The sequence below is a fragment of the Streptomyces sp. NBC_00012 genome (assembly GCF_045040875.1).
Classification (GTDB): Bacteria; Actinomycetota; Actinomycetes; order Streptomycetales; family Streptomycetaceae; genus Streptomyces.
This window is the reverse complement of sequence record NZ_CP108309.1, coordinates 2,631,161-2,861,846: the sequence shown is the minus strand read 5'-3', so window position 1 is coordinate 2,861,846 and position 230,686 is coordinate 2,631,161. Positions and strand designations below refer to the sequence as shown.

190 protein-coding genes, 8 pseudogenes and 1 riboswitch (2 of these 199 cut by a window edge) are annotated in these 230,686 nt (G+C 70.7%); of the genes and pseudogenes, 122 read left to right on the top strand and 76 right to left on the bottom strand.

Going from position 1 to position 230,686, the window contains the following annotated elements; all coding sequences use genetic code 11:
• From OHA19_RS13020 to OHA19_RS13005, 4 genes are all read left to right on the top strand, one after another.
• On the top strand, nt 1-1,013 hold the 3' portion of the coding sequence (locus OHA19_RS13020; protein ID WP_405716634.1) for an acetyl-CoA C-acetyltransferase. 190 nt of this gene lie to the left of the window's left edge; the window shows 1,013 of its 1,203 coding nt (coding positions 191-1,203); its start codon lies beyond the left edge, outside the window; its stop codon occupies nt 1,011-1,013.
• 78 nt (nt 1,014-1,091) lie between these two features.
• A complete protein-coding gene (gene meaB, locus OHA19_RS13015; RefSeq protein WP_405716635.1) occupies nt 1,092-2,051 on the top strand; it encodes a methylmalonyl Co-A mutase-associated GTPase MeaB in 960 nt (319 codons plus the stop codon).
• 182 nt (nt 2,052-2,233) lie between these two features.
• Nucleotides 2,234-4,753 carry a protein kinase domain-containing protein gene (locus tag OHA19_RS13010; protein WP_405716636.1) on the top strand — a complete coding sequence of 840 codons (2,520 nt, stop codon included), beginning with the start codon at nt 2,234-2,236 and terminating at the stop codon, nt 4,751-4,753.
• 28 nt (nt 4,754-4,781) lie between these two features.
• Nucleotides 4,782-7,076, top strand: coding sequence for a protein kinase domain-containing protein (locus tag OHA19_RS13005; RefSeq protein WP_405716637.1), 2,295 nt, complete (start codon nt 4,782-4,784; stop codon nt 7,074-7,076).
• A gap of 6 nt (nt 7,077-7,082) precedes the next feature.
• Here OHA19_RS13005 and OHA19_RS13000 read toward each other — a convergent pair whose 3' ends face one another.
• On the bottom strand, nt 7,083-7,700 hold the full coding sequence (locus OHA19_RS13000) for a PepSY domain-containing protein (protein ID WP_405716638.1): 618 nt from the start codon (nt 7,698-7,700) through the stop codon (nt 7,083-7,085).
• 119 nt (nt 7,701-7,819) lie between these two features.
• Here OHA19_RS13000 and OHA19_RS12995 point away from each other — a divergent pair, with 119 nt between their 5' ends.
• Nucleotides 7,820-8,482 (top strand): response regulator transcription factor, encoded by a 663-nt coding sequence (locus tag OHA19_RS12995; RefSeq protein WP_405716639.1) that lies wholly within the window; start codon nt 7,820-7,822, stop codon nt 8,480-8,482.
• Nucleotides 8,479-9,945, top strand: coding sequence for an ATP-binding protein (locus OHA19_RS12990; RefSeq protein ID WP_405716640.1), 1,467 nt, complete (start codon nt 8,479-8,481; stop codon nt 9,943-9,945). The genes OHA19_RS12995 and OHA19_RS12990 overlap by 4 nt, the downstream gene beginning before the upstream one ends.
• A 100-nt stretch (nt 9,946-10,045) precedes the next feature.
• Here the strand turns inward: OHA19_RS12990 and OHA19_RS12985 are convergent, their stop codons facing one another.
• From OHA19_RS12985 to OHA19_RS12970, 4 genes are all read right to left on the bottom strand, one after another.
• A complete protein-coding gene (locus OHA19_RS12985; protein ID WP_405716641.1) occupies nt 10,046-10,522 on the bottom strand; it encodes a MarR family winged helix-turn-helix transcriptional regulator in 477 nt (158 codons plus the stop codon).
• 125 nt (nt 10,523-10,647) lie between these two features.
• Nucleotides 10,648-11,412, bottom strand: coding sequence for an AIM24 family protein (locus OHA19_RS12980; protein ID WP_405716642.1), 765 nt, complete (start codon nt 11,410-11,412; stop codon nt 10,648-10,650).
• Nucleotides 11,409-12,059 (bottom strand): AIM24 family protein, encoded by a 651-nt coding sequence (locus OHA19_RS12975; protein WP_405716643.1) that lies wholly within the window; start codon nt 12,057-12,059, stop codon nt 11,409-11,411. The genes OHA19_RS12980 and OHA19_RS12975 overlap by 4 nt, the downstream gene beginning before the upstream one ends.
• A complete protein-coding gene (locus tag OHA19_RS12970; protein WP_405721875.1) occupies nt 12,059-12,691 on the bottom strand; it encodes an AIM24 family protein in 633 nt (210 codons plus the stop codon). The genes OHA19_RS12975 and OHA19_RS12970 overlap by 1 nt, the downstream gene beginning before the upstream one ends.
• 246 nt (nt 12,692-12,937) lie before the next feature.
• On the opposite strand from OHA19_RS12970, the gene OHA19_RS12965 reads away from it, so the two are divergent.
• Entirely contained in the window at nt 12,938-13,288 is a 351-nt protein-coding gene (locus OHA19_RS12965; RefSeq protein ID WP_356930738.1) for a DUF3817 domain-containing protein, read from the top strand.
• Nucleotides 13,285-13,578, top strand: coding sequence for an MTH1187 family thiamine-binding protein (locus OHA19_RS12960; protein WP_030971479.1), 294 nt, complete (start codon nt 13,285-13,287; stop codon nt 13,576-13,578). Before OHA19_RS12965 ends, OHA19_RS12960 begins: the two co-directional genes overlap by 4 nt.
• Before the next feature lie 50 nt (nt 13,579-13,628).
• Here OHA19_RS12960 and OHA19_RS12955 read toward each other — a convergent pair whose 3' ends face one another.
• Complete coding sequence (locus tag OHA19_RS12955) at nt 13,629-14,627, bottom strand: DUF5937 family protein (RefSeq protein WP_405716644.1); 999 nt, start codon at nt 14,625-14,627, stop codon at nt 13,629-13,631.
• Nucleotides 14,628-14,705: 78 nt separating this feature from the next.
• Between OHA19_RS12955 and OHA19_RS12950 the strand changes: the two genes are divergently transcribed.
• The 4 genes from OHA19_RS12950 (at nt 14,706) to OHA19_RS12935 (ending at nt 18,778) form a co-directional block, all read left to right on the top strand.
• Nucleotides 14,706-16,034 carry an MFS transporter gene (locus tag OHA19_RS12950; RefSeq protein ID WP_405750312.1) on the top strand — a complete coding sequence of 443 codons (1,329 nt, stop codon included), beginning with the start codon at nt 14,706-14,708 and terminating at the stop codon, nt 16,032-16,034.
• A gap of 10 nt (nt 16,035-16,044) precedes the next feature.
• Entirely contained in the window at nt 16,045-16,554 is a 510-nt protein-coding gene (locus tag OHA19_RS12945) for a MarR family winged helix-turn-helix transcriptional regulator (protein WP_405716646.1), read from the top strand.
• 85 nt (nt 16,555-16,639) lie between these two features.
• A complete protein-coding gene (locus OHA19_RS12940) occupies nt 16,640-16,972 on the top strand; it encodes a DUF3817 domain-containing protein (protein ID WP_405716647.1) in 333 nt (110 codons plus the stop codon).
• A gap of 105 nt (nt 16,973-17,077) precedes the next feature.
• Nucleotides 17,078-18,778 (top strand): methylmalonyl-CoA mutase, encoded by a 1,701-nt coding sequence (locus OHA19_RS12935; protein ID WP_259934717.1) that lies wholly within the window; start codon nt 17,078-17,080, stop codon nt 18,776-18,778.
• A gap of 16 nt (nt 18,779-18,794) precedes the next feature.
• Here OHA19_RS12935 and OHA19_RS12930 read toward each other — a convergent pair whose 3' ends face one another.
• On the bottom strand, nt 18,795-19,424 hold the full coding sequence (locus OHA19_RS12930) for a TetR/AcrR family transcriptional regulator (protein ID WP_405716648.1): 630 nt from the start codon (nt 19,422-19,424) through the stop codon (nt 18,795-18,797).
• 316 nt (nt 19,425-19,740) lie between these two features.
• Here OHA19_RS12930 and OHA19_RS12925 point away from each other — a divergent pair, with 316 nt between their 5' ends.
• The 4 genes from OHA19_RS12925 to OHA19_RS12910 all read left to right on the top strand — a co-directional run bounded on the left by OHA19_RS12925 (nt 19,741) and on the right by OHA19_RS12910 (nt 23,874).
• Complete coding sequence (locus OHA19_RS12925; RefSeq protein WP_405750309.1) at nt 19,741-20,718, top strand: tetratricopeptide repeat protein; 978 nt, start codon at nt 19,741-19,743, stop codon at nt 20,716-20,718.
• Between the two features lie 601 nt (nt 20,719-21,319).
• Nucleotides 21,320-21,961: a DUF6230 family protein gene (locus tag OHA19_RS12920; RefSeq protein WP_405716650.1), complete on the top strand. Its 642-nt coding sequence runs from the start codon at nt 21,320-21,322 to the stop codon at nt 21,959-21,961.
• 94 nt (nt 21,962-22,055) lie between these two features.
• A complete protein-coding gene (locus OHA19_RS12915; protein WP_405716651.1) occupies nt 22,056-22,622 on the top strand; it encodes a DUF6114 domain-containing protein in 567 nt (188 codons plus the stop codon).
• A complete protein-coding gene (locus OHA19_RS12910; protein WP_405716652.1) occupies nt 22,612-23,874 on the top strand; it encodes a hypothetical protein in 1,263 nt (420 codons plus the stop codon). The genes OHA19_RS12915 and OHA19_RS12910 overlap by 11 nt, the downstream gene beginning before the upstream one ends.
• Nucleotides 23,875-24,031: 157 nt before the next feature.
• On the opposite strand, the gene pyk is transcribed toward OHA19_RS12910, so the two are convergent.
• The 3 genes from pyk to pta form a co-directional block, all read right to left on the bottom strand.
• Nucleotides 24,032-25,462, bottom strand: coding sequence for a pyruvate kinase (gene pyk, locus OHA19_RS12905; RefSeq protein ID WP_405716653.1), 1,431 nt, complete (start codon nt 25,460-25,462; stop codon nt 24,032-24,034).
• 91 nt (nt 25,463-25,553) lie between these two features.
• On the bottom strand, nt 25,554-26,807 hold the full coding sequence (locus OHA19_RS12900; RefSeq protein WP_405716654.1) for an acetate kinase: 1,254 nt from the start codon (nt 26,805-26,807) through the stop codon (nt 25,554-25,556).
• Between the two features lie 4 nt (nt 26,808-26,811).
• The gene (gene pta / locus OHA19_RS12895) at nt 26,812-28,938 is read right to left on the bottom strand and encodes a phosphate acetyltransferase (protein WP_405716655.1); all 2,127 of its coding nucleotides are present in this window, start codon (nt 28,936-28,938) and stop codon (nt 26,812-26,814) included.
• A gap of 238 nt (nt 28,939-29,176) precedes the next feature.
• On the opposite strand from pta, the gene OHA19_RS12890 reads away from it, so the two are divergent.
• Both OHA19_RS12890 and OHA19_RS12885 read left to right on the top strand, forming a co-directional pair.
• On the top strand, nt 29,177-30,202 hold the full coding sequence (locus OHA19_RS12890) for an ATP-dependent 6-phosphofructokinase (RefSeq protein WP_351260071.1): 1,026 nt from the start codon (nt 29,177-29,179) through the stop codon (nt 30,200-30,202).
• A gap of 225 nt (nt 30,203-30,427) precedes the next feature.
• A complete protein-coding gene (locus OHA19_RS12885) occupies nt 30,428-31,498 on the top strand; it encodes a helix-turn-helix domain-containing protein (protein WP_405750306.1) in 1,071 nt (356 codons plus the stop codon).
• A 25-nt stretch (nt 31,499-31,523) separates the two neighbouring features.
• On the opposite strand, the gene OHA19_RS12880 is transcribed toward OHA19_RS12885, so the two are convergent.
• The 3 genes from OHA19_RS12880 to OHA19_RS12870 form a co-directional block, all read right to left on the bottom strand.
• Nucleotides 31,524-32,165, bottom strand: coding sequence for an XRE family transcriptional regulator (locus OHA19_RS12880; RefSeq protein ID WP_405753251.1), 642 nt, complete (start codon nt 32,163-32,165; stop codon nt 31,524-31,526).
• 238 nt (nt 32,166-32,403) lie between these two features.
• A complete protein-coding gene (locus tag OHA19_RS12875) occupies nt 32,404-33,096 on the bottom strand; it encodes an anti-sigma factor family protein (protein ID WP_405716657.1) in 693 nt (230 codons plus the stop codon).
• The gene (locus OHA19_RS12870; RefSeq protein WP_405750304.1) at nt 33,093-33,581 is read right to left on the bottom strand and encodes a sigma-70 family RNA polymerase sigma factor; all 489 of its coding nucleotides are present in this window, start codon (nt 33,579-33,581) and stop codon (nt 33,093-33,095) included. The genes OHA19_RS12875 and OHA19_RS12870 overlap by 4 nt, the downstream gene beginning before the upstream one ends.
• Nucleotides 33,582-33,923: 342 nt before the next feature.
• Here OHA19_RS12870 and OHA19_RS12865 point away from each other — a divergent pair, with 342 nt between their 5' ends.
• Together OHA19_RS12865 and OHA19_RS12860 are read left to right on the top strand one after the other, a co-directional pair.
• Nucleotides 33,924-34,619: a hypothetical protein gene (locus tag OHA19_RS12865; RefSeq protein WP_405716659.1), complete on the top strand. Its 696-nt coding sequence runs from the start codon at nt 33,924-33,926 to the stop codon at nt 34,617-34,619.
• 68 nt (nt 34,620-34,687) lie between these two features.
• Nucleotides 34,688-35,947 (top strand): vanadium-dependent haloperoxidase, encoded by a 1,260-nt coding sequence (locus tag OHA19_RS12860; RefSeq protein WP_405750301.1) that lies wholly within the window; start codon nt 34,688-34,690, stop codon nt 35,945-35,947.
• 92 nt (nt 35,948-36,039) lie between these two features.
• Here the strand turns inward: OHA19_RS12860 and OHA19_RS12855 are convergent, their stop codons facing one another.
• Both OHA19_RS12855 and OHA19_RS12850 read right to left on the bottom strand, forming a co-directional pair.
• Nucleotides 36,040-36,714 (bottom strand): response regulator, encoded by a 675-nt coding sequence (locus tag OHA19_RS12855; protein ID WP_405750298.1) that lies wholly within the window; start codon nt 36,712-36,714, stop codon nt 36,040-36,042.
• Nucleotides 36,711-38,474, bottom strand: coding sequence for an ATP-binding protein (locus OHA19_RS12850; protein ID WP_405750295.1), 1,764 nt, complete (start codon nt 38,472-38,474; stop codon nt 36,711-36,713). Before OHA19_RS12850 ends, OHA19_RS12855 begins: the two co-directional genes overlap by 4 nt.
• A gap of 165 nt (nt 38,475-38,639) precedes the next feature.
• Between OHA19_RS12850 and OHA19_RS12845 the strand changes: the two genes are divergently transcribed.
• From OHA19_RS12845 to trxA, 3 genes are all read left to right on the top strand, one after another.
• The gene (locus tag OHA19_RS12845) at nt 38,640-39,998 is read left to right on the top strand and encodes a cation:dicarboxylate symporter family transporter (RefSeq protein WP_405716663.1); all 1,359 of its coding nucleotides are present in this window, start codon (nt 38,640-38,642) and stop codon (nt 39,996-39,998) included.
• 98 nt (nt 39,999-40,096) lie between these two features.
• On the top strand, nt 40,097-40,501 hold the full coding sequence (locus tag OHA19_RS12840) for a MerR family transcriptional regulator (protein WP_405716664.1): 405 nt from the start codon (nt 40,097-40,099) through the stop codon (nt 40,499-40,501).
• Between the two features lie 3 nt (nt 40,502-40,504).
• The gene (gene trxA / locus OHA19_RS12835; protein WP_405716665.1) at nt 40,505-40,846 is read left to right on the top strand and encodes a thioredoxin; all 342 of its coding nucleotides are present in this window, start codon (nt 40,505-40,507) and stop codon (nt 40,844-40,846) included.
• 42 nt (nt 40,847-40,888) lie between these two features.
• Here the strand turns inward: trxA and OHA19_RS12830 are convergent, their stop codons facing one another.
• From OHA19_RS12830 to OHA19_RS12810, 5 genes are all read right to left on the bottom strand, one after another.
• Nucleotides 40,889-41,242 (bottom strand): beta/gamma crystallin domain-containing protein, encoded by a 354-nt coding sequence (locus tag OHA19_RS12830; protein WP_405716666.1) that lies wholly within the window; start codon nt 41,240-41,242, stop codon nt 40,889-40,891.
• A gap of 313 nt (nt 41,243-41,555) precedes the next feature.
• A complete protein-coding gene (gene glgB, locus OHA19_RS12825; protein WP_405750292.1) occupies nt 41,556-44,030 on the bottom strand; it encodes a 1,4-alpha-glucan branching enzyme in 2,475 nt (824 codons plus the stop codon).
• A 103-nt stretch (nt 44,031-44,133) separates the two neighbouring features.
• Nucleotides 44,134-45,537, bottom strand: coding sequence for a maltokinase N-terminal cap-like domain-containing protein (locus OHA19_RS12820; RefSeq protein ID WP_405716668.1), 1,404 nt, complete (start codon nt 45,535-45,537; stop codon nt 44,134-44,136).
• 239 nt (nt 45,538-45,776) lie between these two features.
• The gene (gene treS, locus OHA19_RS12815) at nt 45,777-47,483 is read right to left on the bottom strand and encodes a maltose alpha-D-glucosyltransferase (protein ID WP_405716669.1); all 1,707 of its coding nucleotides are present in this window, start codon (nt 47,481-47,483) and stop codon (nt 45,777-45,779) included.
• Nucleotides 47,480-49,519, bottom strand: coding sequence for an alpha-1,4-glucan--maltose-1-phosphate maltosyltransferase (locus tag OHA19_RS12810; RefSeq protein WP_405750289.1), 2,040 nt, complete (start codon nt 49,517-49,519; stop codon nt 47,480-47,482). The genes treS and OHA19_RS12810 overlap by 4 nt, the downstream gene beginning before the upstream one ends.
• Nucleotides 49,520-50,136: 617 nt before the next feature.
• On the opposite strand from OHA19_RS12810, the gene glgP reads away from it, so the two are divergent.
• Complete coding sequence (gene glgP, locus OHA19_RS12805) at nt 50,137-52,743, top strand: alpha-glucan family phosphorylase (RefSeq protein WP_405750286.1); 2,607 nt, start codon at nt 50,137-50,139, stop codon at nt 52,741-52,743.
• Between the two features lie 193 nt (nt 52,744-52,936).
• Nucleotides 52,937-54,982, top strand: a complete 2,046-nt coding sequence (locus tag OHA19_RS12800) for a DUF4157 domain-containing protein (protein WP_405750283.1) — start codon at nt 52,937-52,939, stop codon at nt 54,980-54,982.
• 166 nt (nt 54,983-55,148) lie between these two features.
• On the opposite strand, the gene OHA19_RS12795 is transcribed toward OHA19_RS12800, so the two are convergent.
• The 3 genes from OHA19_RS12795 to OHA19_RS12785 all read right to left on the bottom strand — a co-directional run bounded on the left by OHA19_RS12795 (nt 55,149) and on the right by OHA19_RS12785 (nt 58,472).
• Entirely contained in the window at nt 55,149-57,182 is a 2,034-nt protein-coding gene (locus OHA19_RS12795) for a M4 family metallopeptidase (protein ID WP_405750281.1), read from the bottom strand.
• A 163-nt stretch (nt 57,183-57,345) separates the two neighbouring features.
• Nucleotides 57,346-57,591 carry a hypothetical protein gene (locus OHA19_RS12790; protein ID WP_405716674.1) on the bottom strand — a complete coding sequence of 82 codons (246 nt, stop codon included), beginning with the start codon at nt 57,589-57,591 and terminating at the stop codon, nt 57,346-57,348.
• 35 nt (nt 57,592-57,626) lie between these two features.
• On the bottom strand, nt 57,627-58,472 hold the full coding sequence (locus OHA19_RS12785) for an NAD(P)H-binding protein (protein ID WP_405750278.1): 846 nt from the start codon (nt 58,470-58,472) through the stop codon (nt 57,627-57,629).
• A 35-nt stretch (nt 58,473-58,507) separates the two neighbouring features.
• Between OHA19_RS12785 and OHA19_RS12780 the strand changes: the two are divergent.
• Nucleotides 58,508-58,723, top strand: a pseudogene (locus tag OHA19_RS12780) (winged helix-turn-helix transcriptional regulator); the annotation flags it as partial.
• A 180-nt stretch (nt 58,724-58,903) separates the two neighbouring features.
• On the opposite strand, the gene OHA19_RS12775 reads toward OHA19_RS12780, so the two are convergent.
• Genes OHA19_RS12775 through OHA19_RS12765 form a run of 3 tightly spaced genes read right to left on the bottom strand, consistent with a single transcriptional unit; the run spans nt 58,904 to nt 60,624 of the window.
• Nucleotides 58,904-59,935, bottom strand: a complete 1,032-nt coding sequence (locus tag OHA19_RS12775) for an alcohol dehydrogenase (RefSeq protein WP_405750275.1) — start codon at nt 59,933-59,935, stop codon at nt 58,904-58,906.
• Nucleotides 59,936-59,950: 15 nt separating this feature from the next.
• Nucleotides 59,951-60,367 carry a hypothetical protein gene (locus OHA19_RS12770; protein ID WP_405750272.1) on the bottom strand — a complete coding sequence of 139 codons (417 nt, stop codon included), beginning with the start codon at nt 60,365-60,367 and terminating at the stop codon, nt 59,951-59,953.
• On the bottom strand, nt 60,364-60,624 hold the full coding sequence (locus OHA19_RS12765) for a hypothetical protein (RefSeq protein ID WP_405750269.1): 261 nt from the start codon (nt 60,622-60,624) through the stop codon (nt 60,364-60,366). Before OHA19_RS12765 ends, OHA19_RS12770 begins: the two co-directional genes overlap by 4 nt.
• Before the next feature lie 107 nt (nt 60,625-60,731).
• Between OHA19_RS12765 and OHA19_RS12760 the strand changes: the two genes are divergently transcribed.
• The 6 genes from OHA19_RS12760 to OHA19_RS12735 all read left to right on the top strand — a co-directional run bounded on the left by OHA19_RS12760 (nt 60,732) and on the right by OHA19_RS12735 (nt 64,901).
• Complete coding sequence (locus OHA19_RS12760) at nt 60,732-61,559, top strand: Scr1 family TA system antitoxin-like transcriptional regulator (RefSeq protein WP_405750266.1); 828 nt, start codon at nt 60,732-60,734, stop codon at nt 61,557-61,559.
• A complete protein-coding gene (locus tag OHA19_RS12755; RefSeq protein ID WP_405716680.1) occupies nt 61,556-61,765 on the top strand; it encodes a DUF397 domain-containing protein in 210 nt (69 codons plus the stop codon). The genes OHA19_RS12760 and OHA19_RS12755 overlap by 4 nt, the downstream gene beginning before the upstream one ends.
• A gap of 279 nt (nt 61,766-62,044) precedes the next feature.
• Complete coding sequence (locus OHA19_RS12750) at nt 62,045-62,185, top strand: lasso RiPP family leader peptide-containing protein (RefSeq protein WP_405716681.1); 141 nt, start codon at nt 62,045-62,047, stop codon at nt 62,183-62,185.
• A gap of 184 nt (nt 62,186-62,369) precedes the next feature.
• A complete protein-coding gene (locus OHA19_RS12745) occupies nt 62,370-64,238 on the top strand; it encodes an asparagine synthase-related protein (RefSeq protein WP_405716682.1) in 1,869 nt (622 codons plus the stop codon).
• Nucleotides 64,219-64,479 (top strand): lasso peptide biosynthesis PqqD family chaperone, encoded by a 261-nt coding sequence (locus OHA19_RS12740; protein ID WP_405750263.1) that lies wholly within the window; start codon nt 64,219-64,221, stop codon nt 64,477-64,479. The genes OHA19_RS12745 and OHA19_RS12740 overlap by 20 nt, the downstream gene beginning before the upstream one ends.
• Complete coding sequence (locus OHA19_RS12735; RefSeq protein WP_405750260.1) at nt 64,476-64,901, top strand: lasso peptide biosynthesis B2 protein; 426 nt, start codon at nt 64,476-64,478, stop codon at nt 64,899-64,901. Before OHA19_RS12740 ends, OHA19_RS12735 begins: the two co-directional genes overlap by 4 nt.
• Nucleotides 64,902-65,652: 751 nt before the next feature.
• On the opposite strand, the gene OHA19_RS12730 is transcribed toward OHA19_RS12735, so the two are convergent.
• The 3 genes from OHA19_RS12730 to OHA19_RS12720 form a co-directional block, all read right to left on the bottom strand.
• On the bottom strand, nt 65,653-67,953 hold the full coding sequence (locus OHA19_RS12730; RefSeq protein WP_405750257.1) for a protein kinase domain-containing protein: 2,301 nt from the start codon (nt 67,951-67,953) through the stop codon (nt 65,653-65,655).
• A 151-nt stretch (nt 67,954-68,104) separates the two neighbouring features.
• Nucleotides 68,105-70,234: a PQQ-binding-like beta-propeller repeat protein gene (locus OHA19_RS12725; protein WP_405750254.1), complete on the bottom strand. Its 2,130-nt coding sequence runs from the start codon at nt 70,232-70,234 to the stop codon at nt 68,105-68,107.
• Nucleotides 70,235-70,701: 467 nt separating this feature from the next.
• Entirely contained in the window at nt 70,702-70,974 is a 273-nt protein-coding gene (locus OHA19_RS12720) for a hypothetical protein (protein WP_405716687.1), read from the bottom strand.
• 643 nt (nt 70,975-71,617) lie between these two features.
• On the opposite strand from OHA19_RS12720, the gene OHA19_RS12715 reads away from it, so the two are divergent.
• A complete protein-coding gene (locus OHA19_RS12715) occupies nt 71,618-72,268 on the top strand; it encodes a hypothetical protein (protein ID WP_405750251.1) in 651 nt (216 codons plus the stop codon).
• Nucleotides 72,269-72,337: 69 nt separating this feature from the next.
• Here OHA19_RS12715 and OHA19_RS12710 read toward each other — a convergent pair whose 3' ends face one another.
• The 4 genes from OHA19_RS12710 to OHA19_RS12695 all read right to left on the bottom strand — a co-directional run bounded on the left by OHA19_RS12710 (nt 72,338) and on the right by OHA19_RS12695 (nt 77,376).
• Nucleotides 72,338-72,745, bottom strand: a complete 408-nt coding sequence (locus tag OHA19_RS12710; protein WP_405750249.1) for a hypothetical protein — start codon at nt 72,743-72,745, stop codon at nt 72,338-72,340.
• A 4-nt stretch (nt 72,746-72,749) separates the two neighbouring features.
• Nucleotides 72,750-73,448: a hypothetical protein gene (locus OHA19_RS12705; RefSeq protein ID WP_405716690.1), complete on the bottom strand. Its 699-nt coding sequence runs from the start codon at nt 73,446-73,448 to the stop codon at nt 72,750-72,752.
• A 170-nt stretch (nt 73,449-73,618) separates the two neighbouring features.
• The gene (locus OHA19_RS12700; protein ID WP_405750246.1) at nt 73,619-75,505 is read right to left on the bottom strand and encodes an ABC transporter ATP-binding protein; all 1,887 of its coding nucleotides are present in this window, start codon (nt 75,503-75,505) and stop codon (nt 73,619-73,621) included.
• On the bottom strand, nt 75,502-77,376 hold the full coding sequence (locus tag OHA19_RS12695; RefSeq protein WP_405716692.1) for an ABC transporter ATP-binding protein: 1,875 nt from the start codon (nt 77,374-77,376) through the stop codon (nt 75,502-75,504). The genes OHA19_RS12700 and OHA19_RS12695 overlap by 4 nt, the downstream gene beginning before the upstream one ends.
• Nucleotides 77,377-77,671: 295 nt before the next feature.
• Between OHA19_RS12695 and OHA19_RS12690 the strand changes: the two are divergent.
• Together OHA19_RS12690 and OHA19_RS12685 are read left to right on the top strand one after the other, a co-directional pair.
• Nucleotides 77,672-77,962 (top strand): annotated as a pseudogene (locus OHA19_RS12690) (ATP-binding protein); the annotation flags it as partial.
• Nucleotides 77,963-77,981: 19 nt separating this feature from the next.
• Nucleotides 77,982-78,629, top strand: a complete 648-nt coding sequence (locus OHA19_RS12685) for a response regulator (protein WP_405750243.1) — start codon at nt 77,982-77,984, stop codon at nt 78,627-78,629.
• 22 nt (nt 78,630-78,651) lie between these two features.
• Here the strand turns inward: OHA19_RS12685 and glgX are convergent, their stop codons facing one another.
• Complete coding sequence (glgX, locus tag OHA19_RS12680) at nt 78,652-80,862, bottom strand: glycogen debranching protein GlgX (protein WP_405750240.1); 2,211 nt, start codon at nt 80,860-80,862, stop codon at nt 78,652-78,654.
• A 154-nt stretch (nt 80,863-81,016) separates the two neighbouring features.
• On the opposite strand from glgX, the gene OHA19_RS12675 reads away from it, so the two are divergent.
• The 7 genes from OHA19_RS12675 (at nt 81,017) to OHA19_RS12645 (ending at nt 88,406) form a co-directional block, all read left to right on the top strand.
• Nucleotides 81,017-82,243, top strand: a complete 1,227-nt coding sequence (locus tag OHA19_RS12675) for an Ig-like domain-containing protein (protein ID WP_405716695.1) — start codon at nt 81,017-81,019, stop codon at nt 82,241-82,243.
• A gap of 211 nt (nt 82,244-82,454) precedes the next feature.
• Nucleotides 82,455-83,702 carry an Ig-like domain-containing protein gene (locus OHA19_RS12670; RefSeq protein ID WP_405716696.1) on the top strand — a complete coding sequence of 416 codons (1,248 nt, stop codon included), beginning with the start codon at nt 82,455-82,457 and terminating at the stop codon, nt 83,700-83,702.
• A gap of 88 nt (nt 83,703-83,790) precedes the next feature.
• Nucleotides 83,791-84,558 (top strand): enoyl-CoA hydratase/isomerase family protein, encoded by a 768-nt coding sequence (locus tag OHA19_RS12665; RefSeq protein ID WP_405716697.1) that lies wholly within the window; start codon nt 83,791-83,793, stop codon nt 84,556-84,558.
• Between the two features lie 251 nt (nt 84,559-84,809).
• Nucleotides 84,810-85,325, top strand: a complete 516-nt coding sequence (locus OHA19_RS12660; RefSeq protein WP_405753250.1) for an ATP-binding protein — start codon at nt 84,810-84,812, stop codon at nt 85,323-85,325.
• Between the two features lie 367 nt (nt 85,326-85,692).
• Nucleotides 85,693-86,511, top strand: coding sequence for a polysaccharide deacetylase family protein (locus tag OHA19_RS12655; RefSeq protein ID WP_405716698.1), 819 nt, complete (start codon nt 85,693-85,695; stop codon nt 86,509-86,511).
• Nucleotides 86,511-87,698 (top strand): beta-propeller fold lactonase family protein, encoded by a 1,188-nt coding sequence (locus OHA19_RS12650; protein ID WP_405716699.1) that lies wholly within the window; start codon nt 86,511-86,513, stop codon nt 87,696-87,698. Before OHA19_RS12655 ends, OHA19_RS12650 begins: the two co-directional genes overlap by 1 nt.
• Before the next feature lie 90 nt (nt 87,699-87,788).
• Nucleotides 87,789-88,406, top strand: coding sequence for an ADP-ribosyltransferase (locus OHA19_RS12645; RefSeq protein WP_405753248.1), 618 nt, complete (start codon nt 87,789-87,791; stop codon nt 88,404-88,406).
• A gap of 12 nt (nt 88,407-88,418) precedes the next feature.
• On the opposite strand, the gene OHA19_RS12640 is transcribed toward OHA19_RS12645, so the two are convergent.
• A complete protein-coding gene (locus OHA19_RS12640) occupies nt 88,419-89,057 on the bottom strand; it encodes a GNAT family N-acetyltransferase (protein ID WP_405750238.1) in 639 nt (212 codons plus the stop codon).
• Nucleotides 89,058-89,245: 188 nt separating this feature from the next.
• Between OHA19_RS12640 and OHA19_RS12635 the strand changes: the two genes are divergently transcribed.
• Nucleotides 89,246-89,461: an EF-hand domain-containing protein gene (locus OHA19_RS12635; RefSeq protein WP_329815025.1), complete on the top strand. Its 216-nt coding sequence runs from the start codon at nt 89,246-89,248 to the stop codon at nt 89,459-89,461.
• Between the two features lie 40 nt (nt 89,462-89,501).
• On the opposite strand, the gene OHA19_RS12630 is transcribed toward OHA19_RS12635, so the two are convergent.
• Nucleotides 89,502-90,989 (bottom strand): carboxylesterase/lipase family protein, encoded by a 1,488-nt coding sequence (locus OHA19_RS12630; protein WP_405750236.1) that lies wholly within the window; start codon nt 90,987-90,989, stop codon nt 89,502-89,504.
• 104 nt (nt 90,990-91,093) lie between these two features.
• Nucleotides 91,094-92,593 (bottom strand): long-chain-fatty-acid--CoA ligase, encoded by a 1,500-nt coding sequence (locus OHA19_RS12625; protein WP_405716702.1) that lies wholly within the window; start codon nt 92,591-92,593, stop codon nt 91,094-91,096.
• Nucleotides 92,594-92,766: 173 nt separating this feature from the next.
• Between OHA19_RS12625 and OHA19_RS12620 the strand changes: the two genes are divergently transcribed.
• On the top strand, nt 92,767-94,074 hold the full coding sequence (locus OHA19_RS12620) for a PucR family transcriptional regulator (protein ID WP_405750234.1): 1,308 nt from the start codon (nt 92,767-92,769) through the stop codon (nt 94,072-94,074).
• 69 nt (nt 94,075-94,143) lie between these two features.
• On the opposite strand, the gene OHA19_RS12615 is transcribed toward OHA19_RS12620, so the two are convergent.
• The 12 genes and pseudogenes from OHA19_RS12615 to OHA19_RS12560 all read right to left on the bottom strand — a co-directional run bounded on the left by OHA19_RS12615 (nt 94,144) and on the right by OHA19_RS12560 (nt 110,756).
• Nucleotides 94,144-95,121 carry a terpene synthase family protein gene (locus OHA19_RS12615; protein WP_405753246.1) on the bottom strand — a complete coding sequence of 326 codons (978 nt, stop codon included), beginning with the start codon at nt 95,119-95,121 and terminating at the stop codon, nt 94,144-94,146.
• 580 nt (nt 95,122-95,701) lie between these two features.
• Nucleotides 95,702-97,120: a DUF6177 family protein gene (locus OHA19_RS12610; protein ID WP_405716704.1), complete on the bottom strand. Its 1,419-nt coding sequence runs from the start codon at nt 97,118-97,120 to the stop codon at nt 95,702-95,704.
• Nucleotides 97,121-97,163: 43 nt separating this feature from the next.
• Nucleotides 97,164-101,123, bottom strand: a pseudogene (gene eccCa, locus OHA19_RS12605) (type VII secretion protein EccCa); the annotation flags it as partial.
• A 64-nt stretch (nt 101,124-101,187) separates the two neighbouring features.
• Nucleotides 101,188-102,561, bottom strand: coding sequence for a MinD/ParA family protein (locus OHA19_RS12600; RefSeq protein WP_405716706.1), 1,374 nt, complete (start codon nt 102,559-102,561; stop codon nt 101,188-101,190).
• Nucleotides 102,562-102,614: 53 nt separating this feature from the next.
• Nucleotides 102,615-103,988: a type VII secretion integral membrane protein EccD gene (gene eccD, locus OHA19_RS12595; RefSeq protein ID WP_405716707.1), complete on the bottom strand. Its 1,374-nt coding sequence runs from the start codon at nt 103,986-103,988 to the stop codon at nt 102,615-102,617.
• A gap of 103 nt (nt 103,989-104,091) precedes the next feature.
• A complete protein-coding gene (locus OHA19_RS12590) occupies nt 104,092-104,403 on the bottom strand; it encodes a hypothetical protein (RefSeq protein WP_405716708.1) in 312 nt (103 codons plus the stop codon).
• A 255-nt stretch (nt 104,404-104,658) separates the two neighbouring features.
• Nucleotides 104,659-105,453, bottom strand: a complete 795-nt coding sequence (locus OHA19_RS12585; RefSeq protein WP_405716709.1) for a DUF6508 domain-containing protein — start codon at nt 105,451-105,453, stop codon at nt 104,659-104,661.
• Nucleotides 105,454-105,488: 35 nt separating this feature from the next.
• On the bottom strand, nt 105,489-106,274 hold the full coding sequence (locus OHA19_RS12580; RefSeq protein WP_405716710.1) for a hypothetical protein: 786 nt from the start codon (nt 106,272-106,274) through the stop codon (nt 105,489-105,491).
• Complete coding sequence (locus OHA19_RS12575) at nt 106,271-109,615, bottom strand: hypothetical protein (protein WP_405750232.1); 3,345 nt, start codon at nt 109,613-109,615, stop codon at nt 106,271-106,273. Before OHA19_RS12575 ends, OHA19_RS12580 begins: the two co-directional genes overlap by 4 nt.
• On the bottom strand, nt 109,612-110,022 hold the full coding sequence (locus OHA19_RS12570; protein WP_405716712.1) for a DUF6507 family protein: 411 nt from the start codon (nt 110,020-110,022) through the stop codon (nt 109,612-109,614). Before OHA19_RS12570 ends, OHA19_RS12575 begins: the two co-directional genes overlap by 4 nt.
• Nucleotides 110,023-110,090: 68 nt before the next feature.
• Entirely contained in the window at nt 110,091-110,402 is a 312-nt protein-coding gene (locus tag OHA19_RS12565; protein ID WP_383206846.1) for a pore-forming ESAT-6 family protein, read from the bottom strand.
• Between the two features lie 21 nt (nt 110,403-110,423).
• Nucleotides 110,424-110,756, bottom strand: coding sequence for a hypothetical protein (locus OHA19_RS12560; protein WP_405716713.1), 333 nt, complete (start codon nt 110,754-110,756; stop codon nt 110,424-110,426).
• Nucleotides 110,757-111,119: 363 nt separating this feature from the next.
• On the opposite strand from OHA19_RS12560, the gene OHA19_RS12555 reads away from it, so the two are divergent.
• On the top strand, nt 111,120-112,415 hold the full coding sequence (locus tag OHA19_RS12555) for a cytochrome P450 (protein WP_405716714.1): 1,296 nt from the start codon (nt 111,120-111,122) through the stop codon (nt 112,413-112,415).
• 314 nt (nt 112,416-112,729) lie between these two features.
• Nucleotides 112,730-113,605 (top strand): hypothetical protein, encoded by an 876-nt coding sequence (locus tag OHA19_RS12550; RefSeq protein ID WP_405716715.1) that lies wholly within the window; start codon nt 112,730-112,732, stop codon nt 113,603-113,605.
• A 12-nt stretch (nt 113,606-113,617) separates the two neighbouring features.
• Here the strand turns inward: OHA19_RS12550 and OHA19_RS12545 are convergent, their stop codons facing one another.
• From OHA19_RS12545 to gcvT, 5 genes are all read right to left on the bottom strand, one after another.
• Entirely contained in the window at nt 113,618-115,120 is a 1,503-nt protein-coding gene (locus tag OHA19_RS12545; RefSeq protein ID WP_405750229.1) for a SulP family inorganic anion transporter, read from the bottom strand.
• 159 nt (nt 115,121-115,279) lie between these two features.
• Nucleotides 115,280-116,662, bottom strand: coding sequence for an L-serine ammonia-lyase (locus tag OHA19_RS12540; RefSeq protein ID WP_405716717.1), 1,383 nt, complete (start codon nt 116,660-116,662; stop codon nt 115,280-115,282).
• Nucleotides 116,663-116,816: 154 nt separating this feature from the next.
• Nucleotides 116,817-118,076, bottom strand: coding sequence for a serine hydroxymethyltransferase (gene glyA, locus OHA19_RS12535; RefSeq protein WP_405716718.1), 1,260 nt, complete (start codon nt 118,074-118,076; stop codon nt 116,817-116,819).
• 20 nt (nt 118,077-118,096) lie between these two features.
• Nucleotides 118,097-118,474: a glycine cleavage system protein GcvH gene (gene gcvH / locus OHA19_RS12530; RefSeq protein WP_405716719.1), complete on the bottom strand. Its 378-nt coding sequence runs from the start codon at nt 118,472-118,474 to the stop codon at nt 118,097-118,099.
• Nucleotides 118,475-118,566: 92 nt separating this feature from the next.
• Nucleotides 118,567-119,682 carry a glycine cleavage system aminomethyltransferase GcvT gene (gene gcvT, locus OHA19_RS12525; protein ID WP_405716720.1) on the bottom strand — a complete coding sequence of 372 codons (1,116 nt, stop codon included), beginning with the start codon at nt 119,680-119,682 and terminating at the stop codon, nt 118,567-118,569.
• 141 nt (nt 119,683-119,823) lie between these two features.
• A riboswitch (glycine riboswitch) is annotated at nt 119,824-119,921 on the bottom strand.
• Nucleotides 119,922-120,079: 158 nt separating this feature from the next.
• Here gcvT and OHA19_RS12520 point away from each other — a divergent pair.
• From OHA19_RS12520 to OHA19_RS12470, 11 genes are all read left to right on the top strand, one after another.
• The gene (locus OHA19_RS12520; RefSeq protein WP_405716721.1) at nt 120,080-120,772 is read left to right on the top strand and encodes an AAA family ATPase; all 693 of its coding nucleotides are present in this window, start codon (nt 120,080-120,082) and stop codon (nt 120,770-120,772) included.
• Nucleotides 120,773-120,889: 117 nt separating this feature from the next.
• Nucleotides 120,890-121,660 carry an enhanced serine sensitivity protein SseB gene (locus OHA19_RS12515; protein WP_405716722.1) on the top strand — a complete coding sequence of 257 codons (771 nt, stop codon included), beginning with the start codon at nt 120,890-120,892 and terminating at the stop codon, nt 121,658-121,660.
• A 160-nt stretch (nt 121,661-121,820) separates the two neighbouring features.
• Nucleotides 121,821-122,600, top strand: coding sequence for an enhanced serine sensitivity protein SseB C-terminal domain-containing protein (locus OHA19_RS12510; protein WP_405716723.1), 780 nt, complete (start codon nt 121,821-121,823; stop codon nt 122,598-122,600).
• Nucleotides 122,601-123,040: 440 nt separating this feature from the next.
• Nucleotides 123,041-124,045, top strand: a complete 1,005-nt coding sequence (locus OHA19_RS12505) for an ABC transporter permease (protein WP_405716724.1) — start codon at nt 123,041-123,043, stop codon at nt 124,043-124,045.
• Nucleotides 124,046-124,140: 95 nt separating this feature from the next.
• Nucleotides 124,141-125,916 carry an ABC transporter substrate-binding protein gene (locus OHA19_RS12500; protein ID WP_405716725.1) on the top strand — a complete coding sequence of 592 codons (1,776 nt, stop codon included), beginning with the start codon at nt 124,141-124,143 and terminating at the stop codon, nt 125,914-125,916.
• 144 nt (nt 125,917-126,060) lie between these two features.
• On the top strand, nt 126,061-127,062 hold the full coding sequence (locus OHA19_RS12495; protein WP_405721889.1) for an ABC transporter permease: 1,002 nt from the start codon (nt 126,061-126,063) through the stop codon (nt 127,060-127,062).
• Nucleotides 127,059-128,159: an ABC transporter ATP-binding protein gene (locus OHA19_RS12490; RefSeq protein ID WP_405716726.1), complete on the top strand. Its 1,101-nt coding sequence runs from the start codon at nt 127,059-127,061 to the stop codon at nt 128,157-128,159. Before OHA19_RS12495 ends, OHA19_RS12490 begins: the two co-directional genes overlap by 4 nt.
• A 35-nt stretch (nt 128,160-128,194) precedes the next feature.
• Nucleotides 128,195-129,469, top strand: coding sequence for an ABC transporter ATP-binding protein (locus OHA19_RS12485; protein ID WP_405753244.1), 1,275 nt, complete (start codon nt 128,195-128,197; stop codon nt 129,467-129,469).
• Between the two features lie 18 nt (nt 129,470-129,487).
• The gene (locus tag OHA19_RS12480) at nt 129,488-130,159 is read left to right on the top strand and encodes a trimeric intracellular cation channel family protein (RefSeq protein ID WP_405716728.1); all 672 of its coding nucleotides are present in this window, start codon (nt 129,488-129,490) and stop codon (nt 130,157-130,159) included.
• Between the two features lie 58 nt (nt 130,160-130,217).
• Nucleotides 130,218-131,084, top strand: a complete 867-nt coding sequence (locus tag OHA19_RS12475) for a thioesterase family protein (protein WP_405716729.1) — start codon at nt 130,218-130,220, stop codon at nt 131,082-131,084.
• 45 nt (nt 131,085-131,129) lie between these two features.
• Nucleotides 131,130-132,119, top strand: a complete 990-nt coding sequence (locus tag OHA19_RS12470; protein WP_405716730.1) for a helix-turn-helix transcriptional regulator — start codon at nt 131,130-131,132, stop codon at nt 132,117-132,119.
• A 15-nt stretch (nt 132,120-132,134) separates the two neighbouring features.
• Here the strand turns inward: OHA19_RS12470 and OHA19_RS12465 are convergent, their stop codons facing one another.
• Nucleotides 132,135-132,776 carry a TetR family transcriptional regulator gene (locus OHA19_RS12465; RefSeq protein WP_405716731.1) on the bottom strand — a complete coding sequence of 214 codons (642 nt, stop codon included), beginning with the start codon at nt 132,774-132,776 and terminating at the stop codon, nt 132,135-132,137.
• Nucleotides 132,777-132,893: 117 nt separating this feature from the next.
• Here OHA19_RS12465 and OHA19_RS12460 point away from each other — a divergent pair, with 117 nt between their 5' ends.
• The 3 genes from OHA19_RS12460 (at nt 132,894) to OHA19_RS12450 (ending at nt 134,703) form a co-directional block, all read left to right on the top strand.
• Entirely contained in the window at nt 132,894-133,055 is a 162-nt protein-coding gene (locus tag OHA19_RS12460) for a hypothetical protein (protein ID WP_405716732.1), read from the top strand.
• 100 nt (nt 133,056-133,155) lie between these two features.
• Nucleotides 133,156-133,500 (top strand): DUF4190 domain-containing protein, encoded by a 345-nt coding sequence (locus tag OHA19_RS12455; protein ID WP_405750227.1) that lies wholly within the window; start codon nt 133,156-133,158, stop codon nt 133,498-133,500.
• 192 nt (nt 133,501-133,692) lie between these two features.
• Nucleotides 133,693-134,703, top strand: a complete 1,011-nt coding sequence (locus OHA19_RS12450) for a helix-turn-helix domain-containing protein (protein ID WP_405716734.1) — start codon at nt 133,693-133,695, stop codon at nt 134,701-134,703.
• A 51-nt stretch (nt 134,704-134,754) separates the two neighbouring features.
• On the opposite strand, the gene OHA19_RS12445 is transcribed toward OHA19_RS12450, so the two are convergent.
• Nucleotides 134,755-138,594: a S8 family serine peptidase gene (locus OHA19_RS12445; protein WP_405750225.1), complete on the bottom strand. Its 3,840-nt coding sequence runs from the start codon at nt 138,592-138,594 to the stop codon at nt 134,755-134,757.
• 36 nt (nt 138,595-138,630) lie between these two features.
• Here OHA19_RS12445 and OHA19_RS12440 point away from each other — a divergent pair, with 36 nt between their 5' ends.
• Entirely contained in the window at nt 138,631-138,810 is a 180-nt protein-coding gene (locus OHA19_RS12440; protein ID WP_405716736.1) for a hypothetical protein, read from the top strand.
• Nucleotides 138,811-138,952: 142 nt separating this feature from the next.
• Nucleotides 138,953-140,122: a cysteine desulfurase family protein gene (locus OHA19_RS12435; protein WP_405716737.1), complete on the top strand. Its 1,170-nt coding sequence runs from the start codon at nt 138,953-138,955 to the stop codon at nt 140,120-140,122.
• A 48-nt stretch (nt 140,123-140,170) separates the two neighbouring features.
• Here the strand turns inward: OHA19_RS12435 and OHA19_RS12430 are convergent, their stop codons facing one another.
• Nucleotides 140,171-140,851, bottom strand: a complete 681-nt coding sequence (locus OHA19_RS12430; RefSeq protein WP_405750222.1) for an N-acetylmuramoyl-L-alanine amidase — start codon at nt 140,849-140,851, stop codon at nt 140,171-140,173.
• Between the two features lie 61 nt (nt 140,852-140,912).
• On the opposite strand from OHA19_RS12430, the gene mnmA reads away from it, so the two are divergent.
• From mnmA to OHA19_RS12400, 6 genes and pseudogenes are all read left to right on the top strand, one after another.
• Nucleotides 140,913-142,043: a tRNA 2-thiouridine(34) synthase MnmA gene (gene mnmA, locus OHA19_RS12425; RefSeq protein WP_405716739.1), complete on the top strand. Its 1,131-nt coding sequence runs from the start codon at nt 140,913-140,915 to the stop codon at nt 142,041-142,043.
• 52 nt (nt 142,044-142,095) lie between these two features.
• Nucleotides 142,096-142,741, top strand: a pseudogene (locus tag OHA19_RS12420) (transposase); the annotation flags it as partial.
• 146 nt (nt 142,742-142,887) lie between these two features.
• Nucleotides 142,888-144,594 carry a sensor histidine kinase gene (locus OHA19_RS12415; protein WP_405716740.1) on the top strand — a complete coding sequence of 569 codons (1,707 nt, stop codon included), beginning with the start codon at nt 142,888-142,890 and terminating at the stop codon, nt 144,592-144,594.
• 74 nt (nt 144,595-144,668) lie between these two features.
• A complete protein-coding gene (locus OHA19_RS12410; RefSeq protein ID WP_405716741.1) occupies nt 144,669-145,322 on the top strand; it encodes a response regulator in 654 nt (217 codons plus the stop codon).
• Between the two features lie 26 nt (nt 145,323-145,348).
• Nucleotides 145,349-146,026, top strand: a pseudogene (locus tag OHA19_RS12405) (transposase); the annotation flags it as partial.
• Between the two features lie 59 nt (nt 146,027-146,085).
• Complete coding sequence (locus tag OHA19_RS12400) at nt 146,086-146,649, top strand: dihydrofolate reductase family protein (RefSeq protein WP_405716742.1); 564 nt, start codon at nt 146,086-146,088, stop codon at nt 146,647-146,649.
• 68 nt (nt 146,650-146,717) lie between these two features.
• Here the strand turns inward: OHA19_RS12400 and OHA19_RS12395 are convergent, their stop codons facing one another.
• Together OHA19_RS12395 and OHA19_RS12390 are read right to left on the bottom strand one after the other, a co-directional pair.
• Entirely contained in the window at nt 146,718-146,912 is a 195-nt protein-coding gene (locus OHA19_RS12395; protein WP_405716743.1) for a DUF397 domain-containing protein, read from the bottom strand.
• 11 nt (nt 146,913-146,923) lie between these two features.
• Nucleotides 146,924-147,778, bottom strand: a complete 855-nt coding sequence (locus tag OHA19_RS12390; RefSeq protein WP_405716744.1) for a helix-turn-helix domain-containing protein — start codon at nt 147,776-147,778, stop codon at nt 146,924-146,926.
• A gap of 281 nt (nt 147,779-148,059) precedes the next feature.
• Here OHA19_RS12390 and OHA19_RS12385 point away from each other — a divergent pair, with 281 nt between their 5' ends.
• On the top strand, nt 148,060-148,527 hold the full coding sequence (locus tag OHA19_RS12385; protein WP_405716745.1) for an ATP-binding protein: 468 nt from the start codon (nt 148,060-148,062) through the stop codon (nt 148,525-148,527).
• A 78-nt stretch (nt 148,528-148,605) separates the two neighbouring features.
• Here the strand turns inward: OHA19_RS12385 and OHA19_RS12380 are convergent, their stop codons facing one another.
• Entirely contained in the window at nt 148,606-149,406 is an 801-nt protein-coding gene (locus OHA19_RS12380) for an alpha/beta fold hydrolase (protein ID WP_405716746.1), read from the bottom strand.
• A gap of 108 nt (nt 149,407-149,514) precedes the next feature.
• Nucleotides 149,515-149,850 (bottom strand): DUF427 domain-containing protein, encoded by a 336-nt coding sequence (locus tag OHA19_RS12375; RefSeq protein ID WP_405716747.1) that lies wholly within the window; start codon nt 149,848-149,850, stop codon nt 149,515-149,517.
• A gap of 101 nt (nt 149,851-149,951) precedes the next feature.
• On the opposite strand from OHA19_RS12375, the gene OHA19_RS12370 reads away from it, so the two are divergent.
• The 13 genes from OHA19_RS12370 to OHA19_RS12310 all read left to right on the top strand — a co-directional run bounded on the left by OHA19_RS12370 (nt 149,952) and on the right by OHA19_RS12310 (nt 167,794).
• Complete coding sequence (locus tag OHA19_RS12370; RefSeq protein WP_405716748.1) at nt 149,952-150,491, top strand: TIGR00730 family Rossman fold protein; 540 nt, start codon at nt 149,952-149,954, stop codon at nt 150,489-150,491.
• Nucleotides 150,492-150,520: 29 nt separating this feature from the next.
• On the top strand, nt 150,521-151,210 hold the full coding sequence (locus OHA19_RS12365; RefSeq protein WP_405716749.1) for an SDR family oxidoreductase: 690 nt from the start codon (nt 150,521-150,523) through the stop codon (nt 151,208-151,210).
• 47 nt (nt 151,211-151,257) lie between these two features.
• Nucleotides 151,258-152,283 carry a methionine synthase gene (locus OHA19_RS12360; RefSeq protein ID WP_405716750.1) on the top strand — a complete coding sequence of 342 codons (1,026 nt, stop codon included), beginning with the start codon at nt 151,258-151,260 and terminating at the stop codon, nt 152,281-152,283.
• 30 nt (nt 152,284-152,313) lie between these two features.
• The gene (gene ligA / locus OHA19_RS12355) at nt 152,314-154,506 is read left to right on the top strand and encodes an NAD-dependent DNA ligase LigA (RefSeq protein WP_405716751.1); all 2,193 of its coding nucleotides are present in this window, start codon (nt 152,314-152,316) and stop codon (nt 154,504-154,506) included.
• A gap of 375 nt (nt 154,507-154,881) precedes the next feature.
• Nucleotides 154,882-157,041, top strand: a complete 2,160-nt coding sequence (locus OHA19_RS12350) for a putative bifunctional diguanylate cyclase/phosphodiesterase (protein ID WP_405750219.1) — start codon at nt 154,882-154,884, stop codon at nt 157,039-157,041.
• A 344-nt stretch (nt 157,042-157,385) separates the two neighbouring features.
• Nucleotides 157,386-157,682, top strand: a complete 297-nt coding sequence (gatC, locus tag OHA19_RS12345) for an Asp-tRNA(Asn)/Glu-tRNA(Gln) amidotransferase subunit GatC (RefSeq protein WP_015036350.1) — start codon at nt 157,386-157,388, stop codon at nt 157,680-157,682.
• Between the two features lie 5 nt (nt 157,683-157,687).
• Nucleotides 157,688-159,190 carry an Asp-tRNA(Asn)/Glu-tRNA(Gln) amidotransferase subunit GatA gene (gene gatA / locus OHA19_RS12340; RefSeq protein WP_405716753.1) on the top strand — a complete coding sequence of 501 codons (1,503 nt, stop codon included), beginning with the start codon at nt 157,688-157,690 and terminating at the stop codon, nt 159,188-159,190.
• Nucleotides 159,187-159,426, top strand: coding sequence for a hypothetical protein (locus OHA19_RS12335; RefSeq protein ID WP_124716236.1), 240 nt, complete (start codon nt 159,187-159,189; stop codon nt 159,424-159,426). Before gatA ends, OHA19_RS12335 begins: the two co-directional genes overlap by 4 nt.
• 15 nt (nt 159,427-159,441) lie before the next feature.
• Entirely contained in the window at nt 159,442-160,950 is a 1,509-nt protein-coding gene (gene gatB / locus OHA19_RS12330) for an Asp-tRNA(Asn)/Glu-tRNA(Gln) amidotransferase subunit GatB (RefSeq protein ID WP_405716754.1), read from the top strand.
• 203 nt (nt 160,951-161,153) lie between these two features.
• Nucleotides 161,154-163,280: a phosphocholine-specific phospholipase C gene (locus OHA19_RS12325; protein WP_405750217.1), complete on the top strand. Its 2,127-nt coding sequence runs from the start codon at nt 161,154-161,156 to the stop codon at nt 163,278-163,280.
• 60 nt (nt 163,281-163,340) lie between these two features.
• Nucleotides 163,341-164,819: a hypothetical protein gene (locus OHA19_RS12320; RefSeq protein ID WP_405750215.1), complete on the top strand. Its 1,479-nt coding sequence runs from the start codon at nt 163,341-163,343 to the stop codon at nt 164,817-164,819.
• Nucleotides 164,820-165,002: 183 nt separating this feature from the next.
• Nucleotides 165,003-167,240, top strand: a complete 2,238-nt coding sequence (locus OHA19_RS12315) for an MMPL family transporter (protein ID WP_405716757.1) — start codon at nt 165,003-165,005, stop codon at nt 167,238-167,240.
• Complete coding sequence (locus tag OHA19_RS12310) at nt 167,240-167,794, top strand: GNAT family N-acetyltransferase (RefSeq protein ID WP_405716758.1); 555 nt, start codon at nt 167,240-167,242, stop codon at nt 167,792-167,794. Before OHA19_RS12315 ends, OHA19_RS12310 begins: the two co-directional genes overlap by 1 nt.
• 19 nt (nt 167,795-167,813) lie before the next feature.
• Here the strand turns inward: OHA19_RS12310 and OHA19_RS12305 are convergent, their stop codons facing one another.
• Entirely contained in the window at nt 167,814-170,315 is a 2,502-nt protein-coding gene (locus OHA19_RS12305) for a helix-turn-helix domain-containing protein (RefSeq protein WP_405750213.1), read from the bottom strand.
• 259 nt (nt 170,316-170,574) lie between these two features.
• Between OHA19_RS12305 and OHA19_RS12300 the strand changes: the two genes are divergently transcribed.
• The 5 genes from OHA19_RS12300 to OHA19_RS12280 all read left to right on the top strand — a co-directional run bounded on the left by OHA19_RS12300 (nt 170,575) and on the right by OHA19_RS12280 (nt 174,458).
• A complete protein-coding gene (locus OHA19_RS12300) occupies nt 170,575-170,802 on the top strand; it encodes a hypothetical protein (RefSeq protein ID WP_405716760.1) in 228 nt (75 codons plus the stop codon).
• A gap of 63 nt (nt 170,803-170,865) precedes the next feature.
• Complete coding sequence (locus tag OHA19_RS12295; RefSeq protein ID WP_405750211.1) at nt 170,866-172,131, top strand: serine hydrolase domain-containing protein; 1,266 nt, start codon at nt 170,866-170,868, stop codon at nt 172,129-172,131.
• Nucleotides 172,132-172,241: 110 nt separating this feature from the next.
• Nucleotides 172,242-173,333: an alpha/beta hydrolase gene (locus OHA19_RS12290; RefSeq protein WP_405716762.1), complete on the top strand. Its 1,092-nt coding sequence runs from the start codon at nt 172,242-172,244 to the stop codon at nt 173,331-173,333.
• Nucleotides 173,334-173,525: 192 nt separating this feature from the next.
• Entirely contained in the window at nt 173,526-174,158 is a 633-nt protein-coding gene (locus OHA19_RS12285) for a hypothetical protein (RefSeq protein WP_405716763.1), read from the top strand.
• Between the two features lie 39 nt (nt 174,159-174,197).
• Nucleotides 174,198-174,458, top strand: coding sequence for a PQQ-binding-like beta-propeller repeat protein (locus OHA19_RS12280; protein WP_405716764.1), 261 nt, complete (start codon nt 174,198-174,200; stop codon nt 174,456-174,458).
• A gap of 193 nt (nt 174,459-174,651) precedes the next feature.
• On the opposite strand, the gene OHA19_RS12275 is transcribed toward OHA19_RS12280, so the two are convergent.
• The 3 genes from OHA19_RS12275 to OHA19_RS12265 all read right to left on the bottom strand — a co-directional run bounded on the left by OHA19_RS12275 (nt 174,652) and on the right by OHA19_RS12265 (nt 177,298).
• Nucleotides 174,652-174,900, bottom strand: coding sequence for a DUF6191 domain-containing protein (locus OHA19_RS12275; RefSeq protein WP_405716765.1), 249 nt, complete (start codon nt 174,898-174,900; stop codon nt 174,652-174,654).
• Nucleotides 174,901-174,932: 32 nt separating this feature from the next.
• Complete coding sequence (locus OHA19_RS12270; RefSeq protein ID WP_405721891.1) at nt 174,933-176,105, bottom strand: PQQ-dependent sugar dehydrogenase; 1,173 nt, start codon at nt 176,103-176,105, stop codon at nt 174,933-174,935.
• Between the two features lie 200 nt (nt 176,106-176,305).
• Nucleotides 176,306-177,298 carry an aldo/keto reductase gene (locus OHA19_RS12265; RefSeq protein WP_405750208.1) on the bottom strand — a complete coding sequence of 331 codons (993 nt, stop codon included), beginning with the start codon at nt 177,296-177,298 and terminating at the stop codon, nt 176,306-176,308.
• 303 nt (nt 177,299-177,601) lie between these two features.
• On the opposite strand from OHA19_RS12265, the gene OHA19_RS12260 reads away from it, so the two are divergent.
• The 7 genes from OHA19_RS12260 to OHA19_RS12230 all read left to right on the top strand — a co-directional run bounded on the left by OHA19_RS12260 (nt 177,602) and on the right by OHA19_RS12230 (nt 187,964).
• On the top strand, nt 177,602-178,588 hold the full coding sequence (locus OHA19_RS12260) for a 2-hydroxyacid dehydrogenase (protein ID WP_405750206.1): 987 nt from the start codon (nt 177,602-177,604) through the stop codon (nt 178,586-178,588).
• 326 nt (nt 178,589-178,914) lie between these two features.
• Nucleotides 178,915-181,692, top strand: coding sequence for a putative bifunctional diguanylate cyclase/phosphodiesterase (locus tag OHA19_RS12255; RefSeq protein ID WP_405753242.1), 2,778 nt, complete (start codon nt 178,915-178,917; stop codon nt 181,690-181,692).
• A gap of 217 nt (nt 181,693-181,909) precedes the next feature.
• The gene (locus OHA19_RS12250) at nt 181,910-183,766 is read left to right on the top strand and encodes an acetolactate synthase large subunit (RefSeq protein ID WP_405716768.1); all 1,857 of its coding nucleotides are present in this window, start codon (nt 181,910-181,912) and stop codon (nt 183,764-183,766) included.
• A gap of 22 nt (nt 183,767-183,788) precedes the next feature.
• Nucleotides 183,789-184,316 (top strand): acetolactate synthase small subunit, encoded by a 528-nt coding sequence (ilvN, locus tag OHA19_RS12245; RefSeq protein ID WP_342286606.1) that lies wholly within the window; start codon nt 183,789-183,791, stop codon nt 184,314-184,316.
• A 100-nt stretch (nt 184,317-184,416) separates the two neighbouring features.
• Nucleotides 184,417-185,418, top strand: coding sequence for a ketol-acid reductoisomerase (gene ilvC, locus OHA19_RS12240; protein WP_405716769.1), 1,002 nt, complete (start codon nt 184,417-184,419; stop codon nt 185,416-185,418).
• Nucleotides 185,419-185,691: 273 nt separating this feature from the next.
• Nucleotides 185,692-187,284, top strand: a complete 1,593-nt coding sequence (serA, locus tag OHA19_RS12235) for a phosphoglycerate dehydrogenase (protein ID WP_405716770.1) — start codon at nt 185,692-185,694, stop codon at nt 187,282-187,284.
• An 80-nt stretch (nt 187,285-187,364) separates the two neighbouring features.
• On the top strand, nt 187,365-187,964 hold the full coding sequence (locus tag OHA19_RS12230) for a TetR/AcrR family transcriptional regulator (RefSeq protein ID WP_405716771.1): 600 nt from the start codon (nt 187,365-187,367) through the stop codon (nt 187,962-187,964).
• Here OHA19_RS12230 and OHA19_RS12225 read toward each other — a convergent pair.
• Nucleotides 187,961-189,103: a PucR family transcriptional regulator gene (locus OHA19_RS12225; RefSeq protein WP_405716772.1), complete on the bottom strand. Its 1,143-nt coding sequence runs from the start codon at nt 189,101-189,103 to the stop codon at nt 187,961-187,963. The two genes, OHA19_RS12230 and OHA19_RS12225, sit on opposite strands and share 4 nt — an antisense overlap.
• A gap of 179 nt (nt 189,104-189,282) precedes the next feature.
• Between OHA19_RS12225 and OHA19_RS12220 the strand changes: the two genes are divergently transcribed.
• A complete protein-coding gene (locus OHA19_RS12220; protein WP_405716773.1) occupies nt 189,283-190,209 on the top strand; it encodes a proline dehydrogenase family protein in 927 nt (308 codons plus the stop codon).
• A gap of 39 nt (nt 190,210-190,248) precedes the next feature.
• Nucleotides 190,249-191,880: an L-glutamate gamma-semialdehyde dehydrogenase gene (gene pruA / locus OHA19_RS12215; RefSeq protein ID WP_405716774.1), complete on the top strand. Its 1,632-nt coding sequence runs from the start codon at nt 190,249-190,251 to the stop codon at nt 191,878-191,880.
• Between the two features lie 99 nt (nt 191,881-191,979).
• Here pruA and OHA19_RS12210 read toward each other — a convergent pair whose 3' ends face one another.
• The 4 genes from OHA19_RS12210 to OHA19_RS12195 all read right to left on the bottom strand — a co-directional run bounded on the left by OHA19_RS12210 (nt 191,980) and on the right by OHA19_RS12195 (nt 195,180).
• Nucleotides 191,980-192,450: a DUF1877 family protein gene (locus tag OHA19_RS12210; protein ID WP_405716775.1), complete on the bottom strand. Its 471-nt coding sequence runs from the start codon at nt 192,448-192,450 to the stop codon at nt 191,980-191,982.
• Between the two features lie 95 nt (nt 192,451-192,545).
• Nucleotides 192,546-193,754, bottom strand: coding sequence for a lysophospholipid acyltransferase family protein (locus tag OHA19_RS12205; protein ID WP_405716776.1), 1,209 nt, complete (start codon nt 193,752-193,754; stop codon nt 192,546-192,548).
• Complete coding sequence (locus tag OHA19_RS12200; protein WP_405716777.1) at nt 193,751-194,611, bottom strand: phosphatidate cytidylyltransferase; 861 nt, start codon at nt 194,609-194,611, stop codon at nt 193,751-193,753. The genes OHA19_RS12205 and OHA19_RS12200 overlap by 4 nt, the downstream gene beginning before the upstream one ends.
• A complete protein-coding gene (locus OHA19_RS12195; protein ID WP_405716778.1) occupies nt 194,608-195,180 on the bottom strand; it encodes a CDP-alcohol phosphatidyltransferase family protein in 573 nt (190 codons plus the stop codon). The genes OHA19_RS12200 and OHA19_RS12195 overlap by 4 nt, the downstream gene beginning before the upstream one ends.
• A 545-nt stretch (nt 195,181-195,725) precedes the next feature.
• On the opposite strand from OHA19_RS12195, the gene OHA19_RS12190 reads away from it, so the two are divergent.
• Complete coding sequence (locus OHA19_RS12190; protein WP_256260187.1) at nt 195,726-195,854, top strand: hypothetical protein; 129 nt, start codon at nt 195,726-195,728, stop codon at nt 195,852-195,854.
• 43 nt (nt 195,855-195,897) lie between these two features.
• On the opposite strand, the pseudogene OHA19_RS12185 reads toward OHA19_RS12190, so the two are convergent.
• Nucleotides 195,898-197,469, bottom strand: a pseudogene (locus OHA19_RS12185) (purple acid phosphatase family protein).
• A 129-nt stretch (nt 197,470-197,598) separates the two neighbouring features.
• On the opposite strand from OHA19_RS12185, the gene OHA19_RS12180 reads away from it, so the two are divergent.
• From OHA19_RS12180 to OHA19_RS12095, 18 genes are all read left to right on the top strand, one after another.
• Entirely contained in the window at nt 197,599-198,642 is a 1,044-nt protein-coding gene (locus tag OHA19_RS12180) for a 3-isopropylmalate dehydrogenase (protein WP_405716779.1), read from the top strand.
• A gap of 239 nt (nt 198,643-198,881) precedes the next feature.
• Nucleotides 198,882-199,970, top strand: coding sequence for a branched-chain amino acid aminotransferase (locus tag OHA19_RS12175; RefSeq protein ID WP_405716780.1), 1,089 nt, complete (start codon nt 198,882-198,884; stop codon nt 199,968-199,970).
• Between the two features lie 340 nt (nt 199,971-200,310).
• The gene (gene ureA, locus OHA19_RS12170) at nt 200,311-200,991 is read left to right on the top strand and encodes an urease subunit gamma (protein WP_405716781.1); all 681 of its coding nucleotides are present in this window, start codon (nt 200,311-200,313) and stop codon (nt 200,989-200,991) included.
• Nucleotides 200,988-202,676 (top strand): urease subunit alpha, encoded by a 1,689-nt coding sequence (locus OHA19_RS12165; protein ID WP_405716782.1) that lies wholly within the window; start codon nt 200,988-200,990, stop codon nt 202,674-202,676. Before ureA ends, OHA19_RS12165 begins: the two co-directional genes overlap by 4 nt.
• A gap of 22 nt (nt 202,677-202,698) precedes the next feature.
• Nucleotides 202,699-203,700 (top strand): agmatine/peptidylarginine deiminase, encoded by a 1,002-nt coding sequence (locus OHA19_RS12160; protein ID WP_405721897.1) that lies wholly within the window; start codon nt 202,699-202,701, stop codon nt 203,698-203,700.
• Between the two features lie 3 nt (nt 203,701-203,703).
• Nucleotides 203,704-204,309 (top strand): TetR/AcrR family transcriptional regulator, encoded by a 606-nt coding sequence (locus OHA19_RS12155; RefSeq protein ID WP_405716783.1) that lies wholly within the window; start codon nt 203,704-203,706, stop codon nt 204,307-204,309.
• 98 nt (nt 204,310-204,407) lie between these two features.
• Entirely contained in the window at nt 204,408-205,742 is a 1,335-nt protein-coding gene (locus tag OHA19_RS12150; protein WP_405716784.1) for an MFS transporter, read from the top strand.
• Between the two features lie 280 nt (nt 205,743-206,022).
• A complete protein-coding gene (gene cimA, locus OHA19_RS12145; protein ID WP_405750204.1) occupies nt 206,023-207,630 on the top strand; it encodes a citramalate synthase in 1,608 nt (535 codons plus the stop codon).
• A 226-nt stretch (nt 207,631-207,856) separates the two neighbouring features.
• Complete coding sequence (locus tag OHA19_RS12140) at nt 207,857-208,831, top strand: LacI family DNA-binding transcriptional regulator (RefSeq protein ID WP_405750201.1); 975 nt, start codon at nt 207,857-207,859, stop codon at nt 208,829-208,831.
• Nucleotides 208,832-208,909: 78 nt separating this feature from the next.
• Nucleotides 208,910-210,583: an ABC transporter substrate-binding protein gene (locus OHA19_RS12135; protein WP_405716787.1), complete on the top strand. Its 1,674-nt coding sequence runs from the start codon at nt 208,910-208,912 to the stop codon at nt 210,581-210,583.
• Between the two features lie 53 nt (nt 210,584-210,636).
• Complete coding sequence (locus tag OHA19_RS12130; protein WP_405716788.1) at nt 210,637-211,695, top strand: ABC transporter ATP-binding protein; 1,059 nt, start codon at nt 210,637-210,639, stop codon at nt 211,693-211,695.
• A complete protein-coding gene (locus OHA19_RS12125; RefSeq protein ID WP_405716789.1) occupies nt 211,692-212,672 on the top strand; it encodes an ABC transporter permease in 981 nt (326 codons plus the stop codon). The genes OHA19_RS12130 and OHA19_RS12125 overlap by 4 nt, the downstream gene beginning before the upstream one ends.
• 3 nt (nt 212,673-212,675) lie before the next feature.
• Nucleotides 212,676-213,659 (top strand): ABC transporter permease, encoded by a 984-nt coding sequence (locus OHA19_RS12120; protein WP_405716790.1) that lies wholly within the window; start codon nt 212,676-212,678, stop codon nt 213,657-213,659.
• The gene (locus OHA19_RS12115) at nt 213,656-214,675 is read left to right on the top strand and encodes an ABC transporter ATP-binding protein (protein WP_405716791.1); all 1,020 of its coding nucleotides are present in this window, start codon (nt 213,656-213,658) and stop codon (nt 214,673-214,675) included. The genes OHA19_RS12120 and OHA19_RS12115 overlap by 4 nt, the downstream gene beginning before the upstream one ends.
• Before the next feature lie 79 nt (nt 214,676-214,754).
• The gene (locus OHA19_RS12110) at nt 214,755-216,173 is read left to right on the top strand and encodes a GH1 family beta-glucosidase (RefSeq protein ID WP_405716792.1); all 1,419 of its coding nucleotides are present in this window, start codon (nt 214,755-214,757) and stop codon (nt 216,171-216,173) included.
• A gap of 53 nt (nt 216,174-216,226) precedes the next feature.
• On the top strand, nt 216,227-217,594 hold the full coding sequence (locus OHA19_RS12105; protein WP_405716793.1) for a hypothetical protein: 1,368 nt from the start codon (nt 216,227-216,229) through the stop codon (nt 217,592-217,594).
• Nucleotides 217,595-217,654: 60 nt separating this feature from the next.
• Nucleotides 217,655-220,441 carry a SpoIIE family protein phosphatase gene (locus OHA19_RS12100; RefSeq protein ID WP_405716794.1) on the top strand — a complete coding sequence of 929 codons (2,787 nt, stop codon included), beginning with the start codon at nt 217,655-217,657 and terminating at the stop codon, nt 220,439-220,441.
• 86 nt (nt 220,442-220,527) lie between these two features.
• Nucleotides 220,528-221,589 carry an NAD(P)/FAD-dependent oxidoreductase gene (locus OHA19_RS12095; protein WP_405716795.1) on the top strand — a complete coding sequence of 354 codons (1,062 nt, stop codon included), beginning with the start codon at nt 220,528-220,530 and terminating at the stop codon, nt 221,587-221,589.
• A gap of 138 nt (nt 221,590-221,727) precedes the next feature.
• Here OHA19_RS12095 and OHA19_RS12090 read toward each other — a convergent pair whose 3' ends face one another.
• Nucleotides 221,728-222,354: a YceI family protein gene (locus OHA19_RS12090; RefSeq protein WP_405716796.1), complete on the bottom strand. Its 627-nt coding sequence runs from the start codon at nt 222,352-222,354 to the stop codon at nt 221,728-221,730.
• Nucleotides 222,355-222,615: 261 nt separating this feature from the next.
• Here OHA19_RS12090 and OHA19_RS12085 point away from each other — a divergent pair, with 261 nt between their 5' ends.
• The 4 genes from OHA19_RS12085 (at nt 222,616) to OHA19_RS12070 (ending at nt 225,084) form a co-directional block, all read left to right on the top strand.
• Complete coding sequence (locus tag OHA19_RS12085) at nt 222,616-223,140, top strand: hypothetical protein (RefSeq protein ID WP_405716797.1); 525 nt, start codon at nt 222,616-222,618, stop codon at nt 223,138-223,140.
• Between the two features lie 200 nt (nt 223,141-223,340).
• Complete coding sequence (locus OHA19_RS12080; protein ID WP_405716798.1) at nt 223,341-223,817, top strand: hypothetical protein; 477 nt, start codon at nt 223,341-223,343, stop codon at nt 223,815-223,817.
• 71 nt (nt 223,818-223,888) lie between these two features.
• Nucleotides 223,889-224,842, top strand: coding sequence for a hypothetical protein (locus tag OHA19_RS12075; RefSeq protein WP_405716799.1), 954 nt, complete (start codon nt 223,889-223,891; stop codon nt 224,840-224,842).
• Nucleotides 224,839-225,084 (top strand): hypothetical protein, encoded by a 246-nt coding sequence (locus OHA19_RS12070; RefSeq protein ID WP_405716800.1) that lies wholly within the window; start codon nt 224,839-224,841, stop codon nt 225,082-225,084. Before OHA19_RS12075 ends, OHA19_RS12070 begins: the two co-directional genes overlap by 4 nt.
• A 50-nt stretch (nt 225,085-225,134) precedes the next feature.
• On the opposite strand, the gene OHA19_RS12065 is transcribed toward OHA19_RS12070, so the two are convergent.
• The gene (locus OHA19_RS12065; protein ID WP_405716801.1) at nt 225,135-225,422 is read right to left on the bottom strand and encodes a DUF1905 domain-containing protein; all 288 of its coding nucleotides are present in this window, start codon (nt 225,420-225,422) and stop codon (nt 225,135-225,137) included.
• A gap of 367 nt (nt 225,423-225,789) precedes the next feature.
• On the opposite strand from OHA19_RS12065, the gene OHA19_RS12060 reads away from it, so the two are divergent.
• Nucleotides 225,790-227,019 (top strand): hypothetical protein, encoded by a 1,230-nt coding sequence (locus tag OHA19_RS12060; protein WP_405750199.1) that lies wholly within the window; start codon nt 225,790-225,792, stop codon nt 227,017-227,019.
• Nucleotides 227,003-227,773, top strand: a complete 771-nt coding sequence (locus OHA19_RS12055; protein ID WP_405750197.1) for a hypothetical protein — start codon at nt 227,003-227,005, stop codon at nt 227,771-227,773. The genes OHA19_RS12060 and OHA19_RS12055 overlap by 17 nt, the downstream gene beginning before the upstream one ends.
• Before the next feature lie 49 nt (nt 227,774-227,822).
• Here OHA19_RS12055 and OHA19_RS12050 read toward each other — a convergent pair whose 3' ends face one another.
• The 3 genes and pseudogenes from OHA19_RS12050 to OHA19_RS12040 form a co-directional block, all read right to left on the bottom strand.
• Nucleotides 227,823-229,037 carry a glycoside hydrolase family 64 protein gene (locus tag OHA19_RS12050; RefSeq protein ID WP_405721900.1) on the bottom strand — a complete coding sequence of 405 codons (1,215 nt, stop codon included), beginning with the start codon at nt 229,035-229,037 and terminating at the stop codon, nt 227,823-227,825.
• A gap of 173 nt (nt 229,038-229,210) precedes the next feature.
• Nucleotides 229,211-229,459, bottom strand: a complete 249-nt coding sequence (locus OHA19_RS12045) for a DUF397 domain-containing protein (RefSeq protein WP_405716804.1) — start codon at nt 229,457-229,459, stop codon at nt 229,211-229,213.
• Nucleotides 229,456-230,276, bottom strand: a pseudogene (locus OHA19_RS12040) (helix-turn-helix domain-containing protein). The gene OHA19_RS12045 and the pseudogene OHA19_RS12040 overlap by 4 nt, the downstream one beginning before the upstream one ends.
• 111 nt (nt 230,277-230,387) lie before the next feature.
• On the opposite strand from OHA19_RS12040, the pseudogene OHA19_RS12035 reads away from it, so the two are divergent.
• Nucleotides 230,388-230,686, top strand: a pseudogene (locus tag OHA19_RS12035) (ATP-binding protein) (its annotated part continues 106 nt past the right edge of the window); the annotation flags it as partial.

Here is a 230,686-nt window from a genome sequence, read left to right as displayed (position 1 = left end):
CCGGTGCGGGCCAGATCCCGGCCCGCCAGGCCGCGGTCAAGGCGGGCATCCCGATGAACGTCCCCGCGCTCACCGTGAACAAGGTGTGCCTGTCCGGGCTCGACGCGATCGCGCTGGCCGACCAGCTGATCCGCGCGGGTGAGTTCGACGTCGTCGTGGCCGGCGGCCAGGAGTCCATGACCAACGCCCCGCACCTGCTCCCCAAGTCCCGCGAGGGCCACAAGTACGGCGCGATCGAGATGCTCGACTCCATGGCGTACGACGGTCTGACCGACGCCTACGAGAACATCCCGATGGGCGAGTCCACCGAGAAGCACAACACCCGCCTCGGCCTGAGCCGCGCCGACCAGGACGAGATCGGCGCCCTCTCGCACCAGCGCGCCGCCGCGGCCCAGAAGAACGGCCTCTTCGAGGCCGAGATCACCCCGGTCGAGATCCCGCAGCGCAAGGGCGACCCGGTCCTCTTCGCCAAGGACGAGGGCATCCGCCCGGAGACCACCGTGGAGTCGCTCGGCAAGCTGCGCCCCGCGTTCGCCAAGGACGGCACGATCACCGCGGGCACCTCCTCGCAGATCTCCGACGGCGCCGCCGCGGTCGTCGTCATGAGCAAGGCCAAGGCCGAGGAGCTGGGCCTGGACTGGATCGCCGAGATCGGCGCCCACGGCAATGTGGCGGGTCCGGACAACTCGCTCCAGTCGCAGCCGTCCAACGCCATCAAGCACGCCCTCAAGAAGGAGGGCCTGGAGGCCGGCGACCTCGACCTGATCGAGATCAACGAGGCGTTCGCCGCCGTCGCCGTCCAGTCGATGAAGGACCTCGGCGTCACCCCGGACAAGGTCAACGTCAACGGCGGCGCCATCGCGCTCGGCCACCCGATCGGGATGTCCGGCGCCCGCGTGGTGCTGCACCTGGCGCTGGAACTGAAGCGGCGCGGCGGCGGCACCGGTGCGGCGGCGCTGTGCGGCGGCGGCGGTCAGGGCGACGCACTGATCATCCGTGTTCCGGGCAAGTAGCTCCCGGCAAGTAGTTCCGGGCAGGGAACAGGCAGTACGCGGTACACGTAGAGCACCCGGCGAGTGAACGGAGCGGTGATGGTGGACGTCCCCACCCTGGTCGAGCAGGCACGTGCGGGCCGGCCGCGGGCCGTGGCCCGGCTCATCTCCCTGGTGGAGGGGGCGTCGCCACAGCTGCGCGAGGTGATGGCGGCCCTGGCGCCGCTGACCGGCAACGCGTACGTCGTCGGCCTCACCGGCTCGCCCGGTGTCGGCAAGTCGACATCGACGTCGGCGCTCGTCACGGCGTACCGGCGGGCCGGCAAGCGGGTCGGCGTGCTCGCCGTCGACCCGTCCTCGCCGTTCTCCGGCGGGGCGCTCCTCGGCGACCGGGTCCGGATGTCGGAGCACGCCTCCGACCCGGGCGTCTACATCCGCTCCATGGCCACCCGCGGACATCTGGGCGGCCTGGCCTGGTCGGCACCGCAGGCCATCCGGGTGCTGGACGCGGCGGGCTGCGAGGTGATCCTCGTGGAGACGGTCGGCGTCGGCCAGTCGGAGGTGGAGATCGCCTCCCAGGCCGACACCTCCGTCGTCCTGCTGGCCCCCGGCATGGGCGACGGCATCCAGGCGGCGAAGGCCGGAATCCTGGAGATCGGCGATGTGTACGTCGTCAACAAGGCCGACCGGGACGGCGCGGACGCCACCGCGCGCGAGCTCAACCACATGCTGGGCCTCGGCGAATCGCGGGGCCCCGGCGACTGGCGGCCGCCGATCGTGAAGACGGTCGCCGCCCGGAGCGAGGGCATCGACGAGGTCGTCGAGGCGCTGGAGAAGCACCGGGCGTGGATGGAGGAGCACGGCGTGCTCGCCGAGCGGCGCACGGCCCGTGCCGCCCGCGAGGTCGAGACCATCGCCGTGACCCGGCTGCGCGAACGCATCGGCGATCTGCACGGCGACCGCCACCTCGGCGCGCTCGCCGAACGCATCGTGGCGGGCAGCCTCGATCCGTACGCGGCGGCCGACGAGCTGGTGGCGGGGCTCACCGGCGGGGCTTGATCCCGACGGGACGGCCGGGCGGGTCCGGGAGCGGTGTGCGGGCCGCTCACGGACCCGCCCGTGCGTCTGCCCCGGTCGTTCCGCCGGGCGCTGCCACGGATGACGTGTCCGTGGCAGGATTACCGCCGGACACGGGCACGGGGTGCCCGTCGATCCACGCGTAACGACGGGGGGAGTGGCGCATGCTGGGTCCGTTGCGGGAGGGCTCGCCCGGAAGGATCGGGCCGTACGGGATACGGGCCCGGCTCGGCGCGGGCGGCATGGGAGAGGTCTTCCTCGGCGTCCGCGACGGCGGCGGCGACCCGGTCGCCGTCAAGACCGTCCGCCGCGACGTGGCCAAGGATCCCGGCTTCCGCAGCCGCTTCCGCCGCGAGATCACCGTCGCCCGGTCCGTCGCCGGACCCCATCTCGCCCTGCTGCTCGACGGGGACGCCGACGCCGAAGTGCCCTGGCTCGCCACCGGATACGTGGCGGGGCCGACCCTGTCCGCCGCCGTCCGCCGGGCGGGCGCGATGGACGAGGCCGAGGTACGGATGCTCGGCGCCGGACTCGCCCGCGCCCTGGCGGCCGTCCACGCGGCCGGGATCGTCCACCGCGACGTGAAACCCGGCAACGTGATGCTCGCGGCGGACGGTCCGAGCCTGATCGACTTCGGGATCGCCCGCGACTCCGGCGCGACCCCGCTCACCACCACCAGCCGCATGGTCGGCAGCCCGGCCTTCATGTCCCCGGAGCACGTGGCGGGCAGCGGACGCGTCGTGCCCGCCTCGGACGTCTTCTGCCTGGCCTCCGTGCTCTGTTACGCCGCCACCGGACGCGACCCCTTCGGCGACGGCCCGGTCGCCGCCGTGCTCTACCGGGTCAAGTACGTCGAGGCCGATCTCGACGACGTGCCCGACGCGCTGCGGGCCGTGCTGGACCGCTGCCTGATCGAGGACCCGGCCGCCCGCCCGGCCGCCGCCGAACTCGCGGAGCTGCTCGACCCCGGCGCGGCCGGGCGGTGGCCGGACGCGGTGGCGCAGCACATCGCGGAGCACGAGCGCGAACTGGCCCGGGTCGTCGCGCTGGGCGGCCCGCTGCTGCCGGGGTACACCCCGACCGAGGCGACCGCCGACAGCCGGCCCGCGCTCCATCAGCTGCCCACCCAGGGCCCCGCCCCCGTCCAGGCCCCGCCCGCCGCCCCCGACCCGCACAGCGCGCCCACCCAGGGTCCCGGTATCGCCCCGGGCACCACCCAGGCCCCGCCCCCGCGCCGCTCCCGGCGCACCCTGGCCGTCGCGCTCGCCGCACTGATCGTGCTGGGCGCGGCGACGGGCGGGATCCTGGCCTGGCGCGACAAGGGCGGCACCCCCGGCGGGACGGCCCGGGACGGTGGTCCGGCCGAGGGCGTCAGGATCGTGGCGGGCGTGGACGAGAACGGCGGCCCGGACGCCTCGGGCGCGGTCCCGTACGGTCGCGACGTCCGGCCGACGGGGTGGAAGAAGTCCTGGAAGGGGAAGTTCACGGGGTCCCCGATCGGCTGTTCGGCGGGCCGGGATGTGGTGGTCTGCCGGATGGTGGACGGCACGTACGAGGCGTTGTCGGCCGCCGACGGGCACCGGATGTGGACGTTCGACTCCGGAGAGTCCGGACGGAGCGCGGGCTACGGGCCCCGCGGTCAGTTCTTCATGCCGGCCGGTGCCACCCGCCCCACCGTGTACGACGACACCGTCCTCCTCGCTGCGGGCGACCGGCTGCAGTCACTGGACGCCAGGACCGGCAAGGTCCGTTGGGAGGCCCGGTCGGGCGGCGCGCACAATCTGGACAGCGCGCCGGTCGTCGTCGACGGCCTGGTCTTCGCCGCCACCACAGCGACTCCCGAGGGAGCGGAGCTTGCCGCGTACGACCTGAGGACCGGCGTCGAGAAGTGGCGCGAGCAGCTGGCTCCGCAGGACATCTCCAATGCGCAGAAGGGCAACTTCTGGCCGGTCGCCACCGACGGCAAGGTGGTGTACGCCGTCGGCGAGGACGCACCCAAGGCGTTCCGGCCGAAGGACGGCACGGTGCTGGGAACGGCCGGCGGTGAGGCCGTCCAGGGAGCCGGCGACGTGACGAACTCGGGGTGCGGATCGCTCCGGGTGCGAGGACCTTTCGCCTTCTGTACGACATACGTCACCAACGATGATCCTTCCGGCTTCGGCGATGACATGGTCGTGCTGCGGTTCGCGGCGGGGACGCTCCGGACGCAGGGCCGGGTGTCGGTCGATTCCTCGCTCGTCGCCGGGGCGAGGTTGACCGCGCTCGACGACCGGGTGATCACGATCCGCCGGGGCGACGAGTACGTCGAGAGCGTGCCCGACGAGGTCGTCGTCGTGGGCCGTGACAGCGGCCGACCGCTCGGTCGGTTCCCGCTCGGCGGGAAGGTGGCACAAGGCATGAGCAACCCGGTCTCCAACCCCATGATCGACGCGGACACGGTGGTGTGGGCGGACAGCACGACGCTGTACACGGTTCCGATGCGCCCCGACGGCAGCCTGGGCCCACTCGCCGGGACCCGGATTCCGGGCGCTCCGGGCCCGACCAGGACGCCGACGTACGACTCCGTCACCAACGGCATCGATCTGGAGCAGGAACTGGTCGACCCGCAGGTGCTGCCGGTCGGTGGCGTCGTGCATGTCGTGTACGACGACGGCACCACGGTCTCCGTACCGCTGCCCGGATGAACGACGAACCGCTTGAGGGGACCGCACAGTGATCGAGCCGCTTCCGCCCGGCCGCGCCCGGCTGATCGGCCCCTACCAGCTGCTCGGACTGCTCGGCGCGGGCGGCATGGGCGAGGTGTATCTGGCCCGGCCCGCCGGTGCGCCGGATCCGCTCGCCGGGCTGGTCGCGCTGAAGACCGTACGCGCCGATCTCGACCTCGACGACGGCTTCCGGATCCGCTTCCGACGCGAGATCGACGCGGCGGGCGCCGTGCGCAGCCCGCACACCGCGTCCCTCGTCGGCGGCGACTCGGGCGGCCGGCTGCCCTGGCTGGCGACCGAGTACGTCCCCGGCCCCTCGCTCGCCGAGGCGGTGATCCGCGGCGGGCCGATGCCCGAGCCGGTGGTGCGCGAGATGGGCGCCGGTCTGGCCCGCGCGCTCGCCGACATGCACGCGGTGCGCGTACTGCACCGCGACCTCAAGCCGGGCAATGTGCTGCTCGGCGCCGACGGGCCGAAGGTGATCGACTTCGGGATCGCCCAGGCCTTCGACGCCACCCAGCTCACCCGGACGGGTGTTGTGGTGGGCAGCCCCGGCTACATCTCGCCGGAGCACGTCAACGGCTCGCGGGCGCTCGTGCCCGCGTCGGACGTCTTCTGCCTCGGTGCGGTGCTCGCCTTCGCGGCGACCGGCCGGGGTCCGTTCGACGACTCCGACATGGCTGCCGTGATCTTCCGGATCGCCCAGGGCGAGGCCGAACTCTCCGGCGTGCCACCGCAGTTGCGCGCGGTGATCGAGGAGTGCCTGCGCAGCGAGGCCGGGGCCCGGCCGACGCCCCAGCAGCTGGCCGAGATGCTGGTGCCGGGCCGGGCGACCCCAGGAGCCTTCCCCTGGACGGAAGCGGTACGGGGGCAGCTCGCCGCGCACGCGGCGGCGGCGCGCGCCGCCGCGGAGGCGGCAGCCCCGGCCGCCGTCGCACCGCCCGCCCCGTCCGGCGCCCCGCACCCCGGCGGGCCCGCCTTCGCCCCGACACCCGTCGTGCCGGTGGCCGTACCGGGTGACCGCAAGGGCAACAAGGGGCTGTGGATCGCGTTGGCGGCGGCGGCCGCGGTGGTGTGCGTGGTGCTGGGCGCGGTGCTGCTGCCGGGACTTTTCGAGGGGGACGGCGGGAGCGACGACAACGCGGGCGGAACCGGCGGCGGCGCGGGGCCGACCGCTTCCGCCTCGGACGCCGCGCGGACGAAGGCGGGGCCGGCGGTCGTTCCGGGCGCGGACGCGGGCCGCACCGGGGACTTCGGGGCGGCCGCCACCGACGTCTCCAGGAAACCGGCGGACTGGAAGGCGTGGAAGACCAAGGTCGAGAACGGGCCGGTGGAGTGCGTACTGGCGGACACTTCCCTGGTCTGCGGCGGCCCGCAGCGCATCACCGTGCTGGACGCCGCGAACGGCGAACAGCGCTGGCGGACCGAGCCGGGCGGGGCGGGCAGCGGACCGGCCTCGGTGGCCGCCGTCATCGGCACCACCGTCTACGCCTTCCAGGACGGTGCCCTGGTGGCGCTCGGCCTGGACGACGGTGCGCGGAAGTGGCGGGAGCCGCTGCCCGAGGGGACGCAGGTGACCGACTCGGTCCAGTCGGACGGAGTCCTGTACTACGCCACGAGGGCCACCGGCACGGGCGCGTCCCGGCTCGTCGCCCACCGGCTCACCGGCAAGCAGACCCGCAAGTGGGACAAGCCGTGGGACGACCCGGCCGACGAGGCGGAACTCTCCTTCGCGGACGGCCGGCTCGTCGCGGTCGGAGACGGTATCACCGTCCTCAAGGGCGCGGACGGCGCACGGCTGACAGCCGTCGGTGCCGGTGACATCACCTGCCGTACGCCGGTCCTGAAGGGCAAGGAACTCCTCTGCGCGGGCTCGAACGGCCTGACGGTCGTCGATGTGACGGCCCCGCAGAACCGCCGCACGCTCGCCGACGGCTTGGACATCGCCTACCGGCCCGCCGTGTCACACGACGGCAGGGTCGTGGTGAGCGACCGGACGCGGGTGTACGCGTTCGGCCTGGCCGACGGGAGGCAGTACTGGGCGTCGTACGACGGTGGCGAGACGTTGAGCAACGGGGGCGGGCCGGCCGTGGCCGGTGACAAGGCCGTTGTCGTGAAAGAACAGAACATCGTCGCGTTCGCCATGGCCTCCGAGGGCGAGGCGGAGGACGCAGGCTCACGCCTACCCTCGGAGTGGCCCGACGAGAAGCAGGACCCGGCGTCGATCTCGTACGTTGCCCGGGGCGACGCGATGTTCCTCAGCTTCGATGACGGGACGGTCATCTCCGTCTACATGCCCTGATCTCTCCTAGTCGTCGTCCCCGTCACGGTCGTCGGCGTGGTCGTCGTCCGACCGGTCCACCGTCACCTTGCCCGACTTCGCGTCCACGTTCAGCTCGTGCCGCTTGCCGTCCTTGCCCCGGACGTCGACCTCCCAGTGCAGCGCCTTGCCGCTCCGGCCGTCGTGGTCGTCGTCCAGGTCGACCGAGGTCACCGTCCCCGGGTTCGCCTTCAGCGCGGCGTCGACCGCCTCGTTCAGCGACACGGGGGCCGACCGGGGCGCGTGCCGGTCGCGGTCGTCGCCGTGGTCGTCGTCATCGTCGGAGGTGTGCTTGCCGAGCACCTTGGCGTTGCCCGCGTCCACCGTCACGTCGTGCCAGACCTTGTCGGAGCCGTACACGTCGAGCTCCCAGACGAGCCCGCCGTCCTCGTCGTCCAGCTCGGCCTCGGTGACCGTGCCGGGGACGGCCTTGACGGCGGCCGCGGCCGCGTCCTTCACGTCCACCCGGGCGGTGCCGTCGCTCGCCACGCTGCTCCTGACCTCGCGGCCGTGGCCGTCGTCGTCCGCGAAGGCGACCGCCGTGGCGGCTCCGCCGCCGACGAGCACGGCCGCGGTGACTGCGGCGATGACGATCTTGCGCTTCATGTGGGTTCCTCCCCGATCGGGTGGCCGGTTTCGACGAGGACCACAGTGCCGGGGTGATGCTGAACGCAGCCTGAAGCCACCTGAAGCCGTCTTCAGGTTCGGTTTGCGACCCTGTGCGTATGCGCCTGTTGATCGTGGAGGACGAGAAGCGGCTCGCGACGGCCCTGGCCGCGGGGCTCACCGCCGAGGGCTTCGCCGTGGACGTCGTGCACGACGGGCTCGAAGGGCTGCACCGGGCCGCCGAGGGGGCGTACGACCTCGTCGTCCTCGACATCATGCTGCCGGGGATGAACGGCTACCGCGTCTGCGCCGCCCTGCGCGCCGCCGGGCACGAGACGCCGATCCTGATGCTGACGGCGAAGGACGGGGAGTACGACGAGGCGGAGGGCCTCGACACCGGGGCCGACGACTACCTGACCAAGCCCTTCTCGTACGTCGTGCTGGTGGCCAGGATCCGGGCGCTGCTGCGGCGCCGGGGAGGCGGCTCCGGCTCGCCGGTGGTCACCGTCGGCGCCCTGCGCATGGACACCGCCGCCCGCCGCGTCCACCTCGGCGAGGCCGAGATCACCCTCACCACCAAGGAGTTCGCGGTGCTGGAACAGCTCGCGCTGCGGTCCGGACAGGTGGTGAGCAAGGCGGACATCCTCGAACATGTCTGGGACTTCGCCTACGACGGCGACCCGAACATCGTCGAGGTGTATGTGAGCACGCTGCGCCGCAAGCTCGGCGCGGCCGCCATCCGCACGGTGCGCGGCGCCGGGTACCGGCTGGAGGCGCTGTGAGGTCGGTACGGGCCAGGGCCGCGCTCGGCGCCACCGTGGTGGTCGCCCTCGCGCTGATCGGCGCCGGGCTCTCCGTGCTCCTCGTCCTGCGCGCCAACCTCACCGACCAGGCGGGGCTCCAGGCCGAGGTGGTGGCCCGGGAAGTGGCCGGGCAGCTCGCCCTCGACGTGCCGTACGACCGGCTGGAGATGCGTGACGAGGAGGACCATCCGGTCCAGGTGACCGACGAGGACGGGCGGGTGGTCGCCGTCTCCAAGGACCTGCGGGCGATCTCCGGCACCGGCACGGACCGGGTCACGCCGGTCCCGTCCCGGGCAGCCGGAGCGTCCGGCGGCGGGAGCGGCGACGACGACGGAAGCGGCGACGACGACGGAAGCGATGACGACGACTCCCACGCCGCCCCCGGCCGCGGCGAAGTCGACTCCGACGAGCCGCACTTCGCCAACGGCACCGCGAATGTGGACGGCGAGACGGCCGACTACCGTTTCGCGTCCGTGCGGGCCACGACCCCCGCCGGGGTGACGCTGACCGTCCACGCGGGCGCCCCGCTGGCCGCCGAGCAGGAGGCCGTGGGCACGGTGCGCGGCGCGATGCTGATCGGGCTGCCGGTGCTGCTGCTCGTCGTCGCCGGAGTGACCTGGCTGGTGACCCGGCGGGCGCTGCGCCCGGTCGAGGGCATCCGGCGCGAGATGGCCGCGATCACCGCGTCGGAGGACCTGAGCCGGCGGGTGCCGGAGCCCGGCTCGCGCGACGAGGTCGCCCGGCTGGCCCTTACGACCAACGAGACGCTCACCGCCCTGGAGGCCTCCGTCGACCGGCAGCGGCGGTTCGTCGCGGACGCCTCGCACGAACTGCGCAGCCCGATCGCCTCCCTGCGCACCCAGCTGGAGGTGGGGGCGGCCCATCCGGAGCTGCTGGACGTGCCGGGCGCGGTCGCCGACACCGTGCGGCTCCAGGCACTGGCCGCCGATCTCCTGCTGCTGGCCAGGCTGGACGCGGGGGAGCGGCCGGGCCGTACGGTGCTGGACCTGGGTGCGCTGGTCCGTGAGGAGGTCTCGCAGCGCGGTGGCGACCGGATCGCGGTGACGGTGTCCGTGCCGGACGCCGGGCCGTTCGAAGTGGCCGGATCACGCGGGCAGTTGGCGCGGGTGATCGGCAATCTGCTGGACAACGCGGAGCGTCACGCGCGGAGCGCGGTGACGATCTCGGTGCGGGCGGCGGAACGGGGCGGCGTGGTCGTCGCCGTCACCGACGACGGGGCGGGCGTGCCACCGGACGAGCGCGAGCGGATCTTCGAACGCTTCGTACGGCTCGACGACGCCCGCACCCGGGACGACGGCGGCGCGGGTCTCGGCCTGGCCATCGCCCGGGACGTCGCCGTCCGGCACGGGGGCCGGCTGACGGTGGACGGTGCGCCGGAGGGCGGGGCGAGGTTCGAGCTCGGGCTGCCCGGAGCCCGCTGACCGGCCGCCGGTGGGGGCTCGGGCTGCCAGGAGCCCGCCGACCGGCCGCCGGTGCGGGCTCGGACCGGCCCGGTGCCGGGCCGGCCGGCCCGGCGGTGGGTCACGCCTTGCCGCGTCGTCCCCGCAGATGCTCCGCGATCGGGGACAGCGCCGCGTGCAGGTTCGCCAGCGACTCCGGCGTCAGCAGGTCCATGAAGTGCTTGCGGACCGACGCCACGTGGTGCGGCGCCACCTTGCGCATCGTCTCCGCGCCGTCCTCGGTCAGGACCGCGTACAGACCGCGCCGGTCGGACTCGCAGTTCTCCCTGCGGACCAGGCCGGCGTTCTCCATGCGGGTGATCTGGTGCGAGAGCCTGCTCTTGGACTGCAGCGTCGCGGCGGCGAGGTCGCTCATCCGCATGCGCTGGTCGTCCGACTCCGAGAGGTTGACCAGGATCTCGTAATCGTTGTTGGTCAGGCCGAACGGCTGGAGATCCTTCTCCAGTTGGTGCATCAGCAGCCTGCTGACGTCCAGGTGGGTGCGCCAGGCGCACTGCTCCGCGTCGTTCAGCCAGCGGGTGGCCGTCTCGGTCTCCATATATGGATTCTACCTAAGAAGTTGAAAGCCGGACGAAGTGGGAGGGTGTGACGGTCCGCACGGGTCCGGAGACGGGTCCGGGTACGGGGCGCAGACGTTCGACGTCACGCTCCGCAGACTACCGTTCACAAACCGAAGCGACGCTGGAGGTCCCCGAGCTGGCCGGGCATACGGGGTGAGGCGCCAGGTTGACCCGCGGCCGGGGGAACCCCGGGCTGCCCCGGCACCGGACCCGTCGGCTGTTCGGCCATCAGGATCTCCGTCGACTGGAGCAGCACCGTGCCCGCGCCGACGAACTCGAACTGGTGCTCCTCGCCCGAGGTGCCCCCGATCCCCGTGAGGGACCGCAGTCCGCCCAGTACGCCCGTCATGTAGCCGTGGTCGTAGTGGTGGCACGGCGAGGGGCAGTCGGCCCAGCCCACCAGGGCCTGCGGGTCGACCCGCAGCGGCGGCTCCATGAAGACCACCGGGCCGTTGGAGGCGGCCACGAACTTCCCCGTACCGATCAGGGTCAGAAATCCCGGCACGATCGACTGCTTGAGTGCCAGGGTGGGCTGGTAGGCGAGAAGATTGCCCGACCGGATCGTCAGATTCCCCTCGTCCAGGTCGTAGGAGTTCACGTCGAAGGCCCGGTCCGCGAGCAGCATCTTGCCGCTGCCCTCGGCCACCACCCAGTCGCTCGCGTGCAGCGGCGAGTGGAAGCTCGTACGGACCAGCCGCTCGAAGCGGCCGTGACCGATGCCGTTGAACTCGATCCGCCCGTAGTAGGCGATCATCTTGCCCTTCTGCAGGAACCACTGGCTCCCCTTGAGCTCCACGCAGAAGGTGTACGCGTTGACGTTGTCGTCCGACGGCAGCGTCATCGGGTCGAAGACCACGGGCGTGCTCACAGCTTCTCCTCCGAGGCCTGTACGTACACCGCGCCACTGCCGCTCAGCTCCAGCTGGAACGCCTCGCCGGAGCCGCGCCCCACCATGTCGCGCCAGCCGAGCGCGGTCGAGAGCTTGTTCCGTATGTCGCCGTGGTGCGCGACGTACGCCTGCGGGTCCACATGCACATCGCGGCCGGGCGTGATCGGCAGCTCGATCACCCCGCCGTGGGCCATCACCGCGACCGCGCCGTGGCCCTGGAGCGTGGTGGTGAACAGGCCCTGCCCGGTCACCTGGCCGCGCACCATGCCCATCACACCGCCCTGCGATCCCATGAACATCGTCCCCTGCTGGAGCGTCCCGTCGAAGGCGAGCAGCCGGTCGGCCTCCACATAGAGGGTGTCCCCGGCCAGATCGATCACCTGGATGTGATGGCCGCCGTGGCCGAACATCACCGTTCCATTGCCCTCGACCGTCATCAGCGGGGTCGCCTCGCCCGCCACCCGCCGGCCGATCATGGACATCACGCCGCCCTGGCCGCCCTGGATGTTCGGCGTGAACGACACCTCGCCGCGGTAGGCGAGCATCGCACCCCGCTGGCTGTACATCTTCTGGCCGGGAACCACCGTCGCCTCGACCATCTTCGAGTTGATCTCGCGGAACGGCATCAGACATCGCCCCCGATGGTGTTCCGCTCGCTCGGCTGGACGTAGACGACGCCCTCGCCCTCGAACCGGATCTGGAAGGACTCCCCGGAGCCCTCGCCGATCAGCGTCCGGAAGTTCACTCCCGACTGGAAGTGCTGCTGGAGCTTGCCCTGGTGGGCGATGTAGGCGCCGGGGTCGACGAACAGCGGGTACTGCGCCGAGACCCGCAGCGCCACCGCCGAGCCGTCCGACATGATCGCCACCTGGCCGGTGCCCTCGACGGTGGTGGTGAACAGGCCGTTGCCGCTCGCCCCGCCGCGCAGGCCGGTGAAGGTGGTGCCGGTGCGCAGCCCGGCGTCGGTGCACAGCAGATTGCTCGCCTCGACGTAGAGCTTGTCGCCGTGCAGCGTGACGAGGTTGATCTCGCTCGCGCGGTCCGCGAAGTAACAGGTGCCCTGGCCGGTCACCTCCATCACGGACATCTGCTCGCCGGTCAGCCGCCGGGTCACCATGCCGCGCAGCCCGTCACCGCCGCCGGTCATCTTCTTGAACGTCATCCGGCCGTCGTAGGCGACCATCGAGCCGTTCTTCGCCTTGACGGCGTCACCGGCCAGGTCGACGGCGAGCGTTCTGCTGCCTTGGAGTCGGAACATTGCCACGGAGCGACGTTAACGGCAGGCACCCCGGCCCGGACAGGGCCCGGAGGAGTATCTCCCGCCCCGAAAGGCCCCTGATACGCATCCGGTACCGGACCCGTACGCAACCGGGACGTATGACCCGGTGCGCACGACCCCGGTATCGGGCCCCGGCGCCGAGCACCGCCCGCGGCGATGCCACAATGGGGCGAGCTTGTGCCTGTATTCACAAGCTGTCACCGTCCTCCCACCGAAGGTGCCCCCGTGGACATCAAGACCGCTACCGCCCTGCACCGGCTGCGCCTCATCTCGATTCCCGAGGCGCTCTCCTTCCCGGCACTGATCATCTTCGGCTCGGTCCTCAGCCGGGTCTCCGACATCGACTTTCTGATGATGCCGCTCGGCATCCTGCACGGCGTGCTCTTCGTGATCTACGCCGTCCTGCTGCTCGACGTCTGGGCCAAGACCAAGTGGCCGCTGAAGCGGGTCGCGCTCTTCTTCCTGCTCGCGGTGCTGCCGTTCGGCGGGCTCTACGGTGACAAGCTGCTCAAGCGCTACGAGGCCGACGGCGTCATCGCAGCCCGCGCCCGCCGCGAAGGCGTGGTCAGCGCGTGATCGTCGCGTTCTCGGTCAGCCCGCTGGGTGTGGGTGAGGACGTCGGTGAGTACGTCGCCGACGCCGTCCGGGTCGTCCGCGAGTCCGGACTGCCCAACCGCACCGACGCCATGTTCACCTCCATCGAGGGTGAGTGGGACGAGGTCATGGACGTAGTCAAGCGGGCCGTCGCCGCCGTCGAGGCCCGCGCCGGCCGCGTCTCCCTCGTACTGAAGGCCGACATCCGCCCCGGCGTCACCGACGGCCTGACCTCCAAGGTCGAGACGGTCGAGCGGTACCTCGCGGACTGACGCCCCGCCGCGCAGTGCCCCTGTGACGAGCCCCCGGCCGGGGGCTCGTCTCATTCCCGTCCGCCGTGCTCCGGTGCCGCCAGGGCGATCCCGAGCGGAGTCCGCTCGTACAGCACCTGATGCCCGTACCGGCGCGACGTCAGCAGTCCCGCCGCACGCAGCACCGACAGGTGCTCCGACACGGAGGACACCGCGAGGCCCAGGCGGTGCGCGAGCGCGCTCGGGCCGGCCGGTTCGTCGAGCGCGCATAGGACGTCGGCCCGGCCGCGCCCCAGCAACCGGGCGAGCGCCTGCGGGGTGCGGTCGGCGGGCTCCGTCCACAGCCCGCCGATGCCCCGCGCCGGGTAGACGATCGCGGGCTGCCACGGCGGCTCGAAGCCGCTGACCGCGTCCGGCCAGCAGAAGACACTGGGGATCAGGACCAGCCCCTGCCCGCCCAGCACCCGGGTGTGCCTGCCGCGCGTCCCGACGATGGTGAGCGTCGAATCCGACCAGCTCAGCTGTGGGCTCAGCTCACCCAGCAGCCGCTCGAAGCCGACCGCGGCGAGCCGCCGCGAGTGGTAGGCGATGTCCGCCTCCAGCAGTGCGCGCAGCCGCGGCCAGTGCGGCTCGATCAGCACCCGCCAGGCCTGTTCCAGCAGGTCGGCCAGGTCCCGGGCGGTCCCGACCGGATCGGCGAGCATCGCCTGCCCGGTGGGGGAGCGCAGCAGCTCCGGCCGGTTCGCCAGCGACAGCGCGATGTCCTGGCGGGCGACCTCCGGATCGACGGACCGCACCCCCGCGATCTCCTCCTCGAAGGTGGTGACCGGACCGGGCGGCGGCGGGCTGAAGAAGTCGGGGTTGTGCCCGTGCCGTGCCATCAGCAGCCACAGCGGCCCGAGTTCGAGGCCGTCGGCCGCGTCGCGGATCAGCCGGAGCCACGGCAGGTGGTACCCATGCCGCTCGGGCTGGGCCAGGACGCGCACGGCCGCCTGGGTCTCGCCGAGCGGTGACAGCGCGAACCGGCAGCGCAGCAGATCGCCCTCGTCGAGGTGCAGATGGAACGGCACGCGCGGACCTTCCCCGGAACTTTCGGCGTGGGCCGAAAGTCTACGGAGGGCCGCCGCCGGGCCCCCCAGGCTGCGACCATGCCGTCAGACACCGGAAACCCAGCGGTCCCTCCCGCCCCCGACACGACAGCCCCCGGCACGACTGACGCCGGTACATCCGGCGGCTACCGTGCCGTCTTCGCCGTACGGGAGTTCCGGGCGGTCTTCGCCGCGCACCTGCTCTCCCTCCTCGGCGTCGTCGTCAGCGAGCTCGCCCTCACCGTCCTGGTGTACGGACTCACCGGCTCGCCCCTGCTCAGCGCCCTCACCTTCGCGCTCGGCCTCCTCCCGTACCTCGTGGGAGGCACCCTCTTCGCCGGGGTCGCCGACCGGTACCCCGCCCGCCGGGTCCTCGTCGTCTGCGATCTGATCTGTGCCGGCTGCGTCACAGTGATGGTGCTGCCGGGCACCCCGGTCGGCGGGCTGCTCGCCCTGCGCTGCCTGATCGCCGCCGTCTCACCGGTCTTCACCGGGACGCGGATGGCCGCCCTCACCGACATCCTGGGCGAGGGCGAGCGCTACATCCTCGGCCGCTCGTTGCTGCGGATCGTCTCGCAGAGCGCGCTGCTCGCCGGCTTCGGGGCGGGCGGGGTGCTGCTCGCCCTGTTCTCGCCGCGGGGTGCGATCACGATCACCGCGGTGACCTTCCTCTGCTCGGCGGCCCTGCTCCGCTTCGGCACCCGGGACCGGCCCGCCAGATCCGGCGGGGACGACCGCGGCGCCCTGCTGCGGGAGTCGCTCGCCGGGGCCCGCAGCCTGCTCGGAAACCGCAGGATCCGTGCCCTGATGCTGCTCTTCTGGCTGCCCCCGCTGTTCGTCGTCGCACCGGAGGCGCTGGCCGCCCCGTACGCGGACGAGATCGGGGCCGGCCCCGTCGTGCTCGGACTGCTGATGTGTGCGATGCCCGTCGGCCAGATCGTCGCCGAACTCTACGTCGGCACGGCGCTGAGCCCCCGGCTGCGCGCCCTGATCGTGCTGCCGGCCGCCGTCGCGGGACTGCTGCCCCTGGTGGTGTACGGACTGTGCCCCGGCACGGTCGCGCTGGCGCTCGCGCTGGTGCTCGCCGGGGCGGGCGGGGCGTACGTCATCGGCCTCGACCAGTGGTTCGTCGAAGCCGTCCCGGAGGCACTGCGCGGGAGGGCCATGACCCTGCTCACCGCCGGACTGATGACGCTCCAGGGGGTCGGCATGGCTCTCGCCGGGCTCGCGGCCGAATTCGTCCCCGTGCATCAGGTGGTCGCCGGAGCCGGGGTGGTCGGCGCCCTCTGTGTGCTGCTGCTCGTCCTGGAAGTCAGGAGAACCGCGCCCAACGGTCGCATTCGGACCGAAGTTCGAGACGGGGCTGACCAGCATATGACCAGTGGGTAAGGTCGGTGCCGTGCCGAAGCCGCTCAGTCTCCCCTTCGATCCCATCGCCCGCGCCGACGAACTGTGGCAGCAGCGCTGGGGCCCCGTGCCCTCGATGGGGGCGATCACCTCGATCATGCGCGCCCAGCAGATCCTGCTCGCCGAGGTCGACGCGGTCGTCAAGCCGTACGGGCTGACCTTCGCCCGGTACGAGGCACTGGTGCTGCTCACCTTCTCCAAGGCCGGCGAGCTGCCGATGTCCAAGATCGGCGAGCGGCTCATGGTCCACCCCACCTCCGTCACCAACACCGTGGACCGGCTGGTGCGCTCCGGCCTGGTCGCCAAGCGTCCCAATCCCAACGACGGCCGCGGCACCCTCGCCTCCATCACCGAGAAGGGTCGCGAGGTCGTCGAGGCGGCCACCGAGGACCTGGTCGCGATGGAGTTCGGGCTCGGTGTCTACGACGCCGAGGAGTGCGCGGAGATCTTCGCCATGCTGCGCCCGCTGCGGATCGCCGCGCAGGATTTCGAAGAGGCGTAGCGGAAGCGGCACGGGGCGTAGAACGGCGTTTCGAGAGCCCGGCCCGCTGCAAGATCGCCCCGGTCGTCCGGTTACGCTCGATGCCATGAAACGCAGTGTGCTGACCCGGTACCGGGTGATGGCCTACGTCACCGCCGTCATGTTGCTGGTGCTCTGCACCTGCATGGTCTTCAAGTACGGCTTCGACACGGGTGAGAGTCTGACGCTCGTCGTCTCCCAGATCCACGGTGTGCTCTACATCATCTACCTGATCTTCGCCTTCGACCTCGGCTCCAAGGCGAAGTGGCCGATGGGCAAGCTGCTCTGGGTGCTGATCTCCGGCACCATCCCGACGGCCGCGTTCTTCGTCGAGCGCAAGGTCGTCCGCGAGGTCGAGCCGCTGATCGTCGACGGCGCCCCCGCGACCGCCAAGGCCTGACCCGGCCGGACCCCGGTCCGGTCCGCGTCTCCCGAACCGCCCCGTGCGAAGCACCGGGCGGTTTGCCATCGACATTTACTAGGACGTCCTAGTAAATTCGATGGTATGGACGCTGACGCGATCGAGGAAGGCCGCCGCCGCTGGCAGGCCCGTTACGACAAGGCCCGCAAGCGTGACGCGGACTTCACCACACTCTCCGGGGATCCCGTGGAGCCCGCGTACGGCCCCCGCCCCGGGGACACGTACGAGGGATTCGAGCGGATCGGCTGGCCCGGCGAGTACCCCTTCACCCGGGGGCTCTACCCCACCGGCTACCGCGGCCGGACCTGGACCATCCGCCAGTTCGCCGGCTTCGGCAACGCCGAGCAGACCAACGAGCGCTACAAGATGATCCTGGCCGCAGGCGGCGGCGGGCTCAGCGTCGCCTTCGACATGCCGACGCTGATGGGCCGCGACTCCGACGACCCCCGCTCGCTCGGTGAGGTCGGGCACTGCGGCGTGGCCATCGACTCCGCCGCCGACATGGAGGTCCTCTTCAAGGACATCCCGCTCGGCGACGTCACGACGTCCATGACGATCAGCGGCCCCGCCGTCCCGGTCTTCTGCATGTACCTGGTCGCCGCCGAGCGCCAGGGCGTCGACCCGGGTGTGCTCAACGGCACGCTCCAGACCGACATCTTCAAGGAGTACATCGCGCAGAAGGAGTGGCTCTTCCAGCCCGAGCCCCATCTGCGTCTCATCGGCGACCTGATGGAGCACTGCGCCCGCGACATCCCCGCCTACAAGCCGCTCTCCGTCTCCGGCTACCACATCCGCGAGGCCGGGGCGACGGCCGCGCAGGAGCTCGCGTACACCCTCGCGGACGGCTTCGGCTACGTGGAGCTCGGCCTCTCCCGCGGTCTGGACGTCGACACCTTCGCGCCCGGTCTCTCCTTCTTCTTCGACGCGCACCTCGACTTCTTCGAGGAGATCGCGAAGTTCCGCGCGGCCCGCCGGATCTGGGCCCGCTGGATGAAGGAGACCTACGGCGCCAAGACCGACAAGGCGCAGTGGCTCCGCTTCCACACCCAGACCGCCGGTGTCTCGCTCACCGCCCAGCAGCCGTACAACAACGTGGTCCGGACGGCCGTCGAGGCGCTCTCCGCGGTCCTCGGCGGCACCAACTCGCTGCACACCAACGCCCTCGACGAGACCCTCGCGCTCCCTTCCGAGCAGGCCGCCGAGATCGCCCTGCGCACCCAGCAGGTGCTGATGGAGGAGACCGGCGTCGCCAACGTGGCCGACCCGCTGGGCGGTTCCTGGTACGTCGAGCAGCTCACCGACCGGATCGAGGCCGACGCCGAGAAGATCTTCGAGCAGATCAAGGAGCGCGGCACCCGGGCCCACCCGGACGGGCAGCACCCCATCGGGCCGATCACCTCCGGCATCCTGCGCGGCATCGAGGACGGCTGGTTCACCGGCGAGATCGCCGAGTCCGCCTTCCGCTACCAGCAGTCGCTGGAGAAGGGCGACAAGCGGGTCGTCGGCGTCAACGTCCACCACGGCTCGGTCACCGGCGACCTGGAGATCCTGCGGGTCAGCCACGAGGTCGAGCGCGAGCAGGTCCGCGTCCTCGGCGGCCGCAAGGACGCCCGTGACGACGCCCGGGTCAAGTCGGCGCTGGACGCGATGCTGGCCGCCGCCCGCGACGGCTCCAACATGATCGCGCCGATGCTGGACGCGGTACGGGCCGAGGCGACGCTCGGCGAGATCTGCGGCGTCCTGCGCGACGAGTGGGGCAGCTACACGGAGCCGCCCGGCTTCTGAGTACTGAGCGCGGGCGCTACGCGGAGGCCGCGGCCTTCAGCCCCGCGAGCAGCAGCACGGTGAAGCGCCGGGCCCAGTCCGCGTCGACGGGCTCGGCGCTCACCAGGGCCCGGTGCACGACCGCACCGGCGATCACATCGAAGATCAGATCGGCGGTCGCCGCCGCCGTGTCCTCGTCCTGCTCGACGGGCAACTCCCCGCGCTCCTGCGCCCGTCGGCGGCCCTGGAGCACCAGCCGCTTCTGCCGGTCCACGATCGAGTCACGGATCCGGGTCCGCAGCGCCTCGTCGCGCGTCGACTCCGCGACCACCGCCATCAGCGCCGTCTGGGTCTCCGGCCGTTCCAGCAGCGCGGCGAACTGCAGTACCACCGCCTGCACATCGGCCGACAGGCTGCCCAGATCGGGCAGTTCCAGCTCGTCGAAGAGGACCGCGACGGCGTCCACGACCAGCTCGTTCTTTCCCGCCCACCGCCGGTACAGGGTCGTCTTGGCCACCCCGGCCCGCGTCGCCACATCGCTCATCGTCAGCTTCGACCAGCCGAGGTCGACCAGCGAGGCCCTGGTCGCCTCGAGGATCGCTTCATCGGCCGCGGCGCTGCGCGGACGTCCCGTTCGAAGGGGTTTGGGGTGGCTGCGGCTCAGCATGCCGTGACCATACCGGTCAGTAAGTAGAACCGGCCGGTCCCGATCGCCGTGAGACAGATCACCGATAGCACCTGTGCGCGAGGGGTGGTCGGCAGTTACGCTACGGGTCGTAGCGTAAGGACGACGGCCATGCCGTCGTGACGCCGCAACCGATTGACAACCACAGGCACCGGGTGGGGACCCGGCGCCGAAACGGGTCTTTCAGGGGCCCTCGGCCGTGTCTGTCCGTGCGTCTCGCATACCGGCGGGGGCGGCGGACGGGCGCGGTTCACGTATCGCTTTCCGGATCGGCGCACCAAGGGGGGAGGATGTACGTATGCAGCCTAGGAACATGTCCATGAGCGGCGTCGTCGACCTCGCCGCTGTGAAGGCGGCCGGCGAGGCCAAGGTGAAGGCGGAGCAGGCCCGTGCCGAGGTCGCCCGGCAGGGTGGTGGCGGCGCCGTACCGCCGTCCGCCCTGGTGATCGATGTCGATGAGGCGGGCTTCGAGAACGAGGTCCTCCAGCGTTCCGCCGAGGTCCCGGTCGTCATCGACTTCTGGGCCGAGTGGTGCGAACCGTGCAAGCAGCTGGGCCCACTCCTCGAGCGCCTGGCCCATGAGTACAACGGCCGCTTCGTGCTGGCCAAGGTCGATGTCGACGCCAACCAGATGCTGATGCAGCAGTTCGGCATCCAGGGCATCCCGGCGGTCTTCGCCGTCGTCGCCGGGCAGGCCCTCCCGCTCTTCCAGGGCGCGGCCCCCGAGGCCCAGATCCGGCAGACGCTGGACCAGCTGATCCAGGTCGGCGAGGAGCGGTTCGGGCTCACCGGGATCGTGGTCGACCAGGACGCCGCCGACGGGACCGCCGACCAGGCTCCGGCCGAGGCGCCCGCGGGTCCGTACGACGCTCTGCTCGAAGCGGCCGTGAAGGCCCTGGACGCCGACGACTTCGCCGGTGCCGTCCAGGCGTACCGGAACGTCCTGTCCGACGACCCGGCCAACACCGAGGCCAAGCTCGGCCTCGCCCAGGCCGAACTCCTCTCCCGGGTCAAGGAGATGGACGCCCAGCGGGTCCGTGAGGACGCCGCCGCGAACCCGGCCGATGTCCCGGCGCAGCTCGCGGCCGCCGACCTGGATCTGGTCGGCGGTCATGTCGAGGACGCCTTCGGCCGGCTCGTCGAGACGGTGCGCCGCAACTTCGGCGACGACCGGGATGCCGCGCGGGTGCGGCTGCTGGAGCTGTTCGAGGTGATCGGCCCCGACGATCCGCGGGTCGGCGCCGCGCGTACGGCGCTGGCGCGGGTCTTGTTCTGATGTGACAAGCGGCCGCGGTGCCCCGCCGGGGACCGCGGCCGTTTTCGCGATCGGGCGATAAGAGACGCCTCTGCTTTACCAAATCTTGATAAAGCAAGGGCCTGTTACTCGCAGTAAATCAAGCACTGGGATCTGTCCGTATTGGCACATCGATCCCCCTATTCGTCCTTCACTTCGACACCACCCTGTGTGGCCGGGCGGTACCAGCCGGTCGCGCATCGGTTATCGGGCCGTTACTAGCGAGTAACGAACCCCCTTGTGCCACGGGCGGGAATGCACCACGATCGGCCACGCTCGGTCCAATAACGCCAGCCCGGCTGCCAGTCGGTGCGGCGGCCCCGTTGGGTCCCCACCGAGTGGGCCGGCGGCAATGGCGCGGGCTCCGGGCAGGGGGGTTCCTGTCGTCCGGCAGGGCCTGTCCGATACAGGTTGCGCGAATGCGTGGCCAGTGGTTGTCGCTCGGGGGTGATCGCCGGTGATTCGGACGCGGTTCATGCCTCCGTCCGCAGGCGCTCTCCTTTCCGAGGACGTAGCACTTCTCCCATCCCAGGACGGGCCCAGGCCCGGACCGGAGATGTACGTCCGAGAAGGAGGAAAAAATATGAGTTCCCAGGTTCGTGGCGGCACCAGATGGAAGCGTTTCGCTCTGGTCATGGTGCCGAGCGTCGTCGCGACCGCGGCGGTGGGTGTCGGTCTCGCGCAGGGTGCCCTCGCGGCGTCCTTCAGCGTGTCCGGCCAGAGCTTCAAGGTGCGTGCGGACAAGCTCGTCGGCCATGACTTCGTGCAGTACGGCTCCGTCGCCACCGGTATGGACCCCGAGGGCAAGAACGGGGCCCACGCCGTTGCCGTGTCCGGCTTCAGCGATGCCACGATCACCAACATGTGCCAGTCGGTGGTCACTCCGAACCTTCCGTTCGGTCTGGGCAGCGTCACGCTGCAGCTGAAGGCGGGTACCAACCCGGAGAAGCCGGTCGAGGCGACCAACCTGTACCTCGATGTCGCCGAGCTCGACGCCGACGCGTACTTCGAGAACATCGACATCGGTGTCGCCGCGGGAGACATGGGCAAGCCCGGCATCCAGGCCGGTACCGAGAAGGCCGTCAACCCGAACGGCTTCGCGCAGCGCGCCAAGACGGCGACGCTGACCAATGTGAAGCAGACGGCATGGGCGACCACCGCCGGCACCTTCAAGCTCAGCAACCTGAGCCTGCGGCTGCACAGTGGCGTCAAGGAGTGCTACTAAGCACCCGCCGGGTGGCCGGAGCGCTCCCTGGGGGACTCCGGCCGCCCACCTTTTCTCTTCTCACAGCAGTACCGGTTCCAGGGAGCTGTTTTCCATGAGCCCCGAGTCCACAGGGCAGAACGAGCACTACCTCCGCGTCTTCTGGCGGAGATTCCGCACCTGGCGGGGTAACCGGCCGTTCTGGGCGGGCCTGTTCACCATGGTGGGTGGTCTACCCATCGCGTATTTTCCATACGCCAACATGCACCTCGGCAACGTCACACTGGCGATGTCCACCACTGCCGGTGCCGGTTCCCTGATCATCGGGATCCTGCTCGTCACGCTGGGTCTCACCATGTGGTTCCACCACATCGTGAGGGTGTTCGCCGGAGTCGCCGCGATCCTGCTGGCGCTGATCTCGATACCGGTCGCCAACATCGGCGGCTTCCTGGTCGGCTTCCTGTTCGCCCTGCTGGGTGGGGCGCTCTCCGTCTCCTGGGCCCCGGGCGAGCCGAAGCCGGATACCGTGCCGGCCGGCCCGGCGGGGGAGAAGTCCGGGGCCGGTCCCGGTACGCAGGAGTCCGGATCCGAGTTCCACAGCACGGCAGCGGTGCCCCAGCAGCAGCCGGAGCAGTACGACACGACAGTTGAGGTCGACGGCGGGAGGTACCGTGCGGGGTGACGAGAGGCAGCTGAACTCGACCGGGCAGGAGCCCGGGACGAGAGGCGGACCGCGCCACGCGGCCCCCAGGAAGTCCTTGCTGACCAAGCTGCACATACCTGCGGGCAAGGCGTTCGCGCTCGCCGCGATGCCGACGGCCGTCTTCGTGGGCATGGGGCTCACCCCCAAGCTCGCGCTGGCCGACGACAGCTCCGACATCCCCTTCGCGCCCGGCCCCTGTGTGACCCGCTCCGACGAGCCGAGCGAGGAGCCCTCGCCGTCCGCGTCGAAGTCGGCGTCCCCGTCGCCGTCCGCCACCGACTCCGGTGACAAGGGCGGTTCGGCGACCCCGAAGCCCTCGACGACCCCGTCCGCGAGCGACTCGGCCCAGCCGGAGGCGAAGGCTGCCGAGGCCGACGCACCGGCCGCCACGCCGAGCGCCTCGCCCACCCCGACGAAGACGAGGAACCCGCTCGACCCGCTGGGCGTCGGCGACGCGCTCAGGGACCTCTTCGACGGACCGGACGAGGAGACGGCGAGCCCGTCCCCGAGTGCGAGCACCGCTTCCCCGAAGCCCTCGGCGACCGACACTGCCGAGAAGGACGGGAAGAAGCCCGCCGAGAAGGCCACCGACGCCGCGAAGGAGACGGCCGACAAGACCGCCGCCGCCATCCGCGAGGCCGCCGGCAAGGCCGGCGAGTCGGTCGAGGAGCTCGACGAGGACGTCAAGGGGCTCGACGCCAAGAAGGACGAGGACATCCCGGACGGCGCCAAGGAGCGCTTCCCGTGTCCGACCGCCGACCCGAAGGCGCTGGCCGCGGCCGATCTGGAGACCGGCATCCCGCTGCTCCCGAGCGACCCGTGGATCCTGGAGAGCTCGATGCTCACCCTCAACGGGCTCGACTACAAGGGCATCGTCGAGGTGAAGACGTACGACGGCACGGTCAAGAAGGCGCTGAAGTTCACCGCCAGCTCCATCGACATCGACAACCTTCACCAGAAGACCGTCGGTCCGGCCGGTACGACGACCCATGTCGAGGCGCGGAAGGGCTCCAAGTCCACCATCCGCAACGGCACGGTGACGATGTACACGGAGGAGCTGAAGGGCAACCTCTTCGGTCTCATCCCGGTGACGTTCAGCCCGGAGACACCGCCTCCGCTGAATGTGCCCTTCGCCTTCTTCACCAAGGTCAAGGTGACCCAGGCCGGCCAGTTCGGCGGCTCGCTCAAGGTGCCCGGGCTGCACAACTACTTCACCGGCGGCAACAGCTAGGGTCTTTCGTTTCGGGTCGTGCCGGACCCGGCGGGCCCGGCACGACCCGGACGAGAGCCCCCGTGGCCGGCACAGTCCCGTCCGGGAGCCGCACAGGGCCGTGGGCCGCACTCCTCAGGAGTGCGGCCCACGGTCGTTGCCCGGGGTGACGGGTACGTCAGTCGCGACCGCCGCCGCCGACGTGGTGCACCCGGACCATGTTGGTGGTGCCCGGGATGCCGGGGGGCGAGCCGGCCGTGATGACCATGGTGTCGCCCTCGTTGTAGCGGCCCAGCTTCAGCAGCTCGCCGTCGACCAGGTCGACCATCGCGTCCGTGTTGTCCACGTGCGGCACGACGTGGGCCTCGACGCCCCAGCTCAGGGCGAGCTGGTTGCGGGTGGACTCGTCCGTGGTGAAGGCCAGGATGGGCTGTGCCGCGCGGTAGCGGGAGAGCCTGCGGGCCGTGTCACCGGACTTGGTGAAGGCGACCAGCGCCCTGCCGTTCAGGAAGTCCGCGATCTCGCAGGCCGCACGGGCCACCGAACCACCCTGGGTGCGGGGCTTCTTGCCCGGCACCAGCGGCTGCAGGCCCTTGGAGAGCAGCTCCTCCTCGGCGGCCACGACGATCTTCGACATCGTCTTGACCGTCTCGATCGGGTACGCGCCCACACTGGACTCGGCCGACAGCATGACCGCGTCCGCGCCGTCCAGGATCGCGTTGGCGACGTCGGACGCCTCGGCGCGGGTCGGCCGCGAGTTGGTGATCATCGACTCCATCATCTGAGTCGCGACGATCACCGGCTTGGCGTTCCGGCGGCAGAGCTCCACCAGGCGCTTCTGCACCATCGGGACCTTCTCCAGCGGGTATTCGACGGCCAGGTCACCACGGGCGACCATCACACCGTCGAACGCCATGACGACGCCCTCCATGTGCTCGACGGCCTGCGGCTTCTCGACCTTGGCGATGACGGGGACGCGGCGGCCCTCCTCGTCCATCACCTTGTGGACGTCCTTGACGTCGTCGGCGTCCCGCACGAACGACAGCGCCACGAGGTCGCAGCCCATCCGCAGGGCGAACCGCAGGTCGTCGACGTCCTTCTCGGACAGGGCCGGGACGTTGACCGCCGCGCCGGGCAGGTTGATGCCCTTGTGGTCGGAGATGACGCCGCCCTCGATGACGATGGTCTTCACCCGGGGACCCTCGACCGCGACGACCTTCAGCTCGACGTTGCCGTCGTTGATCAGGATCGGGTCGCCCTTGGCCACGTCGCCGGGCAGACCCTTGTAGGTCGTGCCGCAGATCGACTTGTCACCGGGGACGTCCTCCGCGGTGATGGTGAACTCGTCCCCGCGGACCAGCTCGACGGGGCCCTCGGCGAACTTCGCCAGGCGGATCTTCGGGCCCTGGAGGTCGGCGAGCACACCGATCGCCCGGCCGGTCTCGGCGGCGGCCTTGCGGACCCGGTCGTAACGACCCTGGTGCTCCCCATGGGTGCCGTGACTGAAGTTGAAACGGGCCACGCTCATGCCGGCCTCGATCAGAGCGACGAGCTGCTCGTGCGAGTCGACGGCGGGACCGAGTGTGCAGACGATTTTGGAACGGCGCATGAGGCGGATCCTATCGGTTTGTTTCGCTACGGAATATTCCGTCTGGTGGAAGGTACAAAGGGGCGCGGGGGTGCTCAGTTGTGGGCCTGCCCTACTCGGCCGGGGCCCGCCCGACGAGCGCGAAGGTCTGTACGGCGATCTCCAGTTCCTCGTCCGTCGGCACCACGGCGACCGCGACTCGCGCGTAGTTCGGTGAGATCAGCCGGGGCTCGTCGGACCGTACGGCGTTCAGATCCGCGTCCACCGCCAGACCGAGCTCCTCCAGACCGGCGATGGCAGCCTCCCGCACCGGTGCCGAGTTCTCCCCGACCCCCGCCGTGAACACCACGGCATCCACCCGGCCGAGGACCGCCGAATAGGCGCCGATGTACTTCTTCAGCCGGTGCACGTAGATGTCGAACGCCAGTGCCGCGCGCTCGTCGCCCTCGTCGATCCGGCGCCGGATCTCCCGCATGTCGTTGTCGCCACAGAGGCCGACCAGGCCGCTCTTCTTGTTGAGCAGTGCGTCTACCTCGTCCGCCGACATCCCCGCGACCCGCATCAGATGGAAGGTGACGGCCGGATCGATGTCCCCGGAGCGGGTGCCCATCACCAGCCCCTCCAGCGGGGTCAGGCCCATCGAGGTCTCCACGCACCGGCCCCCGGCCACCGCCGACGCCGAGGCGCCGTTGCCCAGGTGCAGCACGATGACATTGACCTCCTCCGGGGTGCGCCCCAGCAGCTCGGCCGTCCTGCGGGAGACGTACGCGTGCGACGTGCCGTGGAATCCGTAGCGCCGGATGCGGTGCTCGTCGGCGGTCCCGGTGTCGATCGCGTACCGCGCCGCGTACTCCGGCATCGTCGTGTGGAAGGCCGTGTCGAAGACCGCCACCTGCGGCAGATCCGGCCGCAGGGCCCGAGCGGTACGGATGCCGGTGATGTTCGCCGGATTGTGCAGCGGGGCCACCGGGACCAGGCGCTCGACCTCCTGCAGCACCTCGTCGTCGATCACCACCGGCTCGGTGAACCGCAGCCCGCCGTGCACCACCCGGTGACCGATCGCCGCCAGCTGCGGGGAGTCCAGCCCGAGCCCGTCGGCCGCCAGTTCCTCCGCCGCCGCCTTCAGCGCCGCCGCGTGGTCGGCGACCGGGCCGGTGCGCTCACGCCGCTCGGCGCCGCCGCCGGTCAGCGGGGTGTGCACCAGACGGGAGGTCTCCTCGCCGATCCGCTCGACCAGCCCCACCGCGAGCCGGGTGCGGTCGCTCATGTCCAGCAGCTGGTACTTCACCGACGAGGAGCCGGAGTTGAGGACCAGCACGCGGTACGCGCCCGCCGTGGTGGAACCCGCTGTGGTCGGGGTGGTCATCCGTTCACTCCTTGCCCTGCGCCTGGATCGCCGTGATGGCCACGGTATTGACGATGTCCTGGACGAGCGCGCCGCGGGACAGGTCGTTGACGGGCTTCCGCAGTCCCTGGAGCACCGGTCCGACGGCCACCGCGCCCGCCGAGCGCTGCACGGCCTTGTAGGTGTTGTTGCCGGTGTTCAGGTCCGGGAAGATCAGCACCGTCGCCCGGCCCGCCACCTCGGAGCCGGGCAGCTTCGTCGCGGCGACGCTCGGCTCCACCGCGGCGTCGTACTGGATCGGGCCCTCGATCAGCAGATCCGGCCTGCTGGCGCGGACCCGGTCCGTCGCCGCACGCACCTTGTCGACATCGGCGCCCGATCCCGAGGTCCCCGTCGAGTACGACAGCATCGCGATCCGCGGGTCCACGCCGAACCGGGCGGCGGTGGCCGCCGACTGCACCGCGATGTCGGCGAGCTGTTCCGCGTCCGGGTCCGGATTGACCGCGCAGTCGCCGTACACCAGCACCTTGTCGGCGAGGCACATGAAGAAGACGGAGGAGACGATCGAGGCGTCCGGCTTCGCCCTCCCGTCGCCCGCCACCGCCCTGCCTGACGAGCTTTGCTCGGCTGCCTTCGTCTTGATGATCTCGAAGGCGGGACGGATGGTCGCCGCGGTGGAGTGCACGGCCCCGGAGACCATGCCGTCCGCGAGCCCCTCCTGGACCATCAGGGTGCCGAAGTAGTTGACGTCCGCGACGACGTCGTACGCCAGCTCCACCGTGACCCCGCGGTGGGCCCGCAGCTGGGCGTACCGCTCGGCGAAGCTCTGGCGCAGCTCGGAGGTCTGCGGGTCGATGAGCTGCGTACCGGCGAGGTCGATGCCGAGGTCGGCGGCCTTCTTGCGGATGATGTCGGGGTCGCCGAGCAGGGTGAGCTCGCAGACGTCGCGGCGCATCAGTACATCGGCGGCGCGCAGCACCCGCTCCTCGGTGCCCTCCGGCAGCACGACCCGGCGCCGGTCGGCGCGGGCCTGCTCCAGCAGTTCGTGCTCGAACATCATCGGGGTGACGCGGCCGCTGCGGGCCACCGAGATCCGCTCCAGCAGGGCGCCGGTGTCCACATGACGCTCGAAGAGGCCCAGCGCGGTCTCCGCCTTGCGGGGCGTCGCGGCGTTCAGCTTGCCTTCCAGGGCGAAGAGCCGGGCCGCGGTGGGGAAGGATCCGCCGGCCACCGACACGACCGGGGTGCCCGGTGCGAGTCGCGCGGCCAGCCTGAGTATCTCCTCGCCGGGACGCTCGTCCAGGGTCAGCAGCACCCCCGCGATGGGCGGTGTCCCGGCGCTGTGCGCGGCCAGCGAGCCGACCACCAGGTCCGCCCGGTCCCCGGGCGTGACCACCAGGCAGCCCGGCGTCAGCGCGTTCAGCATGTTCGGCAGCATCGCGCCGCCGAAGACGAAGTCCAGCGCGTCCCTCGCCAGCCCGGAGTCGTCGCCGAGCAGCACCGTGCCGCCGAGCGCCGCGGTGATCTGGGCGACGGTCGGCGCGGAGAGCGCCGCGTCGTCGGGCAGGACCGAACAGGGGACGGGCAGCGTGGCCGCCAGCCGCTCCGCGATGGCGTCGCGGTCCTCGGCCGCCACCCGGTTCACGATCACCGCGACCACGTCGCAGCCCAGTCCGGCGTACGCGCGGTAGGCATTGCGGGTCTCGGCCCGCACCGACTCCGCGGTCTGCCCCTTCCCGCCGACCACCGCGATCACCGAGGCGCCGAACTCATTGGCCAGCCGGGCGTTGAGGGCCAGCTCGTCGGGGAGCTGGGTGGCGGCGAAGTCGGTGCCGAGCACCAGCACCACCTCGTACTTCTGCGCCACCTGGTGAAACCGGTCGACCAGCCGGGAGACCAGCTCGTCCGTGCCCTGTTCCGCCTGGAGCGCGGACGCCTCGTGGTAGTCCAGCCCGTAGGCCGAATCGGGGTCCTGGGGGAGCCGGTAGCGGGCCCGCAGCAGCTCGAAGAGCCGATCGGGTCCGTCGTGGACGAGCGGCCGGAACACCCCGACCCGGTCCACCTGACGCGTCAGGAGCTCCATGACTCCCAGATCGACGACCTGTCGGCCGTCTCCCCGGTCGATCCCGGTCACGTACACGCTGCGCGTCACGCGTGTTCTCCCGTCCAATTGCGGTTTGGGATGGTATTGCCATGTTGACGATACCTGCGGGGACCGAGGCGTCGCCCGCCGGGCGAAGCGCCCCGCGCGGCGGCCGCGGAGACGTCCCGGAGGACGGCGAATACGAGGTCCAGACCAGACGTGGGACAATCGTCGTGGCTCACGGTACGGGGGATTCAGTGGACGGCCCCCGAAACGCACGGCACTAGCGAGCAGGAGACAAGGCACGATGCGCATCGGAATTCTCACCGCAGGCGGCGACTGCCCAGGTCTGAACGCAGTGATCCGGTCGGTCGTGCACCGCGCCGTGGTGGGCCACGGCGATGAAGTCATCGGCTTCGAGGACGGATTCAAGGGGCTCCTCGACGGCCACTTCCGCCCCCTCGACCTCAACGCGGTCAGCGGCATCCTCGCCCGCGGCGGCACCATTCTCGGCTCGGCCCGGCTGGAGCGCGACCGGCTGCGCGAGGCCGCCGAGAACTGCGCCGAGCTGAGCCGCCGTTACGGCATGGACGCCCTCATCCCGATCGGCGGCGAGGGCACCCTCACCGCCGCCCGGATGCTGTCGGACGCCGGAATGCCCGTCGTCGGCGTCCCCAAGACCATCGACAACGACATCTCCGCCACCGACCGGACCTTCGGCTTCGACACGGCGGTGGGCGTCGCCACCGATGCCATAGACCGCCTCAAGACCACCGCCGAGTCGCACCAGCGGGTCATGGTCGTCGAGGTGATGGGCAGGCACGCGGGCTGGATCGCGCTGGAGTCCGGAATGGCGGGCGGCGCGCACGGCATCTGTCTCCCCGAGCGCCGCTTCCAGGTCGAGGACCTGGTGAAGATGGTCGAGGAACGCTTCGCGCGCGGTAAGAAGTTCGCGGTCATCTGCGTGGCCGAGGGCGCGCACCCGGCGGAGGGCTCCATGCCGTACGCCAAGGGCGAGATCGACCAGTTCGGCCACGAGCGCTTCCAGGGCATCGGCAACCGGTTGGCCATCGAGCTGGAGACCCGGCTCGGCAAGGAGGCCAGGCCGGTCATTCTCGGCCATGTGCAGCGGGGCGGCACGCCGACCGCGTACGACCGGGTGCTCGCCACCCGCTTCGGCTGGCACGCGGTGGAGGCGGCGCACCGGGGCGACTTCGGCAGGATGACGGCACTGCGCGGCACCGACATCGAGATGGTTCCGCTTGCCGACGCGATCACACAGCTCAAGACGGTGCCCAAGGACCGGATGGATGAGGCCGAGTCGGTCTTCTGACCCCGGCTGACCCCGGCCGCGCGGCAGCGGCCCGGCTCGAACGGCCCGGCGGCCCTGACTGTCCCCCCGTGGACGGTCAGGGCCGCTTGCCGTTCCCCCGGCGTCCGGGGCCGTTCCGGATGGTCGGATCCGGACGGGCCGCGGTGCCGGAAACAACTCTTGAGCCCGTGGACCGGATCAACAAGGCTTGTCCCTGTCCGGGACATGTCCCAACTTTGTCCGGGCGTGGAATCCAGGGGAGAGGCACAGCAGATGGTCATCGAGGGCAGAGCTCCGGATCCTCGTGGGGCGCGCAACGCGCCCGAGTTCATAGCCCTGTTGGGGGTGCTCAAGGAGGCGTCGGGTCTGACGTACCGCGAGCTGGCCCAGCGGGCCGACGCGGTCGGGGATGTGCTGCCGCGTTCCACGATCGCCAACATGCTGGGGCGTACGTCGGTCCCGCGCGAGGAACTCCTCGCCGCCTTCGTACGGGCCTGCGGCTGCGGTCCCGCGGAGGCGGCGGAGTGGCTCGCCGTACGCAAGGAACTCGCCGTGCACGGGGAGCGGGCCGGGGCAGGGAGCGCGGGGGAGGCCGGGCCCGGCGCGGAGGAGCCCGGGGCGACACGGGACGCGACGGCCGGGCAGCCCTCCCAACAGTCCTCCCGGCAGTCCTCCGGGCATTCCGAGGAGCCGCCCACCGTCCCGTTCCCTGAACCGGCCCCGGCCCGGCGGCCCCGGTCCAGGAGCGTTCTGGCGGCCGCCGTCGCGCTCGTCGTGCTCGCCGCTGCCGCGGTGACCGTCACCCTCCTCGTACGCGACGAGGGGAAGGAATCCGCCCCCGTGAGCGGGCCCGTGGCCGGGCGTACGGTGCAGATCCGCTCCGTCCACTCCGGGTTCTGCCTCTCCGAGAAGCGCAAGAGCGACAGCGGGCGGCTGTACCAGATGCCGTGCGACGGGGAGACGATCCTGGAGTTCTCCCTCAGGCCGCTCGGCGACGACGTCTGGCGGCTGGTGACCGACCACCCGGACTACGGCCCCGGCTGCACCGGCATCTGGAACGGGACACGCGAGGCGGGCGCCTCGTTGCAGGACCAGACCTGCGGCAGCCGTGGCGACGCGGAGGCGTTCTGGATCGAGCCCGTGGGCCGTCCCGTCGAGGGCTACCGGCTCCGCCCCGCCCACACCCATCTGTGCGTCGGGCCCGAGGGCGGCAGCGGCAGGCGTGACGCCGAGCTGGTGCAGCTGGGCTGCGACGGCGTGGACCGGGGGAGCCTGTTCTCGTTCGACCCGGTGGTAGCGGAGACGGCCGGCGGCTGAACGTGTACGAGGCGGGCCGGGCGGTTCAGCGGCTGTCCGGCCCCGGCACCCCCGCCGCCCGCCAGAACCGTTCCAGGATCTCCGCGAGGAACACCCGCCCCGAGTCGCCCGTCGCCCCGGCCCGCTCGGTGCCCGTGCTGCTCCAGCTCAGCGTCGACACCATCAACGCCTGGTAGTCGGTGTGCAGTTGTTCCAGCACGTCCTGGAGGAACCCGCGCTCCAGCGGCACCAGCTTCGCCACCGGCCGCAGCTGGGCCTGCCAGCGTGTGGTCACCGCGCCGCGCAGCAGCTTCGTCAGCTCCTCGTCCCGCCCGGACACCGTCACGAACCCGGCGGGCGTCAGCCCCAGCACCTCGGCGAGCACCGCTGACTGGCGTTCGTTGCCGCGCCAGCGCCCCGACTCCTCCATCCGCAGATACGCGGAGGTGGTCAGCCCCAGCAGCCGCGCCAGCTCCTCCACGGCCAGCTCCCTGGCCACCCGGTGCTCCCGCAGGGTGCGTGCGGCGGTGATCAGTTCGCCCGGCGAGCACCACAACACTCCGGCCAGCGCCGTGAGTTCGTACTCGGTCGGCGAGGCGAGCCCGCGCTCCCAGGCGACCACCGTCTCGGTGCTGACCCGGAGCCCGTACTGGGCCCCGAGACCGTAGGCGACATGGCCGGGAAGCATCCCCAGGGCCTCGCGCAGTCGGCGCGCGGCGGGGGCGTTGAACGGCGGGGACTCGTGCACGGCCCCACCGTAGGAGTCAAGGCGTGCAATGACTACGGTGTGTTCCACCGATATCCACGGATCGTAGGAACGTCCTAGACGTACGCCCGGCTTCCCGTCCCGCCCCGCGTCAGGGCAGGCGGGACCATCCCGTGGGCCCGGCAGTGGAGCGGTCCGCGGGATGGTGGTCGAGGCGGGGTCAGAGCGGTCGGGCCGTGGCGACCAGGCGTCCCTCGTGGTCCATCACGGAGATGGACCGGATGTCGGGAAGGCGCACTGCGCTCGCTCCCGTCACGGCGGCGCTGCCGTTGGGAGTGATCGCCCAGGTGGCCGCCTGCTCCTTGCGGCCGTCCACCGAGGAGACCTGGAGGATGAAGGGGCCTGGTGCTCCTGCGGGCAGGTCGGCCAGGGTGACGCTCACCGCGGTGCCCCAGGGCTTGTCCGTGAGCGTGGCACGGCCGGACACGGAGTACCCGGCGGCCGAGGTGAAGGCGGTGGCCGGGCCGGTCGAGTGCCGGAACTGCAGCATCGACCCCAGTCCGAGCCCGGCAACCACGATCAGGGCCGCGGCCAGTGCCAGCCACTGCCGACGAGCCCGGCGCCTGCGTACGGCATCGGCGGCGCGGGCCTGCTCCAGCAGGCGGCCGAGCCCGGCCGGCGGAGCCGGCGGCGCCGCATCGGTGCCGGCCTCGCGCGCGGCCGGGGGACGGGGCGCGGACATGCCCGGGACACGGCGGAGCAGTCCGGCCAGCGGGGCCGAGCGCGCGAGCTCGTCACGGCATTCCTGGCACGTGGGCAGGTGGGACTCCAGGGCGCGGCGGTCGGTCTCGCTGAGACCGCCCAGCACATATGCGCCGATCAGCATGCGCACGTCATCGTGGTCGGTGCTCACCGCAGAACTCCCATTTCTTCAAAGGCTGCGCGCAGGTTGCGTACGGCGTAGTAGGCGCGGGACTTGACCGTTCCCTCCGGGATCGTGAGTCGTGACGCGGACTCGGCAACGGTCAGCCCCTCGAAGTACAGCGCCTGGATCACATCACGATGCTCGCCGGACAAGCGTTCCAGGGCCGCGGTGATCACGTGCCCCTCCAGCGCCGCCTCCACGTCATCGGCAGAAGGTACGGCCGCGAGCGCCTCGTCGTCGTAGAGCGGTTCCGGACGCCGCTGCTCGGCGCGCCAGCTGTCGGTGAGCACATTGCGGGCGATCGTGAAGAGATAGGAGCGGATGGTGACGTGGCTCGGCTCGATCTTGTCGATGCTGCGCCATGCCCGCAGCAGCGTCTCCTGCACCATGTCCTCCGCCTGCTCAGGGCTGCGCACGTACCTGCGCACGAAGGAGAGCAGCACATCGTGGTGCTCGGTGTACAACGCAGTCATCAACTGCTCGTCCGGCGTCACGCTCGATGTCCTCGTCTCGCGGGCTGGGGTCGCTCGGAGCATCGCCGGGCCCGAACCGCGGGCGGCGGACAGTCCGCGCCCCGGGGAGGCGCGGAACCAGATCCGATCCATCCGACTCACTTCCATACCTGACCGCATCGGCTGCGCTGTCTTCGAGGACGGCTGCGACCTGCGGCTTCCTGTGTCCTGAGGCACTGATCGTGTGCCTTGCAGCTATGTGTACGACGAGCGGGGGGTCCAAGTTCACCCGCGGATTGAACCGGGTGCCGCAGGCGGTCGTACACATGGCCGCAAGCCTTCCGACACTCAGGAGAACAAGTCATGAGGAAGAACAAGCTCGGCTGGACCCTCGGCGCGAGTGCGGCCGTCATCCTCGGCCTCGGCGCCACGGCCTTCGGGTTGTCCAGCGCGAACGCGTCGAGCCCGGACGAGTCCGCCGCCACCGCGAAGCACCCGGTCAAGGTGAAGGTCGTCGCGCCCCGGCGCGGGGACAATGCGGGCGTGGAGGGCAAGGGCTGGATCGTGGACCTGAAGCTCTCCTTCCGGGGCAAGACCCTGGCCCAGACCGGCTACAACGGGCTCCAGCTCACCGGCCCGGCCGCGCACAACGGCACCGCCCCCTTCCCCGGCACGTTCTCCACCGGCCGGGACGAAAAGGTACCTGGACTGGTCGTGCTGGACTCCACCACCAACGGCACCCTCCCCGGCTTCTCCGGGCCCGGCACCAACCTGGCCAATCTGTTCAACCTCTCCGGCGTCACCGACCGCACCCCGCACACGACCGAACTGTGGGACACCTGGATCGTCGGTGCCCCCATCGCGGGGCAGAACGTCGACACCACCCTGACCGTGGCCGTCGTCGACGACCTCGACCACGACGGCATCTACAACGACGCACCCGCCGTCGTGAAGGACCTCGACGGGGACGGGAAGATCGGCGCCAAGGACCTGGACCGGATGGGCGTCGCCTCCAACATCGTCACCGTCCCCTTCCACATCGACGCCGACCCCGCCTGAACACCACCAGGTCAGGAGGAACACCGCTGCCGGCATCCGGCCCCACCCCATCAACAGGAGCTACTCCCGTGAAACTTCCGAAGACCCGTGCGGCCCTGGCGGCCGCCACGGCACTGCTGGTCGCCTCCGGCGCAGCGCCGAGTGTTGCAGCCCCCGCGCCTGGGCACGGCCGCACCTCCGTGGCGCTCGCCTGGTACGACACCACGGCCGACACGATCGCGACGGCCGGCTCAGCACTGCCTCCGGTGGCCAACAGCCGTACCTGGGCGATCAGTTGGATCGCGGCGGCGCGGGCCCTGCAACATGTGCCGTCCGGGGTCGACCGCGGGGACTACCAGGACGCGGCGCTGGCCACCGCGGTGCACCGCGCACTGGTCGAGCTGGTGCCCACCCGTGCCCCGGAGCTGGATGCCGCCCTGCGGCAGACCCTGGACCGGACTCCCGACGGCCCGGCCGAGACCCTGGGCGCCGCGGCCGGCGAACGCCAGGCGCTGGAGGTCCTGCACGACCGCGAGGGCGACGGCCTCGACGCGGCCTCCGTGAACGCCCCCTTCACCGTGCCGCCGGCCGCGCCGGGCGTCTGGCAGCCCACCCCGCCCGCGTTCGCCCCCGCCATCCAGAACGGCAGCCGGTTCGCCCGGCCCTTCCTGCTGAAAAGCGCCGACCAGTTCCGGCTGCCCGCGCCGCCCGCTCCGACGTCCGAGCGGTACCGGACCGACCTGAAGGAGGTCCGGGACCTCGGCGAGCTGAACAGCACCGCGCGCACCGCACGGCAGACCGACACGGCCAACTTCTGGTTCGACTCGTCGCTCGCCCTGTGGACCAAGCCGATTCGCGTCGCGCTCGCCGCCACGTCCCACCAGCCGCTGGCCAAGCAGGCCGAACTCGTCGCCCTGACCCACGCCACACTGGTGGACACCCAGATCGCCACCTCCGACAGCAAGTACACCTACCCGCTGTGGCGCCCTGTTACCGCGATCCGAACCGGCATCGGCGAGATCGCTGCCGACCCGTCATGGACCCCGCTGCACACCACCCCGGCGCACCCGGACTACCCCAGCGGCCACAACACCTACGCGGGCGCGACGGAAACCGTTCTCACCGCCCTCGCGGGACCGCGCACGGCCCCGTTCACCCTGACCAGCGGCACAGCACCGGGCGTCGTCCGTACCTACACCGCATGGCACCAGCTCACGCTGGAGAACATGGACGCGCGGGTCTGGCTGGGCATCCACACCCGACTCGCGGACGAGGCCGGGGTCGAGCTGGGAACCGATGTCGCCAGGTACGGCCTGAACCACGCCCGGTCGCTGTTCCAGGAGCGCTGAATCACCCGGGCGAACACCGCCGCCCGCGCCCGCGCCCGCGCCCGCGTCCACGTCGAGTCGGCGAGGACGCGGGCCCAGGTGCCGTCGCTCCGTCAGCCGTTGCGGGTCACCCACCGGTAGTGCAGCTCCGGGCGCCCGATCTGGCCGTACTGCGGACTGCGCACCGCGCGTCCCACCGTCACCAGATGCTCCAGATAACGGCGCGCGGTGATCCGCGAGATGCCCAGCTCCTCCCCGGCCGCCGACGCCGTCACCCCGTCCGGGGCGGCCCGCAGGGCGCGGGTGACGGCCTCCAGCGTCGGGCTGCTGAGCCCCTTCGGCAGCTGGGCCGGCTCCGGGGCGCGCAGCACACCGATCGCCCGGTCCACCTCGTCCTGGCCGCTCGCTTCACCGGCCGTCGCGCGGAACTCCGCGTAGCGCACCAGCCGGTCGCGCAGGGTGGCGAAGGTGAACGGCTTCAGCACGTACTGGACGACCCCGAGCGACACCCCCTCCCGGACCACCGCCAGATCGCGCGCCGAGGTCACCGCGATGACATCCGCCGAGTGCCCGGCCGCGCGCAGCGAGCGCAGCAGTTGCAGACCGTGCCCGTCGGGCAGGTACAGATCCAGCAGCAGCAGATCGACCGGGGTGCGGTCCAGCGCCCGCACCGCCTCCGCCCGTGAATTCGCGACGGCCGCCACCGTGAACCCGGGGACACGGCCCACATACAGCCGATGGGCGTCCGCGGCGACGGGATCGTCCTCGACGACCAGTACCTGGATCACGCCGTGGCCTCCTTCGTGGTGTGCGCCGTGCGCCCGGCGAAGGTCAGCGGCAGCCGCACCGTGAACCGGGCGCCGCTGCCCGTACCGCCGTCGGTGCCGCTGTCCGGGCCGGCCTCCGTGCCGTCGTCCGGGCCGTCGTCCGGGCCGTCGTCCGGGCCGTCGTCCAGGGCGACCGTGCCGCCGTTGCGGTGCACCGCCTGCTTGACGAGGGCCAGGCCGATCCCCCGGCCGGTGCCGTGCGTGGACCAGCCGCGGTCGAAGACCAGGGCGGCCTCCTCCGGGCCGATCCCGGCACCGGTGTCGGCGACCCGCAGCAGCAGTTCGCCCTCCCCGGCCAGCGCGGTGACGGTGACCCGGGCGCGGGCGGCCCGCCCGCCCCCCGGTCCCCGCTGCCCGGGCATGGACCCGGGGCCCGGTGCACCGGTCACCGCCTCCGACGCCGCGTCCACCGCGTTGTCGATCAGATTGCCGAGGATCGTCACCAGATCCCGGTGCGGCAGCGTCGCGGGCAGGTCGCCGTCGTCGATCAGGCTGTCCTCCGCGAGCACCAGCTCCACCCCCCGTTCGTTCGCCTGTGCCGCCTTGCCGAGCAGCAGCGCGGCCAGCACCGGTTCGGCGACCGCCCCCACCACCCGGTCGGTGAGGGCCTGGGCCAGTTCCAGCTCGGCGGTGGCGAAGCCCACCGCCTCCTCGGCCCGGCCCAGTTCGATCAGCGAGACGACGGTGTGCAGCCGGTTCGCCGCCTCGTGGGCCTGCGAGCGCAACGCCTGGGTGAACCCCCGCTCGGAGTCCAACTCGCCGGACAGCGCCTGGAGTTCGGTGTGATCGCGCAGCGTCACGACGGTGCCGCGCTGCTCCCCGCCCACCACCGGACGGGTGTTGACCACGATCACCCGGTCCGCCGTCAGATGCAGTTCGTCGACCCGCTCCTCGGAGGCGAGCAGCGCACCGGTCAGCGGCGCCGGCAGATCCAGCTCGGCGACCCTGCGCCCGACCGCACCGGGCCCAAGACCGAGCAGCTCTCGGCCCGCGTCGTTGATCAGCGCGATCCGGCGTCGTCCGTCGAGCATCAGCAGCCCCTCGCGCACCGCGTGCAGCGTGGCCTGGTGGTAGTCGTGCATCCGGCTCAGCTCGGCGGCGTTCATTCCGTGCGTGTGCCGCCGCAGCCGGGCGTTGATCACGTACGTGCCGATGCCGCCGAGCGCGAGCGCCCCGCCCGCCGCCAGCCCCAGCGCCCCGAGCTGCGCCCGCACCTGCGAGGAGACCCGCTCGACCGTGATGCCCGCGCTGACCAGCCCGGTGATCCGGGAGCCGTCCCGGATCGGGGTGACGACCCGGATCGAGGGGCCGAGCGTGCCGGTGTACGTCTCCGTGAACGTCTCGCCGCGCAGCGCCTGAGCCGTGTGCCCGAGGAACGTCTCACCGATCCGGTCGGCGTCCGGGTGCGTCCAGCGGACCCGCTGCGGGGACATGATCGTGACGAAGGCGATCCCGGTGTCCCTGCGGACCTTCTCCGCGTACGGCTGGAGCACCGCGGACGGGTCCGGGGTGCGGATCGCCTCCCGTACCGACGGCGAGTCCGCGATCGCCAGCGCGGCCGCCGTGACCTGCCGGGTCGCGGTCTCCTTCGCCTGCGCGCTGCCGGAGGCGTAGGCGAAGAACGCGCACCCCGCCACCACGGCCGCCACCAGCACCACCTGCATGGCGAAGAGCTGACCGGCCAGGCTGCGCGGGCGGGTACGGGGGCGGGGGAGACGCATGGCCCCAGTCTGCCTGGCCGAAAACACATGAACGAAATGCACGCAACGGTGACCGGTGTCACAGAGAGCGAGATATTCGCCAAGGGTTTTTTCCGGTCGATCCGCCGGACAGCCCTTGCGCCCCCAGGGACGGGGGAGCGACCGGACGAGTCGAGGAGAACCCCCGTGGGAGTGGCAGCCGCCAAGCGGGACCGCACGCACTATCTGTATCTGGCCGTGATCGCGGCCGTGGGGCTCGGCATCCTGGTGGGCTTCGCGGCCCCGGGCGTCGCCGTCGAGCTCAAGCCGATCGGCACCGGCTTCGTGAACCTGATCAAGATGATGATCTCGCCCATCATCTTCTGCACGATCGTGCTGGGCGTCGGCTCGGTGCGCAAGGCCGCCAAGGTCGGCGCGGTCGGCGGCCTCGCCCTCGGCTACTTCCTGGTGATGTCGACCGTCGCGCTCGGCATCGGCCTGCTCGTCGGCAACCTCCTGGAGCCCGGCCAGGGCCTCCATATCACCGAGGCCGTGCGCGCCGCCGGTGAGAAGCAGGCGGCCGGGGCCGGCGAGTCCACCACCGACTTCCTGCTCGGCATCATCCCGACCACGATCGTCTCCGCCTTCACCGAGGGCGAGGTGCTCCAGACCCTGCTCGTCGCCCTCCTCGCGGGCTTCGCGCTCCAGGCCATGGGCTCGGCCGGCGAGCCGGTGCTGCGCGGCATCGGCCACATCCAGCGCCTCGTCTTCCGCATCCTCGCCATGATCATGTGGGCGGCCCCGGTGGGCGCGTTCGGTGCGATGGCGGCGGTGGTCGGCGAGACCGGTGTGGACGCGCTGAAGTCCCTCGCGATCATCATGATCGGCTTCTACCTCACCTGCGCGATCTTCGTCTTCGTGGTGCTCGGCGCCATCCTGCGGCTGGTCGCCGGGGTCAACCTGATCGCCCTGCTGAAGTACCTGGGCCGCGAGTTCCTGCTGATCCTCTCCACCTCCTCCTCCGAGTCCGCCCTGCCGCGGCTCATCGCGAAGATGGAGCACCTCGGGGTCAGCCGCCCGGTCGTCGGCATCACCGTGCCGACCGGCTACTCCTTCAACCTCGACGGCACCGCGATCTACCTCACGATGTCCTCGCTCTTCATCGCCAACGCGATGGGCGACCCGCTGAGCGCCGGTGAGCAGATCTCGCTGCTGCTCTTCATGATCGTCGCCTCGAAGGGCGCGGCCGGGGTCACCGGCGCGGGCCTGGCCACCCTCGCGGGCGGCCTTCAGTCGCACCGCCCCGGCCTGGTCGACGGCGTCGGCCTGATCGTCGGCATCGACCGCTTCATGAGCGAGGCCCGCGCCATGACGAACTTCGCGGGCAACGCGGTGGCCACCGTCCTGGTCGGCACCTGGACCAAGGAGATCGACAAGGAGCGGGTGGACAAGGTCCTGAGCGGCGCGCTCCCGTGGAACGAGCAGATGCTCAACCAGGACGCCGACGCGCACGGCGTCCCGGAGCAGCGCGACGGCGACGAGCAGCACGCGGTGGCGAAGGCGTAGCCACCACGGAGCACCATCGGCAGGGGCCGTCGCGGGAAATCCCGCGGCGGCCCTTCGCGCTTGCCTTGACGTCCGCGTCAAGGTCTACCGTCGAGGACATGCGAATCGGGGAGCTGGCCGAACGGGCCGGGACGACCACGCGGACTCTGCGCTACTACGAGTCCCGCGGACTGCTGGCCGCGCGGCGGGCCGACAACGGCTACCGCGCGTACGACGAGGACGATCTGCGGATGGTCCAGCAGATCCGGACCCTGCAGGACTTCGGGTTCGAGCTGGAGGAGACCCGGCCGTTCGTGGAGTGCCTGCGCGCCGGCCATCCTGCCGGTGACGCCTGCCCCGCCTCGCTCGCCGTCTACCGGCGCAAGCTCGGCGAGCTCGACTCGCTCATCGCACAGCTCCGGACGGTCCGCGACGAGGTGGGCGCCCAGCTCGCCAGGGCCGAGCTGGAGGCCGGGGCGGCGCTCCCCGGCGGTCCGGAACCACGTTGTGAACTGGGAGGATGACAGATGATTCATGCAGAGGGCGTGGCCGAGGTCACCGATGCCACCTTCGACACCGCGGTGCTCGCGGCGGACGGACCGGTGCTGGTCGAGTTCACCGCCGACTGGTGCGGCCCCTGCCGCCAACTCGCCCCCGTGCTCAGCGCCGTCGCCACCGAGCTGGCCGGGCGCATGGAGGTCGTCCAGCTGGACATCGACACCAGCCCCGGCGTCGCGAGCAGGTACGCGGTGCTCGCGGCGCCGACCCTGATGGTGTTCCGGGGCGGCGAACCCGTGAAGTCGATGGTGGGCGCCCGCCCCAGGCGCAAGCTGCTCCAGGAACTGGAGGACGTCTTCGAGACGGCGTGAGGCGGGCTCACCGGGACTGCGGAACGTCCCAGGAAGAAATCCCTACAGGATTTCGATGGCATCGACCTTCGGCACGTTCGAATATTTAATATTCGACCACCGGGGGATTTTCACCACGTCGCCATTGGCGTCGTAGTACTTCACGTCGTTGTTCCCCGTGGAGATCTGGTCGACCCACCACCCGCCGAAGTTGATTTTCCCGCGATTCGCATAGCAGTCCACGCTGTCGCGCCCGCTGCCGTTGTGCGACCAGATCTTCAGGAAGCCCGCGTCCGGGTCGCAGGTCACGTGGTCGATGGCGGAAGCGGTTCCAACCGGTCCGACCAGGGTGAACGCGGCGGCTGCGGCAAGCGCCGCAGCCGTCGTGCGCACAACGGTCCTCGTTCTAGAGATCATAGTTTCCCCTTGAATTGAATACGGAACCAAGAGCCCACTCCGACGACGTGGACATCGGCGCTGAACAAGCATCGTACGAAGTGGGCCATCCATTCAGGGGGGACCTGAAGAGAAATCACCTGAACGTGAATCCCTGACCGCATGCGCCGGGGTCGGAGCGATTTCGAAGTCTCGTGATCCCGGATCGGCCCGGGCCTGGCGGCCGGGCCCGGCTCGGGCTCGCGGCAGGCGCGGCAGAGGCCGTCGGGGAGCGCTTCGGACGGGCACGGGGCGGGGCCCGCAACCACGTGGTCGCGGGCCACGCGCCCGCGCCTCAGACCGGCCGGAACCAGACCGTCGCCAGCGGCGGCAGCGTCAGCAGGATGCTGCCGGGCCGCCCGTGCGCGGCCACCGGCTCGGGCTTCAGCGGTTCGCGGTGGAGTACGTCGCTGCCGCCGTACCGCGCGGCGTCGGTGTTGAGGACCTCCGCCCACGCGACCCGGTCCCCGGGCACTTCCGGGACGCCCACGCGGTAGTCGTGCCGCACCACCGGGGAGAAGTTGCTGACCGCGAGGAGCGGCGAGCCGTGCGCGTCGTAGCGCAGGAAGGCGAAGACGTTGTCCTCGGCGGCACCCCCGTCCACCCAGTCGAAGCCCTCCGGCACGGTGTCGCGCTGCCAGAGCGCCGGGGTCTCGGCGTACACCGCGTTCAGCTCGCCGACCAGGGTCCGTACGCCCCGGTGGTCGCTCTCCGCCGCGTACGAGGGGTCGAGCAGCCACCAGTCCGGGCCGTGCCCCTCCGACCACTCCGCCCCCTGGGCGAACTCCTGGCCCATGAACAGGAGGTGCTTGCCCGGATGGGCCCACATGAAGCCGAGGTAGGCCCGGTGGTTGGCGCGCTGCTGCCACCAGTCGCCGGGCATCTTGCTGACCAGCGAACGCTTGCCGTGCACCACCTCGTCGTGCGAGATCGGCAGTACGTAGTTCTCGCTGTACGCGTACACCATCGAGAACGTCATCTCGTTGTGGTGGTACTTGCGGTGCACCGGCTCCTTCGACACGTACTCCAGCGAGTCGTGCATCCAGCCCATGTTCCACTTCAGCCCGAAGCCGAGCCCCCCGAAGCCGCCGTGTCCGACATGGTGGGTGGCGCGGGTGACGCCGTCCCAGGCGGTGGACTCCTCGGCGATGGTCACCACACCCGGATTGCGGCGGTAGACGGTGGCGTTCATCTCCTGGAGGAAGGCGACGGCGTCCAGGTTCTCCCGGCCGCCGTGCTCGTTCGGGGACCACTCGCCCTCGTCGCGCGAGTAGTCGAGATAGAGCATCGAGGCGACGGCGTCCACCCGCAGCCCGTCGATGTGGAACTCCTCGCACCAGTAAGTGGCGTTGGCCACCAGGAAGTTGCGCACCTCGGTGCGCCCGAAGTCGAATTCCAGCGTGCCCCAGTCGGGATGCGCGGCCCGCGACGGGTCCGAGTGCTCGTACAGCGGACGGCCGTCGAACTCCGCCAGCGCCCAGTCGTCGCGCGGGAAGTGCGCGGGCACCCAGTCGACGATCACCCCGATCCCGGCCCGGTGCAGGGAGTCGACGAGGAACCGGAAGTCGTCGGGTGTGCCCATGCGTGACGTCGGGGCGTAGAACCCGGTGACCTGATACCCCCAGGAACCGCCGAAGGGATGCTCGGAGACCGGCATCAGCTCGACGTGGGTGAACCCGAGATCCCTTACGTACGCCGGGAGCTGGGCCGCCAGCTGACGATAGGTCAGCCCCGGTCGCCAGGACGGCAGATGCACCTCGTACACCGAGACCGGCGCCTCGTGCACCGGGACGTCCCCGCGGTGCGCCATCCACTCCTGGTCCCGCCACCGGTGGTGCGAGGCCGTCACGATGGAGGCGTTGGCGGGCGGGACCTCGGCGTACCGGGCCATCGGGTCGGCGCGCAGTGTGTGCGAGCCGTCCGGGCGGCAGACGTCGAACTTGTAGAGTGCGCCCTCCCCGATGCCGGGCAGGAACAGCTCCCACACCCCGGTGGAGCCCAGTGAGCGCATCGGGAAGCCGGTGCCGTCCCAGTAGTTGAAGTCCCCGACGACCCGCACACCGCGGGCGTTGGGTGCCCACACGGTGAACCGGGTGCCCGCCACCCCCTGGTGCTCCATGGGCCGCGCGCCGAGGGCGGTCCACAGCTCCTCGTGCCGCCCCTCGCCGATCAGATGCAGATCGAGATCGCCGAGCGCGGGCAGGAAGCGGTACGGATCCTGCACCTCGATCTCGTTGTCGTCGTAGGCGACCAGGAGCCGGTACTCGGGCAGCGTGGGCATCGGCAGCAGCCCGGAGAAGAACCCGTCGCCGTCGTCGTGCAGCTGCGCCCGCAGCCCCTTGGCGAGCACGGTCACCGACCGGGCGTGCGGGCGCAGCACCCGGAAGGTCACCCCGCCGCGGACCGGGTGGGCACCGAGCAGGTCGTGCGGGGCATGGTGCTCACCGGCGAGCAGCCGGCCCCGGTCGCCGTCGTCGAGGGGGAGCGCCTGCCGTACGCCGCGGGCGGCGGTGTTACGGCGGGGGCGCGGCGGCGCGGCGCCGGACCGCTCGGTCGCCGGCTTCTTCCGTCCGGCCGGGGCGGCCGGTTCCGGCGACGGCGGCGCCGCCACCGCCACCGCCTCGGCCGGTTCTGCCGGTTCTGCCGGGGACGCCGGTCCGGCCGGGGGAGCCGGAGGCGCCGGGGAAGCCGTCGCTCCGGGTGCCGGTGGCAGGATCCGGGGGGCCTCGGTGGGTGCGGGCGTTTCGCGGGACGGCTTGCGGGCGGTCACGGGGACAGCCTCCTCGGAGGGGGTCGGCGGAGCGGGGCGGGGCCGGGCGGTGGGGCGGGTACGGCGGTCGCCGGGCCGCGGACGCGCGGCGGCGTCCGGGCCGTCAGTCGTCGGCGGCGGCCAGGCGGTGGATCGCGGCCATCGGGACCGGCAGCCAGTCGGGCCGGTGCCGTGCCTCGTACAGCACCTCGTACACCGCCTTGTCGGTCTCGTGGGCGCGCAGCAACTCCGGTTCGCCGCGCGGGTCGGCGCCCGAGGCGCGGGCGTACCCCTCGCAGTAGGCGGTCCGGCAGCGGGACGCCCAGTCGGCGTTCCACGGGCGGTGCGAGCGGGCCGCGTAGTCGAAGGAGCGGAGCATCCCGGCGATGTCCCGCACCGGGAGCTGCGGCCGGCGGCGCTCGGGCAGCGGCTTGGCCGGTTCGCCCTCGAAGTCGATCAGTGACCAGAAACCGTCGGCCCCGCGGAGCGTCTGGCCGAGATGGAGATCGCCGTGCACCCGCTGGGCCGCCCAGTCGCGCCCCCGGTGCCCGAGCGCGGCCACCGCGTCGAAGGCGGTACGCAGCCCGGGGACGTACGGCACGAGATCCGGTACCGCCTGGGCGGCGGCCTCCAGCCGGCGCACCATCGCGGCGGCCAGGTGCTCCGTCTGGGCGCGGTGCAGGGCGGGCGTCGGCAGGGCGGCGGCCAGCGCGGTGTGCACCTCGGCGGTGGCCCGGCCCAGCGCGTGGGCCTCGACGGTGAAGTCCCGGCCCGCCGCCAGGGCGCGCAGCGAGAGCTGCCAGCCGTCCTGCGCACCGCTCAGGAACGGCTGGAGGACCCCGAGGGTGAGCGGCTCCGCGGCGGTGGCGGCCTCGAACCAGGCGACGGGGGCGGGCACCCGTCCGCAACCCTCCCGCGCCAGCGCGAGCGGCAGCTCCAGATCGGGGTTGGTGCCCGGGAAGATCCGGCGGAAGATCTTGAGGATGTAGGCGTCGCCGTAGACCAGCGAGGTGTTGGACTGCTCGGTCTCCAGCAGCCGCGGTGCGAGCCCCGCCGCGATGGCCGGGCCGTTCCGGTCGAAGCGCAGCGAGCCCAGGGTGCCGGGGGTACGGAATCGTTCCAGCAGGAGTTCGGCCAGGCGCGGATCGTGCAGCGCCTCGTAGACGGTGCGGCCGGTCAACGGCCCCTCGGTCACCCGGCCGATGAGCGCGGGCGCCAGCCGGGGCGGCAGCACCGCCCGTACGCCGAGCAGCAGTTGGTAGCAGTCGTCCGGCGACTGCGCGGGTGTGGCCGGCTGATGGACCCGGACCAGCAGATGGAGCAGTCCGGTTCCGGTTCCGGCGGCGACGGAACCGGTGCTCACCGGCAGTATCTCGGTTGCCGACACCAGCGAGAACGCGGTGACCGGCCGTCCCTTGCCCGCGAACCACCGCTGCCGGGGCAGCCAGTCGTGCAGCAGGGGGGCGAGAGACGGGAGCAGGGCTGGGCTGTCGGCCAGGGCGATCCGAAGGGATGCAGCCTCCGACATGACATCGCGTCCTTTCCCCGGGCACACCACAGGATGCGAAGAGTGTCCCGGATTGCGGCAATAGCTGTCCGGCTGTGCGGGACGTGTCGGGTCAGGATGGTCCGTACGGACTCGACCCGGTGGGATCGAAAAGCCGAATGGGGCCCGGAAGGGGCTGTAAGTGTGCGATGCGGGGGAGGGTGCCCCGTGCGGGGCGGCGGAAACCGCCCCGCGATCTGGTGGTACGACGTGCTGTCCGGTCAGCTCGGCGGCGCGTCCTTGCGCAGCCGGAACCAGTAGAAACCGTGTCCCGCGAGAGTCAGCAGGTAGGGCCACTTGCCGATGGCGGGGAAGCGCACCCCGCCGATCAGCTCCACCGGATGACGCCCCTCGAACGACCGCAGATCGAGCTCGGTCGGCTGCGCGAACCGCGAGAAGTTGTGCACGCACAGCACGAGATCGTCCCCGTGCTCACGGGTGAAGGCGAGCACGGCCGGGTTCGACGACGGCAGTTCGTTGTACGAGCCGAGACCGAAGGCGGGATTCTGCTTGCGGATCTCGATCATCCGCCGCGTCCAGTGCAGCAGCGACGAGGGGGACGCCATCGCCGCCTCGACGTTGGTGACCTGGTAGCCGTAGACCGGATCCATGATCGTGGGGAGGTAGAGCCGCCCCGGGTCGCTGGAGGAGAACCCGGCGTTGCGGTCGGGCGTCCACTGCATCGGGGTGCGTACGGCGTCCCGGTCGCCGAGCCAGATGTTGTCGCCCATCCCGATCTCGTCCCCGTAGTAGAGGATCGGGGAGCCGGGCAGTGACAGCAGCAGCGCGGTGAACAGCTCGATCTGGTTGCGGTCGTTGTCCAGCAGCGGTGCGAGCCGCCGCCGGATGCCGATGTTGGCCCGCATCCGCGGATCCTTGGCGTACTCCGCGTACATGTAGTCGCGTTCTTCGTCCGTGACCATTTCGAGGGTGAGTTCGTCGTGGTTGCGCAGGAAGATGCCCCACTGGCAGTTCTTCGGGATCGCCGGTGTCTTCGCCAGGATCTCGGAGACCGGGTAGCGGCTCTCGCGCCGCACCGCCATGAAGATCCGGGGCATCACGGGGAAGTGGAACGCCATGTGGCACTCGTCTCCGCCGGCCTCGTACGCGCCGAAGTAGTCGACGACGTCCTCCGGCCACTGGTTGGCCTCGGCGAGCAGCACGGTGTCCGGGTAGTGCGCGTCGATCTCCTTGCGGACCCGCTTGAGGAAGCCGTGGGTCTCGGGGAGGTTCTCGCAGTTGGTGCCCTCCCGCTGGTAGAGGTACGGCACGGCGTCGACCCGGAAGCCGTCGATGCCGAGGTCCAGCCAGAAGCGGAGCGCGGAGATGATCTCCTCCTGCACCGCCGGGTTCTCGTAGTTGAGATCCGGCTGGTGGGAGAAGAACCGGTGCCAGTAGTACTGCTTGCGCACCGGGTCGAAGGTCCAGTTGGACGTCTCGGTGTCGACGAAGATGATCCGGGCGTCCGGGAACTGCTTGTCGTCGTCGGCCCAGACGTAGTAGTCGCCGTACGGTCCCTCGGGGTCGGTGCGGGACTGCTGGAACCAGTCGTGCTGATCGCTCGTGTGGTTCATGACGAAGTCGATGATCACGCGCATGCCGCGCTGGTGCGCGGCGTCGACGAACTCCACGAAGTCGGCCAGATCGCCGAACTCCGGCAGCACGGCGGTGTAGTCGGAGACGTCGTAACCGCCGTCGCGCAGCGGCGACTTGAAGAACGGCGGCAGCCAGAGGCAGTCGACGCCCAGCCACTGGAGATAGTCCAGTTTGGCGGTGATGCCCTTGAGGTCGCCGATGCCGTCGCCGTTGGAGTCCTGGAAGGACCTGACGAGGACCTCGTAGAAGACGGCACGCTTGAACCAGTCGGGATCGCGGTCCTTGGCCGGGGTGTCCTCGAACGTGTCGTGGACAGGCTCATTGACGATCATGGTGTGGGTGACCCTCCGGTCGGCGGGGACGGTCGCAGGACGGCGATGTGCGCGGGCGTGACGCCCGGCTCCAGACGCACATAGAAGGTCCTGCCCCAGTGATAGGTATCGCCGGTGAGCTCGTCGCGCACCGGCACGCGCTCGTGCCGGTCGAGGCCGAGTCGCGGCATGTCCAACGAGACCGTGGCCTCGTGGGTGTGGTGCGGGTCGAGGTTGACGACCACCAGAACGATGTTCGAACCCGAACGCTTGCTGTACGCGATCAGCGCGTCGTTGTCGGTGGAGTGGAAGTGCACGTCGCGCAGCTGCTGCAGAGCCGGGTTGCGGCGTCTGACGCGGTTGAGCGTGGTGATGAGCGGGGCCAGTGAACGGCCCTCGCGCTCGGCGGACTCCCAGTCCCTGAGCCGGATCTGGTACTTCTCCGAGTCGCGGTACTCCTCACTGCCGGGCCCGGCCGGGGTGTTCTCGCACAGCTCGTAGCCCGCGTACACACCCCAGGAGGGGGAGAGGGTCGCGGCGAGGACGGCCCGCGCCTCGAAGGCCGGGCGGCCTCCGTCCTGGAGATAGCCGGACAGGATGTCCGGGGTGTTCACGAAGAAGTTGGGCCGCATGTAGGAAGCGGTCTCGCCCGACAACTCCGTGACGTATTCGGTGATTTCCTGCCGGGTATTGCGCCAGGTGAAATATGTGTAGGACTGCTGGAAGCCGATGGCCGCGAGGGTCTTCATCATCGCGGGCCGGGTGAATGCCTCGGCCAGGAAGATCACATCGGGATCGGTCTTGTTGACGTCCGCGATCACCTTCTCCCAGAAGATCACCGGCTTGGTGTGCGGATTGTCGACGCGGAAGATCCGTACGCCGTGATCCATCCAGAACCGCAGAATGCGTACCGTCTCGGCGACCAGTCCGCGCAGATCCCTGTCGAAGGCGATCGGGTAGATGTCCTGGTATTTCTTCGGCGGATTCTCGGCATGGGCGATCGTGCCGTCCACGCGGTGGTGGAACCACTCCGGGTGTTTCTCCACCCAGGGGTGGTCGGGAGAACACTGGAGCGCGAAATCCAGGGCGATCTCCATGCGCAGGTCGCGGGCGGTCCGGACGAAATGATCGAAGTCGTCGAGGGTGCCGAGTTCGGGATGGACGGCGTCGTGGCCGCCCTCGGCCGAGCCGATCGCCCACGGCACGCCCACGTCGTGCGGGGCGGCGGAGAGCGCGTTGTTGGGGCCCTTGCGGTGGGTGGTCCCGATCGGGTGGACGGGTGGCAGGTAGACCACGTCGAATCCCATCGCGGCGACCGCGGGCAGCCGTTCGGCGGCCGTGCGGAAGGTGCCGCCGACGATCCTTGTCGGGACCTTCGCCGCCCGCCCCGTCCCGCCCTTCCGCCTCGCGGGCGGACCGGCCCGCTCGACCCTGGCGCCCTCCGAGCGGGGGAACAGCTCGTACCAGGAGCCGAACAGGGCCCGCCGGCGCTCCACCGCCAGCGGCAACGGCCCGGACGCGCTGACCAGTTCGCGCAGCGGATGACGGGCGAGCGCGGCCAGCGCCTTCGGGGCGAGCGCCGCGGCCAGCCGGGCGGCGGCCGGACGGGACCTGTCGCGCAGCGCGTCCACGGCGGCCAGCACCGCCTCGCGCCCGTCCCGCTTCGGCACGCCCCCGGCGGCCCGCTCGTACAGCTCGGCACCCTCCGCCAGGACGAGCGCGGTGTCGGTCCCGGCCGGAATCTTGATCCCGGCGTGCTGCCGCCAGGTGGCGACCGGATCGCTCCAGGCCTCGACCGTATACGTCCAGCGGCCCTCCGAATCCGGGGTGACGTCGGCCCCCCAGCGGTCGGTGCCGGGGGCCAGCTCGCGCATCGGGGTCCAGGGACCGGGGCGCCCGCCGGGGTCCACCAGGACCACGTTGGCGGCGACGGCTTCATGGCCCTCGCGGAAGACGGTCGCGGTGACCTGGAAGGTCTCACCGGCAACGGCCTTGGCGGGCCTTCTGCCGCAGTCGACGAGGGGACGGACGTCGAGGACGGGAATGCGACCGATCATGGAATCACCTGGGGACGGGGACGGGGGCCGGGGCTGTGACTGGGGCGGGGACTCGGGCTCGGGCTGAACGGGGCGCGGCACAGCGGCGGTGCGCGAAATGCGCGCACCGCGACCGATGGGGTCCGTCCTTTCTAGCTGCTCCATTGACGACTGACGGTGTGTGGGCATGGCCGCTCCTGTCCGCATTCACTCGAATGGCAGTCGAATGGCTGGGGCACGGGTATGTTTCGCGGATGTGAACCGGATGAAAACCGGCTCGTGGATGCCTCGCATTCGTGCTGCGTCCGGGAATCGTTCACATGGCACCCGGTGCGCACTCGGGCTGTGTACCGGAGAGGCCTTTCCGTGATTCCCGGTGGGCCGATCCGGTGATTTGTCAATTGCTCGGGCGTATCTCCGACGACCTGTTTCGCGTCGGACACCGACCCGCGTTCGCGGGCCGCCGATGGCTCTTTGGACGCCACTGGGCAGCTTTCCTTCTGGTGCGGAGCGCCACAAGGCCGAACGGGGGAAGGGAATCGGCCATTACCTGTGTGGCCGATGTGCCGGAACGGGCGTGGGGGACGCACCGCGGTGCGTCCCGTCGGATCCGTACGTCCCCTGCGAAGGTGGAACACGTGAAGGCCATTCGTCGATTCACCGTGCGTCCCGTCCTCCCCGACTCCCTTCAACCTCTCAGCGACCTCGCCCGCAATCTGCGCTGGTCCTGGCACACCGAGACCCGTGAGCTGTTCCAGGCCGTCGACCCGGAGACCCGGGAGGCGGCGGACTCCGACCCCGTGCGGCTGCTCGGTGCCGTGTCCGCGGGCCGGCTCGCCGAGCTGGCCCGGGACCAGCAGTTCCTGCACCGGCTGGCCGAGGCGTCCCAGGACCTCCGGGACTACCTGGACGGACCCAGGTGGTACCAGGAACAACTGGAGCTGGGCGCGGAACTCCCGGCCGCCATCGCCTACTTCTCGCCCGAATTCGGGGTGACCGCGGCGCTGCCGCAGTACTCCGGCGGGCTCGGCATCCTCGCCGGCGACCACCTCAAGGCCGCCAGCGACCTCGGCGTCCCCCTCGTCGGGGTCGGCCTGCTCTACCGGCACGGCTACTTCCGCCAGAGCCTGTCGCGCGACGGCTGGCAGCAGGAGCACTATCCGGTGCTCGACCCGAACGAGCTCCCGGTCACCCTGGTGCGCGAGGCCGACGGCACCCCGAGCCGGGTGGTACTGGCCCTGCCCGGCGGCCGTTCGCTGCACGCCCACATCTGGCAGGCCCGGGTCGGCCGCGTACCGCTGCTGATGCTCGACTCCGACGTGGAGGAGAACGCGCCGGGCGAACGCGAGGTGACCGACCGGCTGTACGGCGGCGGCAGCGAGCACCGGCTGCTCCAGGAGATGCTCCTCGGCATCGGCGGGGTGCGCGCCGTGCGCACGTACTGCCGCCTCACCGGACACCCCGAGCCCGAGGTGTTCCACACCAACGAGGGGCACGCCGGCTTCCTCGGCCTCGAACGCATCCGGGAACTCTCCGGCAGCGGCCTGGACTTCGACTCCGCGATGGAGTCCGTCCGGGCCGGCACCGTCTTCACCACCCACACACCCGTGCCCGCCGGGATCGACCGCTTCGACCGCGAACTCGTCGCCCGGCACTTGGGCGACGACGGCGAACTCCCGGGCGTGTCCGCCGAACGCATCCTGCAACTGGGCACGGAGACCTACCCCGGCGGAGAACCGGGCGTCTTCAACATGGCGGTGATGGGACTGCGGCTCGCCCAGCGGGCCAACGGGGTCTCCACCCTCCACGGCTCGGTCAGCCGGGAGATGTTCGCCGGACTGTGGCCGGGCTTCGACCCGGCCGAGGTGCCGGTCACCTCGGTGACCAACGGGGTCCACGCGCCCACCTGGGTCGCGCCCGAGGTCTTCCGGCTGCGCAACCGCTACGGCGGCACACCCGGACGCTGGGACTCCGCCGCCGAGGTCCCCGACCGCGAGCTGTGGGAGCTGCGCCGGTCGCTGCGCGCACAGCTGGTCACCGAGGTCCGCGAGCGGCTGCACGCCTCCTGGCGGGCCCGGGGCGCGGAGCCGGCCGAGCTCGGCTGGATCGACTCCGTGCTGGACCCGGACGTACTGACCATCGGCTTCGCCCGCCGCGTCCCCTCGTACAAACGGCTGACGCTGATGCTGCGCGACCGCGACCGGCTCCGGGAGCTGCTGCTCCACCCGGACCGTCCGATCCAGATCGTTGTCGCAGGCAAGGCCCACCCCGCCGATGACGGCGGGAAGCGGCTGGTGCAGGAGCTGGTGCGGTTCTCCGACGACCCCCGGGTGCGCCACCGCATCGTGTTCCTGCCGGACTACGGCATGGCCATGGCGCGGAAGCTCTACCCGGGCTGCGACGTATGGCTGAACAACCCGCTGCGCCCGCTGGAGGCCTGCGGTACGAGCGGCATGAAGGCGGCGCTCAACGGCTGCCTCAACCTCTCGGTGCTCGACGGCTGGTGGGACGAGTGGTTCGAGCCGGACTTCGGCTGGGCGATCCCGACCGCCGACGCCCTGGCCCTGGACGAGGACCGCCGCGACGATCTGGAGGCGGCAGCCCTCTACGAGCTGATCGAGGACCGGGTCGCGCCGCGCTTCTACGACCGGGGCGGCGAGGAGGGGCTTCCGGGGCGCTGGATCGAGATGGTCCGCCGCACGCTGGGCACGCTGGGTCCGAAGGTGCTGGCCGACCGGATGGTCTGCGAGTACGTGGAACGGCTGTACGCGCCCGCCGCGCACGCCCGGCGCGCGCTGGACCCCGGGACGGCGCGCCGGCTGGCCGACTGGAAGGCCCGGGTCCGTGCCGCCTGGCCCCGGGTGGCCGTCGACCACGTGGAGGCCGTGGCGCCCACCGCGGCGGACGGCTCGGCCGAGCTGGGTTCGACGCTGCTGCTCCGGGCCAGGGTCGCCCTCGGGGTGCTCGATCCGGACGACGTGGAGGTGCAGGCGGTGGCCGGCCGGGTGGACGCCGCCGACGGGATCTCGGACGCCCAGGTCTTCCCGCTGAAGCCGGCCGGGGGCCAGGACCTGGAGGGCCGCTGGCTCTACGAGGGACCGCTCGCCCTCGACCGCACGGGGCCGTACGGCTACACGGTGCGGGTGCTCCCGGCCCACCCGCTGCTGGCGACCGGGGCGGAGCTCGGCCTGGTGGCGCTGCCTGCGGAGGCGGCGGGCGACGGCGCGGGGGTGCTGATGCGCTGAGCTCGGCCGTGTCGGGGATCTCGGGGTTCACCGGCGCGTCGGCGTGATCAACGGGCACGCTCGGGGCTGGTCTAAGTCCAGTGCGGCTATTGAGGTGTCCGTTGTCGATCGTGTCGTCATGCCGCCCCGTCTCTGCCCGCCCGGCCGCCCGATGCTGCCCGTCCGTCCCTGGTGCCGGCGGATCGCGCCGCGTATGCAGAGGGAGTCGACAGAACGAACCAGAGGTGAGGCTCCCTTGCGCGACCATGAGAAGAAGCGGGACACCGCAGCCCCCACACGCCGTGCCCCGGCCCCCTCACCATCGCAGGCAGTTCCCCGGGGCGGCCTGTTGGGCCGTCAGGCCACGGTAGGCAACGCCGTCGTTCTCCAGATGCTCCTCCGGGCCGCCGAGGACCGGCACCAGCACTCCGCCGGCTGCGGCCATCAGCCGGACGAGCAGCCCGCGGTGCAGCGCTCCGCCGTCCACGAGGTGCTGCGCACGCCCGGCCGTCCGCTGGACGACGCGACCCGCAGCGACATGGAATCGCGGCTGGGCGCGGATTTCTCCGATGTGCGCCTGCACACCGATGCCGCTGCCAAGGCCTCCGCGGGCGAGGTGGGTGCCCGCGCCTACACCTCCGGCAGCCACGTCGTCATCGGCGAGGGGGGCGGGGACCGGCACACCCTCGCCCATGAGCTGACCCATGTGATCCAGCAGCGCCGGGGCCCGGTGGCCGGTACGGATCACGGCGACGGCCTTTCGATCAGCGACCCGTCCGACCGCTTCGAGCAGGAGGCGGAGGCCAACGCACACCGCGCCCTGTCCCGATCGGGCACACGCCCCGTGCCGCCCGGGCACGAGTCCGCCGGGGCGGGCGGGACACACGGTCCGGGCATGACGGTCCAGCGTTTCATGGCCCCCGACCCCGTCGGCAACGAGACCGAGTGGAAGGCAACGGCTCAGGCCTATGTACGGGCCAACTTCAAGGAGATAGCGACTCGTTACGCACGTACGGTGGAGCAGAGCGAGACCGTGGGCCAGGAGGAGATGACGCGCGCGTTCAAGGAGATGCGGCGTGCCGATCCGGCCTGGGCGGGGCTGAAAATGGTCGAGGTCCTGCGTCGGGTGAACGGCACCGCCCCGGCCGAGGCGACGGACATCACCGTGATACTCCGCTGCCTGAACATCATGGAGGAGGAGTCCGAGCTGGCGAAGACCTCTTCCGAGCAGGACTGGACCGCGCCGCTGGGGGAGAGCCTGGTCGGCACCGAGTTCACCTTCAGCGACTCCGTTCTCAACGGCCAAGCGGGTATCGGCAAGAACCCGGCCTATCCGCTCCGGGTGGACACCGGCGGGCTGACCGGGGTGGAGGATGCCAATGCCGAGCGGACCCTCACCTACGCGTCGAACAAGGCGGGAGCGTGGCGGGACCGGGTGGTCGGGCTTCCGGCGCCGGGGGGATTCGCTCTGACGGTGACGGGCGTCACCGTGAAGGCGCGCCCCGGATTCCGGTTCACCTACACCAACGGCAACTCCACGTGGTGGTGGGAGATCACCATGGATGACGGCTGCCTCGAAACCCGCACCGCCCCGCTCTCCATCGATGGACTGGGCGCCAACCACATCAGGTCCATCGTCCGTACCCACATCTTCGAGGCCGCTGAGAGCGTGGGGCTCGCGGTGGACCAGTCCCGGTTCGGCGGCGGCGGGCACCTCTCCCTGGACAGCAGGACGACGTTCGGCGGAAGCGTCGAGCTGTTCATCGAGTCCATGCGGAAGTGGGAGACCGACTGGGAGGAATGGGTGAAGGAGTTCGGCTCCGGAGAGCGTGAGGCCGACACGGTGAACGCGCCGTGGACCGGCGATCTCCCCGGCGACCACCTGTCGGCCCTGCTGGACCGGCTCACCGAGATCCGCGACGAAGCACGGTCCGGCCACACGAACCTGACGAAGGCGATCCAGGACCTCCAGGCGCACCTGGTGGACCTCCCCCTGCACGCCGACGCCACCCAGACACTGCGCGACAAGGTGCACGAGCACCGCGAGGACCGGCTGCACTACCAGGCCGTGAACCTCGAACACATGGGAGAGGACACTCAGCAGGCGGAGCGCCGGGTCGAGTTCCGTGACATCCAGGCGCAGCGGGACTACGCCCAGCTCATCGAAGACCTGGGCTACCTCAGCCGACTCCTGATCGGCGTACGCGCCGAGGTCCGGGGCACCCAGCTCGAGCGTCTGGGGGACCGCCACCGCAGATGAGCCGCGGAAGACACCGGAGCACACGGCGATGGCCATGAGTGCGTGTCGCAGGTGGGTTCTCGGCCGCTGTCGAGCCGGGAGCCCGCCGGGCACCGACACGGAACCGCCCGGCAGGGGCGTGAGCTCCTGCCGGGCGGTGGTCACCGGGTCATGACCGGTGAGGGGTTCAGAAGGTGAGCTTGAAGCTGTTGATCTTGCCCGTGTCACCCGAGTAGACGTCCTGGACCTTGAGCTTCCAGGTGCCGTTGGCGACCTCGGACGACGCGTTGACCGTGTAGGTGCCGCGGACGTCGTCCGCCGGGTCGCCGGCCGAGGAGTTCTTCAGCCGGTAGGCCGTGCCGTCCGGGGCGACGAGGTCGACGACCAGGTCACCGCGGTAGGTGTGGGTGATGTCCACGTCAACCTTGAGGGTGCTGGGCGCGTTGCCGGTGACACCGGTGACGTTGACCGAGCTGTAGACGGCCGCACCGCGGTCCGGGATGGCGACCGTCGTCTTGCTCTCGAAGACCTTGCCGCCCGGGTCCGGGTTGCCGCCGTCACGGGTGCCGACGTTGATGGCCGCCCAGGCGTCGCCGACGGCCTTGTACTCGGCGCTGGTCGTGCCGTACAGCTCACCGGCCACGGCGAGGGTGCCGGTACGGGCCGCCGCGTAGTTGGTGGTGGAGGTGAACTTGGTGGTGAGCGCCTTGAACCAGATCTGCTCGGCCTTGGCGCGGCCGATGCCGGTCACCGGCAGGCCGTCGGAGGTCGGGGAGTCGTAGGAGACCCCGTTGACGACCTTGGCGCCGCTGCCCTCGGAGAGCAGGTAGAAGAAGTGGTTCGCCGGGCCCGAGGAGTAGTGGACGTCGATGTTGCCGATGCCCGAGTACCACGCGTCCTTGGACGCGCCGTCCTTGCTCGGCTTGTCCATGTAGCGCAGCGGAGTGCCGTCGCCGTTGATGTCGATCTTCTCGCCGACGAGGTAGTCGCCCGGGTCCGCGGTGGTGTTGGAGTAGAACTCCACGCCCGCGGCGAAGATGTCGCTGGTCGCCTCGTTGAGGCCACCGGACTCGCCGCTGTAGACCAGGTTGGCGGTGGCGGCGGTGACACCGTGCGACATCTCGTGCGCGGCCACGTCGAGCGAGGTCAGCGGCTTGACGTTGCCCTCGCCGTCGCCGTACGTCATGCAGAAGCAGCTGTCCTGCCAGAAGGCGTTGACGTAGGCGTTGCCGTAGTGGACGCGGGAGTACGCGCCGACACCGTCACCGCGGATACCGGTGCGGCCGTGCACGTTCTTGTAGTAGTCCCAGGTCTCGGCCGCGCCGTAGTGGGCGTCCGCGGCGGCCGTCTCGGCGTTCGACGGGTTGCCATTGCCCCACACGTCCGTGGAGTTGGTGAACAGCGTCCCGGTGCCGGACGACCCGTGGTTCAGGTTGTAGGTCTTGTGGTTGCCGCGGCCCGTGTCGGTCAGCGTGTACGACGGGGCGGTGCCGAGGGTGACCTGGCCGTTGTACTGGGTGTTGCCGGTGCCGTTCTCGACACCCTGCCACTCGTACAGCTTCGCCCCGGTGGCCGCGTCCGTGATGACGTGCAGCTCGTTGGGGGTGCCGTCCTGCTGGAGGCCGCCGACGACGGTCTCGTAGGCGAGCTGCGGCTTGCCCTGCGCCATCCAGACCACCTTGCGCGGTGCCCGGTCGGCCTCGGCCTTCTTGGAGCCGTCGGCCTTGGCGAGGCCGAGCGCCTGCGACTCCGCCTTGGCGGGCGCGACGTCCGCCTTCAGGTCCACGGCCTTCAGCTGACCGCTGGTCACCTTGGAGGCCTTGGTGACGGCCTGGGTCGCCCCGGCCTTGGACTCCTTGACGACCAGGTCGCCGCCGAGCACCGGGAGCCCGGCGAAGGTGCGCTCGTAACGCGTGTGCGTGGTGCCGTCGTTGTCCTGGATGACATCCCGGACGACGAGCTTTTCCTGGGATCCGAGACCGAGGTCCTTGGCCGTGGCCGCCTTGCCGGCGTCGGCTTCGCGGATCAGCTCGGCGCGCTGGGACGGGGAGAGCTGCTTGGCGAGGGAACCCTGGTCGACGCCGGCGTAAGCCGGTACCGCCGAGGTCGTGCTGCCGGGGGTGGCAGTGGCTGTACCGGTCTGGACTCCGACTGCGATGAGGGCTGCTGCGGCTATCAGAGCGCCGGTCGCGGTGGCACGACGGCTGGGCGTGGATCTCACGCGGACTCCTTCTGCGAGGGGGGTGCCGGCGGCCAGGTGAGCCGCCCGGGGTGAGCGAGAAGTGCGCAGAACGGGGTGAAGAGTGTCAGCCGGAGGCCGTTCCTGTCAGGACCGCGTCAACAAGTTGGCCGGAAGTCGTTCGTTGCCGGAAAGGTCATGTTCGTTAAGCGGACGTTTCGCCGGGCATCACCGCGATGCCGTCCGGCGTCCCGCGAAGCCCGAATTCGAAGAGAGTGTCCAGGTCGGGTTCGAACACATCGTGTTCGAACAGAGTGCTGAGGGAGGGGTGGCCGCCGCTGGCCGAGATGGCGTCAGAATGTGGCTGATTCCTTTCCATCCGCTCCTGGAGCGGCGGATGGATGTACGGCTTCGTCTGCGGCGGCAGTCCCGTGCCGGCGAGGACGCGCATGGATCGCGCAGGAATGCCTCGGCCGGAGCCGGGGCCTATCGGAAGGCGGCGATGTGGCGCCGGGCCCAGTCGGCGAAGGTGCGGGGCGCGCGGCCGAGGACCCGCTCGACGTCGGGGCTGATGCGCTGTTCGGCGGGGGCGGGCTCGCCGAGGATGGTCAGCGTGGTCCCGACCACGGGCTCGGGCATGAACCGCAGCATCTGCGCGCGGGCCTCGTCGCGGGTCTGCTCGATGAACCGGACGGGTTGGCCGAGTGCGTCGGCGATCGCCTCGGTCTGCCGACGAGGTGTGTTGAGCGCGGGTCCGGTCAGCTCGTAGATCTGTCCGGCGTGGCCGTCCTCCCGCAGGGTTGTGGCGGCGACCTCGGCGATGTCGTCCGGGTCGATGGTCGGCAGTCCGATGCCGGCGGACGGCGCGGCGACGGTCCTTCGGGCGCGGACCGACTCGGCCCAGGCGTACGCGTTGGAGTTGAAGCCGCCGGGCCGCAGGATCGTCCAGGCCATGCCTGATCGCTGGACGGCCTCCTCGATGGCGCGTGCCGTGCCGCCGCGGGAGGCCGACCCGGGCCGGGTCGCGACTCCCTGGGAGGACAGCAGGACGACCCGCCCGACGCCGCCGGCCTTGGCGACGTCGAGGATGTCCTGCGGGCTCAGCAGATGTGCGCTGGGGCCGCCGTTCTGGAGGAACAGCGCGTCGGCTCCGTCGAATACGGGCCGAAGGCTCTCGGGCTCGACCAGGTCCGCCCGCGTGTATTCGACGCCCTCCGGCACATCCGCATCCGAGATCCCCCGGGATGTCGCGGTCACCTGTGCACCGGCTGCCGCGAGGGCCCGCACGAGCGATCGGCCGACGTTGCCGGTTGCACCCGTCACTACAAACACGAACAACTCCCGTGTCGAATCAGCACGGTTGTTGCCACCCGAGCGGGCGGGACCGTCGCGGAGAGCTGCTCTCCGGGCGCATGGTCGTGTGTACGTGCCACCCGGAGGTCCCCCCTCGGGTCGAGTACGAGATCAGCGAGCTGGGCCGCAGCCTGGCCCCACTCTTCGCGCACCTCGCGGAATGGGCTGCCGGCAACCTGGACAAGGTCGAGCGGGCCCGGCACGACTACGACACCGATCCGTCCCGGTAGCTCGCCGGCGGGAGGGCTCGGTCCTCGTCGGATCCTCCGCTGCCCGGCTGACCGGCAAGCGGGTGGAGCGAAGAGCCGGGCCGGCGGTCTTCACGGCGCGACGTCGGTGGCGGTGGCCCCTCGGGAAGATCCGGAGGGCTCGCCGAGCACGGTTGCCGGCCCTCGGTACCGGTGCGGGCCTCAGGCGGTGGTGAGCACCATCCGGAACCGGGCCGCGCCGGACATCATCTTCTGGTACGCGGCCTCCGCGCCGTCCAGCGGCACGGTCTCGGTCATCGGGCGGATGCCGTGCAGGGCGCTGAACGCCAGGGTGTCCTGCACGTCCTGCGCGGTGCCGGACGGGTGGCCCCGGACGACCTTGCCCGACATCAGCAACTGGTTCGGGCTGATCCCCAGCGGCTCCGGGTCCGCCCCGATGACCACCAGCTCGCCGCGCGGCGCGAGCCCCTCCACGGTCGCGGTGATGGCGGCGGAGTTGGCGGCGGTGGCCAGCACGACCCGGGCGCCGCCCAGGGCCTGCAACGCGTCGGCCACGCCGGTGCCCGCGGTGCTGTCGATGTAGTGGTGCGCGCCGAGCTCCTTCGCGAAGTCGGCCTTGGCGGCCCCGCGGGCGATCGCCACCGTCTCGAAACCCATCGCCGCCGCGTACTGCACACCCAGGTGTCCGAGACCGCCGATGCCGAGCACGGCGACCAGGTCCCCGGGCCGGGCGGCGCTGCGCCGCAGCCCGTTGAACGTGGTCACCCCCGCGCACCCCATCGGCGCCGCCTCGACCGCGGACAGCGCGTCGGGGATCCGGGCCAGGGCGTCCGCCGGGACGACCACGCTCTCGGCGTAGCCACCGTCGTACGCCCACCCGGGCACCTTCAGGTTCTCGCAGACCATGAAGTCGCCCCGCCTGCACGGTGTGCAGTGGCGGCAACTGCCGCCGAACCAGCCCACCGCCACCCGGTCGCCCACGTGCCAGACGTCCTGCGTGCCCTCGCCGAGCTCCTCGATCCGGCCCGCGATCTCGTGCCCGGGGACCACCGGGAACCGCACGCCCGGCAGCGCGGCGTTCACGAAGAGCGCGTCGCTGTGGCAGACCCCGCAGGCGTCCACGGACACCCGGACATGCCCCGGACCCGGCTGCGGCACCGCACGCTCGACGATCTCGAATGGACCGCCCGCGGCGGTGGCCTGCGCGGCACGGTAGGTGCTGGAGACACTCATCTGGATCTCTCCGGGTTACGGGTGGACGGCCCCCGGAACCAGCAGACCAGCTCCGGCCCCGTCGCGCGCGCCGGGCGGGGCGGACGGGGGGTCTTGCGCCACGGACCGTACGGACAGCGTGTATGTGCAGTCCTCGTCCGGGACGACGACGAGCAGCGGGGCTCCGCCCTTGATGTGCGCGTGGGCGGTGCGCTGGCTCTCGCGGTCCTCGTACCAGGCGCGGAGTTCGGCGAGGTGGTCGACGAGATCGAGCAGGTCCACGATCCACAGGGCCTGTCCGCCGAGCCAGCGCAGCGCGAGAACGGGGGAGATCGTCCAGAAGGTGCCCAGGACGTACCGCGCCGTTTCGCCGGTCTCGCACACGAGCCCTTCGGCGAGTGCCTCGCACCGGTAACTCGCTTGTTCGGGTGAGGTGTTCACCTCGCCGGTCACAGGATCCGCCCCTCGCTCCGGGCGTTGCACCGCGCGATCTCGGCCCGCAACCGTTCCATGGGGCTCGGCTCCCGAATGTTCGCAGGTTCCGCCTCCCACTCCCTGCCGCCGCTGACCGGCCGCAACGACCAGTAGGGGCCGGCCGTCCCCCGGAACTCCCCGACCTGGTCACGACGGCCGGTGTCCACCAACAGGGTTCCTGTGGACGGGACTTGTTGGGGCTTCTGCTCACCCAGGGGGTCGCCTTCCGCACACACGAGCCACTCCTCTCCGTAACGGTTCCGCTACCAAGGGGGATCAGCGTGGCCTAGAGTCGGAAGGTCTTCAACTTGCACAAGTTGTTCGGGGAATCGGGCGGTGGCCGTTGAATCGGAAAGAGTTGGACCCTGAGGAATCGCCGAGTGCGCAGTTCGGGCAGCGCCTGCGCCTGCTGAGAGATGAACGAGGCTGGACGCAGGACGAGCTGGCCGCACGCATCGGATGCTCGGGAACGCATATTTCCGCCGTGGAAACTGGCAGACGCCCTCCAACTCGCCGATTTGCTGCAAGCGTTGACAGGGTGTTTGGCACTGGGGACAGGTTCGAGCGTCAGAGCCTGGCTGTGCGGCAAACAGCGCTCATCGGAGGGTTCCCGGAGTACGTCGCGTACGAAGCGCGAGCCTCGGAGATCAGGCTGTACGAGGTGGGCGTCATCCCTGGTCTGCTTCAGACGCTGGAGTACGCCGCGGCGCTCGAAGCAGACGCAGTGCGACGGGAAGCGATCACCCCTGAGCAGGCCGACGAGCGCGTCGGGCTGGTGGCAAGGCGCCAGACCTCCCTCGTGCGGTCGCCATCGCCCCTGATCCTCGCGGTACTTGACGAGGGATGTATCCGCCGCCCCATGGGGTCTCCCGCCGTCACGGAGGCTCAGTTGGCGCGCTTGCTCGAGTTCGCGGAGCTGCCGAACACCGTGTTGCAGATCGCGCCGTTCTCGATGGGCGAGCGCAGACCGTTCAGCCTGCCCATCACCGTGCTCACCATGCCGGACCGCTCGCTGATGTCGTACGCCGAGTCCACTCACCGGGGCCATCTCCAACGGGAAAGTGCGTTCGTGCTGCCGATACTGACGGCCTACCATCAGCTACAGGCTGAGGCGCTCTCCCAGGCGGCATCCGTAGCCTTGATCGAGCAGGTACGAAAGGGCACCCCGTGACTACCGAATCCCCCCGTTGGTACACGTCCTCCTACAGCGGCAACGGCGGCCAGTGCATCGAGGTCGCCGCGAACCTCGTCGCCCCGCTCGGCGTGGTCCCCGTCCGCGACTCGAAGGATCCGAGCGGCCCGGTGCTGAACGCCTCCGCCGCGTCGTTCGCCTCGTTCGTGGCGGGCGTCAAGGCCGGAGAGTTCGGCACGCACTGATCCCGGCGCGACCGAGAGCCCCGCACGCACCCCTGAACCGGGAGCGTGGCGGGGCTTTCGCCAGTGGTGGCCGGCCCCTCGGCGCCAGGAGGCCGCGCCAAGTGCCCGAATTTGTTCGCGATGCAGCCGACACCGGCATGAGACAGCTGTTCTGTCTAATTCAGCCGAGAGATCGCTTTCCTGCCAATTACGGGTGAGTCAGGCGCACATCTGCTGTTTGTGGGTATCCGATCGGAAGCAGTTGGATCGTCCACCTGTGTTGATCCGGAGGTGCTCGCTATGAACGAGACGCTGAACATCGAGACCGCTGACGTGTACGAGACCCCACTGCTGGTCGAAGTCGGCTCTTTCGCCGACCTCACTCAGGGCAACGCCGGGGACAAGGTCGAGGACGGCGCTACCTGGTACCAGTGGTCGTGACGTGATGTGCGGGTGCCGGTGCACGGCCGCCATGGGGCGCGGGCCGGCACCCGCACGTTTCCCTCCGGCGGTCCTCGCGGTTCAACCGTCGGCGGGAGGGATGCCGGGCGCGAGCGGAGCCCGTTCGCGGTTCGGGCCAGGAGCGCCGGGCAGCGGGTGCGAGACGTCAGGAGCGAGGTGCTGAATGAATGACGCGGTGGCGTGCTGGTTCGTGGCCTTCCCGGATCAGGAGACACGGCAGGGATTCGCGGAACGGCTGCGTGAGGGGGCCGTCGACGTGGTGTGTCATCCGTCGGGCCGGCCGTGGCTGATGGGGTCCTGGCCACCGGAGCAGATGGTTCTGGCTTCGCAGGGTGGACGGATGCTGGCGGTCGTGGGCACCTCGTCGACGACGCCCGTGGACCTGTCGGCCCGTCTGAAGCGGGTCCGTACGGTCGCCGACATCGAATCCGCACTGCACGGGGTGTACGGCAGCTACCACGTAGCCGCGTCCGTGGACGGCCATCTGTACGTGCGCGGAAGCGCCTTCGGGGCCCGGCGCCTGTTCCGGGCTTCGGCCGGGGGAGTGACGGTGTGCGCGGACCGGGCCCGCACGCTGGCCCACCTCACCGAGGCCGGCCTTGATCCGGCCCGGGTCGCCGCCCGTCTTGCCGCGCCCTACCTGCCGCACCCGTTGGCCGACGCCACGATGTGGGCCGGGGTGGAAGCCGTCGAGCCCGGCCGCGCTCTGCGCGTCGCTCCTGACGGATGTGCTCACACCGTCACGTGGTGGCGGCCACCGCCCGCGCACCTGCCCATGGCGGATGCCGCGGGTCTGTTGCGCGAGGCCCTGCAAGCCGCTGTGGTGCTGCGCGTGCGTCCGGGCCGGGTACTTGCCGCGGATCTGTCCGGCGGCATGGACTCGACATCGCTGTGCTTCCTGGCTGCTGAAGCCGGCGCTCATCTGGTCACCTCGACCCAGCACTGGAACAGCCCCGGCAATCAGGATCACCACTACGCCCGCTTTGCCGCCGACCGCCTGTTCCATGTCGAACCCCTGATCTTCACCTCGGCCGACTTGCCCGCGTGCTTCACCGGTCTCGACCAGCGTCGCGAGCCCCTGGAAGAGCCCTCGGGCCTCCTGCGCAACCGAGCACGGCTCTGCCACACGGCCGACGCGCTGCGCGCCCGAGGGGCCGGACTACGCCTGTCGGGACACGGGGGCGACCACGCCGTCGTGCCCCCCGACGCCTACCTCCACACCCTCTGGCGACGTAGCCCCCTCATCGCGCTGCGGGCCACCAACGGATACAAGGCCCGCGGTCGTTGGAGCCTGTCGGCAACCGCGCGGACGCTGCTGCGCACCCGCTCCTATCCCGCCTGGCTCGCCGACGCCGCAACACGCCTGTACGAAGACCCCAGGACGAATCCGGGCCCCGCCCCGTGGGGGCCCCGGCCGGCCCTGCCACCCTGGGCGAGCGACCAAGCCGTGGACCTGATTTCCGCAGCCCTGCGCCGCGCAGCCGAGAACACCGAGCCGCTGGACCCCGACCCCGGCCGACACGCCTGGCTCCACCAGATGCGTGAGGCCGGACACGGCGCCGCCCTCCTCCACGAGGCATCCGCCAACCACGGGCTGCCGACGGACAGCCCCTTCTGCGACGACGCCGTCCTGACCGCCTGCCTGACCGTCCGCCCCCACGAAGCGGGCCACCCCTGGGCCTACAAACCACTGCTGACCGCCGCGATGGACGGCCTGGTACCCGAGCACATCCTGCGCCGCACCACCAAGGATCACTGCGGCCCCGACTGGTACTTCGGCCTGCGTACCCACCGCCGCCAGCTGGCCGACATCGCCGACACCTCACACCTCGCCGCCATCGGCCTCGTCGATCAGGAACTCCAGCGCCGCGCCCTGATCAGCCCGGAACTGAACATCGGCGGTGCACCGGAACTGGAGAACACACTGGGCGTCGAGGCATGGCTGCGTGACCTGGCCTCCTACCCCGACCCCGCTCACCTCGTCCCCCAACACCCACACGAGGAGTACCACGTTGACACGGCTACGCACTGACGTCGCCTGCTGTCCCACCGACGACGGCATGGTCCTGCTCGACGAACGTGACGGCCGCTACTGGCAGCTCAACGCCACCGGCGCCACCGTCCTCCAGGCCCTCCTCGACGGCGCCGGCCTCGAGCAGATCGCCGACCGACTCTCCGTCACCCGCCCCGTCCCCCGCGGCCGGGCCGCGGCCGACGTCACCGCCCTGCTCGAACACCTCACCCGCTGCGGACTGGTGGTCGACGGCCCGTGAGCCAGATCCTCAGCACCGACCACAACCGTCCCCCGCTCGGTCGCCGCACCGCCGCCCGTACCGCCGTCGCTGCCGCACGGATACTTGCCCACCTGCCTCCCAAGCACTTGCAGGCCCTGCTGCGGGCCGTGCGCCGCGGAGCGCGGCCCGCCGACCACGCCACGGCCCTGCGGGCCCGGCAGGACGTCACGGCCGTCAGCGTCCTGTGCTCCGGGCGCTACTGCCTCCAACGTTCTCTCGCCACAACCCTGTTGTGCCGACTCGGCGGTACCTGGCCCACTTGGTCCACCGGAGTACGCACGCCGCCCTTCGCCGCCCACGCCTGGGTAGAGGTCGACGGCCGACGCGTCGGCGAACCCGACGACGCGGCCACCTACCGCACCCTGCTCACCGTCCCCCCGCTCGACGACCACCTCCCGTAGCACCGGGCCGCGCATCCCCCCACGGCCGTGCGTCGATCCCGTGCTCCCGGCCATGCCCGGAACACGGTGCCGCGCCCGGCTACCGGCCCGAGCCGCCGGCCGGAACGGCTCGGCTCGGCGAAGACCCTCCGCACCGCAGGATCGCGGATCCTGGATGGCTGTAGGGAGCGCGACTTCGTGAGCACGGACTCCTGCGGAAACACCAGAATCCGCATCTGATGAGCAGCGCACGCGTCGGCTGAGCATGGGCAGAATCGCCTGCCAGGCTCTGAGTGGTGGTCACCGCCGGTAGCGGGCCCTGGTGTCGAGGGCCGTCGGGGTTCAGGAAGGACGCGTCTTCCATGTTCTCCGCGGGAAGTTCCGGGGTGCGGGGTGAGCTTCGACGATCGCCGGCTACCCCAACGGGCGATGTCAGCTAGGTCGCGGTTGCTTGGCAGGGGCAGCCGAAGTCGTTCACGTCCACGGACGTGGTGTACGGCTGAAGACGTGAAGGCCGCTGGAGGCGATCCCCCCACATCGCTCAATGCCCGAGGGCGGGGCGGCCGACCCTCGGACTCGGGTGCGCTGCGCTCGGCTGACTTGCCGGAGAGGCACTCGGCGAGGACGTCCGGCCTGATATGGCGCTGTCCGGTCCATCCGTCGGTCTACTCCGCCAGGACCGCGGTGACCAGGCGGAGGACCGCGCCCCGGTCGGGGAAGAACCCGACGACATCGGCGCGACGGCAGACTGACTCAGCTGGTGCGAGGGTGCTCAGCTTTCGGTCAGGGAGATCCTCCCCGCGTGCAGGCGTCCGTCTCCGCCGTCGAAGTAGGCGCGGTCACCGGAGATGGTGAGGAGCGGGTCCGTGCCGGTGGTCAGGGGGGCTTCTCCCAGCGATTTTCCGGTGCGGGGGTCGAGGGCCCGCAAGGTACCGGCGTCGCTGAAGTGGAGCGCGCCGCCGGTGAGTACAGGTGGTGAGGCCGCGCCGGTCGTTCCAAACTCCCACAGCCGTTTGCCAGAGCTGGCGGTGAACGCGTACACGCGGCCGGCGCTGTCGTCGGTGTTGAATCTGGCCTTGACGCTGGCGTAGACGACGCCGTCGGCGACGAGGGGCGGGCCGTTCCATTCCGCGTCCTTGGATTTCGACTGGTACTTCCAGCGCACTTCGCCGCTGGAGGCGTCTGCGGCGTAGAACGTGCCCTCCTCACTGCCGAAGTAGACGGTCCTTTCGGCGACCGAGAGTGAGGTGACCTTGCCTCTGTTGCTGCCGCCGGTCTTGATCCGCCACAACTGGTCGCCGGTGTCCGCGTCCAGGGCGTAGAGGTAGTTCTCGTAGTCCTTTCCTCCGAGGCCGCAGTAGATCACTCCGTCTGCCACGGTGAGCGCGGTCGACAGGCCGGGGCTGACCGGGCGATTCCACAGCTCCTCACCGGTCTCGGCGTCCAGCGCGTAGAGGGCGGGCTGCCCCTTCGGCCAGGGGAGGGTGAGTAGGTAGACGGTTTTTTTGGCAGCAGCGACATTGGTGATCCCGTATTCGGTTCCCTTGGGAGCGGCGCCAGTTGAGGCGTCGTCAATCTTGAAACTCCACCGTCTGTCACCGGTGTCCGCGTCCACGGAGTGCAGCGCGCCTGTGGCTCCGCTGAAGGCATAGACAGCCCCGTCGGCAATGGTGACGGGGCGTGCCCCCTGCAACCCGTCGTACTTCCACATCTGAGTGCCGCCGGCGGTGTCGAGGGCGTGCAGGGTGCCGCCCTGGTCGCCGAAGTAGACCTTCCCGTCGACGATCAACGGAGGGCCGGCGGGATCCTCCTCGTAGGACCACAGCTCTTGGAAGGCCAGCTCCTTGGCCGCAGCGATGGGTTCCTTGCCCTGGGCGTTGCTCTGGTCCCCGTCGGGGAGGCCGTCGGGCAGGAGCAGTGTGGCCGCGAGGACCGCCAGGACCGCGGCGACGGCGAGGCCGATCAGGGCGTGGCGCCGGGGCAGGCCCAGCAGTCGGCCGGCGGAAACCGGCTGAGGAGGCGGCGCGAGGAGCCCGGCCGCCGGGGCGGGCCCGATTGCCGCGGTGTCGACGGCGGTTCGGGACACGCCACCGGCTGGGGACTGTTCGGCGGCGGGTGGGGCGCCGGCAGGAGGCGCTGTGAGGGGTACGGTGCCGGTGGCCGGCTCCGGCAGCGGCGTCGCCTGAATGCGGGTGACCTCGGTGGCCACCGGTGCGGGAAGCCAGCCCGAACCGCTGATCACACCTTCCGTCGGGCGAGCCGCCGACAACTGGCCCAATTTGTCGACCAGTTCCGGCACCGACGGGCGTTGCTTTGGATCCTTGGCGAGGCACCGGGCGACGACATCCGCGAGTCGGACCGGTACGTGGCTGAGGTTGGGTTCCTCGTGGACGACCCGATAGGCCACGCCGTGCGCGGCGCCGCCTGCGAAGGGTCCGCTCCCGGTCACCGCGTACACCAGGACCGCGCCGAGGGCGAATACGTCGCCGGCGGGCCCGACGTCTCTACCGACGAGTTGCTCGGGCGGCATGTAGCCGGGGGTGCCGACGGCAGTGCCGGTCAGGGTGAGTTTGGTGTCGTCGGCGGCCACCGAGATCCCGAAGTCGATGACGCGTGGGCCGTCGTCGGCGAGCAGCACGTTCGAGGGTTTCAGGTCGCGGTGCACCACCTCGGCGCTGTGGATGGCCTCCAGTGCCTCGGCCAGCGCGGTGCCCAGCGTCAGCACCGGCTGCTCCGGCCAGGCGCCATGTGCGGCGACTGCTTCGGTCAGGGACAGGCCGGGCACGTAGGCAGTGGCAAGCCACGGCGGGTCGGCCTCCGGCGCGGCGTCGACCACGGCGGCGGTGAAGAAGCCCGTGACGCGCTGTGCGGCTTCGACCTCGCGGGCGAACCGTCGCCGGAACCCGGGGTCGTCCGCGAGCTCCTCCCGGACGACCTTCACCGCGACCGTCCGGCCGCCCGGCGACCGGGCCAGGTACACCCGGCCCATGCCACCCGAGCCGAGCCGGCCGACGATCCTGTACGGGCCGGCCTGACTGGGGTCTCCTGCCTCCAGCGGTGCGAACGCCGCCACCTGTCCTCCCTCACTGTCCCGTGCGCGGCACGGATCGACGTGTCCGATTTCGCTGGTACGCCGACGACTTGGCGACGGCTCGCAGGTGCGCGCTCCGACCGGTGCCAGATCACTGGGTACGTCGCTCCACAGCACCCTCGCTCATTGAGGGCTAGTTCACCAGCGAGACGGCGCGCAGTCGGTCGCCGTCCTCGAAGTAGACAGTTCCGTTGACGATGTACGGGCGCCACTGACCGCTGGAGGTCATCAGGTTCTCCTGCCACTTCGGTCGACCGCTGCGGGCGTCCAGGGCGTACAGCGTCCCGGTCTCGTCGGTGAAGTAGACGGCGCCGGCGGCCACCGACAAGGTGTCGATCTCATCCGTGTCCTGGCGGTGGCGCCACAGCGGCTCGCCGGTGCCGGCGTCGAAGGCCGACACGTAGGCGTCGTTCTCGAAGTAGACGACCCCATCGGCCACGACCGGGGTGTCCGCCCCGCTCGCGATCCGGGGGTTCCACAGCTTCCCGCTGAATCCGCGCTGCCACACCTTCTGGCCGGTTCGGGCGTCGACGGCGTACAGGGTGCCGTTCCGGCCACCGCAGTAGACCGTGTTGCCCGCCGCGGCCGGTGCCGTGATCAGGGCACTGTCGGCCTCGAACGTCCACTGCTTCTTGCCGGTGCCGGTGTTCACGGCGAACAGCTCCTGGTCGCCATGGGCGTAGGCCCTGCTGCCGGCAACGGCGAAATCCCCCTCTGCTGCCCCGGCGCCGAGCTGGTAGGTCCACAGGATCTTGCCGGTGCTGAGGTCCTGGGCCAGTAGGAAGCCGACGATGACGGAGTACGCCGCGTCGTCGAGGGTGGCAGGGGAGGTCAGGATGCTTTTGGCCTTCCAGCGTGTCTCGCCGCTGTCCGCGTCCGCGGCGTACAGGGCGCGGCCGCTGATGTAGAAGAGCGTCCCACCGGAGGCGGAGACGACACTCGTGTCGTCCCCTTCCGCTTGCCGTTGCCACAGCCGGCTGCCGTCCCTGGCGTCCAGGGCCCGCAGGGTGCCTTGGTCTCCGCTGCTGAGGTAGACCGCGCCGTCCGCCACAGCACCCAGCGTCAGCTTGCCGTCCAACGGGCGGGACCACAGCTGTTTCGCCTTCGCCTTCGGTGTGCTGGGAGACTTCTCGTCGTCGCCACGCCCGAAGTCGTTCAGGAGTGCTGTCGTAGTGACGATGGCGAGGGTCGCGGCGATGGCGAGGCCCGCCAGAACGCGGCGCCGGGCCAGGCGTCTCGGGCCGCTGGGGGCAGGTGGCGCAGCGGCAGATGCGTCAGCGGGCTCCGCCGCGGGCGGGGCGGTCGCGGGAGCGAGCTTGAGGGTGGCCCTCTCCTCCTGGGCGGGTGCGGCGGCGTCCGGCAGCGGGGCGGCCTGGATGTGGGCAATGGCATCGGCCACTGGTCCGGGCAGCCAGTCGGCCTCCGTGAAATGGCCGTCGGGCCGGTGGCCCGGGACCTGCGCCAGCTCTTTCAGCAGCTCTGGCACTGCGGGCCGATTGTCCGGGTTCTTCGCCAGGCATCGGGCCGCCACCTCGGCGAGTCCGGACGGCAGGCCGCCCAGGTCGGGCTCCTCGTGCATGACCCGGTAGTTCACCGCATGCCCCGCGCCGTTTCCGAACGGGCCCGTGCCTGTCGCCGTATACGCCAGCACCGCACCCAGAGCGAATACGTCAGCGGCCGGGCCGGTCTTCTCGCCACGCAGTTGTTCGGGCGGGATGAACCCGGGGGTGCCGATCACCACGCCCGCCTCTGTGAGCAAGGTGTCCTCGGCCGCTACCGAGATTCCGAAGTCGATCACCCGGGGTCCGTCCGCCGCCAGCAGCACGTTCGACGGTTTGAGATCCCGGTGCACCACGCCTGCGCGGTGGATGGCTCCCAGCGCCTCGGCCAGCGCGGCCCCCAACTGTCGCACTGCTTGCTCCGGCCAGGCCCCGTGCTTGGCCAGAGCGTCCGCCAGGGACAGTCCGGGGACGTACTCGGTGGCCAGCCACGCCGGGCGGCCCTCCGGGGCGGCGTCGACCACTGCGGCGGTGAAGAAGCCCGATACCCGGCGGGCCGCTGCCACCTCCCGAACGAACCGCCGCCGGAACCCCGGGTCGTCCGCCAAGGCGGCCCGTACCACCTTCACCGCGACCATGCGTCCGCTTGGCGAACGGGCCAGGTACACCCGGCCCATGCCTCCCTGGCCCAGCCGTCCCGCCAGCCGGTATCGGCCGACCTGTTCGGGGTCCCCCGAAGTCAACGGTGCGAACGCCGCCACCACGTACCCCTCCTGTCATCTCGCCCGTGCGAGGATCCAACTCCCCTGTACAACGAAGGACTTGAGCAACACGACCATGGTTGCGGGTCCGAGGCCCCAGTATTCACGCCTCGGGAAACCCTTGTCAGAACCTCACTCCTCAAGGCCCGCTGGATCCGCCCCACCTGGCTCTCCCCGGCAGATGGCCAGCCGCATGCCCAGACCGCTTCTGACGGCTCTTGAAAGGTGGCCGTCCGCCGCGTGAGCCCTTGCGCAGGCGGGCGGCCCGGGCTGTCGGTCTTCTCCGGGATCGTGTGCCGGATTCCCCGGCGTCGCGGGTACTCACGCCAGGGGGTATTGCTGTGGGGCCTTGTCGGCCGCGACGCTGTCGGGCTTGTTGCGGGGCCTGCCCGGCCCTGGCTTCAGGATGCGGATCTCGGGCCGCGGCTCGCCTGGATGAGCAAGGACCGGGTCGCCGAGCTGGTACCCCGTCAGGACCTCTTGAACGTGGTGGAACCTGCTGCTATGGCTGCACTGGAGGGAGACTTGAATTGTTGTCCGTCGACCAGCTCAATCGTGAAGCCTTCTGTTACGCGTGCAGCATGTGTTTCACCGATGCGTGGCCGCTCAAAGGTGAGCTGCGCTCCCACCGTGAGAAGTTCGGCCTTCACTAGGTCCGCGATGCTGACGCGCCGCCCCTCAAGCAGGTACGAGGCTCTCGCCTGGGTGCCGCTCGAATCAGAGTCGCTCGCAAGATCTGTCATCGTGCTTGTCCCCTCTGCCCCAGCACAACGTCCGACCCGGTCATCGTAGAGTGTCAGCGGAACCATCAAGGGCGGAATGTTGGCCCGGCAGGTGGAGCGTGCGATCGAGGTGCACGGACGCGTCGGGCGCCGTCCGCGGTGTGGAGGATCTCGCGGGCTTCGCGCAGGAACTCGCGTCCGCGTTCGGTGGGTGCGAGGGGCGTGGCGGAACGGTCGGTGATCTGGAACCCGACCGTCTATTCGATCCGGATCACTCGCTGGCGGAGGGCCCGATCGCTTCCCGTGGAGTTCCTCCGGGCTGCGGCGGCGAAGCTGGGGTGGCCGAGAACCCGGGTGATGGCCCGTAACCGGTCGATGGCCTGCGGGGGCGTGATCACTTTGCGCATGTCCTCCGACAGTGGACGGCGAAGGTCCAGGTGCCCGACAGCGCTGTAGGTGTGGCCTCCGGAAGGACGGATCGGGATGCCCCAGGCTCTGGCCATCTTTGTGAGAGGACATTCTGAACCGATATGCCCGATTCTGGCGTTGACTCGGAGATGAGGCGCTGTCCAGGCGATCGCTTGGTCCTTCGGCGGCTTCTACAGTGTCCCGTGGTGAAGGGGTCGGGTGAGGATCGGTAGATCAGAAGGGTCGGCTCAAGGACGTGGTGCAGATCGAGCGGTTGGTGGACCTGAAGCCCGCCTACCAGCGTCAGGCTGCCGTCCTGGCCCTGTGGCGGTGGCGTGCGCCAGTACTCGCGTTCGAGCTCGATGCAGAGTGGGGCGTCGACCAGGCTGCGCTGGAGTCGCTGTTCCGACGGGCAGCGTCACCTGCTGGTGAACAGTCGGATCGCGCATACCGGCGAGCAATCGCCGAGCTGTGCACCGCCCCGCTCTTCACGTCTGAAGTGGACCCGGACACGGTCCAGCTCTTCCAACTGGAGACCATCAGCAGCCTGCTGGCTTTCGGAGGGTTGCTGGACAAGCCTGGCGTGGACGAAGCAGAGCGAGTGGTCGAATCCTCGGCCGGCCTGGCGAACTACCTCGACGACCTCGTCGAGGGCTCGTTCTGCTCCCACCCCTCGGAGGAAGCCCACCGCCAGTACCTCGCCGGCCTGGCGGACCGGGCGAGCGAGGGCTATTTCGGGTCACGAAATTTCGCTGTCGAGTCCGCCTGCCACGGTGTTCTCCGGGCTCTCCCCGATTCCGCAGGGCTGCTGGACTCGTCCATCGGTCGCGAGTTGCTCGCGCTTTGCGAGGACTTCGGCGAAGAGCTCGTCACAACGATGCGGTGGCTCCGCACGACGGGTCACTAGCGATCGCGTCGTGAGCCGGATGACGAATGCGGCGGCCGTGATGGACGGGTGGTTCGGAGCGGAGGGCAGCTACGGGCGGCGCTGGGCGAACAGGCCCGGTTCGGTCTCGGTAAGGCTGACCAGACGCTTGAGCTTGTGCCGGGCGCTCTCGATGGTCTTCGGCGTGAGCGGGAGGTCCAGGACCTGGCACAGGTCGCGGGCGCGCTTCGGCCCAGGAGTCTCGGCGAAGGCGTTGAGGATCTGCTGGTAGGCCGGGAGGTTCGGCAGGACGGGCGGCTCCTCGGTCGGCTCCGGGGCCGCCGGCGGGAGGGCGAGGAGGGTCTTACGGGTCACCGCCAGGTTCCCGATTTCCTCGTCGAGTTCACGCAGGCGCGCGGTGAGCTCGTCCATCTGCGCGCGGATCTGCTCCGCATCGCCGACGAGTTCGCGTTCGCGTGCGTCAATCCGCTCCAAGAGCGGCGTGACCTGAGCGTCCACGGGGTCACCCGCGCCAGGTGGGCGTCGTCTGGCCGGTGAGCCGACGCGCTATTACGTCGATCATGGCCCAGCGCACCCGGGACTCGGAGGATGCCGGCCTGCCCTCGTAGTCCCGCACGAGCCGCCGGAACAGCATGAGGATGCCGAGCGTCTGCTCCACGATCCACCGCTTGGCCTGCGGGACGAAGCCGGTGCCCTTGTCCGTGGGGTTGCGTTCGACGATCTCGACGTCGATACCGACCGTGGTGCCGTGCTCGACGACGGTCTTCTTGAAGCCCTGGTCCACCAGGGCCTTCTTGATGGTGCCGATGGAGGCGACCTGGCCGAGCAGGGCGATGGACCCCATCACGAGGAGAAGGTCCGGAACGTGACTGCGCACCTTGCCGTCGATCCGCGCCACCATGCGACAGGGCTGGGCAAAGATGCCGCACACCACCGGATCGAAGTCGGCGAGCAGCAGGCGCGCCAGCTCCAGCCTGCTTTCGTAGACGACCTGACCGCCCGTCGTCGAGGACGCGTAGTCGCCCGAGTAGTGCGCCATCCCGTGTACCGAACGAACCCGGCGCCACGGCTCGGACTCGGTGAAATCCCTCAACCGGGGCTGAGCGAACGGGAACTCACGAGTCGATCCGTCCCCGTACCGGATCGATGCCGTCGGGACCGTGCGCTTGCTGCGGCCCTCGCGTGGACGCTCTGTCACCATACTTGAACGATGCGAACGCCTCGCACCACCCAAACCCGGGAGATCGTAAACAGCCGACTACTGACAACTACTGAACGTAACCACTGCCCGTGATCACGCGGAAATGCTCGAACGGTGCTCATGATCACGCGGAAGTGCTCACGAACTGCGGATCCTGGAATGGCGGCCGCTCACGTCAGGCTCTCCCGCCACGCCCGGTGCAGCCCCGCGAAGCGGCCGGTGCCCGTGATGAGTTCGGCCGGGGCGCCGTCCTCCACGATGCGGCCGTCCTCCATCACCAGGACCCGGTCCGCGATCTCCACCGTGGAGAGGCGGTGGGCGATCACCACCGCGGTGCGGCCGTGCAGCACCGTGTCCATGGCCCGTTGCACCGCCCGCTCGCCGGGGATGTCGAGGGAGCTGGTCGCCTCGTCGAGGATCAGCACCGCCGGGTCGGCGAGCAGGGCGCGGGCGAAGCCGACCAGCTGGCGCTGACCGGCCGAGATCCGGCCGCCCCGCTTGCGTACGTCCGTGTCGTACCCGTCGGGCAGTCCGCTGATGAAGTCGTGCGCGCCGATCGCCTTCGCGGCCTGCTCGATCTCCGCGCGGGTCGCGTCCGGGCTGCCGATCGCGATGTTCTCGGCGACCGTCCCGGAGAACAGGAACGCCTCCTGGGTCACCATCACCACTCCGCGCCGCAGCTCCGGCACGGCCAGGTCGCGCAGATCCGTGCCGTCGAGCAGCACCCGGCCGTCCGTCGGGTCGTAGAACCGGGCCAGCAGCTTGGCCAGCGTCGACTTGCCCGCGCCCGTCGACCCGACCACGGCCACGGTCTGCCCGGCCGGGATCGTCAGATCGAAGCGGGGCAGCACCTCGCCGCCCGTGCGGTAGGCGAAGCGCACCCGGTCGAAGACGACCTCGCGGCCCGGGTGCTCGCCGGTGAGGGCCGGCAGCTCCCGCGGGTTCGACGGCTCGGGGACGGACGGGGTCTGGGCCAGCAGACCCGCGATCTTCTCCAGTGAAGCGGCGGCCGACTGGTAGGAGTTGAGGAACATGCCCAGCCGGTCGATCGGGTCGTACAGACGGCGCAGGTAGAGCACGGCCGCGGCCAGCACCCCGAGCGCCAGGGTGCCCGAGGCCACCCGGTACGCACCCCACAGCACGATTCCGGCGATCGCCGTGTTGGCGACCAGCCGGGAGCCGACGACGTAGCGGCCCATCTCCAGCATCGCGCTGCCGTTGGTCCACCGGTGCGCGTTGTTGAGGCCCTCGAAGCGCGCGTCGTTGACGGGTTCTCGGCGAAATGCCTGCACGGGGCGGATGCCGTTCATCGTCTCCGCGAACTTCACGATGACCGAGGCGATCGCCGAGGACCGCTCGGCGTACAGCACTCCGGCCCGCCGCCGGAAGCGCCGCACCAGCAGATACAGCGGGATGAAGGAGAGCACGGCCAGCGAGCCCAGGCCGAAGTCCAGCCAGAGCAGCATCAGCGAGATGGAGACGAAGGACAGCACGACGCCGATCAGTTCCTGCAGCCCCTCGCTGAGCAGCTCCCGCAGCGACTCCACGTCCGTGGTGGAACGCGAGATCAGCCGGCCCGAGGTGTAGCGCCCGTGGAAGTCCACGCTCAGCGCCTGTGCATGACGGAAGATCCGCCCCCGCAGATCGAGCAGTGCGTTCTGGTTGACCAGCGAGGAGACCCGTACGAACGCGTACTGCGTGCCCCCGCCCGCCGCCGAGCACAGCGCGTAGGCGACGGCCACCGCGATCAGCGGTCCGTAGTCCGCGTCCCGGAACGCGGGCACCCCGCTGTCGATGGCGTAGGCGACAAGCAGCGGACCGGCCTGGAGCGCGGCCTGCTGGACCAGCAGCAGCAGCGCGATCAGCGCCACCCGGGCCTTCATCGGCCGCAACAGCGACCGCAGTAGCTCCCCGGTCGCGCCGGGCGGGGTGGGCAGGTCGTCCTGGTCGAAGCGGTCCCGGGCGGCCTCGGCGCCCGGGGCGTCCGCCGGCTCCGCCGCGCCCTGCGGGTCCGCGGCGCCTTCGGAGGAGCCTGTGTCCGTCGTCGTACTGGTCATCGGGTGCCCTTCTCGGCGAGGTCCTCGGCGGACCGGTCGGGGAAGGCGCCCCCGGCGTCCTTCTCGGGTGCGTCCGGTGCGCCTTCGGCGCCCGACATCAGCCAGGCGTACTCGGCGTTGCCGCGCAGCAGTTCCTGGTGCGTGCCGACGGCGGCGATCCGGCCCTCGGAGAGCAGTGCCACCCGGTCCGCGAGCATCACCGTGGACGGCCGGTGCGCGACCACGATCGCCGTGGTCCGGGCGAGGACCTGCCGCAGCGCCGCCTCCACCAGCGCCTCCGTGTGCACGTCCAGCGCGGAGAGCGGATCGTCCAGGACCAGGAAGCGCGGCCGGCCGACCACGGCGCGGGCCAGCGCGAGCCGTTGCCGCTGGCCGCCGGAGAGGCTGAGGCCCTGCTCGCCGACCTGGGTGCCGACACCCTCGGGCAGATCGTGCGCGAAGTCGGCCTGGGCGATGGCCAGCGCCCTGCGCAATTCGTCGTCCCCGGCGCCGTCGGCGCCCATCAGCACGTTCTCCCCGACGCTCGCCGAGAAGAGCGTCGGCTCCTCGAACGCCACCGACACCAGCTCGCGCAGTTGCTCCCGGGGCATGGTGGCGATGTCCGTACCGTCCAGCGTGATCCGTCCCGCGGTGGCCTCGTGCAGCCGCGGCACCAGGGCGGTGAGCGTCGTCTTGCCGGAGCCCGTGGCCCCCACCAGGGCCATCGTCTCGCCGGGCCGGATCCGCAGATCGATCCGGGACAGCACGGGCACGGAGCCGGGTTCCGCGTCGGGGTAGCGGAACTCCACGCCCTCGAAGACCATTTCGCCCCGGGCCGGGTCGCTCTCCCGGGCCGAGTCGCCCTCCCCGACCCTTCCGTCCACGCCGGAGGCGTCCGTCTCCTCGGCCACGTCCATCACCTCGAAGAACCGCTCGGTCGCCGTCGCCGACTCCTGGCTCATCGCCAGCAGGAAGCCGATCGACTCCACCGGCCAGCGCAGCGCGAGCGCCGTGGAGAGAAAGGCGACCAGGGTGCCCGCCGAGAGGTCGCCGTTCGCGACCTGGACCGTGCCGAGCACCAGCGCCGCACCGATGGCCAGCTCCGGGAGCAGGGTGTTGGCGGACCAGATGCCCGCCAGCAGGCGGGCCTTGCCCAGCTCCGTGGTGCGCAGCCGCTCCGAGAGGGAACGGAAGGCGAGGGCCTGGCTGCGGTGCCGGCCGAAGCCCTTGATGATGCGGATGCCGAGCACGCTCTCCTCGACGACCGTCGTCAGATCGCCGACCTGGTCCTGGGCCCGGCGTGCCACCGTCGAGAACTTCGTCTCGAAGAGCAGGCAGATGACTATCAGCGGCACCGCCGGAGCGAGCAGCACCAGCCCCAGCGTCCACTGCTGCATCAGCAAAATGGCGACGCCGATCAGGATCGTCGCACCGTTGACCAGCAGGAAGGTCAGCGGGAAAGCCAGGAACTGACGCAGCAGCATCAGGTCCGTGGTCGCGCGCGAGAGCAGCTGCCCCGATGCCCAGCGGTCGTGGAACGCCACCGGCAGCCGTTGCAGATGCCGGTACAGATCGGCCCGCATCGCCGCCTCGACCCCGGCCAGCGGGCGCGCCACCATCCACCGCCGCACCCCGAACAACGCGGCCTCGGCGATGCCCAGCAGCAGGAGATACAGCGCGCCGAGCCAGACCCCGCCGGGGTCGCGGTCCGCCACCGGGCCGTCGACGATCCACTTCAGGACGAGGGGGATCACCAGCCCGACGCTGGACGCGAGGATCGCGACCAGGGCGGCGCCGAACAGCCGCTTGCGCACCGGCTTCACATAAGGCCACAACCGCAACAGGGACTGAACGGTGGACCGGTCCTTGGGCTCTACATGTTCTTCGGGCATCACAGACGAGACTACGGTTCACCCCTGACATCGCTCATGTGGTTTTCGGCGCCGACGGGCGGCAGCAGGGACGGGGAAGCGCAGGTCGTAGCCCGTATCAACCGATCGGCTGATGCCGCTTCGAGCGCGATGGACGATGGTGCGCCGGCCCCCGCGAACCGATGCTCGTGGGCATGGCAATCATCGAAGTGAACGGGGTGCGGAAGGCGTACGCCGGGCGCACCGTGGTCGACGGGGTGAGCTTCGCTGTCGACGAGGGGGAGATCTTCGGGATCCTCGGCCCCAACGGCGCGCCCTGTTGCGGATCGCCGGGGAGGCCCTCGCCAACGTCGGCCGTCACGCCGGGGCCTCCCGGGCCGGTGTCACGCTGTCGTTCATGGGGGACGAACTCACCCTGGACGTGCGGGACGACGGCTGCGGCTTCGACCCGGCCGCCCTGGCGCCGGCCGGCGGTGCGGGCGGCTTCGGGCTCGGCGGCATGCGGGCCCGCGCCGAGCGCATCGCGGGCACCGTCGAGGTGGAGACCGAGCCGGGCCGGGGCACGGCGGTCAGCGCCCGGGTGCCGCTGGTCCGGCACAGCCGATGACCAGTACGGTTGTCCTGCCATGGCTCAGGAATCCGCACACGTCATCACCCTCGTCGTCGTCGACGACCACCCCGTCGTACGGGACGGTCTGCGCGGCATGTTCGACTCGGCCCCGGACTTCGAGGTCCTCGGGGAGGCGGCGAACGGGGTGGAGGGAGTCGAGCTGGCGGTCCGGCTGGACCCCGATGTCGTCCTGATGGACCTGCGGATGCCGGGCGGCGGCGGGGTCGCCGCCATCGCCGAGCTGGCCCGGCGCGGCGCCCGGTCCAAGGTCCTGGTCCTCACCACGTACGACACCGACTCCGACACCCTGCCCGCGATCGAGGCCGGCGCGACCGGCTACCTGCTCAAGGACGCGCCCCGCGACGAGCTGTTCACCGCCGTCCGCGCCGCCGCCGACGGCCGCACCGTGCTCTCGCCCGCCGTCGCCTCCCGGCTCATCTCACGGGTGCGCACCCCAGCGGCGGGCGGCGAGTCGCTGTCGGGCCGCGAGCGCGAGGTGCTGAAACTCGTCGCGAAGGGCACGTCGAACCGGGAGATCGCCGCCGAACTGTTCATCAGCGAGGCCACCGTGAAGACCCATCTCACCCATGTCTTCGCCAAGCTGGGCGCCAAGGACCGGGCCGCCGCCGTGGCGATCGGCTACGACCGGGGCATCCTGGGCTGACCCCGGCGCCCGCCCACCCCGCTCATTCCACGACGCGCAGCAGCCGCACCGACCTGGCCGGCACGGTCAGCGTCCCGTCGCCAGGGTGGACGGTGCCGGGGGCCGTGGCCTGGTCCTCCCGCGAGGTGTCCAGGACCAGCTCGTAGCTCCGCGCCCACGGCGGCCCGGGGAGACGGAAGCCGGACGGGCGGTGACCGGCGTGCAGGACCGCCAGGAAGCTGTCGTCCGTGATCTGTTCGCCTCGAGCGTCCCGGCCGGGGATGTCGCGCCCGGAGAGGTAGAGCCCGACCGTGGCGGCCGGTGCGTACCAGTCCGCCTCCGTCATCTCGCTGCCCCCCGCGGTGAACCACGCCAGGTCCCGCAGCCCGTCCGCCGCCTGCGGCAGCCCGGAGAAGAAGGCCCGGCGGCGCAGCACCGGATGGGTGCGCCGCAGCCGCAGCACCCGCGCGGTCAGCTCGGTCAGCGCCCGCCAGCCGGGCTGTTCGAGCAGCGACCAGTCCAGCCAGCCGATCTCGTTGTCCTGGCAGTACGCGTTGTTGTTGCCGCCCTGCGTACGGCCCATCTCGTCGCCCGCGACCAGCATCGGCACGCCCGTCGACAGCAGCAGCGTGGTCAGCAGATTGCGCAACTGGCGGCGGCGCAGCGCGTTGATCCCCGGGTCCTGGCTCTCGCCCTCGGCGCCGCAGTTCCAGGCCCGGTTGTCGTTCGTGCCGTCCCGGTTGCCCTCGCCGTTGGCCTCGTTGTGCTTCTGCTCGTAGCTCACCAGGTCGCGCAGGGTGAAGCCGTCGTGCGCGGTGACGAAGTTGACCGAGGCGTACGGGCGCCGGCCGCCCCACGCGTAGAGGTCGCTGGATCCGGTCAGCCGGTAGCCGAGGTCGCGTACGTCGGGCAGGGCGCCGCGCCAGAAGTCCCGCACGGCGTCGCGGTAGCGGTCGTTCCACTCGGTCCACAGCGGCGGGAAGGCGCCCACCTGGTAGCCGCCGCTGCCGACGTCCCACGGCTCGGCGATCAGCTTCACCCGGCGCAGCACCGGGTCCTGGGCGATCACCGCGAGGAACGGCGAGAGCATGTCGACGTCGTGCATGGAGCGGGCCAGCGCGGCCGCCAGGTCGAAGCGGAAGCCGTCGACGCCCATCTCCGTCACCCAGTAGCGCAGCGAGTCCGTGATCAGCCGCAGCACCTGCGGCTGGACCACGTGCAGGGTGTTGCCGCAGCCGGTGTAGTCCGCGTACCTGCGGGCGTCGGGCTGGAGGCGGTAGTAGCCCCGGTTGTCGATGCCGCGCAGCGACAGCATCGGACCGAGCTCGCCCGCCTCCGCCGTGTGGTTGTAGACCACGTCGAGGATCACCTCGATCCCGGCGTCGTGCAGCGCCCGCACCATCCGCTTGAACTCGCCGACCTGCTGGCCCGCGGTGCCGCTCGACGAGTAGCCGGCGTGCGGGGCGAAGTAGCCGATCGAGTTGTAGCCCCAGTAGTTGCGCAGCCCGCGCCTCAGCAGATGGTCCTCGTGGGCGAACTGATGCACCGGCAGCAGCTCCACCGCCGTCACCCCGAGCCGTCGCAGATGCCCGACGGCCGCCGGGTGCGCGAGGCCGGCGTACGTGCCCCGCAGCTCCTCGGGGATCGCCGGGTGCAGCTTGGTGAAGCCGCGTACGTGCAGTTCGTAGATGACGGAGTCCGCCCACGGGGTCTTCGGCCGGTGGTCCTCGGCCCAGTCGTCGTCGTCATGGACCACGACGCCCTTGGGGACGTGCCGGGCGGAGTCCCGTTCGTCGCGGACGGTGTCGGCGACATGCTGCTGCGGCCAGTCCCTCACATGGCCGTACACCTCGGCCGGAAGGGTGAACGAGCCGTCCACCGCCCGTGCGTACGGATCGAGGAGCAGCTTCGCCGGGTTCCAGCGGGCCCCGGTCCAGGGGTCCCAGCGGCCGTGCACCCGGTAGCCGTAGCGCTGCCCCGGTCCTACGCCCGGGACGAAGCCGTGCCGGATCTCATGGGTCAGCTCGGTCAGCGTGAGCCGCCGCTCGGTCCCGTCCTCGTCGAAGAGGCAGAGCTCGACGGCCTCCGAACCGCCCGCCCAGAGTGCGAAGTTGGTGCCCGCGACCCCGTCGGGGCCCACCCGGAACCGGGCCCCGAGCGGTGTCGGGGCGCCGGGCCACACGGCGGGCGGCCGCCCCTGCCCGGCTGCCGTACCCGGCTCCCGCACCGCTTCCTGCTCGGCTGCGCTCGACACCTGCTCGCCTCCCGCGGATCATGGGGACCGGCGCCGAGGAGGAGCGCGCGGCGTCCCGGCCGCGACTCCCCGAGTGTGGTCCTCCCCCCTGTTTCTGCCCACCCGGGCGCCCGCACTCACGTTTCCCCCGACCGGCCCCCGTCGTTGGGCGGGCGTGAACCACGTAGCGAAGAGGGCGGTGGCGAACCCGGCCGCCGTGTCGACATGGGCGGGACTGCTCGTCGTGCTGGCCGTACTGACCGGCTGCTCCGGCGTCGGATCGATCTTCAGCGGGAAGGCGGGTCCGCCGCAGGAGGCGATCCAGATCACCCCGCGGGACGGGGCGAAGAACATCGGTGCGGACAGCCGGCTCGCGGTGAAGGTTCCCGACGGCCGGCTGGAGAGCGTCGAGGTGACCCGGATCGAGGACGCGCAGCGCCAGAAGGTGCCGGGCCGGATCGCGGACGACGGTCTGTCCTGGGCGCCCCGGGGAGCGGAGGGCCGGCTCAGGCTCGCCGCCAAGTACAGCGTGGACGCGGTGGCCGTGGACGGCGCGGGGAACCGCCAGGCCCGCCACACCACCTTCACCACGGCCGTGCCCGAGCACCGCTTCATCGGCTACTTCAAGCCGGAGAACCGGTCCACGGTCGGCACCGGGATGATCGTCTCCTTCGACTTCAACCGGCCGATCAGCAACCGCGCGGCCGTCCAGCGGGCCATCAGGGTGACGGCCGTACCGCCGGTCGAGGTGGTGGGGCACTGGTTCGGCGACGACCGGCTCGACTTCCGCCCCGCCGCGTACTGGAAGCCCGGCACCGAGGTGACCGTGGATATGGCGCTGCGCGACGTGGAAGGCGCGCAGCACGTCTACGGCACCCAGGACAAGAAGATCGCCTTCGAGGTGGGGCGCTCCCAGACGTCCCTGGTCGACGCGGCCGCGCACACCATGGAGGTGCGCCGCGACGGCGAGCTGGTCTCGACCTTCCCGATCACGGCGGGCGCCGCGGGGAAGACGACCACGTACAACGGGAAGATGGTGGTCAGCGAGATGCACGAAGTGACCCGGATGAACGGCCGCACGGTCGGCTTCGGGGGCGAGTACGACATCAAGGACGTCCCGCACGCCATCCGGCTCACCGATTCCGGCACCTTCCTGCACGGCAACTACTGGTCGGACGAGAGCGTCTTCGGCTCGGACAACGTCAGCCACGGCTGTGTCGGGCTGGAGGACGTACGGGGCGGCAGCAGCGACACCCCGGCCGGCCGGTTCTTCGACCGGACGCTCATCGGCGACGTGGTCGAGGTGGTCAACTCCGAGGACAAACAGGTCGCGCCGGACAACGGACTCAGCGGCTGGAACCTGGACTGGACCCGGTGGAGGGCCGGCTCCGCCCTCCGCTGAACCCCGCCGGCCGCCCCGGCCGGCCGCCTCCGTGCCACCCGGTGAAGCCCCGGGACAACTTGGGACTGAACGGTGACATCCGGGGGGTCATTTCCCCATGGCCGGTGTGATTATCTTTCGCTGAGCGTGCATGTGCAGCGCGCGGGGGAGGGAGCCTTCGGGCTCCCGGGGGCCTTGGCGGGGCCAGGCCGTGTGAGGGGAGACGACCACATTGAACGGGCAGCCGATATCGGGGACATCGGCCGGGGCGAACGGCGTACGGGGCGGGCGAGGATCCACCGGACCGCTGGCTCTGGTTCTGGGCGCGCTGTTGTTGCTGGTGACGGCGTGCGGCGGGGGAGACGACGCCGGTGGCGGCAAGGGCGGCGGCGCGGGGAAGGCCGAGGACACCTCGGCCTCGCAGGCCGTGGTGACGGTCGCGCCGAAGGACGGCGCGGACTCCGTAGCGACGAGCGGGGTGCTGAAGGTCTCGGCCGACCAGGGGAAGCTGACCACGGTCAAGGTCTCCGACCCCAAGGGCACCGAGGTCGAGGGGAAGATCGCGGCCGACGGCGCGAGCTGGGCCCCGGACCAGCACCTGGCCGCCGCGACCAAGTACAAGGTCCACGCGGTCGCCAAGGACTCGAAGGGCCGTGAGTCGGCGAAGGACACCAGCTTCACCACGCTGGTCCCGCAGAACACCTTTGTCGGGCAGTACACCCCGGAGGACGGCTCCACGGTCGGCGTCGGGATGCCCGTCTCGATCCACTTCACCCGCGGCATCACCGACCCGGAGGCGGTCGAGAACGCGATCAAGGTGACGGCCGAGCCGTCCGTCCCGGTCGAGGGCCACTGGTTCGGCAACGACCGGCTCGACTTCCGCCCCGAGGACTACTGGGCCGCGGGCACCAAGGTGACCGTGAAGCTCAACCTCGACGGTGTCGAGGGACGCCCCGGTGTCTACGGCAAGCAGGCCAAGACGATCTCCTTCACCATCGGCCGCAAGCAGGTCAGCACGGTCGACGCCGCCTCGCACCGGATGAAGGTCGTCCGCGACGACCAGCAGATCAAGGACATCCCGATCTCGGCGGGCGCCCCGGCGACCACCACGTACAACGGTCAGATGGTCATCAGCGAGAAGCTCAAGGTGACCCGGATGAACGGTGACACCGTCGGATTCGGCGGCGAGTACGACATCAAGGACGTGCCGCACGCGATGCGTCTGTCCACCTCGGGCACCTTCATCCACGGCAACTACTGGGGCGCCTCCGGCATCTTCGGCTCGACCAACACCAGCCACGGCTGTGTCGGTCTGCAGGACGTGCGCGGCGCCTGGAGCAAGAAGACCTCGGCGGCCTGGTTCTTCGACAACTCGCTCATCGGTGACGTCGTGGTCGTGAAGAACTCGCACGACAAGACGATCCAGCCGGACAACGGCCTCAACGGCTGGAACATGTCCTGGTCGGAGTGGACCAAGTAGCTCTCCGAGCGAGCAATGCGGAGCGGGCCCGGTGCTGTGACCAACAGCACCGGGCCCGCCCTCGTTAGCGCCGGTTAACGTACCTCCCATGACCGCAAATCTCGAAGTACGCGACGGCGTCGGCACGATCCTTCTGGACCGCCCGCCCATGAACGCCCTGGACGTCGCCACCCAGGACCGGATCCGGGAGCTCGCCGAGGAGGCCACCCGGCGCGACGACGTGCGCGCCGTGGTCCTCTACGGCGGCGAGAAGGTGTTCGCGGCGGGCGCGGACATCAAGGAGATGCAGGCGATGGACCATGCGGCGATGGTCGTACGGTCCAAGGCGCTGCAGGACTCGTTCACCGCGGTGGCCCGGATCCCCAAGCCCGTCGTCGCCGCCGTCACCGGCTACGCGCTGGGCGGCGGCTGCGAGCTGGCGCTCTGCGCCGACTTCCGTATCGCCGGCGACAACGCCAAGCTCGGCCAGCCCGAGATCCTGCTCGGGCTGATCCCGGGCGCCGGCGGCACCCAGCGCCTGGCCCGGCTGATCGGCCCCTCCCGGGCCAAGGACCTGATCTTCACCGGCCGCCACGTGCGGGCCGAAGAGGCCCTGGCGATCGGCCTGGTGGACCGGGTGGTGCTCGCCGCCGAGGTGTACGAGCAGGCGCACGCCTGGGCCGCCGGACTGGCCAAGGGACCGGCTCTGGCGCTGCGTGCCGCCAAGGAATCCATCGATGCCGGCCTGGAGACGGACATCGACACCGGGCTCACGATCGAGCGGAACTGGTTCGCCGGACTGTTCGCCACCGAGGACCGGGAGCGCGGAATGCGCAGCTTCGTCGAAGAGGGGCCGGGCAAGGCCAAGTTCCTCTGACCGAAAGTCAGTTGGGCACAGACTGACGCGCATTCATCCGTGCGGGCGGATTGGCCGGACCTTGAGGCAACCTTGAGGCCCGGCATCCCGACGGTTCCTCGCGTCGCGCTCGGAGGGCGCATCCATGCAGGTCAGATGGGTTGCCCTGGCCCGCATTCTGCCTCCGGCATATGCCTTTCCGCCGTCACGGAACGGTGAGTTCCGGGGTACGGATTCCTCCGGAACGGCCCCGGCGCGCCGGTCTTGAGGCCATGATGGTGCTCATGGCGGGCCTGGAGGGTGTGGAACAGCCGCGGCCGCGCAGCGGTGCGACGGCGGCGCGGTGGATGCCGGCCGTGGAGGACGAACAGGCGTTCAAGGCGCTGGAGTTGTTCGGGAATCCGACAGAGGGCGAGGTCCGGCTGCCCTCCCGTCCGGAGTCCGCGGCCACCGCCCGGCGGCTCACCTCGTGCGTGGTGCAGCGTCAGTGGGCGCTCTCCGCGCAGACCGCCGAGTACGCCGTGCTGCTCGTCTCGGAGCTCGTCGGCAACGCGGTGCGGCACACCGGCGCGCGGGTCTTCGGGCTGCGGATGATGCGCCGCCGCGGCTGGATCAGGATCGAGGTGCGCGACCCCTCGCGCGGGCTGCCCTGTCTGATGCCCGTTCAGCCGATGGACGTCAGCGGGCGGGGCCTCTTCCTCGTCGACAAGCTCTCCGACCGCTGGGGCGTGGATCTGCTGCCGCGCGGCAAGACCACCTGGTTCGAGATGCGGATCACCGACCGCTGACCGGGCTCCGGCCGGGTCCGTACCCGTATCCGGAAGCACAGCAGCCCCCGTCCGCCGTGGTGGGGCGCTTCGGGGGCTGCTGTGTGGGGGCCGTGAAATGGGGGGTGTGTTCACGGCCGCTGGTGACGACCTGGCTCGGGTCATGCGGTCGTGTGACCGACTATGGCAGACGGGCGACCTCTTCGCCAAAGGTGCAATCGTTATATCCAGTGTCATAATGGGGCGTTTTCCGGGTGAATTGCAGGTGTGATGGGTCACTTGCCTGCAAAAGTGTGAATATTTATGGGATTGGGTGAGTGATTCATTCGCTTAGCCCGTATGCCAAAATTGTTATTTTCTTCTCATTTCGCCCCTACTGTGTCTGCATATGAACGCCTCCGACACTCCGGTGCACCGCCGCAGCGCCCTGCGCGCGGGAGCAGGGGCCGCCCTCGCCGGTGTCCTCACCGCCGGATGCGCGGACCGCGACGCCGCCGGCCCGCCGGCCGCGGCCGTCACGGACACGGTGAGCCCGAAGAACTCCGCCGACGTGACCGCCCGGTCCCCGTCCCCGAACCCCGCTCCCGGACCGCACCGCTTCCCCGGACAGCCGGTCCAGATCGACCACGGCCCCCGCGACCGCGCCCGGGTCGCCCTCACCTTCCACGGCCAGGGTGACCCGGCCATCGCCCGCACCGTGCTCGCCGAGGCCGAACGGGCCCACGCCCGGGTCACCGTCCTCGCCGTCGGCAGCTGGCTCGACGAACACCCCGGCATGGCCCGGCGCGTCCTCGACGGCGGCCACGAACTCGGCAACCACACCCAGCACCACGCCGACATCTCCTCGATGGGCGAGGCCGAGGCGTACGCGGAGATCGACGGCTGCGCCCAGCGGCTGCGCAGGCTCACCGGCTCCATCGGCACCTGGTTCCGCCCCTCGCGCGCCCGGCAGGCCACCCCGCTCGTCCAGCGGCTGGCCGCCAGGGCGGGCTACCCGCACGTCCTCTCGTACGACGTGGACTCCCTCGACTTCACCTCTCCCGGCGCCGCGGCCGTCACCCGCAAGGTGGCCGGGGAGATCCGCAACGGATCGGTGGTGAGCCTGCACTTCGGCTACGCGGACACGGTCGCCGCGCTGCCCCTCCTCCTCACCGAAATCGACCGCCGCCGACTGCGCGCGGTGACGACCACGGAGCTGCTGACCTGATGTCTCCCTCCACCAAGCACACCGCGGCCCTGCTCGGGGGCGTCCTGCTGGCCGTACTCACCGGCTGCGGCACCTCCGCCGAGAAGACGAACGTCCAGGCCGTCGGCAGCGAGGCCGCCCGGCCCGCCGAGCCCGACCGCGTCGCGCCGCCCGCACCACCGGGGCTCCCCGGGATGCCCCCGGTGCTCGACGCCAAGGACGTCTACTCGGCCGACCGGGGAAAGCTGTCCCCGGTCGTCAAGGACTTCCCGTCCCGGGTGTACGTCCCCAACACCAACTCCGACACCGTGTCCGTGATCGACCCCGCCACGTACAAGGTCATCAAAACCATCAAGGTCGGCCGCCAGCCGCAGCACGTCGTCCCCTCGTGGGACCTCAAGACCCTCTGGGTCAACAACGACATCGGCGACAGCCTCACGGCCATCGACCCGGCCACAGGGAAGACCGGCCCCACGGTGCCGGTCTCCGACCCGTACAACCTCTACTTCACCCCGGACGGCAAGTACGCCGTGGTGATGGCCTCGATGGACCGTCAGCTGGTCTTCCGCGACGCCCACACCATGAAGACGGCCAAGACCGTCCCGGTCGACTGCGCGGGCGTCAACCACGCCGACTTCACCCCCGACGGCCGGTACTTCATCGTCTCCTGCGAGTTCTCCGGCGAGCTCCTCAAGGTAGACACCGCGAGGATGAAGGTCGTCGGACAGCAGAAGCTGCCGCTCAGGGGCGCGATGCCGCAGGACGTGAAACTGTCGCCGGACGGCGGGACGTTCTACATCGCGGACATGGTCGCCGACGGGATCTGGGTGCTGGACGGGAAGAAGTTCACCACCCCGAAGCTGCTGCACACCGGCAAGGGCACCCACGGCCTCTACGTCAGCCGCGACTCCAAGCAGATGTACATCTCCAACCGCGGCGAGGGCACCATCTCCGTCTTCGACTTCGCCAAGCGCAAGCTGGCGACGAAGTGGCGGCTGCCCGGCGGCGGCAGCCCCGACATGGGCGGGGTCTCGGCGGACGGCAAGGTCCTCTGGCTGAGCGGGCGTTACGACGCCGAGGTGTACGCGATCGACACCGCCACCGGCAAACAGCTCGCCCGTATCCCGGTGGGCAGCGGCCCGCACGGACTCGCCGTCTACCCGCAGCCGGGCCGCTACTCGCTCGGCCACACCGGCGTCTTCCGCTGACGGCCTGGCGTCAACCCTCCGCCCGACACGCTCGCCTTCGGGTGATGCTCCGTGGCCCGGCGCCGCACCGCCGGGACAGTGATCATCATGATGATCACTTCTCGTCTGCGGCGCCGGACCGCACTCGCCGTTCTCGCCCTCTCCGCCGTGCTCGTCCCGGCCGCCGCCACTCAGGCCGCCCCCGCCGCCCCGGCCGCCGCCGCCCCCGCAGCCGCGTTCAAGCCCGGCGGCTGCCCGGCCGTCGCCGACCACCTCTTCGCCGCCGCCGACCCGGTGGACCTCGACCGGATCACCCCGCAGCCCGTGTGGCGGGACAACTGCCGTCAGCTCTACCGGGCGGACGGCCGGGGCCCGGCGACCATCTTCGACGAGGGCTTCCACGCCAGGGACATCGTCTACGGCCAGTACGACGTGGAGAAGTACGTCCTGGTCAACCAGCCGTCGGCGTTCGTCTCCACCACGTACGACCACGACCTGTACAAGCGATGGAAGAGCGAGTTCAACTACTACATCGACGCCCCCGGCGGCATCGACGTGAACAGGACGATCGGCGACACCCACAAGTACGCCGACCAGGTGGAGGTCGCCTTCCCCGGCGGCGTCGACCGGAAGTTCGTCGTCGGGGCGTGCCCGATCGACCGGGCGACCAAGACCGAGGTCATGAACGAGTGCGTCGACAACCCGAACTACCAGCCGTGGCGCAGCTGACCCGGCGAGCGCTCACCCCATGACGAACAGGGCCTCCGCGCCCACCGGCCGGTAGCCCGCCGCCTGGAACGTCCGCACACTGCGGGCGTTCCCCGGCGACTGCTGGGCCCACACCACCGCGTCCGGCACCAGCTTCCGGGCCGCCCGCGCCAGCCGCTCGCCCAGCCGCCGGCCGCGCGCCTCCTCGGCCACCTCGACCGCGGTCTCCCAGCGGCCCGCGACGCCCCGGCCGAGGATCACCACACCGCCCTCGGCGGACCAGACCCGTACCTCGTCGCGGTACTCCATCGCCCGCGCCACCCGGGGGTGCTCCGGGTCCTCGATCTCCCGCAGTCCGATCTCCGGTACGCCGGGCAGGGCCCCGGCGACCGTCAGCAGATCGATGGTGTTCATGTGGCGGCCGCTCCGGGCCGTCAGCGCGTTGAGGAAGTGCGGGTTCATCGTCGCCGAGAGCTCGTCGCCGGGAGTGCCGGCAAGCACGGACCGCACCCAGTCGGGGTCCTCGTCGGTGAAGACCACCGAGTGCGCGGTGAACGCCAGCACTCCCGCGTCCCGGGCGCCCGGCTGCGCCACCACGGTCGTCGAACCGTCCGGCGGGGGAAACCGCCCCTGCGCCGCGGCCGCCAGGATCCGCGCCGGCGAGTCGTCCATCGGCGTTCCGCCTCCCCGTCCGGTCCGGGGGGTCCGCCGGGCGGCGGCCCCCCAACCCATGATCGACTACCGGCCGCCGCGAACGCCATCGGTCGCGACCGTTAATCTGACCCCCGTCGGTCAGGCACCGGCCAGGCACTGATCAGGCATTGATCAGTAGTGATCAGGCATTACGAAGGGGCGGAACTGTGGCGGACATAGAGTCGGCGCGCAAGGCATTCGAGCGGTTCGATCTGAACGGCGACGGGCTGATCTCGGCCGCCGAGTACAAGAGCGTGATGGCGCAGCTCGGCGACCCCTACGTCACCGAGCCGGTGGCCCAGGCCGTCATCAACTCGCACGACGCCAACGGCGACGGGCTGCTCACGTTCGACGAGTTCTGGGCGGCCCAGAACAAGGACTGAGTCCGGAAGGACCCCCGGCCCTCGGGCCGGGGGCCGCCGTTCAGGCGCTCTCGCGGTACGGAGTCCAGCCGTGCAGCTCCTCGTCGCGCGGGGCCCGCACCACGGCGGGCCTGCCGGGGCCGAAGGCCATCACCGGGCGCGAGGTGTCCCAGGCCGGCCAGCCGGGGTCGCCGGACGCGGCGAACGCCACCCACGCCGCGTGCATCGCGTCGGCCAGCTCCTGCGGGGCGTCCGCACCGGCCAGCGCCACCGCGTCGGGCTTGTCCAGCGTGTCGAAGACGAAGCCGATCTCCAGCGCGTGACAGGCGCCCAGCCGCAGCACCGGGGACGGCCAGCCGAACTCGTAGACATGGGTGCTTCCCGGTCCGTCCGCGTGGGCGTCGGCCACCCGGTTCAGCGGGACCCGCAGCAGCAGATCGGTGGCGAGCGCGCCGAGCAGCTCACCCGGCGTGGCACCCGGCCGGTTCGCCCGGTACGTGCGCGTCGTGGCGCCCGGCACCTTGAACTTCAGCAGCGCCAGCCTGAGCTTGAACGCGGACAGCCGCTCCGTCAGACCGCTGGGTACGAACCAGAGCCGGTACTCCTCGCTGTTCGAGCCCAGCAGCAGATCGACACCGGACGCGGCGCCGTCCAGCAGCGCTTCGAGCGGATCGCGGGGCAGCAGCTCGCCGTCCACCACGATCTGGAAGGAGTTCCCGCCGGTCAGCGGCGAGCCGCCGGCTGTCACCTCGGTCTGCGCGGCCAGCAGCGCGGCCGGATCCACCGCGGCCAGCGCCCCGGCCGTCGCCTCGACCCCGAGCCGCCTGGCGATCAGCTCCGTGGTGCGGCGGGCGGACGCGCCCGGCGGCAGCGCGGTCGGCGCACCGCTCTGGAGCACCGCCCGCCGGAACAGGCCCCTGGCCCGAGGGGCGGCCAGCAGGGCGCCGATGCTGATCGCCCCCGCCGACTCGCCGCACACCGTGACCAGGTCCGGATCGCCGCCGAACGCCGCGATGTTCTCCCGCACCCAGGTCAGGGCCGCGATCTGGTCGAGCAGCCCCCGGTTGGCGGGCGCGTCCGGGAACACCCCGAACCCCTCCATGCCGAGCCGGTAGTTGACCGACACCAGGACCACACCGTCCCGGGCGAACGCGGTCCCGTCGTACAGCGGCACCGCCGACGAGCCGTGCAGCAGCGAACCGCCGTGGATCCAGACGACGACGGGCAGCCCGGTGGCGTCCGGGGACGGCGTCCACACATTGAGGTTGAGGCAGTTGTCGCCCGGTACGTCGGGGTCGGGCAGCAGCCGGTCCAGCGGCGGGTTGTACGGCCGCTTGGGTGCGGTCGGCCCGAACGCCACCGCGTCCCGCACCCCGTCCCAGGGCTCCGGCGGCCCGGGTGCCCGAAAGCGCAGGGCGCCGACCGGCGCGGCGGCGTACGGGATGCCGCGGAAGACGGCGACGCCCTGCTCCAGCGTGCCGCGCACCGCCCCGTGGACCGTGCTGACCCGGGGCGACGTCCCGGGTATCGGAGTGGGTACGGCAGCCATGTGGTTCAGCCCTTCTGCGCTGCGGTCGCGGACCGGTGACCGATGTGTACCCGGTCCGGGGCCGCGTCGACCCGGACCGGCTCCGCCGCCATGAGGGAGCGGGGTCAGGAGGAGGAAGGGGCCACTGCCAGGGCCCGCTTGAGGACCTTGCCGGTCGGACCCAGCGGCAGCGAGCCGGTGAACCGCACGATCCGCGGATACTTGTGCCGCCCCAGACGCTCCCTGGACCAGTCGATCAGCTCCTGCTCCGTCAGCGCCTCCGCCCCGGCCCGCACCACGACGACAGCACAGATCTCCTCGCCGCGCGCCTCGTCGGGAACGCCGATCACCGCGACCTCGGAGACCGCCGGATGGCGGACCAGCACCTCCTCGACCTCCCGCGGATAGATGTTGAAGCCGCCCCGGATGACCAGGTCCTTCTTCCGGTCGACGATGCTGAGGAAGCCGTCCTCGTCCCGGACCCCGAGATCCCCGGTGCGGAACCAGCCGTCGACCACCGCCGCGGCCGTCGCCGCCGGATCGTCGAGATACCCGGCGAACACGTTGTGGCCGCGCACCACGACCTCGCCGACCTCGCCGTCCGGGAGCAGCACCACCGCGTCCTCCACCGCCGCGTCCGCCACCCCGGTCTCCACGCCCCAGACCGGGTGGCCCACCGTGCCGGGGCGGCGGCCGATCTCCGGCTGGTTGAACGTGGCGACCGGCGAGGTCTCGGTCAGCCCGTAGCCCTCCAGGACCTGCGTCGCGAAGGTCTCCTCGAAGCGTTCGAGCACGGCGACGGGGAGGGCCGCGCCGCCCGAGACGGCCGCGCGCAGGGTGGGACGGCGCGCCGGGTCGCCCTGCGCCGCCGCCTCCACGAGGGCGTGGTACATCGTCGGTACGCCCATGAAGACGCTCACGCCTTCGGCGGCCAGCAGCTCCAGCGCGCCCGCGCCGCTGAAGCGCGGCATGAGCACGAGCGTCGCCCCGGCCCGCAGCGTCGCGTTCATCGCGCAGGTCTGCCCGTAGCTGTGGAACAGCGGCAGGCAGCCGAGGACCACGTCGTCGCCGTCCAGCCGCAGCAGGTCGTGGGCGATCACGGAGGCGTTCATCACGATGTTGAGGTGGGTGAGCAGCGCACCCTTGGGGCGCCCGGTCGTGCCGCTGGTGTAGAGGATCACCGCGGTGTCCTCGGGGGCGGCCGGCTCCGGCGCGGGCAGCGGGTCGCCGCCCTCCGGCACGCCGTGCACGGCCCGGACCCCGGTGGCACGCGCCGCCTCCTCGGCGACCGGCCACATCGGACCACCACTGATCAGCGCGACGGCACCGCTGTGCCGCAGCACGTACGCCACCTCCTCGGCCACCAGCAGCCCGTGCACCGGCACCACCGTCGCCCCGGCGGCCAGCGCGCCGTAGTACGCGTACAGGAAGTCGGCCGAATTGGGCAGCAGCACCGCGACCCGGTCGCCCGGCCGGACCCCGGAGGCCCGCAGCGCGCCCGCGCAGCGCAGTGCCTCCGCCCACAGCTCGCGGTAGCCGATCCGGTTGCCCGAATCGACCACCGCCACCCGGCCGGGGTACTTGCGGGCCGACTCACCCAGGACGGTTGCGACGCTGAGAAACATGACAGGCTCCAGGAAACACGGCGTTCACACGGCTGTTCTGCTCAGAATCGGCCGTGGCCCCGGCTTCGCACAATGTGCAGTTGCCTACCATGCGCACCGCTCACCTGGGCAGCAGCCACTCGGCGCGGTAGATGGCGAGGCATCCGCATAACATGCGGAGTTAGCCTTCGGTCATGGCGCAGAACCCGGGTGCCCGAGCCCCGCGCACCGAAGGCCCCCGACCGGACGGCACCGACGACGGCGGGCTGCGCCGTGCCCTGGCCGTCGCCCTCCTGCCGGGGATCGACGAACTGACCCGGCGGGTCGTCGACGACATCCACGTGCACAGCGGTACGTACGCCTCCGGCTCGCCCGTCAGCCGGGACGACCTGCGGGACATCTGCCGCGACAACCTGCTGCGCGCGCTGGAGGACTTCGGCGGGCTGTCGTCCGACGGGGGCGACGCCGAGTACGCGGCGCGCGAGACGGGGCGGCGGCGCGCGGAGCAGGGCGTACCGCTGGACACGGTGCTGCAGGCGTACCGGCGCGGTGGCCGGGTGATGTGGCAGGTGATGGCCGAGCATCTGCGGGCGACGCGCGGGACACCGGACGCCGTGGGGCCGGTCGCGGCCGACCGGGACACCGAGCTGGACATGGCGGGCGCCGTGTGGGAGACCATCGACCGCTACTCGCTGGTCATGGCCGAGTCGTACCGGCTCACCCAGCTGGAGATGCAGGGCCGGCAGGACACCCGCCGCGTCGCCCTGTTCGAGGCCCTGCTCGACGGGCGCGGCGACGATCCGGCGGTCGCGGCGGCGGCCTCCGCCGCGCTGGGCGTGCCGGTCCACGACCGGTACGTCATCGTCGTCGCCGCCCAGGACCCGGCCGCACCGCCCAACCCGGCACCCGTCCTCGACGAGCACGGCATCTGGTCCTTCTGGCGCCCCCGGTCGGGCCGGTACGCGGGAATCGTGCGGCTGGCCTCGGGGGAGTCCGCCGTCCTGCTCGACCTGCTGCGCCACCGCACCGGTGCCACCGCGGGCGTGTCACCGGAGTTCGACCGGCTCGCCAGGGCTGGGCGGGCACTGCGGCTGGCCGAGCAGGCGCTGCGCACGCTGCCCGCCGGAAGCGGTGAGGTGGCGGCCTTCGACGACCGGCTCGCGGAGGTGCTGCTGGTCGGCCGGCCGGAGATCGCAGAGCGGATCGTGACCACGTGGCTGGGCGGCGTACTGGACACGGCGGCCGAACGCGACGTACTGCTCGGCACGCTCCGGGTCTGGCTCGACCACGGCTGCTCGGCGGCGCGGGCGGCCGAGGAGCTCTACTGCCACCGCAACACGGTCCTCAACCGGATCGGCCGGATCGCCGAACTCACCGGCGCTTCCGCGGAGTCGGGCGAGGTGCGGCTGGGGTGGGCGCTGGCCCTGCGGGCGCTCGGGCTGCCGGCCGACGACGACGGACGGGCTCCGGGCGAAGGTGACTCGGGGCGGCCCTGGGCGTGAGGCACGCCGCGCGGGACCGGAGGCCGTTACCGGCCCCCGGTCGGCGGTCCCGCGCGTACTGACGGTGGGTCAGGCCGCGAAGTGCCCGGACAGGGCCTCCCGTTCGTCGACCTCGACGAGATCGGGGCGGGTGTAGCGCTCCGCTCGGGCGTGATAGTCGAAGTCGCCCCGGACCAGCCCCCGGTAGTCCCGTACGCACCGCTCCAGCGCGATCTTGGTGGGGCCCTGGACACCGGCCGCCTCGATCTCCTCGATCAGCTCCTTCTCGGCGCGCTGCACCCGCTGCGCGATCTCGGCGAGCTGCGCTCCGGCCTCGTCGACGGCCTCCTGAAGCGTGCAGTCGCGATCACGCTGGATGAGGCGCACCGCATTGTGTTCGTACCCGAGCAGCGCCTCCTTCTCGAAGGAGCAGATGTCGTTGCAGAGCCCCGAGTGATCGGTGACCGCGTTGCGCAGGGCGATGTACGCGGGCAGGCTCCGGGCCGACTCCGGAAGGTCGATCCCGGCGGTGATCTCATGGAGGTCCAGGAAGGGCTGCATGGCCACCGAATCCCGGCGGTGCTTCACGAACTCGCTCCGGGTCGGCGCCTGTCCGGCGGCCCGCTCCACGGCCTCGGCGTAGTAGGTCCACAGCCAGGCGACCGTGTCCCGCCGGAACTGCCGGATCCAGCGCGCCGACCGGTCCCGGTACGTCCGGGCCCGCAGCCCCACGAGCGCGCGCTCCATGGCGCCGCGTGGCAGGCCGCCGTCGAGCACGGTGACCAGCCGGTCGATCGCTGCCTCGCACATGCGCGGGTCACGTCCGGCGGGCCCGTCGTCGAACTCGTCGTCGACGAGGAAGGCCCAGAAGAGCCACTGGCAGAAGAGATCCAGATGCTGCTGCGAAGCAGTGGGGAATATGAGGGATATCCAGAGCTCGGGCCTGGTCCGGATCATCTTCTTCCGGGCCACTGCGGAGAGCATGAGGTCGTTGGATTCGGCCCATTTCCATGTTGCCTCCCTGGTCTCCTCGATGCCTGGATTGCATCCGGTGCTCTGGAACGGCATATGAAACGTCGGCAGCACAATCTGGCTCATTGGTGCCTCTCGTCGAAGCGATTCGGATGAACAATACGAACGGGTGTCCGGCCGGACTCGGGTGTCGTCGCCGGGTACGCATCGGGGGACGGGCCGCCCGCACTCACTGACTCTGGCCAGAGGCTCACCGTGCGAGACGAGGCAGTCATTCCTGCTCACTCTCCTCCGCCGGGGGTCAGGGCATCGAGGCCGGGCCCGTCGGCCCGCGGTGGCAATCGCCCCTGATGCAAGACGGCGGCATCACCATGCGTGACTCCCAGTCAACCCCGTGTGGGTGTGAGAGGGAAGTCGTATGTGACCGAAAGTGCTTGATCATCTCGAATGAGTGAACACCTCTGAGCAATTGGTGACCTCTTGTGGTGAGCGCCTCCGGACGGCGAGGGGCCTGCCCGGGCATTCCGCACCGTCGATTTCATGCCGCCGCTCCGCAGCCCCCTTCCCGCTGCTCCGGCCGTCCCTTCCCGCCCGCCCCGCCGTCGCTTCCACCGCCCCGCGCAAGCCGACGGCCCCGGCCCGGTTTCCCGGGACGGGGCCGTGAACCGCGTCTTGCTCAGGCGCCCTTGAGGTGCCGCATCAGCCGCTCGAAGTCCTGCCAGCCGGACAGGTCCGACGGATCACCCGGCAGCGGGTAGTACAGCGCCGGACGGGACCTCGGGCCGAGCTGGACCGGCGGTTCGGAGAGCGGGATGCGCCGGGCGCGGTCGCCGGGCATCTCGCGCACCTCCTCCGCGCCGAGCACGAAGGCCAGCGGGACCCCGGGCCCCTCGAAGCGCGGCGGCACGGCCAGGTCGCGGCGGGCCTTGCGGAGCTGGACCAGCATCGACTGGAGGTGATGGCGGGTGGCGAGCACCTCCGCCACCCGGGGCAGGGCGTCCAGCGGGGGTTCCTCGCCGGGGCCGTAGCCGAACGCCAGCGTGACGTCCTCCTCCACCCCCGCCTTCGTACGGCTGATGCGGACCGTGGCCAGGCCGGGCCGGTCCGGGCCGCCGACCACCACGAGCCAGGTCGGCTCGGGCGCCCGGTCGAAGGCGACATCGGTCAGCCGGCGCAGCGACCACGGCAGGTTCGCGGGCTCGGCGGTGCCCCACCCCGCCGGGGGCTGCCCCGTCAGCTCCTGCCACACGGACTCCAACGCCCCGCCCAGCACCAGCCGGTCGTCCGCCGGGTGGACCGTGCGGAACGAGATCGCCAGCTGGCGGTCACCGGTGTCGCTGACCTCCTGGTAGGCGGCGGCCACCGGGGTGCGCGGGTCCTCGGGGGTGGCATCGGGCGACTCGACCGTCGCGAACATGCCGTGCTGCCAGCGCAGTACGGCACCGGACAGGCCGTCGTAGTAGCCGTCCTTCTCGTCCTGCACCACCCAGCGCGAGGGCCAGCCGCTGAGGCTGTTGCGTACGGCGGGGGAGAGCGTGGCGCCCGGCGAGGTGACGATCTGGAGCCCCAGCTCGGCGTTGGCCGCGGCCCGGAACGCGTCCGAGAGCCAGGCCGTCATGGCGACCACCGGACGGTCCTGGATGATGACGGCCACCTTGTCGGTGAGCGCGTCCACGGCGGGCTGCGCGGCGGCGGGCGTGGGCGCGACGCTCACCCCGTCGGTCTTCACCACCGCGAGGGAGCGCGCGGCCTCGGGCGGCCAGGCGGAGCCCCCGGCCAGCGTGGCGATCCGGGCCGCGAAGGTGCCCGCGAGCAGCTCGGCCTCCTCGACCCCGGTGGTGGCACGGGCCTCCGTCCACCAGAACGGGACCGGCGGCGCGGTGGCCCCGAGCAGCCGCTCGGCCTCGCCCGCGACCTGCACCAGCAGCGGCGCCTCGATGGAGACGAGCGGCCGGCCCTGGTCGTCGCAGAGCTGCACGACGGCATCCTCGCCCGTCGTCCCCACCAGCTTGTCCGGGCCGCCCGCGAGGAGACCCGCGAGCACGGTCAGCGGGTCGGGCATGCGCGGGGTGAGGGCGATGACGTCCTTGGTCATGTGGTCGGCCGTTCCTTCTTCGTCCGGGGTGCGGATGTGCGGTGTACACGGTCTGGATCAGACGGTTGGGCTGGCCCCTGCGGATGAACACACCGCGGCCCGGCGGCTGCTGGGTCGCGTACACACCGGGGAACAGCTGGCCCTCGCTGCGGTCGCCCGCCATCAGGAGCGCCGAGGCACCCGACTCGCGCAGCCCCAGCATCAGCGGGTCGTACATGCCGCGCGAGGCGCCCGCGACCCGGCGGGTCAGTACGAAGTGGAGCCCGATGTCGACGGCGGAGGGGATGTACGGCAGGAACGGGTCGAGCGGTGCCTGCCCGGCCGTGGTCAGCACGTCGTAGTCGTCGACGAGGATCACGATCCGCGGACCGCTGCCCCAGCTGCCGGGCTCCAGATCCTCGGTGTCCGCCCGGTCGTCCGGCAGCCGCTTCTCCAGCTCGGTGGCGATACCGGCGGCCAGCCCCGCGCACATCTTGGGGTTGTACGCGTAGCCGCCGCGGAACTCCTCCGGGATCGCGCCGCGCAGACCGCGTCGCGGGTCCATGACGGCGAAGACCAGCTCCTGTTCGCCGTAGCGCTCGATCAGCCCGCCGGCGATCGTCTTCAGCAGGTTCGTCTTGCCGCACTCGCTGTCGCCCAGGACCAGCAGGTGCTGGTCGTGGTGGAACAGGTCGAGCACCGCGGGCGCCAGCGCCGTCTGGTCCAGGCCGATCGGCACCCGCTCGGGCTCGGCGACCGGGCCCGGCAGCAGGTGCGGCTCCAGGACGTGCGGCAGGATCCGGACCGGCTGGGCGACCTCGCCGCTCCAGGTGGCGCGGATCGTGCGGGTGGTGTGCTCCAGGACCGCGCCCAGGTCCGAGACGTCCGCGACACCGTCCGTGCGGGGTAGCGCGACCTGCGCGAAGAGCTTGCCGTCGGTGAGGATGCGGCCCGGCTCGTCGGGCGACAGGGTCTGCGCCAGCTTGCGGTCGATGCTGGACTCGCTGGGGTCGTTCAGCCGCAGCTCGACCCGGGTGCCGAAGTTCGACTGGGTGGCGATGCGCACGTCGTTCCAGCGGAGCATGCCCGCGACGACGTGGATGCCGTAGCCGCCACCGCGCTTGAGGATGTCCACGACGGCGTCGTCCAGCTCGTCGAAGTCGTCGCGCAGCGCGCCGAATCCGTCGATGATCAGCACGATCTCGGCCGAGGCCAGCTGGGGCAGCCGGCCTGCCGCGTGCAGCGAACGCAGCTGCTCCACGGAGTCGATGCCGTGCTCGCGGAACAGCTCCTCGCGGACCGCGAGCATGCCCCGGACCTCCTCGACGGTGCGCCCCGCGCGCTCCCGGTCCGCCCGCCCGGCGACGCCGCCGACGTGCGGCAGCCCCGACACGGCCTGGAGGCCGCCGCCGACCAGGTCGAGGCCGTAGACGCCGACCTCCTGCGGGGTGTGGGTCAGCGAGATCGCCAGCGCGAGGGTGCGCAGCAGCGTCGTCTTGCCGGTCTGCGGACCGCCGATGACCGCGGCGTGCCCGCCCGCCACCGTGAGGTCCAGGTACCACTGGCCCTGCCACTGCTTGGTCGGGTCGTCGAGCAGGCCGAGCGGCACCTGCAGCGGACCGCGCCGCGCGGCCAGCTGCATCCCGCGCGGGCCCACGTCCAGCGGCCCCGCGACCTTGTCCAGGGAGATGGCGCCGGGCAGCGGCGGCAGCCAGATCCGGCGCACCGGACCGGCCGCCTCCCGCAGCTGGTCGACGATCACACCCATCTCGGTCGGGCCGGTCTCCCGACGCCGTACCTTCGGCTCCTCGCCCGAACTCTCCGGCTCGGCCAGGGTGTTGAACGCCTCGTACTCCAGGGCCAGCGGCCCGCTGTCCTGCTCCTCGTCGCGCTGCACCGGCCCCCGGTACGCGCCCGAGACATAGCTCGCCTTGAAGCGCTCGTAGTGGCTGGTGTCGACCTTGAGATAGCCGAAGCCGGGCAGCGGCGGCAGATGGAAGGCGTCCGTGGTGTCCAGGACCGTGCGCGACTCGTCGGCGGAGAACGTGCGCAGCCCGAGCCGGTACGAGAGATAGGTGTCCAGGCCCTTGAGCTTGCCGCCCTCGATGCGCTGGCTGGACAGCAGCAGATGCACACCGATGGAGCGGCCGATCCGGCCGATGGACAGGAACAGGTCGATGAAGTCCGGCTTCGCGGTGAGGAGTTCACCGAACTCGTCGATCACGACGAACAGATGCGGCAGCGGGTCAAGATCGGGCCGCCGGTCCGCGCGCAGCGCCGCGTAGTCACCGATGTCGGCGACGTTGCCCGCGTCCTTGAGCACCTGCTGGCGGCGCTTGACCTCACCGGCGAGCGAGGCGTGCACCCGCTCCACGAGGCCCGCCTGGTTCTCCAGGTTGGTGATGACCCCGGCCACGTGCGGCAGCTCCGCGAACGGGGCGAAGGTCGCACCGCCCTTGTAGTCGACCAGGACCAGCGCGAGGTCCTCCGGCGGGTGCGTGGCCACCAGGGCGAGGACCAGGGTGCGCAGCAGCTCCGACTTGCCGGAACCGGTCGCCCCGACACACAGTCCGTGCGGACCCATGCCCAGCTCGGAGGACTCCTTGAGGTCCAGGAGCACCGGCTGGTGGGAGTCGCTGATGCCGATCGGCACCCGCAGGAAGGCGCGTTCGCCGCGCGGCGACCACATCCGCGACAGGTCGAGCCGTGCCACGTCGTCGATGCCGAGCAGGTCGGCGAAGTCCACGGGGCCGGAGAGCGGGGCGTCCACCAGCGATTCGGCGGACAGCCGCATCGGCGCCAGCATCCGGGCCAGCCCCTCGGCGAACGGGATGCCGACCTCGTCCACGGTGCCGTGGGCGCTGATCGGTTCCTGCTCGCGCAGATCCTCGATGACCACCCCGTCGCCGTCGACGGTGATCCGTACGCTGACGTGTCCCGGCTCCTGGACCCGGTGCTCCAGCAGGTGCAGCACGCTGACGCCCATCTCGCGCAGCCCCACCGCGTCGTCCGGGCGCGGCAGGTCGACGGCGTCCTCGCCGTGGCCGTCGGCGACGACGAGCAGCCGGGACGTCATGGACAGCGCGTCCTTCCCGGACAGACCGCGCCGCACCTCGGCCGCGTACGAGGCGCGGCGGCGCAGCTCCGGGCCGATCTGGCGGGCGAGCTGAGGCGCGGACGGAGCGATCCGGCGGGCGGCGACCGGACCGTCGAACTGCTCGGTGTCGAGCAGGTGCGGCATCCACTTGGCCCACTCCCAGTCGGTCAGCCGCTCACCGGGCACGGCGAGCGCCATCGCGACGTCGTCGGGGGCGTGCGTGGCGGCGGTCTGGACGAGCAGGGCGCGCGCGACGCGCAGACAGGCCTCGCGGGGGCCGATGACGCTGATGTTGCCGACCCGGTCGAGCGGGACGGTGAGCGGGAGTTCGGTACCGGTACGGAAGCGGTCCATCAGCGCGGACGCCTCGTTGAGCATGAAGGTGTCGGGCGGCGAGAGGACGGACGAACCCTGCTGGGCGACCTTCAGATCGCGTACCGGCATCTCACCCGTGCCGACGCGTACCCGCAGGAAGTCGCCGTCGAGCCGGCGCCGCTCCCAGACCCGGGCGGGGTCGCGCACTATGTCGTACAGGGCGTGCGGCGGCGGATTGAGGACATCGGCCCGTTCGGCCCGCCGGCGCTCCTCGACGGAGAGCTCCTCGCGCAGGTCCTCCAGATAGGCGAGGTAGGCCTCGCGCTGGGTGCGGCGGGTGCGCTGGGCCTTGCCGCGCTGCGAGAAGACCAGCGCCACCGAGCCGATGACGGTGACGACGAGGATGATCGCGCCGAGACCGGCGAACTGACTGTTGCGCACGACCGTCATCATCACGACGGAGGACATCACACCGGCGACCGGCAACAGCGACATCGCGATGTTGCCCGACTTGCCCTCGGGCAGGTTCGGCGGGGCCTCGATGGTGCGCGCCTCGGAGGCGGCCGGCGGCCGGGTGGTCCTGGCCGGGCGGTGGATCAGTCGGGTACTCATCGTCGTCCGTCACTCGGGGTCGGGTCAGGTCGGCATCGGGACCGGTGGGTGCTGCCGATCGTGATCAGTGCTGCTGCTGGGAGAGCCGGAACACGTCCGCGGCGAGCCGGGTGGCGGCCTCCCGGGTCGTGTGCGCCAGGAGTTCGGTACGGATCCGGCCGCCGGCCGCCAGATGCCGGTCGTACGGCAGCACCTGCACACCGGCACCGGTGGCCTTCAGCTTCTGTGCCGCCTCGTCGAGATCGAGCCCGGGGTGCGGCACCAGTTCGCTGAGCACGACGACGGTGCCGGCGATCACCTGCCGGGGCAGCGACTGCATCCACTGCAGGACCGCGTACGTGCTGGTGATGCCCTCCAGCGTGGCGGGGGCGGCCAGCACCCGGGCCTGGGCGGCGGACAGCGCGACCCGGGCGACCTCGGCGGGCAGCGTCTCGCAGTCGACGACAGTGACGCCGAAGTAGCGGCGCAGCGAGACCATGACCCGCTCGTACGCCCTGCTGTCCAGCATCGCGCCGATCTGGCCCTGGCTGCCGGGCAGCAGCCAGGCGTTGCCGGGGAGCTGGACGAGATAGCCGGTGATGTCCAGCAGCGACATCTGCGGCTCGATGATGCCCGCCAGGTCACCGGTGGTCCAGCGCAGCGACTCGGCGCCGAGCCGCAGCGGCAGCGAGCCGAGCGCCGGATCGGCCTCGACGAAGAGGACCGGGTCCTGGCGGTAGTGCGCGTACGTGGTTCCGAGCAGCGCGGCGACGGTCGACTTGCCCGCGCCGCCCCGGATGGAGGTGACGGCGATCTGCCGGCCGGTCGTCACGGGCTGCTGGAGCGTCTCGGCGGTGGCGGTGGTACGGGCGACCTCGCGCGCGGCCGACGAGGACACGCTCACCCGCAGGGCGCGCGCGGCCCGAGCGGCGAACGGCTCACCGCGCCGCGCCTTGCGCCCGACGGAGGCCAGCCCCCGGTCCACCACGGGCCGGGAGTCGGGGGTGTGCTGGGCCCGGGTGCCGGGGGTGTACGCGTGCTGCTGGGCCTGGGCCTGTTGTGGCTGCGGCTGCTGTTGCGGCTGGGCGACGGGGTGCGCGGCGACCGCCTGGTGCTCCGCGTGACCGGGGTGCTGCGGCTGTTGTTGCGGCTGTTCCTGATGGCCGAGGTGCTGGTATTGGGGCCGGGGCTGCTGGGCCGGCTGCTGTTGTCCCTGCTGGTAACCGGCGTACTGCTGCTGGGGCGTCCCGTAGGCGTGGGCGTTCTGCGCGGGAACGCCGGGGCCCGACGCGGCGGCACCGTACTGCTGACCGCCCTGACCGCCCTGACCGCCCTGACCGCCCTGAGCCTGCGCGGGCGCGCCGTGCCCCTGGCCGCCGGGGCCCTGCGCGCCCTCCTGGGCGGCGCCGCCCCTCATGGCGCGCAGCACATCGCCCTGCCAGTTGTCTTCGTTCGGCATGTCTGCCCTTCTCTTTCGCCCTGCTGCCCCGCCCGGAGCACCTGCGCGTCGACTCAGAACTTGTTGAGCAGCTGTCCGTACACGCCGAACACACCGACGGCCAGCGGGAAGAGCCCCACCACGCCGATGGATTCGACCAGATCGGCCATGCGCCGCAGCCGGACCTGCACATGCTCGGGCGGGTGCACCGCCAGGACGAGCAGCGGCAGCACCGCGGCCACGACCAGCAGGGCGAGCGGTCCGGCACCCCCGGCGTGCTGCATCCACAGCATGACCAGGCGCACGACCAGGACCGCGGCGGCGGCGAAGAGCGCGACGACCTCGGCGACCAGCGGGAAGGCCCGCGCCCGGGAGAGCAGCACGAGGGCCACCAGCGAGGGCAGCGCCACGGTCCACACGGACGGCTTGCCGGCCGTGGTGAGCAGCCAGCCACCGGCCGACGCGGAGACCGCGGTGACCACCGTCGCCAGGGCGAGACCGCGATGGGTGGCCGCCAGCGCGTTGCCCACCTGGTGGCGGCTGACGGAGGTGCCGCCGGAGCGGCGGTCGTCGAGCGCGGTGAGGCCCGAGGCCGCCAGCGCGAGCCGGGGGAGCAGTCCGAGCAGTACGACGGAGAAGACGGCCATCACCGCGCCGAGCCGGGCCGGATCGTCCTGGACGGCGGCGACGGCCTCCCACACCACGGCGATCACGGTGGCGGCGGCGGCGCCGATGAGCCCGCCGCGGCCGAGCGGGGAGAAGTAGCCGAGCAGAACCAGCGTCAGGACCAGCGCCGCGGCGACAGCGGCGAGCCGCGCGGTCCCCGACCAGTCGTAGGCGTCCGCGGCGGTCCAGGCGGTGAGGACGCCGAGGCTGCCGGAGGCGAGCAGGAGCGCGGTCGCCAGGCCCCGGTTGCCCTGCCCGATCTTCGCGACGAGCGCACCGGCCGCCAGCAGGACGAGCGTGGCGGCCGCGAGGGCGGCGGTCAGCGCGTCCAGGGCGAATTCGCGCCGGGCCATCAGCGCGGCGACCACCGCGAAGGCCACCGACGCCACGCCCGCACTCGTACGACGGGCGGCGGGACGCCAGCGCCAGGTCTGCAGATCGAGGTCGTCGGCCACCAGATCGGTGACGTCGTGCACGACCGGGGCGGGGGGCGCGGAATGGGCCCGGACCAGCCGGAGCACCGCGCCGTCCGCGATCCCCGCCGAGGACAGTGTGCTGTCGTGCGGAAGCGCGGAGCCGTCCGACGTGATCAGCTGCCGTGTCATCGGGCGTGCCGCCGCCCGGTCGTCCAGCAACTGCAGAATGTCCGGCAGCAGCTGCCCGATCGGTGTGTCGGACGGCAGGACGATGTCGGCCCGGCGTCGCTCACCGACCAGAGTCACCCGGCTGAGCTGCGCTCGGGAAGTCGTTGCTGTGCTCACCACTTTACGGGAACCTATCATCGCGACGTTTTGAGGAGTCGGGCAGCTTGGCGTGCCCATGCTACTGGCGCCTTCTCAGTTCCCTTCGCGGGGAACTCTTTCTGAATTCGCCGGAGTTGCTGAGTTATTGGGGATTCTTCGCCGAATCCCCGGATTTCTCCGGTTGCGCCGTTTTCGCCGGCTGCTGGTACTGCTGTTCCTGGCGCTGCTGCTTCTGCTGTTCGGCCTTCTGCTTCTCCAGCATGTTCTGGACAAAGGACCATCCCACGCATCCCGCGCACAGCACGGCGGCAATGGCGATCCCCGCGAACACCTTTCCGAGCCGCTCGTCCGCCGTGCGCCGCGCCCGCTGCACGCCGAACAGCAGTGCGTCGCGCATCCTGCGCCGGCGTACAGCCACCGACTCCAGAAGCTGGCTGTCGTAATCCCGTGCCATTCGTCCTGTCGTCCGTTGCTTCAGTCGTGCGTTGCGTCGGTCATGGTCGCCGCGTCCTCGCCTGTCGACGCGGGGGAACGGCGGCCGGGGCCGGGGTACTCCCGCGCACTCCGGGGGAGCGGCATATTCCGTACCGGCCGGCGGGCACCGTATGGGAATCCCCTAATTCACCCGTGCAACATAAGGCATGGGCGAGCGGGCAGTACAGCCCGGCCTCGGCACGAGCGAGCACGGCGAACCGGCATTCCGCATTCGTCAGGGAACGCCGTGCGGGCCGCCCGTTCCGACCTCGTACCAGACACACAACGACTCGGCCACGGCGTCGAGAAGACCGCTCTTCGCCGCCTCGGCGATCGTCCCGTCGCAGAAGCGTTCCCCGCGCACCACGGCTGTGGCCGCGCGCACCGCGTCGGCCGGACTCAGCCGTCCGTCGGCCGGCACGGCCGGCGGCGGGTTGTCCTGCCACAGGTACGCGGGCGTCACCGCACCGACGGCGGGCAGCGCGCGCACCAGGCGTCGGAGCCGCTCGCCGTGGAGCGGAAAGCTCATGCGCCAGGTGCCGTCGGGCTGCTTCCCGCCCTGGGACCACCGCACGTCGCGGTCCTCGTCCGTGAGCGCGGTGAGTGCCTCCCTCAGCTCATGCCACGCTCCGGCGTTCCCACGGTCGAGCTGAGCCAGCAGACGCCGGTCGTCGGCCCCGGTGACGACATGGGCCAGCTCCGTGAGTGCGGCCAGGGACGGGGCCGTGGCCAGGGAGCCCGGGACGACATGGCTGACGCACCTCGGGTCCGAGCCGCGGACCAGCTCGGCGAGCGCGGCCGTGGGCGCGAGCCCTCTCGCCTTGGCGGCGTTGAGCTTCGCGGACCACTCCAGCCCTTCGCTCAACCCCGCCCGGTCACCGGCCGGCCGCAGGCACCAACCGGCGGCGTCGTCCTCGTCATTGGCCCACAGGTAGCCCATCGCCTCGCCGCGGGAGCCGGCGACGGTGAGGTGGTGGACCGGCCTGTCGGTCGTGCCGCGGTAACGCGGTGCGTCAGCCCGGTTCACCATCACTCATTCCTGCCTCGGACCGCCCGGCCGTCGGTTCATCGGGAACCGGTGAGCTTCTTCGTCGTCGATTCGATGAATGCGGCAGCTTCCCGTTCGGAGATCTGCACGTGGTCGACGTCGTTGTGCCCGAGTTCGTAGAGCCTCAGGTACTCCGTCGGCTCCCAGCGAAGATTGCGGGTGAAGGCTTCGTCGTGCGTCTCCCCCTCCTTGCCGACGAGACGTCGCCGCAGGATGCCGCGTGGGCTGCTGCGCGGATATCCCTCGCTGATCTTCGCGTAGTACGTGATCCTGCCGACCGCTCCGGCATCGAGGGCGTCGAGTGTGCTCGGGGCCAGCGTGAGGAACGGCTCGGCGTTGAGATTGGACTCGAAGTTCCCGTACGGGATCATCACTCCGTACAGGTCGATGAACTCCTCGATCGAGTAGCCACCGCCTCGCCCGTACATGAGCAGCAACGGCTCGTACGGGTCCGGGAGCTCCGGAAGACCGACCTTGTCTTCGGCCCGGAGCGCCACCCAGCGCACGGCACCTCGGCACGTCCTTGCCGTGGACGGCGTGCCGACGTTGTGCGCCACGTAATCCTCCAGCTCGGACTCGACCTCCGGGTCCAGCCGGAACGTCGGGTCGACGAACTCGGTGACGTCGAAGAAGGGCCACTTCTCCTCGGCGCCGTACGCCTGAGCCCACAGCGCCGCGCGACGCATGTACTCCCGCATCAGCAGGGCGCGGGAACGCGAGTGGCTGTTGGCCATGTCCCAGTCGCCGTACCAGTCGACCGCGCGCAACCGCTCCAGCACCTCGCGTGACAGCTCAGTACTCACTTCAGATCAAGTCCCTTCAGGCGCAGCTCCTGATGAATAGCCTTCACCACGTCATCGACATTGGACAAATCATCGGCGAGCTGGACCTTCGGCGGTTCCATCCCCAGGGACCGCCAGTGCCGGAACCCGCCGATCTTGTCGTTCGGCGCGAGGTCATGGGCGCCCGCGTCAGTGATGTCCTGGGGGAATTTCGGGCGGTAGTACTTGCCGTCGGAGGGGTCGAGCTCCCACAGGTGGTCGTATTCGCGGATGTAGGGCAGGCCCGACTTCATGAGACGGCTCTCGACGTACTCGTGCGCCATGAGGTGCTTGAACTGCTGCACGCCCTCTTCGCTGAGTTTCCCCTCACGCGCCGCGAACCACATCTCGCCGATGTCGATGCGCGGGGTGAAGAGGCCCTTCTTGAACGTGTCGGGACCGATGGCCACTTCGTGCTGCGACCGGAAGAGATGGCTCTTGACCTGGCGGAGCACGGACTCGTCCACCCCGGTGCTCCGGGAGATCGCCGGAAGCTCGACCTTGTTGTCCGTCGACCTGATGTTCTCGTACATCTCCGCCGCGGCCACGGAGTCCGGGTCGTGGATCGGATCGGGCTTCTCTACCCAGCCGGCGCCGCTCCAGCCACCGCGCGGACCATCGGTGTACGGGCCGCCGTCGTGGTCATCGGCCCGCGCGCCGTCCGCCGCGTCGTCGCCGAGGTCCGTGGCGTCGTCGCCTACGTGTGCCGCGTCGTCGCCGAGGTGCGTGGCGTCGTCGCCCAGGCGTCCGACATCGTCCGCCGCCGACCCGACACCGTGCACTGCCGAGTCGACGTCCTTGCCGATGGTGGAAACGACGTCGTCGACGCCGCGTCCGCCGATCTTGATGTCGCCCGCCCCGTGCGGCACCGGCACCTTGCCGAAGAGCTCCGCCTGCTCGGCCTTGATCGCGGCCAGCTCGTCCGGCGAGACGCCGGGCAGACGCTCCTTCTCGTACAGGACGTGGCCGTCCATCTTGGCCGTGAAGCTGTCCGCGGTGTGGAACTGCAGCTCGAAGGTCTGACCACTGAGCGGGTCGCGCCAGGTCGAGTTGATGCCCTTGTAACCGGTGGAGTCCCAGGTGTTCTTGAACGTGACGTTCTCGAAGCCCTTGGCCTGGAGGTCGTCGATCGCCTGCTGCACACCATGGGTGTAGCCGTTGCTCGGGACCTCCATCGTGTAGCGGACGGAGTCCTTGATGTCGCCGAGGGCCCGCGCGGGGTCCACGCCGATGTCTTCGAGCATGTCCGTGGCGAGCTTGCGCTTGAGCGAGTCCTCGCCCTTGAGACGGTACTCAAGGCCGATCAGCTTGCCGTTGTCGACCTTGCCCGCGATGCCCTGCATCGACTCGGTGATGCGCGGCTCCGCCTCGGTGGACCTGCGCATGAAGTCGTCGGCCGCTGCGTTCGCCTCCCGGTCCAGGCGCAGGCCGTTCTCGCCTGCCCAGGAACCGTCGGGCAGGTTGCCGCGGGGACCGTCGGGGGTGATCCCGCCGGGAACTCCGCCGTCGCCGCCATGAGGGGGACCCGGAACGTCCGACCCCGGACCGTTCGACCCCGGACCGTCCGGAACGTGGTCGCCACCGGTGGACGGCCCGTCGTGGCCGGGGCCTCCGGTGCCGTCGTGGCCACCGCCGACGGGGTCCTCGTGCCCGCCGCCGTGGCCGCCGTTGCCGTCGCCGTGATGCCCGCCGGCGGGCGGTTCGTGGCCGGCCGAGGGGCTGTGCCCGAGGTCGTGCGCGTTTCCGCCGGGGAGGTTGTCGCCGGTGTGGCTGCCGGGCAGGTCGTCGGCGAGGCGGCCGGTGTCGCCGAGGTCGCTGCCGAGGTGGACGGCGTTGTCGCCGACGTGGGCCGAGACATCGGCGGTGTGGGCGCCGGCGCCGACCAGGACCGGTTCCTTGACCGCGGTGGTGGGGGAGTTCTCCTTGGGCGCGTCGTCGGCGTGCTGGACGATGCCACCGTTGTCGTCGAGGAGGTTCCCGTCGTGGTCGAAGTACTGGACGGGTGTGTCGGTGTGGGTGGGGAGTTTGGTGGTGTTCTCGGGCAGGAGGGGGACGTCGTCGGGGAACTTGACGTTTCCGTCCGGGAGTTTGACGCCGCCCTCGGGGATCGCCGCACCCTCGGGAAGGTGGAAGGTGCCGTCGGGGAGTTTGAGGGAGCCCTCGGGCAGGGTGATCGCGTCGTCGGGGAGCCTGGGGATCTCGATGTTGCCGATGCCCTTGAGGCCCTTGGTGATGTCGCCGATCTTCGACAGGCCCGCACCGGCGCCCTTGGCGATGTAGGTCATCGGGTCGATGACCTTGCCTGCCTTGCCCGCGACGGACAGTACCTTCGCGACGGCTCCGGCCTTGCCGGCTCCCGCGGCGGCGCCGCCGGCGCCTCCGGTGAACACGGTGGTCAGGACGTTGAACGTGACCGCTCCGGCGGCCCGGCCGGGGTTCTTGCCCCACTCGTCCCAGGCGACCAGAGCCTTGCCGGTCTCCTTCATCGCGGTGCGTGAGTCACGCAGCCAGGAGGGCAGCTTGTCGTCCGGCAGGGTCCAGAACAGCGTCGAGGCGCCGGGGACGGCGCTGATGACGAGGCCGGTCGCGAGCTGGGCCAGGCCCTTCCAGGCCTGTCCCATCGCGTCCCAGCCACCGAACCCGACGAGGGTGCCCAGGCCCTTGATGGTGCCCCAGATCCCGTCGACGATCAGCCCGTCCCAGACGAACGACTTGACCCAGTGTCCGACCTCGTACCAGTGGTGCTTCTCCTCGACCGGGTCGCCCCAGGGGAGTTTCGCGTTCTTGAGGTCGTCGGCGTTGAACCCGTATTGGTCCTTGCGCTCGGACCCGTCGCCGGCGACCATCTGCGTCCCGCCGAACAGGGCGGTGATCTTGTTGTGACAGGTGCGCTCGGCGGCCCAGAACGCGGCGACGGTCGCGGTGATGTCGTCGCGGAGCTTGTTGTGCTCCTCGACCTTGTCCCCGTCGTACTCCCAGTCGTCGTCGTCCTTGTTGTCGTTCACGAACGTCGTCGCGTCGGTCTTGAGCCGCGCGAGCTTCGTGACCAGCGGACGGATCTCGCTCGCGTAGTCCGACAACGAGGAGGCGACCTTCTCCAGATCGTCCGCGAAACCGTCCGCCCGGTCCTTCACCGGCTTCGTCGACGCGAACAACTGCTCCGCCTCGGGCGCCTTGTAATACGCGGACAACGCCTGGAAATGGGTATGGACGGACGAACCGGTGTCCCGGATCTGACCCGCGTCCTTCGTCAGACCCGCGTGGTCCTTCTCCAGCTGACCCAGATCACCCGTGTACTGCGGAATCGCCTCGGGCTTGATCACCGCGACTGCACCCCAGGCTTCTTCGGGTCCAGATCCACCGCGCCCAGCGCCTTGCGCTGCGCCTCGGCGGCCATGTCCAGGTCACCGTTCAGATACGCGGTCGTGGCGTCCACCGCACCGGTCAGGGACTTCCCCGCCCGCGCCGCGATGAACTTCAGGTCCCCGGTGGTGTGCTCGGCGAACTGCGACAACGCCAGCGCGACCAGACCACCCACGGCCCCTTCCCCGTCCTTACCGCCACCACCGCCGTCACCGCCGCCCTCCGCGGTGATCGTCCCCGCACTCGACGCCGCCGACGACAGATGGTCCCCGTACGACGTCGCGTGCGTCTGAATCTTCGACGCGACCTCACCCGTCGTCTTCAGCACACCCTGAATACCCTGAGGCTTCAGATCCCAGCCGGTCATGCCCTACCTCATGCTCCCCGTTACCGAACCGACCCCGAACCCACCCCCGGGCGGGCATCCAGGCCGAGTCAGCCGATGTTGTCGACCGCTGCCTTCGCGCGCGTGATCGTGTGCTGCGCGGTGCCGTCGTTCTGCTCCAGCGTCGTCTTCAGCAGCTGGATGATGTTCTTGACCTCCTGCGACGAACGGTTCCACCGCAGTTCCTTGCCGTGGTACTCGTCCGCCACGCCATCGGCCGCGAAGTCCGCCATCGCCGCCTTGACCTGGCCGTCCCGCGCCGCGATCACTTCCTCCAGCCGCGCGATCACCACCTGGATGTTGCCCTGCGCGTCCGAGGACGCACCCGTGTCGTACGCGCGACGGTCACCGTCACCAGCCATCAGAAACCCAACCCCCGTATGTCACCGGCCGCCGAAGCGCGCCGCATCGAAATTCGCCGCGGACATCTGCTGCCGCGCGTTGTCACCCTGCTCCTGATCACCCGAACCGAACGCCTGCTCCATCCCCGACTGGCCACCGAGAAGAGCCGAAAGCGAACCGTTCAACGCCGCCGTGATCTCGTCCGAACGATTCTTGAACGAATCGAACGCCGTACGCCCCGCACCGTGGAACTTCCCCTCCAACGGCGCCGCCGCCTGAACCAGCTGACGAATCAACGTACCCAGATCATCACTCGACCCACGCGACTTCGAAGACAGGCTCGTCAGAACCTGCGCCCCCATGTCGAACTTCATTCAATCCCCCTGCCGAACCCGAGCAAACAAATGTACTGAACATCCCTATCAACTCCCCGGGCGCGGAGGCAATTGAGACCTGTGGTGCTGTTGAGAGGCTGTGACAGAACCACCGGTGGGCCGGTGCGGGCAAGGAGAGCCTCGCACGGATCACCGGCCCCGGCGCGGCGTGCTCATGATCACAGGCCGCCGTTCTTCGGGCCCCGCAGGCCGGATCCGATGCCGCCGGGGCGCCGCTTGCTCACGCTCTGAGACAGAATGCCGTTTGGCACAAGCCGTGTCGCCGCCGGCCACGATCCACATCCGCGCCTGCTGCACAGCTGTTTCACGTCCGCACCGTGTGTGCGGACCGCGCGACGACTCATGGAGTGCAGATTGACTACGACGTTCCGCTCTCGTATCACCGCCCGGATCGGGCGCAGTTACCTGTCCAGGATCCAGAAGTACGGGATCGGGTCATCCACGGTCAGGCTGCTGCCCGACGACCTGCTGATGATGATGCGCAGGGACGGCCTCGACCCGGTGGACAAACTTGCCAGGACCCGGGCGAAGCGGCCGGTGCACAAGGTCTCGTTGCCATTCGGTATGGACGCCTGGGTGGTCAGCGGCTACGAGGAGTCGAAGGCCGTCCTCGGCTCGGCCGACGGATTCAGCACCGACTTCGCCCACCTCGCGACGAACGCCGGAGTGGCCGCCGAGCAGAGCCCCGGCGGGCTAGGGTTCAACGATCCGCCGGTGCACACACGACTGCGCCGCATCCTGACCCCGGAGTTCACGATGCGCCGGCTGCGGCGGCTGGGGCCCAGGATCGACGCCATCGTCGAGGAGCGCCTCGACGCGATGGAGGCCGCCGGGGGACCGGTCGACCTGGTGAAGGAGTTCGCGCTGCCGATCCCCTCCCTCACGATCTGCGAACTGCTCGGCGTGCCGTACGAGGACCGCGACGACTTCCAGCAGCTCGCCATGGACCGCTTCGACCTCTTCGCCGGAACGACCGCGCCCTTTGGCGCGATGTCCGAGTCGCTGGCGTACTTCAGGGACGTCGTCAGGGCACAGCGCGAGAATCCGGGCGACGGCCTGCTCGGCATGATCGTGCGGGAGCACGGCGACAACGTCGACGACGAGGAACTCGCGGGCCTGGCCGACGGTGTGCTCACCGGCGGGTTCGAGACGACCGCCAGCACCATCGCCCTGGGCACCCTGGTGCTGCTGCAGAACCCGGACGTCCGCGAACGAATACGTCACGACGACGCCATGACCGCTCCCTTCGTCGAGGAGGTGCTGCGTTACCTCTCGGCGGTGCAGATCGCCTTCCCCCGGTTCGCCCGACGGGACATAGAGATAGGCGGGGTGGTCATCCCGCAGGGCGACATGGTGCTCTGCTCGCTCAGCGCCGCCAACCGCGATGCCGGGTACGTCGACGACGACGGGCGCTTCGACCCGCACCGCACTCCCGCGGCCGGCGGTCACCTCGCCTTCGGCCACGGCATCCACCGCTGCATAGGCGCTGAACTGGCCCGCATGGAACTGCGCACGGCCTACCCGGCCCTGGCCCGGCGGTTTCCCCGGATGCGGCTCGCCGTCCCGCCCCAGGACCTGGCCTTCCGCAAGCTGTCCATCGTGTACGGCATCGAATCGCTGCCGGTGCACCTGCGCTGAGGCGGACTGCTGCGCGTACCGCGTGATCGTTCCGCAACTCACCCGCCCCGTCTCTCGAGGCAGCACACTCGCCCTGCTTCCGCAGCGCACCCGCCCCGCTTCTCAGGAAGGAAATCTGCGTGTCTTTCGGGGGACAGAACCCGTACGGCCCGGCATGGCCCCCGAACGGGGGTCAGCCGCCGCCACCGGGCGTGCCACCGCAGCCCGGCCCCCACCCGTACCCGGGGCCGTACCCGCATCCCTACCCGGGGCCGTACCCGGGGCCCTACCCGGGGCCGTACCCGGGTCCGGGGTACCCGCCCCATCTCCCGTACGTGCCGCCCCGTTCGCTGTGGCAGCAGTTCCGCGAGGGCGACTGGCCCCCGCTGATGGAACTGCTGCGGCGGCTGCCCGTCCACGGCTGCGTGTGGGCCGCGCTCCTGTTCTGCTTCTGGCCCCTGCTGCTGCCGGTCCTGGCCTATCCGCTGGCCCGGTCGGCCCGCGGACAGGCGCACCTGAGATTCCCTCCGCACACCCACCGCCGCATCCTGGATCCGCAGGTGGCGCGCGTGCAGAAGGCCAGGGCGTGGACCGCGCTGGTCACGTCAGGCCTGATCCTGGTCGTCTACGGCACCGCGTCGGACTTCGAGGAGATCCAGGAGCAGTACACGATCCGGCTCGCCCTCACGCCGTGGCTGCTGCTTCTCACCGCGCCCCTGGTGATCGTGGCCCTGTTCCGGCTCGCACCGCCGGCCGAGCGGCCGGGGATGCGGGCCAGGCTGCGCCCCGCCGTGCGCTCGGCCCTGTGGTACTTCGCCGCGTTCACGGCGGTGCCGCTGCTCTTCGTGGGGCAGGTGTTCCTCGGCCGGAACTTCCAGCAGTACCTGATCGGTCCGCTCGTCACGCTCGCCCTGCTCACCCCGGCGGTGTGGATGCTCTTCTTCGTCTGCTTCGCCTCCGCGACCGTGGTGCGCACCGTGTTCGGCACCTCCGAGGTGCACGCCGCCCTCCCCGCCCTGCTGACCGGTGTGCTGGTGTGGGAGCTGGCGGCCATCAACCTGGTCATGGCCGGGATGCCGCCGGGCCCGCCGCTCGTCCGGATCTGCGCCCTGATCGGCGGCCCGGCGTCGGTGTCCGCGGTGGCGTGGTGGGAGATCGCCCGCCTGCGCACGAGGTACGGGGTGACGCTGCGGGGCCGGCCGGCGCCGTGACGGGGCGACCGCTCAGTGGCTGCCGGTGAGTTCGCCGCTGAGGGTCTTGTGTATCTCGGCACTCGGCTCGTTCAGGCCGATGATCTCGACGGTCTTGCCGCGCTGTTCGTACTTGGTGGTGATGGCGTCCAGCGCGGCGACGGAGGAGGCGTCCCAGATGTGGGCGGCGGACAGGTCGATGACGACCAGGCCGGGGTCGGTGGCGTAGTCGAACCGGGTGACCAGGTCGTTGGCGGAGGCGAAGAAGAGTTCGCCGGTCACGGAGTAGACGATCCGGTCGCCCCCGGGGTCGGTGACCGTCGTGACGTCGGCCAGGCGGGCGACCCGCCTGGCGAAGACGACCATGGCGACGAGCGTGCCGACCACGACGCCGATGGCCAGGTTGTGGGTGCCGACCACGCAGGCCACGGTCACGACCATGACGAGGGTCTCCCCGGCCGGCAGCCGCCCGAGGGTCTTCGGCGCGACGGAGTGCCAGTCGAAGGCCGCGACGGACACCATCACCATGACGGCGACGAGCGCGGCCATGGGAATGCGGGAGACAACGGGTCCGAAGGCGATGCACAGGACCATCAGGAAGGTGCCCGCGAGGAAGGTCGACAGCCGGGTGCGGGCGCCGGACACCTTCACGTTGATCATGGTCTGGCCGATCACGGCGCAACCGCCCATGCCGCCGAAGAAGCCGGTGACGATGTTGGCGATGCCCTGGCCGATGGACTCGCGGGTCTTGCTGGAGCGGGTGTCGGTGATGTCGTCGACCAGCTTGGCCGTCATCAGCGACTCCATCAGCCCCACCAGCGCCATGGCGAGCGCGTAGGGGGCCACAGTCGTCAGCGTGCCCACCGTGAACGGCACGTCGGGCAGGCCGGGAACCGGCAGCGCGGAGGGCAGCTCGCCCCTGTCGCCCACGGTCGGGACGGCGATCTGGGCGGCGACGGTGATGACCGTGAGGACGACGACGGAGACCAGCGGTGCCGGGACCGCCCTGGTGACCCTGGGGAAGAACACCAGCAGCAGGATCCCGCCGACGACCAGCGGGTAGACCGCCCAGGGCACGTCGTGCAGCTCGGGGATCTGGGCCATGAAGACCAGGATGGCGAGGGAGTTGACGAAGCCGACCATCACACTGCGCGGCACGAACCGCAGCAGCTTCGCGACACCCAGCGCGCCCAGGGCCATCTGGAGGACACCGCCCAGCATGACCGCGGCGACCAGGTAACCGAACCCGTGCTGACGGTTGAGGGGCGCGAGGACCAGGGCGACCGCGCCGGTGGCGGCGGAGATCATCGCGGGGCGTCCGCCGACGACGGAGATGACCACCGCCATGGTGAACGAGGTGAACAGTCCGATCGCCGGATCCACCCCGACGATCACCGAGAAGGAGATCGCCTCGGGGATCAGCGCCAGTCCGACCACGAGGCCGGCCAGCAGCTCGGTGCGGAACACCTTCGGGGACAGCCAGGAGGGGCGGAATCCGCGCAGCCTCGCGGCCGGGGACAGTACGGAGGAGGACAAGAGCGGGAAACCTGTCGTGCAGGGGGTGTGCGGCCAGGCACAGGAGGCCGGGGCGGCATCCGCGACGCCCACGGGCAACGGACCACTCTACCCGCACGCCCGGCGGCCGTCCGGGGTGAAGCCGCTCGGCTCCCGCCCCGGACGGTCAGGGGTGTTCGCTCAGCACTCGATGATGTTCACCGCGAGGCCGCCCCGCGCGGTCTCCTTGTACTTCACGCTCATGTCCGCGCCCGTCTCCTTCATGGTCTTGATGACCTTGTCGAGGGAGACCTTGTGACTTCCGTCGCCGCGCAGCGCCATCTTCGCCGCGGTGACCGCCTTGACCGCGGCCATGCCGTTGCGCTCGATGCACGGGATCTGGACGAGACCGCCGACCGGGTCGCAGGTCAGGCCCAGGTTGTGCTCCATGCCGATCTCGGCGGCGTTCTCGACCTGCTCGGGGGTGCCGCCGAGGACCTCGGCGAGGGCGCCCGCGGCCATGGAGCAGGCGGAGCCGACCTCGCCCTGGCAGCCGACCTCGGCGCCGGAGATGGAGGCGTTCTCCTTGAAGAGCATGCCGATGGCCCCGGCGGCGAGGAGGAAGCGGACGACGCCGTCCTCCTTCTCCGCTTCGGTGGCGCCGCCGGCCGCGAAGTTCATGTAGTAGTGCAGGACGGCCGGGATGATGCCCGCGGCGCCGTTGGTGGGCGCGGTGACGACCCGGCCGCCCGCCGCGTTCTCCTCGTTGACCGCCATCGCGTAGAGGGTGATCCACTCCATCGCGTGGGTCTGCGGGTCGCCCTCGGCCCGCAGCTGGCGGGCGGTGTTCGCGGCGCGGCGGCGGACCTTGAGGCCGCCGGGCAGGATGCCCTCGCGGGACATGCCGCGCGAGACACAGGCCTGCATGACGCGCCAGATGTCCAGCAGACCCGAGCGGATCTCGTCCTCGGTGCGCCAGGCCCGCTCGTTCTCCAGCATCAGCGAGGAGATGGACAGCCCGGTGTCATGGGCGAGGCGCAGCAGCTCGTCACCGGTGCGGAAGGGGTGCTTGAGCACGGTGTCGTCGAGCACGATCCGGTCCTCGCCCACCGCGTCCTCGTCCACGACGAAGCCGCCGCCGACCGAGTAGTACGTCTTCTCCAGGAGCAGGTCGCCCTCGCGGTCGAAGGCGAAGATCGTCATGCCGTTCGCGTGGTACGGGAGGGCCTTGCGGCGGTGCAGGATCAGCTGCTCGTCGGCGTCGAAGTCGATCTCGTGCATGCCGAGGAGGTTGATCCGGCCGGTGGTGCGGATCTGCTCGACCCGGTCGTCGGCGGACTCCACGTCCACGGTGCGCGGCGACTCGCCCTCCAGGCCGAGCAGGACGGCCTTGGGGGTGCCGTGGCCGTGACCCGTCGCACCGAGCGAGCCGTACAGCTCGGCGCGTATCGAGGCGGTGTGGGCGATCAGGCCCTCGTTCTTCAGCCGGCGAGCGAACATACGGGCGGCGCGCATCGGGCCGACCGTATGGGAGCTGGACGGGCCGATGCCGATCGAGAACAGGTCGAAGACCGAGATGGCCACGGGTGACTCCTCAGGGGTTGGTAGACGCCGTCGTCTGCCGGGTGGTGCGGTACGGGCCGGACGGCCCGGAGGGCGGGGCATGGGACGGGGCACCGCGCTCACAGTTCAGTGTGCGCGGTGCCCCGCCCCAACGTGTAACGAGAACTTGTCCGGACTACTTCAGGCCGGGGTACAGCGGGAACTTCTCGGCCAGCGCGACGACGCGGGCCTTCAGGGCGTCCGCGTCGTAGGACGGCTTGAGGGCGGCGGCGATGATCTCCGCGACCTCGGTGAAGTCCTCGGTCTGGAAACCGCGGGTCGCCAGGGCCGGCGTACCGATCCGCAGACCCGAGGTGACCATCGGCGGCCGCGGGTCGTTCGGGATGGCGTTCCGGTTGACCGTGATGCCCAGCTCGTGCAGCCGGTCCTCGGCCTGCTGGCCGTCCAGCTCGGAGTTGCGCAGGTCGACCAGGACCAGGTGGACGTCCGTACCGCCGGACAGCACGGAGACACCGACCTCGGTGACGTCCGGCTGGACCAGGCGCTCGGCGAGGATGCGGGCGCCGTCCAGGGTGCGCTGCTGGCGCTCCTTGAACTCATCGGTCGCAGCGACCTTGAACGAGACCGCCTTGGCCGCGATCACGTGCTCCAGCGGGCCGCCCTGCTGGCCCGGGAAGACCGCGGAGTTGATCTTCTTGGCGAGCTCCTGCGTCGACAGGATGACGCCACCGCGCGGACCGCCGAGGGTCTTGTGCGTGGTGGTCGTGACGACGTGGGCGTGCGGCACCGGGTTGGGGTGCAGCCCCGCGGCCACCAGGCCGGCGAAGTGCGCCATGTCGACCATCAGGTACGCGCCGACCTCGTCCGCGATGCGGCGGAAGGCGGCGAAGTCCAGCTGACGCGGGTACGCGGACCAGCCGGCGACGATCAGCTTCGGCTTGGACTCCTTGGCCAGACGCTCGACCTCGGCCATGTCCACGACGCCGGTCTCGTCGACGTGGTACGGGACCACGTTGTAGAGCTTGCCGGAGAAGTTGATCTTCATGCCGTGGGTCAGGTGACCGCCGTGGGCCAGGCTCAGGCCCATGATCGTGTCGCCCGGCTTGAGCAGCGCGAACATCGCGGCGGCGTTGGCCTGCGCACCGGAGTGCGGCTGGACGTTCGCGGCCTCGGCGCCGAACAGCGCCTTGATGCGGTCGATGGCGATCTGCTCGACGACGTCTACGTGCTCGCAGCCACCGTAGTAGCGGCGGCCCGGGTAGCCCTCGGCGTACTTGTTGGTGAGGACGGAGCCCTGGGCCTCCATGACCGCGACCGGAGCGAAGTTCTCCGAGGCGATCATCTCGAGGGTGGACTGCTGACGGTGGAGCTCGGCGTCGACAGCGGCGGCGACGTCCGGGTCCAGCTCGTGGAGGGAGGAGTTGAGAAGCGACATCAGGTGGTCCCTTTGGGTCTTTAGTTGCCGGAGAACTCGGTGTACTCGTCGGCGGAGAGCAGGTCGTCCGGCACCTCCGCGACGCGTACCTTGAACAGCCAGCCGCCCTCGAAGGGAGCGGAGTTCACCAGCGACGGGTCTTCCACGACGTCCTGGTTCGCCTCGGTGACCTCGCCGGTCACCGGGGAGTACAGGTCGCTGACCGACTTGGTCGACTCCAGCTCACCGCAGGTCTCGCCCGCGGTCACCGGGTCACCGACCTCGGGAAGCTGGACGAAGACGACATCGCCGAGCGCGTTGGCCGCGTGCTCGGTGATACCGATCGTGGCCACACCGTCCTCGACGGCCGACAGCCACTCGTGCTCCTTGCTGTAACGCAGCTGCTGGGGGTTGCTCATGACCTGAATTCTCCTGTACGCGGGGGAGTGCTGATGAACGGTGGTCTTACGGTGTGAGACGCGACTGCGTCACTTCTCGATGAGCGCCGACGTCACTTCTGGCGCTTGTAGAACGGCAGCGCCACGACCTCGTACGGCTCGTGGGTGCCCCGGATGTCCACTGCGACGCCCTCGGTGCCGGGCGTGGCGTGCGCGGCGTCGACGTAGGCCATGGCGATCGGCTTGCCCAGGGTCGGGGACGGGGCGCCCGAGGTGACCTCGCCGACGACCTCACCGGCGGCGACCACCGAGAAGCCGGCGCGCGGCACCCGGCGGCCCTCGGCGACGAGCCCGACCAGCTTGCGCGGCGGGGCGGTCTCGGCGCGCTCGGCGGCGGCTTCGAGGGCCTTGCGGCCGACGAAGTCGCCCTCCTTCTCGAACTTCACGACCCGGCCGAGACCGGCGTCGAACGGGGTGAGCCCCGTGGTCAGCTCGTGCCCGTACAGCGGCATGCCCGCCTCCAGGCGCAGCGTGTCGCGGCAGGAGAGCCCGCACGGGATCAGGCCACGGGAGGCGCCCGCCTCGGTCAGCGCCTTCCACAGCTGCTCGGCGTGGACGGGGGCGACGAACAGCTCGAAGCCGTCCTCGCCGGTGTAGCCGGTCCGGGCGATCAGCGCGGGGACACCGGCGACCGTGCCGGGCAGGCCGGCGTAGTACTTCAGACCGTCCAGGTCGGCGTCGGTGACGGAGGCCAGGATGGCCGGGGACTCCGGGCCCTGGACGGCGAGCAGCGCGTACGCGTCGCGGTCGTCGCGCACCTCGGCGTCGAAGCCCTCGGCGCGTGCCGTCAGCGCGTCCAGCACGATCTGGGCGTTACCGGCGTTGGCGACGACCATGTATTCGGTGTCACCCAGGCGGTAGACGATCAGGTCGTCCAGGATGCCGCCGTCCTCGGCGCAGATCATCGTGTAGCGGGCCCGGCCCACGGCGACGGTGCCGATGTTGCCGACCAGCGCGAAGTTCAGGAAGGCCGCGGCCGCGGGGCCGGTGACGGTGATCTCTCCCATGTGCGACAGGTCGAAGAGGCCGGCCCTCGTGCGCACCGCGTTGTGCTCGTCGCGCTCGCTGGCGTACCGCAGGGGCATGTCCCAGCCCGCGAAGTCGGTCATGGTCGCGCCCAGCGAACGGTGCAGGGCATCGAGGGCGGTGAGGCGGGGGGCGGTGCTCATGGATATGGCTCCCAGGGCATGACGACGAGGACGATCCCTCCCCATCTGTCATCGGAACCTGAGAGGTTCGCCGAGAGCCCCTGGAGGGCTTCGGCTTGCACCTTGGGTGGAGCCGCGAAGCGGCCCGCTTTTCAGATCTGCCTCATCCACGCGGTACGGGGCCTGAGAGATTCAAGGGAGGAACTTGCTCCTTCGGCGCCCGGCACAGAAAGTGACCGGAACTCTCCCGCGCGGATTCAAGCGGCCTTTATGCAGTTGGCCGGGTCATCATCGCACGCATCGGGCCGGAGTGGGGCCCCGGTCCCCCGTGGGAAATCAGCGGCGTGGGCGGTTGTGTCGCATTACCTTTTCTTTACACTTCAGGGGCATGCGTGGGGTGAGCCGACAGGGGAGGGCGATGACGTTGCAGCGGTACGCGACGACCGCGGGGGTCGCGCACGGCGCGATGCCCGCACAGGCGGGTGCCCCGGCGAGGGCGGCGTCGGGCGCGCACGCGCCCGTGGTGCGGGATCTGCGGCAGCGGTCCGGGCGCAGCCCGCGCGGCCTGCACTTCGCGGCGGGCGATGTGGTGGTGGTCTCCGGGCTGCCCGGCAGCGGCAAGTCGACGCTCATCCGGCGGGCGGTGACCACGGCGCACGCCATCGACTCCCAGGACACCCGGGACCGCTGGGCGCGGGTCGTGCCCCGCTTACTCCCGTACGCCCTCTACCGCCCGCTCGTCCGCGTCGCCCACTACTGGGGGCTGTGGCGGGTGCTGCGTTCCGGGGAGTCCGCCGTCGTCCACGACTGCGGAACCCAGGCGTGGGTGCGCGGCTGGCTGGCCCGTGATGCCCGCCGCCGGGGCCGGGGCCTGCACCTGGTCCTGCTCGACGTCACGCCGCAGACCGCCAGGGAGGGCCAGCGCGAGCGCGGACGCGGCGTATCGGGATACGCCTTCGCCCGGCACCGCAGGGCGGTGGGCAGGCTGCTGCGGGCGACCGAGGCAGGCGTGCTGCCGCCCGGGTGCGCCTCGGCGGTGCTGCTGGACCGGGAGGCGGCAGGAAGGCTCGGCCGGATCGCGTTCGCGGACGGGCGGCCCGGGGACCGATAAGGCTGTTCCGTGATCCCTGGCGGGCGGGACGGCCCTCAGCCGGGGCCGCGGGGCCGGGGCGGCGGCGGAGCCGGGCGTTAATCTTCTGCCGGAAAGCTTGGGCGAGAAGGGGAAGCAGTGGACGTTCCGGCGCAGGTCCGGTCCCATCCGCAGGGCGGATGGCCGGCCAATGAGCTCGAAGAAGTGCTGATGGCCTCGGTGGGCAGCCCGGAGGCGGGCGGACGGCTCGTCGAGGTGCTCGGCCGCAGTCAGGTCTGGGTGCCGCTGCCCAACGGCGGGGGGCCCGACTCGGCGGCCCTGGATCTGCCGACGGTGGAGATCGAGGGCGCGGCGTACGTCCCCGTCTTCAGCTCCGAACAGCAGTTCCTCGCCTGTGTCGGTACCCATATGTCCTTCACCGTCGCGCCCGCCCGCGACTTCGCCCGCGGACTGCCCCCGCAGCTCGGCATCGCGGTGAACCCGGGCGGCGCGGTCGGGATGCCGCTGCCGCCGCCCGCCGTGGCCGAACTCTGCCGGGCCGGGCGCACCCCGCTGGACGGGCCGGCCAGCGGCGGCAGGGTCCGGCTGTACGAGCCGGACTGGAAGGAGGAGCCGGTCGACTTCCTCGCCGCGGCGGCCGGTGAGTTCGAGGAGAGCGGCGTCGTGCTCTCCGCCCGCCGGGCGCTGGCCAGCATCGAGGGCGGTGACCCCGTGCTCTTCATCGGCGTCGAGTTCTCCACCTGGGAGGGCGCCGGCCGCAATGCCCCGATGGACGCCCTCGGCCGCGCTCTTGGCCGGGTCGAGGTGCCCTGGCAGGTCAATCTCGTTCTGCTCGATGTGGCACAGGACCCGGTCGGCGACTGGATGCGGGAGCGGATCCGGCCGTTCTACCAGCGAGCGGGCATATAAGACCGGCCTGTCCGTGGAACACCGCTTCGACCCATGGCGTCAAGTCGGTGTCAGGACCGGCGCATAAGCTGGTTTCATGGCTGGTGCCTCGGCATCACGCCGCACCCGTGTGCCCGGGGCGGCGGGGCCGACACAGTGGATCGAAGAGGGGCGGGACCAGGTGAGTGCGTCAGGCACCGCGGCGGCCGGACAGGTCGAGCACATGCTGCGCCAAGTGACGCCCGGGCGCTACGACGCGTACGAGGCGCTGCTGCAGGCCCTCGCGAACGGCCGGATCTGGATGCTCCTCTGGCAGGGCCAGGCGGGCTCACCCGACGCCCAGTACGGAAACATGGAGATCGACGGCCTCGGCTACGCCCCCTGCGTGACCTCCGCCCAGGAGCTCTCGGCCAGCGGCTGGAACCGCGCCCACGAGCTGGTCGGCGGCCGGGACATCGCCCGCACCCTCTTCCCCGACCGCTGGGGCATCTGGCTCAACCCGCACGCCCCGGGCGGCGGAGTGGGCATCCCCTGGCTGGATCTGCGCCGGGTCGCCACCGGCCTCGACCGGATGCCCGCGGGCCCGCTCCGGCTCACCGAGCCGGCCATCGAGATCCCGCAGTTCTACGCCCTGCTCACGCAGAACGCCCACCACACCCCGGCGATCCGCTCGCTGCGCCGCGCCTGGGTGCAGCCCGCGCTCGGGGTCCCGTACCTCACCGTCGGCCTCGACCTCTACGACACGAGCCCGCCCTCGGTGGACGCGGCGCGCGCGATGATGCAGCAGTCGATCTCCGCCGTCCCGGAGGGGCTGCCCGTCTCCACCGTCGCGATGTCCGACGAGTACGACCCGGTCGCGATGTGGCTGCGCGCCAACGCCCGCCCGTTCTACGACCGCGAGGCGCATGCCCCGGCGGCCCCCGTCGCGGGGTACGGCTACCCGCCGCAGGGCGCGTACTGACCCGTGCGGGACCGTTCCGTCCCCGTGGTCCGGAATGCGCGTGTACGCGCCGGATTTTCCGTAACGCGGCCGTAAGGCGCCAACTCCCCGAATGTGTCCGCACGTTCACCGGCCCGATGACCCCGTCCGGTCGTCCATGTCCGAGATTTCCGTGCTCGGCATGTCTGGTGATGAAAGCGACGCGTATCCGATCGCGTGCCCCCTTCCGTATCAACTGACCTGTGTTCGGCGGGCGTTCACATCCGTCCGGATAACGGAACACCCCAGGGCGCATCACGGTTAGGCATCCATTCGCCTGTCGGTATGGCTACCAGTCGTAACGGCAATGAAGACTCCCGCAGCAAGGGCGTCTTGCCGCCTCTGCGTACGACTGACTGATCGCGCCGCCACAGCGGCCAGTTCGGCCCGGCCACCGCCGGTTGAGAGGGGTCCTTGCCACGATGACGGCACCACTGCACGAGCCGACCAAGGAAGCGGATCCGGTCGCAGCCGGCGGTCCCGCCGTCGACTCCGGGGTGAAGAAGGTCGAGGGACGGTCTCTCAAGCAGATCGCCTGGAACCGCCTGAAGCAGGACAAGGTTGCTCTGACGGGTGGCATCGTTGTCCTCGTCCTGATCGTGGTGGCCGTCTTCGCGCCGCTGATCGTGAGCCTGTTCGGGCACCCGCCGAACGAGTTCCACCAGGACATGCTCGACCCGCTGACCAATCTCCCCACGGGCAGCCTCGGCGGCGTGAGCGGCGACTACCTGTTCGGCGTCGAGCCGAACAAGGGCCGCGACGTCTTCAGCCGGATCGTCTACGGCGCCCGGATCTCGCTGCTCGTGGCCTTCCTGGCGGCCCTGGTCGCCGTCGCCCTCGGCACCCTCTTCGGGATCATCGCCGGATACTTCGGCGGCTGGGTGGACGCGGTGATCAGCCGGGTCATGGACGTGCTGCTCTCCTTCCCGCAGCTCCTCTTCATCATCTCCCTGGTCTCGGTCCTCCCCGACGATCTGCTCGGCCTCACCGGCAGCGGCGTACGCATCGCCGTGCTGGTCGCCGTCATCGGCTTCTTCGGGTGGCCGTACGTCGGACGCATCGTCCGCGGGCAGACGCTCTCGCTGCGCGAGCGCGAGTACGTGGAGGCGGCGCGCAGCCTCGGCGGCGGGCGCACGCACATCCTCTTCCGCGAGCTGCTGCCCAACCTGGTGGCGCCGATCACCGTCTACGCGACGCTGATGATCCCCACCAACATCCTCACCGAGGCGGCCCTCAGCTTCCTCGGCGCCGGTGTCCGGCCGCCGACGGCCTCCTGGGGCGGAATGCTGCGGGACGCCCTGGAGACCTACGAGCACGACCCGATGTTCATGGTCTTCCCCGGCGTGACGATCTTCATCACCGTGCTGGCCTTCAACCTCTTCGGGGACGGGCTGCGCGACGCCCTGGACCCCAAGGGAACCCGATAGCCCACGACTTGCCCCTGCCGCATCGTCAGGTGGCTCTTCCCATGGTTCTCCGGCAAGCAACGGCCAGGGACCGCGATCTCGGAGGTTACGAGAAAATGTCCACAGTTACCTCGAAACGACGGCTCACCGCTGGTGCGGCCCTCGTGGTCGCGGCGCTGATGACCACCACGGCGTGCGGCGGCGGCGACGGCGACAACGAAGGCGGCGGCAGCTCGAAGGGCGCCGGCTTCAACGCGGCGTTCAACAAGGTCGCCAACCCGTCCACCAAAAAGGGTGGAACGCTGAAGATGGTCGGCAAGCAGGACCTCGACTCCGCCGACCCCCAGCGTGCCTACTACGGCATGGCCTGGGACTTCATGCGCTTCTACACCCGCCAGCTGGTCTCGTACGACACCAAGCCGGGTGCGGCCTCCACCAAGCTGGTCGGCGACCTGGCCACCGGCCCCGGTGAGATCACGGACGGCGGCAAGACCTACACGTACAAGCTGCGTGACGGTCTGACCTGGGAGGACGGCTCCAAGCTGACCTCCAAGGACGTCAAGTACGGCATCGAGCGCATCTGGGCGACGGACACCATCACCGGTGGCCCGCAGTACCTGATGCAGACGCTGGACCCCAAGGGCGAGTACAAGGGCCCCTACAAGGACAAGTCCGCGGACAAGCTCGGCCTCAAGTCGATCGAGACGCCCGACGACAACACCATCGTCTTCAAGCTGCCCAAGCCCAACGGTGACTTCGAGCAGTTCCTCGCCATGCCGTCCGGCTCGCCCGTGAAGGCGGACAAGGACACCGGCGCGAAGTACACCCAGCGCCCGTTCTCCTCCGGCCCGTACAAGTTCCAGGAGTACAAGCCGGGCAAGAGCATCGTGCTCGTCCGCAACGACAAGTGGCAGAAGGCGTCCGACCCGCTGCGCGCAGCGCTCCCGGACAAGGTCACCGTGACGATCTCCGCCAACCTGGAGGAGAACGACAAGAAGCTGATGGAGGGCGACTACGACGTCGACCTCAACGGCACCGGCATGACCCAGTCCGGCCGCGTCACCGCCGTCCAGGAGCACAAGGACAGCGTCGACAACATGCAGACGTCCTTCGTCCGCTACGTCGCGCTCGTCCACACCGCGAAGCCGCTGGACGACGTCCACTGCCGCAAGGCCGTCTTCTACGCCACCGACTTCGCCGGTCTCCAGCAGACCCGCGGTGGCGAGATCGCCGGTGGTGCGATCGCCAACAGCACCCTGCCGGTCTCCATCAAGGGCCACAGCGACTACGACCCGTACGGCGTCCTCGCCCGCAAGGGCAAGCCGGACGTCGCCAAGGCCAAGGACGAGCTGAAGCAGTGCGGTCACCCGACCGGCTTCTCCACCAAGCTCACCGCCCGTACCAACAACCCGGGCGAGGTCGACACCGCCGAGGCGCTCCAGGAGCAGCTCGGCAAGGTCGGCATCAAGATCGAGGTCGACCCGATCGACGGCGCCGAGGCGTCCAGCATCACCGGCTCGCCGTCCGTCGTGAAGAAGCGCGGCTACGGCATGACGATGAGCGGCTGGGGCCCGGACTTCCCGTCCGGCCAGGGCTTCGGCCAGCCGCTGTGGGACAGCCGGTTCCTCGCGGACACCGGTAACTACAACGAGTCGCAGCTGAACGACCCGCAGATCGACAAGATCTTCGACCGGGCGATCGCGGAGACCGACCCGGTCAAGGCCGGCGAGATCTACAAGGAGCTCGACAAGCGGATCCTCGACCAGGCCGACTGGATGCCCTTCATCTACGAGAAGAACATCACCTGGCGCGGCAGCCGTCTGACGAACGCCTACATGTCCGACGCCTACAACGGCCGTTACGACTACGTCTCGCTCGGCGTCGTCAAGTAGTCGCTGTAGTCAACAGCATTCGCAGTCAACCCGTTTGACTGTTCCACCGCCGCCGAAACCCGCCAGTCCGAAGGGCAGGTGAGGGCCGGGGCGATGGCCGGGAGCCCCCACAAGGGGTTCCCGGCCACCGCCGGGCCGCACACAGTGCTTGCTTATCTCATCCGGCGCCTGTTCGCCGTAGTCATCATGGTGCTCGTCGTACTGCTCGCGACGTTCACCATCTTCTTCATGCTGCCCAAGTGGGCGGGTCAGGACGTCGCAGTCCTCTTCGCCGGCAAGGCCACGGGTGTCGAGCAGCTTCAGGGCATCCGCATCAAACTGGGTCTCGACGACCCCCTTCTCGTCCAGTTCTGGGACTTCGTCAAGGGCATCCCGATGGGGCGCGACTACGCGAACGGTGCGGATGTCACCCACTGCGCGGCGCCCTGCTTCGGCTACTCCTTCCGCACGGAGGTCCCCGTCTGGACCACCCTCAAGGACGCGCTGCCCGTGACCGGCGCGCTCGCCGCCGGTGCCTGCGTGCTGTGGCTCCTCGGCGGTGTCGCCACCGGTGTGGTGTCCGCGCTCCGGCGCGGCAGCATCTGGGACCGTGCCGCGATGACCACGGCGCTCGCCGGTGTCTCGCTGCCGATCTTCTTCACCGGCATGGTCGCGATGGGCCTGTTCGTGCACAACTTCGGCTGGGTGAAGATCGCCGACAACCTCTCCACGGACGACGGCATCGGCACCTGGTTCCAGACCCTGATCCTGCCGTGGATCGTGCTCGCCTTCCTGAACGCCGCGATGTACGCCCGCCTCACCAGAGCCACCATGCTCGAAGTGCTCGGCGAGGACTACATCCGCACCGCCCGCTCCAAGGGCCTGGGCGAGGGCGCCGTCATCACCCGGCACGCCCTGCGGTCCGCGATGACGCCGATCCTCACCGTCTTCGGCCTCGACATCGGCGTGCTCCTCGGTGGCGCCGTCCTCACCGAGTCCACGTTCAACCTGCCCGGTCTCGGGCTCGCCGCGGTCCAGGCGATCAGCAACAAGGACCTGCCGGTGATTCTCGGCGTCACCCTGTTCGCGGCTCTCGCGATCGCCGTCGCCAACCTCGTCGTCGACATCATGTACGCCGTCATCGACCCGCGAGTGAGGCTGGGATGACCGAACTGCACAAGAGCGGTGCCGCGCTGGGCGAACCTTCCCCGGCCGGCTCGCCCGCTCCCACCGCCTTCCTCGAAGTGCGTGACCTCAAGGTGCACTTCCCGACCGACGACGGCCTGGTCAAGTCCGTCGACGGGCTCAACTTCCAGCTGGAGAAGGGCAAGACCCTCGGCATCGTCGGCGAGTCCGGCTCCGGCAAGTCCGTCACCTCGCTGGGCATCATGGGCCTGCACACCGCCGGCCAGTACGGCAAGCGCAAGGCCCAGGTCTCCGGTGAGATCTGGCTGGACGGCAAGGAGCTGTTGTCCGCCGACCCCGACGAGGTCCGCAAGCTGCGCGGCCGCGACATGGCCATGATCTTCCAGGACCCGCTGTCCGCGCTGCACCCGTACTACACGATCGGCAAGCAGATCGTGGAGGCCTACCGGGTCCACCACAGCGTCGACAAGAAGACCGCGCGCAAGCGGGCGATCGAGATGCTCGACCGGGTCGGCATCCCGCAGCCCGACAAGCGCGTCGACAGCTACCCGCACGAGTTCTCCGGCGGTATGCGCCAGCGCGCGATGATCGCCATGTCGCTGGTCAACAACCCCGAGCTGCTGATCGCCGACGAGCCGACGACCGCGCTGGACGTCACCGTCCAGGCGCAGATCCTCGACCTGATCCGGGACCTGCAGAAGGAGTTCGGCTCCGCGGTCATCATCATCACCCACGACCTGGGCGTCGTGGCCGAGCTCGCCGACGACATCCTGGTGATGTACGGCGGGCGCTGCGTGGAGCGCGGACCGGCCGAGAAGGTGTTCTACGAGCCCCGGCACCCCTACACCTGGGGCCTGCTGGGCTCGATGCCGCGCCTCGACCGCGACCAGACCGACCGGCTCATCCCGGTCAAGGGTTCCCCGCCGTCGCTCATCAACATCCCCTCGGGCTGCGCCTTCAACCCGCGCTGCCCGTACGCGGACGTGCCCAAGGACGACGTCACCCGCACCGTACGGCCCGAGCTCCAGGAGGTCGGCAGCCGGCACTGGGCGGCCTGCCACATGTCGCAGGAGCAGCGGGAGCGTATCTGGACCGAAGAGATTGCGCCCAAGCTGTGAGCGAGGACAAGGCCGTGACGAGCGAGGACAAGGGCGTGGACGTTCCGGCGCAGAGGTCTGCCGGCGGCGCGGCGGCCGGTGACACGGCCTCCGGCGAGGTGCTGCTCAGGGTCACCGGGCTGCAGAAGCACTTCCCCATCAAGAAGGGGATGCTGCAGCGCAACGCCGGTGCCGTGAAGGCCGTCGACGGGATCGACTTCGAGGTGCGCTCGGGCGAGACCCTGGGCGTCGTCGGCGAGTCCGGCTGCGGCAAGTCGACGATGGGCCGGCTGATCACCCGGCTGCTCGAACCCACCGCGGGGAAGATCGAGTTCGAGGGGAGGGACATCACGCACCTCGGCGTGGGCGGCATGCGCCCGATGCGCCGGGACATGCAGATGATCTTCCAGGACCCGTACTCCTCGCTGAACCCGCGGCACACGATCGGCACGATCGTGGGCGCCCCCTTCAAGCTCCAGGGCGTCACGCCCGACGGCGGCGTCAAGAAGGAGGTGCAGCGGCTGCTGGAGGTCGTGGGCCTGAACCCCGAGCACTACAACCGCTATCCGCACGAGTTCTCCGGCGGTCAGCGCCAGCGCATCGGGATCGCCCGCGCACTGGCGCTCAACCCCAAGCTGGTCGTGGCGGACGAGCCGGTGTCGGCGCTGGACGTGTCGATCCAGGCCCAGGTGGTGAACCTGCTCGACGACCTCCAGACCGAGCTGGGTCTCACGTACGTGATCATCGCCCATGACCTCTCGGTGGTCCGGCACGTCTCCGACCGGATCGCGGTGATGTACCTCGGCAAGATCGTGGAGCTGGCCGACCGCGAGTCGCTCTACAGGGCGCCGATGCACCCGTACACGAAGGCGCTGCTCTCGGCGGTTCCGATCCCGGACCCGAAGCGCCGTTCGGCCAAGAGCGAGCGGATCCTGCTCAAGGGCGACGTGCCCTCGCCGATCTCACCGCCCAGCGGCTGCCGCTTCCACACCCGGTGCTGGAAGGCGACGGAGGTCTGCAAGACGCAGGAACCGCCGCTGGCCGCACTGAAGACCGGGCACCAGGTGGCCTGCCACCACCCGGAGAACGCGCCCGACCAGGTGCCCGGCGAGACGGTCACGGCGGCGGCGCGCGATGCGATCGAGATCGTCGAGGTGCGCAAGCCCTCGGTGGACGAGCCCGAGGCTGCTGAGGCTGCGGCGGACGAGACCGCTGCGGCTGCCGAGCCCGAGGCTGCTGAGGCTGCGGCTGCTGAGCCCGAGGCCGCCGGGCCCGCGGCGGATGGTGGCACCGCCTCGCCCGATACGCCGGAGGACAGCACGAAGGAGTAGTACCGGCACAATTGCCCGGTGCTCAACGAACTGTTCACGCCCTCCGTCCAGCATGCGCTCGACATCGTCGGAATCTTCGTCTTCGCGATCTCGGGCGCTCTGCTCGCCGTACGCAAGAACTTCGATGTCTTCGGCATCGCGGTGCTCGCCGAGGTGACCGCGCTGGGCGGAGGGCTGTTCCGTGACATCGTCATCGGGGCGGTCCCGCCCGCGGCGTTCACGGATCTCGGCTACTTCACCACCCCGCTCCTCGCCGCCGTCCTGGTGTTCTTCCTGCACCCGCACGTCGAGCGGATCCAGGTGGGCGTCAATGTCTTCGACGCGGCGGGCCTCGGGCTGTTCTGCGTCACGGGCACGGTCAAGGCGTACGACTACGGCCTCGGCCTCACCGCGTCGGCGGCCCTCGGGCTGGCCACCGCGGTCGGCGGCGGTGTGCTGCGTGACGTGCTGGCCAACGAGGTGCCCTCGCTGCTGCGCTGGGACCGCGATCTGTACGCGGTGCCCGCCATCGTCGGCGCCACGACGACCGTCCTGTGCATCCGCTTCGGGGTGCTCAACGCGTTCACCAGCGGCACCGCGGTGATCGCCGCCTTCCTGCTGCGGCTGCTGTCGATGCGCTACCACTGGCGGGCCCCGCGCGCCTACAACCGGAAGTCCGCGACGGCCGAGGAGAGCTCCGCGACCACCTGAGACACATTCCGGCCAAAAAGCTACCGCTCAGTAATACGATCGGTGTACGGTGCATCGCATGGCACAGGCAGCAGAGCAGGCGGCGCAGACCGGACCGGCGACCATCGGGGACAGCGAGTTCGATCGTGACACTGCCGTCACCCTTCGCGAAGAGGGCGTCTACGACGCCGAACTCTCCGCCGGATGGACGATCATCCACGCCGTCAACGGCGGATATCTGCTGGCCACACTGGGCCGCGCACTCGGCCAGGCGCTGCCGCACCCGGACCCCTTCTCCGTCTCGGCGCACTACCTCACCGCATCCGTCCCCGGCCCCGCGGTGATCCGGACCCAGACCGTCCGCACCGGCCGCACCCTCTCCACCGGCCAGGCCTCCCTCTTCCAGTTCGCGGAGGACGGTACGGAGGTCGAGCGCATCCGGGTCATCGCCACCTACGGCGACCTGGACGGCCTGTCCGACGAGGTCCGCACCTCGGCGAAGCCGCCGGCCATCCCGCCGATGGAGCACTGCCTCGGCCCGAGCGACGGCCCGGCCCCGATCCCCGGCAGCTCCGCCATCACCGGACGGCTCGACATCAAGCTCGACCCGGCGACGGTCGGCTGGGCCGTCGGCGCACCCTCCGGCAAGGGCGAGATGCGCGGCTGGTTCGGCCTCGCGGACGGCCGAGACGCGGACCCGCTCTCGCTGCTGCTCACCGTCGACGCGCTGCCGCCCACCTCGTTCGAGCTGGGCCTCAAGGGCTGGACGCCGACCATCGAGCTCACCACCCACATCCGCTGCCGCCCCGCCCCCGGCCCGCTGCGCGTCTCCATCACCACCCGCAACCTCGCGGGCGGCTTCCTGGAGGAGGACGCGGACGTCTGGGACAGCGCGGACCGCCTGGTGGCCCAGTCCCGCCAGCTGGCACGCGCACCGCGCTCCTGACGGCCGGCGACGGGGAAGGGGCAGTGGCCGGGAGAAGCTGGTGAGGTGAAATCCGACCGGCTGCTCTCGATCCTCCTGCTGCTCCAGACCCGTGGCCTGGTGCCCGCCACCGAGCTCGCCGAGCGCCTCGAAGTCTCCGTACGCACCATCTACCGGGACATCGAGGCGCTCTCCGCCTCCGGCGTCCCGGTCTACGCCGAACGCGGGCGGCACGGCGGCATCGCGCTGCTGCCCGGGTTCCGTACCGATGTCACCGGGCTGACCGCCGACGAGGCGCGCGCCCTCTTCGTCCTCGCCGCCGAGGGCGCCCACGCCGCGCTCGGCCTCGACGAGGCACTCGGCTCCGCGCTGCGCAAGGTGATGGCCGCCCTGCCCGAACCGCACCGGCCCGCCGCCGAACTGACCAGCAGGCGGATCCTGGTCGACCCGACGCGCTGGATGAGCGGCCCGCAGCCGGCCGTCGACGTGGCCGAACTGCACGACGCGGTCTTCGCCGACCGACGGTTGCGGCTGCACTACCGCCACAGCGGTACGAGCACCCCGCGCACCTACACCGTCGACCCGTACGGCCTCGTCGTGAAGGCGGGCGTCTGGTACCTGGTGGCGGACCTGGACGGGGTGCCCCAGCTCTTCAGGGCCGACCGGGTGCGGCGGGCCGGCCTCACGGACGAACCGGTCGTGCGCCGGCCCGGGGTGGAGCTGGCGGACCTGTGGGACGAGCTGCGCAGGCAGGTCGAGGAGCGGCCCGGACGAGTACGGCTGCGGGTGCGCGTGCACCGCTCCCGGCTCGATCTGTTCGTGCGCCTGCACGCCGGGGCACTGACGGGGGCGCCGCGCCCGGAGGGGCCCGAGGCGGGTGAGGAGCTCGGGGAGTGGCTGCGGGCCGAGCTGGCCGTCGACTCGGTCGAGTGGGCCCGCTCCCTGCTCTCCTTCGGCCCGAACGTGGAAGTGCTCTCGCCGCCCGAGGCGCGGGACGTCCTCGCCCGCCACGCGGCGGCGGTCGTGGCGCTGTACGGGCAGGCGGGCACGGCCTGATCCGTACGAGAGGCCCTAAGGGGTATCGGCCTTGTCGGCGTCGTCCAGCCAGTGCAGCCTGCCGAGGGTGACCAGTCTCAGCCGGCGGCGGGCCACCCCGGCCACCTCCCGCTCGCCGTCCGGCCCCGCGTCCAGCAGCGCCGACGCGGTGATCACCATGTGGTCGACATAGAGGCCGCCGAGCATCAGCAGGTCCTCCTCGCTCCAGCCCCGGGACTCCGGCTCCTTCGCGAGCGCCGCCGCCACCTCCTCGGCGAACCGCCGCAGTTGGGCCGCTATGGCCGCGCGGACCGGGCCGACGCCACCGTGCCGCTCCCGGGCGATGAAGCGGAAGTGGGCTGGCTGGTCACCGACATGACGCGTGATCAGCTCGATGCTGCGGTCCAGGCGTTCCTCGCTGTCGCCGGTCTCGGCGAGCGCAGCGCCGATCATTCCGTGCAGGCTGCCCAGCGCCTCCTCGACGAGCGCCACACCGAGCGCCGCGGTGTCCTCGAAGTGCCGGTAGAAGGCGGTGGGCGTGACGCCTGCGGCCCGGGTCACCTCGCGCAGCCCGAGGCTGCTGAGGCTCTGGTGCTCCAGGAGTTCCAGTGCGGCATCCAGCAGTGCCTGCCGGGTTCTCAGCTTCTGGGTCTGGCGGATGCCGACGGTGTGACTCATGCCATTCAGTAAACAACTGTTCTCCGGGGTGGGGAAGTGGTGAACGGGTCTAGACTGGCAAGTCAGTGAACAGTCGTACTCTCAAATGCTGGTGGAGAGCCCGCGGAAAGGCTGAACATGATCGTCCTCGTCGTTGCCCTGCTCCTGCTCGGGGTCGTGCTCGGAGCGGTGGTCCAGATTCCGCTGCCGCTGAGCCTCGTATGCGGCGCCGCGATCGGCTGCTGGCTGCTGGTCTTCGCCGTGCGGGAGCGGGCGGGTGCGCGGCGCCGTTCGCAGTGACCGCCGCCCGGGCTGTCCCGGCTGCCCCTGCCGTCGCGGCCGTTGCTCCGGCCGCCGGTCCGATTCCCCTTCCGACCATCGATACGAAGGAGCCCGTGCCATGACACTCACCACACCGATCCGCCGGTCCGGGGTGGACGGGGCGACTCCCGCCGGAACCGCTCCAGGAGCCGACGTCGCCACCGCCCCGAAGGGGCCGTCGCGCAGCACCCGGGACGCCGATGGACTGGCCGTGGCCTCGTTCGTGCTCGGGCTCGTCGGCCTGCTGGTGATGAACATCCTGCTCGGCCCGGCCGCCATCGTGATGGCGATCCTCGCCCTCGTCCGGTCCACCTCCCGCCGCGGCCGCGCCCTGCTCGGGCTCGCGCTCGGCATCGCCGACCTCGTGGTCCTCGCCTTCCTCGTCGCCGGGAACGGCGTCGTCGCCTGGAACTTCGGCGGCTGAACCGGGCGGAGCGGACCTCGCCGCCGCGGTGCTCGGGTCCCGGGACACCATGTGCCCGCCGTACGCCCCGCCTCGGGCTCGCGGAAACTGTGGTGCCTTCTGATCGCTCGACAGGACCGCCCGCATCCTGTTCGATCATGGATGGCACAGCGGGCGTCCGTCTGGGGTGGGCTGCGGCGAGGGAGAGGGTGCGTGCTGGAGATAGCGGGGATCGGGGCAGCGGAGGAGCGGGTCTACCGCCACCTGGTGGAGGTACGAGGTGCGGGCGTGGACGAGATCGTCCAACGGCTCCACATCCGGGAACGCGAGGCGGCGTCGCTTCTGTCCTCCCTGCATGACAAAGGCCTGGTCGGGCGGCTGCCGGGCGACGGCGGCATACGGTACGTACCCGTCCCGCCGGACGTGGCGCTGCAGCCTCTGCTGGCGCGCGGCCAAGAAGCGCTGGAGTGGGCGCGGCGTGGAGTGGAGCAGCTGGCCGAGGAGTACCGGGCGGGCGGACGGCGCCATGACGCCGGGCAACTGGTCGAGGTGATCACTGGGGCCGGAGCCATCCGTCAGCAGCTGCGCCAACTCGCCTACGGGGCCCGCAGTGACCTGCGGTGGTTCTGCAAGGCCGATCCCGTGGCGCTGCGCGCCCAGGACAACGACGAGGAGTTCGAGCTGCTCGCCCAGGGCATCCGCTACGAGGCGATCTACGAACGGGCCTGCCTGGAGCAGCCCGGCATGGTCGACAACGTCGCCCAGGGCATCCGCGCCGGTGAAGTGGCCCGTGCCACCAGCGCACTCCCCGTGCGCATGGTCATCGTCGACAGCTCTGTCGCCGTCTGCCCGCTGATGCCGGGCAGCACGACCGGCGCCCGCGGCGAGCCGACTGCCGCGATCATCCGCAGCAGCACTCTCCTGGACGCCCTCGTCGCCCTGTTCGACATTCAGTGGGCGGCGGGGACCCCACTGCACGTCACGGAGGCGGGCGAGCTGGCCGACTTCGCCGACGGCATGGGACCGGGCGGCAGTCTCGCCGACGACGAGCGCTATCTGCTCTCCCTGGTCGTCGCGGGCGTGACGGACAAGGCGATCGCCACCCAGCTGCGTGTCAGCCACCGCACGGTGCAGCGCCGGATCACCGCGCTGATGCAGCGGGCGGGCGCGACGACGCGTACGCAGCTGGTGTGGCAGGCGGCGCGGCGCGACTGGCTGTCCTAGGACGCACGGAAGCCGCGACCGGGGCCGGTCGCGGCTTCCGGATCTCGCGTACTACCTCAGCGCGTACGCCCGCTCGATCTCCTGCGCCACCTCGTTGCCCGCGTCGTCCCAGGCGCGGACCCGCAGCGTGACGTACCCGCTGGTGCGGGCAGTCGAGGGGTGGGTGACCCGGACGCGGTAGGCGCCGTCGCCCCGGGCGGAAGCCCTCGCCGCCCGCCAGTGCCCGCCGTCGTCGTACGAGACGGACACCTCCATGCCCTTCACGGAACGGCCCGTCAGACCGTCCTGGTGACGGGCGCTCACTCCGAAGGCGAAGGACCCGGAGTCAGGGGCGGAGCCCTGGAGGTCCGTGGCCACGTCGTAGTCGAGCTGGAGGAGGGGAAGCAGGGACTCCTTGCCCTCGGCCGGGCGAGGGGCCGTGAACGACCAGCGGGTGCTGGTGGCCCGCGAGAGGGTGCCCTCGGGGCTGGTGCGCTTCACGTCCAGGTCCAACCGGTAGCGGCCGTCGTCCCCGCCCGCGGGGAAGACGCCCCACGCCCGGGAGCCTTCGGCGAGGATCTCGCCGCCGCGACGCAGTACGGCCCGGGTCTCGTCGGGGTAGGGGGTGTCGGCGTCCTTGCGGGGCAGGGCGTAGCCGTAGTGGCCGGAGGCGGTGTCGGCGAACTCGGGGATCCCTATGGTCAGCTGGTCGCCCTTGCGGTGGGCGAGCCCTTCGACACCTCGGGGGATCGCCGGACGCACCACGGGGGCGTACCAGCTCTCCGTGGCGTGCTCACCGGGCCGGTAGGTGCGCAGGGGGCCCAGCATGCCGGTCCCCACTGCCTGGATCGCCCAGATGTTGCGGGGGTTGACCCAGTGCAGCCACCGGGTGTCGGCGGGACCGCTCAGGTACTCCGTCCGCGCCTGCCCGGTGCGGACGTACCGGGACCGAATGGAGAGTTGCACATCCTCCCCCTCCCACGGACGCCAGGACAGCCGGTCCTCCGCGACGTAGCGCGCCCCGCCCGTGTCCGGGTAGCGCGAGACCACGGTGGCCGTGTTCTTCGGCCCGACCTTGTGGACCACGTGCTCGGGGACGCGCTGTTGGGCGACCTGCACGACGTCGTAGAGGTAGGGGCTTTCCGGGGTCCCCTTCAACTCCAGCACGGTGCCCGGCGCGCGCAGCCGCTGCGCGGTGGCGTGGGAGGCGTACAGCCCGATCGCGGGCAGCCGCCGGCCCACCGGCTGCCAGGTCGCGGCCGCGTACCTGTTGCCGCCGGCGGTGGTGACGGCTGCCGCGGCTCCGGCTCGGGCGGCCGAGGTCACCGCCTCGTCGTACTCCACCCCCTCCAGTTCCACGAGCACCGCCGCTCCGCGGACGTCCGTGCCCCGTGCGCGCAGCGCCGCGTAGTCCTCGGGGCGTCCGTGACCGGCGTCCACCACCCGCAGGCGCCGCACGCCTTCCACGGCGGGGGAGTTGTGGAGCAGACGGACGGGGACACCGGCCGCGGCGGTGGGGGAGACCGCGCGTGCGCGGAGCATCGGTGCGGTCAGCTGCCAGCGGGAGGAGAACTCGAAGGTTCCCTCGGTGAACTCCTCGGTGGGCGTGACGTAGAGGAGCTGTCCGCCGCTGTGTCCGCTGGTGAAGAAGCTGGCGAACTCCCGCTCGCCGTCTTTCCAGTGGGTGGAGAAGACCAGCGGGCCCCGCTGCTCGGCCCGCTTGGGGGTCCGGATCTCCACGGGGACCGCCTTGCGTGCGTCGAGCACCAGCTCCGTGGCGCCGCCCACCCGCAGGTGGGGGTTGACCACCAGGCTGTTGGTGACGTTGTCCTCCGTCGACTGCGTGATGACGCCGTGCAGGTAGTACATGCCCTCGGGCATGTCCACCGTCAGGCTCTGCCCTGCCGGCACCTCCTGGACGACATCGAAGCGGCCCGTGGGACCCAGCAGGATCAGCGGGAAGACGGTCGCCGGCTGCCCGGCGCGGTCGATGCCGCGCACGGTGACCTTGTGCGTGACCGGGTCCATCACCGCGGAGAGAACGGTGTGCGTGACGGCCTGCCCGTCGGCCGAGGTGGCGGTGAGGCGGCCGCTGTAGACGCCCTCCGGCAGCGCGGGCGCGTCGAGGGTCACGGTCACGTCGGTGGTGCCATGGGCGTCCACGGTGACCTGCGCGGGGGCGCCTATGGTGCCTGCCGGGGCCGGGGAGCCGTAGAGTTTGTCGAAGGTGGTGTCCAGGGTGAGCGACACGGGCGCGTCGCCGTCGTTGGTGTAGGTGACGCTCACCTGCCGCGGGCCCGCGTCCGGTGCCAGGGCGCCGAAGGTGGTGGTGCCGGTGGCGCGCACCTGCTGGCGCACCGAGCGGGCCACGTCCACCCGGCCGGTGCCCTGCTCGTAGACCGTCTGATCGGGGGCGGTACGCGTCGTGCTCATCAACGCGTCCTTGAGCTGCTGGGCGCTCCAGTCGGGGTGGCGCCCGGCCAGGATCGCTGCCGCGCCCGCCACGTGCGGGGTCGCCATGGACGTACCCGACGCGGCGGTGTAGGCCACGTCCACCGGGTTGCCCATGGACGTGCCGGCCGCGCGGGCGGCGACGATGCCGACGCCGGGGGCGGTGAGGTCGGGCTTGACGCCGTTGTCCCCGACGCGCGGGCCGCGGCTGGAGAAGGGGGCCAGCTTGTCGTCGCGGTCGACGGCGCCCACGGTCAGTGCGCTCGCCGCGGCGCCCGGGGAGCCTACTGAGTAGTCGGAGCCCGTGTTGCCCGCCGCGACGACGAAGAGGGTGCCGGTCTCCTCGCTGAGGCCGTTGAGGACGAGGCTGAGTACGTCCGTGCCGTCGGTGGGCTGGCCGCCCAGGCTCATGCTGACGATGTCGGCGCCCGAGTGGGCGGCCCAGTCCATGCCGCCCATGATGGCGGAGTACGAGCCGGAGCCGCCGTCGTCGAGCACCTTGCCTATCAGCAGCCGTGCCCCCGGTGCCACGCCCTTGCGCGAGCCGCCCGAGGCGGCGCCGCTGCCGGCGATGGTGGAGGCGACATGGGTGCCGTGGCCGTGGCCGTCGTTCGCGGTGGGCTCGTCGGTGAAGTTGCGTACTTCGCCGAGTTTCCCGGCCAGGTCGGGGTGGGTGGCGTCGGCGCCGGTGTCCAGGACGGCGACGGTCGCGCCGTTTCCGTCGTAGCCGGCCTGCCACGCCTCGGGCGCACCGATCTGCGCGGTGCTGCGATCGAGGGAGGCGTGGACCTTCGCGTCCAGCCACAGCTTCTCGACGCCGCCCTCGAAGGCCGCGTTCTTGAAAGCAGAGTTCTTGGAAGAAGAGTTCTTGGAAGCGTTCTTCGCGCCGCCCTCGGCGCTGCTCTTGGCGAGCGCGTCGTCGTCGATGGCCTTCCAGAAGCGCCCGGCCTGCTTCTTGTCCGCCTTCAGTGCCGAGCCGCGCAGGCTCTTGATGACCAGGCCCTTGCGCGAACCGGTGGGCGCCCCTTTGGACGTGGGGTTCGTGCCGCCGGTGTAGCGGGCGATCAGCGGGATGGCGGAGGTGTGGGCGTCGTCGTACCCCTGCTTGACCAGGGAGGTGATGTTGAACAGCTGCCGGTCCAGTTTGCCGGAGGCGATGTACGGGAGCGCGGCGCGGGGCAGCACGTACAGCTGCTTGTCGATCTCCAGTTGGGTGAAGTCGGCCTGCGAAGCGTCCGAGGCCGGCTCGACGGAGACGGCCTTCCGGCCGCCGGGGAAGGTCTCCAGCCGCACCCGGTCACCGGTCACGAGTGTGACGGAGCTGACCTGGGGACGGCCGGCGGAGTTCGCGCCGACGGAGGCGGGCGCGGGGGCGGCGCTCGCGCCGGAGGAGGTGGGGGCCAAGGTGGCGATGAGGACTCCTGCCGCCAGTACGGCGGCAGAGCGATACCGTCTGTGCATCGGAACCTTTCCAGGAGGCAAGGAGATGGACACGCGGTGCGGCTCAAGACTGGGGCCCCACTGATCGGCCGCACCAGCCTTTTCCCTGCCGCGCTTGCGACATGTCGCCAAAACGACACGGCGCGCTCCACCGCGCGTACCGGCAAAGTCACCGGGGCCGAGCAGCCCCTCCTCGTCACCGGCAACGGCCTCGTCGCCCGGGACCTCGCCGGCTGAACCGGGCGCGGAGCCCGACGCCCTCCCCGCCCGGACGGGCCCGGGAACGGGGTGAGGAAGACCGCACCGGGCCGTGCGCGGGTGCCGGGGCACCATGCGCCCGCCGTACGCCCCGCCCCGGGCTCGTAGAATCGAGCCCACCATGGCTTACCTCGACCACGCCGCGACCACGCCGATGCTTCCGGAAGCGATCGAGGCGATGACCGCCCAGCTCGCCGTCACCGGCAACGCGTCCTCACTGCACGCCGCCGGGCGCCGGGCCCGCCGTACCGTCGAGGAGTCGAGAGAGACCCTCGCCGATGCCCTCGGCGCACGCCCCAGCGAGGTGGTCTTCACCTCCGGCGGCACCGAGGCCGACAACCTCGCCGTGAAGGGCCTGTACTGGGCCCGCCGCGACGCCGACCCCCGCCGCACCCGGGTGCTGGCCAGCCCGGTCGAGCACCACGCGGTGCTGGACGCCGTCGACTGGCTCGCCGAACACGAGGGCGCGAACGTCGAATACCTCCCCGTCGACCGGCACGGACGCGTCCACCCGGACGCGCTGCGCGAGGCGATCCTCCGCGATCCCGGTGATGTCGCGCTGGCCACCGTGATGTGGGCCAACAACGAGATCGGCACCATCATGCCGGTACGTGAACTGGCCGCCGTGGCCGGTGAGTTCGATGTGCCGATGCACGCGGACGCGGTACAGGCGTTCGGACAGCTGGAAGTCGACTTCGCCCGGTCCGGGCTGGCCGCGATGACGGTGAGCGGGCACAAGATCGGCGGCCCGTTCGGCATCGGCGCGCTGCTGCTCGGCCGCGAACACACCCCCGTACCCGTGCTCCACGGCGGCGGCCAGGAGCGGCACGTCCGCTCGGGCACCCTCGATGTGCCGGCCGTCGCCTCCTTCGCCCTCGCGGGGCGGCTGGCCGCCGACGGGCGGGAGGAGTTCGCCCGCGAGATCGGCGGGCTCCGCGACGAACTGGTCGCGGCCGTGCTGGCGGCCGTGCCCGACGCCGTCCTCGGCGGCGACCCGGCCCCGGGCGGCCGGCTCCCCGCGAACGCCCACTTCACCTTCCCCGGCTGCGAGGGCGACTCCCTGCTCCTGCTGCTGGATGCCCAGGGCATCGAATGCTCCACCGGCTCCGCGTGCACCGCCGGGATCGCCCAGCCCAGCCACGTACTGCTGGCCACCGGCACCGATCCGGACCTGGCCCGCGGCACCCTGCGCTTCTCGCTCGGCCACACGTCCACCAAGCAGGACATCGACGAGGTGGCCCGCGCGATCGGACCGGCGGTGGAGCGGGCGCGCACCGCGGGACTCAGCTGAGTCCGGCGGGACCTGGCCCGTCCGGCGCCGCCCGGACGGGCCCCGCGGTCACCGCCCGCCCGCCGCCCGGACCAGCTTCAGATACCGGTCCCAGTCCCAGTGCTTGCCAGGATCGGTGTGGTCCGTGCCCGGCACCTCCACGTGCCCGATGATGTGCTCCCGGTCCACCGGTATCCCGTACCGCCCGCAGATCGCCGCCGTGAGCCGCGCCGAGGCCCCGTACATCGCCGCCGTGAAGTCCTGCGGCCGGTCCACGAAGCCCTCGTGCTCTATGCCGACGCTGCGCTCGTTGTACGACCTGTTCCCCGCGTGGAACGCCACATCCAGCTCGCGGATCATCTGCGTCACATGACCGTCCTTGCGCACCACGTAGTGCGCGGCCGCTCCGTGTCCCGGGTCCTGGAAGACCTTCACCGCGCTTTGGTAGCTGCCCTGGGTGACATGGATGACGACCCGGTCGATCGTGTAGTCGTCGGGGCGGTCGGCCCGCCGCCAGTTCGCCGAGGAGGCCGCTATCCACTGGGCCCGCGCGAAATCCACCTCGCCGGGCTTCCGGGGCTTCTCCACTCCCGGCAGCCGCCACCAGGCATGCTGCAGCTGCTCCCGCGCCAGCGCGGCGGTGCCCACGGCCGTGACTGCGGCGCCGATCAGAAGTCCGCGCCGGCTGATGCCGCGCCCGGACTTCGCGCCCCCGGAGCTCTTGGTGCCCGGTGTCCCCTTGGTCCCCATGTGATCCACAACGCATATCCGAGAGCGTTCGGTTCCCGGCGCCCCGTACCCTGGTGGAGCTATGACTGAGACTTCCCAGCGCCCCCTCCGTGTGCTCGCCGCCATGTCGGGCGGTGTCGACTCCGCCGTCGCCGCGGCCCGCGCCGCCGAGGCGGGCCACGACGTGACCGGTGTGCACCTCGCCCTCTCCGCGAACCCGCAGTCCTTCCGTACCGGGGCGCGCGGCTGTTGCACGATCGAGGACTCCCGCGACGCCCGCCGGGCCGCGGACGTGATCGGCATCCCCTTCTACGTCTGGGACCTGGCGGAACGCTTCCGCGAGGACGTCGTGGACGACTTCATCGCGGAGTACGAGGCGGGGCGCACGCCCAACCCCTGCCTGCGCTGCAACGAGAAGATCAAGTTCGCCGCGCTCCTCGACAAGGCCCTCGCGCTCGGCTTCGACGCGGTCTGCACGGGCCACTACGCCACCGTCGTCCTCAGCGAGGACGGCAGCCGCGAACTGCACCGCGCCTCCGACATGGCCAAGGACCAGTCGTACGTCCTCGGCGTCCTGGACGAGAAGCAGCTCGCCCACGCGATGTTCCCGCTCGGCGACACCCTCACCACCAAGGACGAGATCCGCGCCGAGGCCGAGCGCAGGGGCCTGGCCGTCGCCAAGAAGCCCGACAGCCACGACATCTGCTTCATCGCCGACGGCGACACCCAGGGCTTCCTGGCGGACCGCCTCGGCGGCAAGGCGGAGGGCGACATCCTCGACGAGTCGGGCACGAAGGTCGGCACCCACGAGGGTGCCTTCGGCTTCACCATCGGCCAGCGCAAGGGCCTGCGCATCGGCCACCCCGCCCCCGACGGCAAGCCGCGCTACGTCCTGGACATCTCCCCGGTGAACAACACGGTCACGGTCGGCCCGGCCGAGTCCCTCGACGTCACCGCCCTCACCGCCATCAAGCCCCGCTGGTGCGGCACGGCCCCGACCGACCCCGGCACGTACACCGCCCAGCTCCGCGCCCACGGCGGCGAGACCGAGGTGACGGCGGAACTGCTCGACGGCACGCTCCACGTCGCCTTCACCGAGCCGGTCCGGGGCGTGGCCCCCGGCCAGGCGGTCGTCCTCTACGACGGCACCCGCGTCGTCGGCTCGGCGACGATCGCCACGACGGTACGGCGGGAGACGGCGGCGACCGGCTGATCGCCGGGGCCCGGGCCGGGGACGAGGCCAGGGCAACCGTCACAATAAACGTATCGAGTCGTACCCGCGTGTCCGGGTGTCGGGTGGCGGCAGAGGGGGCATCTCGCAGGCCGGCTGAGTCCTGCTGGGTGGAGACAGCCCGCCGTACGGGCATGGCCGCCGGGTTGTCCGCAGCGCTCGCGCCCTGGCGCAAGTCCAGAGCGGTGCACGACCCCGGCAAGATCCTGCCGGTCATCGCACTCGGCGTCGCTCCGGGCGGCGACTGCCGCCTGCTGCGGGCCGAGCCCGCCGTCTTCGGACCGGTCGCGTCCGATCAGACCGTCTTCCGTTCCCTCGACATGCTCGCCGCGGCCGGTCCCCGCGCGCTCGCGGCCATCCAACGCGCGCGAAGCGAAGTCCGCGAGCGGGCCTGGCACTTGGCGGGCCAGGCGGCCCCGAACGCGGGCGGCGAGGTGATCGTGGACATCGACGGGGTCCTGGTCCTCGCGCACTCGCAGAAGGAACACGCGGCCGCGACCTGGCGGAAGACCTTCGGCCATCACCCGCTGTTCGCGTTCGTCGACCACGGCCGGGCAGGGACCGGCGAGCCCGTCGGCGCTCTGCTGCGGCCGGGGTCTTGTGGGTGGCCGACGGATGCCGGGCCGCCGCGCCAGGTGGGACTTTCGTCGTTGGCCGTCGCGACCAATGGCCGACGCGGAGCGGGTTGAGAGGGTCTTAACGTAGCCGGGTGACTCGTGTGGAATCTACGGCCCCAAAAGCATCGGCGCGCCAGGCGCTGGCGGCGAGGCTGCGTTCGGCGACCCCGCGGCTGGCCGCCCTGGGCAGGGCTCTCTTGGCTCCCGGTATGTGGTCTCCCTGGCGCATCGTGGGCGAATCGCTGCTGAGCGTGGCGTTCGGGCTGCTGGGAGCAGGTCTCGCGGCCCTGGACCAAGGCGGCACCGTACGGATCGCTGCCGCCGGGCTGGCGATCGCTGCGCTGTCACTTTTGCGCCGGACGCTGCCCGCGACCGTGCTGCTGGTGACCGCCGTCGGCTCTGTCCTGTTCGGCGGTCTCGCCCCGTTGGTCCTTGTCGCCGCCTGGTCGGCGGGGCGGCGGATCGACGGGGTCGGCAAGGCCGTCGGCACCTTCGCCCTCGCGTACGTCCTCAACCTCGGCCTGGCAGTCGTGCAGGCGCTGCCTCACCTCTCACTGCCCCGCTTGGTCTTCGACGTCCTGTGGCCGCTGGTCGCGATCATCGCGCCCGGCCTGGCCGGCCGCCACCGGTCGCAGCACCATACGCTGACCGACACGCTCCGGGAGTACGACGCCCAGCAGCAACGCGAGCGCGCGATGATCGCCGGACAGGCCCGGGCGCGGGAGCGTCAGCGCATTGCGCAGGACATGCACGACAGCCTCGGCCATCAGCTGGTGCTCATCTCGGTGCACGCGGGCGCGCTGGAGGTGGACCGCGAGCTGACCGGACGGCAGCGGGAGGCAGTGGGGGTGCTGCGCGAGGCGTCGGTGGCCGCGATGCACGAGCTGCGCGAGGTGGTACAGGTGATGCGGGACAGCACGGAAGTCCCCCACCAGGACCGCACCACCCCAGGCGTCGCGGCTGCGGCGGCGGAGGACACCACGGCGCTGTCGCGCGGGGTGGCGGGCATCGAGGGCCTGGTGGGAACGTCCCGGAGCGCGGGCGCGGCCGTGGAGCTGCGGCACTCCGGCGAGCCGTGCCCGCTCCCCCCGACCGCCGATCACGCGGCGTACCGCATCGTCCAGGAAGGCCTGACCAACGCCCACAAGCACGCCCCGGGCGCCCCGATCACCGTCGAGCTGCGGTATGAGCCGGACGCGCTGGTCGTGGAGGTCGCCAACGGACCCGCAACCGGGACGACGGACAACGGCCGGGACGTGGTGAGCGGCGGCCAGGGGCTGACCGGGCTCGGTGAGCGGACCCGGCTCATCGGGGGCATGGCGCACGCGGGCCCGACGGCGGACGGCGGTTTCCGGCTGGCGGGCGTGCTGCCGTACACATCGCCGGAAGGCGGTGTCCCGAGCCCCGAGCCCGGCAACGTGACGACGACGTTCGTTGATCCAACAGGCGCCTTTTGGCAGCAGACCCCGGGGGACTCCTTGGACGAGGGTGGTCCCGTCATGAACGGGAACGGTCTGAAGGAGCTGGCCAAGGCAATGAGCAGGAAGAACGGAAGCGGCATAGCCATCGGCTGTGGGATGGCGGTACTGATTTCTCTGCTGCTGGTGATCGCCGCCGTCGGCGTCGGGGGATACGTCCTCCTGGACAAGGCGGAAAAGACCAGGATCGAGCCGAAGCAGTACGACGCGGTGAAGGTGGGCCAGTCCGAGGCAGAGATCCGCAAGCAGTTGCCCAAGGAGAACCGCTTCCTGACCGACGGCCTGGAAATGGGTGCGCCGCCCGTGCCCAAGGGCGCGAAGTGCCTCAGCCTGACTTCCACGGAGTCCAGCAGCAATCCGGACATGGAGCCGGTCTTCCGGTTCTGCTTCAAGGACGGCAAGTTGACCGAGAAGAAGTCCTTCGAGGTGAGGAACTGAGGAGTGCCGGGCGCTCGATCAGGGATGATGGCGAGTGACCGCAGGTAGACACTCAAGGACCGCGCAGGGGAATCATGATCAGGGTTCTCGTCACGGATGACGAGCCGCTCATCCGGGCAGGCGTCAGGATGATTCTCTCCTCCGCCGACGACATCGAAGTCGTCGCCGAGGCGGTGAACGGCCGTGAGGCGGTCGAACTGGCCCAGACCCGACGCGTGGACGTCGTGCTGCTCGACATCCAGATGCCGGTCATGGACGGACTGACGGCCCTGGCCGAGCTGCACCGGACCGTGCCTGACACGCGGGTGCTGATCCTGACAACCTTCGGGGAACAGCAGAACGTACTGCGCGCCCTGACCGGGGGCAGCGCGGGCTTTCTGCTCAAGGACTCGGCGCCCGCGGAACTCATGCGCGCGGTCCGGGCCGCCGCGGCCGGAGACGCGTACCTGTCGCCGGGTGCCACCCGCCGTGTCGTGGACTCGTTGGCGTCCAGCCAGAGCGCCCACCGTGCCGAGCAGGCACGCCGCCGGCTGGACGCGCTGACCAACCGTGAGCTGGAGGTCCTGGCGCTGCTGGGTGAGGGCCTGTCCAACGCGGACGCCGGTCGGCGGATCCACATGAGCGAGGCCACGGTCAAATCGTACGTGAGCCGGATCCTGACCAAGCTGGACTGCGAGAACCGAGTGCAGGCCGCACTGCTGGCACGCGACGCCGACCTGGGAACCTGACCACACCACTCGATGACGTTGAAGCAGAGCCCGCTTCGGTGGCCGCGCTGCTGCGCCCCGGCAGCGCAGGCTCCAACACCGCGAGCGACCACATCACCACCACTGGGCTCGCCCTGGCCCAACTCCCCAGACACCTGCGCCGGGGACGGCAGACACTGATCCGCACCGACTCCGCCGGCGGCACCCACGCCTTCCTCGACCGGCTCACCCGCCGGGGCCGGTGGTTGTCGTATTCCGTCGGAACGACCATCACCGACACCATCCACCAGGCCGTCCTGAAGATCCCGAAGAAGGCGTGGACACCGGCCTGCGACGCCGACGGCATCGAACGGCCCGGCGCCTGGGTCGCGGAGATCACCGCCATCCCCGACCTGAGCACCTGGCCGAAGGGTATGCGGCTGATCGTCCGCAAGGAACGGCCGCACCCCGGCGCCCCGTTGCGCTTCACCGACGTGGACGGGCTGCGGCTGACCTGTTTCGCGACCAACACGACCGGCGGTCAGCTCGCCGACCTTGAACTGCGTCACCGCAGACGGACCCGCTGCGAGGACCGCATCCGAAACGCCCGCGACGGCCTGCGCAACCTGCCCCTGTACTACACCGCACAGAGCCGGATCTGGCTGGAGATCGTCTCCCTCGCACTCGACCTCCTTGCCTGGATGCCGATGCTTGCCCTGACCGGCAGGACCCGCCGCTGGGAACCGATGAGTTTTGCGGTGTCCGGCGGTCGTACTGTCGAACCCGTTACCGAGGAGGGCTTCTGATGCGCAGCGTGACCTATTCGATGAGCGTCTCACTTGACGGCTACATCGTCGGGCCGGACGGCGACTTCGACTGGACGGCGCCCGGCGAGGATGTCTTTCGCTCCTGGATCGACGAGATTCGACAGGTCGGCGTCCACCTGTTGGGACGACGGCTGTACGAGACGATGCTGTACTGGGAGACCGCCGACCAGGATCCATCGCTCGACGACGCCATGCTCGAGTGGGCCGCAGTCTGGAAGCCGCTCCCCAAGGTGGTGTTCTCCACCACGCTGTCGGCCGTGCAGGGCAATGCCCGCCTGGCCTCCGGCGGCCTGGCGGAGGAGATCGAGCGGTTGCGAGCCGAGCCGGGGGAGGGCGACATCGCGATCGGCGGCGCGACTCTCGCCGCCGAGGCGGCCGCGCTGGGCCTGATCGACGAGTACCGGGCCAGGGTCTACCCGGTGCTGGTTGGCGGTGGCATCCCGTTCTTTCCCCAGCGCGAGCGCCGGGTGGATCTCGAACTCGTCGAGACCCGCACCTTCAGCTCCAGAGTCGTCTACCTCCGCTACCGCGTGGCGCGTTAGCCGGCTCGTCCGCCGAGCCCTGGGAAGAACGGGCCAGTCAGTGAGCAACAGGCGCGGCCGTCCCTCGTTCAGCCGAGGCCGGCGTTGCCGGCCTTCACCGCCAGTACAAGCGCGCGGAGTGCGGATCGGTTCGTCGTGAGGATGTGCTCCGGGGTTTCGCTCTCGCGGATCGCGATGTCTGTACCCTCTGCGGCGGCAACCTCGACGCAGTTGTTCCCTCCTGCGTCGGAGAACGATGACTTCAACCAATGCAGGCCGGACACGTGAGACACCTCTACAGCTCTCTGACGACTGAGCGGATGAAATCCCTGGACTTGACGGGAGTCAACGCCACCTTCTCGACCATGTCCAGCCTGGTGCGAAAGTTCGCCAGTTGCGTGGGGGAGTCGATGAAGACGGCTCCGGTGGGCGAGTCCAGCTGCACGGTGTCCAGATGCTGATTGGCAGCCTCTGCGTACAGGACGGACGAGTCGCCGAGGAGCGGGAATCCACCGGCTGCGAACGGGATGACGTGCAGGTTGACATTGGGGCGTTCACTCGCATCCAGCAGGTGCAGCAGCTGAGCGCGCGTGACGTCGGGGCCACCGATCCGCATTCTGATCGCAGCTTCGTGGATCACGCCGGTGTAGGGGATCGGGTGCTCTCCAGTGACTACGGACTGGCGGGCCAAGCGGTGTGCCACGCGTAGTTCGATTTCGAGGCGCGGCATGGGCGGGACGAAGAGTTCAAAAATCGCGCGTGCATGGTCCTCGGTGTGGAACAGGCCTGGAAGGTGCGCGATCTGGACAGTTCGTAGGCGCACGGCGAGGTGCTCAAGTGCCGATACATCCAGAAAGCCTGGTGGGATCTTGCCCCGGTACTCCTCCCACCAGCCTGACTTCCGCCCACCGGTCAGCCCGGCGAGTGCGTCGATCAGGGACGAGTCGCTGCACTCGTAGATGCTGGCGAGCCGGCGCAGACGCTCTTCGCTGATGCCGAAGCGCCCGGCTTCCACATTGGAGATGACCGTGCGGTCAGTGCCCAGGAGGTCGGCTGCTGCGGGGGCGGTCATGCCTGCCCCTTCGCGAAGCCGCCGAAGTTCGATGCCGAATCGGCGCTGAAGGATGGTTGGGGTCTGTCGCGGCGCCATGTGCACTCTCCTCGGTTCGCGCACAGTGTGCCTACTCAGAGCCCGACGTTCCACCAAGAACAGGAAGTTAACTCTTCGGAGTGACTTGGTATCACGGTTATGAGTTTCTCTCTTACTCTGTGATGTGTGCCACTTGCGCAGCTGATGGCGGAAGCGCACCGATCCACCCCGCCCACCCGGGAAGGCGGGCCCCGGACCGGCATTGCCACCGCCGCCCAGGCTGCAACCACCCTTGGCGCAAGTCCACTTGAGACCACTCGCACGCACCCCAGGAGGTGCCCGTGAGGACCGAAGACACCCCCTACATCCCGTACGACCACCAACACCCCGCTCCCATTCCCTTCGCCGAACCCTGGCAGTACGAACTCGCCTTCCCCTGCGACCCGCGCAGCCCCCGGATCGCGCGTACCGCCCTCCGCGCCATCCTCAACGCCCACGAACTGGCCGAACTCAGCTACCGGGCCGAACTGTTGACGTCCGAGCTGACCACCAACTCCGTACGGCACACCAAGGGGCCGGCCGCCGTGCGGCTCCAGTGGCGGCACCCAGTGCTCCGGATCAGCGTCTGGGACATGAGCCCGGACCTGCCCAAGCCGTACGTCCCGCCCGTCGCCCCCCACGCCGAAGCCGGGCGGGGCATGGCCATCCTCGAACTCGTCGCGGACCGATGGGGCGGGTGCGCCATAGGGGAAGGGGCGCTCGGGCCGGGTGGCAAGACTGTCTGGTTCGAGCTCGCGCTCGGTGCCTGAGCCGCGGATGCGGCGGCGCCCCGCGCGACCACGTCCGACCCCCGTACGGGCGTTGGTCGCGCGGGGCGGGTCGTGGGGTCAGGAAGTCTGGCGCAGGCGGACGGGTCCGGCGAAGAACTCCGTGAGGACCGGGGCCACCGCCTGCGGGGCCAGGTCGCGGGTCTGGCCCGTCAGGGTGCGGTGGCGGGCGCGGGGGAGGGTCTCTGCGAGGGCGCGGGTCGCCAGGTGGGTCCGGGTGGGGCTGGAGCCGCCGCAGATCACCAGGGTGCGGGCCGTGACGGAGGCAAACCGGGCGGCCGGGATCGCGCCGGTGCCGAGGATCGCGTCGTCGTACGCGAGGGTGTGGGCCATCGCCAGCAGGTCGCTCCACAGCGGGGCGCGGCGCATACGGGCGATCATGTCGGCCGGCACGCCCGTCACGGACAGGAACAGCTCGACGGCTCCCGCGCGGTCCCCGGTGGACAGCAGCCGGTGCAGACGCGAGGTGCAGCACGCCTTGTACTGGAGGCCCGCGGCGCCCGGCGTGTAGGGCGGTTCGTACACCGCCAGCAGGTCGACGGGGAGGCCGGCGGCCTGTGCCTCCAGGGCCAGGGCCCCGCCGGCGCCCATGCCGAAGACGGAGGCCCGGCCGCCCGTCGCGGTGACGAGCGCGGCCAGGTCCTCGATCTCGCGTTCCACCGCGTACGGGCCACTGTCGCCGCTGGAGCCGCGGCCGCGCCTGTCGTACGTGACGACATGGAAGTGCGGCGCGAGCAGCCGCGCCAGCGGCGCCTCGGTCGCCGCCGTGCCCAGCGAGCCGCCCACCAGGATCACCGGCGGCCCTTCACCCCGGTGCCGGTACGCGATCATGGTGCCGTCGCGGGAGAGAATCTTGTCCATGCGAGGGTGGACCGCCGGGCCCGGAGAAACTCATCGCTCCGGCCGAAGTTTTTTTGAAGTTCTTCGAACTCCCAGGTCAGGGACGTTCTTGACGATCAGTCGGGACGGTCAGGCGGTGACTGTCTCGGTTTCGTAGAAGCAGAAGTGGTCCTTGATCGCGGCGACTTCAGGCTTCGGGTCCGGGTAGGCCCAGACGAGGTCTGCGGCGCCCGGCAGCGACCAGTAGGAGGCATCTCCCTTGAACGGGCAGTGGGTTCGGGTGTCCGAAGTCGCCAGGAGGTCCGTACGGACGTCCTCGGGCGGCAGGTAGTAGCGGACCGGACATCCGGTCTCGCGCAGGACGAGCGGGCGCCGGCTCTCGGCGAGCACCTGTCCGTCGCGGACCACACGTACATGCTCGGTGCCGGGCTCGACCGTGATGCGGTGTCCTGGTGACGTAGTCATACGAAGGTCAGCCGTTTCGCGGGCCCGTTTCTTCCCCGGTCCCGGTCCTGCCTGGTGGCCGGGTGCAGGGGTGTGTCGGTGGTGGCCCTTACGGTTGCTCCATGAAGATCTGCGTATTTCTCTCCGCCGCCGACCTCGACGAGTGCTACACCCGGCCCGCCCGCGAATTCGCCGAGCTGCTCGGCAAGGGCGGACACACCCTGGTCTGGGGAGGCTCGGAGAGCGGGCTGATGAAGGTCGTCGCCGACGGGGTCCAGGAGTCGGGCGGGCGGCTGGTGGGGGTGTCGGTGGACTTCCTGGCGGCCAAGGCGCGGGCCAATGCGGACGAGATGGTGATCGCGCGCGATCTCGCCGAGCGCAAGGCGCTGCTCCTGGAGAAGGCCGACGCGGTCGTGATCATGGTGGGCGGGACCGGGACGCTCGACGAGGCGACCGAGATCCTGGAGCTGAAGAAGCACGGCAAGCACGACAAGCCGGTCGTGCTGCTCAACACGGCGGGCTTCTACGACGGGCTGCGCCAGCAGTTCCAGCGCATGGAGGACGAGGGCTTCCTGCCCCTCCCGCTCGCCGACCTGGTGTTCTTCGCCAAGGACGGCGTGGGCGCGCTGGCCCACCTGGAGGAGTGGTCCGGCCTGCAGTGACGGGGCGGCGGGGTGCGATCATGGGGCGCATGCCCACTCATGTCATCACCGGTGCCGGCTCCGGCATCGGAGCCGCCGTCACCCGCCGTCTGCTGGAGCGCGGTGACGAGGCCGTGCTGTTCGCCCGCGACGCGGGCCGCGCCAAGGAACTGGCCGCGCTCCACCCCGGCGCGCGCACGCTCGTCGGCGATCTCTCCAACCCGGACCGGCTGTCGTGGGCGCTCGCCCAGCAGGCGATGCCGGAGCGGGTCGACTCGCTGCTGCACATCGCGGGCGTGGTCGAGCTCGGCCGGGTCGGGGATCTCACACCCAAGGCATGGCACTTCCAGCTCAACGCCAACCTGGTCGCGCCCGCCGAGCTGACCCGGCTCTTCCTGCCGCTGCTGCGCGTCGCCCAGGGCCGCGTCCTCTTCGTGAACTCGGGCGCCGGCCTCGCCGCGCACGCCGAGTGGAGCGCGTACGCCGCGAGCAAGCACGGCTTGAAGGCCCTCGCCGACTCGCTGCGCCACGAGGAGCACGCCAACGGCGTCCGGGTCACCTCCGTCTACCCGGGGCGCACCGCCAGCCCCATGCAGGCCAAGGTCCACCAGCAGGAGGGCAAGGAGTACGACCCCTCCCGGTGGATCGACCCGGAGTCGGTGGCCACCACGATCCTGATGGCCATCGACCTGCCGCGCGACGCCGAGGTCAACGACCTCACGGTGCGCCCCGGACGCTGACCCTGCGGGCCGGGCGTGATCCGAACGAGAGGCCCTAGGCTTCCCGTGTGAGCGAGAAGAGCGAGTTCAGGGGTTGCCCGGCCACCGGGATCGGGTCCATGCCCGGGGGAGACGCACGGGAGGCGGCGAAGACCGTCACCGGTTCCTTCGCGGGCGGCGAGGGCCTGCCGTATCTGGCGGAACTGCCCGCCCGCGGGCCCGGCGCGGACATGATCGGGCGGACCATCGGCCTGCTCGTCGACCTGTACGGGCACGTCGAGCCCAGCGGCTGGCGGATCAGCGACCGGCCCGGACGGGACACCCGCCGGGCCAGGTCCTGGCTCGGTGAGGACCTGGACGCCCTGGAGGAGTTCACCCAGGGGTACGAGGGGCCGCTCAAGGTCCAGGCCGTCGGGCCCTGGACGCTGGCCGCCGCGCTGGAACGCCGGGGCGGCGAGGCCGCGCTCGGCGACCCGGGGGCCTGCCGTGACCTGGCGGGCTCACTGGTGGAGGGGCTGCGCGCCCACCTCGCCGAGGTGCGGCGCAGGGTGCCCGGCGCCGAAGTGATCCTCCAGCTCGACGAGCCGTCGCTGACCGCCGTACTGCGCGGGCGGGTCCGGACGGCAAGCGGCTACCGCACCTACCGGGCCGTGGACCGCCAGGTCGTCGAGGGCACCCTGCGCGATGTCCTGACGGCGGCCGGGGAATCGGCGACGGTCGTGCACACCTGCGCGCCCGAGGTGCCGTTCGCGCTGCTGCGCCGGGCCGGGGCCGACGCCATCTCGTTCGATTTCTCACTGCTCACCGAGCGTGAGGAGGAGGCGATCGGGGAAGCCGTCGAGGGCGGCACCCGGCTCTTCCTCGGAGTGGTGCCGGGCACCGACCCGGCCTCGGGCGGATTGTCGGACCCGGGCGGTAGCGTCATGGGTGTCAGGACGCTGTGGCGCAGGCTGGGGCTGAATCCGGGGACTCTGGCGGAGTCCGTGGTGATCACCCCGTCGTGCGGGCTCGCGGGTGCCTCGCCCGCGTACGCGCGCGCCGCGCTCGCCCACTGCGTCCGGGCCGCGAGATCGCTCGCAGACAACCCTGAGTAACGGGGCAACGGGTAACGGGAGGACGAGACGATGGCCGGCGAACAGCAGACGACGGTGCCCGCACAGGCCCAGGAGCAGCACATGCTCCTCGCCGAGCAGGTCGAGGAGCACCGCTTCCGGTACTACGTGAGCGATCAGCCGGTCGTCAGCGACGCCGAGTTCGACCGGCTGATGCGCGAGCTGGAGGTGCTGGAGGAGACGTACCCCCAGCTGCGCACCCCGGATTCGCCGACACAGAAGGTCGCGGGCCCGTACCGGACGGAATTCACCTCCGTCGAGCACCGGGAGCGGATGCTCTCGCTGGACAACGCCTTCGACGACCTGGAGCTGACCGCCTGGGGCGAGCGGATCGCCAAGGAGGTCGGCACCACCGAATACCACTTCCTGTGCGAGCCGAAGGTCGACGGACTGGCGGTCAACCTCACCTATGAGCACGGGCGGCTGACCCGGGCCGCCACCCGCGGCGACGGCCGCACCGGCGAGGACATCACCCCCAACGTCCGTACGATCGCCGAGATCCCGCACCGGCTGAAGGGCGACCGGATCCCGGCGCTGGTCGAGATCCGCGGTGAGGTCTTCTTCCCGATGGAGGCCTTCGAGGAGCTCAACGCCCGGCTCGTCGAGGCCGAGGACAAGCCGTTCGCCAACCCGCGCAACGCGGCGGCGGGTTCACTGCGCCAGAAGGACCCGAAGGTCACCGCCACCCGCCCGCTGCACATGGTGGTGCACGGCATCGGTGCCCGCGAGGGCTTCGACATCGACTGTCTGTCGCACGCCTACGAGCTGCTGCGCGAATGGGGTCTGCCCACCGCCAAGTACAACAAGGTGGTGGATTCCCTCGACGGGGTACGGGAGTTCATCAGGTACTTCGGCGAGAACCGGCACTCCGTGGAGCACGAGATCGACGGCGTCGTCGTCAAGCTCGACGAGATCCCGCTCCAGGGCCGGCTCGGCTCCACCTCGCGCGCCCCGCGCTGGGCGATCGCCTGGAAGTACGCCCCGGAGGAGGTCAACACCAAGCTGGTCAACATCCGGGTCGGCGTCGGCCGGACCGGCCGGGTCACGCCGTACGCGCAGGTCGAGCCGGTCGAAGTGGCGGGCTCCGAGGTGGAGTTCGCCACCCTGCACAACCAGAACGTGGTGAAGGCGAAGGGCGTCCTCATCGGGGACACGGTGGTGCTCCGCAAGGCGGGCGACGTGATCCCGGAGATCCTCGGCCCGGTCGTCGACCTCCGTGACGGCACCGAGCGGGCGTTCGTCATGCCCACCGAGTGCCCCGAGTGCGGTACGGAGCTGCGGCCCATGAAGGAAGCCGACATCGACGTCCGCTGTCCCAACGCCCTTTCCTGCCCTGCCCAGTTGCGGGAGCGCCTCGCCTATCTCGCGGGCCGCAAGTGCCTCGACATCGACCACTTCGGCTATGTCGCCGCCGCGGCCCTGACCAAGCCGCTGGAGCCCGCCGAGCCGCCGCTGCGCGACGAGGGCGATCTCTTCGGGCTGACCGTCGAGCAGCTGCTGCCGATCCGGGCCTACGTCCGGGACCAGGACAGCGGGCTGCCCAAGCGCGACCCGAAGACCGGCGAGGAGAAGACCGCCTGGGTCTTCGCCAACCAGCAGGGCGAGCCGAAGAAGAACGCCCTCGCCATGCTCGACGCCATCGCCGCGGCCAAGGAGGCACCGCTCGCCCGGATCCTCACCGGGCTCTCGATCCGCCATGTGGGCCCGGTCGCCGCCGCGGAGCTGGCCCGTCAGTTCCGTTCCATCGACCGGATCGACGAGGCCACCGAGAAGGAGCTGTCCGACGCCGACGGGGTCGGCCCCATCATCGCCGCGTCGGTGAAGCAGTGGTTCGCCGAGGACTGGCACCGGGAGATCCTGCGCAAGTGGCGGGAGGCCGGGGTCCGGATGGCCGACGAGGGGGCGGGGGAGGAGGAGGGGCCGCGCCCGCTCGATGGGCTCACCGTCGTCGTCACCGGCACGCTGGCCGGCCACACCAGGGATGGCGCGAAAGAGGCGCTCCAGAGCCGCGGGGCGAAGGTGACGGGTTCCGTTTCGAAGAAGACGTCCTTCGTGGTCGTCGGTGACAACCCCGGTTCGAAGTACGAAAAGGCCATGCAGCTGAAGGTGCCGGTGCTGGACGAGGACGGCTTCGCCGTGCTGCTCGATCAGGGTCCGGATGCGGCGCGCGAGGCGGCGGTGCCGGCCGAGGTACCGGCGGAATAGGGCGGATCCTGCCCGGGGCGGGGATCGGGCAAGGAACCGGGCGGGGTCCGGGGTGGGCATCCGGGCGGAGCGACGGGAGTGCGAAAAGGGGCGGGCGAACGGTGAGCAAGGGGGCGATAAAGGGTGTTGCGGGGCAGGTCGGGGCAAGGGTTTCGATGCGCCGGCCGATTCACCCGATCGGCGCATAGCAGATGCTGACGGACGGTCGGTCCGCATTCGGGCAAGAGCGTCAGAGCGCTGCCCGTAGAAGCCTTCCGCGGCCTACTGTTGAGACGTGCACCTGCCGTGTCCGGCCGCGGGGTGGGAAACCGGGTCGTCGCGGAGTGGCGCGAACCATCAGGTGACATCGGCACCGCCGGCTGTGAGAGGGACGGAATGAAACCGACCGAGAGCGCCGCACCGGTGTCGCGGCTGCAAGGTTTCGTCGGCCTCACGCCAAAAGTGGGTGCCGTTGCCATCGTGATCGCCGTTGTTCAGATCGCGACCGGTTTCTATCGGACCGTGAGCGAAGGACACGCGCTCTTTCCCGACGGCGAGGCCGGCTGGTCCCTCGCCGCACTGACCGGAATCATCGTCGGCCATCTCGTCGCGCTCGGCCGCGACCGCTGGTGGGGAGGGACCGGTTCCGGAGCCTCGCTCACCCTGGCCGTGCTGCTGCTCTACGGCTGGGTGCCCGCCGGGCTGGTCTCCCTGGTCGTCGTCGTCCTCGTCGGCGTCGCCCGCCGGCACCGCTGGTGGCAAGGGCTGCTGCACGGTGCGGTGGACATCCTCGGGATCGGCGCGGCGGCCCTGGTGCTCGCCGCGTTCGGCGAGGTGCACACCGTCGAATCACCATGGCAGCCACTCCACTGGGGCATCGACGCCGTCCCCGAGGTCCTGCTGGCCGCCTCCACCTACCTTCTGGTGACCCGGGTCCTGCTGTGGTACGTCCGGAGCCCCCAGGGCGGCGGACTGCCGACCGTCGCCCGCACCGCACTGCTGCGCCAGGGCCTCGTCGCGGTCGCCCTGCTCGGTATCGCGCCGCTGATCTGTGTCGTCGCGATGACCACCCCTCTGCTCCTGCCGCTCTTCGCCGTCCCGCTGATCGCCCTCGACTCCGCCCTCTGGATCGCCCGGGCCCGCGCGGAGGAGCAGCTGCGCGACCCGCTGACCGGACTGCCCAACCGGCAGTGGCTGCTGGAGCGCACCTGGACGGCCCTGGAGGACGCCGAATCCGCCGGTACCAGATCCGCTCTGGTCCTGATCGACCTCGACCGTTTCCGCGCGGTCAATGACACCCTCGGCCATCTGGCGGGGGACCGGCTGCTGTTGCAGATAGCGGAGCGTCTCCGGCTCGCGCTGCCCCGGGGAGCGGAGGCCGCGCGGCTCGGCGGCGACGAGTTCGCGGTGCTCCTCCCGGCCGCCGATTCCACCACCAGCGCCCAGCGGGTCGCCCGCCACCTGGTCGCCGAGCTGTCCTCCCCGCTCGATCTCGACGGACTGACCCTGGTGCTGGAGGCCAGCGCCGGAGTGTCCGTCTACCCGGACCACGCGCTGGACGCCGAGGGGCTGCTCAGGCGTGCGGACGTGGCGATGTACCAGGCCAAGCGGGACCGTACGGGCGTCGAGGTCTACGAGTCGAAGCGGGACAGCAACACCCCGGACCGGCTCGGGCTCCTGGGCGATCTGCGCCGCGCCCTGGACGCCGGCGAGGTCGAGCTCCACTACCAGCCGAAGGTCCGCTTCGACGGCCAGGTGGCCGGCCTCGAAGCCCTGGTGCGCTGGGTGCACCCGGAGCGCGGCAGGGTCCCCCCGGACGAGTTCATAGCCATCGCAGAGTCGTCCGGGCTCATGCCGCACCTCACGGAGTACGTCCTGGAGACGGCGCTGGCCCAGGTCGCCCGGTGGCGGGCGCAGGGCCTGTTCGTCCCCGTCGCGGTCAACGTCTCCCCGCGCGACGTCCACACTCCCGGGTTCGCGGGCGGCGTCGCGGCCCGGCTCGCCCGGCACGGCGTCCCGCCCGGGGCGCTGCAGCTGGAGATAACGGAACACGTGCTGCTGGAGGACCCGCAGCGCGCCGCCGACACACTCGCCGGACTGACCGGGCACGGCGTGAAGATGTCCCTCGACGACTTCGGTACGGGGTACTCCTCGCTCGTCCATCTGCGCCGGCTGCCGGTCAGCGAGCTGAAGATCGACCGCTCGTTCGTCGCCCGGCTGGCCGTGGACAACGAGGACGCGGAGATCGTCCGCTGCACGATCGACCTGGCCCACTCGCTCGGCCTGCTGGTCGTCGCGGAAGGCGTCGAGGACGACGAGACCTGGGAACGGCTGCGGGATCTGCGCTGCGACGCGGTGCAGGGCTGGCTGGTCGCCGCGGCGATGCCGCCGCAGGAGACCACGGCCTGGCTGCGGGCCCGCGGCGAGCACGGCTGGCGGCGGCCGGCCGAGCTGGCCGCAGCGGCAGCCGCCGCAGCGGCAGCGGCCGGTAAGCCACCGGAGCTGGAGCAGCGCCAGGCCGGCCGGACGGTCAATTCGCGGCCCGCGACGACCTGACCCCGCAGGGGCCACCGGCGGCACGTCCGGTGGCCCCCGCCTCCCCGGAGGCGGCGCGGGAGCCGGAAATCCTCGTCCGACCAGGGTGTTCCCCCGGGTGGCGGGAGTGGCGGCGGGCGACCCCATAGGATTGGGGGTCGGCGGCACATTTCCACCTGCCGCGCGACGCTCGGCACGCACACTCGCCGCGTTGCCGAATCGCCCACGTGGCTCCGTCACGAGGGCGCTCCGGCGCCTTGCGATCGCACGCACCGGACGCCGCGCGGCCCGTCCTTCGGACGGACGGTGGAAAAAGTGCCGCCGGCCCCGGCCAAAACCACACACCAACCCCTGAGGATCGCTGCATGCCTGGCATCACGCGCGAGGAGGTCGCCCACCTCGCCCGGCTGGCGCGTCTGGAGCTGAAGGGCGAAGAGCTCGATCACTTCGCCGGTCAGCTCGACGACATCATCGGCGCGGTCGCCCGCGTCTCCGAGGTCGCCGACCAAGACGTACCGCCGACCTCCCACCCGCTGCCGCTGACCAACGTCATGCGCGCGGACGAGGTCCGTCCGTCGCTCACCCCCGAGCAGGCGCTCTCCGGCGCCCCGGCCCAGGAGCAGCAGCGTTTCAAGGTGCCGCAGATCCTGGGGGAGGACTAACAGCCATGACGGACCACAGCACCATCATCAAGCTCACCGCCGCCGAGATCGCCGCGAGGATCGCCTCCGGCGAGCTCACGGCCGTCGAGGTCACCGAGGCCCACCTGGCCAGGATCGACGCGGTCGACGAGAAGGTCCACGCCTTCCTGCACGTCGACCGCGAGGGCGCGCTCGCGCAGGCCCGCGCCGTCGACGCCAAGAAGGCGGCCGGCGAGAAGCTCGGCCCGCTGGCCGGCGTCCCGCTCGCGCTGAAGGACATCTTCACCACGCAGGACATGCCGACCACCGTCGGCTCCAAGATCCTCGAAGGCTGGATCCCGCCGTACGACGCGACCCTCACCAGCAGGCTGAAGGCCGCCGACGTCGTCATCCTCGGCAAGACCAACATGGACGAGTTCGCCATGGGGTCCTCCACCGAGAACAGCGCCTACGGACCGACCGGCAACCCGTGGGACCTCACCCGCATCCCGGGCGGCTCCGGCGGCGGCTCCTCGGCCGCGCTCGCCTCGTACGAGGCCCCGCTCGCCATCGGCACGGACACCGGCGGCTCCATCCGCCAGCCCGCCGCCGTCACCGGCACCGTCGGCGTCAAGCCCACCTACGGCGGCGTCTCCCGCTACGGCATGGTGGCCTTCTCCAGCTCCCTGGACCAGGGCGGGCCCTGCGCCCGTACCGTCCTGGACGCGGCCCTGCTGCACGAGGTCATCGGCGGGCACGACCCGATGGACTCCACGTCCATCGACGCCCCGGTCCCGCCGGTCGTCGAGGCCGCCCGCAACGGCAGCGTCGAAGGCATGCGCGTCGGTGTCGTGAAGCAGTTCGCCGGTGAGGGCTACCAGGCCGGTGTCGTCCAGCGCTTCAACGAGTCGGTCGAGCTGCTGAAGTCGCTCGGCGCCACGATCGTCGAGCTGGACTGCCCGTCCTTCGACCTGGCCCTGTCGGCGTACTACCTGATCGCGCCGTCCGAGTGCTCCTCCAACCTGGCCCGCTTCGACGCGATGCGCTACGGGCTGCGCGTCGGCGACGACGGCACGAGGTCGGCCGAGGACGTCACCGCGCTCACCCGCGAGGCCGGCTTCGGCGACGAGGTCAAGCGCCGCGTCATCCTCGGTACGTACGCCCTCAGCTCCGGCTACTACGACGCGTACTACGGCTCGGCGCAGAAGGTCCGCACCCTCATCACGCAGGACTTCGAGAAGGCCTTCGAGCAGGTGGACGTCATCGTCTCCCCGACGACGCCCACCACCGCCTTCCCGATCGGCGAGCGCGCCGACGACCCGATGGCGATGTACCTCGCGGACCTGTGCACCATCCCGACCAACCTCGCGGGCAACTCCGCCATGTCGCTGCCCTGCGGCCTGGCGCCCGAGGACGGCCTGCCGGTCGGGCTGCAGATCATCGCCCCCGCCATGAAGGACGACCGTCTCTACAAGGTCGGCGCCGCCGTCGAGGCCGCCTTCGTGCAAAAGTGGGGTCACCCGCTGCTGGAGGAGGCTCCGTCGTTGTGAGCGCACTGACCAAGGCCAAGGGCTTCAAGAAGTCCAAGACCGGTACGTACCTGTCCATCGGCACCACCGCCTTCGGGGCCGTCAGCGTGCTCAAGCAGGCCAAGAAGGCACGCTATGAGCACGACACGCTCCGACTGATCGACGCCGTCGTCTCCGCCGCCGCCATCGCCACGGGTGTCGCCCTGCTGCTGCGCGAACTCAAGCGCCTCGGCGACGACGACGTACTGCTGGGCTGAGAGGGAAGTTTCACCGTGACTGTCACCGACCTGGTGTCGTACGAGGACGCGCTCGCGTCCTACGACCCCGTCATGGGCCTGGAGGTCCATGTCGAGCTCGGCACCAAGACCAAGATGTTCTGCGGCTGCTCCACCGAGCTCAAGCAGGACGCCAACTCCCAGACCTGCCCGGTCTGCCTCGGCCTGCCCGGCGCCCTGCCGGTCGTCAACGAGATCGGCGTCGAGTCCGCCATCAAGATCGGCCTCGCGCTGAACTGCGAGATCGCCGAGTGGTGCCGCTTCGCCCGGAAGAACTACTTCTATCCGGACATGCCGAAGAACTTCCAGACCTCCCAGTACGACGAGCCGATCGCCTACAACGGCTATCTGGACGTCCAGCTGGAGGACGGGGAGATCTTCCGGGTGCAGATCGAGCGCGCCCACATGGAGGAGGACACCGGCAAGTCGACCCACGTCGGCGGAGCCACCGGCCGTATCCACGGCGCGTCCCACTCCCTGCTCGACTACAACCGGGCCGGCATCCCGCTCATCGAGATCGTCACCAAGCCGATCGAGGGCGCGGGCGCCCGCGCCCCCGAGGTCGCCAAGGCGTACGTCGCCGAGCTCCGCGAGCTCATCAAGGCGCTCGGCGTCTCGGAGGCCCGCATGGAGATGGGCCAGATGCGCTGCGACGTCAACCTGTCGCTGCGCCCCAACGGCACCGAGACCTTCGGTACGCGCTCCGAGACGAAGAACGTGAACTCGCTGCGTTCCGTCGAGCGTGCCGCCCGTTTCGAGATCCAGCGCCACGCGGCCGTGCTGAACTCCGGCGGCACGATCGTGCAGGAGACCCGGCACTTCCACGAGGAGGACGGCTCCACCACGGCCGGCCGCATCAAGGACAACGCCGAGGACTACCGCTACTTCCCCGAGCCGGACCTGGTGCCGGTCGCCCCGGCCCGCGAGTGGGTCGAGGAGCTGCGCAAGGGCCTGCCCGAGCTGCCGCGGCTGCGCCGGGCGCGGCTCAAGGAGGAGTGGGGTGCCTCCGAGCACGACATGCAGTCCATCCTCAACGCGGGCGCGGTCGACCTGATCGTCGCCACGACCGACGCGGGCGCCCCCTCGGACCAGGCCCGCAAGTGGTGGATGGGCGAGCTGGCCCGTAACGCCAACGAGACCGGCCGCGGCCTCGACGAGCTGCCGATCACCCCGGTGCAGGTCGCCAGGGTGGCCGAGCTCGTCACCTCGGGCGACCTCAACGACAAGCTGGCCCGCCAGGTCATCGAGGGCGTCCTCGCGGGCGAGGGCGACCCGGACACCGTCGTCGAGAAGCGCGGACTGAAGGTCGTCTCCGACGAGGGCGCGCTGTCCACGGCCGTCGACGAGGCCATCGCGGCCAACGCGGCCATCGCGGACAAGATCCGCGGCGGCAAGGTCGCGGCGGCGGGCGCGCTCGTCGGCGCGGTCATGAAGGCCACCCGCGGCCAGGCGGACGCGGCCCGGGTCCGTGAGCTGATCCTGGAGAAGCTCGGCGTCGAGGGCTGACCCCTAGGAGCCCGGCCGTCCCGTACGGCCGGGCGCTTCCCGTACGTCCGACAAGGGGCGGCGCATCCGTGAGCCGGGTGCGCCGCCCCTTGGACTTCCCGCACGACCTCTTGGACGTTCACCGCCGAGCCGTCCGGAGTCCTTCCGCGCGCCACCCGGCTTGATTAGCTTCCCGGCTGTACGACCGGACTCGGGAGGCTCACTTGACCACGGACATTTCACGGCGACGGCTCTTCGCGCTGGGCGGCGGTGCGCTCGGCGCCGCGGCGGCGGGGTCGCTGCTGCCGCCGTCGCTGCAGGCCGCGATCGCCGCGCAGCCGGCACACTCGGCGGGGTCCGGCGGCCGGGACGGGCTCGGCGCCATCAAGCACGTGGTGATCCTGATGCAGGAGAACCGTTCCTTCGACCACTACTTCGGGACGCTCCGGGGCGTACGCGGATTCGGTGACCGCAACGCCGTCGAGCTGCCCTCGGGCAAGCCGGTCTTCGAGCAGCCCGCGGCGCTCGGCACCTCCGTGCTGCCCTTCCCGGTGCGTGACGCCGCCGAGACGCAGAAGAAGGACCTCCAGTACATCGGCGCGCTCGACCACTCCTGGAGCGGTGGCGGCAAGGCGTGGGCCGGCGGGTGGATGAACGGCTGGGTGAGCGCGAAGACGGCCGCCACCATGGCGTACTACGACCGCCGCGACATCCCGCTGCACTACGAACTGGCCGACACCTTCACGGTCTGCGACGCCTACCACTCCTCCATCCACACCTCGACCAGCCCCAACCGCAACCACCTGTGGAGCGGGAAGACGGGCAACGAGCCGAACGGCAAGCGGGCCGTCGGCAACGACGCGTACAACGAGGGCACCCACCCCGGCTACGACTGGGGCACGTACGCGGAGCGGCTGGAGAAGGCCGGGCGCAGCTGGCGCACGTACACCGAGTGGGAGAACTTCACCGACAACCAGATCGAGTTCTTCGCCACCTTCAAGGCGGTGGCCCGCAAGGCGCTGTCGAAGACCGGCGGGCACACCTTCATGGAGTCGTTCTACTCCGCGGTGCGGGACGCGGACGCCACGGAGCGCGAGCGGCTGTTCGGCCTGCTGGAAGAGGGCGTCGCCACCCTCGACAAGACCGAACGCAGCCTGTTCGAGCGGGCGTTGCGCCGGGTGGAGACCGGAACGCTGGCCGACGAGTTCGCCAAGGACGTGGCGGCGGGCACCCTTCCGGAGATCTCCTACCTGGTGCCCTCGGCGGTCGACTCCGAGCACCCGAGCGTCTCCTCGCCGATCCACAGCGCGACGATCGTCTACAAGGTCCTGGACGCGCTGGGCAAGCACCCCGATGTGTGGCGGCACACCGCGGTCTTCATCAACTACGACGAGAACGACGGCTTCTTCGACCACGTGCCGCCGCCCGTCGCCTCGCCCGAGGTGACCGAGGAGCAGTGGGAGGGCAAGCCCACCGGTCTCGGCATGCGGGTGCCGATGCTCGTGGTGTCGCCGTGGACCATCGGCGGCTACGTCTGCTCCGAGGTCTTCGACCACACCTCCGTGGTCCGCTTCCTGGAGCGCTGGACCGGGGTGGAGGAACCGAACATCAGCGACTGGCGGCGCACCGTCACCGGCGACCTGACCTCGGCCTTCGACTTCTCGCGCGCACGCCGACGGCCCGAGGTGGAACAGCCGGGCGCCATCCCGCCGTTCAGCGGCCGCTGGTCGCCGAAGCCGCCGGCCGTGCAGCAGATGCCGGTGCAGGAGCCCGGCGCACGCCCGGCCCGCGCGCTGCCGTACCAGCCGGACGCGCAGGCGAAGGTGGTGAACGGAGAGGTGCGGGTGGCACTCAGCAACACGGGGCGCTCCTCGGCGCACTTCGCGCTGTATCCGTACGCCGGTGAGTTCCCCGTACCGCAGCACCGGGACGTGAAGGGCACTGCGCAGTGGACGGTGCCGGTCACCGGCGCGGCCTACCGGTTCACGGTGACGGGGCCGAACGGCTTCCGCCGCGAGTTCGCCGGACCCGTGAAGGACGGCGCCGCGGCCGGGGCCGAGGTGGCGTCGCGGGTCGACGCCCATGAGCGCGACCTGCATCTCACGCTGCGCAACACGGGCCGGACGACGCTCACCTTCACGGTGCGGCCGCTGGGCTATGTCGACGAGGCGGACCTGCGGGACTGGACCCGGACCGTCAAGGTCAAGCCGGGACGCAGCCGCACGGTGGTGCACTCGGCGGCCGACGCGCACGGCTGGTACGACCTGGACGTCACCGTCGACGGGGACGACGCGTTCCGGCGCCGGCTGATGGGTCACATCGAGAACGGCCGGGCGAGCGTCTCGGGCTGACCCGCACGGGAGTCCGGCGCCCACCGGAACCACCGCGGCGCGGCCTGCGTTTCCTTGATCATGACCGAACTGATCGAGAAATGGGCCGGAGTCACGGCGGGCGCCGCTCCCGAGGAGGCGGACCCCGTCGTCCTGGAGTGCGCCCGCCTGCTCGCCGCCGAACCGGACGGCGAGCAGGCGGTCCTGCTGACCTTCGGGCTGGTGAACATGGCGCCGTACGTCCTCGGGCGACGCGGCGCCGACGTCGAGCGGGCCGTGGTGGACGCGCTCGGCGCCGCCGCCGAAGCCATGGACGAGCAGTGTCTTCAGGCTGGCGGGTGCGGGCACGCGGCCCACCCGTACACCGAGAGCCTGGAGGAGTGGGACACGGACGCGGACGGGCTGCTCGACGCGCCGGACGCCGAGATTCCGCTCGCCGAGTGGGACGGGGCCGAGGCCTGCCCCCGCAATGCCGCCGGATGGGCGCGGACAGCCGCCGATGTGATCCTGCCGGGCAGCACGGGCGGCATCCCCGAGATCATCCCCGAAAGCCACCGGAGGAACATCCGCAGCCTGGGCAGTGTGCTCAACGACTATCCGAACGGTGATCCGTTCTGGGACCTGGAGATCCACGCCGTACCACCCGGCGGTCTCTCCCGGGCCGCTCTCGCCGGCTATGTCGTCGTCGCCCATGCGAACTGCTGGTACGCGGCGTCGGGCCGGATCAGACAGCGGTCGCTGCTCGACGACATGATCGAGGGCCTGGAGTCCGTACTGCCGCTGCTGCCGGACGAGGCCTGCGCGCACGGGGTCGGCGAGCACCCGGCACTGCGATCCGGCAGCGACGAGCAGGCCTCCGAGGGCATCCACCTGCAGAGCCCCGGCGGCCGGACCGTCCTGCGCGAGGAACACGAGGACGGATACGGCGCCTCGCTGGAGGCATGGACGTGCACCACCTTTCTGCGCGCCCTCGCCGTCGAGGCCCGCGACCATCTGCGCGAAGCGGTCGACGCACTCTTCGGCACCCGGGAGACGGCACATCTGGACCCGGTGTATCTGCGCCCCGACGGCCGGCTCGACATCAGTCAGCTGAGCGAGCGGCATGTCCCGTTCAAGAACGAGACGGCCTCCGAGGAGGCGGCGCTCTGGGCGGCCCGGCGGTACGAGCGGCTCGGCCCGGACGGCCCCGCGCTCGACCGGACCGTCCTGCTGCTCCTGATGGCCACGGCGGCCGATTCCCTGGAGCTGTCGTACGGAATCGCCCGCGAGATCCTCGGCATCCTCCGTACCACTGCCGCCACCCTGCCCGGCGGCGCATGCGACCACGCGGACGGCCATGCGCCCGGCCATGAGCGCACGTCCGACCGCGTGGCACGCATCGCGCACCTCTACGCCCCCGACGCAGGCCCCGCCCCTGGCCCGGACTCGGGCCAGGGCTTCAGGAGCGAGGTATTGACCTGCCCCGTCCATCTGGCGGAGGTCGTGGCGAAGGGCATCGCGGAGATCGAGGAGCAGTTCGAGGAAGAACTGGAGGCGGAGGAGGAACGACTGGCCGAGTGAGGTGGCCGGAGGTCATTGCGGCGCGGGCCACAGTCATTCCTGCGGCCATTGTGAGTAAGGCCACGAAAGAGACAAAGGATCACTTTCGGCTGCCAGAGTGACGGTTCTCAGGTCATGCGTTCTTTGCGGCTCATGCGTGTTTTGTGCTGCCGGAGAACCGCGAACCAGCAGGGAGCACGTCCGTTGGCTGCCATCGCCCGCTGGTGCATCAGGCACCGTCTCATCGCCGTCCTCATCTGGCTGCTCGCCCTCGGCGGCGCCGCCACCGCGGCCGGCTTCGCGGGCTCCGCGTACTCCAACGACTACGAGGTGCCCGGCACGGAGTCCGGCCGGGCCACCGAGCTCCTGCGGAGCGGCTTCACGGATCTGGGCGGTGACACCGACACCATCGTCTGGCACACCTCCGACTCCACCGTGCGGGCCGACGACGTCCGGCAGACGATGACCCGGACCCTGCACGCGGTCGAGGAGCTGCCCGGGGTCGGCGCGGTCACCGGCCCGTACGGGGCCTCCGGCGCCGCGCAGATCAGCGCCGACGGACACACCGCCTACGCCACGATCACCTTCGACCAGCAGGTCGAGGAGATCCCGGTGCAGCAGGCCAGGGCCGTCGTCGACACCGCGAAGGCGGCCGCCGCCGACCATCTCCAGGTGGAGCTGGGCGGCCCCGCCGTCGCCCTCACCGAAGCACCCTCCGTCCATCTCAGCGAGGCCATCGGGGTCGTCGTCGCGGCGGTCGTCCTCTTCCTCGCCTTCGGCTCGCTCGCCGCCAGCATGCTGCCCATCGCCACCGCGCTGGTCTCCGTCGGCACCGCCTACGCGGGCACCGTACTGCTCGGGCACCTGATGACGGTCGCCGACTTCGCGCCCATGCTGGGCATGCTGATCGGGCTCGGCGTCGGCATCGACTACGCGCTGTTCATCGTCACCAGACACCGCAGAGGACTGCGCAGGGGGCTGTCGGTCACCGAGGCCGCGCAGAACGCCGTCGCGACGACCGGCCGCGCCGTGGTCTTCGCCGGGGCGACCGTCTGCATCGCACTGCTCGGCATGCTGATCCTGCGGCTCGGCTTCCTCAACGGTGTGGCGATCGCCGCCTCGCTCACTGTCGTCCTGACCGTGGCCGCCTCCGTCACCCTGCTCCCCGCCCTGCTGTCCTTCATCGGGATGCGGGCCCTGAGCCGGCGCGAGCGCAGGCGGCTCGCCGAGCACGGCCCGCAGCCCGAACCGCCCACGGGCTTCGCCGCCCGCTGGTCCGCCTTCGTCGAACGCCACCCCAAGCTGCTCGGGGCGTGCGCCGCCGTCGTGATGCTGGTCCTCGCACTGCCCACGTTCTCCCTGCACCTGGGCAGCTCCGACCAGGGCAACAACCCCGCCTCGTCGACCACCAGGCAGGCGTACGACCTGCTGGCCGAGGGATTCGGCCCCGGCGTCAACGGACCGCTGACGATCGCCGCGCAACTGGACGGCGCGGACGACCGTCTCGCGATGGACGGCCTGCCCGCCACACTGCGGTCCACCGAGGGCGTGGCCTCGGTCGGCCCGGTCACGTACAACAACAGCGGTGACACGGCCTTCGTCACCGTCGTACCGAAGTCGTCGCCGCAGTCGGAGAAGACCAGCGCGCTCGTCGACCGGCTGCGTACCGACGTGCTGCCACGGGCGGGGGAGAACACTTCGCTCCAGGCCCATGTCGGGGGAGTGACGGCCAGCTACGACGACTTCGCCCGGATCATCATCGGCAAACTCCCGCTCTTCATCGGCGTGGTCATAGGGTTCGGCTGCCTGCTCCTGCTGCTGGCCTTCCGGTCGATCGGTATTCCGCTGAAGGCCGCCGCGATGAACGTGGCCGCCGTCGCCTCCTCGTTCGGGGTCGTCGTCGCGATCTTCCAGTGGGGCTGGGGGAGCGAACTGCTGGGGCTCGGCAGCTCGGGGCCCATCGAACCGTTCCTGCCGGTGATCATGGTGTCCGTGCTCTTCGGGCTGTCCATGGACTACCAGGTGTTCCTGGTGGGGCGGATGTACGAGGAGTGGCTGGAGACGGGGGACAACCGGCGGGCCGTCCGGGTGGGCCTCGCCGAGACCGGCCGGGTGATCAACTCCGCGGCCGTGATCATGATTTCGGTCTTCCTGGCGTTCGTCCTCAGCGGGGACCGGGTCATCGCCATGTTCGGGATCGCGCTCGCCGCCGCCGTCCTGCTGGACGCCTTCGTCCTGCGCACGCTGCTGGTCCCCGCGCTGATGCACATGCTGGGCGGGGCGAACTGGTGGCTGCCGCGCCGGCTGGACCGGCTGCTGCCTCGGATCAGCATCGAGCCTCCCGAGCATGGCCTCCCGCATGCGAAGATCCCGCAGGCGGCGCAATCGTCCGAGGTGGCGCAGCCCGCGCAAGCGGTGGAAGCGGTTCGAGAAGGAGCATGATGTTCGCGGTATCCCTGGGTGACGACGGAGCGGAACTGCGTCCGCTGGAGATCTGGCAGGCCCAGGAGTTCCTGGACCACATGGACCGGGCCCGCGAGCTCATCGATCCGTGGATCCCCTTCGCCTCCTTCGCCACCGACCTGGACTCGGCGCGGAAGCTGCTGCGGCGGTACGCGGAGAAGCAGGCGGCGGACACGGGGCGGATCTACGGCATCTGGCTGGAGGGCACGCTCGTCGGCGGCGTCCTGTTCCGGATCTTCGACGTGGAGTCCGGGAACTGCGAGATCGGCTGCTGGCTGGAGCCGGCGGGCCAGGGGCGCGGCCTGATCACCCGGGCGTCCCGAAAGCTGATCGACTGGGCGGTGTACGAGCGCGGCATGCACCGCGTGGAGTGGGACGCGTCCGCCGCGAACACCGCGAGCATCGCCGTGGCGAAGCGGCTCGGCATGACGCGCGACGGGGTGCTGCGCGAGAACTACCTGTACCGGGGCGAGCGGCACGACTCGGAGATCTGGTCGGTGCTGGCCCCGGAGTGGCGGGCGCGGCAGGACTGAGCGCCGGCCGTGCCCGCATTCATGCCCCGGGACCGAACCGGGCCGGTGCGTACTTGCTCTGGTGCTCGCGGTACGAGCGGGCGAGGTGGTGCTGGAGCCGGATGTGGCGGAACTGGTACACCGCGCCGGTCTGGCGCAGGACGCCCCGTCGGTAGGCGTCGTCCAGGAAGGCCACCGTGTCCCAGGGCAGCCTGCCGGTCAGGGGCAGCCAGACCCGCGACAGGACCAGCCAGCGTCCCCAGGCGGTGAACGAGAGCGCGTACGAGCACGTGCCGCCGATCCCGCCGATGGCACCGATGACGAGCCCGTCCGTCACGTTCCAGACCAGCGGTCCGAGGATTCCGTCGAGCAGGTCGGTGATCAGGTGCCCGCCGACCGCGATCGCCAGGGTGAGCATCGGTACCAGTACGAGAACCTGCCGGAGCACCGTCGCCCGGTTCGCGGCCAGCAGACCGGCCGGGGTGGCCGCGGAGGCGACGTCCAGCGGCGCTTCGAGCACGGCCATGATCCCGAAGACGAGTCCGGCGGCCGCGCCGAAGATCAGGCCGAGCACCAGCATGTTGATGAGGGTGCCCTTGATCACCAGCTCGTTCGCGAGCGGGATCCCGTAGTACAGCCGGCGCTGGAGGGCGAGGGCACTGGCGCATCCGACGCCCATCACGAATCCGCCCGGCAGAACGGCGCCGAACCGGGCGACGAACGTACGCACCGGTCTGCGGCCGACGCCGGTGCCCCCGCCGGGCAGCCGCAGCCGCACATGGGCGGGTTCGAAGGCCGTGGTGCCGAACCGGACCAGGATCGCGTGGACACACCCGTAGGCGAGACCGGCGGCCGCCCCCATCGAACAGCCCGACATGAGGGCCTCGCCGACCGGGAACGGCACGTTGATCAGGTTGACGATCCACACGGCGAGCGCGACACAGAGAGCCGAGGACACCACCACCGACAGCAGCCGTGTGGACAGCCGCAGCGAATCACCGATCCGCCACCACGCGAGGTCCTGCTGGTCGCCGTCGAGCCGGGCCAGATGGTGCGCGAGATGGCCGAGCCAGTGCTCGGCGCGCTCCGGATCGCGGTGCCGCTCCGGGCGACGGGTGGCGCTGCGCTCGGCGACGCGGCGCCGGTAGACCGTCGGTACGAAGCCCGCCAGCAGATGCTCTTCGAGGGAGTTCTCGTCGGGGAAGCGCTCGGCGTCCAGCAGCTCCTCCGGATTCCTGTCGGGCGCCTCGCTGTACATCGTCCGCGCCAGGATGATCATGAGCGGGGTGCTCAGGACCCTGGCCAGAGGGGTGGCCGCCCCGCTCTCCCGGGTGCGCAGCCGGTCCAGTAAGGGGGTCCAGACCGCCGCGCTCCCGCCGTCGCCGCGGGGGACCGGCCGGGCCGTCCGGGGCAGGTAGTCGGCGAGGTCGTCGAGAGTGAGATCGGTCAGTTCGAGACCGGCGGCCCAGACCAGCGGGGCACCGGCCTCCCGGACGGCCTCGGCGAACTCGCCGCGCCGGCTGGTCAGGACGAGCGGGAGCGAGGTGGCGTTGAGCACCTCCAGGGCCGTACTCCGCAGGCCTTCCGCGATCTCGTCGAACCCGTCCAGGACCGGCAGTACGAGATCCGCGTCGACCAGGGCGGCCGCCAGCGTCGACCCGTCGGGGGCCCGGCGGGTGAGATGCGGGTGGTCGCGCAACAGCCGGTCGATCAGCCAGTCCCGCAGCGCGACGGCCGTGGGGTCCCAGGAGCCGATGCTGAAGATCACCGGCACCCGGTCGTGCGGCTCCCGGGCCTCCAACTGGTCCAGGACGAACCTGATCGTCAGGATCGACTTGCCGGATCCGGCCCGGCCGAGGACCACGAGCCGCCCGGATCCGATCCGCCGGTAGACCTCGGCCACGCTGCCCAGATCGCCGCTCAGGTCCATTCGGTCCGGCGTGGCTCCCGGCGGCAGACGCTGAATGTTCTCCGAATGGTCGGTCAGCGATTCGGGGGCGTCCTGCCAGCGCACCGGAAGCGGAAAAGGGTCGTGCACCCGGCGGTGTTCCTCCTCGCGCTGCCAGCGACGCCTGATTTCCCGGGCCAATTCGGTGGCGGCGGCGACAAGTTTGTCGTGAACGGGTGAGGCGGCGGGAGTGGGGCGGACTTTTGGTCCGGGATTCTGCCGGGAGCTCTGCCCGGAATTATTACCGGAGTTCTGTGCAGGTACGGATGCGGGTACGGCGACGGGCGCGGATTCCGGTGCGGGTGCGGGTACGGGCGCGGATTCGGGTTCGGCCACGGGTGCAGGCGCGGGTTCGCCGGCCGGTTCGGCCTTCGACTTCGCGAGCGTGGCGGCGAGCCGCTGACGGTCCGCGGGGCCGGCCTCCAGCGCGTCCGCCAGCAGGTTCACCGTACCCAGCCGGTGATCGCTGGATCTGCCGTTCTCCAGTCTGCGGATCGTGCGCACGCTCACTCCGGACCGTGCCTCCAGCTGCTCCTGCGTGAGCCCCGACCGATTACGCAGCCGACGCAGCAAAGTGCCGAGCTGATCCGCCACTTCGACATCCCTCCACCACCGAGCGCGGTCGCGACGACCCTACCGGTGGCGACCGGTCATATATGGCCGGTCGCCTGTCCTGTTCGCGGAATGGCGAGAACAGCACGATCAGTGGTGCCCGGCCGGTGCGCCGACACGGGGCGGCGCACCCCGCCGGGCATCCGGGAAGCAGATGGCGTCCATGGGGCCTGACCGGCACCGGCATCGGACCTGATCGCCTCTCATGAATTTCTCCCGCCAAGACTCATGAGGAGTTGACATGGCCTACCGATTCTGGTGCGGCGAATGCGGATTCAAGACCGCTTGGCTCGCCGAGTCCGAGGGCGCGGAACGCCAACTGGAGCACTACGCCAAGCAGCACCCGGGAATTCTCGCCGGTGGCCATGTGGAGACCAATCGGAAAAATCCACAGGGCGGACTCGGCTGCCTCCAAGTGGCGGGAATTCTCGTCCTTCTGCTGATCATCGCGGCCGCCTGTCAGCGCTGAGGCGCGGCCGAATACCGCCAGACAGCCGGAATGACCGACCGACCGAAAGGGACAGGAATCAGAATGAGCATGCGCGAGATCTCCGGAGCAGGCATCGAGGCCGGCACGGCGAACCAGTCCACCGGTGGCACGGCCCGACGCTCCTCGCGGGTGCGCGGGCACCGGCGATGGCTGCTCCCGGTGGCCACCGCGGCCTGCCTGCTGATGACCGGTGTCGGCACGGCGACCGCCGCCGCCCCGGCCACCGGTTCCTCGGCCGCCGAGTCCTCCGCCGCCGCGGCCCAGACCCCGGCCGACATCCTGCAGGCCGGTGCCCAGCAGGGGATCGCCGACGGATACCCGGGCGTGATCGGCATGGTCCGGCAGGGCGATACCGCCCAGTACGTGCACGCGGGTGTCGGCGACCTCACGAACAAGGTGCCCGCCGACCCGAAGGCGAAGTTCCGGATCGGCAGCAACACCAAGGCGTTCATCTCCACCGTGTTGCTCCAGCTGGAGGGTGAGAAGCGGCTCTCGCTGGACGACACCGTCGCCAAGTGGCTGCCGGGGGCGGTCGCCGCAAACGGCTACGACGGCTCGAAGATCACGATCCGTCAGCTGCTCAACCACACCTCGGGCCTGCCCGACTACTTCAAAGCCATACAGATCAACGGGCCGTACTTCCTCAACACCAACCCGAGGGAGGTCTTCCCGCCGCAGAACCTGGTCAACGTCGCCCTCGGCATGCGCGCGCCGACGACCGAGCCGGGCGAGAAGTTCGACTACTCCAACACCAACTACGTGCTCGCGGGCATGGTGATCAGGGCCGTAACCGGCTCGGAACCGGCCGCGGAGGTCCAGCGGCGCATCATCGAACCGCTGGGTCTGCGTGATACCAGCTTCCCCACCGCCGACCCCGCGCTCTACGGCAACTACCTCCACGGCTACGCGATCCGGACGATCTTCATCAACGACGCGACGGCCTCCAACGTGCAGGTCTTCGGGAGCGCCGGGGCCATGGTGTCGACCATGGACGACCTGGCCGCGTTCTCCCGGGCGCTGATGACCGGAAAGCTCCTTGAGCCCGCGCAGATGGCCGAGCTCAAGACCACCGTTCCCGTGACCGCCGATGTCGGCTACGGGCTGGGCATCGAGCGTATAAAGCTGTCCTGCGGGAAGTGGGCCTGGGGACACAACGGCGCGGTGCTCGGCTACTTCAGCGAGTGGCTGAGCAGCGAGGACGGCACCGAGCAGGTGCTGCACACGAACAACGAGTACCACCTGCTTGCCGGTACGCCGGGACAGGCCCATACGGGCAAGGCCATGACGGACGCGTTCTGCGCTCTCTGAGGACCGCGACCGGAAGGGCCTTCCCGGCGGCCGGGCCGACACCCGGCCCGGCCGCCGGGCCGGGACCTTCCCCCACAGCGAGAGCCACGCGCTCTCGGAGAGGACACCCGATGAGAACACCGCCGACCACCTGGCGGGCCCGGGCGCGGACGGCCGTCGCCGCTGCCGCGCTGGCCATGACCGCGACCCTCACCACCCCGCTCGCCCACGCCGACGGCGCCGCCCCTCCGGTGCTGTCCGACGGCTTCGGCCTGACCCAGGTCGCCGGGGGCACCGAGGTGCACTCGGACACCGACTTCACCATCACCGTGACCACCCCGCAGGTGGCCGGGAAGCACAAGATCCGCATCTTCCTGCCCAGCGGCTACCGCACCGAGCCCGGCAAGCGCTGGCCGGTGGCGTACTTCCTGCACGGCGGCCCCGGAAACCCGGACGATGCCGCGGCCGCCCCGGCGCTGCGCTCGGACTCCATGATCACCGTCGCGCCGGACGGCGGCCGCAAGGGCTGGTACGCCGACTGGCTCATGCAGAACACCGCCGAGGGCGCCGCGAACTGGGAGACCTTCCACCTGAAGCAGGTCGTCCCCTTCATCGACGCCAACCTGCGCACCATCGCCGACAAACGCCACCGCGCCGTCGTCGGGCTGTCCATGGGCGGGTTCGGCGCCCTGCACTACGGCGAGGCCCGGCCCGATCTCTTCGGCCATGTCGCCTCCCTGTCCGGCGGCATCGACTTCGGCATGGCGGAGGTCCGCGCGGCGGTCCTGGCCACGGAACTCAACATCACGGGCGCCTGGTGCGCGGTGAGCACCTCCACCCCGTCCGGGACCGGCCAGTGCACGGGTTACGGGCCCACGGTCGACAGCGACGCGATCTTCGGTTCCCCGTACCCGGTCCTGAACGCGGACCGGATCTGGAAGGCGGTCGACCCGGCCGCCCCGGCCAACCTGGCGAAGCTCGCCGGTGCCGAGGTCACGCTCTACACCGGCGACAACGACGTGATCGACCACTTCACCGCGATCGCCTCCAGGAACGTCAAGACCCGCATGGACACGCTCGGTCTGCCCAGTCGCCTGGTCGACTACGGCGACGGGGCGGCGCTGGCTCCCAGCTGCGACGGCGGCCACAACTACGGCTGCTGGGCGCCCGCGCTCGCCGACTACGTCCCCCGCCTCCAGGACTCCTTCGACGCGACGGGCTGACCCGGACGAAGGAGGCCGGGCAACGGCCCCGGCCCTGACTCCGGCCCTGACTCAGGCCCCGGCCCTGGCTCCGCCCTGGTTCCGCCTTGGCTCCGGCGGGCGAACGCTCGCCGGGGCCGGGGCCGTTGTACGGGCCGGCGCACGGGGCGGACGTTAAGGGGGTTCTCATACAGGCCGCCTAGCGTGCGCGACATGAACCCCGGAACCCCCACGAGCCCCACCGCTCCCGCAGATCCCGAAGCAGCCGAGGCATCCGACGCCGAGAAGACCGTGACCAAGAAGGCCCCGGCCGAGGGCGCCTCGTACGACATGGACAAGACCGAGGCCGAAGCACTCACGGCGGCCGAAGCCGAAGACGAGGCAGAGGACGACGACCTGGACCTGGACGGCCTCGACGACGACTCCGGCAAGGAGCCCTCCGGCCTCGGCGCGGCCGCCGCCGCCGTGGTCGCGGCCGGTCTCGGTGTCGTCGCGCTCACCGGGTCCTGGACCGGCAAGGTCGCTGCCGAGCGCGAGACCCTGATCGGCCAGATCAAGACCTCGGGCGGCGGCACCGCGGCCCAGCAGATCTCCGAGATCTACGGGGACGCCTGGCACTCCACCGCCCTGGTCAACGGGCTCTTCGCCCTGCTCGCCCTGCTGGTCGGAGTGTTCGCCCTGGTCCGCCCGGCCTTCGGCGCACCCTCCACGCACCCGCAGCCCGGCTGGGTCCGCGCCGTCGCGACCGCCGGCATCGCACTCGGTGTCCTCGGCCTGCTGATCTCCGTCGGCATGTACTTCGACCTCATCGTGCCGCTGCCCACCGCCACCGGCGCCGCCGGCTGAGCACGAAGGCGCGACGCCGCCTACGCGGCCCTCCTGACCGTGGAGCCGCGCACCGGAACCTCCACCCGTGTCCCGCTGGAAGGCACCGTGCGGGGAGCGCCCCGCATGATCGACGGCACGGTCTATTTCGTCCGGCCGGACGGCACGGTCACCGCGATCGACATCACCTCGGGCGACCGGATCTGGCAGAAGAACACACGGATCGAGAACCTCTCGGCACCCACGCGGTCCAAGACCTACGACACCCTCGTCTTCGCCAACGCGAGGCCGCCGGTTCCCGACCCCGCCCACACCGCGTGAGGGCGGGGTGACGGCGTCCGGTGCCCGGCGACCGAGGACCGCCGCACCGGCGCCCGGCGGCCCCGGTCGCGGTTCCGCGCGGCCTGACCCGTATGCGATGCCCGGCGCCTCAGGCCTGGGCGGGGCCGCAGCCCTCGCCCACCGTCTCCGCCCGTACCGGCCCGGAGCGACACCTGACGGGGCTCACCCGGGACTACGCGTCCGGACCGTCCGCCTCCGGACCAGCCGCCTCCGTGCCCGCGTCCGGTCCCGCTCCCGCTTCCGCGTCCGTACCCGCGTCCGCACCGGGCGCTCTGACCACGACCTTCCCGGAGGCCAGGTCTATCGGCCCGCGTCCAGGGTCGCCGACGCCGAGATCCACCCGGGTCAGCTCCAGCCGCTTCTGTTCGTCGGAGGTGTGCTTGCGGCCGGGCGCGAAGAGTTCCTCGAAGAAGTTGAACACCGGCCGCACGCCCTTTCGTCCGCTGTAGCCGCTTATCGCACCGCCAGCACCAGGATCCTGTCGTCTCCCGGCTCGGGGGTGCCACGGGTGTCCGTATTGCTCGTGACGAGCAAGAGCTTGTCGCCGCCCGCAGCGAGCACGGTGCGCAGACGGCCGTACTTTCCTCGCAGGAACGACTGCGGGGCCGCCAGAGGTTCCTTCTTGTCGTTGCCGGACAGCGGGATCCGCCAGAGCCGCTCACCGCGCAGGCCCGCCATCCAGATCGAACCCTTGACGAAGGCGATCCCGCTCGGGGACGCCTCGGACGTCTTCCACTGTGCCACGGGATCGATGAAACCCGGCTTTCCCGTCTTGCCCTCGGCCTCCGGCCAGCCGTAGTTCCCACCCGGCTCGATCCGGTTCAGCTCGTCCCAGGTGTCCTTGCCGAACTCGGAGGCCCACAGCTGCCCCTGCCCGTCCCAGGCCAGCCCCTGCACATTGCGGTGCCCGTACGAATACACCACGGAGTCGGCCTCCGGGTTGCCGTGCAGCGGCTGCCCGTCCGGGGTCATCCGAAGGATCTTGCCGGCCAGCGACTTCTTGTCCTGCGCGAGGCCGTCGTCGCCCGTCTCCCCGGTGCCCGCGTACAGCATGTGGTCCGGGCCGAAGGCGATCCGCCCGCCGTTGTGGATCGACCCCTTGGGGATGCCGCGCAGGATCGTGTCCGGCGCGCCCAGCAGCCGGCCGGGCGTCGTGCCGTTCTCGTCGTACTGCATGCGGGCGATCCGGTTGTCGGACTCGGTCGTGAAATACGCGTACACCATGTGGTCCGCGCCGTACGTGGGGGAGACCGCGATCCCCAGCAGCCCGCCCTCACCGGCGGGCGACACCCCGGGCACCGAGCCCAGCAGGGTCTTCTCGCCGGTCTTCGCGTCGATCCGGGTGATCGTGCCCTTGTCGCGGGAGGAGACCAGCAGATCGCCGCCGGGCAGCTCCGCCAGCCCCCAGGGCGACTCCAGGCCCTCGGTGAGCGTCGACACCACCTCGACCGAGCCCTTCGCGGGAGGCAGGGACGGCGAGGCGGGCGGCTTCGAGGCCGACGGCTTCGGGGCGGAGGAGGAACGGGCGGCCGACGGCGTCCCCCCGACGCCCGCCGCGCTGCCGGAGCCGCCGCCCGAGGAACACCCCGCGCTCAGCACCAGCGAGCCGGCCGCCAGCGCGGCCACCGTCCCGCGGCGCAGGCCCCGCGCCCGCGGCCCGGCGGGGCCTCGTACAGATCCGAACAGAACACCGCGCACAGCACCGATCCCTTCGACGGCCACCTGACTACTGTTCTTACACCGCGACCCCGCCCGGAGTTCCCGATGCCCGCCAATTCCGCCGACCGGAGACGCGCGCGGGTGGAGCCGACGCGCGCTGGCGGATCTCAGTCCCAGGACCCCTGCGCACCGGGCAGCGCGGCGATCTCCGCCAGGTCCCGCGCGGTCAGGTTCAGCCCGGCGGCCCCCGCGTTCTCCACCGCCCACCGCTCCCGCTTGGTCCCCGGCACCGGCACCACGTGCGGCCCCTGCCGAAGCACCCAGGCCAGCGCCACCTGCGCGATGGTCGCCCCGTGCCGTTCGGCGATCCGCCGCAGCCCGACGACCACCGGCTGGTTCGCCGCCATCATCTCCGCCGTGAACCGGGGATGCCGGGCCCGCAGATCGTCCGGCTCGAAACCCTGCCCCGGCGTCAGCGTGCCGGTCAGATAGCCGTTGCCCAGCGGCATCGCCGCCAGCAGCCCCACACCCCGCGCCGAACACCACGGAAGCAACGACTCCAGCGCCTGTGGCGACCAGACGGAGAGCTCCGCCTGCACCGCGCTCACCGGGAAGACCTGCTGCACCCGGTCCAGCTGACGGATCGTTTCGTCGTACATCCGGGACCCCGGCCGGCGCGAGGCCCGGGCCCCGACGGCGCAGAGCCCGAGCGCCCGCACCTTCCCGGCGGTCACCAGCTCCGCCATCGCACCCCAGGTCTCCTCGACCGGCACCTCGGGGTCGGCCCGGTGCAGCTGGTACAGATCGATCACATCGGTCTGGAGCCGGCGCAGCGAGGCGTCGCAGGCCCGCCGCACATAGCCGGGACGGCCGTTGGCCACGATGTGCTGGTCGCCCACCAGCAGCCCGCACTTGGTGGAGACGAACGCGTCCGACCTGCGCCCCTTCAACGCCCGCCCCACCAGCAGCTCATTGGTGAACGGGCCGTACATGTCGGCCGTGTCGAGCAGTTGGACACCCGCGTCGAGCGCGGCGTGCACCGTACGCAACGCACGGTCACCGCGTTGCTGCGAGGCGCTGTACGCCCAGCTCATCGGCATGCAGCCGAGACCGACCGCCCCCACGGCGAGCGCCGCCGCACCGAGACTCCTGCGCTCCAACTCCCCGACCCTCCCCAGGCCCGCCGCCGAACCGGGCCCATGCCCCGCCGTCACGGGACCGCACCGCACCCCAAAGTAACCTCTGCCGCCCACCGCCCCTCGCACGGCCTCGACGATCAAGGGCTGTCCCGCAATACCTGCAATCCCTGGCGGGGGTGCGACGACGGCCACGGCACCTCGCCGCGTTGCCGGAACGCCCGGATACATCCGGTATTCGGGCCTCCCTCCGCCTTGCGACGCACCGCGTCCGATGCCGCACACCGGTCCACCGGGGGCCACGGGACAGCCCTTAGCCTCCTGACCATGACTTCCACGAATGCTTCCGATGTGACGAATACTTCCGACGTGACGAAGACGCCCGACGTATGGCTGCCGTTCCCGGCCGACGAGATCGACGGGCTCCCCGAGGGGCTCAACTACCGGCTCTGGGACGGCGAACCGGACTACCCCGCGGACCCCGCCGACTGCGCCTTCTACGTCGTGCCGTACATGAAGGGCGCCGAGGTCGCGGTCCGTCCGCTGGCCGGCATGGCGGACGTCCAGGTCGTGCAGACGCTCTCCGCGGGCATCGACCACGTCGAGCCCGCACTCGGCCCGCTGCCGGCCGGGGCGTTGGTCTGCAATGCCAAGGGGGTCCACGAGGCGTCCACCGCGGAGCTCGCCCTCACCCTGATCCTCGCCTCCCTGCGCGGTGTTCCCGGGTTCGTCCACGGCCAGGACAAGGAGGAGTGGCGGTCCGGCTTCTACCCCGCGCTCGCCGACAAGTCCGTGCTGATCGTGGGGTACGGATCGATCGGCGCCGCCATCGAGGACCGGCTCGCCCCCTTCGAGTGCGCGCGGGTGGTGCGCGTCGCGCGCTCCGCACGGGCAACCGCGCGCGGCCCCGTGCACGCGCTCGACGACCTGCCCGCACTGCTGCCCGACGCCGATGTCGCCGTGCTGTCCACCCCGCTGAGCCCTTCCACGCGGCGGCTGGTCGGCGCGGGGTTCCTCGCCGCGATGAGGGACGGGGCGCTGCTCGTGAACGTCGCCCGGGGCGGCGTCGTCGACACCGAGTCGCTGCTGCTCGAACTGGAGTCCGGCCGGCTGCGTGCCGCTCTCGACGTGACCGACCCGGAACCACTGCCTGCCGGCCACCCCCTTTGGCATGCTCCGAACGTCCTGATCACTCCTCATGTGGGCGGCAGCACGTCGGCCTTCCTGCCGCGCGCCAAGCGCCTGCTGGCCGGGCAGCTGAGCAGGTTCGCCGCGGGCGAGCCGGTGGAGAACGTGGTACGCACCATCGGCTGATCACGCTGCGGAGGCTCTCCGTCGCACACTGTTCCGATCAACTCCCTGATCGTCACGGAGAGTAGAGGAGCTATGTCCCTGCGTGACGAGTCTGGTGTATCGTCCCGAAAGGGGCGCTGCGCCGTGGAAGGGACGGCGCCGGGGAGGACGCGACACGCGAGGGGGCGACGGGCGATGTACGGCCGATGGGTGCACGATCCGACACCGCCGGACAGCCGACGGGGGCCGGCGGGACGCCGGGTGCGCGCGCACCCGACGACACCGGGGGCGCCCCGGTGAGCGCGCCGGCCGACGCCCTCGGGGCGCTCCTGACCCGGAGGTCGGCCATGGGCGGCGCATCCGCGCTGGTCTGGCAGATCCTCCTCGGTGTCGTCTGGGCCGGATACGCCGCGGGAGCGGCCCTCGGCTGGGGCTCGCGGCAACTGGCGTTCATCATGGGGGATTTCGGACTCAGCGCGGCGGCGCTGATCGCCGCCATCTCCTGCTTCCGCTACGCCAGGGCCGGCTCCAGCCGGTTCCGGCCCGCCTGGCTGCTGTTCGCGCTCTCCTCGTTCATGGCCTCCGCGGGGAACGCGGTCTGGGGTTGGTACGAGGTGGTGCTCGGGCTCCCGGTGCCCACCCCCTCCCTGGCCGACGTCTTCTTCCTCTGCTTCGCGCCGCCCGCCATCGTCGGCCTGCTGGTCCTCGCCAAGCGCCCCGTCACCAGGGCCGGCTGGCTCTGTCTCGCGCTGGACTCCTGGCTGATCGGCGGATCGCTGCTCACGCTCGCCTGGAGCCTGGCGCTCGCCCACACCGCGCATCTGGCCGAGGGTGCGAGCGTGGCCCGGGCGGCGCTGGCGCTGGCCTATCCGCTGCTCGACATCGTGCTGGTCTCCATGGTGCTGGCGCTGCACTTCCGGCGCTCCAACGTCAACCGCTCCGCGGTGAACACCGCCGTCGCCGCGCTCGCCCTGACGGTCCTGTCCGACGCCCTGTTCACCTCACCACTGCTGCGCCAGACCTACCATTCCGGCCAGATGCTGGACGCGGGCTGGTTCGCCGGCTCCCTGCTCCTCGCGTACGCCCCCTGGGGCGCCGGCAAGGCCGCGGACAATGCCTTCCCGCCCGGGAGCACACAGCCCACCAGCCGTCCCGTCGCGGGATCGCTGGCCGCGCTGACGCCCTATCTCGCCGCCGCCGTCTGCACCCTCGGCATCCTCTACAGCGCCGTCGAGGGCCGCCGGGTGGACCGCGTGGTGGTCCTCACCGGCTGCACGGTGGCCCTCGCCCTGGTCGTGCGGCAGGGCATCATGCTCGTCGACAACATCGCCCTCACCCAGGAACTGGCGCAGAAGGAGAACCACTTCCGCTCCCTGGTCCAGGGCTCCAGCGACGTCATCATGATCGCCGCCCCCAACGGTGTGCTGCGCTACGTCAGCCCCGCCGCCGCCGGGGTCTACGGGCGCGAGGCCGACGAGCTGGTCGGCGCCGAGCTGTCCTCGATCATCCACCCCGACGATCTGGGGCGGGTGGTCCACGAGGTGCGCCGGTTCCTCGCCGCCCCGCCGGGCGAGGAACCCACCACCCGGATCGAGTGCCGCTTCAGGTCCGGTACGGGGGACTGGCTCAACGTCGAATCCACGGTCAACCGCCATCAGGGCGGGCTGATCCTCAACAGCCGCGACGTGACCGAACGGGTCAGGCTCCAGGCCCAGTTGCAGCACAACGCCGAGCACGACCCGCTCACCGACCTGCCCAACCGGGCCCTGTTCACCAAGCGGGTCCGCCAGGCCCTCGGCGGCCGCCGCTCCGGCGACTCCGGCACCGCCGTCCTCTTCATCGACCTCGACGGCTTCAAGGCGGTCAACGACCGCCTCGGCCACCAGGCGGGCGACGAACTCCTCATCCAGGCCGCCCGCCGCCTCCACGAGTCCGTCCGGGCCGGCGACACCGCCGCCCGCCTCGGCGGCGACGAATTCGCGACGATCATCCTCGGAGACGGCACCCGCGACCAGCCCGCCCGGGAGTGCCAGGTCCACGAGATCGCCGACCGGCTGCGCCTCACTCTCTCCCAGCCGTACCGGATCGGCGCGGGCGAGGTCCGGGTGGCCGCGTCCATCGGGGTCGCCTTCGCCGAGCCCGGCATCTCCCCCAGCGACCTCATGCGCAACGCCGACCTCGCCATGTACCGGGCCAAGGCGGGCGGCAAGGACCGCGTCGAGCTGTACGCCCCGCAGATGCAGGCCGACGTGGTGCGCCGCTCCGAGCTGGCGGCCCGGCTGCGCACCGCCCTGCGCGACGGCGAGTTCGCCCTGCTCCACCAGCCCGTCGTGCACCTCGCCAGCGGCAGGGTCGCCGCCGTCGCCGCCCAGGCCCGCTGGCGCTCCGCCCAGGGCATCCTGTTCACCCCGGCCGAGTTCCTCCGCGTCACCGAGGACGGCGACCGCACCGCCGAGCTCGGCCGCTGGCTCCTCGAAGAGGCCGTCGAGCAGGCCGCCGACCGGGCCAGGGCCGGACACCCGGTCTCCGTCGCCGTGCGGCTCTCCGCCCGCCGACTCCTCGACAAGAGCACGCCGTTCGGCTCCGTCGAGGCGCTGCTCACCCGGCACGGCCTGCCCTCCGGCGCCCTGATGATCGAAGTCGCCGACAGCGACCCCCGGATCTCCTTCGACGAACTGGAGCAGCGTCTCGTGGCCCTGCGCCGCATAGGTGTCCGCATCGCGCTCGACGGCTTCGGCAGCGGCTACGCCGCGATCAACGCCCTGCGCCGCCTCCCCATCGACGTGCTGAAACTGGACCGCGGTCTCGTCGAAGGGGTGGTCGAGTCCGCCCGGCTGCACAAGATCACCAGCGGCCTGCTGCGCATCGCCTGCGACCTCGGCATGCAGTCCGTGGCCGACGGGGTCGACGTACCGGAGCAGGTCCTCGCGCTGCGTGCCATGGGCTGTACGCACGGCCAGGGAATGGCCTTCTCCGGACCGCTCGACGAGTACCGGCTGCGCCGCGCCCTGGCCCGCGGCGAGTTCCCGGTGCCCGGCGCCGGCATGGTCCAGCCGGTCCTGACCGGCGGCTCGATCCCGCTCCTCAGTGGCTCACATGCTGAGACGCCAATCCCACCCACTTGACACGTCGAGTGCGTCGGAGAGAGGGTCATTGCCATGCGCACCCGAATTCTCGTACTTGGAAAGCGCGTCGGCTGAAGCAGAGTCCCACGATGGCACTCTGCAGACCGCACCGACGCGCTCCCCTCGCTTGCCTCACGGCACGAGGGGTTTTTTGTTGCACCGGCACCACGCAAACTGTTGCAAAACACCCGCAGAAACCCTCAGCTTCGAGAAGAGAATGCCGATGACCGAGCAGGCCACCGGGGCCCACCATCCCCAGCCGCGGGCCCGTAACGGCGGATCGTCCCCCGCCACCGTTGAGCACGTCACGGGCGCGCAGTCCCTCATCCGCTCCCTCGAGGAGGTGGGGGCCGACACGGTATTCGGCATTCCCGGCGGCGCCATCCTGCCGGCGTACGACCCGATGATGGACTCGACCCGGGTCCGCCACGTCCTGGTCCGCCACGAGCAGGGCGCCGGGCACGCGGCCACCGGCTACGCACAGGCCACCGGCAAGGTCGGCGTCTGCATGGCCACCTCGGGCCCCGGTGCCACCAACCTGGTCACCCCGATCGCGGACGCGTACCTGGACTCGGTGCCGATCGTCGCGATCACCGGTCAGGTGGCCTCCGCCGCCATCGGCACCGACGCCTTCCAGGAAGCCGACATCTGCGGCATCACCATGCCGGTCACCAAGCACAACTTCCTGGTCACCAAGGCCGAGGACATCCCGCACACGATCGCCGAGGCCTTCCACATCGCCTCCACCGGCCGCCCGGGACCCGTCCTCGTCGACATCGCCAAGGACGCCCTGCAGGCGCAGACCACGTTCAGCTGGCCGCCGACCCAGGACCTGCCCGGCTACCGGCCGGTGACCAAGCCGCACGCCAAGCAGATCCGCGAAGCCGCCAAGCTGATCACCCAGGCCAAGCGGCCGGTGCTGTACGTCGGCGGCGGTGTCATCAAGGCGGGGGCCACCGCCGAACTGAAGGTCCTCGCAGAGCTCACCGGAGCGCCCGTCACCACCACACTGATGGCGCTCGGCGCATTCCCCGACAGCCACCCGCTGCACGTCGGAATGCCGGGCATGCACGGTGCGGTCACCGCCGTCACCGCGCTGCAGAAGGCCGACCTGATCGTCGCCCTCGGAGCCCGTTTCGACGACCGCGTCACCGGCAGGCTGGACAGCTTCGCCCCGTACGCCAAGGTCGTCCACGCCGACATCGATCCTGCGGAGATCGGCAAGAACCGGGTCGCCGACGTGCCGATCGTCGGGGACGCCCGCGAGGTCCTGGCCGACCTGGTCCAGGCCGTCCAGGCCGAGCACACCGACGGCCACGTCGGCGACTACGAGGCGTGGTGGAAGGACCTCAACCGCTGGCGCGACACCTACCCGCTCGGTTACGACCTGCCCGAGGACGGCAGCCTCTCGCCGCAGCAGGTCATCCAGCGCATCGGCGAGCTCGCCCCCGAGGGCACGATCTTCGCGGCGGGCGTCGGCCAGCACCAGATGTGGGCCTCGCACTTCATCAAGTACGAGCAGCCCGCCACCTGGCTGAACTCCGGCGGCGCCGGAACGATGGGGTACGCGGTCCCGGCCGCGATGGGTGCCAAGGCCGGCATGCCGGACCGCACCGTCTGGGCGGTCGATGGCGACGGCTGCTTCCAGATGACCAATCAGGAACTCACCACCTGCGCGCTCAACAACATCCCGATCAAGGTCGCGATCATCAACAACGGCGCGCTCGGGATGGTCCGCCAGTGGCAGACCCTGTTCTACAACCAGCGGTACTCCAACACCGTGCTGCACTCCGGCGCGGACACCGAGGGCGTCCCGGCCAAGGGCACCCGCGTCCCGGACTTCGTCAAGCTGTCCGAGGCCATGGGATGCCACGCGATCCGCTGCGAGGACCCGGCCGACCTGGACAAGGTCATCGAAGAGGCCAACGCGATCAACGACCGCCCCGTCGTGGTGGACTTCATCGTCCACGAGGACGCCATGGTGTGGCCGATGGTCGCCGCCGGCACCTCCAACGACGAGGTCATGGCCGCCCGCGGGGTCCGTCCCGACTTCGGCGACAACGAAGACGACTGAGAGACAGAGAGAGACCGACTCCATGTCCACCAAGCACACGCTCTCCGTCCTGGTCGAGAACAAGCCCGGTGTCCTCGCCCGGATCACCGCGCTGTTCTCCCGCCGCGGCTTCAACATCGACTCGCTCGCGGTCGGCACCACCGAACACCCCGACATCTCCCGCATCACCATCGTCGTGGGTGTCGAGGACCTGCCCCTGGAGCAGGTGACCAAGCAGCTCAACAAGCTGGTCAACGTCCTGAAGATCGTCGAACTCGAGCCGTCCGCTGCGATCCAGCGCGAGCTCGTCCTGGTGAAGGTCCGCGCCGACAACGAGACCCGCTCCCAGATCGTCGAGATCGTCCAGCTGTTCCGCGCCAAGACCGTGGACGTCTCCCCGGAGGCCGTCACGATCGAGGCGACCGGCGGCGCCGACAAGCTGGAGGCCATGCTCAAGATGCTGGAGCAGTACGGCATCAAGGAGCTGGTCCAGTCCGGCACCATCGCCATAGGGCGCGGCGCGCGCTCGATCACCGACCGTTCGCTGCGCGCCCTCGACCGTACGGCGTAGTCACCGCCACCTCGCCGCTCGTATGGCGAGACCCGAAAACGTATCTGACGCACCCCGCCGTACGGTGGGACGCAACACCTGCACACCAAGGAGAAACCCAGTGGCCGAGCTGTTCTACGACGACGATGCCGACCTGTCCATCATCCAGGGCCGCAAGGTCGCGGTCATCGGCTACGGCAGCCAGGGCCACGCCCACGCGCTGTCGCTGCGTGACTCGGGTGTCGACGTCCGGGTCGGCCTGCACGAGGGGTCGAAGTCCAGGGCGAAGGCCGAGGAGCAGGGCCTGCGCGTGGTGACGCCGTCCGAGGCCGCGGCCGAGGCCGACGTCATCATGATCCTGGTCCCGGACCCGATCCAGGCCCAGGTCTACGAGGAGTCCGTCAAGGACAACCTCAAGGACGGCGACGCGCTGTTCTTCGGCCATGGTCTGAACATCCGCTTCGACTTCATCAAGCCGCCGGCCAATGTCGACGTCTGCATGGTCGCCCCGAAGGGCCCGGGCCACCTGGTCCGCCGTCAGTACGAGGAGGGCCGCGGCGTTCCGTGCATCGTGGCCGTCGAGCAGGACCCCTCGGGCAACGGCCTGGCGCTGGCCCTGTCGTACGCGAAGGGCATCGGGGGCACCCGCGCCGGTGTGATCAAGACGACGTTCACCGAGGAGACCGAGACCGACCTGTTCGGTGAGCAGGCCGTGCTCTGCGGTGGCACCGCCGCTCTGGTGAAGGCCGGTTTCGAGACGCTGACCGAGGCCGGTTACCAGCCGGAGATCGCTTACTTCGAGTGCCTGCACGAGCTGAAGCTCATCGTGGACCTGATGTACGAGGGCGGCCTGGAGAAGATGCGCTGGTCGATCTCGGAGACCGCCGAGTGGGGCGACTACGTCACCGGCCCGCGGATCATCACCGACGCCACCAAGGCCGAGATGAAGAAGATCCTCGCGGAGATCCAGGACGGCACCTTCGCCAAGAACTGGATGGCCGAGTACCACAACGGTCTGCCCAAGTACAACGAGTACAAGAAGGCCGACAGCGACCACCTCCTGGAGACCACCGGCCGCGAGCTGCGCAAGCTCATGAGCTGGGTCAACGACGAGGACGCGTAACACCGACGCCCCGGGGGCGGGTCCATGGACCCGCCCCCGGGGCGCGTTTCTTCTTCACCGCTGGAAGAAGCGGCGTCGTACGTGTGTACAAGTCGTCCACCCCCGTGTGGGTGATCCTTCCAACGGGGCGCAGTATGCGTCCTGGCGCATGACTACACTTCTCCACACATACACGCGTCAGGCCCACAGTGTCGTGCGTCTTCCACGCGGCAAGCCCCTCCACCGCCTGCGGCCGTCGGGACGGCCGTCCGCACTGGACCTGTGAGGACTCACGTGAGCTCGAAACCTGTCGTACTCATCGCTGAAGAGCTGTCGCCCGCCACGGTTGACGCGCTGGGCCCGGATTTCGACATCCGGCATTGCAACGGCGCGGACCGCGCCGAGCTTCTCCCGGCGATCGCCGATGTCGACGCCATCCTGGTGCGCTCCGCCACCAAGGTCGACGCCGAGGCCATCGCCGCCGCGAAGAAGCTGAGGGTCGTCGCCCGCGCGGGCGTCGGTCTGGACAACGTCGACGTCTCCGCAGCCACCAAGGCCGGCGTGATGGTCGTCAACGCGCCGACCTCCAACATCGTCACCGCCGCCGAGCTGGCCTGCGGTCTGCTGGTCGCCACCGCGCGCAACATCCCGCAGGCCAACACCGCCCTCAAGAACGGCGAGTGGAAGCGCTCCAAGTACACCGGCGTCGAGCTCAGCGAGAAGATTCTCGGTGTCGTCGGCCTCGGCCGCATCGGCGTCCTGGTCGCGCAGCGCATGTCGGCCTTCGGCATGAAGATCGTCGCGTACGACCCCTATGTGCAGCCGGCGCGCGCCGCGCAGATGGGCGTCAAGCTCCTCACGCTCGACGAGCTGCTGGAGGTCGCCGACTTCATCACGGTGCACCTGCCCAAGACCCCCGAGACGCTCGGCCTGATCGGCGACGAGGCGCTGCACAAGGTGAAGCCCTCGGTCCGCATCGTCAACGCCGCCCGTGGCGGCATCGTCGACGAGGCGGCGCTCGCCTCCGCGCTCAAGGAGGGCCGCGTCGCCGGCGCCGGCCTCGACGTGTACGCGAAGGAGCCCTGCACGGACTCCCCGCTGTTCGAGTTCGACCAGGTCGTCTGCACCCCGCACCTCGGCGCCTCCACCGACGAGGCCCAGGAGAAGGCGGGCATCGCGGTCGCCAAGTCCGTGCGCCTGGCCCTCGCCGGTGAGCTCGTGCCGGACGCGGTCAACGTCCAGGGCGGCGTGATCGCCGAGGACGTGCGCCCGGGGCTGCCGCTCGCCGAGAAGCTCGGCCGGATCTTCACCGCGCTCGCGGGCGAGGTCGCGGTCCGCCTCGATGTCGAGGTGTACGGCGAGATCACCCAGCACGACGTCAAGGTGCTCGAACTCTCCGCGCTCAAGGGCGTGTTCGAGGACGTCGTCGACGAGACCGTGTCGTATGTGAACGCCCCGCTCTTCGCGCAGGAGCGCGGTGTCGAGGTCCGCCTCACCACCAGCTCCGAGTCGCCCGACCACCGCAACGTGGTCACCGTGCGCGGCACGCTCTCGGGCGGCGAGGAGGTCTCGGTCTCCGGCACGCTGGCCGGACCCAAGCACCTTCAGAAGATCGTCGCCGTCGGTGAGTACGACGTGGACCTGGCGCTGGCCGACCACATGGTGGTGCTGCGCTACGAGGACCGTCCCGGTGTCGTCGGCACGGTCGGCCGGATCCTCGGTGAGGCCGGTCTGAACATCGCGGGCATGCAGGTCTCGCGGACGGGTGCGGGCGGCGAGGCGCTGGTCGTGCTCACCGTCGACGACGACGTCCCGGCGTCGGTGCTCGCCGAGATCTCCACCGAGATCGGTGCCAATTCGGCCCGCACGGTGAACCTGACCGACTGACGGTTCCGGAGCCCCTCCGCGTACCCGGCATCTAGACGTCCGTCTTACACGAACGTCTGCATGCCGGGTACGCTGCCATCATGGGACATCGTGAGGATCTGCTCGAAGGCGCCAAGCGCTGCCTGCTGGAGAAGGGGTACGCCCGGACGACGGCACGCGACATCGTGGCCGCCTCCGGTACGAACCTCGCCTCCATCGGCTACCACTACGGCTCCAAGGAGGCGCTGCTCAACCTCGCCTTCCTCAAGGTGACGGAGGAGTGGGGCGATGTGCTCACCGAGGAGGAGGAGCGCGAGGAGAGCGACGACGCGTCCCGGCCGCCGCTCGACCAGTTCCGCGACACCTGGCGGCGGGTGATCGACAGCTTCGAGGAGGCCCGGTCCGTCTGGCAGCTCCAGATGGAGGTCGTCTCCCGGATCGACCGGGACCCGGAACTGCGGAAGGCCCTCCTGGGCCCGCAGCGCGAAGGTCGTGACGGGCTCGCCGAGAACATGCTCGGCATCGACCCGGAGAAGGACCCCGAGAAGGCGCGGGTGGCCGGGCTGTTCTGCCAGGCGCTGCTCGTCGGCGTGATGGTCCAGTGGCTGATGGACAGCGAATCCGCCCCGTCCGCACAGGACTTGACGGACGGTCTGAAGGTCGTGCTGGAGGGCCGGGCGGATCCGGACGAGAGCGCCTAGCCTCCGAGCCGCGCGCTCTTCAAGGCCATGTGCAGCAGCAGTCGGTCCTCGCCTTCGTTGAGGTCGAGGCCGGTGAGCTGCTGGATCCGGGAGAGCCGGTAGTAGAGCGTCTGGCGGTGGACGCCGAGTGCGGCGGCCGTCCGGGACGCCTGGCCCGCGCAGTCGAGGAACACCTCGGCGGTGCGGGCCAGATCCTTGTGCGGCGGGGTGAGCAGGGTGCGGACCACCGGGTCCGCGACCGCTTCCGCGGGGAGCGAGGTCAGCAGCCGGTACGGCCCGATCGCCGGCCATTGCGCGACCGGGCCGAAGCGGGACTCGGCCGTCGCCGCGCGGGCGGCGGCCACCGCCTCGTGCCAGGCCGCGGCCAGCTCCGCGAGACCCCGGCGGGGCACCGAGACCCCGGCGGTGGCGCCCCGGCCCGCGGCGGAACGCAGCCGGTCGGCGGCGGCCAGCGCCGGATCGAGGACATCGGTGGAACGCAGCCGGACCAGCGCGGCCAGCGAGGGGAGCCCCCCGGCCCCGGGCACCGAGGACAGCGCCGCCGCCGACGGGACCGTACGGACCGACGGCGGATCGTCCGGCCACGGGAGCACGCACACCACCGTGTGCAGCCCCTTCGCGTCCGGCCCCAGCGCCTCGTCCAGCGCGGCCACCGCCATGTCGCGCTGCCAGCCCCGCCCGGCGGTCAGGACCGCGCCGAACTCCCGGGACGGATCGGTGCCCGCCCGTGACTCCTCGGCGAGCAGCGCCCCGATCCGGGCCGCCACCTCCATCGCGGCCTTGAGCTGTTCGTCGGTCGGTCCGGGGTCCGCGTCGAGCAGCCATACGTAACCGAGCACGGCACCCCGATGGCGTACCGGCAGACAGATCCGGTCCCGGAAGACCCCGGCCTCCGGGGCCGCCGGAATACGGACCGGGCCGGTGGCGCGGGTGATGCCGAAGCCCTCGAACCAGGCTCGGACGGCGGGCGTGGAGCGGCGGGTCAGGATCGACCGGGTGCGGACCGGGTCCATCGCGGTGTCGTCGTCGCTGTCGTGGGCGCCGAAGGCGACCAGGCCGAAATCCCGGTTCTCCAGCGTCGCGGGAGCGCCGAGCAGCCCGGAGATCTCGTCGACCAGCTCCTGGTAATCGCCCTTCACCCGGCCATTCTCGCACCCCTTCAGACATATGTCTGAGAACCGGGGAACGGATGCGTGACAGCTGTCGATGGCACACGATCGGAGAGATCCTTAGATTTCACGGTGGTTCTCCGTGCTGTACCGGTCTGTTCCCCATCTTCCGGTATGGCCTTCGTTCGTACTTTCCGTGGAGGTGCCCCGTGCTGGGTCCCGTGATTCTCGCCGCGTCCCGCAGCGACAAGATGCGCCGTTTCGTCTCGGCCGCACCTGGCACCAAGCAGGTCGTCGACCGGTTCATCGCCGGTGAGACCGTCGACCAGGTCATCCCGATCATCGAAGACGCCACCGGCAAGGGCCTCGAAGTCACCCTCGACGTGGTCGGCGAGGACATCACCACTCCCGAGCAGGCCGCCGCGGCCCGCGACGCCTACCTCGAACTGATCGAGCGCCTCAAGGACCTGGGCCTGGGCACCAAGGCCGAGATGTCCGTCAAGCTCTCCATGTTCGGCCAAGCGCTGGACGGCGGCCACGAGCTGGCGCTCGCCAACGTCCGCCCGGTCGTCGAGGCCGCCGCCGCGATCGGCACCACGGTCACGCTGGACGCAGAGGACCACACCACCCTCGACTCGATGTTCGCCATCCACGAGGAGCTGCGGAAGGACTTCCCGCAGACCGGCTGCGTGATCCAGGCCTACCTGTTCCGCACCGAGGACGACGCCCGCCGCCTGGCCGACGCCGGAAGCCGCGTGCGCATCGTGAAGGGCGCCTACAAGGAGCCCGCCTCCGTCGCGTACCAGGACAAGGCCGAGATCGACAAGGCGTACGTGCGCATCCTGCGAACCCTCATGGAGGGCGAGGGCTACCCGATGATCGGGTCCCATGACCCGCGCCTGATCGCCATCGCCCAGGAGCTGGGCCGCAAGGCCGGGCGCAAACTGGACGAGTACGAGTTCCAGATGCTGTACGGCATCCGCAGCGAGGAGCACCTCCGGCTCGCGGCCGAGGGCCACCGGATGCGCGTCTACACGGCGTACGGCACCGACTGGTACGGCTACTTCATGCGCCGCCTCGCCGAGAAGCCGGCGAACCTGCTGTTCTTCGGCCGCTCCATCCTCACCAAGGGCTGAGCACCCCTCCACCTCTCTCCCAAAGGAGCAACGGACACCATGGACGCTGTCACCCAGGTCCCCGCGCCGGTCAACGAGCCGGTCCACTCCTACGCCCCGGGCTCCCCGGAGCGTGCCCGCCTGGAGGTGAAGCTCAAGGAGCTCGCCGAGAACCCGATCGACCTTCCGATGACCATCGGTGGCGAGCAGCGGATGGGCGGCGGCGAGCGCTTCGACGTCGTGCAGCCGCACAACCACAAGGCCGTCATCGGCACGTTCGCCAATGCCACGCAGAAGGACGCGCAGGACGCGATCGACGCCGCGCTCGCCGCCGCCCCGGCCTGGCGCGCGATGTCCTTCGACGACCGCGCCGCGATCATCCTGCGCGCCGCCGAGCTGCTGTCCGGCCCGTGGCGCGAGACGATGGCCGCCTCCACGATGCTCGGTCAGTCCAAGACCGCGCAGCAGGCCGAGATCGACACCCCCTGCGAGCTCGTCGACTTCTGGCGCTTCAACGTGCACTACGCGCGCCAGATCCTCGCCGAGCAGCCCCCGGCCAACTCGCCGGGCGTGTGGAACCGCATGGACCACCGGCCGCTGGAGGGCTTCGTCTACGCGATCACGCCGTTCAACTTCACGGCCATCGCGGGCAACCTGCCCACCGCCCCCGCCCTCATGGGCAACGTCGTGGTGTGGAAGCCGTCCCCGACGCAGACCCACGCCGCCGTGCTGCTGATGCAGCTCCTGGAAGAGGCCGGGCTGCCCAAGGGCGTCATCAACCTGGTGACCGGTGACGGCATCGCCGTCTCCGAGGTGGCCCTGAACCACCGCGACCTGGCCGGTATCCACTTCACCGGCTCGACCCCCACCTTCCAGCACCTGTGGAAGACGGTCGGCAGCAACATCGCCAACTACCGCACCTACCCGCGGCTCGTCGGCGAGACCGGTGGCAAGGACTTCGTCGTCGCCCACCCGTCGGCCGACCACGCCGTCCTGAAGACCGCGCTGACCCGTGGCTCCTTCGAGTTCCAGGGCCAGAAGTGCTCGGCCTCCTCCCGGGCGTACGTCCCGGCCTCCATCTGGAACTCCGGTTTCAAGGAGAAGTTCGCCGCCGAGGTCGACTCCATCACCATGGGTGACGTCACCGACCTGTCGAACTTCATCGGCGCCGTCATCGACGACCGCTCGTTCGCCAAGAACAAGGCCGCGATCGACCGGGCGAAGGCCGACCCGTCCTGCACGATCGTCGCGGGCGGCACGTACGACGACTCGGTGGGCTACTTCGTCCGCCCGACCGTCATCGAGTGCACCGACCCCTCGAACGAGGTCTTCACGACCGAGTACTTCGGCCCGATCCTCGCCGTGCACGTCTACGAGGACGACAAGTACGACGAGATGCTGGAGCAGATGGAGTCGGTCTCCGACTACGCGCTGACCGGTTCCGTCATCTCGAACGACCGCGCCGCGGCCGCGTACACGATGGAGAAGCTGCGGTACGCCGCGGGCAACTTCTACATCAACGACAAGTCGACCGGCGCCGTCGTCGGCCAGCAGCCCTTCGGCGGCGGCCGTGCCTCGGGCACGAACGACAAGGCGGGCGCCCCGCAGAACCTGCAGCGCTGGACCCTGACCCGGGCCATCAAGGAGACGCTGGTCCCGCCGACCGAGTACACCTACCCCCACCAGGGCTGATCCCCCGGGGCGCCCCACCCCTGGCGCCCCGCCACGAATTCCGCCTCCCGCCCGGTTCCCCTGCCGGCCGGGAGGCGGTTTCCATTCCAGGGCCGCCCCTCAGTACAGGAATCGCTTCACCACCGCGTCGCCCCCGCCCGCCGTGCGTTCGTAGAAGTCCACCAACCGCCGGAAGTGGGCGGCGAACACGGCGCGGACCTCGGGCTCCGGCCAGCCCCAGTGCGCGGCGACGCCACCGGAGGCCGCGTCCCACAGCCCGTCGAACGGATGGGTGCGGAGGAACTCCACCGTCTCCCGCACCTGCGCCGCGGTCAGCGTGAGCGACGGCGCCTCGATACCGGCCGGGTCCTCGTGGATGTCCCCGCCGAATACGGGGAGCTCCCCGCTGCCGTGGCCGGGCGGGGCGGTGAGGCACAGCTCGTGCACGTCGGAGAAGTCCTTGGAGATGTGCAGATCCGTCTCCAGGCGGTCGAGTTCGTCGTCCGTGTCGGCGAAGACCGCCCACACCGCCGCGAAGTCCTGCGGCAGCAGGGCGGCCGGAACGGCCCGTGCCTGCATGCTGAAGCTCATCCTTGTCCCTTCCCGCCGGGCCGCCGTCCGACAGGCCCCCTGCTCCCGAACAGTAGGGGCACCCACTGACAGTCCCCGTCCCTACGGTGGCCAGGTCAGCCCCAGCCGTTCACGATCAGTGACAGTCCCGCCGCGAACCCGCCGCCCAGCAGGACCAGGTAGCGGCCGTACTGGCGGCGGTGGCGGCGCATCAGCAGCCCGAAGGCGGCGAAGCCGAGCCCCACGGTGAGCGTCCGGGAGCCCCGTGCCGTCGCCGAAGCGGTGAGCCAGTCGAGCGCGGGCACACCGGCGCGGCCCGCCCCGGCCCCGTACACCTTGAACGGAATGCCGTTCCAGGGCTGATGCCGCACCGCCGACGCCCCCTCCAGCGCGAGTTCGGCCCGGACCTCCGCCCGCATCCGGTCCGTGGTCAGCGGGGCGGGCAGGTGCACACCGGCCGAGGCCAGCTGAAGGGCGAGCAGGCCCCCGGCCAGGCTGCCGGCGAGCGCGCCCAGCGACATCCGCAGTGCCTGCCGCGGCACCGCCACACAGACCGCGCCCAGCAGCAGTTCCGGCATCAGCGGCCAGCTCAGCGCCTCCGCCAGCGCCCACACGAACGCCAGCGGGACACCCCGGCGCGAGGTGACGACCGACGCCACCCGGCGCCGCGTCGCCGAGTCCCGCAGCGGCTCGGCGACCGTACGCGCGTGCAGCGCGACCACCGCGTCGCGGGCCTCCCGCGGACCGGTCGTCGACGGCAGCGGGTCACCGATCGTCACCCGCACCAGCGCCGAGCGCAGCCGGCCGTGCTTGGGCAGCAGCCGGTCCGTGCCCGCGATCCCCACCGGCACCACCGGGACCCCGGCCCGCTCGGCCAGCACGAGCGCGCCGCGATGGAAGGAACCCAGCTCACCGTCCTTGCCACGGGTCCCCTCCGGGAACAGGACGACCGCCCGGCCGGAGCGGAGCTCGTCCGCCATGGACAGCAGGTCGTCCATGCCGCCGCCACTGCGCCGCACCGGGAACCCGGCCGCGAGCCGGCGGCAGATGCGGCGCCGCCACGGCGAGGCGAACCAGTAGTCGGCGGCCGCACCGATCGCCGGGGTGTGCCGGGCGTCGAGCGCGGCGAGGAGCGCCGCCGTGTCCGCGTGCGAGGAGTGGTTGGCGACGACCACGCAGCCGCCGCGCGGCAGCCGGCCGCGCCGCTCCACCCCGCCGGTGAGGCTGAGTACGCCCCACCACAGGCCGCGCCGGAGCGCGGCGGCGAACCGGGAGCGTGCGGGCAGCGTGACCCGGCCGGGTACGTGCGCGAGGGTGCGGGTCATGTCGTCACCATCGCCAGGAGAAGGGCCACCAGCAGGGAGTCGATCCGGTCCAGGAGGCCGCCGAAGCCGGGCAGCCAGTTGCCCGCGTCCTTCACGCCCGACTCGCGCTTGACCATCGATTCGAGCAGGTCACCCAGGACACAGCCGCCGATCACCGAGGCCCACAGCGGGAACGCGAACTCGCCGAGCACGAGCAGCAGCAGGGCCGTCGCCACCGCCGCGCCGAGCACCCCCGCCCAGGTCTTGTTGGGGGAGAGCGGCGACAGCGGCCGGGCGAGCGGACCCCGGCGCCCCAGCGCCGTACCGCCGCACCAGGCGCCGACATCGCCGAGCGCCACCGCGAGCCCCACCGCGACCGCCGTGTCCCCGAGCGTCACCAGACCGGTCAGCGCGACCGGGATCCACAGCAGCCCGAAGGCGGTGCGCGCGGTGCGGGTGAAGCCGGCCCGGTCGTCCCCGCCGAGTACGGACGGAAGCGCCGCCGCGACCAGCAGCAGCGCCGCCGCCCGGATGTCGAGGAACCGCGGCGCCAGCCAGGCCAGCGCGGGGAGTGCCACCGCGGCCGCCACGAGCACCGTGAGGTCGCCCCGGCGCAGCCCCGCCATCCGGGCGAACTCGCCCGCCGCGACCACCCCGAGCCCGGCGGCCAGCGCGAACGTCCCGCCGCCGCCCAGGAAGTACGCCCCCAGGAAGACCGGCGCCACCAGCGCCCAGGTGCGCCAGCGCCTTCGCAGCTCGGCCCGCATCCGGACCTTCGACGGCAGTACGGCGACGGCGACACCGCCCGCCCCCAGCACCCCCGCGACCAGTGGCACGGCCCGCGCCGCGGCCTCCTCGGCGATCAGTACGGCGCTCATGCCAGCTCCCGCCACAGGCCCGCCAGCCGGAACGCCGCGGTGAGCAGCGAACCGGCGGCGATCACGATCAGGACGGGTACGGCCCAGCCGCTCGCCGCCGCTACCACGACCAGCAGGCAGCGTTCGGTCTTGCCGACCGGGCCGCCGTTGCGCCGGGGCGCGCCCGCCGCCGCACCGGCCAGCGACACCCAGGACGGCAGGGTCGCCGCGAGCCCGGCCACCGCCACCAGCCACAGCGGGGCGAGCGCCAGGAAGCCGGCCAGCACGACCAGATCCGCCGCCCGGTCACCGAGCTCGTTGAGCACCGCGCCGCGCCGGGTCGTCCGGCCGGTGTCGCGGGCCAGCGCGCCGTCCAGGTTGGCGAAGGCGAGCCGGGCCGCGAGCAGCAGGGCGACCGGCAGGGCGGCGAGCGGGGCGGGCAGCCAGGCCAGCGCGACGGCGGCACCGGCCGCCGAGACCACGCCGGCCGCGGTGAGGGTGTCGGGCGACACCTCACGGCGGACCAGCGAGGCGCGGGCGCCGGAGAGCCGGTCCGCGTACCAGGGCTTGAGAGCGTAGAGGCCGTTCATGTGTCCAACTGTCGTGCGACGCACAGTCCTTCGACACGTGGCAGGTACTCAAATGCCCACTGAGTATCCGGTGGCCGAGAGGCTGGGGGAAGGAGGGCAGCACCTACGTATGCGGCGCGGCCGGCCGCGGGCTGCCCACCGGCTCCGGGACGCTGTTCCTCGACCGGCGGGACGGGGACGTGATGTGGGCGACACCCGCCCGGAGCGGGGGAATGTCCGCCCGGCGCACCCACCCTGAGCAGGCACGATCGCCAGAATTCGGGGCTCGGACCAAGGATCCGGGGACGGCCGGTCGTAAACCCCCGTCTCAGATAGTAGGAAGTCCGAGTAATTGTGGAGACAGACCGGCCGGGCTGCCTTAGCTTTGTAGGAGCCGAACGTCTCGCTAGATCCAGCGACTGGCGGTCGTGAGTGCGCGCCCTTGTGCAGGCAACCCCTGCGGCGCCCGCTCCCCGCCCTTTCCGGCGCCTCGAAATCCCGATCTCGAAATCATCTTCACGATGTTCGATCTCGAAATCCTCGCGATCTCAAGGAGTCGATCCATCATGGTCCAGACGACTGTCCGCCGTGTCCGCCGTGCCCACCGCCCGACCGAGTCGGAGCGCCGGAATGCCGCCGCCGCCCTCCAGCGGGCTCTCGACCGAAGGGACAACGGCGGCTCCACAGGCCACTGAGACCGGCTGAACGGGCCGGTCACCGGACCGGCCCGACGGGCGGTCAGCCCCGGCTGATCTCGAAGTGGTCGATGCGCTCGCCCGTCTCGGCGAGTGCGCTGACCTTCATCCGGGCGTGCCGGCCGGGCTGCACCTCCACCGCCAGGAACGAGAAGCCGGTGTACCGCACCCGGGACCACTCCACGGTCTCCGCCGCCTTCCCGCCGCCCTTGACCACGTGGTACCTGTCCACGCTCTCCCGGTCCGCGACGTGCCCTCGTAACTGTCCGGTGCCGGGAAGTCGTACAGCGCCTTGCCCGCGCCGCCCGCGGTGACGTACACGATGCCGTCCCGCGTCGGGTCGGTGCGCTCGCCGATCGGCACCCTGCGCCGGACGGTGTTGTTCAGGATCGCGTCGGTGCGCTCGTAGACGTGGTTGTGGCCGTTGATGACCAGATCCACCTGGTGCTTCTCGAAGAGCGGCACCCATGCGTCGCGCACCCCGCCGTCGGAGGCGTGCGCGTTGGTCGTCGAGAAGGCGCAGTGGTGGAAGCAGACCACCACGAAGTCGATGTCGTGACGGGCCCGCAGCTCGCCGAGGCGCCGGTCCAGCCAGCGGGTCCGCTTGCCGTCGCTGATCCCGAAGTTGGCCGGGATCTCGTACGAGACGTCGTTGGCGTCGAGGGCGACGACAGCCGCATTGCCGTGCACGAAAGAGTAGGCGCCGGGCTGGTTCACCGGGTCGGGGCCGTTGCCGGGCAGCGTCCAGCGGGCGTTCTGGCCGCCGTAGCCGTCCGGCGAGTACCCGGCCTCCATGTCGTGGTTGCCGGTGGTCACCATCCACGGCACGGTCTTGGCCACGGTCTCCGTCTGCGCCAGGAACTGGTCCCAGGTGCGGGCGTCGTAGGTGTCGGTGCTCTGCCCGGAGCCGGACGGGTCGGCGGAGCAGATGTCGCCCGCGTGCAGGTGCAACGCCGGGTTCTGGCCCAGGATCAGCTGGCCGTTGCCGAGCGCGTGGTAGCTGACGCCCTGGTCGCCGAAGGCGGTGAAGGTGAACGCCCCGGCGCGCGCGGGCGCGGTGGTGAAGGTGCCGAGCGTGCCCAGGTTGCGGGTGTCGGCGGGGTCGAAGCCGTCGTGGCCGACGCCGTAGTAGTACGTCGTGCCGGGCTGCAGCCGCTCCAGGCTCGCGTGCACGTAGAACTGCTCGGCGGCCGCGATCCTGCCGCCGTTCAGCTCCGGGGTGGTCAGGTGGCGGACCTCGGCGTCGATCCGGCGGCTCAGCGCCCACGGCTTGTGGCCGATCCGGATGTCGGCCGCTTCACGGCGAACGGGACCTGCCAGGAGACCGCCAGCTGCGTCCTCGGGTCGGCGCCGTACGCCAGGTGCCGGCCGAACGGCGCCACCAGCGATCCGTCCACCCGGGTGGAGCTGTGGCGCGAGGTGAGCACGGTGGGGGCGGCGTACGCGGGCGAGGCGGCGAGAGAGGTGCCGAGCCGGCACCGGCGACCGCCGCGGTCGCCGCGCTCGTACGCAGTACGCCGCGCCGGGTCAGCCGGGTGCGCAGATGGTCGTGCTGCTCGGCCATGCTCATGCGGCCGGCGAGCTTCTCGGGGATTCCGAATCGGGGGATGTCCATGGACCAGAACAGCCACCCGTCGCCCGACGCCGTACCGTCGGGTAGGTGAACGGTACACATACAGCTCCCCATGCGTCCGTATGGTGGACGTGATGTGTCATGGGGTGGGACGCGCAGTAGGGTGCGGACATGTCTCGCAGCATCAATCTCGCAGTGATCCCCGGTGACGGAATCGGCCAGGAGGTCGTGGCCCAGGGCCTCAAGGTCCTAGGCGCTGTTCTCCCGCAGGATGTGAAGCTGGAGACCAAGGAGTACGACCTTGGCGCCCAGCGGTGGCACCGCACCGGAGAAACCCTCCCGGACGCGGAGCTCGAAGCCCTCAAGGGCCATGACGCCATCCTGCTCGGCGCGATCGGTGACCCCTCCGTGCCGTCGGGCGTCCTGGAGCGCGGGCTCCTGCTGAAGCTGCGGTTCGCCTTCGACCACTTCATCAACCTGCGGCCCTCGAAGCTGTTCCCGAACACCGCGACCCCGCTGGCCGGCCGCCCGGACATCGACTTCGTCGTCGTCCGCGAGGGCACCGAGGGCCCGTACACCGGCAACGGCGGCTCGCTGCGCACCGGTACGCCGGCCGAGGTCGCCACCGAGGTCAGCGTCAACACCGCGTACGGCGTCGAGCGCGTCGTCCGGGACGCGTTCGAGCGGGCGAACGCCCGCCCGCGCAAGAAGCTGACGCTGGTGCACAAGAACAACGTCCTCGTGTACGCGGGCCACATGTGGAAGAACATCTTCGACCGGGTCGCGACCGAGTACCCCGAGGTCACCACCGACTATCTGCACGTCGACGCCGCGACGATCTTCTTCGTCACCCAGCCGGAGCGCTTCGACGTCATCGTCACCGACAACCTCTTCGGTGACATCCTCACCGACCTCGCCGCTGCCGTGACCGGCGGCATCGGCCTGGCCGCGTCCGGCAACATCAACCCGACGGGCACCTTCCCGTCGATGTTCGAGCCGGTCCACGGCTCCGCCCCCGACATCGCGGGCCAGGGCAAGGCCGACCCGACGGCCACGGTCCTCTCCGTCGCCCTCCTGCTGCGCCACCTCGGCTACGAGGCCGAGGCCGTGCGCATCGAGGACGCCGTCTCCGCGGACCTCGCGGAGCGCGACGGCGCGGCCGCCCGTACGACCGACGAGATCGGCGACGCGCTCGCGGTACGCGTAGCGAACTGACCCGACGACTCCGTTTCGAAGCCGCCGGGCAACCACCGCACCCGGCGGCTTCACCTTGTGCGGCCCCGGGTGCCACCATCGACCACTGGACCGCAATCGTGCCGTTTCGTGCACGGCCACCCGGGAGCGATAATCGAACGGGGCCGTGGCTCGCAACAAAACTCGGACGTCCTAGCACCTGTCTGGCAGGAGCGGCGTGAGCGCGGTCCAACACACACAACGGTGAAGGACACGCACTCATGACGACGCCCACGATCGAGCTCAAGCCCTCCTCGACCCCACTGTCCGACGCGGAGCGCGAGGCGAGCATGGTCAATCCCGGATTCGGCCGCCGCTTCACCGACCACATGGTGACGATCCGGTGGACCGAGGGCCGCGGCTGGCACGACGCCCAGCTCGTGCCGTACGCGCCGCTGTCGATCGACCCCGCCAACATGACCCTGCACTACGGGCAGGAGATCTTCGAGGGCCTCAAGGCCTACCGCCAGCCCGACGGCTCGGTCGCCACCTTCCGTCCCGAGGCCAACGCCAAGCGCTTCCAGGCGTCCGCCCGCCGGCTGGCCATGCCGGAGCTGCCCGTCGAGACGTTCATCGCGGCCTGTGACGCGCTGGTCAAGCAGGACGAGGCCTGGGTTCCGGCGCACGGCGGCGAGGAGTCCCTCTACCTCCGCCCGTTCATGATCGCGACCGAGATCGGCCTCGGCGTGCGGCCCGCCAACGAGTACCTGTTCCTGGTGATCGCCTCGCCGGCCGGCGCGTACTTCCCCGGCGGTGTGAAGCCGGTCTCGATCTGGCTCTCCGAGAACCGGGTCCGCGCCGTCCCCGGCGGCATGGGCGACGCCAAGACCGGCGGCAACTACGCCGCGTCCCTCCTCGCCCAGGCCGAGGCCGCCGAGAAGGGCTGCGACCAGGTCGCCTACCTCGACGCGGTCGAGCACAAGTGGGTCGAGGAGCTCGGCGGCATGAACCTGTACTTCGTGTACGGGAACAAGATCGTCACCCCGGCCCTGACCGGCTCGCTGCTCGCCGGTGTCACCCGTGACTCGCTGCTCAAGGTCGCCCGCGACCTCGGCTACGAGTCGGAGGAGGGCCGCGTCTCCATCGACCAGTGGCGCGACGACACCGCGAACGGCACCCTCACCGAGGTCTTCGCCTGCGGCACGGCCGCCGTCATCACTCCCGTCGGCACCGTCAAGTCCGAGGGCGGCGAGTGGATCCAGGGCGACGGCACGCCCGGCGAGGTCACGATGAAGCTGCGTGAGCGCCTGCTCGACATCCAGCGCGGTGTCGTCGAGGACACCCACGGCTGGATGCACCCCCTCGGCTAGGGCCTCTCGTTTGGATCATGCCGGGCTCGCGTGCCCCGGTGCCGCACCTCGCCGCGTTGACGTCGGTCGCCGACGCTCCGCGTCGACTCCCTCCTCCGCCTTGCGATGCACGGCACCGGACCCCGCTCCCTGATCCGGCCCGATCCAGACGAAAGACCCTGGCCCCCGGCCCCGGGCCGACCCCGTACGAACGAAAAGCCGCGCCCAGCTCCCCGCCGGGCGCGGCTTTCGTATGTGCCGGGACATGCTCTCCCGCTTCCCGGAGTGTGCCCTCTCACATACTTAGAGCAGCACTCTAACCATGAGTTAGAGTGCTGCTCTAACCGAGAGGTGTGGAGACGTGCGACTGACTCCGACGGAACGTGACCGGCTGCTGCTCTTCGGCGCCGCCGAACTGGCCCGCGCCCGCCGCGCCCGGGGCCTCAAGCTCAATGTCCCCGAGGCGACCGCGCTGATCGCGGACACGGTCTGCGAGGCCGCCCGGGACGGGCGCCGGCTGGCCGAGGCCATCGAGGCGGCGCGGACCGTGCTCGGCCCCGACGACGTACTGCCGGGCGTCGCCGACGTCGTCACCGAGGTCCATGTGGAGGCCGTCTTCGACGACGGCTCCCGGCTCGCCGTGGTCTCCCGGCCGCTGGGTGACGGACTGGGCGACGACGCGCCGGGGGCCGTCGTCCCCGGGCCCGCCACGCCCGAGCCGGAGCCCGCGGTGCGGCTGACTGTCCACAACACCGCGACCGTGCCGGTCTCCGTGACCTCGCACTTCCACTTCTTCGAGGCCAACCCGCGGCTCGACTTCGCCCGCGCCGCCGCCTACGGGATGCGGCTCTGCGTCCCCGCCGGGTCCTCCGTCCGGTTCGGCCCCGGCGAAACCGTCGAGGTGGGCCTCGTGCCGATCGGCGGCGAGCGGATCGCGATCGGCTTCGCGGGCCTGGTCGACGGCCCGCTGGACGCGCCCGGCGCGCGCGAAGAGGCCCTGCGGCGCGCCGCGGCCTGTGGATACCTGGGAGCTGAGCGATGAGCATCGATCCGCACGAGTACGCCTCGGTCCACGGCCCGCGCGCCGGGGACCGGGTCAGGCTCGGTGACTCCGGTCTCACCGTCCGCGTCGAGTCCGACGCGCAGCGGTACGGCGAGGAGTTCCTCGCCGGCTTCGGCAAGACCGCCCGCGACGGACTGCACCTCAAGGCCGCCGCGGTCCGCGACACCTGTGACGTCGTCATCAGCAACGTGCTGGTCATCGACGCGGTGCAGGGCATCCGCAAGGTGTCGATCGGCATCCGCGAGGGACGGATCGCGTCGATCGGCCGGGCCGGCAACCCGGACACCCTGGACGGCGTCGACGTCGTCGTCGGCACGGGCACGACCATCGTCTCCGGCGAGGGGATGATCGCGACGGCGGGCGCCGTCGACACCCACGTCCATCTGCTCTCGCCGCGGATCATGGAGGCCTCGCTGGCCTCCGGCGTCACCACGATCATCGGCCAGGAGTTCGGCCCGGTCTGGGGCGTCGGCGTCAATTCGCCCTGGGCGCTGCGCCACGCCTTCAATGCCTTCGACGCCTGGCCGGTCAACATCGGCTTCCTGGGCCGCGGTTCGTCCTCCCACCAGGCTCCGCTGGTCGAGGCGCTCGCCGAGGGCGGGGCCTGCGGCTTCAAGGTGCACGAGGACATGGGCGCCCACACCCGTGCCCTGGACACCGCGCTGCGGGTCGCCGAGGAGCACGACGTCCAGGTCGCCCTGCACAGCGACGGGCTGAACGAGTGCCTGTCGGTCGAGGACACCCTGCGCGTCCTGGAGGGCCGCACGATCCACGCCTTCCACATCGAGGGCTGCGGCGGCGGACACGTCCCCAACGTCCTGAAGATGGCGGGCGTCGAGAACGTCATCGGCTCGTCCACCAACCCGACGCTGCCCTTCGGCCGGGACGCCGTCGCCGAGCACTACGGGATGATCGTCTCCGTACACGACCTCAAGACGGACCTGCCGGGCGACGCCGCCATGGCCCGCGACCGGATCCGCGCCGGGACGATGGGCGCCGAGGACGTGCTGCACGACCTGGGCGCCATCGGCATCACCTCGTCCGACGCGCAGGGCATGGGACGGGCCGGCGAGACGGTGCGCCGCACCTTCGCGATGGCCGGGAAGATGAAGGCCGAGCTCGGCCCGATGGAGGGCGACGGGCCCGCGGACGACAACGCCCGGGTGCTGCGCTACATCGCCAAGCTCACCATCAACCCCGCCATCGCCCACGGGCTCTCGCACGAGATCGGCTCCATCGAGACCGGCAAGATGGCCGACATCGTGCTGTGGCGGCCCGAGTTCTTCGGCGCCAAGCCGCAGCTCGTGCTGAAGTCCGGCTTCCCCGCCTACGGGGTCACCGGCGACCCGAACGCCGCCACCGACACCTGCGAACCCCTGATCCTGGGACCGCAGTTCGGGGCGTACGGAGCCACCGCCGCCGACCTCTCGGTGGCCTTCGTCTCGCAGGCGGCGACCCAGCTCGGCGCCGACTCGATGCCCACCCGCCGCCGTCGCGTCGGCGTGCGCGGCACCCGGGGCATAGGCCCCGGCGACCTGATCCACAACTCCCGTACCGGAGCGGTCGCCGTGGACGCCCGCAGCGGTCTGGTCACCCTGGACGGCGATCCGCTGCGCTCCGAGCCGGCCGACTCCGTCTCCCTCAACCGCCTCTACTTCCTCTAAGGACCCGCAAGTGACCTTCCGCATGCCGCCCGAGTGGGCCCCGCACGAACGCACCTGGATGGCCTGGCCGGGCCCCAATCCCACCTTCGACACCGACGCCGAACTGGACGAGGCCCGCGCCGCCTGGGCCACCGTCGCCCGCGCCGTGCGCCGCTTCGAACCCGTCACGATGGTGGTGGGCCCCGGCCAGGAGGACGGCGCCCGCGCGCTCCTCGGCCCGGACGTCGAGCTGGCCGTCCGCCCCCTCGACGACGCCTGGATGCGGGACATCGGCCCCACCTTCGTCACCGACGGGAACCGGCTCGCCGCCGTCGACTGGACGTTCAACGGCTGGGGCGCCCAGGACTGGGCCCACTGGGAGCACGACCAGCACATCGCCCGCTCCGTCGCCGAACTCTCCGGCGTACCCGTGCAGAGCTCCCGGCTGGTCAACGAGGGCGGCGCCATCCACGTGGACGGCGAGGGCACCGTACTGCTCACCGAGACCGTCCAGCTCGGCAAGGAGCGCAACCCCGACTGGACCCGTGAGCAGGTCGAGTCCGAGATACACGCCCGGCTCGGCACCGAGAAGGCCATCTGGCTGCCGCGCGGACTCTCCGGTGACTACGGCACGTACGGCACCCTCGGCCATGTCGACATCGTCGCCGCCTTCGCCCGCCCGGGCACCGTCGTCGCCCATGTCCAGCCGGACCCGGCCCACCCCGACCACGAGATCACCCGTGAGACGGTGCGCATCCTGCGCGAGGCCACCGATGCCCGGGGCCGCTCGCTGAACGTCGTCGAGGTCCCGGCGCCCACCGTGCTGAAGGCGGACGGGGAGTGGGTCGACTACTCCTACATCAACCACTACCTCTGCAACGGCGGCGTGGTCCTCTGCGCCTTCGACGACCCGCGCGACAAGGAAGCGGCGGCCATCTTCGGCGAGCTGTTCCCCGACCGTACGGTGACCCTCGTCGACGCACGTACGATCTTTGCCGGCGGTGGAGGCATCCACTGCATCACCCAGCAGCAGCCGAAGGTCTGAACCGTGCCCCCCGCGCCACGCCGTCGCAACACCGCCCCGCCCCGTGAGGAACTGCTGGCCGCCGCCATGGCCACCATCGCCGAACGGGGGCTCGACGGCCTCACCATGGCCGGACTCGGCCGCGAGGTCCAGATGAGCAGCGGACACCTCCTCTACTACTTCCGCACCAAGGACGAGCTGCTGCTCCAGACCCTGGAGTGGAGCGAGGGACGGCTCGGCGCGGAGCGGAACGCCCTGATGTCGGGGCCGGCGACGGCCCGCGAACGGCTCGACGGGTACATCGACCTGTACCTGCCCGACGGCCCCCGCGATCCGCACTGGACGCTCTGGCTGGAGGTGTGGAACCGCTCGCAGAACGCGGACGACGACGCCCGCGCCCGGCAGGCCGCCATCGAGGACGCCTGGCACCGCGACCTGGTGGCCCTGCTGGAGGGGGGCGCGTCGGCCGGGGAGTTCCGCCCGGTCGACGCGGGGCGGTTCGCCACCCGGCTGCGTGCCCTGCTCGACGGCTTCAGCGTCCATGTCGCGGTCGGCCTTCCCGGTACCGGACGTCCCCAAGTCCTCGCACAGGTACGGGAGTTCATCGACGACTCACTCACCGTCAGGTAGCGGCCGCGGAGCCGTGAACGAAACGCACGTAAGTACGCGCGATCGTTGCGCATTGCGCCCTTGTTCCGCTCCCCGCTGTTCGGGCACGGTGACGGACCATGGGACGAGAGCAGTGGAAGAAAATCTGGGTCGGTTCGGCCGGCAACATGGTCGAGTGGTTCGACTGGTTCGTGTACGCGACCTTCGCGGTCTACTTCGCGGATTCGTTCTTCCCCGAAGGCAATGAGACCGCCAATCTCATGAACACCATGGGCATCTTCGCCGTCGGCTTCTTCATGCGGCCGGTCGGCGGCTGGCTGCTCGGCCGGATCGGCGACCGCAAGGGCCGCAAGGCGGCGCTCACCCTTACCGTCACGCTCATGTCGGCCTCCGCGATCCTCATCGCCGCCGCACCGACGTACGACGTCGCGGGGTACGGCGGGGTCGCCGTCCTGCTGGTGGCCCGGCTGCTCCAGGGCCTGTCCGTCGGCGGCGAGTACGCCGCCAGCGCCACGTACCTCACCGAGGCGTCCGCTCCCGACCGGCGCGGCTTCGCCTCCAGCTTCCAGTACGTGTCCATGACCGCGGGACAGCTCGTCGGCCTCGGCCTGCAGATCGTCCTCCAGCGCAACATGTCCGAGGCGGCCCTGCACAGCTGGGGCTGGCGCATCCCGTTCATCGTCGGTGCGCTCGGCGCCGCGATCGTCTTCTACCTGCGCCGCTCGATGCTGGAGACCGAGGTCTACGCGGAGTCCGGTGCCGCCGAGCAGGACGACCGCGGCACGCTGAAGGCGCTGTGGCGGCACAAGCGCGAAGCGTTCCTGGTGATGGCGCTGACCATGGGCGGGACCGTCGCGTACTACACGTACACGACCTACCTCTCCAAGTTCCTCTCCAAGAGCGCGGGCATGGACAAGCCCACCGCCTCGCTCGTCAGCTTCTGCGCCCTGTTCGTCTTCATGTGCATCCAGCCGCTGGCCGGCATGCTCTCCGACCGGATCGGCCGCCGCCCGCTGCTGATCACCTTCGCCGTCGGCTCCACCTTCCTGACCGTGCCGATCATGACGATGCTCAAGCACGCGGGCACGTTCTGGCCCGCCTTCGGCCTGGCGCTGCTCGCCCTGGTCGTCGTCACCGGATACACCTCGATCAACGCCTGTGTGAAGGCGGAGCTCTTCCCCACCGGCATCCGCGCCCTGGGCGTCGCCCTCCCGTACGCCATCGCCAACGCGCTCTTCGGCGGCACCGCCGAGTACGTGGCGCTCTGGTTCAAGAAGGCGGGCATCGAGTCCGGCTTCTACTGGTACGTGGCGGGCTGCGCGGCGGTCTCCCTGGTCGTCTACCTGACCATGCGCGAGACCCGCGACATCGACCTGGGCCGGGTCGGCGCCAAGGACGCGGACCGGGAAAGTACGGAGCCGTCCGGGGCGACGAGCGTCACGCCCGCATCCTGAGACGGGGCGGGGCACGGAGGCAGCCTTGTGCAAGACTGCTTCCGTGCCCTCGAACGCCATGATTATCGGCAGCAGGCGCGCCGGTCCGCAGTGACCGTCCCGCACCACCACGTGCGGCACGGCCACCGTGCCCCAGACCCGCGCGCAGACCTCTCGCACCCGCGAGGGGTTTTTTCGTTTTCCGGCCCTCACCTCGGCCGGCGCGAGGCGCACGCGGGATGATGGGGGCAAGTGGAGCCAGATCGTCCGGATCCGCTCATCCGACAGGAGTCAGACCAGCATGACCACCAAGGCCAAGCCCACCGACGACAGTTTCCATGTCTTCGACACCACACTGCGCGACGGGGCCCAGCGTGAAGGCATCAACCTGACGGTCGCGGACAAGCTGACCATTGCCCGGCACCTGGACAACTTCGGCGTGGGCTTCATCGAGGGCGGCTGGCCCGGCGCCAACCCCCGCGACACCGAGTTCTTCGCCCGCGCGCAGCAGGAGATCGAGTTCAAGAACGCCGAACTGGTCGCCTTCGGCGCGACCCGCCGGGCCGGTGGCAAGGCCGCCGAGGACCCCCAGGTCAAGGCGTTGCTGGAGTCGGGTGCTCCGGTCATCACGCTGGTCGCCAAGTCCCACGACCGCCATGTGGAACTCGCGCTGCGCACCACCCTCGAGGAGAACCTGGAGATGGTCGTCGACACCGTCTCCTACCTCCGCGAGCAGGGCCGCCGGGTCTTCGTGGACTGCGAGCACTTCTTCGACGGCTACCGCGCCAACCCCGAGTACGCCAAGGCCGTCGTGCGCGCCGCCTCCGAGGCCGGCGCCGATGTCGTCATCCTCTGCGACACCAACGGCGGCATGCTCCCCGCCCAGGTCCAGGCCGTCGTCGCCACGGTGCTCGCCGATACCGGCGCCCGGCTCGGCATCCACGCCCAGGACGACACCGGCTGCGCCGTCGCCAACACCCTCGCCGCCGTCGACGCGGGCGCCACCCACGTCCAGTGCACCGCCAACGGCTACGGCGAGCGCGTCGGCAACGCCAACCTCTTCCCCGTCGTCGCCGCCCTGGAGCTCAAGTACGGCAAGACCGTCCTCCCCGAGGGCGCGCTCGCCGACATGACCCGCGTGTCGCACGCCATCGCCGAGGTCGTCAACCTCAGCCCCTCCACCCACCAGCCCTATGTGGGTGTTTCCGCCTTCGCCCACAAGGCCGGACTGCACGCCTCCGCGATCAAGGTCGACCCCGACCTCTACCAGCACATCGACCCCGCCCTGGTCGGCAACACCATGCGGATGCTGGTCTCCGACATGGCCGGCCGCGCCTCCATCGAGCTCAAGGGCAAGGAGCTCGGCATCGACCTCGGCGGCGACCGGGCGCTCGTCGGCCGGGTCGTCGAGCGGGTCAAGGAGCGCGAACTCAAGGGCTACACGTACGAGGCCGCCGACGCCTCCTTCGAACTGCTGCTGCGCGCCGAGGCCGAGGGCCGGGTACGCCGCTACTTCCGCACCGAGTCCTGGCGCGCCATCGTCGAGGACCGCCCCGACGGCACCCACGCCAACGAGGCCACCGTGAAGCTCTGGGCCAAGGGCGAGCGCATCGTCGCCACCGCCGAGGGCAACGGCCCGGTCAACGCCCTCGACCGGGCGCTCCGCGTCGCCCTGGAGCGGATCTACCCCCAGCTCGCCAAGCTGGAGCTGATCGACTACAAGGTCCGCATCCTCGAAGGCCGCACCGGCACCGAGTCCACCACCCGAGTCCTCATCACCACGGGCGACGGCGCCGGCGACTGGGCGACGGTCGGCGTCGCGGAGAACGTCATCGCCGCGTCCTGGCAGGCCCTGGAGGACGCGTACACCTACGGGCTGCTGCGCGCGGGGGTCGAGCCGACGGAGTAGCGCGGCCGAGCGGGGGCCGGGGCCGGGCGCCCCGGCCCTCGGTGCCGGGGTGCGTTCAGAAGCTGAACGCACAACACGTCCTGCCTGTACGGGAGATGGGTACGGACCAATGTCGGTGTGAAGTATTGACGGCACTGTTCCGGCGGGGTTAACTCACGCCGCAACGCCGGTACCGGTTCCGGAACCGGTTCCATCTCCGTAGTCATGCCTTGTCCCGGAGGTCCCGATGCGTGTCACCATCGCCGATGTCGCCCGCGAGGCCGGCGTCAGCAAGACGACCGTGTCGCGGGTCGTCAACGCCAAGGGCGAGGTGGACGGTGCCACGGCCGCCCGTGTTCGTGAAGTGATCGCGCAGCTCGGCTACGTACCCAGCTCGGGCGCCGTCGGACTGGCCCGCGGCAGCAGCCGTACGGTTGGCATGCTGGTGCCCTCGCTCACCTGGCCGTGGATGGGCGAAGTGCTCCAGGGGGTCGTGGACACCGTCGAGGCGGCCGATTACGGGCTGCTGCTCTTCACGTGCAACCGCGGTGCGGAGTCGGTCCGGCGCTTCACCGGCCAGGTGTCGGCGCGCGCCTTCGACGGGCTGCTGGTCGTCGAGCCCGAGAACACCCTCGACCATCTCACCGCACTGCACCGCGGCGGCCTGCCGATCGTGCTGATCGACGACCGAGGCCACCACCCCGAATTCCCCTCCGTCGTGACCACCAATCGCGAAGGGGGCGCGAGTGCCGCCCGGCATCTGCTGGCCGCCGGGCGCACCAGGCCCCTGGTCGTCACGGGACCCCGGCACTTCGGCTGCGTACGCGACCGGCTGGACGGATTCCGTGCGGTCCTGCCCACCGATCTCGTCGTCCACGGGGACTTCACCGAACGCAGCGGCCGGCTGGCCGTGGAGCAACTCCTCGCCTCCGGCGCACAGTTCGACTCGGTCTTCGCGCACAACGACATCAGCGCGGCGGGCGTGCTGCGGGCGTTGCGCGCGGCCGGGCGCTCCGTGCCGGACGACATCGCCGTGGTCGGCTTCGACGACATCCCGATGGCCGAGCACACCGAACCACCACTGACCACCGTGCGCCAGCCCACCCGGCGGATGGGCGAGACGGCCGCACGGCTGCTGCTCTCCCACCTCGGCGGCACGCCCGTACCCGACGCACCGGTCGTGCTGCCCACCGAACTGGTCGTGCGCCACTCGGCGCCGTAGCGGACCGGCCGGAACCTGCGGCCGACCGCCCTTCCGTATCCCCGGATCCTCCCGACCGCAGTTCCCCCTGGAGTCGCCATGTCCGTACGACGTCACGCCACCGTGAGAGCGCTCTCTGCCGCCGTCGCGGTGGCCGCGCTCGCCGCCGGTTGCTCGTCCGCCAACTCGGGTGCCAACAAAGGGGGCGGCGCCTCGGGCGTACTGACCCTGGGCAAGCCGGACGGGCCGCAGACCGACAACAGCAACCCGTTCCTCAGCACCTCGGCGGGCGCCACGCTGGGCTACCGCTTCATGATCTACGAGCCGCTCGCCATGACGAACCAGATCCGGCCCGCGGACGAGGCCGCCCCGTGGCTGGCCACCGGCTGGAAGTGGGCCTCCAACTTCACCGCGGTCACCTTCACCCTCGACCCCAGGGCCAAGTGGGCCGACGGCAAGCCGCTGACCGCCGACGACGTCGCGTACACCTTCGAGCTCCTGAAGAAGCACCCGGCGCTGAACGGCAACGGCATCCCGTTCGACGGGATCGCGGTGCGGGGCAAGACGGTCGTCCTGACCTTCAAGGAATCCCAGTACGTCAACCAGAACAAGATCACCCAGCAGTTCATCGTGCCCAAGCACATCTGGCAGGGCGTCAAGAACCCCGAGACCTGGCCCAACCGCACACCCGTCGGCTCCGGTCCGTACAAGCTCAAGACGTTCACCCCGCAGACCACCACACTGACCGCCACGCCCACGTACTGGAAGGGCAGGACCGAGGTCAAGGAGCTGCGCTACACCGCGTACAACGACAACAGCGCGGCGACCACGGCGCTGGCCAACGGCAAGGTCGAGTGGTCGTTCGTCTTCATGCCCAACTACAAGCAGCTGTTCATCGCCAAGGACCCGAAGAACCACAAGCTGTGGTTCCCTTCCGGACTCGGCGTCCACGGACTCTGGTTCAACACCGCCCGCAAGCCGCTCGACAACCCGGCACTGCGCAGGGCCATGGCGATGGTCGTGGACCGCAGGGCGATCCACACCCAGGCCGAGGCCACCCTCTATCCGGAGATCACCAACCCGACCGGAATCCCGCTGCCCGCCGGTGAGTCCTTCCTCGCCCCCGAGTACAGGAGCGCCACCACCGCACCCGACGTGGCGGGCGCCAAGAAGGTGCTCGCCGAGGCCGGGTTCGAGCTCAGCGGCGGCGTGCTGAAGGACCCGGCCGGCAAGCCGGTGAAGCTCACCTTCACCGACCCGGCCGGCTGGAACGACTACATCACCGGTCTCGCGATCATCAAGGACAACATCAAGCAGCTCGGCATCGAGGCCAAGGTCAAGACGCAGACCGCGGAGGCCTGGGGCGCGGACGTCGCCAACGGCAACTTCGACGCCACCCTGCACTGGACCAACAGCGGCGCCACCCCGTACGACATGTACCAGAACATCATGGACGGCGCGTTGCTCCAGCCCGTCGGCAAGGCGTCCCAGCTCGGCAATTTCGGCCGCTTCAAGAACGAGGAGGCCACCGCGGCGCTCAAGGACTTCGCCGGCGCCACCGAGGACTCCGCCCGCACCGAGGCCATGAACACCCTCCAGAAGATCATGGTCGAGCAGGCGCCGATGATCCCGACGGCCGCCGCCCCCATCGGAGCCGAGTACTCCACGAAGAACTGGGTGGGCTGGCCCACCGAGGCCGACCCGTACGCGCCGCCGCAGCACACCCAGCCGTCCGCGCTCCAGATCGTGCTGAAGCTCAAGCCAGCCAAGTAGAGCCAGGGACAAGGGATACAGGACACAGGGACACAGGGACACAGGGGCCGGCCATGTCGAAACAGCCCGCACGGAACCATGTCGTGCTCGAAGCACGCTCAGTCACCAAGCACTTCCCCGTACGCCGTACCGGACGCGACCTCGTCATGGGCAGACGCCGTACCGTCCACGCCGTCGACGACGTCTCGCTGGAACTGCGGCGCGGCACCGTCACGGCGCTGGTGGGGGAGTCCGGCTCCGGGAAGTCCACCGTCGCCCGGCTGCTCGCCCAGCTGTATCCGCTCACCGGGGGCGAGATCCGGCTGGACGGAACGGCGGTGAAGGCCGGACGGGGCCGGTCCTTCCGCGGTTACGTACGCCGGGTCCAGCTCATCTTCCAGGACCCCTTCGCCTCGCTGAACCCGGTGCACACCGTGCGCTACCACCTCACCCGGGCGCTGCGGATCCACGGCCGGGCGGGCAGCGGCGAGGCGGAGCTGGAGGAGAACCTGACCGCTCTGCTCGACCGGGTCCAGCTGACCCCGCCCCAGCAGTACCTGGACAGGTTCCCGCACGAGCTGTCCGGGGGGCAGCGCCAGCGCGTGGCCATCGCCCGCGCGCTCGGCGCCGATCCGCAGGTCCTGCTCGCCGACGAGCCGGTCTCGATGCTGGACGTCTCGATCCGGCTCGGCGTGCTCAACCTGCTGAAGGACCTCAAGGAGCGGCTGAGTCTCGCGATCCTCTACATCACCCATGACATCGCGTCGGCCCGCTACTTCGCGGACACGACGCTGGTGATGTACGCGGGCCGGATCGTCGAGGGCGGTGACAGCGAGTCCGTCACCCAGCGCCCCGCCCACCCCTACACCCAGCTCCTCATCGCCTCCGCGCCCGACCCGGACCGGGTGGCCGGCGAGGCGGAGCAGGAGGAGACCGGCAGCGGCGAACCACCCTCGCTCATCGCCCCGCCCCCGGGCTGCCGCTTCCACCCCCGCTGCCCGACGGCAATGGAGCGCTGCCGCACCGAACCGCCGCCCCGCTTCGACCTCGAAGGCGGCCGGTGGGCGGCCTGCTGGCTGTACGCCGACGGTGCGCGGGCCGGTCACGGGCCCGGGAAGGAGGGCGCGGCGTGAAATACCTGCTGCAACGGCTCGCCTTCTACCTGGTCACCGCCTGGGCGGCGATCACCATCAACTTCCTGATCCCGCGCATGATGCCGGGCGACCCGGTCCAGGCGCTGCTCGCCCGCTTCCAGGGCCAGCTCGACACCGACGCCGTCGAGTCGCTCAAGGCTCTCTTCGGCCTCGACGAGCACCGGTCGCTCTGGCAGCAGTACACCGACTACTGGTCGCATCTGCTCGACGGCGACCTCGGGCTCTCCTTCACCTTCTTCCCGACGCCGGTAGGCGAGGTGATCGCCCAGTCGCTGCCGTGGACGCTCGCGCTCGTCGGCATCACCACGCTGATCAGCTTCCTGCTCGGCACCGGCATCGGCGTCTTCACCGGCTGGCGGCGCGGCTCCTGGCTGGACAGCCTGTTGCCCGTCACCACCTTCATCTCGGCCATCCCGTACTTCTGGCTGGGGCTCATCGCCATCGCCCTGTTCGCCGTGAAGTGGCCGATCTTCCCGGCCGCCGGTGGCTACGACAACTCGCTGGTCCCCGCCTTCGACCTGCCGTTCGTCTCCAGCGCGCTCTACCACGGGGTGCTGCCCGGCCTCACCATCGTGCTCAGCGCCGTGGCCGGCTGGATCCTCGGCATGCGGAACATGATGGTGACGGTGTCCTCGGAGGACTACGTCATGGTCGCCCAGGCCAAGGGGCTCTCCGAGCGCCGGGTGATGTTCGGGTACGCGGCACGCAACGCGATCCTCCCCAACATCTCCGGCTTCGCCCTCTCGCTGGGCTTCATCGTCGGCGGCACGCTGCTGGTGGAGATGGTCTTCTCCTACCCCGGCATCGGCTACCAGCTCTTCCAGGCCGTGGGCGCGAAGGACTACCCCCTGATGCAGGGCGTCTTCCTGATCATCACACTCTCCGTCCTCGCGGCGAACCTCCTCGCCGATGTCATCTACCTGCTCCTTGACCCCCGCACCCGAAGGGAGGCCTAGGCCATGACCACCGCCGCTGCCGCCGAGGCCGCCGAGGCCGCCGTGACCGGTCCGGCCGGGACCCGGGCGCCCGGCAGACGCGGGCCGCGCCTGCTGCGTGGCCGCAAGACCGTCATCGGACTCGGGATCCTCGCCTTCTTCGTCGTGATCGCGGTCGTCGGACCGTGGATCGCCCCGTACGACCCCGACACCATGAGCGACCAACTGCTCCAACCGCCCTCCGGCGCACACTGGTTCGGCACCACGCAGACCGGTCAGGACGTGCTCTCGCAGATCCTCGTCGGCACCCGCGGGGTCCTGGTCGTCGGCTTCGTCGCCGGGATACTCGCGACGGCCCTCTCCGTGCTGATCGGGGTCAGCGCGGGCTTTCTCGGCGGCACCGCCGACGAGCTGCTCTCGCTGCTCTCCAACGTCTTCCTGGTCATCCCGGGGCTGCCACTGATCATCATCATCGCCAGCTTCGTCTCCGACGCGGGCGACATCCTGATCGCCGCCGTCATCGCCCTCACCTCCTGGGCCTGGGGAGCGCGGGTGCTGCGCGCCCAGACGCTCTCGCTGCGGCGCCGGGACTACGTCGAGGCGGCCCGCGCCACCGGCGAATCGACGTGGCGGATCATCTTCTTCGAGGTGCTCCCCAATCTGACGGCCGTCATCGCCTCCGGCTTCGTCGGCACCGTCATCTTCGCGATCCTCTCCGAGATCACCCTCGCCTTCATCGGTGTCGCCGACATCTCCGACTGGAACTGGGGGACGGTGCTGTTCTGGGCGCAGTCCAACCAGGCCCTGGCACAGGGCGCGTGGTGGTGGTTCGTGCCCGCCGGGCTCTGCATCGCCCTGCTCGGCATGTCGCTCGCCCTGATCAACTTCGGCATCGACGAGTTCGTCAACCCGCGCCTGCGCACGGAGACCGGCGCGTCCCGGAAGGTCCGGATGCGGGTCGGCTTCACCCCCGTGGCGCGTACGCACGACAAGGAGCCCCGCCCATGAGCAGCAGCGAGCCCGTCCTCACCGTCCGCGGACTGGACGTGGACTACGGGACCGGGGACGGCGCCGTGCACGCGCTGCGCGACATCGACCTCACCCTGCACCGGGGCGAGGTCCTGGGCCTGGCGGGCGAGTCCGGCTCCGGCAAGTCGACCCTCGCGTACGCCGTCACCCGGCTGCTCCCGCCGCCCGGGGTGATCACCGGCGGCGAGGTCCACTACCACCGGCGGGAAGGCGCGGCGCTCGACCTGCTGGCCCTGTCGCCCGAGGGGCTGAGGGCCTTCCGCTGGCAGGAGCTGTCGATCGTGTTCCAGGGCGCGATGAACTCGCTCAACCCGGTGCACACGGTCCACAGCCAGCTCACCGACGTACTCCGGGCACACCGGCCGGGCATGAAGAAGCCCGAACGGACCGCTCGGGCCAAGGAGTTGCTCGCGCTCGTCGGCATCTCCGCCGACCGGCTCACCGCCTACCCGCACCAGCTCTCCGGCGGGATGCGCCAGCGTGTGATGATCGCGATGGCGCTCGCGCTGGAGCCCGAGATCGTCGTCATGGACGAGCCGACGACGGCCCTGGACGTCGTCATGCAGCGCCAGATCCTGCGCCAACTGGTCAGGCTCCGCGAGGAGCTGGGCTTCTCGGTCGTCTTCATCACCCATGACATCTCACTGCTGATCGAGTTCTCGGACCGGATCGCGATCATGTACGGCGGCCGGATCGTCGAGGAGGCGGAAGCCGCCGCGATCTACCGGGACCCCCAGCACCCCTACAGCGACGGGCTGCTGCACTCGTTCCCCGCACTGCATGGCCCCCGCCGCGAACTCACCGGCATTCCCGGCTCGCCCCCGCACCTGTCCGCGATGCCGGCCGGCTGCGCCTTCCACCCCCGCTGCGGCAAGGCCCTCGACGTCTGCGCCGGCCAGGTCCCGGTGCTCGCCGCACCGGACGGGGACGAGTCGCGCACGGTGGCCTGCTGGCTGCACCGGCCCGCCCCGGCGACCGCGGCACCCCGCTCGTAGTCGCACGGCGGCCTGCCGGCTGCCCCCGGCGACCGCGGCACCCCGCTCGTAGCGACCCCACGCACACCACAGGAGACCCATGAACCCCGTCACCTCCCAGGCCCACGCCCGCGACCTCGCCGCCCGTGCCGTTCCCGGTCTGCCCGCCGACTTCCGCTGGGGCGTCGCCACCGCCGCCTACCAGATCGAGGGAGCCGCCGCCGAGGACGGCCGGACGCCGTCCATCTGGGACACCTACTGCAGGGTGCCCGGCATGGTCGTCCGCGGCGAGAACGGCGACGTGGCCTGCGACCACTACCACCGGATGCCCGAGGACGTGCGGCTGATCGCGGACCTGGGCGTCGACACGTACCGGTTCTCGCTCGCCTGGCCGCGCATCCAGCCGGGCGGGCGCGGCCCGGCCAACGCGAAGGGCCTGGACTTCTACAAGCGCCTGCTCGACGAGCTGGAGAGCAGGGACATCACCCCCTGGATCACCCTCTACCACTGGGACCTCCCGCAGGAGCTGGAGGACGCGGGAGGCTGGCCGGCCCGTGACACCGCCCACCGCTTCGCCGAGTACGCGGCCCTCGCGTACGACGCGTTCGGCGACCGGGTCGAGCACTGGACCACGCTGAACGAGCCGTGGTGCTCGGCCATGCTCGGCTACGCGTACGGCAACCAGGCGCCCGGCCGGCAGGACTTCGGCGACGCGATCAGGGCCGTCCACCATCTGCTCCTAGGCCACGGCCTCGCCGCACGGCACATCCGCGGGACGGCCGCCGCCCGCGGCAACGCACTCGAACTCGGCATCACGCTCAACCTCGGCACCGCCACCCCCGAGACCGACAGCCCCGGGGACGCCGAGGCCTGCCGCCGCGCCGACGGGACGGGCCGCCGCCTCTACCTGGACCCGATCGTCAGGGGCGGCTACCCCGAGGACGTCGTCGCCGACCTCGCAATGCGCGACGCCGCGCTCCCGGTCGAGGAGGGCGACCTGGCCGTCATCGCCACCCCGATCGACGTCCTCGGCGTCAATTTCTACCGCGGCTCCCTCTTCTCCGGCGTCACGGAGGAGGGCTCCCCGGTGGACGCCGAAGGTCTGCCCGTCACCCGTGGCGTGGAGCGCGACCTGCCGCGTACCGCGATGGACTGGGAGATCACTCCCACCGCCCTCACCGACCTGCTGACGGGCCTGGAGCGGGATTACGGCGTCCCCACGGTCATCACCGAGAACGGCGCCGCGTTCGACGACACCGTCTCCGAGGACGGGCAGATCCACGACGCCGACCGCACCGCCTACCTCGCCGACCATATCGCCGCCGTCGCCGCGGCCCGCGCCGCCGGGGCCGACGTCCGGGGCTACTTCGCCTGGTCGCTGATGGACAACTTCGAGTGGGCCTACGGCTACGACAAGAGGTTCGGCATCGTCCGCGTCGACTACGAGACCCAGGAGCGGACACTGAAGGACAGCGCCAAGTGGTACCGCGACACCGTCCGCCTCACCCGGGGCGGATGAGCACGGCGGGCCGGGCTGTCGCACGCGCCACCTATCCGGGTTAGCTTCGGAGTATGCGGAACAGGCTGTTCGCGTCGTTGCTGGCCGGCCTGCTGCTGATCCTGGCGGCGGCCGTCCTCGGCCTGGCGCCCGGTGCGCCCGGGTCGACCGGGGCGGCCACCGTCGACGACGTCGCGCAGGCGCTGCGCAAGAGCCCGGTGTACGTCGCCCCGGCGGCGTCCGGCCAGCTCTCACCCGGTCAGGCCGCCGCCCTGACGAAGAAGATCAAGGACGCCGACAAACCGGTGTTCGTGGCGGTGCTGCCGCAGAGCTCCGCGTTCCCCGCGAAGACCCTGCTGGCCACCCTGCGCACCGACACCGGAATCACCGGCGTCTACGCGGTCCGCCTCGGCAACGGCTTCGACGCGGGCGCCGATCCCCAGGTGATGTCCACCCGGGCGGTCCACAACCTCACCGCCGCGGTGAAGGCGCCCGGCGCGGACACCGACGCCGCGACGCAGCTGAACGCCTTCGTCGGCCGGGCCGTGGAACAGGCCCGGGGCAGCGCCCCCGCCTCCTGGGGCGGCTCGTCCGGCGGCGGATCGTCGTCCGCCGTCGGGCTGGTCACCCTTGGCGCGGTCCTGGTGCTGGGCGGCGGCACGGCCTACGCGGTCGTCCGCCGCAACCGGAGGCGCAAGGAGGCCGAGGAGACGGCCGCGCTCGACAAGCTCCGGGTCGTCGTGGACGAGGACATCACCGCGTACGGCGAAACCCTGGACCGGCTGGACTTCCACCCCGCCGAGGCGGGCGCCGACGACGTCATGCGCGCGGACTACGAGCGGGCGCTCGACTCGTACGAGACCGCGAAGTCCCGCATGTCGGCGGCCCGCCGTCCGTCCGACGTGCGCGGGGTGACCCGGGCGCTGGAGGACGGCCGCTTCTCCCTCGCCGTCCTGGAGGCCCGCCGGACCGGCGGCGAACTGCCGGACCGGCGCCCGCCGTGCTTCTTCGACCCGCGCCACGGCCCCTCGGTCGCCGATGTCCGGTGGTCCCCGTCCGGCGGAACGGCACGCGAGGTCCCGGTCTGCGCGGCGGACGAGGTCCGGCTGCGCGCGGGCGAGGAGCCGCTGAGCCGCACCGTCGACACCGGCGCCGGCCGCCGCCCGTACTGGGAGGCGGGCCCGGCGTACGGTCCGTGGGCGGGCGGCTACTTCGGCGGCGGCCTGCTCCCCGGCCTGCTCGTCGGCACGGCGCTCGGTTCCATGCTGTCGAGCCCCGCGTACGCGGCGGAGTACGGCGGCGGCGACTTCGGCTCCGGCGGGGACTGGAGCGGCGGAGACTTCTCCGGAGCCGACTTCGACTCCTCGGGCTTCGACGGCGGGGGCTTCGGAGGGGGAGGCGATCTCGGGGGCGGCGGAGGATTCGACGGGGGCGGGTTCTGAGTCACCGACCGGCGACCGGCGACCGCTCGGGCCGGTGCGATTCATGCTAGACCTGAAGTTATGTCTGGTATCGGCCGATTCCGGGCGCGGCTACGACGCTCCGTCCGGCCTGCGCATCGGCACGATGGAGGACGCTCGGGCCAACAGGCGCCCGCGCCGTCCGGCCGGGGCCTGACCGACCGGTCCCCGGTCCGCGAACTGCGCGCCCTGCTCAATGTGCGCACCGTGGCCGGCCAGGTCTTCGTCTTCGTCCTCGGTCTCGTCCTGCTGCTCGTCACGGCCGGGGCGGTCGCCCTGGTGGCGGAGGGCCGCCGCGACGCCACGCAGGAGGCCCGCGCCCGCACCCTGAGCGTCGCCGAGACCTTCGCACACGCGCCCGGGACCGCCGCCGCACTGGACAGCAAGGACCCCACCGCGATCCTCCAGCCGCGTGCCGAGGAGATCCGCAGGCTGACCTATACCGACTACATCGTCCTGGCGGGCCAGCAGGGCATCCGCTACACCGACCCCGATCCCGCGCTGATCGGCAAGCACCTGACCGGCCGGTACCAGGAGGCACTGGCCGGGCACGCGTACACCTGGACCTTCACCGGAAACCACGGGCCTGCCGTCAACTCGGTCGTGCCCGTGCCCCGGTCGGACGGCTCGGTCGCCGGACTGGTCGCGGTGGGGATCACCGTCGAGTCGGTCAACAGTGTGGCCGACCGCTCCATCCCGTTCAGCGCGGCCGCCGCGGCGGTCGCACTGGCGCTCACCGCGGGCGGCGCGGCGTTCCTGAGCAGGCGGCTGAGCCGTCAGACCCATGGCCTCGGACCTGCCGAGATGACCCAGATGTACGAACACCACGACGCGGTGCTGCACGCCGTGCGCGAGGGCGTCCTGATCGTCGGGGCCGACCGGCGGCTGACCCTGGTCAACGACGAGGCCCGCAGACTCCTCGATCTGCCGTCGGATGCCGAGGGCCGGGCCGTGGCAGACCTGGGGCTCGCCCCGGACACCGCGGAACTACTCGTCTCCGGCCGGACCGTCACGGACGAGGTGCTGCGGGCCGGCAGCCGGCTGCTGGCCGTCAACCTCCGTCCGACCGACGCGCACGGCGGGCCGCCCGGCACGGTGGTGACCCTGCGGGACACCACCGAACTCCGCGCGGTCACCGGACAGGCGGAGTACGCCACCGAACGGCTGCTGCTCCTGTACGAGGCCGGTGCCCGGATCGGCACCACGCTCGATGTGACCCGGACGGCGCAGGAGCTGGCCGACGTGGCGGTCCCCGGATTCGCCGACGCCGCATCGGTCGACCTGGCCGACCCCGTACTGCGCGGCGACGAACCGGTCACGACGGACGGCGGCACGCTGGAGATGCGCCGCACCGCCGTCGCGGCGGTCCGCGCGGACCATCCGCTGTACCCGGTCGGCCATGTGGTGGGCTTCGTCCCCACCAGGACCCGGGCCATGCGGGCGCACAGCGCCGATGCCGATCTGAAGGACGACTTCAGGAGGCTGGGCTGGCGGAACTGGGATCACGCGGTGGCCGAGCGGATCAGGGAGCAGGGGTTCCACTCGATCGTGTCGGTGCCGCTGCACGCGCGCGGCACGATCCTGGGCATGGCCAACTTCTGGCGCTCGGGCGATTCGGAACCCTTCGACGACGACGACGTGTCCTTCGCGGAGGAACTGGCGGCGCGTGCCGCGGTGGGCGTGGACAACGCCCGCCGCTACACGCGGGAGCACGCACTGGCCGTGACGCTGCAACGCAGTCTGCTGCCCCGTGCGCTGCCCGAGCAGAACGCCCTGGAGGTCGCCCACCGCTATCTTCCGGCGTACGAGGGGGTCGGCGGCGACTGGTTCGACGTCATCCCGCTCTCCGGCGCCCGGGTGGCGCTGGTCGTCGGCGACGTGGTCGGGCACGGGCTGTACGCCGCGGCCACTATGGGGCGCCTGCGCACCAGCGTCCACAATTTCTCCCTGCTGGACCCCGCGCCCGACGAACTCCTCGGGCATCTCGACGAGCTGGTGGCCCGGATAGACCGCGACGAAGCCGAGGAGGGCGATGTCGAGATCGCCGGTGCCACCTGCCTGTACGCGATCTACGACGCGGTCTCCGGTAACTGCACGGTGGCGCGGGCCGGCCACCCCGCGCCCGTGATGGTGCTCCCGGACGGCACCGTCGAGTGCCCCGAGGTCCCGACCGGACTTCCGCTCGGCATCGGCGGCATGCCCTTCGAGGCGGCCGAGTTCCACGTACCCGAGGGGAGCCGGCTGGTCCTCTACACGGACGGTCTGGTCGAGCGCCGCGGCCGGGACATCGGCACCGGTCTCGACCTGCTGCGCGACGCCCTCGCCGGCCGCGACCGGACACCGGAGGAGACCTGCGACGACGTGCTCGCCGAGCTGCTGCACGACCGGCCGCAGGACGATGTCGCCCTGCTCGTGGCCCGCACCCGCATGCTCGATCCGGACCAGGTCGCGCAGTGGGCCGTGGCCACCGATCCGGCGGCCGTCGCCGGGGTCCGCAAGAACGTCGCCCAGTGGCTCACCGACCGGGGCCTGGAGGAGGAGGCGTTCGCCACCGAACTGATCCTGAGCGAACTGGTCACCAACGCGGTGCGCTACGGCACGGCGCCCATCGAGGTCCGCCTGCTGTACGACCGCAACCTGATCTGCGAGGTCTCCGACAGCAGTAGCACCTCCCCGCACCTGCGCTACGCGGCGACGACGGACGAGGGTGGCCGGGGCCTGTTCCTCGTCGCCCAGTTCGCCGAACGCTGGGGCACCCGCTACACCGAGACGGGCAAGGTCATCTGGTCGGAGCAGACGGTCGGCGAACCGGAGGAGAACCCTCTCTAGGGGCATGTCGTTTGCTGATCCGGCAAAGAAGCTTGCTGATACGGCTCCACGTCGCGGAAGCTCTCGGTGAAAGCGAGGTGCTCCCCATGAGCGACATGACCAGCAACGCGACCAGCGACATGACCAGCGACACGACCGGCGACGCGATCGACGAGGCGACCAGCAGCACGACCGGCGACGCGACCGGCGGCCCCGGCCGCCCCTGCGACGTGGTGGTGATCGGCGGTGGCGCCGCCGGGCTGAGCGGAGCCGTGACCCTGGTCAGGGCGCGCCGGTCGGTGCTGGTGATCGACGCCGGGCAGCCGCGCAACGCCCCCGCCGCGGACATGCACGGCTACCTGGGACACGACGGCATCGCCCCCTCGGAGCTGCTGGCCACCGGCCGCGAGGAGGTGGCCCGTTATGGGGGAGAGGTCGTCCGGGACGCCGTGGTGGCCGCCGAGCGGCTGCCCGACGGCGCGGGATTCCGCGTCGTACGGAAGGACGGCCCCCCGGTCGTGGCGCGCCGGCTCCTGGTGACCACGGGCCTGGTCGACGAGTTGCCCCCGGTGCCGGGCGTGGCGGAGCGGTGGGGGCGCGAGGTCCTGCACTGCCCGTACTGCCACGGCCGGGAGGTCGCCTCCCGCCCGGTCGGCATCCTGTCCACCGGCCCGCTGGCCGTGCACCAGGCACTGATGTGGCGCCAGTGGAGCGAGGACATCACCCTCTTCCGCCACACCGGGCCCGAGCCCACGGACGAGGAGTACGAGCAGCTGGCCGCCCGCGGCGTCGCCGTGGTCGACGGCGAGGTGGCCGGGCTCGACGTGACGGACGACCGGCTCACCGGGGTGCGGCTGACAGGCGGCCGGGTGATCCCGTGCGAGGCCTTCGTGGTGCAGCCCGGCTTTACCGCCCGCGCGGACTTCCTCGCGGGCCTGGGGCTGGACGCGGCCCGGATGGAGGTGGCGGGTCAGGTGATCGGCACGTACGTCGCCGCCGGTCCGGCCGGGGCGACGGAGGTGCCCGGCATTTGGGTGGCCGGCAATGTGGCCGACCCGAAGGGGCAGGTCATCGCCGCTGCCGCGGCCGGGGTGCAGGCCGCCGCGGCGATCAACGCGGACCTGATCGCCGACGACGTGAACCGCGCGGTCGCCGCCCGCCGGGCGTGACGGGGGCTGCTCCGCGCGGCCGGGCGTGACGGGGGCTGCTCCGTGCCGCCCGGTCCAACGCCGAGCGCCCGCCTCCCTCCCCGGCGGGGGAGGAGAGGGCGGGCGCGCTCGGGTTCAGGTGTGAGACGGCGGAACGTGTCAGGCCTGGGTCGCGGCGGACTTGATCGCGGAGATGTCGAAGTTGAGCTTGACCTTGTCGCTGACCATCACGCCGCCGGTCTCCAGCGCCGCGTTCCAGGTCAGGCCCCAGTCGGAGCGCAGGATGTCCGCGCTGCCCTCGAAGCCGACGCGCTCGTTGCCGTAGACGTCGGTGGCGGAGCCGTTGAACTCCAGGTCGATGGAGAGCGGCCGGGTGACGTCCTTGATGGTGAGGTCGCCGGTGACGCGGTACGTGTCACCGCCGAGCTGCTCGGCCTGCGTGGAGCGGAAGGTCATGAGCGGGAACTTCTCGGCGTCGAAGAAGTCGCCGCTGACCAGGTGGCCGTCGCGGTCGGCGATGCCGGTGTCGACGCTGGCGATCTTGACGTCGATCGACGCGTTGGAGTTCGCCGGGTCGGAGCCGTCCAGCTTCAGCGTGCCCTCGTGCTCGGCGAAGGAGCCGCGCACGTTGGTGACCATCGCGTGGCGCACGGTGAACCCGATGCTGCTGTGGGCCGGGTCGATCGTGTACTCGCCGGTCAGGGCGGCCAGGGCCGGGTCCACGGCGGGGGCGACGGTGGTGGTGGCAGCGGCCGGGGCGTTGTTCTTACGGCTGAAAAGAGCCATGGCTCCTCCTCGGGGGACGTGGTCGAGCGGCGATCAGGCGGGGGCTGAAGTTGTTGTTTAACCTTCAACGAGAATGACTGTAGCGCGATCTAGTTCAACATTCAACATCTAACTCCGAAGGATGTCGTGGCGGGTGTCGTGAACGCCGCCCGAACATCGGCTCAATTACTGCCCGCCATTGCCGCCCCCCTCTGGCGGACGCGCGTAGAACTCGGGCAGTATCTTCCTGTCTTACTTGTCATGAGCAGGAGGAGTCCCCCCATGGTGTCCCGTATGAGACTGCGCCCCGTCCTGACCGCACTCGCCCTCGTCCTCGGCGTCCTCTTCGCCCCGGGCGTCGGCGTCCTCGGCGGTGGCGCCACCCAGGCCCACGCCGTCACCAAGCTCACGCACGCCCAGGCCACCGCCCGGTTCAGCTCCTCCGGAGTCACCTGGTCGTCCTCCGGCGGCTGCTCCGACCGCAACGTCGCCACCTGCACCTCGTTCGACCAGCTCAATCTGGCCACCGCCCAGGGCGCCCAGACCCTCAAGAGCGCCACCGGCTGCGCGCTGAACATCACCGGCGGCACCGAGACCGGGCACGCCGGCGGTACGTACTCGCACTGGAACGGCTACAAGCTCGACTTCGCCAAGTCGACCTGCCTCACCAACTACGTCCACAACGTCTTCACCTACATCGGTGTGCGTGGTGACGGCGCCCCTCAGTACAAGGCGGGCTCCGGCAACATCTACGCCGACGAGGGCAACCACTGGGACGTGACGTACTACAACTGCGGCGGCTGCTGACCTCCGCCGCACGCAGCGACCCGATCGGGGTGTTCCTGTCCGCCGGACAGGGGCGCCCCGAGCTGTTTTTCGTGACGGATTAGCATGGTCAACTGCCAAGTTCCTGACCCGAGCTGACCGATGCGACGTGCCACCGGATCGGTCGACGACCGGATTTGGCACGTCAGCGGCGCCAGCCGGCACGATCACCAGGAGGGGTCATGTCCTTCGAAGAAGAGTGGGCCGGCCTCAAGGCGGATGCCGCCGCCCGCATGCAGCTGAACAGTGTGCCGACGGAGGGGCCGGGCGCGGGACCGTCCGACGGGGACCTCGTCATCCACGACGACGAACTGGGCAGGATCGGCCATTTCGCCTACCAGTTGCACAACAACCTGAAGGCCGACGGCAAGCACGCCCGGACCACGAGCGAGGCCGCCGGTACGAGCCTGTCGTCGGACGGGTTCGAGATGGGCAAGGCGCTGACCGCCGCGTCCAAGGCGTGGGGCAAGCAGGTCGGGACATTGGTCGATTCCTGCGCGCACATCTCCAACCACCTGGACTTCTCGAAGGCGTCGAAGAAGAAGGACGACGAGTGGGTCGCCGCCCAGGTCGGCGCGTCCAAGATCGCCGACTACTACGACGTCCCCGAAGAGGAGACCAAGCGCCCGCTCCCGAAGGCCGAGGGCCCCATCATCTGATCCGCCCTCCTCCGGCGGTTCATCTGCCTTCCACCCCATTGCCCCATTTTCCCACCTAGGCGAGGTGTCCGGTGCTGGTTTTCCAGCAGCTTCTCAACCTGAAGACCAAGCCGCTCGATTCGGCGATCGATGACTGGGCCGCCATGGTCAACAAACTCAAGGAACTCGCCAAGGACGCGGGGGACATGAGTTCCTATGCGCAAGGGACGGCCTGGAAGGGCGAGAACGCCTCCGTCACCAAGCCGTTCGTCACGCGGACGGCGGTCGAGTTCCAGGACGCGGTGACCCAGGCCGAGAGCATCACCAACATCCTCAAGGACGCCTGCGGCGAGTTGACGAGAGCCAAGGCCGACCTCCAGACAATCTACGAGAATCCGCCGCACGGCCTCAAGATCGACCCGGACGGCGTCATCACGCACCCGGAGGGCTCCAGCGCGGCCCAGGGCGACGTGGACGCGCTCGTCGACCGACTGGAGGCCATTCTCCAGCGCGCCGTCGACGCCGACGCGCTCTGCGCCTGGGGACTGAGGGACCTCACCAAGGACCCGCACGAGTTCAGCAGCATGCACTACGGCTCGCTGAAGGACGCCAAGACGGGCATGGTGCAGGAAGCGCGGACCAAGCTGGACAAGACGGAGTACGAGCCTCCCAAGAAGTGGGGCAGCGGCACCGTCAAGCCCATTGCCGAGTTCCTCAGTTACCGGTCCTGGATGGGCGCCGGTGAGTCATTCCTGCACGGAGACATGAACGGCACGGCGCAGGGACTCATCGGCGGCTCGCCCGCGTACGCCGCCGGCAAGGCCAGCGGGTATCTCGAGAAGGGATCGATCCTGAGCGACGTGAAGGGGGTTCACCACCGCCCTACGTTCATCAACACGATCGGTAAGTTCGGGGGGAAGATATTCGGTGTTCCGGTCGCCGTGGTGGCGACGGGGGTCGACTTCTACTACACCCCGTCGAAGAAGGAGCTCAGTGACACCGATGTGGTGGCACCGGCAGAACCAGGAAAGGTGAGGTACCAGTGACGCACTCCGCAGGCCCGCCGCCGCCCGGCCGCCGCCGTCCGAACCTGTGGCACTGGCTGAGCCCCCGGGGATCACGGTCGTTCGTCCTCGGCGTCAGCATGGCCGTCGGCGGGCTCGCCGGCGGGGTGCGCGCCGCGGTGGCCGGGGAGGGGATCTGGAAGGCCGCCGGCATCTTCGGCGTGGGGGTTCTCGCAGTTGCTTTCACCGTCGCGTGGATCGTGACGTACACGCGGGAGCGCTGAGCTACTCGACCGTGGCAGGAATCCCCGTCCTTTAGGGCGGGGAGCGGAAGTCAAACGCGGACGGTCACGACCACGGTCACCTCGTCACCTGCCGAGAGACCCTGCGGCTTGCGGACCGCGTTCTTGAGCGGCAGCAGGTAGCTGCCGTCCTTCGGGAAGAGCGACGTGGTGAAGGTGGTCTCGCCGATGCGCGCGTCCACGGGGACCGCGCCCCAGCCGTACGTGGCCAGCGCGGCCACCTCGCGGATGTCGGCGGCCTGTTCGGCCGGCACGGCGGCGAAGTAGAACGGTGACGGCCCCCGCCACTCGATGACGCGGCCGGTGAATTCAACGTGCACGAGGTCGATCCGTTCGTCGAGAGGGCTGGATTCCCGGCAGCGTACAGGCGAGTTCACCCGGCACGAGAGGTGATGGTCGTCTGCCTGCGGGAGGCGACTCCCGCACTCTGCGGCTCGTTGAGGACCCACGACCGGTCCCCGTAGCTCAAGTTCGGCAGCTCAAGTGCCGACAACCTCGCCGAGCAGTTCCGCACACCGCCCGTACAGCAGAACCCGTTGTCCGCTGTCGAGCCCCGTGAGAGCATCAAGGTTCAGCGGTCCGTCTCCTTTCGTTTACGCTTCGCAACGCAAATGAAAGATTGCGGGCCGTTGCCATTTCCACGGATTTGAAAATTCATCAAGATCTGCGATCGACAGGTACCGTTTGATGTACACAACAGAGCTGACAGAAGCCTGCATCGAGGATGCGAGCAACACCTTGGTTGCGCCTTCGACATTGCAAGATAGTGACCTGATCAGGGACTTCTTCGGGTCCGTAATCACGCCGGAGGACCTTGCTTCTGGTTCGCTCAACCTCGCCCAGAAGACCGTCTACCTGTGTGGCGACATATCTGGGATCAGTCGCCGCCAACTGCATGCGGCTGCCCGGGTATTCGTTATCCGCGAGCTGTCGCATGGCTACCACGAGGATGCCGACAAACCCTGGACCCTCGTCGACCTCGGCCGAGTCCCCATTGGCGTACACGGCGTCGGCGTGTACTACCGGCGCTTTTTCGGACTCGACGCCGATTACTTCGGACGCATCAGTGAGGAGCACGCGTTCCAGTCCCTGACGGAGTCCACCAAGCCTGGAACGGCCCATCGCAGCGGAATCTATCTGACGCCCGTCACGCGAAACGATGACGAACTGCATTTTCGCCTGCTCCGGTGCTCCACGAATCTCTCGGGGCCGACCGAGAGCTTTCGCCCGACCGACACGCATATCGTCGAGGCCCTGAACCGCGAGGCCGCCGCCGTCTTCCGGAACCAGGCACCGCTGAATCACGTCCTTGCTCAGATCTACCACAACACCCTTGCCACGGCGGAGCGCAAGCAGTCCAAGGCCAAGATCTCGGCCCATGCCGACAAGACCAAGGACATGCCCGTCAACGGCATCATGGCCTTCTGTACCTTCTATGACCGGCTCGAAAAGCTGCGGCCCCTGGCTGAAGATGCCTTCGACTACGGTGTGAAGGGCGCCAGCGGGCTGACCAGACTCCACTTCCGCCTCAAGGGGCCGACCGAAGAACACGACGGGGTCGCGCTCCCTCCGCAGTTCACCGTGACTCTCTATCCCGGCTCCGTGTTCTTCATGCCGCTGTCCACCAACCGCCTGTACACGCACGAAATCCGGCCCTCGGCGTTGGACGCCGAATTTCTCCCGACCCGCTTGGGATATGTGGTGCGCTGTTCGAACGCCGAAGCCGTTCACAAGAACGGCAACACGTTCCTCAAATTGGCCGGAGATCTGGTGAATCTGGAGCCACCCACGCCCGCCGGCATGGACGATCTACGCAGGTTGTACGCTGAGGAGAACAGGACCTCGTCCTTCATTGATTACGGCGACGAATTTCTCTTCAGTATGAATACGGGAGACTACGTTGCCCCTCGGGTCTAGGATCTCGGTGGAGATCATCTCGTGCGCTTTGCCGACCGAGGACAATCTCTTTGCGGAGCTGTCCGCGTCGGCTCGCTGGGAAGACGTAGGGAAAGGGCGGCGAGGCGCCGTGCTCACCAAGATCGACGAGGCGGGTGGCGTGCCTCTAGTGCGCACGACCACTCGATACGGCAGCCCGACGCAGCGTTTCCGGGCGGTGCACGAAAGGCTGGCGCGACAGATCCAGGAGCGTGCGGAGCTTTCGGTCGGCTTCAACAACGCTCTCATCGAGAGCTACACGAACGCTTACAAAACCATGGGCAGCCATTCCGATCAAGCCCTCGATCTGGCCAACGATTCGTTTATCGCCGTCTTCTCCTGCTACCAATATCCTGAAGCGGGTCCGCCGAGGAAGCTGATCTTCGAATCAAAGGGGTCCGGTGGCGAGAAGTTCGAGATCCCCCTCGCGCACAACAGTATCGTCGCGTTTTCCGTCGACTCGAATCGGCGACTCAAGCACAAAATTGTATTGGACGCGCCCGTCCAGGCGGCGGAAAACCAATGGCTGGGCGTAACGTATCGAACGTCAAAGACCCTCGTTCGGTTTCGCGACGGACAAGCGCACCTCCCGCAGGGTGCGCGCCTCATGTCGGCCGACGATGAGCAGCAGCGCGAGTTCTACCAACTACGGCGCCGTGAGAACAATGAAACGGACTTCAGCTACCCCTTGCTGACGTACACCATCAGCGAGAGCGATCTGATGCCGCCCGTCTGACCTTGAGGGCCCGCACCGGCGCGTCCCGGTGCGGGCCGAAGTCGCCGGGTCAGGCTCCCACGGTCACCGTGAAGCGGTGCGGGTTGCCGTCGTTGGCGGCGCCCGAGACGTCGGGTTCGCCGTCGGGGCGGACGTCGTCGTAGGGGAAGGCGTAGCCGATCGGGGTGTTGGCGTGGACGACCCGGGACCAGTGGTTGGTGGCCGGGTCCCGGTAGTAGTCGGCGGCCGAGGTGCCGTTCGGCTGGTCGGGGTGGGTGAGCATCAGGGAGCGGTTGAAGCCGGAGGCCAGCCGGGCCAGGAGGGCCTTCTTGTCGTCCGGGTCGCCCGGGTTGTTGGCGAACGGGCCGTGGTTGCAGGTGAAGACGTCCTTGGAGACGGGCTTGGTGAAGCTGTGCCCGCCCTCGAAGGTCAGGACGTCCCCGCTGACCCGGCCGGTCCGGACGCCCCGGCCGCCCTGGAGATCGATCCGCAGGTCGGTGGAGCGGTACTTCTCCCAGACCCGGTCGATGTAGGAAGTGAACACGTCCCGGAACGGCATCTCGTCCGGGCGGTCGAAGAACGGTGCCATCAGGTTCTGTGGCGAGATCACTCGCAGTACGTTGCCGTCCGCGCCGCGGATCACCAGCTTGTCCCACGGCTGGCCGTCGGCGGCGGCCTGGGCGGTGAGGCCGTCCGCGATCCGCTGCACCGCGCCGTCCGGGAGCGGCGCCACGGTGTGCGTCGCGTCGCCGGCCAGGGTCAGGCCGATCGGCAGCGCGGTGACCAGGTCGACGTAGCTGATGTTCGCGTACAGCTGCTGCGGGTTGAAGGTGAACTCGCAGAACGACCAGGTGCGGCCGTAGTTGGCGTCGGTGGACGTTGCGAACGCCGGCTCGACCAGGGCGGGGCCGGGGTTGAGATAGAACGTGAGCGTGTCGTCGCGTACGAAGTAGACGCGGGCGCCGTACATCTGGGGGAGGGTGAGCACCACCGGTCCGCCGCCCGCCGCGTTCAGCGGGATGGCGCAGTCGACGGGCAGTGGGGTCTGCGGGGCGGCGGGGGAGTCGGGTCGGTAGACACTGCCGTCGGCCCGCAGCAGCACCCAGCGGTCGGTGCCCTGCTCGTGGCCGGTGACATAAGCGTTGATCCTGCCCGGCAACGAACGGTTCTCCAGGGCCAGTTCGCAGGTTGCGGGGGCGGCGGAGGCGTTCGGGCTGAGGGCGCTGCCCCAGAGGGGGTAGGTGAGGGCGGTCGCGGTGGCGGCGGCGCCGCCCGTCAGGAACATTCTGCGCGAGATCACGAGAGGACTCCCGAGGTGTGTGGGGGGTCAACCACTCTCGTGAGGGCCGCATCAGCCGTCAAGGCTTATGACTGAGAGCGCTCTCAGAAACGAGAAGTCTTCACAACTCGACGTAGTGTGGGGGAGGTTGCGGCCCGGCGTACCGGGCCGCAACGCGATCAGACCGTGGCGTTCAGGAACGCGGTCCAGGCGGCGGGGGGAACGGTGAGGACGGGGCCGTCGGTCACCTTGGAGTCTCGGATGTGGACGGCGGCGGGGTGGGCGGCCACCTCTACGCAGTCGCCGCCCTGGCCGCTGCTGTAGCTCGACTTGTGCCAGTCGTAGGCGACTTCGATGCAGGCGCCGCCCTGGTCGCTGCTGTAGCTGGACTTGAACCAGGCAAGGGCGGCGGTGCGTGCGTGGGTCATGTCTCTCCAAGCATTTCGTCCAGTAGGCGTGCGCTCGCCTCGACGGAGAGCGCCTGCGAACGCCGCATCCCATATTTCTGCTGGAGCACACTGACGTCATCAGGGTCCTCGTGCAGGTAGCTGGTCAGCTGTCCCTCCACATAGACGAGGTGGTCGTGGTCGGGCATCTCCAGCAGCACCATTGGCCCCGCCAGCCCGGCATGCTTCGGGAGTTTCATCGGCATGATCTGGATTCCCAGGAACGGGAGTTCCATGCACTGACGAAGATGGCGGATCTGCTCCCGCAGCATGGTCGGGTCGCCGATCTGGCTGCGCAGAATGCTCTCCTCCAGCAGGAAGTGGAGCATGGGGCGGGGTTTGCGGGCGAGGAGCTTCTGTCGGTCGAGTCGGCCTGCCACCCACTCCTCCTGTTCGTCCTCCTCCAGAGGTGGGTAGAGGCACGAGAAGACGAACCGGGCGTACTCCTCGGTCTGGAGCAGCCCCGGCACCACCTGGTTCTCGTACCAGAGCAGTGTTACCGCCTCCTGCTCGTAGTCCACGAAGTCCTGTACGAACGCCGGGAAGCGCTCCTTCTTCGGCACCTTCTCCACCGCGACCTGCAACGCACCCTTGGTGTCCAGCAGTTCGTCCAGCTTGACGGCGAAGTCCCATTGCACCTGCGCCCCTGCTCGATCGACGAGATCGTGTCGTCGCCCACCGAGCACCGCTCGGCCGGCGCCGCCTGTGTCAGTCGGGCCGCCTTGCGGGAAGTCGCCAGCTGGGCGCCGATCAGGTGCCAGGAAATGATCCGCTTGCTCTTCTTCTTTGCCGGTTGCATGGACTGCCTCTCCCCGTCGCGAACCCTGGATGACCCGTCAGGGGTCGTACATCTCCGTTGTACGACCCCACGCGCTGCTCAACCGTAGTGACTATGTGTGACGTTGGCTGCGTGAACGAGACAACCCAACTCCCCCACATCCGCGAGGTGTTCCACCGCCGGGAACGCCGATCCTTGCCGCTCGTACGACAGTTCGTGCGTGAGGCCCTCGTCGACTGGGCGTGCGACGGCCGGATCGACGACGTGTTGCTCTGCGTGAGCGAACTCGTCACCAATGCCCTGCTGCACGGCGTCCCGCCCGGTCGCGGGTTTCGCCTCCGGCTCCAACTGGAACCGGACGGCGGCACCCTGCGCGTCGAGGTCCACGACAGCGGTGACGGGGAGGTCCGGATCGCCGATTCCTGGGCGGA

What these genes read in the sequence shown, in the direction of transcription:
- meaB (WP_405716635.1), top strand. Translation starts at nt 1,092, where the DNA reads ATGGTGGACGTCCCCACCCTGGTCGAGCAGGCACGTGCGGGCCGGCCG.
- OHA19_RS13010 (WP_405716636.1), top strand. Translation starts at nt 2,234, where the DNA reads ATGCTGGGTCCGTTGCGGGAGGGCTCGCCCGGAAGGATCGGGCCGTAC.
- OHA19_RS13000 (WP_405716638.1), bottom strand. Translation starts at nt 7,700, where the DNA reads ATGAAGCGCAAGATCGTCATCGCCGCAGTCACCGCGGCCGTGCTCGTC.
- OHA19_RS12995 (WP_405716639.1), top strand. Translation starts at nt 7,820, where the DNA reads ATGCGCCTGTTGATCGTGGAGGACGAGAAGCGGCTCGCGACGGCCCTG.
- OHA19_RS12985 (WP_405716641.1), bottom strand. Translation starts at nt 10,522, where the DNA reads ATGGAGACCGAGACGGCCACCCGCTGGCTGAACGACGCGGAGCAGTGC.
- OHA19_RS12975 (WP_405716643.1), bottom strand. Translation starts at nt 12,059, where the DNA reads ATGCCGTTCCGCGAGATCAACTCGAAGATGGTCGAGGCGACGGTGGTT.
- OHA19_RS12970 (WP_405721875.1), bottom strand. Translation starts at nt 12,691, where the DNA reads ATGTTCCGACTCCAAGGCAGCAGAACGCTCGCCGTCGACCTGGCCGGT.
- OHA19_RS12950 (WP_405750312.1), top strand. Translation starts at nt 14,706, where the DNA reads ATGCCGTCAGACACCGGAAACCCAGCGGTCCCTCCCGCCCCCGACACG.
- OHA19_RS12940 (WP_405716647.1), top strand. Translation starts at nt 16,640, where the DNA reads ATGAAACGCAGTGTGCTGACCCGGTACCGGGTGATGGCCTACGTCACC.
- OHA19_RS12935 (WP_259934717.1), top strand. Translation starts at nt 17,078, where the DNA reads ATGGACGCTGACGCGATCGAGGAAGGCCGCCGCCGCTGGCAGGCCCGT.
- OHA19_RS12930 (WP_405716648.1), bottom strand. Translation starts at nt 19,424, where the DNA reads ATGCTGAGCCGCAGCCACCCCAAACCCCTTCGAACGGGACGTCCGCGC.
- OHA19_RS12925 (WP_405750309.1), top strand. Translation starts at nt 19,741, where the DNA reads ATGCAGCCTAGGAACATGTCCATGAGCGGCGTCGTCGACCTCGCCGCT.
- OHA19_RS12920 (WP_405716650.1), top strand. Translation starts at nt 21,320, where the DNA reads ATGAGTTCCCAGGTTCGTGGCGGCACCAGATGGAAGCGTTTCGCTCTG.
- OHA19_RS12915 (WP_405716651.1), top strand. Translation starts at nt 22,056, where the DNA reads ATGAGCCCCGAGTCCACAGGGCAGAACGAGCACTACCTCCGCGTCTTC.
- pyk (WP_405716653.1), bottom strand. Translation starts at nt 25,462, where the DNA reads ATGCGCCGTTCCAAAATCGTCTGCACACTCGGTCCCGCCGTCGACTCG.
- OHA19_RS12900 (WP_405716654.1), bottom strand. Translation starts at nt 26,807, where the DNA reads ATGACCACCCCGACCACAGCGGGTTCCACCACGGCGGGCGCGTACCGC.
- OHA19_RS12890 (WP_351260071.1), top strand. Translation starts at nt 29,177, where the DNA reads ATGCGCATCGGAATTCTCACCGCAGGCGGCGACTGCCCAGGTCTGAAC.
- OHA19_RS12880 (WP_405753251.1), bottom strand. Translation starts at nt 32,165, where the DNA reads ATGCTTCCCGGCCATGTCGCCTACGGTCTCGGGGCCCAGTACGGGCTC.
- OHA19_RS12870 (WP_405750304.1), bottom strand. Translation starts at nt 33,581, where the DNA reads ATGACTGCGTTGTACACCGAGCACCACGATGTGCTGCTCTCCTTCGTG.
- OHA19_RS12865 (WP_405716659.1), top strand. Translation starts at nt 33,924, where the DNA reads ATGAGGAAGAACAAGCTCGGCTGGACCCTCGGCGCGAGTGCGGCCGTC.
- OHA19_RS12850 (WP_405750295.1), bottom strand. Translation starts at nt 38,474, where the DNA reads ATGCGTCTCCCCCGCCCCCGTACCCGCCCGCGCAGCCTGGCCGGTCAG.
- OHA19_RS12840 (WP_405716664.1), top strand. Translation starts at nt 40,097, where the DNA reads ATGCGAATCGGGGAGCTGGCCGAACGGGCCGGGACGACCACGCGGACT.
- trxA (WP_405716665.1), top strand. Translation starts at nt 40,505, where the DNA reads ATGATTCATGCAGAGGGCGTGGCCGAGGTCACCGATGCCACCTTCGAC.
- OHA19_RS12830 (WP_405716666.1), bottom strand. Translation starts at nt 41,242, where the DNA reads ATGATCTCTAGAACGAGGACCGTTGTGCGCACGACGGCTGCGGCGCTT.
- OHA19_RS12820 (WP_405716668.1), bottom strand. Translation starts at nt 45,537, where the DNA reads ATGTCGGAGGCTGCATCCCTTCGGATCGCCCTGGCCGACAGCCCAGCC.
- treS (WP_405716669.1), bottom strand. Translation starts at nt 47,483, where the DNA reads ATGATCGTCAATGAGCCTGTCCACGACACGTTCGAGGACACCCCGGCC.
- OHA19_RS12810 (WP_405750289.1), bottom strand. Translation starts at nt 49,519, where the DNA reads ATGATCGGTCGCATTCCCGTCCTCGACGTCCGTCCCCTCGTCGACTGC.
- OHA19_RS12800 (WP_405750283.1), top strand. Translation starts at nt 52,937, where the DNA reads ATGCAGAGGGAGTCGACAGAACGAACCAGAGGTGAGGCTCCCTTGCGC.
- OHA19_RS12790 (WP_405716674.1), bottom strand. Translation starts at nt 57,591, where the DNA reads ATGCGCGTCCTCGCCGGCACGGGACTGCCGCCGCAGACGAAGCCGTAC.
- OHA19_RS12775 (WP_405750275.1), bottom strand. Translation starts at nt 59,935, where the DNA reads ATGAGTGTCTCCAGCACCTACCGTGCCGCGCAGGCCACCGCCGCGGGC.
- OHA19_RS12750 (WP_405716681.1), top strand. Translation starts at nt 62,045, where the DNA reads ATGAACGAGACGCTGAACATCGAGACCGCTGACGTGTACGAGACCCCA.
- OHA19_RS12745 (WP_405716682.1), top strand. Translation starts at nt 62,370, where the DNA reads ATGAATGACGCGGTGGCGTGCTGGTTCGTGGCCTTCCCGGATCAGGAG.
- OHA19_RS12720 (WP_405716687.1), bottom strand. Translation starts at nt 70,974, where the DNA reads ATGACAGATCTTGCGAGCGACTCTGATTCGAGCGGCACCCAGGCGAGA.
- OHA19_RS12705 (WP_405716690.1), bottom strand. Translation starts at nt 73,448, where the DNA reads ATGGTGACAGAGCGTCCACGCGAGGGCCGCAGCAAGCGCACGGTCCCG.
- OHA19_RS12700 (WP_405750246.1), bottom strand. Translation starts at nt 75,505, where the DNA reads ATGACCAGTACGACGACGGACACAGGCTCCTCCGAAGGCGCCGCGGAC.
- OHA19_RS12695 (WP_405716692.1), bottom strand. Translation starts at nt 77,376, where the DNA reads ATGCCCGAAGAACATGTAGAGCCCAAGGACCGGTCCACCGTTCAGTCC.
- OHA19_RS12685 (WP_405750243.1), top strand. Translation starts at nt 77,982, where the DNA reads ATGGCTCAGGAATCCGCACACGTCATCACCCTCGTCGTCGTCGACGAC.
- OHA19_RS12665 (WP_405716697.1), top strand. Translation starts at nt 83,791, where the DNA reads ATGACCGCAAATCTCGAAGTACGCGACGGCGTCGGCACGATCCTTCTG.
- OHA19_RS12660 (WP_405753250.1), top strand. Translation starts at nt 84,810, where the DNA reads ATGATGGTGCTCATGGCGGGCCTGGAGGGTGTGGAACAGCCGCGGCCG.
- OHA19_RS12655 (WP_405716698.1), top strand. Translation starts at nt 85,693, where the DNA reads ATGAACGCCTCCGACACTCCGGTGCACCGCCGCAGCGCCCTGCGCGCG.
- OHA19_RS12650 (WP_405716699.1), top strand. Translation starts at nt 86,511, where the DNA reads ATGTCTCCCTCCACCAAGCACACCGCGGCCCTGCTCGGGGGCGTCCTG.
- OHA19_RS12645 (WP_405753248.1), top strand. Translation starts at nt 87,789, where the DNA reads ATGATCACTTCTCGTCTGCGGCGCCGGACCGCACTCGCCGTTCTCGCC.
- OHA19_RS12640 (WP_405750238.1), bottom strand. Translation starts at nt 89,057, where the DNA reads ATGGACGACTCGCCGGCGCGGATCCTGGCGGCCGCGGCGCAGGGGCGG.
- OHA19_RS12630 (WP_405750236.1), bottom strand. Translation starts at nt 90,989, where the DNA reads ATGGCTGCCGTACCCACTCCGATACCCGGGACGTCGCCCCGGGTCAGC.
- OHA19_RS12625 (WP_405716702.1), bottom strand. Translation starts at nt 92,593, where the DNA reads ATGTTTCTCAGCGTCGCAACCGTCCTGGGTGAGTCGGCCCGCAAGTAC.
- OHA19_RS12620 (WP_405750234.1), top strand. Translation starts at nt 92,767, where the DNA reads ATGGCGCAGAACCCGGGTGCCCGAGCCCCGCGCACCGAAGGCCCCCGA.
- OHA19_RS12615 (WP_405753246.1), bottom strand. Translation starts at nt 95,121, where the DNA reads ATGCCGTTCCAGAGCACCGGATGCAATCCAGGCATCGAGGAGACCAGG.
- OHA19_RS12610 (WP_405716704.1), bottom strand. Translation starts at nt 97,120, where the DNA reads ATGACCAAGGACGTCATCGCCCTCACCCCGCGCATGCCCGACCCGCTG.
- OHA19_RS12600 (WP_405716706.1), bottom strand. Translation starts at nt 102,561, where the DNA reads ATGCCGAACGAAGACAACTGGCAGGGCGATGTGCTGCGCGCCATGAGG.
- eccD (WP_405716707.1), bottom strand. Translation starts at nt 103,988, where the DNA reads ATGATAGGTTCCCGTAAAGTGGTGAGCACAGCAACGACTTCCCGAGCG.
- OHA19_RS12590 (WP_405716708.1), bottom strand. Translation starts at nt 104,403, where the DNA reads ATGGCACGGGATTACGACAGCCAGCTTCTGGAGTCGGTGGCTGTACGC.
- OHA19_RS12585 (WP_405716709.1), bottom strand. Translation starts at nt 105,453, where the DNA reads ATGGTGAACCGGGCTGACGCACCGCGTTACCGCGGCACGACCGACAGG.
- OHA19_RS12570 (WP_405716712.1), bottom strand. Translation starts at nt 110,022, where the DNA reads ATGACCGGCTGGGATCTGAAGCCTCAGGGTATTCAGGGTGTGCTGAAG.
- OHA19_RS12565 (WP_383206846.1), bottom strand. Translation starts at nt 110,402, where the DNA reads ATGGCTGGTGACGGTGACCGTCGCGCGTACGACACGGGTGCGTCCTCG.
- OHA19_RS12560 (WP_405716713.1), bottom strand. Translation starts at nt 110,756, where the DNA reads ATGAAGTTCGACATGGGGGCGCAGGTTCTGACGAGCCTGTCTTCGAAG.
- OHA19_RS12555 (WP_405716714.1), top strand. Translation starts at nt 111,120, where the DNA reads ATGGAGTGCAGATTGACTACGACGTTCCGCTCTCGTATCACCGCCCGG.
- glyA (WP_405716718.1), bottom strand. Translation starts at nt 118,076, where the DNA reads ATGTCGCTTCTCAACTCCTCCCTCCACGAGCTGGACCCGGACGTCGCC.
- gcvH (WP_405716719.1), bottom strand. Translation starts at nt 118,474, where the DNA reads ATGAGCAACCCCCAGCAGCTGCGTTACAGCAAGGAGCACGAGTGGCTG.
- gcvT (WP_405716720.1), bottom strand. Translation starts at nt 119,682, where the DNA reads ATGAGCACCGCCCCCCGCCTCACCGCCCTCGATGCCCTGCACCGTTCG.
- OHA19_RS12520 (WP_405716721.1), top strand. Translation starts at nt 120,080, where the DNA reads ATGACGTTGCAGCGGTACGCGACGACCGCGGGGGTCGCGCACGGCGCG.
- OHA19_RS12505 (WP_405716724.1), top strand. Translation starts at nt 123,041, where the DNA reads ATGACGGCACCACTGCACGAGCCGACCAAGGAAGCGGATCCGGTCGCA.
- OHA19_RS12500 (WP_405716725.1), top strand. Translation starts at nt 124,141, where the DNA reads ATGTCCACAGTTACCTCGAAACGACGGCTCACCGCTGGTGCGGCCCTC.
- OHA19_RS12490 (WP_405716726.1), top strand. Translation starts at nt 127,059, where the DNA reads ATGACCGAACTGCACAAGAGCGGTGCCGCGCTGGGCGAACCTTCCCCG.
- OHA19_RS12475 (WP_405716729.1), top strand. Translation starts at nt 130,218, where the DNA reads ATGGCACAGGCAGCAGAGCAGGCGGCGCAGACCGGACCGGCGACCATC.
- OHA19_RS12465 (WP_405716731.1), bottom strand. Translation starts at nt 132,776, where the DNA reads ATGAGTCACACCGTCGGCATCCGCCAGACCCAGAAGCTGAGAACCCGG.
- OHA19_RS12460 (WP_405716732.1), top strand. Translation starts at nt 132,894, where the DNA reads ATGATCGTCCTCGTCGTTGCCCTGCTCCTGCTCGGGGTCGTGCTCGGA.
- OHA19_RS12455 (WP_405750227.1), top strand. Translation starts at nt 133,156, where the DNA reads ATGACACTCACCACACCGATCCGCCGGTCCGGGGTGGACGGGGCGACT.
- OHA19_RS12445 (WP_405750225.1), bottom strand. Translation starts at nt 138,594, where the DNA reads ATGCACAGACGGTATCGCTCTGCCGCCGTACTGGCGGCAGGAGTCCTC.
- OHA19_RS12435 (WP_405716737.1), top strand. Translation starts at nt 138,953, where the DNA reads ATGGCTTACCTCGACCACGCCGCGACCACGCCGATGCTTCCGGAAGCG.
- OHA19_RS12430 (WP_405750222.1), bottom strand. Translation starts at nt 140,851, where the DNA reads ATGGGGACCAAGGGGACACCGGGCACCAAGAGCTCCGGGGGCGCGAAG.
- mnmA (WP_405716739.1), top strand. Translation starts at nt 140,913, where the DNA reads ATGACTGAGACTTCCCAGCGCCCCCTCCGTGTGCTCGCCGCCATGTCG.
- OHA19_RS12415 (WP_405716740.1), top strand. Translation starts at nt 142,888, where the DNA reads ATGTGGTCTCCCTGGCGCATCGTGGGCGAATCGCTGCTGAGCGTGGCG.
- OHA19_RS12410 (WP_405716741.1), top strand. Translation starts at nt 144,669, where the DNA reads ATGATCAGGGTTCTCGTCACGGATGACGAGCCGCTCATCCGGGCAGGC.
- OHA19_RS12400 (WP_405716742.1), top strand. Translation starts at nt 146,086, where the DNA reads ATGCGCAGCGTGACCTATTCGATGAGCGTCTCACTTGACGGCTACATC.
- OHA19_RS12390 (WP_405716744.1), bottom strand. Translation starts at nt 147,778, where the DNA reads ATGGCGCCGCGACAGACCCCAACCATCCTTCAGCGCCGATTCGGCATC.
- OHA19_RS12380 (WP_405716746.1), bottom strand. Translation starts at nt 149,406, where the DNA reads ATGGACAAGATTCTCTCCCGCGACGGCACCATGATCGCGTACCGGCAC.
- OHA19_RS12375 (WP_405716747.1), bottom strand. Translation starts at nt 149,850, where the DNA reads ATGACTACGTCACCAGGACACCGCATCACGGTCGAGCCCGGCACCGAG.
- OHA19_RS12370 (WP_405716748.1), top strand. Translation starts at nt 149,952, where the DNA reads ATGAAGATCTGCGTATTTCTCTCCGCCGCCGACCTCGACGAGTGCTAC.
- OHA19_RS12365 (WP_405716749.1), top strand. Translation starts at nt 150,521, where the DNA reads ATGCCCACTCATGTCATCACCGGTGCCGGCTCCGGCATCGGAGCCGCC.
- ligA (WP_405716751.1), top strand. Translation starts at nt 152,314, where the DNA reads ATGGCCGGCGAACAGCAGACGACGGTGCCCGCACAGGCCCAGGAGCAG.
- OHA19_RS12350 (WP_405750219.1), top strand. Translation starts at nt 154,882, where the DNA reads ATGAAACCGACCGAGAGCGCCGCACCGGTGTCGCGGCTGCAAGGTTTC.
- gatC (WP_015036350.1), top strand. Translation starts at nt 157,386, where the DNA reads ATGCCTGGCATCACGCGCGAGGAGGTCGCCCACCTCGCCCGGCTGGCG.
- gatA (WP_405716753.1), top strand. Translation starts at nt 157,688, where the DNA reads ATGACGGACCACAGCACCATCATCAAGCTCACCGCCGCCGAGATCGCC.
- OHA19_RS12320 (WP_405750215.1), top strand. Translation starts at nt 163,341, where the DNA reads ATGACCGAACTGATCGAGAAATGGGCCGGAGTCACGGCGGGCGCCGCT.
- OHA19_RS12310 (WP_405716758.1), top strand. Translation starts at nt 167,240, where the DNA reads ATGTTCGCGGTATCCCTGGGTGACGACGGAGCGGAACTGCGTCCGCTG.
- OHA19_RS12300 (WP_405716760.1), top strand. Translation starts at nt 170,575, where the DNA reads ATGGCCTACCGATTCTGGTGCGGCGAATGCGGATTCAAGACCGCTTGG.
- OHA19_RS12295 (WP_405750211.1), top strand. Translation starts at nt 170,866, where the DNA reads ATGAGCATGCGCGAGATCTCCGGAGCAGGCATCGAGGCCGGCACGGCG.
- OHA19_RS12290 (WP_405716762.1), top strand. Translation starts at nt 172,242, where the DNA reads ATGAGAACACCGCCGACCACCTGGCGGGCCCGGGCGCGGACGGCCGTC.
- OHA19_RS12285 (WP_405716763.1), top strand. Translation starts at nt 173,526, where the DNA reads ATGAACCCCGGAACCCCCACGAGCCCCACCGCTCCCGCAGATCCCGAA.
- OHA19_RS12260 (WP_405750206.1), top strand. Translation starts at nt 177,602, where the DNA reads ATGACTTCCACGAATGCTTCCGATGTGACGAATACTTCCGACGTGACG.
- OHA19_RS12255 (WP_405753242.1), top strand. Translation starts at nt 178,915, where the DNA reads ATGGGCGGCGCATCCGCGCTGGTCTGGCAGATCCTCCTCGGTGTCGTC.
- OHA19_RS12250 (WP_405716768.1), top strand. Translation starts at nt 181,910, where the DNA reads ATGCCGATGACCGAGCAGGCCACCGGGGCCCACCATCCCCAGCCGCGG.
- ilvN (WP_342286606.1), top strand. Translation starts at nt 183,789, where the DNA reads ATGTCCACCAAGCACACGCTCTCCGTCCTGGTCGAGAACAAGCCCGGT.
- OHA19_RS12230 (WP_405716771.1), top strand. Translation starts at nt 187,365, where the DNA reads ATGGGACATCGTGAGGATCTGCTCGAAGGCGCCAAGCGCTGCCTGCTG.
- pruA (WP_405716774.1), top strand. Translation starts at nt 190,249, where the DNA reads ATGGACGCTGTCACCCAGGTCCCCGCGCCGGTCAACGAGCCGGTCCAC.
- OHA19_RS12210 (WP_405716775.1), bottom strand. Translation starts at nt 192,450, where the DNA reads ATGAGCTTCAGCATGCAGGCACGGGCCGTTCCGGCCGCCCTGCTGCCG.
- OHA19_RS12205 (WP_405716776.1), bottom strand. Translation starts at nt 193,754, where the DNA reads ATGACCCGCACCCTCGCGCACGTACCCGGCCGGGTCACGCTGCCCGCA.
- OHA19_RS12200 (WP_405716777.1), bottom strand. Translation starts at nt 194,611, where the DNA reads ATGAGCGCCGTACTGATCGCCGAGGAGGCCGCGGCGCGGGCCGTGCCA.
- OHA19_RS12195 (WP_405716778.1), bottom strand. Translation starts at nt 195,180, where the DNA reads ATGAACGGCCTCTACGCTCTCAAGCCCTGGTACGCGGACCGGCTCTCC.
- OHA19_RS12190 (WP_256260187.1), top strand. Translation starts at nt 195,726, where the DNA reads ATGGTCCAGACGACTGTCCGCCGTGTCCGCCGTGCCCACCGCCCGACC.
- OHA19_RS12180 (WP_405716779.1), top strand. Translation starts at nt 197,599, where the DNA reads ATGTCTCGCAGCATCAATCTCGCAGTGATCCCCGGTGACGGAATCGGC.
- OHA19_RS12175 (WP_405716780.1), top strand. Translation starts at nt 198,882, where the DNA reads ATGACGACGCCCACGATCGAGCTCAAGCCCTCCTCGACCCCACTGTCC.
- OHA19_RS12165 (WP_405716782.1), top strand. Translation starts at nt 200,988, where the DNA reads ATGAGCATCGATCCGCACGAGTACGCCTCGGTCCACGGCCCGCGCGCC.
- OHA19_RS12160 (WP_405721897.1), top strand. Translation starts at nt 202,699, where the DNA reads ATGCCGCCCGAGTGGGCCCCGCACGAACGCACCTGGATGGCCTGGCCG.
- OHA19_RS12150 (WP_405716784.1), top strand. Translation starts at nt 204,408, where the DNA reads ATGGGACGAGAGCAGTGGAAGAAAATCTGGGTCGGTTCGGCCGGCAAC.
- cimA (WP_405750204.1), top strand. Translation starts at nt 206,023, where the DNA reads ATGACCACCAAGGCCAAGCCCACCGACGACAGTTTCCATGTCTTCGAC.
- OHA19_RS12140 (WP_405750201.1), top strand. Translation starts at nt 207,857, where the DNA reads ATGCGTGTCACCATCGCCGATGTCGCCCGCGAGGCCGGCGTCAGCAAG.
- OHA19_RS12135 (WP_405716787.1), top strand. Translation starts at nt 208,910, where the DNA reads ATGTCCGTACGACGTCACGCCACCGTGAGAGCGCTCTCTGCCGCCGTC.
- OHA19_RS12130 (WP_405716788.1), top strand. Translation starts at nt 210,637, where the DNA reads ATGTCGAAACAGCCCGCACGGAACCATGTCGTGCTCGAAGCACGCTCA.
- OHA19_RS12120 (WP_405716790.1), top strand. Translation starts at nt 212,676, where the DNA reads ATGACCACCGCCGCTGCCGCCGAGGCCGCCGAGGCCGCCGTGACCGGT.
- OHA19_RS12115 (WP_405716791.1), top strand. Translation starts at nt 213,656, where the DNA reads ATGAGCAGCAGCGAGCCCGTCCTCACCGTCCGCGGACTGGACGTGGAC.
- OHA19_RS12110 (WP_405716792.1), top strand. Translation starts at nt 214,755, where the DNA reads ATGAACCCCGTCACCTCCCAGGCCCACGCCCGCGACCTCGCCGCCCGT.
- OHA19_RS12105 (WP_405716793.1), top strand. Translation starts at nt 216,227, where the DNA reads ATGCGGAACAGGCTGTTCGCGTCGTTGCTGGCCGGCCTGCTGCTGATC.
- OHA19_RS12100 (WP_405716794.1), top strand. Translation starts at nt 217,655, where the DNA reads ATGTCTGGTATCGGCCGATTCCGGGCGCGGCTACGACGCTCCGTCCGG.
- OHA19_RS12095 (WP_405716795.1), top strand. Translation starts at nt 220,528, where the DNA reads ATGAGCGACATGACCAGCAACGCGACCAGCGACATGACCAGCGACACG.
- OHA19_RS12090 (WP_405716796.1), bottom strand. Translation starts at nt 222,354, where the DNA reads ATGGCTCTTTTCAGCCGTAAGAACAACGCCCCGGCCGCTGCCACCACC.
- OHA19_RS12085 (WP_405716797.1), top strand. Translation starts at nt 222,616, where the DNA reads ATGGTGTCCCGTATGAGACTGCGCCCCGTCCTGACCGCACTCGCCCTC.
- OHA19_RS12080 (WP_405716798.1), top strand. Translation starts at nt 223,341, where the DNA reads ATGTCCTTCGAAGAAGAGTGGGCCGGCCTCAAGGCGGATGCCGCCGCC.
- OHA19_RS12060 (WP_405750199.1), top strand. Translation starts at nt 225,790, where the DNA reads ATGTACACAACAGAGCTGACAGAAGCCTGCATCGAGGATGCGAGCAAC.
- OHA19_RS12050 (WP_405721900.1), bottom strand. Translation starts at nt 229,037, where the DNA reads ATGTTCCTGACGGGCGGCGCCGCCGCCACCGCGACCGCCCTCACCTAC.
- OHA19_RS12045 (WP_405716804.1), bottom strand. Translation starts at nt 229,459, where the DNA reads ATGACCCACGCACGCACCGCCGCCCTTGCCTGGTTCAAGTCCAGCTAC.